This window comes from Pseudomonas sp. Irchel 3E20, from assembly GCF_900187645.1.
Lineage (GTDB): Bacteria > Pseudomonadota > Gammaproteobacteria > Pseudomonadales > Pseudomonadaceae > Aquipseudomonas.
On the sequence record NZ_FYEE01000011.1, the window covers coordinates 1 to 200,885 of the forward strand.

The 200,885-nt window shown below is 61.0% G+C and carries 181 protein-coding genes and 2 pseudogenes; 75 read left to right on the forward strand and 108 right to left on the reverse strand.

The features are described 5' to 3' along the window. Window positions 1-2 precede the first annotated feature (2 nt). Both CKW13_RS18575 and CKW13_RS18580 read left to right on the forward strand, forming a co-directional pair. Complete coding sequence (locus CKW13_RS18575; RefSeq protein ID WP_371856244.1) at window positions 3-8,051, forward strand: immunoglobulin-like domain-containing protein; 8,049 nt, start codon at window positions 3-5, stop codon at window positions 8,049-8,051. A gap of 149 nt (window positions 8,052-8,200) precedes the next feature. Beyond that, window positions 8,201-8,539 carry a tryptophan synthase subunit beta gene (locus tag CKW13_RS18580; RefSeq protein ID WP_095110086.1) on the forward strand — a complete coding sequence of 113 codons (339 nt, stop codon included), beginning with the start codon at window positions 8,201-8,203 and terminating at the stop codon, window positions 8,537-8,539. A 129-nt stretch (window positions 8,540-8,668) separates the two neighbouring features. On the opposite strand, the gene pdxY is transcribed toward CKW13_RS18580, so the two are convergent. Then, window positions 8,669-9,541: a pyridoxal kinase PdxY gene (gene pdxY, locus CKW13_RS18585; protein ID WP_095110088.1), complete on the reverse strand. Its 873-nt coding sequence runs from the start codon at window positions 9,539-9,541 to the stop codon at window positions 8,669-8,671. 114 nt (window positions 9,542-9,655) lie between these two features. Here pdxY and CKW13_RS18590 point away from each other — a divergent pair, with 114 nt between their 5' ends. Beyond that, complete coding sequence (locus CKW13_RS18590; protein WP_095110090.1) at window positions 9,656-10,051, forward strand: DUF3301 domain-containing protein; 396 nt, start codon at window positions 9,656-9,658, stop codon at window positions 10,049-10,051. A gap of 1 nt (window position 10,052) precedes the next feature. Here CKW13_RS18590 and blaOXA read toward each other — a convergent pair whose 3' ends face one another. The 3 genes from blaOXA to zigA are packed head-to-tail and all read right to left on the reverse strand — an operon-like array spanning window position 10,053 to window position 13,139. Next, the gene (gene blaOXA, locus CKW13_RS18595) at window positions 10,053-10,859 is read right to left on the reverse strand and encodes a class D beta-lactamase (protein ID WP_095110092.1); all 807 of its coding nucleotides are present in this window, start codon (window positions 10,857-10,859) and stop codon (window positions 10,053-10,055) included. A 54-nt stretch (window positions 10,860-10,913) separates the two neighbouring features. After that, window positions 10,914-11,885 (reverse strand): CobW-like GTP-binding protein, encoded by a 972-nt coding sequence (locus CKW13_RS18600; protein ID WP_095110358.1) that lies wholly within the window; start codon window positions 11,883-11,885, stop codon window positions 10,914-10,916. Between the two features lie 54 nt (window positions 11,886-11,939). Continuing rightward, a complete protein-coding gene (gene zigA / locus CKW13_RS18605) occupies window positions 11,940-13,139 on the reverse strand; it encodes a zinc metallochaperone GTPase ZigA (RefSeq protein ID WP_095110094.1) in 1,200 nt (399 codons plus the stop codon). A gap of 158 nt (window positions 13,140-13,297) precedes the next feature. Here zigA and folE2 point away from each other — a divergent pair, with 158 nt between their 5' ends. From folE2 to CKW13_RS18625, 4 genes are read left to right on the forward strand one after another with little or no spacing between them, the layout of a single operon-like run. Beyond that, window positions 13,298-14,194 (forward strand): GTP cyclohydrolase FolE2, encoded by an 897-nt coding sequence (folE2, locus tag CKW13_RS18610; protein WP_095110096.1) that lies wholly within the window; start codon window positions 13,298-13,300, stop codon window positions 14,192-14,194. Then, window positions 14,191-14,751, forward strand: a complete 561-nt coding sequence (locus tag CKW13_RS18615; RefSeq protein ID WP_095110098.1) for a carbonate dehydratase — start codon at window positions 14,191-14,193, stop codon at window positions 14,749-14,751. The genes folE2 and CKW13_RS18615 overlap by 4 nt, the downstream gene beginning before the upstream one ends. 2 nt (window positions 14,752-14,753) lie before the next feature. After that, window positions 14,754-16,091 (forward strand): dihydroorotase, encoded by a 1,338-nt coding sequence (locus CKW13_RS18620; protein WP_095110100.1) that lies wholly within the window; start codon window positions 14,754-14,756, stop codon window positions 16,089-16,091. A 39-nt stretch (window positions 16,092-16,130) separates the two neighbouring features. Beyond that, window positions 16,131-17,156 carry a His/Gly/Thr/Pro-type tRNA ligase C-terminal domain-containing protein gene (locus CKW13_RS18625; protein WP_095110101.1) on the forward strand — a complete coding sequence of 342 codons (1,026 nt, stop codon included), beginning with the start codon at window positions 16,131-16,133 and terminating at the stop codon, window positions 17,154-17,156. Window positions 17,157-17,195: 39 nt separating this feature from the next. On the opposite strand, the gene CKW13_RS18630 is transcribed toward CKW13_RS18625, so the two are convergent. Then, the gene (locus CKW13_RS18630) at window positions 17,196-17,717 is read right to left on the reverse strand and encodes a DUF3617 domain-containing protein (protein WP_095110103.1); all 522 of its coding nucleotides are present in this window, start codon (window positions 17,715-17,717) and stop codon (window positions 17,196-17,198) included. Between the two features lie 131 nt (window positions 17,718-17,848). Between CKW13_RS18630 and cls the strand changes: the two genes are divergently transcribed. Next, window positions 17,849-19,288 (forward strand): cardiolipin synthase, encoded by a 1,440-nt coding sequence (cls, locus tag CKW13_RS18635; RefSeq protein ID WP_095110104.1) that lies wholly within the window; start codon window positions 17,849-17,851, stop codon window positions 19,286-19,288. Here the strand turns inward: cls and cfaB are convergent. The 4 genes from cfaB to CKW13_RS18655 all read right to left on the reverse strand — a co-directional run bounded on the left by cfaB (window position 19,285) and on the right by CKW13_RS18655 (window position 22,502). Continuing rightward, complete coding sequence (cfaB, locus tag CKW13_RS18640) at window positions 19,285-20,469, reverse strand: C17 cyclopropane fatty acid synthase CfaB (RefSeq protein ID WP_095110106.1); 1,185 nt, start codon at window positions 20,467-20,469, stop codon at window positions 19,285-19,287. The genes cls and cfaB overlap by 4 nt on opposite strands. Window positions 20,470-20,557: 88 nt before the next feature. After that, on the reverse strand, window positions 20,558-21,343 hold the full coding sequence (locus tag CKW13_RS18645) for a DUF2063 domain-containing protein (protein WP_095110108.1): 786 nt from the start codon (window positions 21,341-21,343) through the stop codon (window positions 20,558-20,560). Continuing rightward, the gene (locus CKW13_RS18650) at window positions 21,340-22,179 is read right to left on the reverse strand and encodes a DUF692 domain-containing protein (protein ID WP_095110110.1); all 840 of its coding nucleotides are present in this window, start codon (window positions 22,177-22,179) and stop codon (window positions 21,340-21,342) included. Before CKW13_RS18650 ends, CKW13_RS18645 begins: the two co-directional genes overlap by 4 nt. A gap of 68 nt (window positions 22,180-22,247) precedes the next feature. Next, entirely contained in the window at window positions 22,248-22,502 is a 255-nt protein-coding gene (locus tag CKW13_RS18655) for a hypothetical protein (protein WP_095110111.1), read from the reverse strand. A gap of 290 nt (window positions 22,503-22,792) precedes the next feature. Between CKW13_RS18655 and CKW13_RS18660 the strand changes: the two genes are divergently transcribed. From CKW13_RS18660 to CKW13_RS18685, 6 genes are read left to right on the forward strand one after another with little or no spacing between them, the layout of a single operon-like run. Beyond that, window positions 22,793-23,416, forward strand: coding sequence for a CDP-alcohol phosphatidyltransferase family protein (locus CKW13_RS18660; RefSeq protein WP_095110112.1), 624 nt, complete (start codon window positions 22,793-22,795; stop codon window positions 23,414-23,416). A gap of 10 nt (window positions 23,417-23,426) precedes the next feature. Next, window positions 23,427-25,184, forward strand: a complete 1,758-nt coding sequence (locus CKW13_RS18665; protein ID WP_095110114.1) for a bifunctional alpha/beta hydrolase/class I SAM-dependent methyltransferase — start codon at window positions 23,427-23,429, stop codon at window positions 25,182-25,184. Further along, complete coding sequence (locus CKW13_RS18670; protein ID WP_095110116.1) at window positions 25,181-26,518, forward strand: phosphatase PAP2/dual specificity phosphatase family protein; 1,338 nt, start codon at window positions 25,181-25,183, stop codon at window positions 26,516-26,518. Before CKW13_RS18665 ends, CKW13_RS18670 begins: the two co-directional genes overlap by 4 nt. Beyond that, entirely contained in the window at window positions 26,508-26,948 is a 441-nt protein-coding gene (locus CKW13_RS18675) for a hypothetical protein (protein ID WP_095110118.1), read from the forward strand. The genes CKW13_RS18670 and CKW13_RS18675 overlap by 11 nt, the downstream gene beginning before the upstream one ends. 9 nt (window positions 26,949-26,957) lie before the next feature. After that, a complete protein-coding gene (locus tag CKW13_RS18680) occupies window positions 26,958-27,578 on the forward strand; it encodes a 1-acyl-sn-glycerol-3-phosphate acyltransferase (protein ID WP_095110119.1) in 621 nt (206 codons plus the stop codon). Continuing rightward, complete coding sequence (locus tag CKW13_RS18685; RefSeq protein ID WP_095110121.1) at window positions 27,579-28,511, forward strand: phosphatidate cytidylyltransferase; 933 nt, start codon at window positions 27,579-27,581, stop codon at window positions 28,509-28,511. A gap of 76 nt (window positions 28,512-28,587) precedes the next feature. On the opposite strand, the gene CKW13_RS18690 is transcribed toward CKW13_RS18685, so the two are convergent. From CKW13_RS18690 to CKW13_RS18715, 6 genes and pseudogenes are all read right to left on the reverse strand, one after another. Further along, window positions 28,588-30,723 (reverse strand): hypothetical protein, encoded by a 2,136-nt coding sequence (locus CKW13_RS18690; RefSeq protein WP_095110123.1) that lies wholly within the window; start codon window positions 30,721-30,723, stop codon window positions 28,588-28,590. Continuing rightward, window positions 30,710-31,912: a DUF3142 domain-containing protein gene (locus tag CKW13_RS18695; protein ID WP_095110359.1), complete on the reverse strand. Its 1,203-nt coding sequence runs from the start codon at window positions 31,910-31,912 to the stop codon at window positions 30,710-30,712. The genes CKW13_RS18690 and CKW13_RS18695 overlap by 14 nt, the downstream gene beginning before the upstream one ends. A gap of 139 nt (window positions 31,913-32,051) precedes the next feature. After that, the gene (locus tag CKW13_RS18700; RefSeq protein ID WP_095110124.1) at window positions 32,052-33,218 is read right to left on the reverse strand and encodes an acyltransferase; all 1,167 of its coding nucleotides are present in this window, start codon (window positions 33,216-33,218) and stop codon (window positions 32,052-32,054) included. Then, window positions 33,215-34,018 (reverse strand): class I SAM-dependent methyltransferase, encoded by an 804-nt coding sequence (locus tag CKW13_RS18705; protein WP_095110361.1) that lies wholly within the window; start codon window positions 34,016-34,018, stop codon window positions 33,215-33,217. Before CKW13_RS18705 ends, CKW13_RS18700 begins: the two co-directional genes overlap by 4 nt. A gap of 78 nt (window positions 34,019-34,096) precedes the next feature. Next, a pseudogene (locus CKW13_RS18710) lies at window positions 34,097-35,362 on the reverse strand (glycosyltransferase); the annotation flags it as partial. After that, window positions 35,362-36,939, reverse strand: coding sequence for a glycosyltransferase (locus CKW13_RS18715; RefSeq protein ID WP_095110125.1), 1,578 nt, complete (start codon window positions 36,937-36,939; stop codon window positions 35,362-35,364). The gene CKW13_RS18715 and the pseudogene CKW13_RS18710, both read right to left, overlap by 1 nt. A gap of 429 nt (window positions 36,940-37,368) precedes the next feature. On the opposite strand from CKW13_RS18715, the gene CKW13_RS18720 reads away from it, so the two are divergent. Genes CKW13_RS18720 through CKW13_RS18755 form a run of 8 tightly spaced genes read left to right on the forward strand, consistent with a single transcriptional unit; the run spans window position 37,369 to window position 46,379 of the window. Then, window positions 37,369-38,283, forward strand: a complete 915-nt coding sequence (locus tag CKW13_RS18720) for a GDP-mannose 4,6-dehydratase (RefSeq protein ID WP_095110127.1) — start codon at window positions 37,369-37,371, stop codon at window positions 38,281-38,283. Further along, window positions 38,280-39,251, forward strand: coding sequence for a GDP-mannose 4,6-dehydratase (gene gmd, locus CKW13_RS18725; protein ID WP_095110128.1), 972 nt, complete (start codon window positions 38,280-38,282; stop codon window positions 39,249-39,251). Before CKW13_RS18720 ends, gmd begins: the two co-directional genes overlap by 4 nt. A 3-nt stretch (window positions 39,252-39,254) precedes the next feature. Then, entirely contained in the window at window positions 39,255-40,697 is a 1,443-nt protein-coding gene (locus tag CKW13_RS18730; protein WP_095110130.1) for a mannose-1-phosphate guanylyltransferase/mannose-6-phosphate isomerase, read from the forward strand. Beyond that, the gene (locus tag CKW13_RS18735) at window positions 40,698-41,495 is read left to right on the forward strand and encodes an ABC transporter permease (RefSeq protein ID WP_095110131.1); all 798 of its coding nucleotides are present in this window, start codon (window positions 40,698-40,700) and stop codon (window positions 41,493-41,495) included. Next, window positions 41,495-42,766, forward strand: a complete 1,272-nt coding sequence (locus CKW13_RS18740) for an ABC transporter ATP-binding protein (RefSeq protein ID WP_095110133.1) — start codon at window positions 41,495-41,497, stop codon at window positions 42,764-42,766. Before CKW13_RS18735 ends, CKW13_RS18740 begins: the two co-directional genes overlap by 1 nt. Beyond that, on the forward strand, window positions 42,763-44,136 hold the full coding sequence (locus CKW13_RS18745) for a glycosyltransferase family 1 protein (RefSeq protein ID WP_095110135.1): 1,374 nt from the start codon (window positions 42,763-42,765) through the stop codon (window positions 44,134-44,136). Before CKW13_RS18740 ends, CKW13_RS18745 begins: the two co-directional genes overlap by 4 nt. Beyond that, the gene (locus tag CKW13_RS18750) at window positions 44,120-45,247 is read left to right on the forward strand and encodes a glycosyltransferase family 1 protein (RefSeq protein ID WP_095110137.1); all 1,128 of its coding nucleotides are present in this window, start codon (window positions 44,120-44,122) and stop codon (window positions 45,245-45,247) included. The genes CKW13_RS18745 and CKW13_RS18750 overlap by 17 nt, the downstream gene beginning before the upstream one ends. Before the next feature lies 1 nt (window position 45,248). Continuing rightward, window positions 45,249-46,379, forward strand: coding sequence for a glycosyltransferase family 4 protein (locus CKW13_RS18755; RefSeq protein ID WP_095110138.1), 1,131 nt, complete (start codon window positions 45,249-45,251; stop codon window positions 46,377-46,379). Between the two features lie 52 nt (window positions 46,380-46,431). Here CKW13_RS18755 and glmS read toward each other — a convergent pair whose 3' ends face one another. From glmS to rpmH, 21 genes are all read right to left on the reverse strand, one after another. Continuing rightward, window positions 46,432-48,264, reverse strand: coding sequence for a glutamine--fructose-6-phosphate transaminase (isomerizing) (gene glmS, locus CKW13_RS18760; protein ID WP_095110140.1), 1,833 nt, complete (start codon window positions 48,262-48,264; stop codon window positions 46,432-46,434). Between the two features lies 1 nt (window position 48,265). After that, window positions 48,266-49,042: a DeoR/GlpR family DNA-binding transcription regulator gene (locus CKW13_RS18765; protein WP_095110142.1), complete on the reverse strand. Its 777-nt coding sequence runs from the start codon at window positions 49,040-49,042 to the stop codon at window positions 48,266-48,268. Window positions 49,043-49,205: 163 nt separating this feature from the next. Next, complete coding sequence (glmU, locus tag CKW13_RS18770; RefSeq protein ID WP_095110145.1) at window positions 49,206-50,573, reverse strand: bifunctional UDP-N-acetylglucosamine diphosphorylase/glucosamine-1-phosphate N-acetyltransferase GlmU; 1,368 nt, start codon at window positions 50,571-50,573, stop codon at window positions 49,206-49,208. A 115-nt stretch (window positions 50,574-50,688) separates the two neighbouring features. Continuing rightward, window positions 50,689-51,114 (reverse strand): F0F1 ATP synthase subunit epsilon, encoded by a 426-nt coding sequence (locus CKW13_RS18775; RefSeq protein WP_048381559.1) that lies wholly within the window; start codon window positions 51,112-51,114, stop codon window positions 50,689-50,691. Window positions 51,115-51,158: 44 nt separating this feature from the next. Next, the gene (atpD, locus tag CKW13_RS18780; RefSeq protein WP_095110147.1) at window positions 51,159-52,535 is read right to left on the reverse strand and encodes a F0F1 ATP synthase subunit beta; all 1,377 of its coding nucleotides are present in this window, start codon (window positions 52,533-52,535) and stop codon (window positions 51,159-51,161) included. Between the two features lie 27 nt (window positions 52,536-52,562). Beyond that, window positions 52,563-53,423, reverse strand: a complete 861-nt coding sequence (gene atpG / locus CKW13_RS18785) for a F0F1 ATP synthase subunit gamma (protein WP_095110149.1) — start codon at window positions 53,421-53,423, stop codon at window positions 52,563-52,565. Window positions 53,424-53,473: 50 nt separating this feature from the next. Continuing rightward, window positions 53,474-55,018, reverse strand: a complete 1,545-nt coding sequence (gene atpA / locus CKW13_RS18790) for a F0F1 ATP synthase subunit alpha (RefSeq protein ID WP_095110151.1) — start codon at window positions 55,016-55,018, stop codon at window positions 53,474-53,476. Window positions 55,019-55,039: 21 nt separating this feature from the next. Continuing rightward, a complete protein-coding gene (locus CKW13_RS18795) occupies window positions 55,040-55,576 on the reverse strand; it encodes a F0F1 ATP synthase subunit delta (protein ID WP_095110152.1) in 537 nt (178 codons plus the stop codon). 12 nt (window positions 55,577-55,588) lie between these two features. Beyond that, the gene (locus tag CKW13_RS18800; protein WP_095110154.1) at window positions 55,589-56,059 is read right to left on the reverse strand and encodes a F0F1 ATP synthase subunit B; all 471 of its coding nucleotides are present in this window, start codon (window positions 56,057-56,059) and stop codon (window positions 55,589-55,591) included. A 57-nt stretch (window positions 56,060-56,116) separates the two neighbouring features. After that, window positions 56,117-56,374: a F0F1 ATP synthase subunit C gene (atpE, locus tag CKW13_RS18805; RefSeq protein WP_002555987.1), complete on the reverse strand. Its 258-nt coding sequence runs from the start codon at window positions 56,372-56,374 to the stop codon at window positions 56,117-56,119. Between the two features lie 133 nt (window positions 56,375-56,507). After that, a complete protein-coding gene (gene atpB, locus CKW13_RS18810; protein ID WP_095110156.1) occupies window positions 56,508-57,377 on the reverse strand; it encodes a F0F1 ATP synthase subunit A in 870 nt (289 codons plus the stop codon). A 16-nt stretch (window positions 57,378-57,393) separates the two neighbouring features. Next, a complete protein-coding gene (locus CKW13_RS18815; RefSeq protein WP_095110158.1) occupies window positions 57,394-57,801 on the reverse strand; it encodes a F0F1 ATP synthase subunit I in 408 nt (135 codons plus the stop codon). Between the two features lie 148 nt (window positions 57,802-57,949). After that, the gene (locus tag CKW13_RS18820; protein ID WP_095110160.1) at window positions 57,950-58,822 is read right to left on the reverse strand and encodes a ParB/RepB/Spo0J family partition protein; all 873 of its coding nucleotides are present in this window, start codon (window positions 58,820-58,822) and stop codon (window positions 57,950-57,952) included. A gap of 9 nt (window positions 58,823-58,831) precedes the next feature. Beyond that, the gene (locus CKW13_RS18825; RefSeq protein ID WP_095110161.1) at window positions 58,832-59,629 is read right to left on the reverse strand and encodes a ParA family protein; all 798 of its coding nucleotides are present in this window, start codon (window positions 59,627-59,629) and stop codon (window positions 58,832-58,834) included. Window positions 59,630-59,647: 18 nt separating this feature from the next. After that, window positions 59,648-60,292 (reverse strand): 16S rRNA (guanine(527)-N(7))-methyltransferase RsmG, encoded by a 645-nt coding sequence (rsmG, locus tag CKW13_RS18830; protein WP_095110163.1) that lies wholly within the window; start codon window positions 60,290-60,292, stop codon window positions 59,648-59,650. Then, window positions 60,289-62,187 (reverse strand): tRNA uridine-5-carboxymethylaminomethyl(34) synthesis enzyme MnmG, encoded by a 1,899-nt coding sequence (gene mnmG, locus CKW13_RS18835; RefSeq protein WP_095110363.1) that lies wholly within the window; start codon window positions 62,185-62,187, stop codon window positions 60,289-60,291. Before mnmG ends, rsmG begins: the two co-directional genes overlap by 4 nt. Before the next feature lie 573 nt (window positions 62,188-62,760). Then, the gene (gene mnmE, locus CKW13_RS18845) at window positions 62,761-64,131 is read right to left on the reverse strand and encodes a tRNA uridine-5-carboxymethylaminomethyl(34) synthesis GTPase MnmE (RefSeq protein WP_095110164.1); all 1,371 of its coding nucleotides are present in this window, start codon (window positions 64,129-64,131) and stop codon (window positions 62,761-62,763) included. A gap of 79 nt (window positions 64,132-64,210) precedes the next feature. Continuing rightward, a complete protein-coding gene (gene yidC, locus CKW13_RS18850) occupies window positions 64,211-65,893 on the reverse strand; it encodes a membrane protein insertase YidC (RefSeq protein ID WP_095110166.1) in 1,683 nt (560 codons plus the stop codon). Between the two features lie 2 nt (window positions 65,894-65,895). Beyond that, window positions 65,896-66,141, reverse strand: a complete 246-nt coding sequence (yidD, locus tag CKW13_RS18855; RefSeq protein WP_095110167.1) for a membrane protein insertion efficiency factor YidD — start codon at window positions 66,139-66,141, stop codon at window positions 65,896-65,898. Then, a complete protein-coding gene (rnpA, locus tag CKW13_RS18860) occupies window positions 66,134-66,535 on the reverse strand; it encodes a ribonuclease P protein component (RefSeq protein WP_218192064.1) in 402 nt (133 codons plus the stop codon). Before rnpA ends, yidD begins: the two co-directional genes overlap by 8 nt. A gap of 16 nt (window positions 66,536-66,551) precedes the next feature. Next, a complete protein-coding gene (rpmH, locus tag CKW13_RS18865) occupies window positions 66,552-66,686 on the reverse strand; it encodes a 50S ribosomal protein L34 (protein ID WP_003213577.1) in 135 nt (44 codons plus the stop codon). A 564-nt stretch (window positions 66,687-67,250) separates the two neighbouring features. Between rpmH and dnaA the strand changes: the two genes are divergently transcribed. The 5 genes and pseudogenes from dnaA to CKW13_RS25030 form a co-directional block, all read left to right on the forward strand. Next, on the forward strand, window positions 67,251-68,768 hold the full coding sequence (dnaA, locus tag CKW13_RS18870) for a chromosomal replication initiator protein DnaA (protein WP_095110170.1): 1,518 nt from the start codon (window positions 67,251-67,253) through the stop codon (window positions 68,766-68,768). Between the two features lie 38 nt (window positions 68,769-68,806). Continuing rightward, the gene (dnaN, locus tag CKW13_RS18875; RefSeq protein WP_095110172.1) at window positions 68,807-69,910 is read left to right on the forward strand and encodes a DNA polymerase III subunit beta; all 1,104 of its coding nucleotides are present in this window, start codon (window positions 68,807-68,809) and stop codon (window positions 69,908-69,910) included. Between the two features lie 20 nt (window positions 69,911-69,930). Next, window positions 69,931-71,034 (forward strand): DNA replication/repair protein RecF, encoded by a 1,104-nt coding sequence (recF, locus tag CKW13_RS18880; protein ID WP_095110173.1) that lies wholly within the window; start codon window positions 69,931-69,933, stop codon window positions 71,032-71,034. Between the two features lie 4 nt (window positions 71,035-71,038). Next, window positions 71,039-73,456, forward strand: a complete 2,418-nt coding sequence (gene gyrB, locus CKW13_RS18885) for a DNA topoisomerase (ATP-hydrolyzing) subunit B (RefSeq protein WP_095110174.1) — start codon at window positions 71,039-71,041, stop codon at window positions 73,454-73,456. A 214-nt stretch (window positions 73,457-73,670) separates the two neighbouring features. Further along, a pseudogene (locus tag CKW13_RS25030) lies at window positions 73,671-73,739 on the forward strand (hypothetical protein); the annotation flags it as partial. A 336-nt stretch (window positions 73,740-74,075) separates the two neighbouring features. Here CKW13_RS25030 and CKW13_RS18890 read toward each other — a convergent pair. The 14 genes from CKW13_RS18890 to glyQ form a co-directional block, all read right to left on the reverse strand. After that, window positions 74,076-75,530, reverse strand: coding sequence for a flippase (locus CKW13_RS18890; protein WP_095110175.1), 1,455 nt, complete (start codon window positions 75,528-75,530; stop codon window positions 74,076-74,078). Further along, window positions 75,527-77,107, reverse strand: coding sequence for a glycosyltransferase family 39 protein (locus CKW13_RS24260; protein ID WP_141233996.1), 1,581 nt, complete (start codon window positions 77,105-77,107; stop codon window positions 75,527-75,529). The genes CKW13_RS18890 and CKW13_RS24260 overlap by 4 nt, the downstream gene beginning before the upstream one ends. Before the next feature lie 64 nt (window positions 77,108-77,171). Then, complete coding sequence (locus CKW13_RS24265; protein WP_141233997.1) at window positions 77,172-80,060, reverse strand: hypothetical protein; 2,889 nt, start codon at window positions 80,058-80,060, stop codon at window positions 77,172-77,174. Window positions 80,061-80,135: 75 nt separating this feature from the next. Continuing rightward, entirely contained in the window at window positions 80,136-80,945 is an 810-nt protein-coding gene (locus CKW13_RS18895) for a glycosyltransferase family 2 protein (RefSeq protein ID WP_095110176.1), read from the reverse strand. 11 nt (window positions 80,946-80,956) lie between these two features. Next, on the reverse strand, window positions 80,957-81,313 hold the full coding sequence (locus CKW13_RS18900; RefSeq protein WP_095110178.1) for an EamA family transporter: 357 nt from the start codon (window positions 81,311-81,313) through the stop codon (window positions 80,957-80,959). Beyond that, window positions 81,310-82,146, reverse strand: a complete 837-nt coding sequence (locus CKW13_RS18905; RefSeq protein ID WP_095110179.1) for a sugar phosphate isomerase/epimerase — start codon at window positions 82,144-82,146, stop codon at window positions 81,310-81,312. Before CKW13_RS18905 ends, CKW13_RS18900 begins: the two co-directional genes overlap by 4 nt. Further along, complete coding sequence (locus CKW13_RS18910; RefSeq protein WP_095110181.1) at window positions 82,143-82,937, reverse strand: NAD(P)-dependent oxidoreductase; 795 nt, start codon at window positions 82,935-82,937, stop codon at window positions 82,143-82,145. The genes CKW13_RS18905 and CKW13_RS18910 overlap by 4 nt, the downstream gene beginning before the upstream one ends. Before the next feature lie 3 nt (window positions 82,938-82,940). Further along, on the reverse strand, window positions 82,941-84,095 hold the full coding sequence (locus tag CKW13_RS18915; protein WP_371856245.1) for an FAD-dependent oxidoreductase: 1,155 nt from the start codon (window positions 84,093-84,095) through the stop codon (window positions 82,941-82,943). Next, window positions 84,095-85,108, reverse strand: a complete 1,014-nt coding sequence (locus CKW13_RS18920) for a glycosyltransferase (RefSeq protein WP_371856246.1) — start codon at window positions 85,106-85,108, stop codon at window positions 84,095-84,097. Before CKW13_RS18920 ends, CKW13_RS18915 begins: the two co-directional genes overlap by 1 nt. Window positions 85,109-85,190: 82 nt before the next feature. Next, entirely contained in the window at window positions 85,191-86,243 is a 1,053-nt protein-coding gene (locus CKW13_RS18925; protein ID WP_256576628.1) for a glycosyltransferase family 2 protein, read from the reverse strand. A gap of 555 nt (window positions 86,244-86,798) precedes the next feature. After that, window positions 86,799-87,569: a 1-acyl-sn-glycerol-3-phosphate acyltransferase gene (locus CKW13_RS18930; protein ID WP_095110187.1), complete on the reverse strand. Its 771-nt coding sequence runs from the start codon at window positions 87,567-87,569 to the stop codon at window positions 86,799-86,801. Between the two features lie 81 nt (window positions 87,570-87,650). Further along, window positions 87,651-88,172 (reverse strand): D-glycero-beta-D-manno-heptose 1,7-bisphosphate 7-phosphatase, encoded by a 522-nt coding sequence (gene gmhB / locus CKW13_RS18935; RefSeq protein ID WP_176465144.1) that lies wholly within the window; start codon window positions 88,170-88,172, stop codon window positions 87,651-87,653. Window positions 88,173-88,194: 22 nt separating this feature from the next. Beyond that, on the reverse strand, window positions 88,195-90,249 hold the full coding sequence (gene glyS, locus CKW13_RS18940) for a glycine--tRNA ligase subunit beta (protein ID WP_095110191.1): 2,055 nt from the start codon (window positions 90,247-90,249) through the stop codon (window positions 88,195-88,197). After that, a complete protein-coding gene (glyQ, locus tag CKW13_RS18945) occupies window positions 90,246-91,199 on the reverse strand; it encodes a glycine--tRNA ligase subunit alpha (protein ID WP_003213601.1) in 954 nt (317 codons plus the stop codon). Before glyQ ends, glyS begins: the two co-directional genes overlap by 4 nt. A gap of 80 nt (window positions 91,200-91,279) precedes the next feature. On the opposite strand from glyQ, the gene CKW13_RS18950 reads away from it, so the two are divergent. The 3 genes from CKW13_RS18950 to CKW13_RS18960 all read left to right on the forward strand — a co-directional run bounded on the left by CKW13_RS18950 (window position 91,280) and on the right by CKW13_RS18960 (window position 93,082). After that, window positions 91,280-91,837: a DNA-3-methyladenine glycosylase I gene (locus tag CKW13_RS18950; RefSeq protein ID WP_095110193.1), complete on the forward strand. Its 558-nt coding sequence runs from the start codon at window positions 91,280-91,282 to the stop codon at window positions 91,835-91,837. Between the two features lie 42 nt (window positions 91,838-91,879). Then, window positions 91,880-92,767, forward strand: coding sequence for a lysophospholipid acyltransferase (locus CKW13_RS18955; RefSeq protein ID WP_095110195.1), 888 nt, complete (start codon window positions 91,880-91,882; stop codon window positions 92,765-92,767). A gap of 75 nt (window positions 92,768-92,842) precedes the next feature. Next, entirely contained in the window at window positions 92,843-93,082 is a 240-nt protein-coding gene (locus tag CKW13_RS18960; protein ID WP_095110197.1) for a pilus assembly protein PilZ, read from the forward strand. A 9-nt stretch (window positions 93,083-93,091) separates the two neighbouring features. Here CKW13_RS18960 and CKW13_RS18965 read toward each other — a convergent pair whose 3' ends face one another. The 5 genes from CKW13_RS18965 to def all read right to left on the reverse strand — a co-directional run bounded on the left by CKW13_RS18965 (window position 93,092) and on the right by def (window position 97,692). Beyond that, window positions 93,092-93,406: a tetratricopeptide repeat protein gene (locus CKW13_RS18965; RefSeq protein ID WP_095110199.1), complete on the reverse strand. Its 315-nt coding sequence runs from the start codon at window positions 93,404-93,406 to the stop codon at window positions 93,092-93,094. Between the two features lie 33 nt (window positions 93,407-93,439). Then, complete coding sequence (trkA, locus tag CKW13_RS18970; RefSeq protein ID WP_095110201.1) at window positions 93,440-94,813, reverse strand: Trk system potassium transporter TrkA; 1,374 nt, start codon at window positions 94,811-94,813, stop codon at window positions 93,440-93,442. 21 nt (window positions 94,814-94,834) lie between these two features. Then, a complete protein-coding gene (gene rsmB, locus CKW13_RS18975; RefSeq protein ID WP_095110203.1) occupies window positions 94,835-96,160 on the reverse strand; it encodes a 16S rRNA (cytosine(967)-C(5))-methyltransferase RsmB in 1,326 nt (441 codons plus the stop codon). Further along, a complete protein-coding gene (gene fmt / locus CKW13_RS18980) occupies window positions 96,157-97,116 on the reverse strand; it encodes a methionyl-tRNA formyltransferase (RefSeq protein WP_095110204.1) in 960 nt (319 codons plus the stop codon). Before fmt ends, rsmB begins: the two co-directional genes overlap by 4 nt. Window positions 97,117-97,185: 69 nt before the next feature. Next, the gene (gene def / locus CKW13_RS18985; RefSeq protein ID WP_095110206.1) at window positions 97,186-97,692 is read right to left on the reverse strand and encodes a peptide deformylase; all 507 of its coding nucleotides are present in this window, start codon (window positions 97,690-97,692) and stop codon (window positions 97,186-97,188) included. 283 nt (window positions 97,693-97,975) lie between these two features. On the opposite strand from def, the gene dprA reads away from it, so the two are divergent. After that, window positions 97,976-99,076: a DNA-processing protein DprA gene (dprA, locus tag CKW13_RS18990; RefSeq protein WP_095110208.1), complete on the forward strand. Its 1,101-nt coding sequence runs from the start codon at window positions 97,976-97,978 to the stop codon at window positions 99,074-99,076. Between the two features lie 55 nt (window positions 99,077-99,131). Further along, entirely contained in the window at window positions 99,132-99,689 is a 558-nt protein-coding gene (locus CKW13_RS18995) for an L-threonylcarbamoyladenylate synthase (protein WP_095110211.1), read from the forward strand. A 25-nt stretch (window positions 99,690-99,714) separates the two neighbouring features. Here the strand turns inward: CKW13_RS18995 and CKW13_RS19000 are convergent, their stop codons facing one another. Further along, the gene (locus tag CKW13_RS19000) at window positions 99,715-100,692 is read right to left on the reverse strand and encodes an NADPH:quinone reductase (protein ID WP_095110213.1); all 978 of its coding nucleotides are present in this window, start codon (window positions 100,690-100,692) and stop codon (window positions 99,715-99,717) included. 166 nt (window positions 100,693-100,858) lie between these two features. Between CKW13_RS19000 and hemF the strand changes: the two genes are divergently transcribed. Both hemF and aroE read left to right on the forward strand, forming a co-directional pair. Then, window positions 100,859-101,767 (forward strand): oxygen-dependent coproporphyrinogen oxidase, encoded by a 909-nt coding sequence (hemF, locus tag CKW13_RS19005; RefSeq protein WP_095110215.1) that lies wholly within the window; start codon window positions 100,859-100,861, stop codon window positions 101,765-101,767. A 15-nt stretch (window positions 101,768-101,782) separates the two neighbouring features. Beyond that, entirely contained in the window at window positions 101,783-102,604 is an 822-nt protein-coding gene (gene aroE / locus CKW13_RS19010; protein WP_095110217.1) for a shikimate dehydrogenase, read from the forward strand. A 132-nt stretch (window positions 102,605-102,736) separates the two neighbouring features. On the opposite strand, the gene CKW13_RS19015 is transcribed toward aroE, so the two are convergent. The 3 genes from CKW13_RS19015 to betC all read right to left on the reverse strand — a co-directional run bounded on the left by CKW13_RS19015 (window position 102,737) and on the right by betC (window position 106,995). Next, the gene (locus CKW13_RS19015; RefSeq protein WP_095110220.1) at window positions 102,737-104,305 is read right to left on the reverse strand and encodes a SulP family inorganic anion transporter; all 1,569 of its coding nucleotides are present in this window, start codon (window positions 104,303-104,305) and stop codon (window positions 102,737-102,739) included. Window positions 104,306-104,544: 239 nt separating this feature from the next. Continuing rightward, on the reverse strand, window positions 104,545-105,465 hold the full coding sequence (gene choX, locus CKW13_RS19020) for a choline ABC transporter substrate-binding protein (protein ID WP_095110223.1): 921 nt from the start codon (window positions 105,463-105,465) through the stop codon (window positions 104,545-104,547). Between the two features lie 15 nt (window positions 105,466-105,480). Then, window positions 105,481-106,995: a choline-sulfatase gene (betC, locus tag CKW13_RS19025; protein ID WP_095110226.1), complete on the reverse strand. Its 1,515-nt coding sequence runs from the start codon at window positions 106,993-106,995 to the stop codon at window positions 105,481-105,483. Window positions 106,996-107,109: 114 nt separating this feature from the next. Here betC and CKW13_RS19030 point away from each other — a divergent pair, with 114 nt between their 5' ends. The 3 genes from CKW13_RS19030 to CKW13_RS19040 all read left to right on the forward strand — a co-directional run bounded on the left by CKW13_RS19030 (window position 107,110) and on the right by CKW13_RS19040 (window position 109,389). Beyond that, a complete protein-coding gene (locus tag CKW13_RS19030) occupies window positions 107,110-108,054 on the forward strand; it encodes a LysR family transcriptional regulator (protein WP_095110227.1) in 945 nt (314 codons plus the stop codon). Window positions 108,055-108,094: 40 nt separating this feature from the next. Further along, on the forward strand, window positions 108,095-108,421 hold the full coding sequence (locus CKW13_RS19035) for a DOPA 4,5-dioxygenase family protein (protein WP_095110229.1): 327 nt from the start codon (window positions 108,095-108,097) through the stop codon (window positions 108,419-108,421). A gap of 614 nt (window positions 108,422-109,035) precedes the next feature. Continuing rightward, window positions 109,036-109,389 carry a DUF6124 family protein gene (locus tag CKW13_RS19040; RefSeq protein WP_095110231.1) on the forward strand — a complete coding sequence of 118 codons (354 nt, stop codon included), beginning with the start codon at window positions 109,036-109,038 and terminating at the stop codon, window positions 109,387-109,389. A 177-nt stretch (window positions 109,390-109,566) separates the two neighbouring features. Here the strand turns inward: CKW13_RS19040 and trpA are convergent, their stop codons facing one another. Both trpA and trpB read right to left on the reverse strand, forming a co-directional pair. Beyond that, the gene (gene trpA, locus CKW13_RS19045) at window positions 109,567-110,379 is read right to left on the reverse strand and encodes a tryptophan synthase subunit alpha (RefSeq protein ID WP_095110232.1); all 813 of its coding nucleotides are present in this window, start codon (window positions 110,377-110,379) and stop codon (window positions 109,567-109,569) included. Beyond that, entirely contained in the window at window positions 110,379-111,611 is a 1,233-nt protein-coding gene (gene trpB, locus CKW13_RS19050) for a tryptophan synthase subunit beta (protein WP_095110233.1), read from the reverse strand. Before trpB ends, trpA begins: the two co-directional genes overlap by 1 nt. Window positions 111,612-111,723: 112 nt before the next feature. Here trpB and CKW13_RS19055 point away from each other — a divergent pair, with 112 nt between their 5' ends. After that, window positions 111,724-112,617: a LysR family transcriptional regulator gene (locus CKW13_RS19055; RefSeq protein WP_095110234.1), complete on the forward strand. Its 894-nt coding sequence runs from the start codon at window positions 111,724-111,726 to the stop codon at window positions 112,615-112,617. Here the strand turns inward: CKW13_RS19055 and CKW13_RS19060 are convergent. After that, complete coding sequence (locus CKW13_RS19060) at window positions 112,614-112,940, reverse strand: YqjD family protein (protein WP_095110235.1); 327 nt, start codon at window positions 112,938-112,940, stop codon at window positions 112,614-112,616. The two genes, CKW13_RS19055 and CKW13_RS19060, sit on opposite strands and share 4 nt — an antisense overlap. A gap of 154 nt (window positions 112,941-113,094) precedes the next feature. On the opposite strand from CKW13_RS19060, the gene CKW13_RS19065 reads away from it, so the two are divergent. Together CKW13_RS19065 and CKW13_RS19070 are read left to right on the forward strand one after the other, a co-directional pair. Beyond that, the gene (locus CKW13_RS19065; RefSeq protein ID WP_095110237.1) at window positions 113,095-113,310 is read left to right on the forward strand and encodes a dodecin; all 216 of its coding nucleotides are present in this window, start codon (window positions 113,095-113,097) and stop codon (window positions 113,308-113,310) included. Between the two features lie 111 nt (window positions 113,311-113,421). Continuing rightward, the gene (locus CKW13_RS19070) at window positions 113,422-113,646 is read left to right on the forward strand and encodes a DUF1161 domain-containing protein (RefSeq protein WP_095110238.1); all 225 of its coding nucleotides are present in this window, start codon (window positions 113,422-113,424) and stop codon (window positions 113,644-113,646) included. A gap of 197 nt (window positions 113,647-113,843) precedes the next feature. Here CKW13_RS19070 and CKW13_RS19075 read toward each other — a convergent pair whose 3' ends face one another. Further along, window positions 113,844-114,845 carry an LLM class flavin-dependent oxidoreductase gene (locus CKW13_RS19075; RefSeq protein ID WP_095110240.1) on the reverse strand — a complete coding sequence of 334 codons (1,002 nt, stop codon included), beginning with the start codon at window positions 114,843-114,845 and terminating at the stop codon, window positions 113,844-113,846. 244 nt (window positions 114,846-115,089) lie between these two features. Between CKW13_RS19075 and CKW13_RS19080 the strand changes: the two genes are divergently transcribed. Next, window positions 115,090-115,521: an OsmC family protein gene (locus tag CKW13_RS19080; RefSeq protein WP_095110242.1), complete on the forward strand. Its 432-nt coding sequence runs from the start codon at window positions 115,090-115,092 to the stop codon at window positions 115,519-115,521. A 90-nt stretch (window positions 115,522-115,611) separates the two neighbouring features. After that, window positions 115,612-115,845 (forward strand): DUF1161 domain-containing protein, encoded by a 234-nt coding sequence (locus CKW13_RS19085; RefSeq protein ID WP_095110243.1) that lies wholly within the window; start codon window positions 115,612-115,614, stop codon window positions 115,843-115,845. 6 nt (window positions 115,846-115,851) lie between these two features. On the opposite strand, the gene CKW13_RS19090 is transcribed toward CKW13_RS19085, so the two are convergent. After that, a complete protein-coding gene (locus CKW13_RS19090) occupies window positions 115,852-116,274 on the reverse strand; it encodes a hypothetical protein (RefSeq protein WP_095110244.1) in 423 nt (140 codons plus the stop codon). 168 nt (window positions 116,275-116,442) lie between these two features. On the opposite strand from CKW13_RS19090, the gene CKW13_RS19095 reads away from it, so the two are divergent. After that, window positions 116,443-117,465, forward strand: a complete 1,023-nt coding sequence (locus tag CKW13_RS19095; RefSeq protein WP_095110365.1) for an aminopeptidase — start codon at window positions 116,443-116,445, stop codon at window positions 117,463-117,465. A gap of 52 nt (window positions 117,466-117,517) precedes the next feature. Here CKW13_RS19095 and CKW13_RS19100 read toward each other — a convergent pair whose 3' ends face one another. Together CKW13_RS19100 and CKW13_RS19105 are read right to left on the reverse strand one after the other, a co-directional pair. Next, window positions 117,518-118,168 (reverse strand): HAD family hydrolase, encoded by a 651-nt coding sequence (locus CKW13_RS19100; protein WP_095110246.1) that lies wholly within the window; start codon window positions 118,166-118,168, stop codon window positions 117,518-117,520. A 29-nt stretch (window positions 118,169-118,197) separates the two neighbouring features. Beyond that, window positions 118,198-118,743 (reverse strand): gamma carbonic anhydrase family protein, encoded by a 546-nt coding sequence (locus CKW13_RS19105; RefSeq protein WP_095110248.1) that lies wholly within the window; start codon window positions 118,741-118,743, stop codon window positions 118,198-118,200. Between the two features lie 75 nt (window positions 118,744-118,818). On the opposite strand from CKW13_RS19105, the gene prlC reads away from it, so the two are divergent. Continuing rightward, a complete protein-coding gene (gene prlC / locus CKW13_RS19110; protein ID WP_176465141.1) occupies window positions 118,819-120,897 on the forward strand; it encodes an oligopeptidase A in 2,079 nt (692 codons plus the stop codon). Further along, window positions 120,894-121,169: a YheV family putative zinc ribbon protein gene (locus CKW13_RS19115; protein ID WP_095110249.1), complete on the forward strand. Its 276-nt coding sequence runs from the start codon at window positions 120,894-120,896 to the stop codon at window positions 121,167-121,169. Before prlC ends, CKW13_RS19115 begins: the two co-directional genes overlap by 4 nt. Window positions 121,170-121,219: 50 nt before the next feature. On the opposite strand, the gene CKW13_RS24270 is transcribed toward CKW13_RS19115, so the two are convergent. Both CKW13_RS24270 and CKW13_RS19120 read right to left on the reverse strand, forming a co-directional pair. Beyond that, the gene (locus CKW13_RS24270) at window positions 121,220-121,774 is read right to left on the reverse strand and encodes a hypothetical protein (protein ID WP_141233998.1); all 555 of its coding nucleotides are present in this window, start codon (window positions 121,772-121,774) and stop codon (window positions 121,220-121,222) included. A 95-nt stretch (window positions 121,775-121,869) separates the two neighbouring features. After that, entirely contained in the window at window positions 121,870-122,172 is a 303-nt protein-coding gene (locus CKW13_RS19120; protein ID WP_095110369.1) for a hypothetical protein, read from the reverse strand. Between the two features lie 183 nt (window positions 122,173-122,355). Here CKW13_RS19120 and CKW13_RS19125 point away from each other — a divergent pair, with 183 nt between their 5' ends. The 3 genes from CKW13_RS19125 to CKW13_RS19135 all read left to right on the forward strand — a co-directional run bounded on the left by CKW13_RS19125 (window position 122,356) and on the right by CKW13_RS19135 (window position 126,005). Then, window positions 122,356-123,414: a PA0069 family radical SAM protein gene (locus CKW13_RS19125; RefSeq protein ID WP_095110370.1), complete on the forward strand. Its 1,059-nt coding sequence runs from the start codon at window positions 122,356-122,358 to the stop codon at window positions 123,412-123,414. Between the two features lie 237 nt (window positions 123,415-123,651). Then, complete coding sequence (locus tag CKW13_RS19130) at window positions 123,652-124,383, forward strand: carbonic anhydrase (protein ID WP_095110251.1); 732 nt, start codon at window positions 123,652-123,654, stop codon at window positions 124,381-124,383. Window positions 124,384-124,472: 89 nt separating this feature from the next. Beyond that, window positions 124,473-126,005 carry a SulP family inorganic anion transporter gene (locus CKW13_RS19135; protein WP_095110252.1) on the forward strand — a complete coding sequence of 511 codons (1,533 nt, stop codon included), beginning with the start codon at window positions 124,473-124,475 and terminating at the stop codon, window positions 126,003-126,005. A 43-nt stretch (window positions 126,006-126,048) separates the two neighbouring features. Here CKW13_RS19135 and CKW13_RS19140 read toward each other — a convergent pair whose 3' ends face one another. Beyond that, window positions 126,049-126,696 carry a hypothetical protein gene (locus CKW13_RS19140; RefSeq protein ID WP_095110253.1) on the reverse strand — a complete coding sequence of 216 codons (648 nt, stop codon included), beginning with the start codon at window positions 126,694-126,696 and terminating at the stop codon, window positions 126,049-126,051. A gap of 371 nt (window positions 126,697-127,067) precedes the next feature. Between CKW13_RS19140 and coxB the strand changes: the two genes are divergently transcribed. From coxB to CKW13_RS19160, 4 genes are all read left to right on the forward strand, one after another. Then, window positions 127,068-128,195 (forward strand): cytochrome c oxidase subunit II, encoded by a 1,128-nt coding sequence (gene coxB / locus CKW13_RS19145; RefSeq protein WP_095110255.1) that lies wholly within the window; start codon window positions 127,068-127,070, stop codon window positions 128,193-128,195. Window positions 128,196-128,277: 82 nt separating this feature from the next. Then, window positions 128,278-129,867 (forward strand): cytochrome c oxidase subunit I, encoded by a 1,590-nt coding sequence (ctaD, locus tag CKW13_RS19150; RefSeq protein ID WP_095110256.1) that lies wholly within the window; start codon window positions 128,278-128,280, stop codon window positions 129,865-129,867. 138 nt (window positions 129,868-130,005) lie between these two features. After that, the gene (locus CKW13_RS19155; RefSeq protein ID WP_095110258.1) at window positions 130,006-130,548 is read left to right on the forward strand and encodes a cytochrome c oxidase assembly protein; all 543 of its coding nucleotides are present in this window, start codon (window positions 130,006-130,008) and stop codon (window positions 130,546-130,548) included. A 41-nt stretch (window positions 130,549-130,589) separates the two neighbouring features. Next, window positions 130,590-131,477, forward strand: coding sequence for a cytochrome c oxidase subunit 3 (locus CKW13_RS19160; RefSeq protein ID WP_095110259.1), 888 nt, complete (start codon window positions 130,590-130,592; stop codon window positions 131,475-131,477). An 8-nt stretch (window positions 131,478-131,485) separates the two neighbouring features. On the opposite strand, the gene CKW13_RS19165 is transcribed toward CKW13_RS19160, so the two are convergent. Continuing rightward, the gene (locus CKW13_RS19165) at window positions 131,486-131,689 is read right to left on the reverse strand and encodes a twin transmembrane helix small protein (protein ID WP_095110261.1); all 204 of its coding nucleotides are present in this window, start codon (window positions 131,687-131,689) and stop codon (window positions 131,486-131,488) included. A gap of 70 nt (window positions 131,690-131,759) precedes the next feature. On the opposite strand from CKW13_RS19165, the gene CKW13_RS19170 reads away from it, so the two are divergent. Genes CKW13_RS19170 through CKW13_RS19190 form a run of 5 tightly spaced genes read left to right on the forward strand, consistent with a single transcriptional unit; the run spans window position 131,760 to window position 135,665 of the window. Next, on the forward strand, window positions 131,760-132,497 hold the full coding sequence (locus CKW13_RS19170; protein WP_095110372.1) for an SURF1 family protein: 738 nt from the start codon (window positions 131,760-131,762) through the stop codon (window positions 132,495-132,497). Further along, on the forward strand, window positions 132,463-133,056 hold the full coding sequence (locus CKW13_RS19175; protein ID WP_095110373.1) for a hypothetical protein: 594 nt from the start codon (window positions 132,463-132,465) through the stop codon (window positions 133,054-133,056). The genes CKW13_RS19170 and CKW13_RS19175 overlap by 35 nt, the downstream gene beginning before the upstream one ends. Window positions 133,057-133,066: 10 nt before the next feature. Beyond that, window positions 133,067-134,146 carry a heme A synthase gene (locus CKW13_RS19180; RefSeq protein WP_095110263.1) on the forward strand — a complete coding sequence of 360 codons (1,080 nt, stop codon included), beginning with the start codon at window positions 133,067-133,069 and terminating at the stop codon, window positions 134,144-134,146. Then, window positions 134,134-135,033 carry a heme o synthase gene (gene cyoE, locus CKW13_RS19185; protein WP_095110264.1) on the forward strand — a complete coding sequence of 300 codons (900 nt, stop codon included), beginning with the start codon at window positions 134,134-134,136 and terminating at the stop codon, window positions 135,031-135,033. Before CKW13_RS19180 ends, cyoE begins: the two co-directional genes overlap by 13 nt. Beyond that, the gene (locus tag CKW13_RS19190) at window positions 135,030-135,665 is read left to right on the forward strand and encodes an SCO family protein (protein WP_095110266.1); all 636 of its coding nucleotides are present in this window, start codon (window positions 135,030-135,032) and stop codon (window positions 135,663-135,665) included. Before cyoE ends, CKW13_RS19190 begins: the two co-directional genes overlap by 4 nt. 67 nt (window positions 135,666-135,732) lie before the next feature. Here CKW13_RS19190 and CKW13_RS19195 read toward each other — a convergent pair whose 3' ends face one another. From CKW13_RS19195 to CKW13_RS19205, 3 genes are read right to left on the reverse strand one after another with little or no spacing between them, the layout of a single operon-like run. Beyond that, window positions 135,733-136,506: a MetQ/NlpA family ABC transporter substrate-binding protein gene (locus tag CKW13_RS19195; protein ID WP_095110267.1), complete on the reverse strand. Its 774-nt coding sequence runs from the start codon at window positions 136,504-136,506 to the stop codon at window positions 135,733-135,735. A gap of 48 nt (window positions 136,507-136,554) precedes the next feature. Beyond that, the gene (locus tag CKW13_RS19200; protein WP_095110269.1) at window positions 136,555-137,229 is read right to left on the reverse strand and encodes a methionine ABC transporter permease; all 675 of its coding nucleotides are present in this window, start codon (window positions 137,227-137,229) and stop codon (window positions 136,555-136,557) included. Next, on the reverse strand, window positions 137,229-138,236 hold the full coding sequence (locus CKW13_RS19205) for a methionine ABC transporter ATP-binding protein (protein ID WP_095110270.1): 1,008 nt from the start codon (window positions 138,234-138,236) through the stop codon (window positions 137,229-137,231). Before CKW13_RS19205 ends, CKW13_RS19200 begins: the two co-directional genes overlap by 1 nt. 263 nt (window positions 138,237-138,499) lie before the next feature. Between CKW13_RS19205 and katE the strand changes: the two genes are divergently transcribed. Further along, a complete protein-coding gene (gene katE, locus CKW13_RS19210; protein WP_095110272.1) occupies window positions 138,500-140,641 on the forward strand; it encodes a catalase HPII in 2,142 nt (713 codons plus the stop codon). Window positions 140,642-140,706: 65 nt separating this feature from the next. On the opposite strand, the gene CKW13_RS19215 is transcribed toward katE, so the two are convergent. From CKW13_RS19215 to CKW13_RS19235, 5 genes are all read right to left on the reverse strand, one after another. Then, window positions 140,707-142,575, reverse strand: coding sequence for a ricin-type beta-trefoil lectin domain protein (locus tag CKW13_RS19215; protein ID WP_095110273.1), 1,869 nt, complete (start codon window positions 142,573-142,575; stop codon window positions 140,707-140,709). 380 nt (window positions 142,576-142,955) lie between these two features. Further along, on the reverse strand, window positions 142,956-143,675 hold the full coding sequence (locus tag CKW13_RS19220; RefSeq protein WP_095110275.1) for a PA5502 family lipoprotein: 720 nt from the start codon (window positions 143,673-143,675) through the stop codon (window positions 142,956-142,958). A 37-nt stretch (window positions 143,676-143,712) separates the two neighbouring features. Then, a complete protein-coding gene (gene znuB / locus CKW13_RS19225; RefSeq protein ID WP_095110276.1) occupies window positions 143,713-144,501 on the reverse strand; it encodes a zinc ABC transporter permease subunit ZnuB in 789 nt (262 codons plus the stop codon). After that, window positions 144,494-145,267, reverse strand: coding sequence for a zinc ABC transporter ATP-binding protein ZnuC (gene znuC / locus CKW13_RS19230; protein WP_095110278.1), 774 nt, complete (start codon window positions 145,265-145,267; stop codon window positions 144,494-144,496). The genes znuB and znuC overlap by 8 nt, the downstream gene beginning before the upstream one ends. Beyond that, the gene (locus tag CKW13_RS19235; protein WP_095110279.1) at window positions 145,267-145,749 is read right to left on the reverse strand and encodes a Fur family transcriptional regulator; all 483 of its coding nucleotides are present in this window, start codon (window positions 145,747-145,749) and stop codon (window positions 145,267-145,269) included. Before CKW13_RS19235 ends, znuC begins: the two co-directional genes overlap by 1 nt. Before the next feature lie 57 nt (window positions 145,750-145,806). Between CKW13_RS19235 and CKW13_RS19240 the strand changes: the two genes are divergently transcribed. Further along, on the forward strand, window positions 145,807-146,736 hold the full coding sequence (locus CKW13_RS19240) for a zinc ABC transporter substrate-binding protein ZnuA (protein ID WP_095110281.1): 930 nt from the start codon (window positions 145,807-145,809) through the stop codon (window positions 146,734-146,736). A gap of 97 nt (window positions 146,737-146,833) precedes the next feature. Here CKW13_RS19240 and CKW13_RS19245 read toward each other — a convergent pair whose 3' ends face one another. Both CKW13_RS19245 and CKW13_RS19250 read right to left on the reverse strand, forming a co-directional pair. After that, a complete protein-coding gene (locus tag CKW13_RS19245; protein ID WP_095110282.1) occupies window positions 146,834-147,784 on the reverse strand; it encodes a homoserine kinase in 951 nt (316 codons plus the stop codon). 60 nt (window positions 147,785-147,844) lie between these two features. Continuing rightward, the gene (locus CKW13_RS19250; RefSeq protein ID WP_095110284.1) at window positions 147,845-148,135 is read right to left on the reverse strand and encodes a DUF2782 domain-containing protein; all 291 of its coding nucleotides are present in this window, start codon (window positions 148,133-148,135) and stop codon (window positions 147,845-147,847) included. 74 nt (window positions 148,136-148,209) lie between these two features. Between CKW13_RS19250 and polA the strand changes: the two genes are divergently transcribed. Continuing rightward, window positions 148,210-151,014 (forward strand): DNA polymerase I, encoded by a 2,805-nt coding sequence (gene polA / locus CKW13_RS19255; RefSeq protein ID WP_095110286.1) that lies wholly within the window; start codon window positions 148,210-148,212, stop codon window positions 151,012-151,014. A 415-nt stretch (window positions 151,015-151,429) separates the two neighbouring features. Here the strand turns inward: polA and yihA are convergent, their stop codons facing one another. Next, entirely contained in the window at window positions 151,430-152,071 is a 642-nt protein-coding gene (yihA, locus tag CKW13_RS19260) for a ribosome biogenesis GTP-binding protein YihA/YsxC (protein ID WP_095110288.1), read from the reverse strand. 190 nt (window positions 152,072-152,261) lie between these two features. Here yihA and CKW13_RS19265 point away from each other — a divergent pair, with 190 nt between their 5' ends. The 7 genes from CKW13_RS19265 to CKW13_RS19295 all read left to right on the forward strand — a co-directional run bounded on the left by CKW13_RS19265 (window position 152,262) and on the right by CKW13_RS19295 (window position 159,558). Beyond that, on the forward strand, window positions 152,262-152,552 hold the full coding sequence (locus CKW13_RS19265) for a cytochrome c5 family protein (RefSeq protein ID WP_095110289.1): 291 nt from the start codon (window positions 152,262-152,264) through the stop codon (window positions 152,550-152,552). A 47-nt stretch (window positions 152,553-152,599) separates the two neighbouring features. Continuing rightward, window positions 152,600-153,226 carry a cytochrome c gene (locus CKW13_RS19270; RefSeq protein WP_095110291.1) on the forward strand — a complete coding sequence of 209 codons (627 nt, stop codon included), beginning with the start codon at window positions 152,600-152,602 and terminating at the stop codon, window positions 153,224-153,226. Between the two features lie 192 nt (window positions 153,227-153,418). Beyond that, window positions 153,419-154,054 (forward strand): thiol:disulfide interchange protein DsbA, encoded by a 636-nt coding sequence (gene dsbA, locus CKW13_RS19275; RefSeq protein WP_095110292.1) that lies wholly within the window; start codon window positions 153,419-153,421, stop codon window positions 154,052-154,054. 12 nt (window positions 154,055-154,066) lie between these two features. Continuing rightward, on the forward strand, window positions 154,067-154,945 hold the full coding sequence (locus CKW13_RS19280; protein WP_095110294.1) for an endonuclease/exonuclease/phosphatase family protein: 879 nt from the start codon (window positions 154,067-154,069) through the stop codon (window positions 154,943-154,945). Then, the gene (locus tag CKW13_RS19285) at window positions 154,942-156,981 is read left to right on the forward strand and encodes a GGDEF domain-containing protein (RefSeq protein WP_095110295.1); all 2,040 of its coding nucleotides are present in this window, start codon (window positions 154,942-154,944) and stop codon (window positions 156,979-156,981) included. Before CKW13_RS19280 ends, CKW13_RS19285 begins: the two co-directional genes overlap by 4 nt. 102 nt (window positions 156,982-157,083) lie before the next feature. Further along, entirely contained in the window at window positions 157,084-157,866 is a 783-nt protein-coding gene (locus CKW13_RS19290) for an N-acetylmuramoyl-L-alanine amidase (RefSeq protein ID WP_095110297.1), read from the forward strand. A gap of 72 nt (window positions 157,867-157,938) precedes the next feature. Then, a complete protein-coding gene (locus CKW13_RS19295) occupies window positions 157,939-159,558 on the forward strand; it encodes an EAL domain-containing protein (RefSeq protein ID WP_095110298.1) in 1,620 nt (539 codons plus the stop codon). A gap of 3 nt (window positions 159,559-159,561) precedes the next feature. Here the strand turns inward: CKW13_RS19295 and CKW13_RS19300 are convergent, their stop codons facing one another. Both CKW13_RS19300 and algB read right to left on the reverse strand, forming a co-directional pair. Continuing rightward, window positions 159,562-161,352: a KinB sensor domain-containing domain gene (locus CKW13_RS19300; RefSeq protein ID WP_095110300.1), complete on the reverse strand. Its 1,791-nt coding sequence runs from the start codon at window positions 161,350-161,352 to the stop codon at window positions 159,562-159,564. A gap of 10 nt (window positions 161,353-161,362) precedes the next feature. After that, on the reverse strand, window positions 161,363-162,709 hold the full coding sequence (gene algB, locus CKW13_RS19305) for a sigma-54-dependent response regulator transcription factor AlgB (RefSeq protein WP_095110301.1): 1,347 nt from the start codon (window positions 162,707-162,709) through the stop codon (window positions 161,363-161,365). 440 nt (window positions 162,710-163,149) lie between these two features. On the opposite strand from algB, the gene CKW13_RS19310 reads away from it, so the two are divergent. The 5 genes from CKW13_RS19310 to CKW13_RS19330 all read left to right on the forward strand — a co-directional run bounded on the left by CKW13_RS19310 (window position 163,150) and on the right by CKW13_RS19330 (window position 167,470). Next, window positions 163,150-163,437 (forward strand): hypothetical protein, encoded by a 288-nt coding sequence (locus CKW13_RS19310; RefSeq protein ID WP_095110303.1) that lies wholly within the window; start codon window positions 163,150-163,152, stop codon window positions 163,435-163,437. A 72-nt stretch (window positions 163,438-163,509) separates the two neighbouring features. Beyond that, window positions 163,510-163,674, forward strand: a complete 165-nt coding sequence (locus CKW13_RS19315) for a DUF1328 domain-containing protein (protein ID WP_003170804.1) — start codon at window positions 163,510-163,512, stop codon at window positions 163,672-163,674. A gap of 2 nt (window positions 163,675-163,676) precedes the next feature. Next, a complete protein-coding gene (locus CKW13_RS19320) occupies window positions 163,677-164,141 on the forward strand; it encodes an inhibitor of vertebrate lysozyme family protein (protein WP_095110304.1) in 465 nt (154 codons plus the stop codon). 660 nt (window positions 164,142-164,801) lie between these two features. Further along, window positions 164,802-166,133, forward strand: a complete 1,332-nt coding sequence (gltP, locus tag CKW13_RS19325; protein ID WP_095110306.1) for a glutamate/aspartate:proton symporter GltP — start codon at window positions 164,802-164,804, stop codon at window positions 166,131-166,133. Window positions 166,134-166,240: 107 nt separating this feature from the next. After that, window positions 166,241-167,470, forward strand: coding sequence for a nucleoside recognition domain-containing protein (locus tag CKW13_RS19330; protein WP_095110308.1), 1,230 nt, complete (start codon window positions 166,241-166,243; stop codon window positions 167,468-167,470). A gap of 99 nt (window positions 167,471-167,569) precedes the next feature. Here the strand turns inward: CKW13_RS19330 and CKW13_RS19335 are convergent, their stop codons facing one another. The 9 genes from CKW13_RS19335 to CKW13_RS19375 form a co-directional block, all read right to left on the reverse strand. Further along, window positions 167,570-168,208, reverse strand: a complete 639-nt coding sequence (locus tag CKW13_RS19335) for an ABC-type transport auxiliary lipoprotein family protein (RefSeq protein WP_095110309.1) — start codon at window positions 168,206-168,208, stop codon at window positions 167,570-167,572. Beyond that, window positions 168,205-169,143 (reverse strand): MlaD family protein, encoded by a 939-nt coding sequence (locus tag CKW13_RS19340; RefSeq protein ID WP_095110311.1) that lies wholly within the window; start codon window positions 169,141-169,143, stop codon window positions 168,205-168,207. The genes CKW13_RS19335 and CKW13_RS19340 overlap by 4 nt, the downstream gene beginning before the upstream one ends. 1 nt (window position 169,144) lies before the next feature. Continuing rightward, window positions 169,145-169,945 (reverse strand): ABC transporter ATP-binding protein, encoded by an 801-nt coding sequence (locus tag CKW13_RS19345; RefSeq protein WP_095110375.1) that lies wholly within the window; start codon window positions 169,943-169,945, stop codon window positions 169,145-169,147. Further along, entirely contained in the window at window positions 169,939-171,084 is a 1,146-nt protein-coding gene (locus CKW13_RS19350) for an ABC transporter permease (RefSeq protein WP_095110313.1), read from the reverse strand. Before CKW13_RS19350 ends, CKW13_RS19345 begins: the two co-directional genes overlap by 7 nt. Window positions 171,085-171,140: 56 nt before the next feature. Beyond that, window positions 171,141-172,184 (reverse strand): DUF5924 family protein, encoded by a 1,044-nt coding sequence (locus tag CKW13_RS19355; protein WP_095110315.1) that lies wholly within the window; start codon window positions 172,182-172,184, stop codon window positions 171,141-171,143. A 307-nt stretch (window positions 172,185-172,491) separates the two neighbouring features. Continuing rightward, window positions 172,492-173,874, reverse strand: a complete 1,383-nt coding sequence (locus tag CKW13_RS19360) for a pitrilysin family protein (protein ID WP_095110316.1) — start codon at window positions 173,872-173,874, stop codon at window positions 172,492-172,494. Window positions 173,875-173,918: 44 nt separating this feature from the next. Beyond that, window positions 173,919-175,577, reverse strand: coding sequence for a Na/Pi cotransporter family protein (locus CKW13_RS19365; protein WP_095110318.1), 1,659 nt, complete (start codon window positions 175,575-175,577; stop codon window positions 173,919-173,921). Between the two features lie 240 nt (window positions 175,578-175,817). Continuing rightward, complete coding sequence (locus CKW13_RS19370) at window positions 175,818-176,585, reverse strand: TerC family protein (protein WP_095110319.1); 768 nt, start codon at window positions 176,583-176,585, stop codon at window positions 175,818-175,820. Between the two features lie 86 nt (window positions 176,586-176,671). Beyond that, entirely contained in the window at window positions 176,672-177,979 is a 1,308-nt protein-coding gene (locus CKW13_RS19375; RefSeq protein WP_095110321.1) for a CitMHS family transporter, read from the reverse strand. Window positions 177,980-178,301: 322 nt separating this feature from the next. Between CKW13_RS19375 and CKW13_RS19380 the strand changes: the two genes are divergently transcribed. Beyond that, window positions 178,302-178,703 (forward strand): GFA family protein, encoded by a 402-nt coding sequence (locus tag CKW13_RS19380; protein ID WP_095110376.1) that lies wholly within the window; start codon window positions 178,302-178,304, stop codon window positions 178,701-178,703. Between the two features lie 255 nt (window positions 178,704-178,958). On the opposite strand, the gene CKW13_RS19385 is transcribed toward CKW13_RS19380, so the two are convergent. The 16 genes from CKW13_RS19385 to CKW13_RS19460 all read right to left on the reverse strand — a co-directional run bounded on the left by CKW13_RS19385 (window position 178,959) and on the right by CKW13_RS19460 (window position 197,962). Continuing rightward, window positions 178,959-179,663, reverse strand: coding sequence for a hypothetical protein (locus CKW13_RS19385; RefSeq protein WP_095110325.1), 705 nt, complete (start codon window positions 179,661-179,663; stop codon window positions 178,959-178,961). Between the two features lie 48 nt (window positions 179,664-179,711). Continuing rightward, window positions 179,712-180,713, reverse strand: a complete 1,002-nt coding sequence (locus CKW13_RS19390) for a hypothetical protein (protein WP_095110328.1) — start codon at window positions 180,711-180,713, stop codon at window positions 179,712-179,714. Between the two features lie 17 nt (window positions 180,714-180,730). Next, window positions 180,731-184,417 (reverse strand): tubulin-like doman-containing protein, encoded by a 3,687-nt coding sequence (locus tag CKW13_RS19395; RefSeq protein WP_176465143.1) that lies wholly within the window; start codon window positions 184,415-184,417, stop codon window positions 180,731-180,733. Window positions 184,418-184,510: 93 nt separating this feature from the next. Next, window positions 184,511-184,924, reverse strand: a complete 414-nt coding sequence (locus CKW13_RS19400) for a hypothetical protein (RefSeq protein ID WP_095110333.1) — start codon at window positions 184,922-184,924, stop codon at window positions 184,511-184,513. 30 nt (window positions 184,925-184,954) lie between these two features. Next, complete coding sequence (locus CKW13_RS19405; RefSeq protein ID WP_095110336.1) at window positions 184,955-186,430, reverse strand: hypothetical protein; 1,476 nt, start codon at window positions 186,428-186,430, stop codon at window positions 184,955-184,957. Next, window positions 186,418-187,881: a hypothetical protein gene (locus CKW13_RS19410; protein WP_095110338.1), complete on the reverse strand. Its 1,464-nt coding sequence runs from the start codon at window positions 187,879-187,881 to the stop codon at window positions 186,418-186,420. The genes CKW13_RS19405 and CKW13_RS19410 overlap by 13 nt, the downstream gene beginning before the upstream one ends. A 230-nt stretch (window positions 187,882-188,111) precedes the next feature. Further along, the gene (locus CKW13_RS19415) at window positions 188,112-190,073 is read right to left on the reverse strand and encodes a DUF4105 domain-containing protein (protein WP_095110339.1); all 1,962 of its coding nucleotides are present in this window, start codon (window positions 190,071-190,073) and stop codon (window positions 188,112-188,114) included. Next, window positions 190,070-190,390 carry a DUF2388 domain-containing protein gene (locus CKW13_RS19420; RefSeq protein ID WP_095110341.1) on the reverse strand — a complete coding sequence of 107 codons (321 nt, stop codon included), beginning with the start codon at window positions 190,388-190,390 and terminating at the stop codon, window positions 190,070-190,072. Before CKW13_RS19420 ends, CKW13_RS19415 begins: the two co-directional genes overlap by 4 nt. Window positions 190,391-190,417: 27 nt before the next feature. After that, window positions 190,418-190,726: a DUF2388 domain-containing protein gene (locus tag CKW13_RS19425; RefSeq protein ID WP_095110343.1), complete on the reverse strand. Its 309-nt coding sequence runs from the start codon at window positions 190,724-190,726 to the stop codon at window positions 190,418-190,420. Between the two features lie 93 nt (window positions 190,727-190,819). Beyond that, complete coding sequence (locus CKW13_RS19430) at window positions 190,820-191,137, reverse strand: DUF2388 domain-containing protein (RefSeq protein ID WP_095110344.1); 318 nt, start codon at window positions 191,135-191,137, stop codon at window positions 190,820-190,822. A 369-nt stretch (window positions 191,138-191,506) separates the two neighbouring features. Then, window positions 191,507-191,722: a DUF1127 domain-containing protein gene (locus tag CKW13_RS19435; RefSeq protein ID WP_095110346.1), complete on the reverse strand. Its 216-nt coding sequence runs from the start codon at window positions 191,720-191,722 to the stop codon at window positions 191,507-191,509. A gap of 319 nt (window positions 191,723-192,041) precedes the next feature. Beyond that, window positions 192,042-193,535, reverse strand: a complete 1,494-nt coding sequence (locus CKW13_RS19440) for an acetyl-CoA hydrolase/transferase family protein (RefSeq protein ID WP_095110347.1) — start codon at window positions 193,533-193,535, stop codon at window positions 192,042-192,044. Between the two features lie 181 nt (window positions 193,536-193,716). Further along, on the reverse strand, window positions 193,717-195,153 hold the full coding sequence (locus CKW13_RS19445; RefSeq protein ID WP_095110349.1) for an NAD(P)(+) transhydrogenase (Re/Si-specific) subunit beta: 1,437 nt from the start codon (window positions 195,151-195,153) through the stop codon (window positions 193,717-193,719). Beyond that, window positions 195,153-195,476 (reverse strand): NAD(P) transhydrogenase subunit alpha, encoded by a 324-nt coding sequence (locus tag CKW13_RS19450; RefSeq protein ID WP_003187010.1) that lies wholly within the window; start codon window positions 195,474-195,476, stop codon window positions 195,153-195,155. The genes CKW13_RS19445 and CKW13_RS19450 overlap by 1 nt, the downstream gene beginning before the upstream one ends. Before the next feature lie 15 nt (window positions 195,477-195,491). Further along, window positions 195,492-196,613, reverse strand: coding sequence for a Re/Si-specific NAD(P)(+) transhydrogenase subunit alpha (locus CKW13_RS19455; RefSeq protein ID WP_095110353.1), 1,122 nt, complete (start codon window positions 196,611-196,613; stop codon window positions 195,492-195,494). A 428-nt stretch (window positions 196,614-197,041) separates the two neighbouring features. Further along, the gene (locus tag CKW13_RS19460) at window positions 197,042-197,962 is read right to left on the reverse strand and encodes a LysR family transcriptional regulator (RefSeq protein WP_095110355.1); all 921 of its coding nucleotides are present in this window, start codon (window positions 197,960-197,962) and stop codon (window positions 197,042-197,044) included. Between the two features lie 157 nt (window positions 197,963-198,119). Between CKW13_RS19460 and CKW13_RS19465 the strand changes: the two genes are divergently transcribed. Together CKW13_RS19465 and CKW13_RS19470 are read left to right on the forward strand one after the other, a co-directional pair. Next, window positions 198,120-199,301: an acyl-CoA dehydrogenase gene (locus CKW13_RS19465; protein ID WP_045059067.1), complete on the forward strand. Its 1,182-nt coding sequence runs from the start codon at window positions 198,120-198,122 to the stop codon at window positions 199,299-199,301. A gap of 13 nt (window positions 199,302-199,314) precedes the next feature. Continuing rightward, on the forward strand, window positions 199,315-200,535 hold the full coding sequence (locus CKW13_RS19470; protein WP_095110356.1) for a CaiB/BaiF CoA-transferase family protein: 1,221 nt from the start codon (window positions 199,315-199,317) through the stop codon (window positions 200,533-200,535). Window positions 200,536-200,885: the final 350 nt, after the last annotated feature.

The window sequence follows — 200,885 nt, forward strand, 5'->3', positions numbered from 1 at the left end:
ACGTGACCTACACCGTCACGCTGACCAACAAAGCCGGCCTGCCGATGGAGAGCCATGGCCCGCTGACGTTCACCCTGAGCGACGGCACCAAAATCTCCGTCAAAGCAGGCGAAACCACCGGTACTGCGGTCGTCCAAACCACCAATGACGTGTTCACTGGCGGCCAACCGTCCCTGGTGAACAAACTGGTTGGGGTTGATGGCGCCGATGACTTCGAGAAACTGACTCTCGATCCGAAAGAGCACACCACCACCGTTACCGATCAGCCAACCGGCGAAGGCGACAAGGTGACTGTTTCGATCACTGGCGATGGTCCGGTCTTCGAAAACCAGGCTCAGAAGTTCACCGTCAGCGTCAGCCAGAAGTTGGATCACGATTTGACCGTGACCCTCAAGAACGGCGCAGTCGTGGTTATCAAGGCTGGCGAGTTGAGCGTTCCGTACGAGCGTGCCGCTCAAGGCGACGACGTCTATAAAGACGGCGAAACCGTGCCCATGGGCATCGACACCGCCACTGTTGACGGCAAATCCTTCGAGAACCTGGTGATCGGCGGTGATGCTTCGGTAGTCGTGAACGACACCGAAACCGAAGTGGTCGCCACCCTGACCGTGGATAAAACCACCGTCACCGAAGGCGGCGACGTGACTTACACCGTCACGCTGACCAACAAAGCTGGCCTGCCGATGGAAAGCCACGGCCCGCTGACGTTCACCCTGAGCGACGGCACCAAAATCTCCGTCAAAGCAGGCGAAACCACCGGTACTGCCGTGGTTCAAACCACCAACGACGTGTTCACTGGTGGCCAACCGTCCCTGGTGAACAAACTCGTCGGTGTTGATGGCGCCGATGACTTCGAGAAACTGACTCTCGATCCAAAAGAACACACCACCACCGTCACCGATCAGCCAACCGGCGAAGGCGACAAGGTGACTGTTTCGATCACTGGCGACGGCCCAGTCTTCGAGAACCAAGCGCAGAAATTCACCGTCAGCGTCAGCCAGAAGTTGGATCACGATTTGACCGTGACCCTCAAGAACGGCGCAGTCGTGATTATCAAGGCTGGCGAGTTGAGCGTTCCTTACGAGCGCGCTGCTCAAGGCGATGACGTCTACAAAGACGGCGAAACCGTGCCGATGGGCATCGATACCGCCACTGTTGACGGCAAATCCTTCGAAAACCTGGTGATCGGCGGTGATGCTTCGGTAGTCGTGAACGACACCGAAACCGAAGTGGTTGCCACCCTGACTGTGGATAAAACCACCGTCACCGAAGGCGGCGACGTGACTTACACCGTCACGCTGACCAACAAAGCCGGCCTGCCGATGGAGAGCCACGGCCCGCTGACCTTCACCCTCAGCGACGGCACCAAAATCTCCGTCAAAGCCGGCGAAACCACCGGTACTGCGGTCGTCCCAACCACCAATGACGTGTTCACTGGCGGCCAACCGTCGCTGGTGAACAAACTGGTTGGGGTTGATGGCGCCGATGACTTCGAGAAACTGACCCTCGATCCGAAAGAACACACCACCACCGTTACCGATCAGCCAACCGGCGAAGGTGACAAGGTGACCGTTTCGATCACTGGCGACGGCCCAGTCTTCGAGAACCAAGCACAGAAATTCACCGTTTCGGTCAGCCAAAAACTCGACCATGACCTCACCGTGACCCTGAAAAACGGCGCAGTCGTGGTTATCAAGGCTGGCGAGTTGAGCGTTCCGTACGAACGTGCTGCTCAAGGCGATGACGTCTACAAAGACGGCGAAACCGTGCCAATGGGCATCGACACCGCCACCGTGGACGGCAAGTCCTTCGAAAACCTGGTGATCGGCGGCGATGCTTCGGTTGTTGTGAACGACACCGAAACCGAAGTGGTCGCCACCCTGACTGTGGATAAAACCACCGTCACCGAAGGCGGCGACGTGACTTACACCGTCACGCTGACCAACAAAGCCGGCCTGCCGATGGAGAGCCACGGCCCGCTGACGTTCACCCTGAGCGACGGCACCAAAATCTCTGTTAAGGCCGGCGAAACCACCGGTACTGCGGTCGTCCAAACCACCAACGACGTGTTCACCGGCGGCCAACCTTCGCTGGTCAACAAACTCGTCGGTGTTGATGGCGCCGATGACTTCGAGAAACTGACCCTCGATCCGAAAGAACACACCACCACCGTTACCGATCAGCCGACCGGCGAAGGTGACAAGGTGACTGTTTCGATCACTGGCGATGGTCCGGTCTTCGAGAACCAAGCACAGAAATTCACCGTTTCGGTCAGCCAAAAACTCGACCATGACCTCACCGTGACCCTGAAAAACGGCGCTGTTGTCGTTATCAAGGCTGGCGAGTTGAGCGTTCCTTACGAGCGCGCTGCTCAAGGCGATGACGTCTACAAAGATGGCGAAACCGTGCCCATGGGCATCGACACCGCCACCGTTGACGGCAAATCTTTCGAAAACCTGGTGATCGGCGGTGATGCTTCGGTAGTCGTGAACGACACCGAAACCGAAGTGGTTGCCACCCTGACTGTGGATAAAACCACCGTCACCGAAGGCGGCGACGTGACCTACACCGTCACGCTGACCAACAAAGCCGGTCTGCCGATGGAGAGCCATGGTCCACTGACCTTCACCCTCAGCGACGGCACCAAAATTAACGTTAAGGCCGGCGAAACCACCGGTACTGCGGTCGTTCAAACCACCAACGACGTGTTCACTGGCGGCCAACCGTCCCTGGTGAACAAACTGGTTGGGGTTGATGGCGCCGATGACTTCGAGAAACTGACTCTCGATCCGAAAGAGCACACCACTACCGTTACCGATCAGCCGACCGGTGAAGGCGACAAGGTGACTGTTTCGATCACTGGCGACGGTCCAGTCTTCGAAAACCAGGCTCAGAAGTTCACCGTCAGCGTCAGCCAGAAGTTGGATCACGATTTGACCGTGACCCTCAAGAACGGCGCAGTCGTGGTTATCAAGGCTGGCGAGTTGAGCGTTCCGTACGAACGTGCTGCTCAAGGCGATGACGTCTACAAAGACGGCGAAACAGTGCCCATGGGCATCGACACCGCCACTGTTGACGGCAAATCCTTCGAAAACCTGGTGATCGGCGGTGATGCCTCGGTTGTTGTGAATGACACCGAAACCGAAGTGGTCGCCACCCTGACCGTGGACAAAACCACCGTCACCGAAGGCGGCGATGTCACCTACACCGTTACCTTGACCAACAAAGCCGGCCTGCCGATGGAGAGCCACGGCCCGCTGACCTTCACCCTGAGCGACGGCACCAAAATCTCCGTCAAAGCAGGCGAAACCACCGGCACTGCGGTCGTCCAAACCACCAATGACGTGTTCACTGGCGGCCAACCGTCCCTGGTGAACAAACTGGTTGGGGTTGATGGCGCCGATGACTTCGAGAAACTGACTCTCGATCCGAAAGAGCACACCACTACCGTTACCGATCAGCCGACCGGTGAAGGCGACAAAGTCACCGTGAGCATCGCGGGCGACGGTCCAGTCTTCGAGAACCAAGCGCAGAAGTTCACCGTCAGCGTCAGCCAGAAGTTGGATCACGATTTGACCGTGACCCTCAAGAACGGCGCAGTTGTGGTCATCAAGGCTGGCGAGTTGAGCGTTCCTTACGAGCGCGCGGCGCAAGGCGACGACGTCTACAAAGACGGCGAAACCGTACCGATGGGCATCCAGACCGCCACCGTTGCCGGCAAGTCCTTCGAAAACCTGGTGATCGGCAACGACACCTCGGTGAAGGTCAACGACACCGAAACCGAAGTCACTGCCAAGCTCACCGTGGACAAGTCCTCGGTAGCCGAAGGTGGCGCAGTCACCTACACCGTGACCCTGACCAACGCCGCCGGCATGCCGATGGCTAACCACGGCCCGCTGGAGTTCAAGCTCACCGACGGCACCATCGTGCGCATCCCGGCCAACGGCACCAGCGGCAGCGCTACTGTCTATGCCAAGGATGACGTGTTCACCGGCGGCCAACAGCCGATGGTCAACAAGCTGGAAACCGTCACTGGTGAGGGCGCGGATCGCTTCGAGAAACTGACCCTCGATCAAGCCACCAAAACCACCACGGTCACTGATGAACCGACCGGCCAGGGTGACAAGGTCACCGTCAGCATCACGGGCGATGGCCCTGTGTTTGAAAACCAGGCACAGAAATTCACCGTCAGCGTCAGCCAGAAACTGGATTACGACCTCACCGTGACCCTGAAAAACGGCGCAGTCGTGGTTATCAAGGCTGGCGAACTGAGCGTTCCTTACGAGCGTGCCGCGCAAGGCGACGACGTCTACAAAGACGGCGAAACCGTGCCGATGGGCATCCAGACCGCCACCGTTGCCGGCAAGTCCTTCGAGAACCTGGTGATCGGCAACGACACCTCGGTGAAGGTTAACGACACCGAAACCGAAGTCACTGCCAAGCTCACCGTGGACAAGTCCTCGGTGGCCGAAGGTGGTGCAGTGACTTACACCGTGACCCTGACCAACGCCGCCGGCATGCCGATGGCTAACCACGGCCCGCTGGAGTTCAAGCTCACCGACGGCACCATCGTGCGTATCCCGGCCAACGGCACCAGCGGCAGCGCTACTGTCTATGCCAAGGATGACGTGTTCACCGGCGGCCAACAGCCGATGGTCAACAAGCTGGAAACCGTCACTGGTGAGGGCGCGGATCGCTTCGAGAAACTGACCCTCGACCAAGCCACCAAAACCACCACGGTCACCGATGAACCGGCCGGCCAGGGTGACCTGGTGACTGTCGGCATCTCCGGCGACACGTCGGTGGTTGAAGGCGGCACCGCCCATTACACCTTGACCCTGAGCGACAAGCCGCTGGCCGATGTCACGGTGACCCTGCGCTACAGCGGCACCGCGATCGATGGCACCGACTTCACCGGTGTGGTGACCGTCAAGATCCCGGCCAACAGCACCAGCGTCGGGTTCAACGTGGCGACCATCGATGACAAGCTCGTCGAGGGTTCCGAGAACTTCAAGGTCACCATCGACTCGGTCAGTGGCGGCAAGTTCGAGAACATCGGCATCGACGCGGGCAAGTCTTTTGTCGATACCGTCATCATCGACAACGACCACGCGCCTGTGGCCGTCGGTGGCCAGGTGACTGGCGTGGAAGACACCACGCTGACGCTCAAGTGGGGTGATTTCCAGGTCAGCGATGTCGATGGCGACAGCCCGCTGAGCATCACCATCACCGACCTGAACAACGCCGCCGGCAAGCTCACGCTCAACGGCGTGGCGGTCAGCGCAGGCCAGACCATCACCCAGGCGGATATCGCCGCGGGCAAGCTCAAGTTCACTCCGTCCGCGAACCAATCGGGTGCCGATGGCTACGGCGGCACCGGCGTGGGCAACAAGCAGGCCGACTACGCGCAGATCAAGTACAAGCCAAACGATGGCTTCAACCTGGGCAACGAAGTGACCCTCAAGGTCGACATCACGCCGCAGGCTGACGCCCCGACGCTGAACATCACCGGCAACAACGTGGCCTCCATCGGCCTGACCAAGGAAGTCTGGACCGGCCTCGCCGGCCTGGGCACCAACGGCAACGGCGCGCCTTCGGACACCCTCAAGTCGGTGATCGACGCCGCGGGTAAACCCAACAGCAGCACCCTGGTGACCAACGTGCAGTCCAGCGCCGATGTGGCGGCGGGCACCGCGTCGAAAACCTCGGGCTTGATCTTCCTGGAAGCGGGCAAGACCTACACCTTCTCCGGCACCGGCGACGACAGCCTGTTGGTGACCATTGGCGGGCAGAAAGTCGCCAGCGCCCTGTGGGGCAACGGCGGCGCGCTGACCGGCGAGTTCAAGCCAACCACCAGCGGCTACTACACCCTGGACGTCTACCACCATAACCAGAGCGGCGCGGGCAGCTATGACGTGAACCTGTCGATCAACGGCAGCACGCCGGTCGACTTGGGCAAGGCCAACCTGCCGATGTACCCGACGGTCACTGACCTGGTGAACGCCGGCGTGTCGGTTTCTGACCTGCACGGTGCCAATGGCGAGGGTTACTACGAGGGCTACAAACTCAACGAAGGCGCGGAAAACGGCCAGGTGAAGATCTCCCCGATCACCACCGCGCTGACCGACACCGACGGCTCCGAAAGCCTGAGTGTGAAAATCAGCGGCTTCCCCAAAGGCATGGTGCTCAGCGATGACGCCGGTCATACCTTCACCGTGGGCGACTCCGGCGAAGCCAACGTCACCGGTTGGAACCTGGGCGGCCTGACCCTGACGCCACCGCCGTACTACAACGGCAAGTTCGACCTGACCGTGACCTCGACCTCCACCGAGTCCCTCGGCGGTTCGGCCGTGAGCACCGGGACGATTCCGGTCACCGTGCACCCGGCGGTGTACAACCCGGTCATCGGCACCACCAACGACGACACCATCCCCGGCACCGATGGCAACGACATCATCGTCGCCGACATCGGTGGCCTGAACGTGGTGCAAGGCAAGAACTACAACATCGCGTTCATCATGGACACCTCGGGCAGCATGGACGACTCCATCGCCGCCGCCAAAACGTCCATGACCAACATGTTCAAGACGTTGCAGGACAGCCTGGGCAGCAGCACCTCGGGGACGGTGAACATCTTCCTGACCACCTTCTCCGACCAGGTCAATTCCAGCATCGCGATCAACCTGAAGGACCCACTGGCCCTGAGCAAACTGGGCGACATCATCAAGGGCATGTACGCCAACGGCGGCACGAACTATGAAGATGCGTTCAAGACCACGGCCAACTTCTTCCAAAGCACCATGGCCAAGGGCAACGCGGGTGCGGAAAACCTGACCTACTTCATCACCGACGGTAAGCCGACGTTCTACCAAACCGGCGAATCGCCCAACCCTATCGTGGCCGACTCCTACAGCGGCACCGATATGCGTCTGGACGACTACCTGAACGTGAACAACTACAAGTTGGGTGACACCGCCTACATCAACCTGGGCGGCACCAACTACGTGCTGGTCACCAGCAGCGGCAAGGTCAACAGCTACTCCCAGGACTGGAGAGGCAACTGGTACAAGGACAGCGGCAACCTGGGCACCATCCGCGCCCAGGGCGATGGCACCTATGAAATCTCGCGCCAGGCAGGCGCGGGCAGCAGCACCGACTACTGGACCGGTCAAGATTCGGCCAGCAGCTTCCTGTTGCTCAAAGGCTTGTCCACCGTCGAGGCGATTGGCCTGAACAACAGCATCAAGCCCGGTGACCTGAGCCCGTTCGACAGCGATAACAAACCGCAAACCAACATCAACCCGAACGACCTGGCCAACGCCATCCTCGGCCACACCGAGGCCACCCTGCCGGGTGCCGACAAGGTCAGTGGCGGCGATGGCAATGACATCATCTTCGGCGACCTGGTGAGCTTCGGCGGCATCTCCGGCGAGGGTTACCAGGCGATGCAGGCGTATGTCGCGCAGAAGTCCGGGGTGGACGTCAGCAAAGTCAGCGCCAGCAATGTGCACCAGTACGTCACCGAGCATTACAACGAGTTCGACGTCTCTGGCGCCCATGACGGCGCAGACAACCTGCTGGGTGGTGCCGGCAACGACATCCTGTTCGGCCAGGGCGGCAACGACTACCTGGACGGTGGCAAAGGCAACGACATCCTGCTCGGCGGCACGGGCAACGACACACTGATCGGCGGCCAGGGCAATGACATCCTGATCGGCGGTTCGGGTGCCGATACCTTCGTCTGGCGCGCGGGTGACACCGGCAACGATGTCATCAAGGACTTCAAGGCCGGTGAAGGTGACCGTATCGACCTGCGCGACCTGTTGCAGGGCGAAAGCGGCAGCACCATCGACAACTTCCTCAAGATCACCACCGTGGAAGGCGTCTCCACCCTGCAGGTCAGTTCCGAAGGCAAGCTCAATGATGCCGGCGGCATGGCCAACGCGGATGTGACGATCAAACTGGAAGGCAACAACTGGTCTAACGTGAACCTCAACTCACTGATTTCCGGTAACGACCCGACCATCAAGATCGACCACAACAACAACTGATCGAGCCCCTGCGGCCGCCCACCCGGGCGGTCGCCGGCTTCGCTCGCCGCGTCACGTCCGTGACGATCGGCGCTTTGCACCGCATACTCGCGTCCAGTTGGCCTATGCTGCTGACAGCACGACGCTGGTCCATACATGAGGGATGCTCAATGTTCTACGTGCAACGCGATGCTCAAGGGCAGTTGATCCGCGTGGAAGCCACCGCCTATGCCGAGGCGACGGAAACCCTGCCGGCCGACAACCACGAAATCCAGGACTGGTACGCCAACGAAGCCGTGGAAGTCAGCCTCAAGCAACTCAAACAGAGCGACCTGGACATGATCCGGGTACTCGACGACTTGATTCAGGTGCTGACCAGCAAGGGGGTGATTCGCGTCACCGACCTGCCGCCGGCGGCGCAGGCCAAATTGATGGACCGCACCCAGGCGCGGGAAGCCTTGGGTGGCCTGGGTGGCCTGATTAATGACGATGAAGCCGGGCTGATCTGACGGCCGCTACTGCATTGCAACACAACCCCTGTGGGAGCGAGCCTGCTCGCGATGCCTGTATCACCGCCAAACGTGGCGGGCCGATACACCGCTATCGCGAGCAGGCTCGCTCCCACTGTTTTTTGCGCGTTACAAACTGATCGCCGTCGCCTCGAACCGCACACGCGGATGGGCGATGCGGTCCTGGGCGCGTACCAGCTCCAGCTCATAGCTGGCGCAGGCCTGGGTTTCCAGCAGCACTTCATGCACCGCCGCCGCGGTGAACTCGAACGCCGCCAGCAAGCTGTCGCCCAGCAGCACCCGGGCGAGGAACAGCCCGGAGGTCAAATCCCCCACCCCCACCGGTTGGCGCGGAAACGCCAGCAGCGGCCGGCGCAGGTGCCAGTTGCCGTCGGCCGTCACCAGCAGCATTTCAAAACCGTCCGCGACCTTGCCCGGATAATCCAGATGCTTGACCAGCACCGCTTTAGGCCCGCGCGCCAACAGCGAGCGCGCCATCGCCAGGCAATCGAACAACGACTGCGGCTTGCGCCCGCAAAAGCTGTCCAGCTCCAGTTGGTTGGGGCACAGAAAATCGGCCATGGCCACCGCCTCTTCCAAGAGGAAATCGCTGACCTCGGCGGGCACGATGCAGCCCTTTTCCGGGTGGCCCATCACCGGGTCGCACAGGTACAACGCCTTGGGGTTGATCGCCTTGATCCGCGCCACGCCCGTGAGGATCGCCCGCCCCTGGGCCGCACTGCCCAGGTAGCCCGACAGCACTGCGTCGCAATGGCCCAATTCGCCAATGGCGGCGATGCCCTCCACCAGCGCGGGGATCTGCTGCGGCGCCAAAACTTCGCCCGCCCACTGGCCGTATTGGGTGTGGTTGGAGAACTGCACGGTGTTGAGCGGCCAGACATTCACCCCAACCCGCTGCATCGGGAACACCGCGGCACTGTTGCCGGCGTGGCCGAAGACTACGTGGGACTGGATAGCGAGCAAATGGGGCGTACGTTTCATGGGTAACTTCCGTAAACCGGTGACATTCAAGCCGCGCAGTATGCGACTAAACACAGCCTGTACGACAGAGCGCGCAGGCAGTTAAGCTGGCGGCAACTTGTTGGAGCGAACCACATGCTGACCCTGGGAAATATCTTCGTGCTGATGCTGCTGGCCACCGGCGGCGCCTGGCTGTGGCACAACCACGGCTTGCGCGAGCGCGCACTGGAGCGGGTCAAGCAGCATTGCGCCAAGCTCGACATCGAGCTGCTGGACGGCAACGTCGCCCTCAAGCGCATCGGCATCGTCAAGGACGCCAATGGCCGGCGGCGCCTGGCGCGCATCTACACCTTCGAGTTCACCGTCACCGGTGAAGCCCGCCACAACGGCACCATCACCCAATTTGGCGCCCACAGCGCGCACATCGAACTGGCGCCCTACCCGATCGTGGTCAAGGAACCGCCGCCGCCCAGCGCCGACGTCATCGAACTGAGCCAGTGGCGCCAGGAACACACCAAGTGGCGCCAGTGACTCAAGGCGCCAGCAGCCCCAGGGCCTTGAGGCTGGCCTTGCCCACCGCCACACGCTTGGGCGCGTCGGCCATGCCGTTGGGCATGTCGATGTTCAGCGCAAAGCTGTAGACCTTGCCGCCCTGCTCCACCCAGCCCACCCACCAGCCCAGGCCTGGCGTGTAGCGGGTGTTCCACCCGGTCTTGCCGTACAGCGTCCAACCCGGGCCTTTTTCCAACTCAGTGATTTCACGCACGCTGGCCTGCGCCTCGGCCGGGAACGGCAATTGCCCCTGGGCCAACGCCGCCAAAAAGCGCGCCTGCTCCACGGCGCTGATCTGCAGCGGCCCATCGAGCCAAAAGGTGTCGACGCGGGTGCCAACCTCACCATTGCCATACCCCAATGCCCGCACACCCGCCTGCATGCGCGCCAGGCCTATGCGCCGGGCCAGTTCCTTGTACACCGCCAGGTTGGAGATTTTGATGGCCTCGCGCAGGCCCATGTCCTGCTCCCAACTCTTGATGAATTGCGGCTGGCCGCCGTAGGGCAGCACCTCGTCAACACTGCTCACCGCGCCGCTGGCCAGGCCGATCAGGCTGTTGGGGATCTTGAAGGTCGAGGCCGGGTAATACCGCGTGGCGGCGCGCTCGGCATCGACGCCGGTGAAGGTGGCGGCGCTGACGTCGTACAGCACGAACGTGCCCTTGACCTTGGCCGCCGCGAAAATCCCCGCCACTGCCGGGCTGGATTTGAACTCCAGCGCCTGCACGGACGTGGTGAACAACGCGGCAAGGATCAACAGCCCGCTTGCTACAAAAGACTTCGCCATGGGCAATCCTCAAAAATACGCAGAGGCGCACCTTACTCCAACCCTGACGGGCGCTTAAAGCGGACCTAGCCGAATGGCCACCAGGGCACGAGTCAGCGCGACCGTATCTTGCTCCCGATCGAAAATCAGCTCGATGCGCGAGTCCTGGCGCCATTCGCTGGGCTGCCATGCCAGGTTTTCGCGGTCTAGTGCATTGGCCGACCTCCACCCCTGCGGGCTGTGGACAATCAACTTGGCCCGCCGCCACGCAAGCCCCGCCAACCAGGCGTCCAGCCCAGCGCAGTCAAATACCTGGCTCGGGTGCCAGCGCCAGCCAATGCTCCAGCCACCCTCCTGTTGCTGGCTGAGGCAGATCGGCACGTCCACCGCGCGCCAGATCGCCGGGAGCTGCGCCAGCCCTTGGGGCACCGCGAAATGTGCCAGGGGCGCGCCCGCTGTCGCCTGCCCACCGGGAAGCTCACTCAAGGCCAACGCCGCTTGGCGCGTCCAGCGCAGCGGTACAGAGGGCAATTGGCTGGCAATGCGCTGGCGATCAGCCTCCAGCAAGCCTTCGTCCTTGTTCAACACCAGCAACCCAGCGCTGCCCAGCGCTTGTTGCTGGGCGTCGGGCAGGGGTTTGCCGCGGGCCAACGCCTGGGCATCGAGCACCAGCACGCACGGCTGCACCGCCAACACGCCCTGCCACGGCGCCTCACGCAACTGGCGCAACAACTGCGCTGGGTGGCCCAGGCCCGAAGGCTCGATAAACAAGCGGTCCGGCCGTGCCTTACGCAGCAAGCGGCCCAGCCCCACCTGGAACGGCGCCCCGTTCACACAGCACAAACAGCCCCCGGCGACTTCCCCCAGGGCCACGCCATCCTCATCCCGGGTCAGCAGGGCCGCGTCCAGGCCGATCTGGCCAAACTCGTTGATGAGCACCGCCCAGCGTTCATGGGCCGGGCGCTGGGCCATCAAGTGCCGGATCAGGCTGGTTTTGCCGGCACCCAAAGGCCCGGCAATCACGTGGGTGGGAATGTTCTGCAGCATGGCGTGCAACTGTCTGCGCAAGGGGAAGGGAGCCGATGCTACGCCCATCACGCCTCAGGCGTCGAACCAGGGGCCAAAGGGGTCGGCCAGTGACCGCCACCCCTCAACGCCCAGGGCCATTTCAGCGTCATTGAGCAGGCAGTCATCCAACTCGGCATTGAGCCGGGCAAAATCGATGTGCTGGCCGATAAACACCAACTCCTGGCGGCAATCGCCGGTTTCGGGCAACCAATTGGTCATGATCGCCGCCGTGCTTTCGGCGTCCTCGGGCCACTGCTCGCGCGGTACAAAACGCCACCAGCTACCGGCAAAGCCATGGCGCATCAAACCGCCAGCCTGGGACCAACTCGCCGCATCCTCGGGCTTGCTGGCCAGCCAGAAGAACCCCTTGGAGCGCAGCAATTTGCCATTGAGCCAGGGGCCCTCGATCAAGTCGTAGAAGCGCTGCGGATGGAACGGCCGCCGCGCCCGATAAACGCTGGAGGCAATGCCGTACTCCTCGGTTTCCGGCACGTGCTCGCCGCGCAGCTCCTTGAGCCACCCCGGCGCCAGGGCCGCGCGCTCAAAATCGAAACGCCCGGTGTCGAGGATTTTCCCCAACGCTACCGCGCCCATGACCATGGGCAGAATCTCGGCGTGGGTGTTGAGCCGGCGCAAAATCGCCAGCAGTTCCTCACGCTCATTCTGGCCAATCAGGTCGATCTTGCTGATGAGGATCACATCGGCGAACTCGACCTGCTCGATCAGCAGGTCGGTGATGGAGCGTTCGTCATCTTCCCCCAGGGTTTCACCTCGGGAGGCGAGGCTGTCGGCGGCCTGGTAGTCCAGCAGGAAATTCAGGCCATCGACCACCGTAACCATGGTGTCCAGGCGCGCCAGATCCGCCAGGCTCTGGCCCTGTTCGTCGCGGAACGTGAAGGTTTCCGCCACCGGCAGCGGCTCGGCGATGCCGGTGGATTCGATCAATAAATAATCAAACCGCCCCTCGCGGGCCAGTTTGCTGACCTCTTCGAGCAGGTCTTCACGCAGGGTGCAGCAAATGCAGCCGTTGCTCATCTCTACGAGTTTTTCTTCGGCGCGGTTCAGGCTGACATCGCGCTGGACTTCGCTGCCATCGATGTTGATCTCGCTCATATCGTTGACGATCACCGCCACCCGCAGGTTGTCGCGGTTGCGCAGCACATGGTTGAGCAGCGTGCTCTTGCCGGCGCCGAGAAAGCCGGACAGCACGGTAACGGGGAGGCGGTGGGGCATGGGGTGTTCCTCATCGGGGCGGCCGGTCGGCGTACAGGGATGACACGTGCGCGGCGCAGGGAAGGCTAAACGTTACTTCATAACAGTAAGAAATTTTCCACCGAATGGAAAGTTATAATGTAACATTCAAAAATTCCCGCCACGACGGACCTCCCCCCATGAACGCGCTGACTCTGCCGGATATCGCCGCGCAGGCCTCACGCCAAGCCTTGCCACTGGACTGGGTAGGCATGTGCGGCATTGCCCTTCCCGTGGTGTTCGATGGCCAGCGCATCAGCGCCAGGGCCGACGCGGGCGTGAGCCTGGACGACGGCCAAGCGCGAGGCATTCACATGTCGCGCCTGTACCTGGCCCTGGAAATGCTCGAACAGCAAACCCTTTCCCCCGCGCTGTTGCGTGAAGTTTTGCAGCGGTTTCTCGATAGCCACACCGGTTTATCCAACGCCGCGTCTTTGCGCATTCACCTCGATTTACTGCTTAAACGGCCCGCACTGGTCAGCCCCTTGGCCGGTTGGAAAACCTACCCGGTGGTCATCGAAGCGCGGCTAGAAAACGCAATGTTCCACGTGGAACTAAAAATCGACGTGGTCTACTCCTCCACTTGCCCCTGTTCGGCGGCGTTGTCGCGGCAGTTGATCCAGCAGCAGTTCGTCGACGACTTCGCGCAAAAGCCCCTGCACCACGCCGATGTTCTCGCGTGGCTCGGCTCCACCCAGGGCATTCTCGCCACGCCCCACAGCCAGCGCAGCACCGCCCGTTTGCACCTGCGCCTGGGCGATTACCTCGACGGCCTGCCGCTGATCGCCCTTATCAACGACGCCGAAGCCGCCCTCGGCACCGCGGTGCAAACCGCAGTGAAACGCGCCGACGAGCAAGCCTTCGCCCTGGCCAACGGGCAAAACCTGATGTTCTGCGAAGACGCCGCGCGGCGCCTGCACCTGGCGCTGAAGCGCTCGCCCGGGGTCAACGGTTTTCGCCTGCGGGTAACCCACGCCGAAAGCCTGCACGCCCACGACGCCGTGGCCGAAAGCCGCTGGAATTGGGGGGCGGCATGATCCGCAAAAACCCGTCCGGCGATTTGCCGGTGATTGCCGAATCCGCCTACGTGGACAAGACCGCGATCATCTGCGGCAAAGTGGTGATCGGCGAAAACGTCTTCGTCGGCCCCTACGCCGTGATCCGCGCCGACGAAGTGGACGCCCAAGGCGCCATGGACCCGATCACCATCGGCGCCAACTCCAACATCCAGGACGGCGTGGTGATCCACTCTAAATCCGGCGCGGCGGTGACCATCGGCCAGTTCACCTCTATCGCCCACCGCTCCATCGTTCACGGCCCGTGCTCGGTGGGCGACCGGGTGTTCATCGGTTTCAACAGCGTGCTGTTCAACTGCGCCGTGGCCGACGGCTGCGTGGTGCGGCACAACTCGGTGGTCGATGGCCGCGACCTGCCACCGGACTTCTACGTGCCCTCCACCACCCGCATCGGGCCCAATACCGACCTCTCGCAGTTCGCACCGGTCAGCGTCAGCGCCTCGGAGTTCTCCGAAGACGTGGCGCGCACCAACGTCGATCTGGTGCGCGGCTACAAAGCCCTGCAGAACGAGTTTTGACCATGGCCAGCGTGCTGATCCGCAACGCCAGGTTGGTCAACGAGGGCTGCGAATTCGACGCCGACTTGTGGGTGGATCACGGCCGCATCGTGAAAATCGCCCGCAGCATCAGCGGCGCAAACGCCCAGGTAGAAATCGACGCCCAGGGCCAATGGCTGCTACCGGGGATGATCGACGACCAGGTGCACTTTCGCGAACCGGGCGCGCCCGACAAAGGCAGCTTCTACAGCGAGTCGCGGGCCGCCGTGGCCGGGGGCATCACCAGCTACATGGACATGCCCAACACCGCGCCCGCCACCCTGAGCCTGGCCGCCCTGGACGACAAAAAGCGCCGCGCCGCCCTGCACTCGGTGGCCAACTACGGTTTCCACTTTGGTGTCAGCCACGACAACCTCGACACCGTGGCCGCCCTCGACCCGTGCACGGTGGCCGGGGTGAAGGTGTTCATGGGCGCCTCCACCGGGCAGATGCTGGTGGACGACCCACAAGTGCTGGAGCGCCTATTCGCCAACGTGCCCACTGTGCTGCTGGCCCACTGCGAGCACACGCCGAGCATCCAGGCCAACGAGGCGAACCTGCGGGCGCTGTTCGGCGAGCGCATCCCCGCCGCCGCGCACCCGTTGGTCCGCAACGCTGAGGCGTGCTTTCGCTCCTCGTCCCTGGCGGTGGACCTGGCCAAGCGCCACGGCACCCGGTTGCACGTGCTGCACCTGACCACCGCCCGCGAGCTGGCGCTGTTCGAGGACAAACCCCTGGCCCACAAACGCATCACCGCGGAGGTGTGCCTGCACCATTTGCTGTTCGACGACCGCGACTACCCGCGCCTGGGCAACCTCATCAAATGCAACCCAGCGATCAAAAGCCTCGCCGACCGCGATGCCCTGCGCCAGGCACTGCTCAGTGATCGCCTCGATGTGATCGGCAGCGACCACGCGCCCCACACTTGGGCGCAGAAGCAACTACCCTATTTTGATGCGCCGGCCGGGCTACCCTTGGTACAACACGCCCTGCCCGCGCTGCTGGAATTGGTGGCCGATGGCCTGTTGCCGCTGACCACACTCGTCGCCAAAACCAGCCACCGCGTGGCGGATCTGTTCCGGATTCCCGATCGCGGTTACCTGCGTGAAGGCTACTGGGCCGACCTGGTACTGATCCGGGCCGAGCCCACACCCGTGGCGGTGGCCGACCAGCCGATCCTTGCCCAGTGCGGCTGGACGCCTTTCGCCGGGCGAACGTTTCGCCATCGCGTGGCCACCACGCTGGTAAGCGGGCAAATTGCCTGGCATGACAACCGAATCCATGACGGCTGTCAGGGTTTGCCTTTGCGGTTCATGGGTTAAATCCGTTCTACCGACCACCGTTACCGAGCGCCTTAGACCATGATCCGCATCACCCTGCCAGACGGCTCCTTGTGTGAATACGATCAGCCCCTTTCCGTGTTTGAGGTGGCGGCCAGCATCAGCCTGCCCCTGGCCCGCGCAGCGGTGGCCGGGCGGGTGGACGGCGTGCAAGTGCACAGTGCATTCATGATCGAGGGCGACGCCCGCGTCAGCATCATCACCCCACGCGAGCCCGAGGGGCTGGAGATCCTGCGCCACTCCTGCGCGCTGCTGCTGGCCATGGCCGTCAAGCAGCTGTACCCGCACGCACGCTTGCGTGCCGGGGCGGTGCTGGGGGATGGGTTTTCCTATGAATTCGCCTGCGACCAGGCCCTGGACGACGCCGCGCTGACCGCCCTGCAAGCGCGCATGCAGGCCCTGGCGGCCACCAACCACGCCTTTCGCCGCGAACCGACAAGCCGCGAGCAGGCCTTGGCGTTGTTCCGCCAGCGCCGTGAGCCGTACTTCGTGGAGCAACTGCACGCCCTGGCGGATGACGCACAGGTGACGCTGTATCGGCTCGTCGATTTCATCGCCCCCCACCCCGGCCCGCTGATTCCATCGAGTACGATCCTGCAAGCCTTCAGCCTCACCCACCTGCGCAGCCTGCATTCGGCCAGCGGCGTACTGCACCGCATCTACGGCACTTGCTGGCCGTCGCCGGCGGAACTGCACACCTGGAGCCGCCCGCCGCTAGCCGTGGTGCTGAGCATCAACGAGGACCAAGCCGAGTACGCCCAAGGGATAGTCGAGGCCCTGCGCCGCGCCGGCATCCAGGCCAAGGGCGACCTGCGCGACGAGAACATCAGCCACAAACTGCGCGAACACCGTGCCCTGCACGTGCCCTACCTGCTGGTGGTGGGCGAAAAGGAGCAGAGCGCCGGGTTCGTCAGCGTGCGCAGCCACGAGGGCGAAGATTTGGGGCGCATGAGTGTGGAGGGCTTTGTGCAGCGGCTCGCAGGCGGGGGCGGCCGCGCGCGAGTGTGCGGCGCGCCTGAACCGCTGTGTCGCGCGGAGGATTTTTAGGGCTGCTGCGCAACCCCGGCAGCCCCACGGCGGCGAACATCAGGCGCGGGGTTTGACCGCCCCGCATTCCTGCCCCAACCACACGGCGCGGGTGTCGAGGCTGCCTTTTTGCTGTTGGCCGACGGCGTTGAAGGTGCCGCTGACTTTAGTGGTGAACTCCCGGTCGCTGAGGAAATGCGCCACGCCCGTGCCCTGGGCCTTGGGGCAACTGAAGCGGAACTTCCACTGCTGGCCGTTACGCTCGGTCACTTGCTGCTGGCAGCCCGATTGCGGGTCTTGCAGCGGAATGCTGTCGGTTTTTACCTGTTCAGGGGTCAGGCACACGCGGATGCCTTTGCCGCCCATGGTGATGCCCTGCTTCTCCAGCATCGCCTGCTGCTCGGGGGTCATCTGGTTCTTTAATTGGCCAAGGATCAACTGCAAATCCGGCAGGTTCTGGTCGTCGACCTTCATGTTGCTGGAGGTCAACTCCCACAAACCTGGTTGCAGCATCTGCGCCTGGGCGGCGACAGGAAGCGACAAGCCAACAGCCATGGCCAAACCCAGCAGACGAACGTTCATCGCATGACTCCTAGAAGATAGTGGCCGTTAGACGCCGGCCACGGGCTTAGGTTGCACGGCCAATTAAATAGCGACATCGGCCGTGGAACATGGTCTGTTAGGCATTGAATCTTCAGGAGCAAGGTTGCCCCATGGATTACTTCGGCCCGCATGTGTTCGGCTATCTGATCGCGATCATTCACCTTCTGGGGATGATCGCCGCGATCCACGCCGTGTTGACCGTCAGGACCGCCCAAGGCGCTATTGCCTGGGCCATGTCGCTGTTCTTCATTCCCTATTTCACCCTGGTGCCCTACCTGATTTTTGGCCGCAGCACCTTCGACGCCTACATCAAGGCGCGGCGCCAGGCCAACACCGAAATGCACAAAGCCATCATCGCCCTGAACTGGCGCCCCTGGATCGAAGAAGCCCTCGCCGCCCGTGCCTCGAACGCCTACGCCTCGCTGCGGGCGATGCCCAAGCTTGGGCGTATGCCGTGCCTGGCGAACAACCAGGTGCGCCTGCTCATCAATGGCGAGGCGACCTTCGCGGCGATTTTCGAGGCCATCGGCCAGGCCCGCGAAGCGGTGTTGATCCAGTTTTTCATCATCCACGACGACCGCCTCGGCCGGCGCCTGCAAGCCCTGCTCCGGAAAAAAGCCGCCGAGGGCGTCGCGGTGTACCTGCTCTACGACCGCATCGGCAGCCATTCCCTGCCCCACGCCTATGTGCAGCCGCTGCGCGATGCCGGGGTGCAGGTCAAAGCCTTCGCCACCCGCAGCGGTTGGCTCAACCGCTTCCAGGTCAACTTTCGCAACCACCGCAAAATTGTGGTGGTCGACGGCGTGCTGGGTTTTGTCGGCGGCCACAACGTGGGGGATGAGTACCTGGGGCAAAAACCGCCCCTGGCACCCTGGCGCGACACCCACGTGCAGGTCAGCGGCCCGGTGGTGGCGTGCCTGCAAGAGTCGTTCGCCGAAGACTGGTTCTGGGCCGCGCGGCAACTGCCGCCGCTGATCCTGCCCCAGGCCTATCCGGATGACGGCGTGCTCTGCCAGGTGCTGGCCAGCGGCCCAGCGGATGACTTTGAAACCTGCTCGCTGTTTTTCGTGGAAGCCATCCACGCCGCCACCACGCGGGTGTGGATCACCAGCCCCTACTTCATCCCCGATGAAGCGGTGTTCGCGGCGCTGCGCCTGGCCGTGCTGCGCGGCGTCGACGTGCGCCTGCTACTGCCGTCGCGCCCGGATCACCGGGTGGTGTACGCGGCCTCCAGCCTGTTCGCCTTTGAAGCGGTGCGCGCCGGGGTGCGGGTGTTCCGCTACCTGCCGGGGTTCTTGCACCAGAAAGTGGTGCTGGTGGACGACGAAATCAGCGCCATCGGCAGCGCCAACCTGGACAACCGTTCGTTTCGCCTGAACTTTGAAGTGATGCTGCTAACCGTCGACCCGGCGTTCGCCAGCGAGGTGGAACACATGCTCAACGAGGACTTCGCCCAGGCCCGGGAAATCGCCAAGGAAGAAAGCCGGGAAACCCACCGCCTACAACAACTGGGCATGCGGGTCGCCCGGCTGATTTCGCCGATTCTCTAGCGGTAGATGTCGTCGCGGGTCCACGGCAATTCATGGCTGCCGTCGGCGTGGGGTTTGACGGCGAGGATCTGGTGCAGGTTGATCCAGCCCTTGGCGAAGGCATAGGCGCACCCGGCCAGGTACAGGCGCCAAATGCGCAGTGCCTGTTCCGGCACTTGCCGGGTGGCGGCTTCCAGGTTGTCTTCCAGGCGTTCGCTCCAGTGGTCCAGGGTGCGTGCGTAGTGCAGGCGCAGGCTTTCAACGTCAACGATTTCCAACCCCGCCTCGCTGATTTCGGCGCTTATCATCGCCAGGTGTGGCAGCTCGCCATTGGGGAACACGTAGCGCTCGATGAACTCACCCGCGCCCCGCCCTACTGGCCGGCCGTCAGTGTGTTTGGCGGTGATGCCGTGGTTCATCACCAACCCGCCCTCGCGCACCGCGCCGAACAAAGTGCGGCAGTACTGCGCAAGGTTAGCGTGGCCGACGTGCTCGAACATGCCAACACTGACCACTTTGTCGAAGCGACCGTCCTGGGGCAGGTCGCGGTAATCGAGCAGCTTGAGTTCGACCTGGCCTTGCAGGCCTTCGGCCGCCACCCGTTCTTGGGCCATGCTCAGTTGCTCTTTGCTCAGAGTGATGCCGAACACCTGGGCGCCGAATTCCCGCGCGGCGAACCGCGCCAACCCGCCCCAACCGCAGCCTACGTCCAGCAGGTAATCGCCCGGTTGCAGGCGCAGCTTGCGGCACAGGTGGCGGAACTTGGCCTGTTGGGCTTGCTCCAGGCTTTCGCTGCCGGTTTCAAAGTAGGCGCAGGAGTAGGCCATGTCGCTGTCCAGCCACAGCTGATAGAAGGCGTTGGACAGGTCGTAGTGATAGGAAATGGCCGCCGCGTCGGTGGCCTTGTCGTGGTGGCTGCGCACGGGTTGGCCATGTTCGTCTTCGGCCACCAGGGCCTGGCTCCACTCGTCGCAAACGCGGATCACCTCATTGATCGAGCCTTCGAGTTCCAGCTTGCCTTCGACGAACGCGGCCCCGAGCAGGTCCAGGCTGGGGTGGTTGAATTGGGTCACCAACTGCGGGTCCTTGACCACGATAGTGACGCTGGGCTCCGGGCCCAGGTTGAATTCGTGGCCATCCCAGAGCCTAAGGCGCAGCGGTAACTGCAGATTCTGCAAGGCCGGCGGTAGTTGCGCGAGCATGGCAAACCTCCCTTGTGTCAGACACCTGAAAAATGAGGGTAGACCATCCGGGAAAAACAGCGGCTCACGAACTGGCCGCAAAACCGGGTCAGACCCTGCGTTGCAGCAGGCCATCGTGCACCCACTGCTTGAGCCACGTTGCCGCTTGCAGCGGGGCCTCCTCGCTATAGGTGACTGCCAATTCGCAGCACAGTTCGGAAAAACTCCAGCGCCCCTCGACCATCGCACAAAAGGCCCGCGCCTCAGGCCCGGCAAGGCTGCGGTACTGGCAGTGGCGGTCGGCGCGCCACACCAGGCAGGTTTCGGCGACGGGCAAACGATGGCTGCCGGGAAACTCGGTTTGCGCCTTCACCGCTTGCCACAAGGCGAGGCTGTTGTAGTGGCATTCAAGCAGTTGCACGCTGGGGTGGCGCTGTACCCGCAGGCCCGGCCATTCGACAGGCGGCAAGCGAGCCATCTGTTCCAGGGTCAAGGGCATGCCGTTGTGGGCATCAAAGGCCAGGGTGAAAGCCCATTCCAGTTGCGCCAACTCTGCCAACGGCGCGCTCTGCTCGGGCACCAGATGCCGCTTGATGAATTGCGCAAAGCCCCGGCCCAGCCAACGCAGGCTGAAGTGCGCCGACGGCGACTGACGCACGTAGGCCAGGGCCAGTCGATCGAACTCTTCGTCCCCCAGCCAATGGTGAACGGTCGGATAGTCGCCGCGCAGCACCTCCAGCAACCGCGCCTGGTAGGCGTTGTGGTAAATCGCCAGCCCCCCGCTCACGTCCAGGCTCGGGCCGCCGATCAGGCTGCCAATCAGCGCCGGGGCGGCCGTTGCCGATTGGCCCAGCAGGTACTGTTCAAAAGCCTGTTGCCATTCGTTCAAGCTCATTGCGATCTCCCCGCCAATGCCGCTTGCCCCAGTTCACGGGCGGTTTGCAGTTCTGCCAGCAATTCTTCGAAGGGCGGGAAATGGTCGTCGCGCTCCAGCAACGTGGCCACCGGCCCCAGGTGCGCAAGGGTGCGTTGGTAGAGCGCCCACACCGGGTCGCTGACCGGCGCGTCGTGGGTGTCGATCACGTAGTCGCCATAGTCGCTGTGGCCCGCCAGGTGCAGTTGGCGGATGCGGTGGGCCGGCAGGGCCTGGATAAACGCCCAAGGGTCAAACCCATGGTTGCGGGAGCTGACGTAGACGTTGTTGACGTCCAGCAGCAGCTCACAGCCACTGAGGTCACTGAGGGCGGCGAGAAACGCCCACTCGCTGAACTCGTCGGCGCCTGCACGCACATAGCTGGAAACGTTCTCCAGCACCAAGGGCCGCTGCAACACGTCCTGCACCTGGCGCACCCGCGCGGCGACGTAGTGCAGGCTTTCTTCGGTGTAGGGCAGCGGCAGCAGGTCATGCAATTGGTGCGCGTCGCCACGGCTCCAGCACAGGTGATCGGACACCCAGGCCGGCCGCACGCGCTCGGCCAGGTGCTGGAGGCGATCGAGGTAATCGCGGTCCAGGGCATGGGGCCCGCCGATGGACAAGGACACGCCGTGCATCACCACGGGGTAGCGCTCGACGATGGCGTCCAGGTAGTACAAGGCCTTGCCACCCTGGACCATGTAGTTTTCGGAGACGATCTCGAACCAGTCCACCGGCGGCGATTGCTCCAGTATCTGCGCGTAGTAGGCACTGCGCAGGCCCAGACCGTAGCCCGGACCTGGAAGGGAAACAGACATGGGGGGAATTCCTTGAATAAAAAAGGCGCAGGGGCGGATTCGCCGCTGCGCCACCACCGAGGTGTGGGTTACTCGCCGACTTTGCCACCGGCTGCGTCGCACTCTGCCTTGGTCATGCTCTTGAAGCCCTGGCCTTTGCAAGCTGCCTGGCCTTTACAGGAGATGTCGCCGGTCTTGCAGTCGTTCATGCCTTTGCAGGAGGTCACACCGTAGCAATGCACCTTGGCGTCGTCAGCAGCCTGAGCTTGGGTGGCGACACCGGCAAATAGCGTGGCAGCAGCGAAGGCGAGAGCGGCGCCAGTAGCGGTGGTTTTGATGGTCATGGGGTGAATCCTCTATTAAGACGTTGGTAAATCGACCGAACCCAATGTTCGGTTGCGACAGAGCTCTAGAGAGAAGCCCTATCCGCCCGTTACAGGCCCCTGAAAAAATGTGTTCCACGTGGAACGCTCCGAATGCTCTGTGGCTTGAATGCCGTGTGGATCTGCCTTTTCCCCGCCAGCGAGCGTCGTACTGACAGCCCGCCACCGTTGGTAGTTTTTAAACACCGCGTGCCTGGCATTTGTGGCAATAATCCACGCTCGTTTGCGCAAGACAAGGAAAGGTCAAACCCATGCTCTCCATCTACCAACTCAAGCCCCGCTTCCAGAACCTGCTGCGCCCCTTGGTACAACGCCTGTACGACAACGGCACCACCGCCAACCAAGTCACGGTGCTGGCCGCAGTGGTGTCGGTGCTGATCGGCGTGCTGATTGCCTGCTTTGCCGATCACCTTTGGCTGTTCGCCCTGGTGCCGCTGTGGATGATTGTGCGCATGGCGCTCAACGCCGTGGATGGCATGCTCGCCCGCGAATTCGGCCAGCAATCGCCCTTGGGCGCGTACCTCAATGAACTGTGTGACGTGGTGGCCGATGCCGCGCTGATCTTGCCGTTCGCCTGGGTGCCTGGGGTCAGCCCGATGCTGGTGGTGGCCGTCGCGCTGTTGGCGGCGTTCGTCGAATACGCCGGTGTGCTTGGCCCGATGGTGGGTGCCAGCCGCCGCTATGACGGGCCCACGGGCAAAAGCGACCGCGCTTTTCTCTTCGGCTTCATGGCCACCGCCATCGCCCTCGGCTGGTACTCCACCGGTTGGCTCAATGGCCTGTTGCTGGCAATTGCCGGCCTGTCGGTCGTGACGCTGGTCAAACGGGTCCGCGAGGGCCTCAAAGAAGCTTCCCAAGCCAAGCCTTGCGCATAAGGACATCGCCATGCGTGACACCCAACAGTTGACCTTCACCACCCACGACGGCGTAGAGCTGTTCTACCGCCATTGGCCCGCGATCACCCAGGAACCCGGGCAACCGCGCCAAGCGGTGATGTTGTTCCACCGTGGCCACGAACACTCGGGGCGCATCGCCCACCTGGTGCAGGAACTCGACCTGCCCGGGTTCGACTTTTTCGCCTGGGACGCCCGCGGCCATGGCCAGTCCCCTGGCGCCCGTGGCGACAGCCCAAGCTTCGCCACCAGCGTGCGCGACGTGCAGACCTTCTGCGATCACCTGGGCGCCAGCCACGGTATTGGCGAAGAAAACATCGCCGTGATCGCGCAAAGCGTCGGCGCGGTGATCGCTGCCACTTGGGTGCACGACTACGCGCCGCGTATCCGCGCCCAAGTGCTGGCCTCGCCGGCCTTCAAGGTCAAGTTGTATGTGCCCTTCGCTCGCCCGGGCCTGGCGTTGATGCGCAAATTGCGCGGCAACTTCTTCGTCAACAGTTACGTCAAGGCACGCTTCCTCAGCCACGACCCGGAGCGCGTCGCAAGCTACGACAGCGACCCGCTCATCACCAAGGCGATCTCGGTGAATGTGCTGCTGGGCCTGTACGAGGCCGCCGACCGAGTGGTCGCCGACGCCCAGGCGATTCAGGTGCCCACCCAGTTGCTGATTTCCGGCAGCGATTTCGTCGTGCACCGCAAACCCCAGGAGCAATTCTTCCAGCGCCTGGGCAGCCTGCAAAAAGAGCAGCACATCCTCCCCGGTTTTTTCCACGACACCCTCGGCGAGCGCGACCGCGCCTCGGCGGTGGCCAGTGCGCGGCGCTTTATCCTGCACAACTTCGCCCGCCCGCTGAGCCGCCCCAGCCTGCTGGACGCCGACCGCGTTGGCGTGTTGTGCGCCGAGTCCGAAGCCCTGGCCGCGCCCCTGCCCCACAACTCACTGCGCGACCTGTACTGGCGCATGACCCGCGCCAGCATGGGCCTGGGCAGCAAGCTGTCGGCCGGGGTGAAGCTGGGTTTTGACACCGGTTTCGACTCCGGCAGCACCCTGGATTACGTCTACCGCAACCGCCCCACCGGGCACACCGCCCTGGGCCGGATGATCGACCAGAACTACCTCAACTCCATCGGCTGGCGCGGCATCCGCCAACGCAAGTTGCACGTCGAAGAACTGCTACGCCTGGCCATGCAACGCCTGCGCGACGCCGGGCAAGCCGTGCGCATCGTCGATATCGCCGCCGGCCACGGCCGCTACATCCTTGAAGCCTTGCAGGGTGTAAGCCCGTTGCCCGAATCGATCCTGTTGCGCGACTACAGCGACATCAACGTGCGCGACGGCAGCGCGCTGATCGAAGAAAAAGGCCTGGGCACCATCGCCCGCTTCATCAAGGCCGACGCCTTCGACCGCGCCGACCTCGCGGCCCTGGAGCCCAAGCCAAGCCTGGCGGTGGTTTCCGGTTTGTATGAGTTGTTCGCCGATAACGCCATGGTCGGCCAGTCACTGGCCGGGCTCGGCGACGCGGTACCGGTGGGCGGTTACCTGGTGTACACCGGCCAGCCGTGGCACCCGCAACTGGAGCTGATCGCCCGTGCCCTGACCAGCCACCGCCAGGGCCAGGCCTGGGTAATGCGCCGCCGCAGCCAGGCGGAAATGGACCAATTGGTCGAAGCCGCGGGCTTTCGCAAACTCACCATGCGCGTCGATGAATGGGGGATCTTCAGCGTGTCCCTGGCACAGCGGGTGCAATGATGGGCGCCACTGCCCGCGAACCCGGGCTGTTCAAACCGGCGCTGCTGTGGCTGCTGCTGTTGGCGCCGCTGTTCTTCACCACCTACGGTTTCGCCACGTGGGTCACCGCCCAGCGCAGCGATGTGCCGAGCCTGGTGTTCGCCTGGGAAAGCCATATGCCGTTCTGGGCCTGGACCATCGTGCCCTACTGGTCCATCGACCTGCTTTACGGCTTTTCCCTGCTGCTGCCCAACAGCCGCGCCGAACTCAAGCGCCACGCCTTGCGCCTGCTCAGCGCGCAAGCCATCGCGGTGAGTTGCTTTTTGCTCTGGCCGTTGCGCTTCACCTTCCAGCGCCCGGAACTGGACGGCGTGTTCGGCTGGTTGTTCGACGTGCTCACGGGGTTCGACAAGCCGTTCAACCAGGCACCGTCCCTGCACATCGCCCTGCTGGTGGTGCTGTGGGTGTGCTTTGCGCGCCACACCCAAGGGCTGTGGCGGTGGCTGGTGCATGGCTGGTTCGCATTGATCGGCGTATCGGTGCTGACCACTTACCAACACCACTTCGTCGACGTGCCCACCGGCGCCCTCGCCGGTTGGCTGTGCGTGTGGCTGTGGCCGCTGGACCGGCCCAGCCCACTGGCGCGCCTGCGCCTGAGCGCAGCCCCGCAGCGGCGCCGGTTGGCCGTGCGCTATGCCCTGGGCGCGGCGCTGTTCGGCGCGCTGGCGGGGTTGCTCGGCGGCTGGGGCCTGTGGCTGATCTGGCCCGCCGTGGCCTTGCTGCTGGTGGCGCTGAACTACGCCGCGCTCGGCGCCGAAGGCTTTCAGAAAGGCGCCGATGGCAACTTGAGCGCCGCCGTGCGCTGGCTGCTGGCGCCGTACCTGGCCGCGGTGTGGATCAATTCGCGGCTATGGACCCGCGCCCATCCGCAACCCGATGAAGTGGTCGATGGCGTGTGGCTGGGGCGCATTCCCACCCCGGCAGAGCTGCAAGCCAGCCCCTTCAGCGCGGTGCTGGACCTGTGCGCCGAGGCCTCGCTGCCGGCCCGTGGCGTAGCTTATTGCAGCGTGCCGGTGCTGGACCTGACGCCGCCCAGCGTCGAGCAGTGCCTGAGCGCCGCGCAAGCCATCGACCGCTTGCGCCAACAGGGCCCGCTGTTGGTGTGCTGCGCCCTGGGCTACTCGCGCAGTGCCACCGCGGTGGCGGCGTGGTTGCTGTTCAGTGGCCGTGCCGTCAGCGTCGAAGCGGCGCTGATCCAGTTGCAACGCGCCCGCCCGCAGGTGGTGCTGCACGCCGCCCATCGCCAGGTGCTTGCGCAGTTTGCCGCGCAGTTGGAGAAACCCCATGGCCACTGACATGACCCTGTTCAGCGTTGCCGCCCTGCTGCGCCAAGGCAGAGGCTTGGATCACCTGGCCACGGCGCTGACGGTACTGGCCGTGGCCGGCGCGTTGGCCCAGGCCTGGCTCGCGCCGCCCAACCCTTGGCTGCTGGCCTGGAGCGCGGCGCTGCTGGTGCTGGGCTTGCTGGAGAAGTACTGGGCCCTGCGCGTAGCCTTCGACGCCGAGTTGTTCCAGCGCCTGGCGGACGACCCGCAAGCGCTGGCGGAAAAAACCCGCGACCTCGATCAAGCCTTGGTCAGCCTCGGCCTGCTCGCCCCCACCCGCACCGCGCGGCCGTGGCCCGAACGCACGCGGGGCGCTCTGGCGCTGCTGCGGCGCCAGGCCCTGGCGGTCGGTGCGCAAGCCCTGCTCACACTGGGTTTGCTTGTGTCTTTTGCCGGATAAGGAATGCCCATGCTCGAACCTCTGGTCGCTACCCTCATCACCTCCGCTGCACGCACCGTCACGGGGGCGCGCAGCCTGTGGCTCGGTTGCGCGCCGACGCCGGTGCAACGCATCTACTTCGCCAACCACAGCAGCCACGGCGATTTCGTCCTGCTCTGGGCCTCGCTGCCGCCGGCGCTGCGCCGCGCCACGCGGCCAGTGGCAGGCAGCGATTACTGGCTCAAGAGCCCGTTGCGCCGCTACATCATCAACCGGGTGTTCCACGGTGTGCTGGTGGACCGCGACCGCAAGGACGCCACCAGCAGCCCGCTACAACCCATGCTCGATGCCCTGGAAAACGGCGATTCGCTGATTATCTTCCCCGAGGGCACCCGCAACCTGGAGGACGGCTTGCTGCCGTTCAAGAGTGGCCTCTACCACCTCACCCAGGCCTATCCCCAGGCCGAACTGGTGCCGGTGTGGATCGCCAACCTCAACCGCGTCATGCCCAAGGGCCGCGTGCTGCCCCTGCCACTGCTGTGCACCCTGAGTTTTGGCGCGCCGCTGGCCCTGGGCGAAGACGAAAGCAAAGAGCAGTTTCTGGCCCGCAGCCGCGATGCGCTGCTAGCCCTGGCCCCGGAGCAGGCGTAAATGGATAAGCAAACCCAACTGTTGTTCGCCGGCATCGGCGTGATTCTGCTGCTGGCCTCGTTGATCGGCGGCCTGCTGAAACTGCGCAACCGTGGCACGCCCAACCCGGTGATCGACAACCTCAACGCCCGCATCAACGCCTGGTGGGTGATGGTGCTGGTGATCGGCATCGCCTTCTGGCTGGGCACCAGTGCGGTGATCCTGTTGTTCTACGCGGTGTCGTTCTACGCCCTGCGCGAATTCATGACCCTCACCCCCACCCGGCGCAGCGATTACCCGGCGCTGGTGGCCGCGTTCTACCTGGCCCTGCCGCTGCAATACCTGCTGATCTACTTCGACTGGTACGGCTTGTTTTCGATCTTCATTCCGGTCTACGTGTTCCTGCTGCTGCCGATCCTCGCGTCCCTGGGCGGTGACAGCACGCACTTTCTGGAACGCGCGTCGAAGGTGCAGTGGGGGCTGATGATCGCCGTGTTCTGCGTGTCATTCGTGCCCGCGCTGTTGACCCTGGACATTGCCGGGTACGAGGGCCGCAACCTGCTGCTGATCGCCTACCTGGTGATCGTGGTGCAGCTCTCGGATGTGCTCCAGTACGTGTGCGGCAAGCTGTTTGGCAAACGCAAGATCGCCCCGCGGTTGTCGCCGTCGAAAACCGTCGAAGGCTTTGTCGGCGGCGTGCTGCTGGCGTCGCTGATCGGCGCGGCGTTGTGGTGGATCACCCCGTTCAACCCGTGGCAATCGTTCCTCATCGCCCTGCTTATCAACCTGCTGGGGTTCGCCGGGGGCATTGTGATGTCCGCGATCAAACGCGACCGCGGGGTGAAGGACTGGGGCCACATGATCGAGGGCCACGGCGGTATGCTCGACCGCCTCGACTCGGTGTGCTTCGCCGCACCGATCTTCTTTCATCTGGTGCGCTATTGGTGGACTTGAGGGCGCTATCGCGAGCGGGCTCGCTCCCACAGCGGCCATACAACCCTGTGGGAGCGAGCCCGCTCGCGAAGGGGCCTCAAGCCTTACGCCGCCGGCTGATTAGCCACAGCCCCGCCGCGACGAACACCCCTACACCACCGTAGGTCACCCAGGTTTTGTACGGCCGCAGTTGCGCGCGCACCTCGCCGACGGCCTGGGTCACGTAGCGCTGGTTGATCCCGCTGAAATCCGGGGCCTGGCATTGGGAGCCGAAGTTCTCCGCCCACCACACGTAAGGCCCTTGGGCCACGTAGCGGCGGTAGTAGGTTTTCTCCTGTTCGCTGCCGCGGGTCCAGGTGGCTGCGTGGCATAGCACGGCGGCAAAGGCCTGGCTGGTGTGGGGCAGGAAGTCGGCGGCGCGGTTGGCCAGGTCGGCGGCGACCCAGCGGTAGTGGTAGCGCTCGTCCGGTTGGGCGGCGCTGGCCTGATGGCGCTGTACTTCGCCGGCACTGACAAAATCCCCGGCCACGAGCGCGTCGCCGCCCAGGCTGAAGCCGCCATCGAGCGAGGCGAAGTCCGGGGCCATTTCATAGCCCAAAAACTCCATCCCGTGGTCCCGCGCCAAAGTGCCCGCCCAGTAGTACGCCGGGGCGCGGCTGCCAGGCAGCCAACTGGACTCGGCCTCGCGCCGCAACTCGCCATAACCTTGGGCCGCACCGCGCACCTCAAGGTCGGCGAAGTAGGCCAGTGCCTCGTCGAAGCGCCCTTCGCGCATCATCCGCCGCCCCAATAAGTTACGCAGGCGCGCCGCCACCGGCAGCGGCACATAGTTGGCGCGGTCCTCGTCACTCAATTGCGGCGGCGCCGGCACCTGGGCATCGACGTACTGCTTGAGTTCATCGAGGGTCAGCACCCGCTCGGCCACGGTGGCGGCGTCGAACCAATAGACATCCTGGCTGCGATAGAGCTGCTCGAAGGCTTGCAGGTAATCGCCGCGCTCCAGGGCCAGGATCGCGCTCTCGCCTTCCACCCGGCAGCGCGGTTGCAGCGATTCCAGGTCGCCATCCGGCCCGCGTTGCAGGCCCCACGACTCTTCCTGGGGGAAGGCCTTGGCCGCTTGCGCATAGGCGCTGGCGGCGGCGCTTTTATCGCCGGCGCGCAACGCCAGTTTGGCCCGCAGCCACCAGGCCAGGCCGCTGTCGCCAGCGTGTTCGAGGAAGGCCTGGGTTTGGGCGTAGTCGCCCTGCTGGTAGTTCAACGCCGCGAGGCGATCGGCGTTTTCCAGGCTGCCCTGGGTGCTGTTTTGCAGCAGCTTGATGAGGTTTTTTTCGCCGCTGGGTTGGTCGCCGAACGACCAGCCCAAGCGGCTGATAAGGGATGCCGTGAGCAGGGTCTGCACCGGTTTGCCCTGGAGTTGCTGGGCCAATTGCTCGGAGGGCAAGGCACGCAGTTCGCTTGCCACTTGCTTGAGGGAGCTGTAGCCCACCGCTGAGCCGTGCAGGTTTTGCGCGGCGTACAGGCCGATGGCGCCGTTCCAGTCGCCACTGGCCTTGGCCACGCGGGCCTGTTCACCGAGGCTGGCCACGCCCAGTTCCAGCGGGTCGCTCAGGCCTTCGATGCTCATCTGCCGGGCCTGTTCGAACGCCTGGATGGCTTGGCTGCGCAACTGGGCGCGGTGCAGGGGTTCGCTGTCATCGAGGCTCAAGGCATACAGCGCGCGGCCCAGGGAATAAGCGGCCCAGGTGCTGCGCAGCGGGCGCAACTCGCTGGGCAGCGCCAGCACTTTGCGCAGGTAGGCGGCGGCCAGTTCATGGTCGCCGGCGGCGAACGCCACGGCGCCGGCGGTGTAGAAGCTCAATTCATAGGGCAGGCCCGCGCCTTGCGCCTCGACTTCGCGGGCATCGCTCAATTGCCGCAAGCGGCCCACCAATGCCTGCTGCGGCGGGGTCAGGCCCAATTGCTCGGCCTTGTCCCGCGCAGCCTGGTCGGTGGGCGCGGCGTAGTAGCTTTCGTCGGGGTTGTAGGTCAGGGCACTGGCGTCCTTCAACCCGGGGATGCGTTGGCCCAAACGGGTGATTTCATTGCCGAACTCGGTTTCGGGCAATTGCCCCAGCGTCGCGCCGCGGTTGTCCAGCAGGCGCATGGGGAAGTCCGGCCCGCAGGCCAGCGCCGTGCCCAGCGGTAGGCTGAGGCTCAGGCACAGCAGGTGACGCGGCCATTTAGAGACGAACATGTGAAGCTCCTTGATCGATTTTTGTACAGCGGGCCCAGCCGATAGCGCGCGAGGCGCCTGCTGGCAAACGGCCTTGTTGCAGACGGGTAAAGACAAGTTGTCCGGGGTTTCGTTGCACGGCGTAGCCGGCCAGGGCATCCACCGCCTCGCATTCGCCGACCGCCAGTTCCAGGCGTTCGGGCAAGGGGCTGTCGAGGTTGCCGTCGTTGCCCAGGCGAATGTCATAGAGCCCGGCGCGCTCGCTCAGGTGCAGTTGCAGCGGGCTGTGCAAGGCATCGCCCCGCGCCACGGCGCGCAGGGTCGCCAAGCTCCAGGCGCGGCGATCCCCGGCCAGCGGCAGGCGGAACCAAATCAACCCCGCCAGATGGGCCGGCGGTGCCTGGCGCAGTTGCGCGGCGAGGGCGGCCAGTTGCACGGGGTCGGCCATTAATTCGCGGCGCTGGCCAGGGCGCTCCAGAGGCACTTCGCTTTCCACCAGCGGGGCGCCGCTGCCGCTGGTCAGCAGGCCCACACCGTAGGCGGGCAAGGCCAGGTAGAAGGGTTTGTCGGTCACGCGGCTCCAGCCTGCGGCCCAGGTTTTCGCCTGGGCCGGGTCGAACAGCCCCAGCTCTGGGCGGCTCACGGCGTGCACTTGCAGCACGCTGCTGTCCACGCTGTGCAGCAACGCCGGCAGGTCGGGGCTGGCCAGCCACGCGGGCAGCGCGGTGATGCTCAGCTTCAACCTGGGCGGCAGGCTGGCGCGCAGGCCCTGGAGAAACGCCCCGTAGCCCGCCAGCCGCGCATTGCCGGCGTCGTGGTCGATTTCCACGCCCGTCACGTTCAGGCCCAAGGCTTGCCAGTCGGCCAGCAGTTGCTGGATGTGCGCGGTGATGTCCTGAGAATCAAGCGCCGGCAACTGGCCGTCGAGGCGGATCACCGCAATCAGCGGGCGGCCATCGCGCTTGAGCAGCGCACCCTCAACCCGCGCCCGCCGCCAGCCGTCCCCGGGGAAGGCTTGCAGCGCCAGCACGCGCAGGGTGGAAAAGTCATCACGGGTGTGGGCCAGCGCCTCGTCGTGGGCAGCGGTCCATTGCCGTTGCCAGACGTAGAGCTGTTGGTCCAGGGGCGGTGCGTCTACAGGGCTGCACGCCCCGAGCAAGGCAAACAGCGCCGCCAGGGCGGGGCCGCGAAGGAAAAGGGAGGTGAACATAGGGGCCTTGAGCGAAAAGAAAAACACCCTCAGGGAGCGAGCCTGCTCGCGACAGCGATGCTCCAGTCACATCAGCATCAATGCACCGGGGCCATCGCGAGCAGGCTCGCTCCCACAACTGCTGGCGAGGCCCGCCAGCCTACTCAGGCATAGGCTGGCGAGCAATGGCGGCGGCGTTTTCTTCGCCCTGGCGGCGGCTTTCGAGGCGTTTGACCAACCGCGAGCCACGGTTGCGCATGGGCAGTTCGACGAGGCGGTAGCTCAGTTCGCTGAGCACCACGATCAACCCCAGCGCCAGGCCCAGCAGCAGCCACGGGTAGGCGTAAGGGTTGGGCCCGCCCGCCTCTTGCAGGCGAAAGCATACTTCGCGCAGGAAGAAGTACACCGGCACGTGGATCAGGTAGATGCCATAGGAGCGGCTGCCGACCCAGGTCAGCAGGTCTTTGAGTTTGCCCCGTGGGAACAGGTAGTCGCGGTTGTAGGACGCCACCCACACCAGCACCCCACAGATCACTGCAATCGCGCCAATCCGGTATTCCGGCAGCAAGCGCTTGGCCGCCAACAGGCCCAGCACGCCGCTGGCCAGCACCAGCAGCGCCAGCCCCAGCCAACCGCGGCGCAGGAAGGTAGGCTCCAGGCGTTGGTAACTCGGCTTGGCGCTCCAGATCGCCAGCAGCACGCCCAACGCCAAGGCATCGGTGCGCACGGCCATCAGCAGTGAGCCCCGTTCGATGAACAATTGCGCTAGCACCAAAACCGCCAAGGCCCAGGCCAGGCGCTGGCGAAACAGCAGGATCAGCAGCGGGAACAGCAGGTAGAACTGTTCCTCCAGCGCCAGGCTCCAGTAGACGAAACTGGCGCCGTACTCGTAATTGAACAGCGCATCGGCAAAACGGAAGTTCGCGTAGTGCAGCAGCCCCGCCAGGGTCGCCTGCACGTTGGCATGCAGCGAGCCGAATGCGCCGGAGCGGTTGAACAGCAGCGCCGCCAGCAAGATAACCGCCAGCCACAGCCACGCCGCCGGCAGCAGGCGGAACACCCGGCGAATCCAGAAGCTGCGCGCCTGCTGCCAGAACGCCTGGCGCGTGGTGCAGCCCTGCAAGGTGGGGATCAGGCTGCGGGCGATGACGAACCCGGAGATGGCGAAAAACAGGTCCACGCCCCACCAGAATTGCGCGCGCGGATCGAGGGCTTCGAGCCAGGACGCGGTACCGAGGAACAGGTTGTCGCGCATGTGGTGCAGCACCACGCCCAGCACCGCGATGCCTCGCAGCACCTCGATGTCCATGATCCGCTTGAGGCTCATGACGCGGCCTCGGGCTTGCGGGCAATGATGACCTGGCTCTTGGGCATGAAGTCATCGAGCAACTGCTTGACCGCCAAGCCGTTGGGCTGGTCGAGCAAACCCTGCCAGGCCTGCGCCCAGCCTTCCATCAGCGGCGGGTAGGGCGCGTGGATGCGGTCGCGCACCGCGCCGCTCAAGTCCTTGCCGGCGGCCCGTTCGCTGGCCCAGAAGAAGATCATCCCCATGACCCAGAAGAACCCGCAGGATTGGCGATGTTCGATCACCAACCCGGCATCTTCGATCAACGCCGCAAAGCGCTCGCGGGAGAAGATCTGGATATGGTTCGGCGACTGGTAATAGCCCGGCGGCGCGATGCCTTTTTGCAGGTGCTCGCCCACCGGGTCCGGGACGCTGATTAAAAACTGCGCACCCGGGCGGCCCATGCGCACCAGTTCGGCCATAAAGGCTTCTGGCTCGTCGACATGCTCCAGCACCTCGGTGCACACCACTTTGCTCGCGCAGCCGTCGCTCAGGGGCAACGGCAAGCTGTTGCTGACCAGGCCCAGGCACGGCGCCCGGGCTTCGCTGGCCACCCGTTGCGCCAGCTCATGGACCTTGTCGAATTCGCTGTCGGTGAAAATCACCGACGCGCCCTGGCGCACCGCGAACAGCACCGAGCCGCCCTCCCCACAACCGACGTCGAGCAGGGTGTCGTCCGGGGTGATGGCAAAGCCCTTGAGCAACTCGCCTGTGTCGTTCTGATACCAGCCGTCGAGCACCGCGTCTTGCAGGCCCACGTCACGCGGCGAAGGGTCGTCCATGACGATCGGCCCGCCGCTGGCAAGGCGCAGGCGCTCGGCGGCGACCAGGTCAGGCGGGTGGCCGTGGGTCTTGTGGCGATCCAGCAACTGGGCGAAGAACGGCTCCAGCCGTTCGGCGGCGGTGGCCTGGCTACAAAAATGTTCGAGGCTACGCACCGCGTGCTCGGACATCTGCCCATAGCGTTCGCCGTCGCCCGTGGCCACTTGGTAGCTGGCACGAAACGCCCGGCAGATCGACTCCCAATTGGCGGTGTAGCGCAAGGTGCGATAGGCCGAGCGGGGGTCGTGGGGCCACGCGGTGAGTTCTTCGGTGGAGTCGATGATGAAAGCGTTGTCGGGGTCGATGTAGTCGATCATCGCCGTGTTACGCGGCGCCACGGCCGGTTTACCGCACGACATGAACTCCATCAGCGGCAGGCACTGGCCTTCGCCGTAGGAGGTGTTCACCACGTAGCTGGTGGCTTGTACCAGGCGCTCGTAGTCCGCGTCGGCGAGGTAGCCGTAGATCAGCACGATGCGGCAGCGGTACGGCTGGTTCCGGTAGAGGTGATGGAGGATGCCGGTCAGCGCCTGCTCGGCGTCGTGGTGGGTGAGCTTGAGCACCAGGGTGGCGTCTTCCACGTCTCGAAAACTGGTGCAGAAGGCGCTGAGCATGTCTTCCCAGTTTTTGCGCCCGTCGCAGGGGTTGAACACCGAGGTGTAGACCACGCCATCCAGCACCAACTCGCGCGTTTGCGCAGGTGCCGTGAAGTCGATGCCGGGGCCGCTGCGAATCGCGGCCGGGGCGAAGGCTTGCAGGTCGAGCTGGCGGCTGTCCACCAGCAGGCCCTTGAGGGTCAGGCGCACCTGGCGGGCCTGGGGCTGGCAGACGAGTTGCCGGCCACGGGCGGCGAAACGGTCCCAGACCGGCGCCGGGATCGCGCAGATCGGGTAGTCGGCGCCCATGGCGTCGCGCACAGCCTTGACCGTGTAGGTGGAGTGGGTGATCGCCGCGCCGGTGGAGCGCAGCACGATGCGCCAGTCATTGCGCGGGGCGGCGTACCAGCTCTCGTTGGGAATGGTGCTGAATTCCCAGGCGAACACCGGCAGGGTCGGGCACGCGTAGTGGGTCATGGTGCGGTGCGGCGGCGAAAACGACAGGAACACGCAGTCCTCGCCCCGGGCCTGGCACTCGGCGTAGAGGCGGTCGACTTCTTCGTCCGGGTCGGTGACTTCCACCACTGTGCCCAAGCGTTCGAGCACCGGGCGGTACTCCTTGAGCACGAAGTAGTAGCTGTATTCCGAACGCCCCAGGTTCTGGGCGATGGTGCGTTGGTTGGTTTCCGAATAAATGAGGATCAGCATCAGGCTTGCTCCGCCGCGTGGCGGGCCGCAGCCGTCGCCGGTTCGTCCGCCAGGGGCAGGTTGAAGAAGATCGCCGCGCGCTGCTGCAACACCGTCACCGCGCAGTACGCCTGCATCCGCGCCTGGGCGGCGGCGGCCATTTGCGCGTAGGCATCAGGCTGGGTACGGGCCAGGCGATAGCTGGCCTGGAAGGCGTTTTTCAGTGCGCCCCAATCCGGGCGGTGGCGGCGTGTGCGGTTGAGCTGGCGGGTGTCGTGGGGCCACAACGCCGGCTCTTCGCTCGAGGGCACCACAAAGGCCACGCTGTCGTCGATGTAATCGCCCAAAGCGCTGTGGGCCGGCGCAATGGCCGGCACGCCGCCAGCCATAAACGCCATCAACGGTAGGCACACCGCCTCGGCGCGTGAGGCGTTCACGTAGAAACTGGCGGCGTTTTGAAGCTGGGCCTGTTGCGCCGCGTCCAGCTCGCCGTACATGACCACGACCCGGCAGGAAAACGGCGACAGCTGCGTCAGCACGGTGAGCAGCGGCGTGTAGCACGCCGCCAGCGGGCAGCCTTCGATACGCAGGATCAGCGTTGCATCCGCCGTATCGCGAAAAGCCCAGCAAAACGCACTGATAAGTTGCGGCCAGTTGTTCTGGCCTTCCTGCGGGTTGAACGTGCTGACGTAGACCACGCCGCTGACGTCGGTTTGCACCCAGTGCTGGGTGTCGGGCAAATCCAGCACCGGCACTTGCGGCTCAGGCACCGGCAGCGGTGCGGCGACGCTGGGCAGGTGTTTTGCCAAGGCCTGGTGCAGGGTATCGGGCAGCAGGTCGCGCACGCCTTCCCAGTACCAGTGGCCCAGGTAACGGCGGTCGTCGCTGGGGCTCGGCGCCACCTCGCGGCCCAAGCGGTGCAACAGCCATAGGCGCAGGTAATGGCGGGCAATGACCACGCGCCGGCGCGGGGTCAGCGGCGGCGGCAGCAAGGCATCCAGGCGCGCCTGCTCTTGGGCGGTAATCTCCACCGGCAACTCGGGCAACAGGGAATCGACCGACAGCCCCAGCGTACGGGTGTCCAACAGGCAACCTTTGACCTGGATCGGCGAATCGGTTTTGACCGGTGCGGGCAACGGTTGATCGGCCAGTTGTGGCCACTGCATGGCGGGCAGCACCAGGATCGGGAAGTCCTCGCCCATGGCCTTGCGCACGGTGCCGGCGGTGTGTTCCGACAGAGTGATGGCACGGCCATGACGGCCCAGGAGCTGCCGCCAGTCGTGGGCGGGGTCGTCGTCCCATGGCTCGTCAGGGATCGAATCGAACTCCCAGGCGACGACGCACAGCGTCGGGCAACGCAGGTCGGCGGCGGTTTCGTGCACGGGGGCGAAGGACAGGAACAGGCCATCCTGGCCTTGCTCCTGCAACTGCCGGTACAGCGGATCGACCTCGGCCGTCGACTGCACCACATGCACCCGCCCCAGGCGTTCGAGCACAGGTTGGCAAGCCTTGAGGACGAGGTCGTAAGGGTATTGCGTGTGGCCGGCAACCGATGGGATGGCGCCGATCTGTGTGTGCGAGAAAAGAATGAAATTCATGGCATCCCACGATGAAACCGCGATCCGGCGGTTTCACTCAATGAGGGTAGAACCCACGAGCCGGCCCTGATGCTTCAATGCCCGGTCCGAAGTTTTTCTACCCGTCTACGTTCTTGTTTTATTGGTCAGCTTTCCGTTGCCGGAGGGCAGCCACGCCGATCACTGGATAATGGCGATGAGGCGCATTCTAAACACATCCGTTCGGGGTACGCGAACCGCCACGGGGCATTTAGCGAACGACTCTGGGGAGAACCCGACGGTCACAAAGGGACTTGTTGAAATTGCTGGCCAATTGGCACAGATTGACGGGAAAACAAATACAACAATAACCTCACCTGCCGTATTTTCTGGGCAAAACCTCAGAATTTCGCGGTTTTTCCCAGCAAAGACTGGGTAAGGTCGAAGTTTGCTAATGGAGGGGGTTGCCGTTTGAAAAAGCGTCTGTTCGTTACGGGTCTTAGCGGATTCGTAGGACGTCACATCCAATCTCGTCTGATTCGTCCTGATTCAGTGTGGGATCTTTTACCCGCCCCTTCTGACTATGATATTTCCGACGAAAGGACCCTGGAAAACCTGTGGCCGCACATGCCGGACGCCGTCATTCACCTGGCCGGCCAGACCTTCGTGCCCGAGGCCTTTCGTGACCCGGCCGCGACCCTCAAGGTCAACCTGCTCGGCACCCTGAACCTGCTACAAGCCCTCAAGGCCCGAGGCTTTACCGGCACCTTCCTGTACGTCAGTTCGGGCGATGTCTACGGCCAGGTCAGCGAAACCGCCCTGCCCATCGACGAACAGCAGCCGCCCTGCCCGCGCAACCCCTACGCGGTGAGCAAAGTGGCCGCCGAGTTCCTCTGCCTGCAATGGGGCATCAGCGAAGGCTGGCCAATGCTGGTGGCGCGCCCGTTCAACCATATCGGCAGCGGCCAGAGCGACAGTTTCGTGGTCGCCAGTGCGGCCCGCCAGATCGCGCGAATCCAGCAGGGCTTGCAGGCCCCACGCCTGGAAGTGGGCGATATCGATGTCACCCGCGACTTTCTCGATGTCAGCGACGTGGTATCGGCCTACCTGGCGATGCTGCAAAGCGCCGCCCCGGGGCATATCTACAATGTCTGCTCCGGCCGCGAGCAGAGCATCAGGGGCTTGATCGAACAACTCGCCGCCCTCGCCGACGTCGAGATCGAACTGGTCCAAGACCCTGCGCGCCTGCGCCGCGCAGAACAACGTCGCGTCTGTGGCAACCCTGCCAGGCTGCAACAGGCCACGGACTGGACGCCGCTCACTACTACACAACAATCCCTGCGGGCGATCCTGTCCGACTGGGAGTCACGGGTACGACAAGAATGACAAAAAGTGCACTGATAACAGGGATTACCGGGCAAGACGGGGCCTATCTGGCCAAGCTTCTGCTCGACAAGGGATATAAGGTCCACGGTTTTGTCGCCCGTCGCAGCAGCGACTCACGCTGGCGCCTGCGGGAAATGGGCGTCGAGGAGCAGATCATCTACCTGGACGGCGACATGGCCGACGCCTGCTCCGTGCAGCGTGCCGTCATCAAGGCCGCGCCCGATGAGGTCTACAACCTGGCGGCGCAGAGTTTCGTCGCCGCGTCCTGGGACCAACCCGTGACCACCGGCATCGTCGATGGCCTGGGCGTGACCCACTTGCTGGAAGCGATCCGCCAGTTCAGCCCCCACAGCCGTTTCTACCAGGCTTCCACCAGCGAGATGTTTGGCCTGATCCAGGCCGAGCATCAGGACGAAAGCACACCGTTCTACCCGCGCAGCCCTTACGGCGTGGCCAAGCTGTATGGCCACTGGATCACCGTGAACTACCGCGAGAGCTTCAAGCTGCACGCCAGCAGCGGGATTCTGTTCAACCACGAATCGCCCCTGCGCGGCATCGAGTTCGTCACCCGCAAAGTCACCGACGCCGCCGCGCGGATCAAGCAAGGCAAGCAGCAGGCGTTGCGCCTGGGCAACATCGATGCGCGCCGCGACTGGGGCTTTGCCGGCGACTACGTCGAGGCCATGTGGCTGATGCTGCAACAGGAGCAACCCGACGACTTCGTCGTGGCCACGGGCGTCACCACCACGGTGCGCGACATGTGCCAACTGGCGTTCGATCACGTGGGCCTCAATTACCGCGATTACGTCAAGGTCGACCCGGCGCTGTTTCGCCCAGCCGAGGTGGATGTGCTGCTGGGTAACCCGGCCAAGGCCCAGCGGATACTGGGCTGGAAGCCCAAGACCGATCTTCAGACCCTGATCTGCATGATGATGGATGCAGACATGAAACGCGTCGCCAAGGAGTAAGGCATGCTGATTCCCGTGATTCTTTCCGGCGGCGCCGGAACCCGTTTGTGGCCGGTTTCCCGCGAGGGCCACCCCAAGCCGTTCATGGTGCTGCCCGACGGCCAGACCCTGCTGGGCAAAACCTACCGCCGCGCCGCCAAGCTGCTGACCGGCAGTGGCCATATCGTCACCGTGACCAACCGCGACTACTACTTCCAGAGCAAGGACCACTACCAAGCGGCCAAGCTGGAGCGCCATCGCGGCCACTTCCTGCTGGAACCGGCCGGGCGCAATACCGCGCCGGCCATCGCAGCGGCGGCGCTGGCGATCCAGGCGCTGCATGGCGACGACGCAATCATGGTGGTCATGCCCGCCGACCATTTGATCCAGAACGAGCACGCCTTCGCCCAAGCCGTGGAACACGCCACCCAATTGGCCCGGGCCGGGCACCTGGTGACCTTCGGCGTGGTGCCCACGGCCCCGGAAACCGGTTTTGGCTACATCCAGGCCGGCACCAGCCTGGACGCCCAGGGCGCCACGAAAGTGCAGCGTTTCGTAGAAAAACCCGACCTGGCCACCGCCCGCGATTACCTGGAAAGCGGCGACTTTTTGTGGAACTCCGGGATGTTCTGCTTCAGCGTCGCGACCCTGCTCGACGAACTGCACACCCACGCCCCCACGCTGCTGGAGCAGGGCCGCGTCTGCCTGGCAGCAAGCGCCCCGGTGGACGCGGGTGGCTGCCTGCAGCAAGAGTTATCCACAGACGAATTCGCCCAGATGCCGGACATTTCCATCGACTACGCCTTGATGGAGCTGTCGGACAAAGTCGCCGTGGTGCCCGCCGCATTCGACTGGAGCGATATCGGCTCCTGGAACGCGGTCAGCGCCCTGGTGCCGGCCGATGCACAGAACAACCGCAGCACCAGCGAGGCGCTGTTCATCGACAGCCATGGCAACTTCGTGCAAAGCGAAGGCCGGGTGGTGGCCGCGGTGGGTGTGGATAACTTGATCGTCGTCGATACGCCCGACGCCATACTCGTCGCCCACGCCGACCGCGCGCAGGATGTGCGCCGCGTGGCCAAGCAGCTCAAGGCGCAGAACCACGAAACCTATCGCCTGCACCGCACCGTTAGCCGCCCGTGGGGCAGCTACACCGTGCTGGAGGAAGGCCCGGGCTTCAAGATCAAGCGCATCGTGGTCAAGCCCGGCGCGTCGCTGTCCCTGCAAATGCACCATCACCGCAACGAACACTGGGTGGTGGTCAAGGGCACGGCCAAGGTCACCAACAACGGCGACGGCGCCCACCTGGTCAACAGCAACGAGTCCACCTTCATCGCCGCCGGCCACAAGCACCGCCTCGCCAACCCGGGGGTGATCGACCTGGTCATCATCGAGGTGCAAAGCGGTGAGTACCTGGGCGAAGACGACATTGTGCGTTTTGAAGATCAATACGGCAGGACGGACTGAATGCTGCTTAACCTTTACCGCTCGCTGTGGAGCTACCGCGATTTCATCCTCGGCAGCGTCAAGCGCGAGTTCCAGTCGCGCTATCGCAACTCGCTGTTCGGCGCGCTGTGGACGGTGCTCAACCCGCTGTCGATGATCGTCGTCTACACGGTGATCTTCTCTCAGGTCATGCGCGCGCGCCTGCCCGGCGTGGACGACACCATGGCCTACAGCATCTACCTGTGCGCGGGGTTGCTGACCTGGGGCCTGTTCGGCGAAATCACCCAGCGCAGCCAGAACATGTTCCTGGAAAACGCCAACCTGCTGAAGAAGATCAGCTTCCCGCGCATCTGCCTGCCGGTAATCGTGCTGTGCAACGCGGCGGTCAACTTCGCCATCATCCTGGGCCTGTTCCTGGGTTTCCTGCTGATAACCGGGCGCTGGCCCGGCCTGCCGTTGCTGGCGCTGATCCCGCTGCTGGCGCTGCAAGTGATGTTCGCCGCGGGGCTGGGGATGATCCTGGGGGTGCTGAACGTGTTCTTTCGCGATGTCGGGCAACTGTTCGGCATTTGCCTGCAATTCTGGTTCTGGTTCACCCCCATCGTGTACCCGCTGGCGATCCTGCCGGAGTCTATCCAGCGCCTGCTGGCCCTCAACCCCCTGACCGCGCTGATGAACAGCTACCAGAACCTGTTCGTCTACGGCCAGTGGCCGGTGTGGAATTCGCTGCTGCCGACCCTGGTGATCGGTGTGTTGTTCTGCGTGATAGGCATGCGCCTGTTCCGCCAACGGGTGGGCGAAATGGTGGATGAACTCTGATGGCAGACGTCGCGATTCGCGTAACCGGCCTGGGCAAGGCCTATAAGCAATACCCCAACCGCTGGAGCCGTTTGCTGGAGTGGATCGTGCCCTTCAGCGCCCAGCGTCATCGCCAGCACTGGATCATGCAGGGCGTCGATTTCGAGATCGCCCGGGGCCAAGCCGTGGGCATCGTCGGCGCCAACGGCGCCGGCAAAAGCACCCTGCTCAAGATGATTACCGGCACCACCCAACCCACCTGCGGCAAGATCGAGGTCAAGGGCCGGGTCGCGGCCCTGCTGGAGCTGGGCATGGGTTTCCACCCCGATTTCACCGGCCGGCAGAATGCCTTTATGGCGGGCCAGTTACTGGGCATGCAGGTCGAAGAAATCGAAACCCTGATGCCCGGCATCGAAAGCTTTGCCGAGATCGGCGAGGCCATCGACCAACCGGTGCGCACCTACTCCAGCGGCATGCAGATGCGCCTGGCCTTCAGCGTGGCCACGGCCCGGCGCCCGGACATCCTGATCGTCGACGAAGCCCTGTCGGTGGGCGATGCCTACTTCCAGCACAAGAGCTTCGAGCGCATCCGCCAGTACCGCCAGGCCGGCTCCACGCTGCTGATCGTGTCCCACGACCGTGCGGCGATCCAGTCGATCTGCGACAGCGCGATCCTGCTCAAGGACGGGCACATGGTGCTGCACAGCCACCCGTTGGAAGTGCTGGACTACTACCACGCCATGATGGCCGAGCGCGAAGGCCAGATCGTCAAGCAGGAAGCCCTGGACACCGGCGAGGTGCGCACCATCTCCGGCACCGGCGAAGCGGGCATCCTCAATGTGCGCCTGCTCAATGCGGATGGTCGCGCGGTGGAAGTCACCGAAGTCGGCCAGCCTGTGGTGCTGCAAGTGGAGGTCGAAGTACGCCAAGACATCGAGCGCATGGTCCTGGGCTTCATGATTAAGGACCGCCTCGGCCAGGCCATGTATGGCATCAACACCCATCGCCTCGACCAGCCGCTGACCGACCTGGCGGCGGGCGAAAAAATCACCTACCGCTTCGCCTTCGATATGCGCCTGGGCACCGGCAACTACTCCGTGAGCCTGAGCCTGTCGCGCCTGGACTCGCACCTGGACCGCAACTTCGAGTGGCGCGACTACGGCTTGGTGTTCCACGTTATCAACAACCGTCGCGAAGACTTCGTCGGCTGCTCCTGGCTCGATGCCCAGGCCAGCATCCAGCGAGGCGACGGCCAGCCCAACGCATCGATTACCTCGCAGGCCACGCCATGACGCGCCTGTTGATCGAATGTACCTACGTGTTCGAGCACCCCAAGGTCAACTCGGGCATCCAACGCGTGGTGCGCAACGTCATCCGGCAACTGCCGGCCAGCACCGACGCGGCGGAGTACATCCCCGTGGCGATGTTCAACGGCAAGTTGTACCGCGTGCTCAGCTTGACGCCACTCAACGCCCGCTACCTCGATGGCCTGACCGGGTTGGGCGTGCGCCTGGAGCATGGCGCGCAGCGCTTCCAGCAGCTGTATCGAGCCGCCGAGCGGCGCCTGGCCGGGCAATCGCGTTGGGTCAAGCGCGCCGCCTATGTGGCGTATCGGCTCAGCTCGATGGCCTGCTTCGGCGCGCCGCTGCGCCTGATCCGCAGGATCCACGCCCACGAACTGCCCAAGCGCTGCGTGCCCTTGCCGCACCGGCCGGGGGATCAACTGGTGTTGCTCGATTCCTCCTGGCACGCGGACTTCTTCCCCCTGGCCGAACAGCTCAAGCGCGACGGCGTGGGGATCGTCTCGGTGATCTACGACCTGATCCCCGTCACCCACCCGCAGTTCTACGACGCAGGGCTGGTGAACATGTTCAACCACTGGTTCGACTGGATCACCCGCACCGCCGACGGCTACATCGCCATCTCCAAAACCGTGCGTGACCAATTGCGCGCAGAACTGGCCACGCGCCTGGGCCCGGAACAGGCCGCGCAGCGTTGGTTCGACTACTTCCACCTAGGCTCTGAACTGGACCTCAGTGGCGACGGCAGCACCGTCGAGCCGCGCTTGCTGGCGCTGTTCACCGACCCGGCGCCGGTGTTCCTGATGGTCAGCACCATCGAGCCACGCAAAAACCACGATTACCTGCTCGACGCCTTCGACCGCGCCTGGGCCCAGGGCTCCAATGCACGCCTGTGCATCGCCGGGCGCGTCGGCTGGAAATGCGACGCGCTGCTGGAACGGGTGCGCCGTCACCCTCAACTCAACCGTCGTTTGTTCATGTTCAACGACCTCTCGGACACCAGCCTGGAACACGCCTACTCCCATGCCACGGCGCTGGTGTTCCCCTCCCACGTCGAAGGCTTCGGCCTGCCGTTGGTGGAAGCCATGCAACGCGGCCTACCGGCCATGGGCAGCGACATCCCGGTGTTCCGCGAGATTGGTGGCGATTTCATGGCCTATTTCGACCTCGCCCAACCGCAAAGCCTGGCCGACCTCGTCACGCAAATGGAAACCAGCGGCCAATTCCCCGCCCCCCGCGCCGTGGGCGACTGGCAGTGGCTGGGCTGGCGCGAGGCCAGTGCGCAGTTCGTCGAGCACATTCAGCGCAATCTGGAAAAGGCCCCGGCGCCGCCGCAGAGGCAACATGCAGATTGCCCTTAACGCCCGCATTCTTCAGGCCCCGCGCACGGGTATCGGCCACTACGTGGCCGAACTGACCAGCGCCCTGCGTGCCGACCCGCAGTTTTCGCTTTCGCTGTTCGATGGCTGGGGCTGGAGCCCAAACCTGCCTGCTGCTGCGCTGCCCGGTTACTCGCGCCTCAGCCCGCTGCTGCGTCGGTTGCCAGGGGCGTACCAGGCGCGGCGCTGGTTGGAGCAACAGCGCTTCGACCGCCAGCCGCAACCCATCGACCTCTACCATGAACCCAGCCTGTGGCCTTTTGAATTCAAGGGCCCGACCATCATCACCCTGCACGACCTGACCCACCTGCACTACCCCGCGACCCAACCGGCGGCGCGCCTGCGGGAAATCGAGCGGCGCCTGGGCCGGGGCGTGGAGCAAGCACGGCTGGTGCTCACTGACTCGCAGTTTGTCGCGCACGAAGCGCAACGCCACTTTGGCTTGCCCGCGCAGCGCTTCATCGTGGCGCCGCTGGGGGTGGCGGCGCGCTTTCACCCCCGCAGCGCTCAGGCGCTCGAACCGCTGCTGCAAGGCTTGGGCGTCGAGCCCGGTGGCTACTTTTTGTGCGTCGGCACCTTGGAGCCGCGCAAAAATCTGGTTCAGGCGCTGCGGGCCCACACCCTGTTGCCTGAAGCCCTGCGCCAGCGGTTTCCGTTGTTGATCGTCGGCATGGCCGGCTGGAAGAACCGCGACCTCACCCATGAGCTGCAAAAGGCCCTGGCCAGCGGCCATGTGCGCCTGATGGGCTACTTACCCGACGAACAGGTCGCGCACCTGGTGGCCGGCGCCCGCGCCCTGGTTTTCCCCTCGCTGTACGAGGGCTTCGGCCTGCCGGTGGTGGAAGCCATGGCCAGCGGCACACCGGTAATCCTGACCCGACGTTCGGCCATGCCGGAAGTCGCCGGCAACGCCGGCACCTATATCGAACCCGATGATGTGCAGAGCCTGCGCGATGCGCTGCGGCTCTTGATCGACGACTGCGCCTACTGGCAACACTGCCGGGAAGCGGGGTTGCAGCAGGCGAAGCTTTTTTCCTGGGAACGTTGTGCGCAGATCACCGCGCGCGCGTATCGCCAGGCTTTAGGAGGTTGAAATGCGCGTACTCCATTTTTTCAAAACCTATTTGCCCGACTCTGTGGGCGGCATCGAACAGGTCATTTATCAACTCTGTGAAAGCGGCGCACGCGAGGGTATTCAAGGCCAGGTGCTGACCTTGAGCACCGACCCGCACCCGGCGGTGATAAAGATCGGCCACCACGAAGTCCATCGCGCACGCCTGGATTGGCAACTGGCCTCTACCGGGTTCTCCACCAGCGTGTTCAAGCAGTTCCGCGAGATGGCTGCCGAAGCGGACGTGGTCAATTACCACTTCCCGTGGCCGTTCATGGACCTGGTGCATTTTGCCAGCGGCCTGAAGAAACCCACCGTGGTGACCTATCACTCAGACATCGTGCGCCAGCGTCATCTGCTGCGCCTGTATCGGCCACTGATGAACCGCTTCCTGGCCAGCGCCGACCGCATCGTCACCGCTTCGCCCAACTACCTGCACACCAGCGAGGTGCTGCAAAACTTCCGGGACAAAACCCGGGTCATTCCCTATGGCTTGGATAAGTCAGGTTATCCACAGCCCGAGCCCGAACGCCTGGCGCGGTGGCGGCAGTTGCTGGGGGAGCGGTTTTTCCTCTTTGTCGGAGTGATGCGTTACTACAAAGGCCTGCACATCCTGCTCGATGCCCTCAAGGACGTGGACTACCCGGTGGTGATCGTCGGCGCCGGGCCACTGGAAGCCGAGCTGCACGCCCAGGCCAAAACCCTGGGGTTGCGCAACCTGCACTTCCTCGGGCGGCTGGGGGATGAAGACAAAGTAGCGCTGCTGCAACTGAGCTACGCCATCGTGTTCCCTTCGCACCTGCGCTCCGAAGCCTTCGGCATTTCGTTGCTGGAAGGGGCGATGTACGGCAAGCCAATGATTTCCAGCGAAATCGGTACCGGCACCAGCTACATCAACATCGACGGCGAAACCGGCCTGGTGGTCCCGCCCAGTCATCCACAGGCCTTTCGCGAAGCGATGCGCACCCTGTGGACAAACCCGCAATTGGCCGCCGAAATGGGCCAACGCGCCGAAGCCCGCTATCGCCAGCTATTTACCGCTGACGACATGGGCCGCAAGTGGACGGCGTTATACGAAGAATTACTGGCAGAAAAGGCGTTGTCTTACGCCTGACGGCACCACAGGTCGGTGATCGGCGTTGCACCGCCACCGCCCTGTGGATAAGTCACTCCACAGTGACCGATTTCGCCAGGTTGCGCGGTTGGTCAACGTCTGTGCCCTTGAGCACCGCCACGTAGTACGAGAGCAATTGCAGCGGGATGGTGAACAGGATCGGCGACAGCACGTCGTGGATGTGCGGCATGTTCACCACATGGGTGCCTTCGCCGTTGCTCATGCCGGCGTGTTCATCGGCGAACACGATCAGTTGGCCGCCGCGGGCGCGTACTTCCTGCAAGTTGGACTTGAGCTTCTCCAGCAGCTCGTTGTTCGGCGCCACGGTAACCACCGGCATGTCGTTATCCACAAGGGCCAAGGGGCCGTGCTTGAGCTCACCGGCCGGGTAGGCTTCGGCGTGGATATAGGAGATTTCCTTGAGTTTGAGCGCCCCCTCCATGGCCACCGGGAATTGCGCGCCACGGCCCAGGAACAGGGTGTGATTCTTCTCGGCGAACAGCTCGGCAATTTTTTCCACGGTGGCGTCCATGGCCAGGGCTTCGCCTAGGCGTGCCGGTAAGCGACGCAATTCTTCCACCAATTCGGCTTCCACTCCCGCCGCCAAGGTACCGCGCACCTGGCCCAAGGACAGGGTCAGCAGCAACAGGCCCACCAGTTGAGTGGTGAAGGCTTTGGTCGAGGCCACGCCTATTTCGCGGCCGGCCTGAGTCAGCAGCGTCAGGTCGGATTCGCGCACCAATGAGCTGATGCCCACGTTGCAGATCGCCAGGCTGGCGAGAAAACCCAGCTCCTTGGCGTTACGCAGCGCCGCCAAGGTGTCGGCGGTTTCGCCCGACTGGGAAATGGTCACGAACAAGGTGTCGGGCTGCACCACCACTTTGCGGTAGCGGAACTCGCTGGCGACTTCGACTTGGCACGGGATACCCGCCAGTTCTTCGAGCCAATAACGGGCGACCATCCCCGCGTGATAGCTAGTGCCGCACGCGACGATCTGCACATTGCGGACCTTGGCGAACAACTCGGCCGCTTGCGGGCCAAAGGCCTGGACCAGCACCTGGTTCTGGCTCAGGCGACCTTCCAGGGTGCGCTGCACCACAGCCGGTTGCTCGTGGATTTCCTTGAGCATGAAGTGGCGGAACTCGCCCTTGTCGGCCGCTTCGGCACCGTCGCGGTACTGCACCGTCTCGCGCTCGACCGCTACACCGTTAACGTCCCAGATCTGCACGCTTTCGCGGCGAATGTCGGCGATGTCGCCCTCTTCCAGGTACATGAAGCGGTCAGTGACCTGGCGCAGGGCCAGTTGGTCGGAGGCGAGGAAGTTCTCGCCCATGCCCAGGCCAATCACCAGAGGGCTGCCGCTGCGGGCCGCCACGACGCGATCGGGTTGCTGTGCACTGATAACCGCCAGGCCATACGCGCCATGGAGTTCCTTGACCGTGGCTTTAAGTGCGACGGTCAGGTCGCCGAGGTCCTTGAGCTTGTGGTTGAGCAGGTGGGCGATGACTTCGGTGTCGGTGTCCGAAGTAAACACGTAGCCCTGGGCCTTGAGTTGCTCGCGCAGGGCTTCGTGGTTTTCGATGATGCCGTTGTGCACCACCGCCAGGTCGCCGGAAAAATGCGGGTGGGCATTGCGTTCGCACGGTGCGCCGTGGGTTGCCCAACGGGTGTGGGCGATGCCGAGGCGGCCAACCAACGGCGCTTCGGCCAGGGCTTGCTCCAGTTCGCTGACCTTGCCCGGGCGGCGGGCGCGTTCGAGGCTGCCGTCCTGGGTGATGACTGCCACGCCGGCGCTGTCATAGCCGCGGTATTCCAGGCGCTTGAGGCCTTCGACAAGAATGGCGGTGACGTTTCGTTCAGCGACCGCGCCGACAATTCCACACATGTTATTTCTCCTGGCTGGTAGCCGCGCAGATCACGTTGATGCCGCGGGCCTGAATCTGATCGCGAACCTGGGGGGCCAGGCGATCATCAGTAATAAGGGTATGGACGCTGCTCCAGGGCAGTTCCAGGTTAGGAATCTTGCGCCCGATCTTGTCGGACTCGACCATCACGATCACTTCCCGGGCCACCTCGGCCATTACCCGGCTAAGGCCGAGCAATTCATTGAAGGTGGTAGTGCCGCGCACCAGGTCGATGCCGTCGGCGCCGATGAACAACTGATCGAAGTCATAGGAGCGCAAAACCTGCTCCGCCACCTGGCCCTGGAACGACTCGGAATGAGGGTCCCAAGTACCGCCGGTCATCAACAGCACGGGCTCGTGCTCGAGCTCGCTCAAGGCATTGGCCACATGCAGGGAGTTGGTCATCACCACCAGGCCAGGTTGCTGGCCCAGCTCGGGGATCATGGCCGCCGTGGTGCTGCCGCTGTCGATGATGATCCGCGCATGCTCGCGGATCCGCGTCACGGCGGCCCGGGCGATGGCTTGCTTGATCGGAGAAACGGGTTGGGCCAGGTCACTGACCAGTTCCGAAGGCAGGGTGATGGCACCGCCATAGCGGCGCAGCAACAGACCATTGCTCTCAAGGGCGGCGAGATCCTTACGGATCGTCACTTCGGACGTTTCGAAACGCTTGGCTAATTCGTCCACACTGACTTCGCCTTGCTCATTGAGCAAGGCGAGGATGTTGTGACGACGCTGGGGTGTATTTCGTTTCGACATGGCGCTGATATGTTTCGTTTCGAAAGATAACGAAGGCAATCAAAACCTATCGAGTCGGAATCGTCAAGCGGGCGATGGAAGTTTTCTGAGGGGCGGAAACTAACGTAGGAGCAGCTCCTCTGCTCCCACATTAGTGGTATTGCGTACTAGGGCTGTGGATAACTCAGTCTTTCTTGATCTTGACCGGGCGTTTCCAGCCATCGATATTGCGCTGGCGGGAACGGGCAACCGCCAGTTGAGACTTATCCACATTCTGGTTGATGGTGGAACCGGCCGCCGTGCTGGCGCCATCGCCGAGGGTGACGGGTGCTACCAACGAGTTGTTGGAACCGATGAAGACGTCTTCACCGATAACGGTTTTCCACTTGTTTACGCCGTCGTAGTTGCAAGTGATGGTGCCTGCGCCGACGTTGGTACGCGCGCCGATCTGGGCGTCGCCCAGGTAGGTCAGGTGACCGGCCTTGGCGCCCTCGCCCAAATAGGCATTCTTCAACTCGACAAAGTTACCCACATGGGCCCGCGCTTCGAGCACGGTGCCGGGGCGCAAACGGGCGAACGGGCCGGCGTCGCTACCCTCGCCCATCACCGCACCATCAAGGTGGCTGTTGGCCTTGATGACGACACCTTTGCGCAGGGTGCTGTCTTTGATAACGCAGTTAGGGCCGATGACCACGTCATCTTCGATCACCACACGGCCTTCGAGGATGACGTTGATATCAATCAGCACATCGCGCCCGACACTTACCTCGCCGCGCACATCAAAGCGAGCCGGGTCGCGCAGGGTTACGCCTTGTGCCATCAGGCGAAGGGCTTGGCGCAATTGATAGTGGCGCTCAAGCTCTGCCAATTGCTTGCGATCATTGGCGCCTTGGACTTCCATCGCGTCGTGGGGTTGTTCGGTGGCCACCTGCAAGCCGTCGTTGACCGCCATTTCGATCACGTCGGTAAGGTAGTACTCGCCCTGGACGTTGTTGTTCGACAAGCGGCTCATCCAGTCGCTCAGGTGAGCGGCTGGCACAGCGAGAATACCGGTGTTTCCCTCGGTAATAGCACGCTGGGCCTGCGTGGCATCTTTGTGCTCGACAATCGCGGTGACCTTGCCCTCGCCGTCACGCACGATGCGCCCGTAACCGGTAGGGTCGCTCAACTCGACGGTCAGCAGGCCGATTTGCCCCGGTACGACGTGTTTTAGCAGGCGTTGCAAGGTCTCGGCCTCGATCAACGGAACGTCGCCATAGAGGATCAGCACGGTGTCGGAGGTGATGAACGGCACAGCCTGGGCAGTCGCGTGGCCGGTGCCCAATTGTTTGTCCTGGAGAACGAAATTCAGGTCATCGGCAGCCAAACGCTCGCGAACCTGCTCGGCGCCGTGGCCGATCACCACATGAATGCGCTGTGGATCGAGTTGCCGTGCGCTGTGGATAACATGCCCCAGCATGGAGTTTCCCGCGATCGGGTGCAGCACCTTGGGCAATGCCGAACGCATGCGTGTGCCCTGGCCGGCGGCGAGAATAACGATTTCAAGAGACATGACTGGCTACCAATCCTGGGTGGTCAGCGGCTGCGACCAAATAGTGAAAGTCAGAAAAGAAAAAAGGGTAGCCGAGGCTACCCTTTTTAATCAATCACACAACAAGCCTGACGATTTAGCCGCCGAACTTCTTGCGGATCTGCTGGACGGTACGCAGCTGAGCTGCGGCCTCGGCCAGACGTGCAGCAGCAGAACCGTAGTCGAAATCTGCGCCTTTTTCGTTCAGGGCCTTCTCGGCAGCCTTGACGGCTTCCTGAGCGGAGGCTTCATCCAGGTCGGCAGCACGTTGCACGGTGTCGGCAAGAACCTTGACCATGTTCGGCTGAACCTCGAGGTAACCGCCGGAGATGTAAAACACCTCGGCTTCCCCACCCTGTTTAATCAGGCGGATCGGACCTGGTTTGAGTTCAGTGATTAGCGGAGCGTGGCCCAGGGCGATACCAAGATCACCCAGGCTGCCGTGCGCAATCACCATCTCGACCAGACCGGAAAAGATTTCTCCTTCCGCGCTGACGATATCGCAATGGACTGTCATAGCCATCTGCTTGCCTCAACCTGATTAGCGCCCGTTGCCGGGCGCCGGGATTACAGTTTCTTGGCTTTCTCGATCGCTTCTTCGATGCCGCCGACCATGTAGAACGCTTGTTCTGGCAGGTGGTCGTAGTCACCGTTGAGGATGCCTTTGAAGCCAGCAATGGTGTCCTTCAGGGAAACATATTTACCCGAAGCACCGGTGAAGACTTCAGCCACGAAGAACGGCTGCGACAAGAAGCGCTGGATCTTACGAGCGCGGGATACCAACTGCTTGTCGGTTTCCGACAGTTCGTCCATACCCAGGATCGCAATGATGTCCTTCAGTTCTTTGTAGCGCTGCAGAACGTACTGGACGCCGCGAGCGGTGTCGTAGTGGTCCTGGCCGATCACGTTCGGGTCCAACTGGCGCGAAGTCGAGTCCAGTGGATCGACCGCTGGGTAGATACCCAGGGAAGCGATGTCACGGGACAGTACGACGGTGGCGTCCAAGTGGGCGAAGGTGGTCGCAGGCGACGGGTCGGTCAAGTCATCCGCAGGTACGTATACCGCTTGGATCGAAGTGATCGAGCCTTCCTTGGTCGAAGTGATACGTTCTTGCAGAACGCCCATCTCTTCAGCCAGGGTCGGCTGGTAGCCTACTGCCGAAGGCATACGGCCCAGCAGTGCGGATACTTCAGTACCGGCCAGGGTGTAACGGTAGATGTTGTCGACGAACAGCAGAACGTCGTTACCTTCGTCACGGAACTTCTCGGCCATGGTCAGGCCGGTCAGTGCTACGCGCAGACGGTTACCCGGCGGCTCGTTCATCTGACCGTAAACCAGTGCCACTTTGTCCAGTACGTTGGAGTCCTTCATCTCGTGGTAGAAGTCGTTACCCTCACGAGTACGCTCACCCACACCGGCGAACACGGAATAACCGCTGTGCTCGATGGCGATGTTACGGATCAGTTCCATCATGTTCACGGTCTTGCCTACACCGGCACCACCGAACAGACCGACTTTACCGCCCTTGGCGAACGGGCAAACCAGGTCGATAACCTTGATGCCGGTTTCCAGCAGGTCGTTGCCGCCCGCTTGTTCAGCGAAGGATGGCGCAGGACGGTGAATGCCCCAGCGCTCTTCGGTGGCAATCGGACCGGCTTCGTCGATCGGGTTGCCCAGAACGTCCATGATCCGGCCCAGGGTCGCTTTACCGACCGGTACGGAGATGGCAGCGCCAGTGTCGACAACGTCCAGACCGCGCTTCAAGCCTTCGGTGGAACCCATCGCAATGGTACGAACCACGCCGTCGCCCAGCTGCTGCTGAACTTCCAGAGTGGTTTCCGCGCCTTGAACTTTCAGCGCGTTGTAGATGCTCGGTACGCTGTCGCGTGGAAATTCCACGTCGATAACGGCGCCGATGATTTGAACGATACGTCCGCTACTCATAGCTGGATCCTCTGAATATTTGAACCGTTAAACCGCGGCAGCGCCGCCGACGATTTCCGAGATCTCTTGGGTGATCGCAGCCTGACGCGCCTTGTTGTAGATCAGCTGCAAATCGCTGATCAAATCACCGGCGTTGTCGGTAGCGTTCTTCATTGCGATCATCCGCGCCGCTTGTTCAGCTGCGTTGTTCTCGACCACCGCCTGGTACACCTGCGACTCCACGTAACGCACCATCAAGCCGTCAAGCAGCTCTTTGGCGTCTGGTTCGTAGAGGTAGTCCCAGTGGTGCTTGAGTTCTTTTTCCGGGGTCGCCACCAATGGAATCAACTGCTCCACGGTAGGCTGTTGCGTCATGGTGTTGATGAACTTGTTGGATACCACGGACAGGCGGTCAATCCGGCCTTCCAGGTATGCATCCAGCATCACCTTGACGCTACCGATCAAGTCATTGATCGACGGTTCTTCACCCAGATGGCTGATAGCTGCTACGACGTTACCGCCGAAGTTACGGAAAAAGGCCGCACCCTTGCTACCGACCACGCACAGATCGATCTCGACGCCGTTTTCGCGGTTTACCGCCATGTCCTTGACCAGGGCCTTGAACAGGTTGGTATTCAGACCACCACACAAACCACGGTCACTGCTCACGACGACATAACCGACACGCTTAACTTCGCGATCAATCATGAACGGGTGGCGATATTCCGGGTTGGCGTTGGCCAGATGCCCAATTACCTGGCGGATACGCTCCGCATAAGGACGGCTAGCAGCCATGCGCATTTGTGCCTTGCGCATTTTGCTGACCGCCACTTTTTCCATGGCGCTGGTAATTTTTTGCGTGCTTTTGATGCTCGCAATCTTACTGCGAATCTCTTTTGCGCCTGCCATGTAACACCTATCAGGTTAGCAAGCGGGAGCCTTGCGGCTCCCGCTGCGGCTTACCAGGTTTGGGTGGCCTTGAACTTCTCGATACCAGCCTTGAGGCCAGCGTCGATTTCGTCATTGAAGTCACCCTTCACGTTGATCTTGGCCATCAAATCGGCGTGATCGCGGTTGAAGTAAGCAATCAGCGCTTGTTCAAAGCTGCCGACCTTGGTGATTTCGACGTCAGTCAGGAACCCACGCTCAGCGGCATACAGCGACAGCGACATGTCGGCAATCGACATTGGCGCATATTGCTTCTGCTTCATCAGCTCGGTAACGCGCTGACCATGCTCAAGTTGCTTACGGGTCGCTTCGTCCAGGTCAGAAGCGAACTGGGCGAATGCCGCCAGTTCACGGTACTGAGCCAGAGCGGTACGGATACCACCGGACAGCTTCTTGATGATCTTGGTCTGAGCGGCACCACCCACACGGGATACCGAAACACCGGCGTTCACAGCCGGACGGATGCCGGAGTTGAACATGGCCGATTCCAGGAAGATCTGACCGTCGGTGATGGAAATCACGTTGGTCGGAACGAACGCGGAAACGTCGCCAGCCTGGGTTTCGATGATCGGCAGTGCGGTCAGGGAACCGGTTTTGCCGGTCACTGCGCCGTTGGTGAACTTCTCTACGTACTCTTCCGAAACGCGGGATGCGCGCTCCAGCAGGCGGGAGTGGAGATAGAACACGTCGCCTGGGTAAGCTTCACGGCCTGGTGGACGGCGCAGCAGCAGGGAAATCTGGCGATAAGCCACTGCTTGCTTGGACAGATCGTCATAAACGATCAGCGCGTCTTCACCGCGGTCGCGGAAGAATTCACCCATGGTGCAACCGGAGTACGGTGCCAGGAATTGCAGTGCAGGAGATTCCGAAGCACTGGCAGCCACGATAATCGTGTTGGCCAGGGCGCCGTTTTCTTCCAGCTTGCGCACCACGTTGGCGATGGTCGATTGTTTCTGACCAATGGCAACGTAGACGCAGAAGATACCGCTGTTCTTCTGGTTGATGATCGCGTCGATCGCCAGAGCGGTTTTACCGATCTGACGGTCACCGATAATCAGCTCACGCTGACCACGGCCGACTGGGATCATGGCATCGACAGCCTTGTAGCCAGTCTGTACAGGCTGGTCTACCGACTTACGCCAGATCACGCCTGGAGCAACTTTCTCGACCGCGTCGGTCTCGGTGTTGTTCAGCGGACCTTTGCCGTCAACTGGGTTACCCAGTGCGTCGACTACGCGACCCAGCAGTTCCTTACCCACCGGAACTTCGAGGATGCGGCCGGTGCACTTGGCGCTCATGCCTTCAGCCAGACTGGTGTATGCGCCCAATACAACGGCACCTACGGAGTCTTGCTCCAGGTTGAGGGCCATACCGTAGACGCCGCCCGGAAACTCGATCATCTCGCCGTACATTACGTCGGCCAGACCGTGAATCCGCACGATGCCGTCAGATACGCTGACGACAGTGCCTTCGTTACGGGCTTGGGAGGTCACATCGAGTTTGTCGATGCGGCCCTTGATGATTTCACTTATTTCGGAAGGATTGAGTTGCTGCATTGCTCTGCTGCCCCTTCAAACTCAAGATTTCAATGCTTCGGCAAGTTTCGCGATTTTGCCGCGAATCGAGCCATCGATAACCAGGTCGCCGGCGCGGATCACGACACCACCAATCAAGGCAGCGTCCTCCGCAACTTGCAGGCGCACTTCCCGGTCGAGTCGTGCACTGAGAACCTTGGCGAGTTTGTCTTGCTGTTCTTGGCTCAATGCAAAAGCACTGGTCACTTCAACGTCTACCGACTTCTCACGCTCGGCCTTGTACAGGTCGAACAGAGCGGCAATCTCCGGCAAAAGCGGGAGACGGTCGTTTTCGGCAACGACGTGGATGAAGTTCTGCACTTTTACATCAAACTTGTCGCCGCACACGTCAATGAACGTGGCGGCCTTATCTGCGCTCGTCAGTCGCGGGGCCTTGAGCACGCGCCGCATCGTGTCGTCTTGCGACACTGCTGCAGCCAGGCCGAGCATGGCTGACCAAGAGGCCAGCTGCTGGTGGGCCTGGGCGTGCTCGAAGGCTGCCTTAGCGTAAGGTCGGGCCAACGTGGTCAATTCTGCCATGATCGCCCTCGCTTAAATTTCAGCAGCCAGTTTATTAACCAGCTCCGCGTGCGCGTTTTGATCGATTGTGGCACCCAGGATCTTCTCTGCGCCGTTGACTGCCAGGCTACCCAATTGGGCGCGCAGGGCGTCTTTGACACCGTTCAGTTCCTGTTCGATCTCGGCCTGAGCCTGTGCCTTCACACGTTCAGCTTCGACGCGAGCCTGATCTCGGGCTTCGTCGACGATCTGAGTACCGCGTTTCTTGGCTTGCTCAATGATTTCAGCTGCCTGAGCTTTCGCTTCGCGCAGTTGCTGACCCGCTTTATCTTGGGCCAACTCCAGGTCACGAGCTGCTCGGCTGGCAGCGTCCAGTCCATCCGCGATCTTCTTCTGACGTTCGTGCAAAGCCGCAATGACCGGAGGCCAAACGAACTTCATGCAAAAAAGTACAAAGATTAAGAACGCAACGGACTGGCCAATCAGGGTTGCATTAATGTTCACGCCAACACCTCGCTCGTTCGTTGCACATCACTCTAATCAACTCGAAGATTCGAGTGATTAGCCAGCGAGTTGACCAACGAAGGGGTTCGCGAAGGTGAAGAACAGAGCGATACCAACACCGATCATGGTCACGGCGTCGAGCAAGCCAGCCACGATGAACATTTTAACTTGCAGCATTGGAACCATTTCTGGCTGACGCGCTGCGCCTTCCAGGAACTTGCCGCCCAACAGGCCGAAACCAATTGCGGTACCCAGTGCGCCCAGGCCGATCAACAGTGCAACAGCGATAGCGGTTAGACCAACTACAGTTTCCATCTTTCCTCCCGACTTTTACGTCGTATGGTTTAGGTTTTTTAGATTAAAGCGGTAAAACAAATCGTTTCATCGAGCCCGTGACGGGCCCCCTCCCGTTTGACCGGGAGGGACATCAGACTAGCCTAGGCTGGCCTTAATGGTTCTCTTCGTGCGCCATCGACAGGTAGACGATGGTCAGCATCATGAAGATAAACGCCTGCAGGGTGATAATCAGGATGTGGAACACTGCCCACGCCCACTGCAGAACTACACCCAGGCCGCTAAGCCAGAGCAGACCGCTGCCGAACATCACAGCAATCAGAATGAAGACCAACTCGCCGGCGTACATGTTGCCGAACAGACGCAGTGCCAGGGAGATCGGCTTGGCGATCAGGGTGACGAATTCCAGCAGGAAGTTCACCGGGATCAGCAGGGCTTGAACGAAGACGTTCTTGCTGCCGAAGGGGTGCAGGGTCAGTTCGCCGATGAAGCCGCCGATGCCCTTTACCTTGATGCTGTAGAAAATAATCAGCGCGAACACCGACAGAGCCATGCCCAGGGTAGCGTTCGGGTCAGTGGTCGATACGGCGCGGAATGGAATGTGCGGATCACCGGAGATCCACATAGCCACCTGAGGAATCCAATCTACCGGGATCAGGTCAACGGCGTTCATCAGGAACACCCAGACGAAGATGGTCAGTGCCAATGGTGCAATCACCGGGCTACGGCCATGGAAGCTGTCTTTCACGCTGCCATCGACGAATTCGACCAATACTTCAACGAAGTTCTGCAAAGCACCAGGTTGACCGGAAGTCGCTTTCTTTGCCGCCATGCGGAAAAGAAGAACGAAGACCAGGCCCAATGCGACCGACCAGCCGAGGGTATCGACATGGAAAGCCCAGAAGCCCATTTCCTTGGCTTCTGCTGCGGTGTGAGCAAAGCCCCAGCCGCCATTGGGTAGCTGCCCGAAGGTCAGGTTCTGCAAGTGGTGCTGGATATAGCCCGAAGCGGTTGTCTCTGCCATGGTTGCCTCAAACGCCCTAAGGTCTCGAAAGTCTTGTTCTCATCAGCAGGGGAGCGAACCAGCTGACCAGTTGGGTCAGCACGAAGACGCCGAATACAGCTAGCGGCGCCAATGGCTTCACACCTGCGAACGTCAATGCAAAGAGCACTGCCGTCAAAATCAGTTTGCCCGCTTCACCGGCATAAAAAGACCGGACGATAGCTTGGGCTGCTCGGGCGCCGGAAAACCGAAATGCCCTGTGAGCGAAATACACATTAGGTAACAAGGCTATCAGGCCTCCGCAGAGTCCTGAGTATCCGGCAACGACTCCGCGCCATTGCCAGAGCGCCAGTGCAGCGATCAGCAAAACGACAAATTGGGCCATTAACACCGGAAAAACCGCCAGACGATGGAAGGGCAAGCGGTTTGGCGTGCGGGTTTCCATCACTCTTGCTCCCCAGAGGTCGGCTGCCGGAAATCAATAACTTGGCATAATTTGTGCCGACAAAATGCGCGCAGAGTATAGGGGCGGTTCTGCCCCTATTCAACTGTCAGGTAGTGATTTCCGACTGCGCGCTACATACGCAATTGTTTCAGCGGATGTGAGCGAGGACGCCCTGCAACTCGTCGAGGGAGTTGTAGCCTATGACCAGTTGCCCTTTTCCCTTCTTACCGTGGCGGATCTGCACCGCAGAGCCCAGCCGCTCGGCCAGGCGCTGTTCCAGGCGCGCGATATCCGGGTCGGGTTTGACCGGTTCGGCAGCCTCCTGTTTGCCACTCAACCACTGGCGAACGAGGGCTTCGGTCTGGCGCACGGTCAGACCTCGTGCGACAACGTGTCGCGCCCCTTCAACCTGTTGATTTTCCGGCAATCCGAGCAATGCGCGGGCATGACCCATTTCCAGGTCGCCGTGGGACAGCATGGTTTTAATCACTTCCGGCAACGCAATCAGGCGCAACAAGTTGGCCACCGTCACCCGAGACTTGCCCACCGCCTCGGCGACCTGTTGCTGGGTCAGCTGAAATTCCTGCTGTAAGCGCTGCAGGGCAATCGCTTCTTCGATCGGATTGAGGTCTTCACGCTGGATGTTCTCGATCAGCGCCATGGCGATGGCGGTCTCATCCGGAACATCGCGCACCATCGCCGGGATAGTTTCCTGACCGGCCTGCTGGCTCGCCCGCCAGCGGCGTTCGCCGGCGATGATTTCAAACCGACCGGCACCGATAGGGCGCACCACGATCGGCTGCATGACGCCTTGGGCCTTGATCGAATTGGCCAGTTCTTCCAGCGCCTGCGGGTCCATATCGCGACGTGGCTGGTACTTGCCACGCTGGATCAGGTCCAACGGCAGGTGTTGTAGCTCACGTTGATCGGCCTGTACCGCTTGCTCCTCCAGGGAGCTCACGGTCGGACCGCTGAGCAGTGCATCCAGTCCTCGTCCGAGACCTCGTTTCTTGACGGCCATGGGGATTCCTTAAGTTGCCTGAGCAGCGGCAGTACGTGAATTTTTACGTTGGCGACGAACCATCTCGCCCGCCAGGGCCAGATAGGCCAGTGCGCCGCGGGAGGATTTGTCGTACGCCAGGGCCGGCATGCCGTAGCTAGGGGCTTCGGCGAGGCGGATGTTGCGCGGAATGACGGTGTCGTACAGCTGATCGCCGAAATGTTCCTTGAGCTGCGCTGAAACGTCGTTCATCAAACTCAAACGTGGGTCGTACATGGTGCGCAGCAACCCCTCGATCTTGAGGTTTGGGTTAAGCAATTCAGCGATGCGCTTGATGTTATCCACAAGGTCGCTAAGCCCTTCGAGGGCAAAGTATTCACACTGCATGGGGATAATCACCCCATCAGCGGCAACCAAGGCGTTGAGCGTCAGCATCGACAACGACGGCGGGCAGTCGATCAGGATGTAGTCGTAGTTCTCTCGAATCGGCGCCAAGGCGCTGCGCAGACGGCTTTCTTTCATCTGCATTTCCAGCAGAACGACTTCGGCTGCGGTCAGGTCGCGGTTGGCAGGTAGCAACTGGTAACCGCCGTGTTCGGAAAAGTGCATGGCCTGGGCCAGGTCACATTCGCCGATCAACAGGTCGTAAACCGAGTTCTCCAGGCCATGTTTATCCACACCGCTACCCATGGTGGCGTTGCCCTGTGGATCAAGGTCGATCAACAGCACCCGGCGCTTGGTTGCGACCAGGGATGCTGCGAGGTTGATGCAGGTGGTGGTCTTGCCCACACCACCCTTTTGGTTCGCTATCGCGAATACCTTAGCCATTCTTGCTTGTGTTCCCAATCATGCCGTGCGGCGCAGTATCAGCAGATGGCGTTGGCCTTGGCAACCAGGTACGGCCAAGGCGTGTTCGCTATCGAGGTGGAAGTCTGCCGGCAATGCTACCAGCTCATCGGCGGGATGAACGCCCTTCATTGCCAGCCAACGGGTGTCGCGGTTGCCCAGGTGGCGAGTCCAGTTGCTGAAATTCTCCATGCTGCTGAACGCCCGGGAGACGATCCCGTTGAATGGCAGCTCAGGCTGGTAGCTTTCGACGCGGCTGTGGATAACTTGCAGGTTATCCAGTTTCAGCTCGAGTTTGACCTGGGTGAGGAAGCGGGTTTTCTTGCCGTTGCTGTCCAGGCAAGTCACTTGCGAGTCGGGAAACAGGATCGCCAACGGGATTCCCGGCATGCCGCCGCCACTGCCCACGTCCAGCCAACGGCCGTTTTCGATGAAGGGCATCACGCTCAAACTGTCGAGCAGATGCCGTGAGACCATTTCGTCGGGATCGCGCACGGCCGTGAGGTTGTAGGCCTTGTTCCACTTAATCAACAGCGCCAGATAACCGAGCAGCAATTCGTGCTGATTCGGCGTCAGATCAACGCCAAGGGTACGAGCGCCTGTGGATAACTCTTCGGCATGTTGCGAGGTGACCAATGAACTCAAGCGCTTTGCTCCAACTGACGGCCCGCGCCGCGTTTTTTCAAATGAATCATCAACAGTGAGATGGCCGCCGGGGTAACGCCGGGAATACGCGAGGCCTGGCCCAGGGTTTCTGGCCGCGTGGCGCCGAGCTTGCTCTGGATCTCTTTGGATAGACCGGAAATGCCGGTGTAGTCGATATCCACAGGCAACTTGGTGTTCTCACTGGCGCGCAGGCGAGCGATTTCATCCTGTTGACGATCGATGTAGCCGGCGTACTTGGTCTTGATTTCGACCTGCTCGGCGACCTGGGGGTCTTCTGCACCTTGGCCGGTCACCTCGACCAAACCCGCGTAGTCGATTTCCGGCCGGCTTAGGAGATTGAGCAGGTTGTATTCATGGGTCAGCGGCGTGCCGAATTTTTCGGCAATGGCATCGCCCTGCTCGGTGCCCGGGCGCACCCAGGTGCTTTTCAGGCGCTGCTCTTCGAGTTCGATGCTTTCGCGCTTTTTGCAGAAAGCCGCCCAACGCACATCGTCCACCAAGCCCAGTTCGCGACCTTTTTCGGTCAGGCGTAAGTCGGCATTGTCCTCACGCAGGATCAAACGGTACTCGGCCCGGGACGTGAACATCCGATACGGTTCCTGGGTACCCAGGGTAATCAGGTCGTCGACCAATACGCCGATGTAGGCTTCGTCACGGCGCGGGCACCAACTGTCCTTGCCCTGGGCACGCAGTGCCGCGTTCGCCCCGGCGAGCAAACCTTGGGCGCCGGCCTCTTCGTAGCCAGTGGTGCCGTTGATTTGCCCAGCGAAGAACAAACCGCCAATAACTTTGGTTTCCAGGCTGTACTTCAGGTCCCGCGGGTCGAAGTAGTCGTACTCGATGGCGTAGCCAGGACGGACGATATGGGCGTTTTCCATGCCGCGGATCGATTGCACGATCTGCAATTGCACATCGAACGGCAGGGATGTGGATATCCCGTTCGGGTACAACTCATGAGTGGTCAGGCCTTCGGGTTCGATAAAGACCTGATGGCTTTCCTTGTCGGCAAAGCGGTGGATCTTGTCTTCGATCGACGGGCAGTAACGCGGGCCGATGCCTTCGATCTCGCCTGCGGCGGAATACATCGGTGAACGATCGAGGTTCGCGGCGATGATTTCGTGGGTGCGTGCGTTGGTGTGGGTGATCCAGCAACTGACCTGTTTGGGATGCTGTTCCTTGGAACCCATGAACGACATCACCGGGATTGGCGTATCACCCGGTTGTTCGGTCATCACCGAGAAATCCACGGAGCGCCCGTCTATTCGCGGCGGCGTCCCGGTTTTCAGGCGCCCAACCCGCAGCGGCAGTTCACGCAGGCGACGAGCCAGGGCAATGGAGGGCGGATCACCTGCACGGCCGCCCGAGTAATTCTGCAAACCGATGTGGATAAGTCCACCCAGGAAGGTGCCAGTGGTCAGTACCACGGCGTCGGCAAAGAAGCGCAGGCCCATTTGAGTCACAACGCCGCGCACCTGGTCCTGCTCGACGATCAAGTCATCGGCGGCTTGTTGAAATATCCACAGGTTGGGTTGGTTTTCCAGGGTTTCACGCACCGCAGCCTTGTAGAGCACACGGTCAGCCTGGGCGCGGGTAGCCCGCACGGCTGGGCCTTTGCGGCTGTTCAACACGCGGAACTGGATACCACCTTTATCGGTGGCCATGGCCATCGCGCCGCCGAGGGCGTCGATCTCCTTGACCAGGTGGCTTTTGCCAATGCCACCAATGGCAGGGTTGCAACTCATCGCACCGAGGGTTTCCACGTTGTGCGTCAGCAACAGGGTTTTTGCCCCCATGCGTGCTGATGCCAGTGCTGCCTCGGTACCGGCATGACCGCCGCCGATGACGATCACTTCAAAACGGGAAGGGAAATCCACCACGCACCTCGTGCCTGCTTCAGTTAGGTAATCAGGAATAGTTTAGAGCTTGGTATCTGGACCAAGGCGGCAAGTATAGGGACTTCCCCCCTCCTAAAGAACCCTTTGCACAAAATTTAACCAGCTGTGGAAAACTCGAGGTTATAGAAATTAAAAAGAAAGAAATTTATTAAATCTTTGTTTTTATGTTTATTTATACTGAGGCGTGTTTCTGTGGATAAATCGCTGTAAGCCTTTATATTCGTAATGTACAGAGATTCAAAACCCTGTGGTCATGTGACCAAGAGCCCCTTGGATAACCGGTGTAAGCCTGTGGATTAAAGAGGTGATTATCCACAGGGCAGGTTATCTCCACATTTTAGGCCCTGTTATCAACTGGCCTTAACGGCAGTTATTCACAGGGCTTAATCCGCAGAAAAGCTGCAAACGGGTACAAATCGCAGGCACGCAAACGCTGCCTCAGGCGCGGCAGGCTGTAAAAAATGGAGGAGGGGGTGGCACGGTGCCCTGCAATTGCAGCAATACCGCGGCTCAGTTACGCCACATTGCTGGAATTTGCAGGGTAGATGAGGGCTATTTACCGATACAGAAGCTGGAAAAGATCCTTCCCAGCAAGTCGTCCGAGCTAAAAGCGCCGGTGATTTCCGCCAGGGACTGCTGAGCCTGACGCAGATCCTCTGCCAGCAACTCCCCTGCTCCCGCCAGGGTCAGTTGCGCCCGGCCGTGCTCAAGGGATGCGCTGGCGTGGCGCAGGGCCTCCAGGTGGCGCCGGCGGGCGCTAAAGCTACTTTCCGAGGTCTGCTCGTAGCCCATGCAGGCTTTGAGGTGCTCGCGTAGCAGCTCCAGGCCCATACCTGCGGACTTGGCACTCAGGCTAAGGGTGACATGGCCATCGTGGCTAACTTCCATGGCGATGGCCTCGCCGGTCAGGTCGGCTTTGTTGCGAATCAAGGTGACTTTCGCAGGGTCGGGGCGGGTTTCCAGGAATTCCGGCCACAGCGCAAACGGATCTGCGGCTTCAGGTGCGGTGGCATCGACCACCAACAACACCCGATCGGCCTCGCCAATGGCCTTCAAGGCCCGTTCCACGCCAATTTTTTCGACCTGGTCATCGGTGTCACGCAGCCCGGCGGTATCAACCACATGCAGGGGCATGCCATCGATGTGGATATGTTCGCGCAGGATGTCGCGGGTGGTGCCGGCAATCTCAGTCACGATGGCGGCTTCGCGCCCGGCCAGGGCATTGAGCAGGCTGGATTTGCCGGCGTTGGGCCGGCCAGCGATGACCACTGTCATGCCATCACGCAGCAACGCGCCCTGCCCGGCTTCGCGCAGGACGGTGGATAACTCGTCGCGCACGGCGTCCAGCATGCTTAGCACGTGGCCATCGGCGAGGAAGTCGATCTCTTCTTCCGGGAAATCGATGGCGGCTTCGACGTAGATCCGTAGCGCAATCAACTGCTCGGTCAGGCTATGGACCCGTTGGGAAAACGCGCCTTGTAGAGAACGAAGGGCATTGCGTGCAGCCTGGGCGGAGCTGGCTTCAATCAAGTCCGCGATGGCTTCGGCCTGGGCCAGGTCCAGTTTGTCGTTGAGAAAGGCTCGCTCACTGAACTCCCCGGGCCGGGCCAGGCGACAGCCCAGTTCCAGGCAACGGCGCAGCAGCATGTCCAGAACCACGGGGCCGCCATGACCTTGCAGTTCCAGCACATCTTCGCCGGTAAATGAGTTCGGCCCCGGGAAGTACAGCGCGATGCCCTCGTCCAACACATCGCCCTCGGCATTGAGGAAAGGGCCGTAGTGGGCAAAGCGCGGCTTCAGTTCGCGCCCGCTGATGGCTTGGGCCGCTAGGCCTGCCAGTGGCCCAGAAATACGCACGATACCGACTCCGCCACGGCCCTGGGCGGTGGCGACGGCGGCGATGGTTTCACGAGGAGCGCTCATAAACCGATGTCCCGATAGAAATGGCAGATAGCAAAACGCCCCACTAGGGGGCGTTTTGAGTGGTTATCCACAGCGTAAGTTATGCGTCGGCTTTTTTGGTAGCCGCCTCGACTTTACGGGTGATGTACCACTGTTGGGCGATGGACAGGCAGTTGTTCACAACCCAGTACAGCACCAGACCTGCCGGGAACCACAGGAAGAAGAAGGTGAAGATGATTGGCATCATTTTCATCACCTTGGCCTGCATCGGATCCGGCGGTGTCGGGTTCAACTGCTGCTGGATGAACATGGTGGCGCCCATGATGATCGGCAGGATGAAGAACGGATCCTTGATCGACAGGTCGGTAATCCACAGCATGAACGGCGCTTGGCGCATTTCCACGCTTTCCAGGAGAACCCAGTACAGCGAGAGGAAAACCGGCATTTGCACAAGAATCGGCAAGCATCCACCCAGCGGGTTGATCTTCTCTTTCTTGTACAACTCCATCATGGCTTGGGACATTTTCTGCCGGTCATCGCCATGTTGTTCTTTCAGGGCGGCCAGTTTTGGCGCCACTGCACGCATACGCGCCATGGATTTGTAGCTGGCGGCCGACAGCGGGAAGAAGATCCCTTTAATCAGCATGGTCAGGAAAATGATCGACCAACCCCAGTTACCCACCAGGCTGTGGATATGTTGCAGCAGCCAGAAAATCGGTTGGGCGATGAACCACAGGATGCCGTAGTCGACGGTCAGTTCCAGGCCAGGGGACAACTCTTTGAGAATCGCCTGGCTTTTCGGACCGGCATACAGCGTCGCGCTGGTTTCAGCCTTGGCACCCGGCGCCACGCTCAAAGCAGGGCCGGTGAAACCGATGATGTAGTTACCTTGGCTGTCTTTGCGAGTCTGCACCACGTTGTTGTCGTTCTTGGCCGGAATCCAGGCCGTCACGAAGTAGTGCTGCAACCAGGCAACCCAACCACCCTGGACCGATTCTTTGAGGGTGGCCTTGTCGATATCTTTCATCGACACTTTTTTGTACGGCTCGGCACTTGTCCACAGGGCGGCGCCCAGGTAGGTCGCGGTGCCGGTAGCTGTGGTCGAAGAAGGATCGGAGCTGGCGTCACGCTTGAGTTGGGCAAACAGGTTGCCGGTCCAGGCCTTTTCGCTGCTGTTGTCGATCAGATAGGTCACTTTCAGGTCGTACAGACCGCGAGTGAAGGTGAAACGTTTGATGTAGTTGACCCCAGCATCGCTGAACTTCAGGTCAACATTCAGCTGGTTCTGGCCATCAGCCAGTTGATAAGTCTTTTGTTCGGTCGAATAAACCGGACGGCCGGTCGGACGAGCGTCCGGGCCATCGACACCGGTCAGGCCGCTTTGGGCCAGGTAAGTGCGTTCGCCACCGTTATCGAACAATTGAAACGGGATCTCCGGGTGATCCTGGCGACGTGGGTACAGCGGCAGCATCAGCTGGGCGATATCACCACCTTGAGGGTCGATTGCAAGTTCCAGGACGTCCGTTTTAACGCGGATAAGGTCTTTGCTGGTGGCCACCGGCATTTCTGCGGGGGCGCTGGTATCGGCATTCGCGCTGGGTACATCGGCACTGGCCGCTGCATTGTTGCCCACAGGTGCGTCTGGCAGACCTGAAGTCTGGGTGTTGGCAGCAACATTCTGAGTCGGCAGGGCAGCCTGGCCATAGTCCTGGTTCCAGTTAAGGACCATAACGTAGGACACGATTGCCAGGGCGACGATCAGGATCGTGCGTTTAATATCCATGATTACTCGGCCATCGAAGAAGAACGGGAGGTAGGGATAGATGGAACCGGGTCGTAACCACCGGGATTCCACGGATGACAGCGGCCTAAACGACGAACGGCCAGCCAGCCACCACGCAGAAGGCCATGATTTTCTATGGCTTCTTGCGCGTAGCAGGAACAACTGGGGTAGAAACGACAGTGGTTGGCCATCAGAGGACTAATGGCATAGCGATAGAACTGGATCGGAACGAGTGCCAGTTTACGCATCGGGACCGCCTACCCCTACAGTTTCGGTGTTGACCGCTGGTACTGGCTTGTTACGAGCCAGACGTTTCCAGAGCTTGCCGAAATGCTGAATCAATTCGGGGTTTTCTACGTCACCCAAACCTTTGCGCGCGACGATAACGATGTCCCAACCCACCAGAGAATCCTGGTGAAGGCGAAACGATTCGCGCATCAGACGTTTGAGGCGATTGCGCTCAACGGAGAGCTTGACGCTCTTCTTGCCAATCACCAGGCCGAGGCGTGGGTGGTCAAGATCGTTGTTGCGTGCAAGGAGCAGGAGATTTTTCCCCGGAACCTTGCCGGTGGGGGAGTCAAAGACTGCCTTGAAATGCCGGGGGGTAAGCAGACGCTTTTCCCGACTGAAGTCCTGACTCACCACCAGTACCGGATTATCAAACTGCCAGACGCGCACGACCTTTGGCGCGACGGCGCGACAGAACAGCACGGCCGTTCTTGGTAGCCATGCGAGCACGGAAACCGTGGGTACGAGCGCGTTTGATGGTGCTTGGTTGGAAAGTACGTTTCATGTCGTGTTACCTGGTTCGTCCACAACGGGCCGGAATGGCCCCCGTTTTAAGAGACCGGCGATTCTAGAGAAAGCACGCCCCTAGGTCAATTTCCAACCAACGTTTCCTTTAATTAGATATCTACAGCCTCGTGAGGGAGAGTTGGCGGTGTGTAGATATAGAAATAAGAAAGGAATTATTTAAAGCTTTTCTGTAAAGCTTATTAAAGCTAGGGATGCTATCTCCTGTGGATAACAGCATTTAAGCCTTCTAATTCGGGCTGTACAGAGGATGACAACTAGGCGTGAAAGCGGTGCCCTACCTGTGCCGTACTGTCGGATAACCTGTGGGCGAAAGCGATGGTTATCCACAGGCCGGTTATCCACTGGCTTTACCCCCTACTTTTGCAACGGGCTTAGCCATGGTTATCCACAGAGCTTATGCACATACCGTTGGTCATCTTTTTTATGGGTAAAGCATTGATTCTTCGTGCGGTGCGGCCAACCTACATGTGGATAAGTGTGCGTCTGGCCGCTACAATGGCCGCTGTTTTTGCCTCACCGGCTTTCGACTTAGGGGATATCCGTGTCAGTGGAACTTTGGCAGCAGTGCGTAGAACTTCTGCGTGATGAGCTGCCTGCCCAGCAATTCAACACTTGGATCCGTCCACTACAGGTCGAAGCCGATGGCGACGAGCTGCGTGTCTACGCACCGAACCGCTTTGTTCTCGATTGGGTCAACGAAAAGTACTTGAGCCGTGTGCTCGAGCTGCTGGACGAGCACGGCAACGGTATGGCCCCGGCGCTTTCCTTATTAATAGGCAGCAAACGCAGCTCAGCACCTCGTGCGGCGCCCAACGCCCCGCTGGCCGCTGCGGCATCCCAAGCTCAAGCCTCGGTCGCCCCACCACCTGTCAATGCACCTACCCCCGCTGCGCCAGCCAAACGCGCCACCCATAAGGTAGCCGAGGCCAGCGAAGAGCCCTCGCGCGACAGCTTCGACCCGATGGCCGGTGCCAGTTCGCAACAGGCTCCGGTTCGTGCCGAGCAGCGCACCGTGCAGGTCGAAGGTGCCCTCAAGCACACCAGTTACTTGAATCGCACGTTCACCTTCGAGAACTTCGTCGAAGGTAAGTCGAACCAATTGGCCCGTGCGGCTGCCTGGCAAGTGGCGGATAACCCCAAGCACGGTTACAACCCGCTGTTCCTGTATGGCGGCGTGGGCCTGGGTAAGACTCACTTGATGCACGCTGTGGGTAACCATCTATTAAAGAAGAACCCGAATGCCAAGGTCGTGTACCTGCACTCGGAGCGCTTCGTCGCGGACATGGTCAAGGCGTTGCAGCTCAACGCAATCAACGAGTTCAAGCGTTTCTACCGCTCCGTCGATGCCCTGTTGATCGATGACATTCAATTCTTCGCTCGCAAGGAACGGTCCCAGGAAGAGTTTTTCCACACGTTCAACGCACTGCTTGAAGGTGGCCAGCAGGTCATCCTGACCAGCGATCGTTACCCGAAGGAAATCGAAGGGCTTGAAGAACGCCTCAAATCGCGCTTCGGTTGGGGCCTGACAGTTGCCGTCGAACCTCCAGAGCTGGAAACCCGTGTCGCGATCCTGATGAAGAAGGCCGACCAGGCCAAGGTCGACCTCCCCCACGACGCGGCGTTCTTCATTGCCCAACGCATTCGCTCCAACGTGCGTGAGCTTGAGGGCGCGCTCAAGCGCGTCATCGCTCACTCCCACTTCATGGGCCGCGACATCACGATCGAGCTGATCCGCGAATCCCTGAAGGACCTGCTGGCACTCCAAGACAAACTGGTGTCTGTGGATAACATTCAGCGCACCGTCGCCGAGTACTACAAGATCAAGATTTCCGACCTGCTGTCCAAGCGTCGTTCCCGTTCTGTCGCCCGCCCGCGTCAAGTGGCCATGGCGCTGTCCAAGGAACTGACCAACCACAGCCTGCCGGAAATCGGCGATGTGTTCGGCGGCCGCGATCACACCACGGTCTTGCACGCGTGCCGCAAGATCAACGAACTCAAGGAATCCGACGCGGACATCCGCGAGGACTACAAGAACCTGCTGCGTACACTGACTACTTAATGGCACCAGCGCAGCTTATTAAGGCAAGGGACTAGACCATGCATTTCACCATTCAACGCGAAGCCCTGTTGAAACCCCTGCAACTGGTCGCAGGCGTCGTTGAGCGCCGCCAGACCTTGCCGGTGCTCTCTAACGTGCTGTTGGTCGTCGAAGGCCAGCAGCTGTCGCTGACCGGTACCGACCTGGAAGTCGAACTGGTTGGCCGTGTGCAGTTGGAAGAGCCGGCAGAACCCGGCGAAATCACCGTCCCGGCGCGTAAGCTGATGGACATCTGCAAAAGCCTGCCAAACGATGCGCTGATCGACATCAAGGTCGATGAGCAGAAACTGGTGGTCAAGGCTGGCCGGAGCCGCTTCACCCTGTCCACCCTGCCGGCTAACGATTTCCCCACTGTTGAAGAAGGCCCGGGCTCGCTGACGTGCAGCCTGGAGCAAAGCAGGCTGCGTCGCTTGATCGAACGCACCAGCTTCGCCATGGCCCAGCAGGATGTACGTTATTACCTCAACGGCATGCTGCTGGAGGTTTCCGAAGGGATCATCCGCGCTGTGGCCACCGACGGCCATCGGTTGGCCATGTGCTCGATGAAAGCCGATATTGGCCAACCGGATCGCCACCAGGTGATCGTGCCGCGCAAAGGTATTCTGGAGTTGGCGCGCCTGCTCACTGAGCCGGACGGTCAGGTCAGCATCGTGCTTGGTCAGCACCATATTCGTGCGACCACGGGCGAATTCACCTTCACCTCCAAACTGGTGGACGGCAAGTTCCCGGACTACGAGCGCGTTCTGCCTAAAGGTGGCGACAAGTTGGTACTGGGCGACCGCCAGGCATTGCGCGAAGCGTTCAGCCGTACCGCGATCCTGTCCAACGAAAAATATCGCGGCATCCGCCTGCAACTGGCCAACGGTCAGTTGAAAATCCAGGCCAATAACCCGGAACAGGAAGAAGCGGAAGAAGAAGTGGGCGTCGACTACAACGGTGGCTCGCTGGAGATCGGCTTCAACGTCAGCTATTTGCTGGACGTGCTGGGCGTCATGACCACTGAGCAGGTTCGCCTGATCCTGTCCGACTCCAACAGCAGTGCGCTGGTGCAGGAATCCGACAACGATGATTCGGCATACGTCGTCATGCCGATGCGCCTGTAAACATGTTCAGCAGAAGCTAGATGTCCCTCAGTCGCGTCACGGTCACCGCGGTGCGCAATCTGCACCCGGTGACCTTCTCCCCTTCCCCACGCATCAACATCCTCTCTGGCTCTAATGGCAGTGGCAAAACCAGTGTTCTGGAAGCCATTCATTTGCTTGGGCTTGCCCGCTCGTTCCGCAGCACTCGGTTGCTGCCGGTCATCCAGTACGAGCAGCCGGCCTGCACGGTGTTTGGTCAGGTTGAACTGGCAGAAGGTGGGCACAGCGCATTGGGTATTTCTCGGGATCGACAAGGCGAGTTCCAGATCCGCATCGATGGGCAGAACGCCCGCAGCGCCGCTCAGTTGGCCGAGATCCTGCCGCTGCAACTCATCAACCCTGACAGTTTTCGCTTGCTGGAGGGCGCACCGAAAATTCGTCGGCAGTTTCTCGACTGGGGTGTGTTCCACGTGGAACCACGTTTCATGTCCACCTGGCAGCGGCTGCAGAAGGCCCTGCGCCAGAGAAACTCTTGGCTGCGGCATGGTACACTTGACGCCGTTTCGCAAGCGGTTTGGGACAGAGAACTGTGCCAGGCCAGCGCTGAGATTGATGAATACCGCCGCGCTTACATCAAAGCCTTGAAACCAGTCTTTGAGCAAACCTTGAGCGAACTCGTTGAGCTTGAGGGTTTGACGTTGAGCTATTACCGGGGGTGGGACAAAGAGCGAGAGCTAAGTGCAGTGCTCACCGCTTCCGTTCACCGGGACCAGCAAATGGGGCATACCCAGGCCGGGCCACAACGCGCTGATTTGCGTCTTCGATTGGGCGCACATAACGCTGCGGATATCTTGTCCCGCGGCCAGCAGAAGTTAGTGGTCTGTGCCCTACGCATCGCCCAGGGGCACTTGGTCAGCCAGGCCCGGCGCGGCCAATGTATTTATCTGGTGGATGATTTACCGTCAGAACTGGACGAGCAGCACCGCCGCGCGCTTTGCCGTTTGCTGGAAGACTTACGCTGCCAGGTGTTCATTACTTGTGTAGACCACGAATTATTGAGGGACGGCTGGCAGACGGAAACGCCAGTCGCTCTGTTCCACGTGGAACAGGGCCGTATCACCCAGACCCACGACCATCGGGAGTGAAGGCATGAGCGAAGAAAACACGTACGACTCGACGAGCATTAAAGTGCTCAAAGGCCTGGATGCCGTACGCAAACGTCCCGGTATGTACATTGGGGACACCGATGATGGTAGCGGTCTGCACCACATGGTGTTCGAGGTGGTCGATAACTCGATCGACGAAGCTCTGGCTGGCCATTGCGACGACATCAGTATCATCATCCACCCGGATGAATCGATCACCGTACGCGACAACGGTCGCGGCATTCCGGTAGACGTGCATAAAGAAGAAGGCGTTTCCGCAGCCGAAGTCATCATGACGGTGCTGCACGCCGGCGGTAAGTTCGACGATAACTCCTACAAAGTATCCGGCGGGTTGCACGGTGTGGGTGTTTCGGTGGTAAACGCCCTGTCCGAAGAGCTGATCCTCACCGTCCGCCGCAGCGGCAAGATCTGGGAACAGACCTATATCCACGGTGTGCCAAAAGAGCCGATGCGCATCGTCGGTGAAAGCGAAACCACCGGGACCCAGATTCACTTCAAGCCCTCACCTGAAACCTTCAAGAACATCCACTTCAGCTGGGACATCCTGGCCAAGCGGATTCGTGAACTGTCCTTCCTCAACTCCGGTGTCGGCATCGTCCTCAAGGATGAGCGCAGCGGCAAGGAAGAACTGTTCAAGTACGAAGGTGGCCTGCGCGCATTCGTTGAATACCTGAATACGAACCGCACCCCGGTCAACCAGGTGTTCCACTTCAATATCCAGCGCGAAGACGGCATCGGCGTTGAAATCGCTCTGCAGTGGAACGACAGCTTCAACGAAAACCTGCTGTGCTTCACCAACAACATTCCGCAGCGCGATGGCGGTACTCACCTGGTGGGCTTCCGTTCGGCGCTGACGCGTAACCTGAACACCTACATCGAAGCCGAAGGCCTGGCGAAGAAGCACAAAGTCGCCACCACCGGTGACGACGCCCGCGAAGGCCTGACCGCCATTATCTCGGTCAAGGTGCCGGACCCTAAGTTCAGTTCCCAGACCAAGGACAAACTGGTGTCCTCCGAAGTGAAGACCGCGGTCGAACAAGAGATGGGCAAGTATTTCTCCGACTTCCTGCTGGAAAACCCCAACGAAGCGAAATTGGTTGTCGGCAAGATGATCGATGCGGCACGGGCCCGTGAAGCGGCGCGTAAAGCCCGTGAGATGACCCGTCGCAAAGGTGCGCTGGATATCGCCGGCCTGCCGGGCAAACTGGCGGACTGCCAGGAAAAAGACCCTGCCCTCTCCGAACTGTACCTGGTGGAAGGTGACTCTGCTGGCGGCTCCGCCAAGCAGGGACGCAACCGCAAGACCCAGGCGATCCTGCCCCTCAAAGGCAAGATCCTCAACGTCGAGAAGGCCCGTTTCGACAAGATGATCTCTTCCCAGGAAGTCGGCACGCTGATTACTGCCCTGGGCTGTGGCATCGGCCGCGAAGAGTACAACATCGAGAAACTGCGCTATCACAACATCATCATCATGACCGATGCTGACGTCGACGGTTCGCACATCCGTACCCTGCTGCTCACTTTCTTCTTCCGCCAATTGCCGGAACTGATCGAGCGTGGCTATATCTACATCGCCCAGCCGCCGCTGTACAAAGTGAAGAAAGGCAAGCAAGAGCAATACATCAAAGACGACGACGCCATGGAAGAATACATGACGCAGTCGGCCCTGGAAGATGCGAGCCTGCACCTGAACGACGAAGCGCCCGGTATTTCCGGCGAGGCGCTGGAGCGCCTGGTCAACGACTTCCGCATGGTGATGAAGACCCTCAAGCGTCTGTCGCGCCTGTACCCGCAGGAGTTGACCGAACACTTCATCTACCTGCCGGCCGTCAGCCTGGAGCAACTGTCCGATCACGCGGCCATGCAGGATTGGCTGGCCCAGTACGAAGTGCGCCTGCGCACGGTAGAGAAATCCGGCCTGGTCTACAAAGCCAGCCTGCGTGAGGACCGTGAACGTAACGTCTGGCTGCCTGAGGTCGAACTGATCTCCCACGGCCTGTCGAACTACATCACGTTCAACCGCGACTTCTTCGGCAGCAACGACTACAAAACCGTCGTGACCCTGGGCGCCCAACTCAGCACCTTGCTCGACGAAGGCGCGTACATCCAGCGCGGCGAACGCAAGAAAGCCGTGACCGAGTTCAAGGAAGCCCTCGACTGGCTGATGGCCGAAAGCACCAAGCGCCACACCATCCAGCGATACAAAGGTCTGGGTGAAATGAACCCGGATCAGCTGTGGGAAACCACCATGGACCCAAGCGTGCGCCGCATGCTCAAAGTCACCATCGAAGACGCCATTGGCGCGGACCAGATCTTCAACACCCTCATGGGTGATGCGGTCGAACCCCGCCGTGACTTCATCGAGGCCAATGCCTTGGCGGTGTCTAACCTGGATTTCTGATCGGGTTGTCGCCATAACAAAAAAGGCCAACGCATGCGTTGGCCTTTTTTGTGGGGGAGGTTTCACGGTGGAGTTGACGCAGCAAATCCCCGCCGTGTTCACAGCTGTGTAACGACCATGCTTGCTCCCCGGTGCCCGGGATTTGTCGCGGTGTCCTACCTGGCCAGATGCCGCCACAGTTAATGCGTGACCGTCTGATCCTGGTGGTCGCGCGCTGGGGTTGTTGTTGGGTTACCTGATCTGGAACTGGCGACGTTTAAGCGTCGTACTGGCCTACTTCGGCTGAGAGTTGGCGCGTCTGGATGCCGAACTCGCTGCTTCATCACCGATGCCGACTAATCACTGCTTACCCGCCCTCTTCAACCTGCGGGAAAACTCCATCAAATATAGCCCCCAAGTTCCCGTGTCAGCGTTCAGGTTCGATGCCACCACGGCTGGCTAAACTGCGAAATCACCGACTAGGACCAAGGCATCAACTCAGAAAAACTGTCCCGGCTCTTCAGCCAGTGCCAATGCTTCGCCTCAGCCCATGGCAGCGACGGTTTGGGCTTGGGGTATGGTGGATCATCTTTGGGGGTGGATTTTTTGTGAGAGTTGGGTGGGGGAGCCAAAGCTGCTGTTAATTGAGCTTTGAGATTGAAATGTTCGAGGAATGATCTGTGCGCGCAACTGACATCAACTGACGAATAAACCACAAACCTGCCACTGTGCAAACAGCAACCAGACATATAAGTATCAGTAGTTTTCCATAAGTCCCAATTGCAGAGCTTACATAGACCGCCATCGCTGCAGTAATACTCAATAGCAGTGATACCCAATGATTACCTGCTGGAACTTTTAGGACACTTAACATGAATGCCATCGCAACGGAGTCTACGATAATACGGGCAGTCCAAGCCCAGGCGGCCCCTTCAATCCCGGCATAACGTATGGATAGGTAAAGCATAGGCAAGAAAAACAGAAGTTCTATTATGTGCAGACGAGCTATCAGAGAGGCCTTTCCTCTGCCCAAAAGATAGGTCTGATAGATTTGTGCTAAACAATTCACCAGTACTCCAATAGATAAAATCTTCAAGGCTCCTGCCGCATTACTTCCGAATTCTGTGGAGATCCACCAACCTAACATTTGCGGAGCGAAAAGTATGAGGACAGTTATGATAGGTAACACAAGCGCAAGCACCATGCTTGCACTTAAGGCTAAGAGTTTGTGATTGTTATCAGTCAATTTTGTTCCTCTGGCCATGAGTGGAAAAAGTACACCGCTAAGAGCAGATGGCAATATGAATAGCTTCGTCACAAACTCATAAGGCGTTGTGTAATACGCCACTGAGGGCGCAGAGATACTAGAAGCAAGAAAAAATCTATCCATATAAAGCATCAATGCACTGGCCAGATTAGAAACCGTAATCCATCCACCAAAGGTAAGCAGATTCTTCAACTCCACGAGCCTCCGATGCCGGCTTAAACTGCTTTTTGACAGGTAACTCCTGCAACTCCAAGCCATCGTAAGGCCGCCCACGATACGAGCAACCAACATGATCGCAATGATGACATCAACTCTAGGGTAGGAGGCTATCGCAAATATCGGTGCAGTGAAGGTAACCAGCCCGAACCCGAGGCGTACTAGAGATACAATACCAAACCTACTAAAACCTTCTAAAACTCCCCTGAACCCACCACTGACAATAACGAATGGAATATTTAAAGCTAACAGCAATGCGCTATTGTTAAATTCATCATGGTTGAGACCAAAATTTTGATAATCGAAGTAGCGTGTCACGATCCAAGTCAGTGCCCCCATGAGCAAACCTAAAGCACTCAAGACGTAGATACCTGAACGCACTAATGAACAAAGTCGGTCGGGCCAGGCCTGTAGTTCAGCAACACGCTTCGTTAGCGCACGAGAGATACCTAAGTCAAAAAGACTGGCATAACCAATCACGGCCCAAATGAGTGTTAAAACCCCAAAGCGTTGCAGCCCTAAACTATTAATTATGCTTGGTACCGTAAGCAATCCAACAAATAGTGGGATTGCCAATGAAGCAAAGCTTAGAGTGCTATTACGTAAAATCATCGGATACCCGCTTGAAGGTCTATTCCTCGATTACGTGAGTACGCAGTGTATATCAATACCACAGCTAGACCTATTGTCGTCCAGCCCAATGTGGGAAATGTCAGAGCTTCCAGACGGTGATGCAAAAATGGAACGTCTAGTATGCAGGCAAGGTCGTTGAGAGAGTAAATACGGCTCTCTGATGTTTTAAAAGAACAACCTGCAAAAAGTGTGAGCTGTAGCCAAGTAACACTAATACAGAAGAGCGCCATATATCCAAGCCAAAATCTCCAGAGCAACGACGCGAAAGCTATTTTCGTTCTAATTAGGTTCCAGCCAGCAGCAAGCATTAAGCTAAGGGGAGCTATTAGTGTGTGGAAATACCATCCAGGAGCTCCTGCCCCAACACCCGTTACTGCAATGCGAATGAGTAAGTAGTAAATTAGACCGCTACCGACCGCTCCAATGATTAGTAAAGCTAAAACAGCTGACTCATTATTTTTGTGCTTGAGTAAGTGTAGCGAAGCACCCAAAATTCCGAACAGTAAAAAAACTAATGGAAGTACAAATATCACTGGGGGGTATGCACTGGATGCCGTACTTCCCCAGATAAATGTCATACCGATGCCTAGCACCCCCTTTATTATCTCGATAGGGTAATGAAACGCACCTACCCAAAATAGGCCAGTCGGCACATCAGTTGAAGAAAGCTCGACAAGGCCTGTCACTGAGCCATGCTCCGTGAGATTAGAGAAATAGCGTTTAGCCGAGAAACAAAAGAATAATCCTAAAACCAGTAAAGATCGAGCTGAGGCATAAAAACGATCAACCAAGTTACCTCGCGCTTCCAGCCAAGTTAGCCATATCACAACTGCTATTGTTATTGGAAGGAACGTGATTTTTGTGAGTCCTCCTAGACCAAGAATAACTCCTAGCGCAACGTACCAGTACCAACGTTGAGAGGACTCGATGCGTTTAATTAATAAAAACCAAACCAGCGACAAGATCAGAACGACCAACGAGTCATTACCCAGTCGCGCAAATTCGGGTATTAGGCCAGGAAAAATCAACGGCCAGCTCATTGACAGCTTTGAATAATCTTTGCTCATCTCGGGGAACTTTAGTTTCACCATTCTGGCTGTTGCCGATATGGAAATCATCAACCCCAGAAATGCTAGCGTCCAAGATACCCATCTCAGGAGGAATAGCTGTGAAGACCAAGACAGATCGGATGTAAGCCAAGTAATTGGAGCCAGCAGCCTGTAATAAAACTCCGGATGTTGCCCTTGCCAGTTACTTGTTTCTCCAGGGGAGTATTGACGAGGATGAGATGGTTTGCTGTGTGGTAGATTTTTTACCAAATCATCGTTGGCAAACCACTCCCTATAGGTCACCCCACCATTTTTATCGAATGGCGCAGTAGTGCTATATGGGGTTGGCGCTACCCGCCTATAGGCTTCCACCTCAGCCGAAAGCTTGCCCTGCTCTACGGAAGGAGGCTGTCCGGTGTCTGCCATTTGCTGGAGATAAGAATAGTGAGCTACCTCATCGTACCCTTCCCATGGGGGAAGGAAACAGATGAAAGCGATGCCAAACAAGTATATCGATATCCATATAATCGTGGTTGTATAACCACGACGATTAAATTTAAATATGTGGTCTCTACTGGTCAAGTATGGCAGCCTTATAAGCATCAACGTTTTTTGTGATTTTTCTGTACCTGATAGAGCTGATTGAGAATTCCGCATTGCCAAATATCGAACTGGTTTCAAGTTTTAATGCTGGAATTTCACCGGGTTTAATTATTAACGGAAAGATAATTTTTGTTTCATATGGCGGCAATGAAACTGGTAGCGGAGTAGATGTACCAATAGGACTTATGAAGTAACGCGCCACTTTGCCAAAAACAGGAATTTTGGATAGTTTGTTATCTATTACATAGTCTACCTCTAGTACGTAGACTTGACTTTTATCATATTTGTTAACTGTCAAAGAGTCTAGATTTATAAGTTTAGAGTTTTTGGCTATCTTCATCTCTCCATCCCAGGAACTACTTGGATATACCCAATTATGAAATTTTGGTTGGCAGAGGCTGTCTGGATTATCAACCCAATTACCTAAGGCAGATAAGTTGCTTTTTCGGCGCCAAATTAAACTGTAGTCTGTTTTTCTGACGAGATCATAATTTGCTAAAATGGCCTCATAAAATGGCCATGAGGCGGTTTGAATCCAGCGTTCATAAGCGGTATAAGTTGGTCTTATAGTATGCACAAAAGCTGGTTTTGAAGTTTCGAAAATTTCGATGTAATTGGCTCTTCTTTTTTTACCAAGAGCGTGAATTATATAGTCGATCCCACTTTGGTTTACAGTGCCGGACTCTAGTTCGAAGAAGCCTGTATATGTAGACCAAATAGTCGGACGCTTATCATACTCACAGGATGCAGGTGTCCAAGTTTCAAAGTATATTCCTGATCCTGAGGCAGGACTTTCAGTTTTTTTTGTTCGAGCTGAGGTTGTGCTGCTGACCTTTGTACCAAAAGCCTGTTCGTTGGTCTGTCGATATTCTTGATTTTTGTTATTCTGCTCCGCATGATATAGCCACTCTGCATTGATCGGAAACTTGGTGCTTAAGTTGGAGTTTGTGGTTAGTTGAAAGTCTTTCGACGTAAATTCGATAGCAGACTTAATAACGAGTTGTTGGGGGAAACCATGGACATAGGGTTCTAGCGGGGGGCCATCAACACAAATAATAGAGTTATAAGTAGATATAATATGTCGCTCGAAAGACTCATTAAGGAATTGTGCAATTCGATATCTAGTTATATTGGATAGCAGTTTTGGATCACCTATCATTAGGCAGCTTTGGCCTTTCGTCGACACGCTTGAAATTCCATTGATCCAGATGCCAGTTTTCTTTGAATAAAACGGGGTAGAGGACATGCGTTGTGAGTCTAGTTTTGGATTGTCATACCGAAACGTAAAGGTTTTATCTCGGCCAGAATAGGTTAATAGTAAATGCGAGCTTGTAACTTGTTCAACCTGTTCAGTGTGGTTGTTAATAGTAATATCTGTTCCTTTGCTGATTAGGGTTACTAAGTCAACAGGGGGGTTGTGAAATATAAGAAAATTTGATGGTTCTTGAACATCAAGGTTAACGTCATTGGCTTGGGCAGCAAGTAACGACTTTGGTGGTATAACAGTCGAGGCAATATAGGATAAATTTTTATACTCCTCCCCAGTGGGGATCACTCCGGAGTACCGTTTCTCTAGTATTGAGGCGCTATAGTCTCTGTTGAAAGCCACTGCGGAGGGAATGAGTCCACGTAAACCCGCAGGGGAAAGTAAAACAAAAATAGCCATGCCTAAAAGTGATAAAATTCTAAATCGAACGATACTACGTTCTGTAAGCCGGTTTTCTATGCGAGTCCAAGAAAAAGAGATTATAACTGCACATGCTATCCGGGTTGCCGCTTCTGAATAATGACTCGAAATCATTCCTAGATTTGAAATAAGTGCTGCACACCCATAGGCCAAGCCAAGCATCCAAATTCTATACTCATTTTTTTCTATTTCATTTTTTGATTTGAAAAGTGAAAGCACTGCTGTAAATATTGCAATAGTTATGATTATGTAATTGACGAAGGGTCTTCTAGTTCCAGGAACAAAAAACAGTGATGAAAAATCTTTGGGGAATATATTAGGATATGCTCCAAAATACCAAAATTGATCTGCGGGGAGATCAGATAAATAGAAGCTAATAGCTTGGCTCGGCTTTCCACCGGTAATGACGTATATTGCAGCCAGATACAGAAGAGGTGTTAGTAAGCAGAACAGAACTGCATCACGGATTCGGATGTACCACTTAGGCTGTCCAGGATGTATTAGAATCAAGGCACTAGCAGTTGCCAAAAAAAGCGCTATTCCCTGCTCCGTAGCGATAATCATCGCTGAGGAACAAAATATAGTTAACGGAATAACTATCTGAGAAAAAGTAGAGTTCTTACGTATCTTTTGTTTTCTATTTATATAAAAAAGATAGCCAAGGCAAAGTGCCGGAACTAATGTTCTAACTGCTAATGAAGAGTAGGCATCCCCAAAAGGGTCGGTCAGCCAAAATAGACTGAGAAGTTCTGTGGATATAATAAAAAAGGCAGAAAGTCCGAGAGCTATGACTGGACGTCGTAGGCCTCCAAAAATAGCTAAGATGGCAAAAAATGCACATAAACCGTTGATAAAATATCGCGACACTTCAGAGGCAAATAAAGTTTTCCCAAATAAAAAATAAATAGGATAATGAAGGTATGAGATAACTAGGCCGTGGAAAACTTGAAAGTCTCTTCCTGGTATTTCTCCAGCAGCAATACGGCGTAATGGATTTATATGTTGAAAGGCCCCATCAATTGGAATGCTTGTAAAAAAAATAGATTTTTTTAGTGTGTAGATAATCAAGGTAAATAATAATGATATAAAAATAAAAAAGCACAGTGCTTTTTCTACGTTTTTAAAATTGTCGGTTTTTAGTCTGCTGAATAATGATTTTATGAGTTGCACAAATAGATATCTCGATAATTATTGTACAATTTACGGTTGAGCCCTAATTCATGACCCATATTTCGCCATGATTTTTTAAGGGTTATAGGCGCCGGCACATGCTTTCACAAGTGTTTTCAGTACCTCAAAATTCCCTCGAAAAGCACTGATTTTTGTCGGAACCTCACCTTTGGGGTAGCGTCGTACTGTAGGCAGTTCAATGCATTTGTATCCCAAGCGTGGGGCACGATATGAGAGGTAGGCCAACAACTCATACTTGGAGAAAACATCTCTGAATATTGATATTTTTGGGTCTACCAGCATTTTTCGGCTGTAGGCGCGAAAACCTTGAGTAGTATCTGTCCAGTGAAACCCAGAAGCGACACTTAACATGGGGGCATGGATAAAGCGGATAGCAAAATCCCTTGATTTGGGGGTGTTTTCTGCGGTTCCCCCTTCTACGAACCGGGAAGCCTGAACGAAATCCGCACCTTGTTTAAGTGCGTTAATGAAATCGAGAATTGCATCTGGGTCGTCTTTGTCGTTTCCATCAATCGTTACGACCCCCTCGTATCCTTGATCGAGAACAAATGCGTAAGCACATCGAAGTTGTGCACTCAATTTCCCGGGTGCGGTTTTGAGTACGAGGCCACGAACTCCAATCTGTTGCAGTGACTCCAACTCCAGCGATCCGTCAGTACTACCACCATCAACAATAATGATATCCGCAATACTGGACACATTAACTGCGGCCATACGAGTTAACAGGCTCTTAATCCGCTCACCTTCGTTAATGACAGGAATCACCACACACCAAGCGTGCTCCCGCCCTAGCCATAGTGGGATCTCGAATGACGGAACTTGCCAGGTTTCGCGAATAGCTGGAGTAATTTCTATAGATGTCATTGGGTGTACCTTTAAGCGACGCGAGCTGTAATCAAGGCTACGCCGGCAATTACCAGTAAGATCCCTGCACCTGTTGTCCAGTGAAAGGGTTCACGAAAAATCAATATAGAAGACATTGCGACGGCAGCAACTGCACCAGCTGTGAGGACAGGATGTGCCACATTTAATGGTAGCCTTGCCAAGGCTGCAGCATAGAGAAGAAATGCTGCACCATAGAGACCAAGGCCTAGCCAAAATGGCCAGTTATTTAGAGCAGCCATTGGGTCACTGAGGGATGGAAATTTACGCGGCTCCATCATCGCCATCTTTATCAGTACGCTTGCGGAGGCATTGGAAAGAATGCCAATTATCAAAATGAACCACTTCATTTGTCTACTCCAGCACCTAGGGATCTATAGTGCTTCTCGGCAAATTGGAGTGCTCGCTCAATTGAGAGCACATGTGATTCACCCTGAGTACCTAGCATTTCAATAGAGACAATAGGGTTCGTCAGGTGTTGCCTGATGGCTTCTGCCATTCTTTGGTGATCTGTACCACCATCGCCCAAGGTCACTAGATTCGGTTCACTGGCGTGGATATGCCCGATGAACGGAGCCGTATTCTGAAGAACTTGATAAGGATCTTCACCATTGATCGCTAGTGCGCCCGTGTCTAGTTGCATCTTGATCGACGGATGCGCAATTAACTTTACGATGTATGCAGTTTCAGCGCTGGTGGTCATGAAGTTAGCACCATAACACGTGGGGTTTGGCTCTAAGCACACAGTAACATTGTTCGTCTGGGCGATATCGCCTAATTCTCTAAAAAACGAAATAGCAACTTCCTGGGTTTCAGCTTCACTCAACCCAGTACGGTCCCTGTTTTTCGGAGAACCGAATACCAGGCGGGTCGCGCCGAGGCCTGCCCCAATTCGGCATATTGCTTTCAAGTGACTTAACATAGCTTTTTGGGAGGTTGGAGCGCCGAAAACATTAAGGCCCGATGTACCAAAAAGTAGTGCCTGCATGCCGGTAATTTCTATACCTCTTGTATTCCACCATACTTTAACGTGTGCAATTTCTGAGTCTGAAGCGTTGGCCGGCTGAGCGAAGTATTTTCCTGGCGCAATATCTATTGCATCAACACTGTAGCGTTGGAGAAGCTGAACAACTGCCTCATCCTCTGTTACGTCCCATGCAATATTAGAAACCGCTAGCCTCATGCCGTTTTCTCCGAGACGGGTTTGGGTGTAGGGCTTTCTGATTGCGCATAACTCCTGACAGCCAGAATGGTCTCTCTGGAAGTGTACTGGTAGCGACCAGAGGCTCCGAATATGTGAGCGTATTTTGTTTGCATATCGTAGGTAGCAGCAGTACTGGCTAAAGAGTGATTGAACACATTACCGAAACCTTTCTCTGAGATCTCGCCGACACTGATTGGCTCAGAGGTCAGATGAATAAGTTTAAGGCCATTGTCGATCGCGGTTTGAATATCTGCCCACAGGTTGACCATAGGGTAAAATTGAAATACCCCACGGCTATCGATGGCTTCAAGATTGTTATTGTTCAGAAAATCATAAATCACATTCTTGCGCAGGCCCGGCCCGACTAAGCCGGGGAGACGTACGATCAAGTGATTGGGAAAATTACGTTCTATAAATTTTTCCAAACGACGGCGATTCAGACCGTAGGCGTGAAGTTCTTCTTCTTCGACTGGAGTGTCTTCATCCACTCCGAGAACAGTTTTGAATACATCAACCGTGCTGATTAGTACGAATGTTCGGCACTTAATTGTGGAAAGGTGAGCAATTAGCTCGTCAATTTTTTGCTGATCGCCTTCCGGGTCTCGATTGGCGATCCATTTCTGTGCCGGGGCCCCTGCGCAGACGACCGTCTGGAATGTTTGGCCATCAATCTTGTCAATGTTGGTTGAACGAAAGAGCGCGTCGAACGGCGCTTGCTTCAGAAGAGTAGAACCAACAAATCCGGAGAAACCGATAAGTGCATTGCTCATATTTTACTCCTGCATATCCCTGGTTGGCTTAACAGATAAGTCTTCCGTGTCTAGCGTTTCAAGGACATCATAAATATTGTCGATTTTTCCGCCTAGAATTGAATAGCATCCTGGCAAGCTTTGATGTTTTTCAAAAAAAATTGGACGTCCATCGTCGCCTTCATTTTTTACGAGCACCGTTTTTACTTCGAATAGAGAATCGGTATATGTGGCGCTCTGCAACGACGGAATATACCTGGCCACATCTCTAACCATACGGTCAACACGTGTGGCGCGATCGTACTGCTTGAGTTTCTCGTAAGGATCAAGGCCTTCTACGTCGTTCCAATTCAAATGCGGTGTATAGCGAACATGAGATAGGGTATGCAGTCCCCTAGCCGGAAACGGCATTAACGAAAAAAAAGGTCCATCCATCACGGTTATCCCCAGGCCATTCAGAGCTGATGGCATTTGCATAAGCGCCATTTCAGTTATCTCTTGTTTCAGCTCAGCTTTTACTCCGGAAAATTCTCCCTTGAACTGGTTTAGACCACTGTAGGTACAATTGAAAACAAAACTGCAGGAAATGGAATCCCTTACTCCAAATTTGGATTCTGTGACGATTTCAAGGGGCGCTTCTGCGCCTCTTGATATCTCTACTACGCGGGACTCATAGCGAATTTCAACACCACTTTCCCTCAATTCCCTTTCAGCCCAACTGGAAAGTTTTGTCGTATCGAAGGCATACTCTTCCACCAAGAACACGTCTTCAATTAGGCGCGGTTCAAAAAGCGCTCGTAAGGCAGGGTCCGCTGGGAGAATGCTTGCACCAATATCACGGCAAAATCGTTGAAACTGTTTCGCTGTTACTTTTGAGTTTCTCCGTGCGATTGCATATAACTTAACAAAGTCTTGCTTAACTACTTGTGGCCAGTCACGAACGAACCTAGGCAAATTTATACGGCTTCGGTACGCGGTTGTAAAACTACGTGGATAATGATATCCGTTATGAACTCGCGCTTGGTTATTATAAGAGGCACGCATCATTAGCGCTGGTTCACGCTCGATAAGTACAATGTGTTTCAGTCCGCGTTGCTTAGCAAGATAGATAGCAATCGCTGCGCCGTAAAATCCACCGCCGATGATGATTGCTTCTTGTTGTGGACTGGACTTTCTCATCATGACGCCTGATCTGTAGGTGAGATTGGAGGCATTATTTTAGTTGGAGCGACCTCTTCAATATTCAGTTTTTCACGGCGTGTCATGCGGGCACTCGTAAACTCTTGGCCAACATGATAGAGCGGGCCTTCATTTGATAGACTGGCCATATTGAGAATGTATTCGCCCAACACAAGCAGTACAAGTGAAATCAAGAAAAACATACCAGATTGTTGGAGTGAAAAACTGATCCAGCCAGGGGCAACGTCGGCTTTCAAAAGGCCGATTGCAACAACGTAAACGCTATAGATCAAATTGGCTACTGCCCCGAAGAGAGAAAGAGATGTGACCAGTCGCATAGGTGCGCGGGTGGTTGAAACGAGTAGCCGCATGCCACGATCAATGCTCTCGCCTAAGCGTTTTTGCTGCGAGGCCTTAGGTTTAGAGCTGTAGTTCAAGTATGAGCGAGCAAAACCCCCAGTCGCGGGAAGGTGGCGATATGTCATGGATGGTTGAGGGTGCTGAAGAATAAAATTAATGACCCTTTTGCTGAGAATGCGATACTGAGGTGCTTCTTTAGCAAGATGGACGCCGTTGAACCAACTATATAAACCGTTGAAAAGAGCGAAGGCTGCGCGATAGGCGAGGCTGCGTGCTGGTTTTTGTTCATTATTTGCAAAAACCACGTCAGAGCCACGCACTGCTTGATCCAATAACTCTGGCAGAAAGATGATGTCGTCTATGAGAGGATCGATGACGGCCACAAAGTCGCCTAGCGCATTCTCTAGCCCCACCCAAGAGGCGGTATCAGTATCTACTTCCTTAGTCAGAGCATAAACCTGTAGATTAGCAAAGCCACTCTCGCCTGTCAGACGTTTCATTACTGAAATACTATTGTCTTCTGAAGCATTATCAACAATGATTAACTCATAATCGCTGACCAGGTTCGAGATAACAGTGGTGGCATCGGACAGTATACTTTCAATTGTGTCCGACTGATTTCGAACGATGAAAACTACAGACAAAAATGGCACTTTAATTATCCTGATCGTTGAGTTGTCATGTTAAGTTAGTCGATGATAGTTTGGCAGCAAGTATTTCTAGTCGGGGTTCATGTCAACGTCTACCTTCCTTGGCCAAGCAGGCCAATATGAGGCTTAAGTTTCCAAGCCATGTTTGCCTATACACACCTGCTTTCCTAAGGCTCCACACTACTTTCCATGATTTTTGGTTGCATGCATGTTTAAAGTTATCCAGTATTAATTGGTTTTCTAGGGTAAGCAAGTGACGGACACTATCCAGCGCTTCGATGTTTTTCCTGCTCCAAGCTTTGAAATCACCTCGAAGCGTGCCGCGTAGGCGCTGAAATCTTGCTAGCCAGCCAGAATTGCTACCTATCAGATTGCTACTGTGCTGTCGATACAGCAGGTGCGGAGACTCGTCATAATGTATCACTCCGCCAGCACCTGTAATTAATTGATATGCCCACCAGTCGTGAGTTGGAATATCTAATTTGTCTCCGGCTTCTTGGAGTAACAGCTTTGCAGTATGATTAAACACCATGGTGTTTCCACCACCAATATTTTGCACTAGGGCATTGGCAAAGCTAGGTGGGCGACTAAATTTTGGTGAAAATCCAATCAAGTTGTTTGACTCATCAATCAGCTGTGTTCTGCTGCAATAAAGGGCCGGCAGTTGCTTGGGAATCGTGCTCAACCAATTTGAGGCTACTTGAAGCTTATCTTCATTCCAGATGTCGTCTTGATCTGCCCAGGCATAGAAATCTGCTTCTATATCAACGCGGCAGCAAAGAGATAAAAAATTCCTGACAAAGTTTTGTTGGGGCCCAGGAACGATTTTAAGCCTGTCTTTATCAAGCTTTTGTTGATGGCACTTGAGGATATTTAGCGTATTGTCTCGAGAGCCATCATCAGAAACAATCAAGTTCCATGAAGTGTGTGTTTGATAATTGAAAGACTCTAATTGCTCAGCCAAAAAATGTTCACCATTATAGGTGCACATTAATATGGTTATTTGAGGTAAGCCACTTTCTGGTTCCCGAGGGGGGGCCAAAGGCTTTTTATTTGATTTAAGTATAAAATTATCAAATGTACTATTTGCCACAGAAGATACTCTCTGAGCGCCATCCCAATGGATGGCTGTACTCAAAATAGGTGCACTAGGCTCGCCCGGCCCAGTGTTTAGCATCTATGCGATGCCGCAACTTTATGAAAATACCACAAAAAACCAGTGTGTTCATTGAAAAAGTGTGCTTTTCGAAGCGCTATGTCTTGGGGGGGATCGCTCTCTGACTGGTATCAGAATAGTGGCTGAATGATAGTAAATTTTCCAGGTAAGTATGCCGGGAAGTTGGTCGGGATACTCAGTCCGACAACTGCTTCGTGAATTGCATTTGGATCGTAATCTTAATGTGCTGCTACCTCAGGCAACTGAACAGTGCTACTGGTTTGCTGCGCCTCAACACCCGCTCCTTTTAAGTAAAAGATATGTTGTAGTAAAAAGCTCTACGGGGTGATCTGCTGCGTGGGGACCCGGCTTAGTGCTAAACACAGGTGTTCACTGGTCATAGTGCCATTGAGCTGTTTAAAAACTTATGCACCTCTCCATGCGGTTTATGCTCTTAAGAAATATACATAAAAATCAATGTAATACGTAAGGCTGGCTCTCTCGCCCAGAAAATAGCCCACAGTTTATCCACAGATTTTAAACAGCCACTTTTTCCACTTCAGCCATGCTCGGCGGCAGGGAGCCCATGTCGCGTTGGGTTTGTTCGTTCCAAGCGGCGGCGCGGTCGTTGAGTTCGGCGATGGCGCGGGGGCCGGTGCCGTTGGCGTACATGGGTTCGCCGATGACGACGGTGATGACGCCGGCTTTTTTCGCCCAACCGGTTTTTGGCCAGAATTTACCAGCGTTGTGGGCAATGGGCAGGACGGGCAGGTTGGCGTTGACGGCCAGGGCGGTGCCGCCTCGGGAGAATTTGCCGACCTGGCCGAAGGGGACGCGGGTGCCTTCGGGGAAGATCAGGACCCAGACGCCGTCCTTGAGCAGTTCATCGCCTTTTTTGGCGACGTGCTTGAGGGCGGCCTTGGGGTTGTCGCGGTCGATGGCGATCGGGCGCAGCATGGCCATGGCCCAGCCGAAGAAGGGCACGAACAGCAGTTCGCGCTTGAGGACTTGGCTCAAGGGCTGGAAATAGGCGGAGAGAAAGAACGTCTCCCAGGTGCTTTGGTGGTTCGACAGGATGACGCAGGGTTGTGCAGGGACGTTCTCGGCGCCTTTGACTTCAAAGCGGATGTCGAGAAAGACCTTGCTCAGCCACAGCGCACAACGGCACCAATAGACATTGATGAAGCGATAGCGGGCCTTGAAAGGCAGAAAAGGCGCGATGAAAAAGCTCAGGCTGCACCAGAGCAAGGAGCTGGTGCCCAGCAGCAGGTAAAAGAAGAAGGTCCTGATTGCCTGCAAGATCGACATAGCGACATTTACCGTTGCGGGCATTGCCCGCCTGTTCAAGCGCACTCCCGAACATTCCCTGGTCAGGACGTCAGAAGAACCCTAGTTGTGGATAAGTTCAGCGGCAATCGCCGCCAGATCGTCAAAAATCAAGGTGCCCACCGGTAGGGTTTTGCCCAGAGTCTTTTCGCCTTTACCGGTTTTTACCAAAACTGGCTGACAGTCGACGGCTTTGGCTGCCTCCAGGTCACTGATGCTGTCGCCCACGAACCAGACACGGGCCAATTCCACCTGGTAATGAGCCGCGATGGTTTTCAGCAGGCCGGGTTTGGGTTTGCGGCAATCGCAGTCTTCATCGGGGCCATGGGGGCAGTAGACGATCAGGCCCAGCTCACCCCCCTGCTCCGCCACCAGGGCGCGCAGGCGCTGGTGCATGGCGTCCAGCGTGGCGATGTCGTAGTAGCCGCGAGCAATGCCGGACTGGTTGGTGGCGACGGCCACCGTCCATCCGGCCTTGCTCAACTGCGCGATGGCTTCGACCGAGCCGGGCAGTGGAGTCCACTCCTCGACCGACTTGATGTAAGCGTCGCTGTCATAGTTGATGACCCCGTCCCGATCGAGCATCAGCAGTTTCAACGGCGACTCCTTAGCCCAGCAGCGAAATGTCGGCAACGCCCAGGAACAGGCCGCGCAGACGTGCCAACAGCGCGTAGCGGTTGGCCCGCACGTTGGCATCTTCGGCGTTGACCATTACCGCTTCGAAGAAAGCGTCAACGGGTTCACGCAGGGCTGCCAGGCGTGCGAGGGACTCGCGGTACTGACGCGCCGCCGCCATCGGTTGCACAGCCTGGTCGGCTTGCTGGATGGCCGAGTACAGGGAGAACTCGTTGGCGTTGTCGAAGTATTTGGCTTCAACGGTGGTTGGGATATTGCCTTCGACCTTGCTCAGCAAGTTCGATACCCGCTTGTTCACCGCCGCCAGCGCTGCCGCTTCCGGCAGTTGGCGGAAGGCCTGCACCGCTTGCACACGCTGGTCGAAGTCCAGGGCCGAGCCGGGTTTCAGGGCGCGCACCGAGAGGTAGGTGGCAACGTCCACGCCTTCATCTTCATAGCGAGCGCGCAAGCGGTCGAAGATGAATTCCAGCACCAGATCGGCCAGGCCCGCGGCCTTGACCTTGGCGCCGAACGCATTGACCGCGAAGGCCACGGCGTCGGTCAGGTCGAGGTCGAGTTTCTTGTCGATCAGGATGCGCAGCACGCCGAGGGCGGCACGGCGCAGGGCGTAGGGGTCTTTGCTGCCGGTGGGCAGCATGCCGATGCCGAAGATCCCTACCAGGGTGTCGAGCTTGTCGGCAATCGCCACGGCCGCGCCGGTGAGGGTGCTCGGCAGTTCGGCGCCGGCGCCACGGGGCATGTACTGCTCGTTCAGGGCCAGGGCGACATCTTGCGGCTCACCATCGTTGAGGGCGTAGTAGTAGCCGGCCACGCCTTGCATTTCTGGGAACTCGCCGACCATTTCGGTGGCCAGGTCGCACTTGGACAGTAGGCCGGCACGGGCCGCGCGGGTGGCGTCGCCGCCGATGCGGGTGGCGATGTGCGCCGCCAGCTTGGAAACACGCTCGGCCTTGTCGTAGACGCTGCCCAGTTTTTCCTGGAACACCACGTTTTGCAGGCGCAGGTTGAAGGCTTCGAGTTTTTGCTTCTTGTCTTGCTTGAAGAAGAACTCGGCGTCGGTGAGGCGTGGGCGAACCACTTTCTCGTTACCGTCGATGATCTGCTGTGGGTCTTTGCTTTCGATGTTGGCTACGGTGATAAAGCGCGGCAGCAACTTGCCATCAGCGTCCAGCAGGCAGAAGTACTTCTGGTTGTCCTGCATGGTGGTAATCAGGGCTTCCTGGGGCACGTCGAGGAAGCGTTCCTCGAACGAGCACACCAGCGGCACGGGCCATTCCACCAGGGCGGTCACTTCGTCGAGCAGCGCTGGTGGCACGATCGCGGTGCCTTCCTGGCGGGTGGCCAGTTCTGCGGTGCGCTGGCTGATGATGGCGCGGCGCTCGTTGGCGTCGGCCAGTACATAGGCGGCGCGCAAGTCGTTCAGGTAGTTGGCTGGCGAGGTGATGCGCACGCTGTCCGGGTGGTGGAAGCGGTGCCCACGGGAATCGCGGCCGGCCTTTTGCGCCAGGATGGTGCAGTCGATGACCTGGTCACCGAGCAGCATCACCAGCCATTGGGTTGGGCGTACGAATTCTTCTTTGCGCGCGCCCCAGCGCATACGCTTGGGAATCGGCAGGTCGTTGAGGGAGTCTTCGACGATGGTCGGCAGCAGGCTGGCGGTTGGCTTGCCCTTGATGACCTGGCTGAAGCGCAGTTTCGCACCGCTCTGGTCGATTTCGCTCAGCTCCACGCCACACTTCTTGGCAAAGCCAAGGGCGGCTTGGGTCGGGTTGCCTTCGGCATCGAACGCGGCCTGGCGGGGCGGGCCGTCGAGGTTGATGCTGCGGTCCGGCTGCTGGGTGGCGAGCGCGGTAATCAGCACGGCCAAGCGGCGCGGCGCGGCGTAGACCTGCTTGGCTTCATAGCCCAGGCCTGCGGCCTGCAGGCCTTTGTCGATACCCGCGAGGAACGCTTCGGCCAGGGTATTCAGGGCTTTGGGTGGCAGTTCTTCGGTGCCCAGTTCAACCAGAAAATCTTGAGCACTCATTGTGCAGCCTCCAGCTTAGCCAACACTTCATCACGCAGGTCCGGGGTTGCCATCGGGAAGCCCAGCTTGGCGCGGGCCAGCAGGTAGGCTTGGGCGACGGAACGCGCCAGGGTGCGCACTCGCAGGATGTATTGCTGGCGCGCGGTCACCGAGATCGCCCGGCGCGCGTCCAGCAGGTTGAAGGTGTGGGACGCCTTCAACACCATTTCATAGCTGGGCAACGGCAGCGGCTGGTCGAGTTCGATCAGGCGCTTGGCTTCGCTTTCATAGAAGTCGAACAGCTCGAACAGTTTCTCGACGTTGGCGTGCTCGAAGTTGTAGGTCGATTGCTCCACTTCGTTCTGGTGGAACACGTCGCCGTAGGTCACCTTGCCGAACGGGCCATCGGCCCAGACCAGGTCGTAGACCGAGTCCACGCCTTGCAGGTACATGGCCAGGCGTTCGAGGCCGTAGGTGATTTCGCCGGTCACCGGGTAGCACTCGATGCCGCCCGCTTGCTGGAAGTAGGTGAACTGGGTGACTTCCATGCCGTTGAGCCAGACTTCCCAGCCCAGGCCCCAGGCGCCCAGGGTCGGCGATTCCCAGTTGTCTTCGACGAAGCGGATGTCGTGCACCAGCGGGTCCAGGCCCACGTGCTTGAGCGAGCCCAGGTACAGCTCCTGGAAGTTGTCCGGGTTCGGCTTCAGGACAACCTGGAACTGATAGTAGTGCTGCAGACGGTTCGGGTTTTCGCCGTAGCGGCCGTCAGTCGGGCGACGACTGGGCTGCACATAAGCGGCGTTCCAGGTTTCCGGGCCGATGGCGCGCAGGAACGTGGCGGTATGAAAAGTGCCGGCGCCTACTTCCATATCGTAGGGCTGAAGTACCACACAACCTTGCTCGGCCCAGTATTGCTGGAGCGCGAGGATCAAGTCTTGGAAGGTACGCACGGCTGGCGTAGGCTGGCTCACAAATTCACCTGTTTCTTGGGCTGCGATTTAAAGAGCGGGAGTATACCCGATTCATTTGCGCGCACGCCCCCTGGAGCCTTATGCCACGCTGCTTTTGGTGCTCACAAGATCCGCTTTACATGGCTTATCACGATCAGGAGTGGGGCGTGCCGCTACGCGATGCGCAGCGTCTGTTCGAGTTGTTATTGCTCGAAGGGTTCCAGGCCGGGTTGTCCTGGATCACGGTTTTGCGCAAACGCGAACATTATCGTCAGGTCCTGTTCGGCTTTGATGTGCAGCGCGTGGCGCAGATGAGCGACGCCGAAATCGAGCAATTGATGCTCGACCCCGGGATCATCCGCAATCGCCTGAAGCTCAACGCCGCCCGGCGCAACGCCCAGGCGTGGCTGGCCCAGGACGACCCGGTGGCGCTGCTGTGGTCGTTCGTCGGTGGGCAGCCGAAAATCAACCACTTCAAGGACCGCAGCGAAGTCCCCGCGGTCACCCCCGAGGCCGAAGCCATGAGCCGGGGCCTGAAAAAGGCCGGTTTCACCTTCGTTGGCCCGACCATCTGTTATGCGCTGATGCAGGCCTCGGGCATGGTCATGGACCACACCGTTGACTGTGATCGCTACGCGCCCTTGGCCGCACGCGGTTAGAATGCGCGGTTCGCACACAGCACATGAGATCAGGAGTGACCTGTGGATAAGTTGAAAGGCGCCTTGCTGGTAGGCGCTCTGCGGTTGTTTGCCCTGCTGCCGTGGCGGGCCGTGCAAGCGGTGGGCGCGGCCATTGGCTGGGTGATGTGGAAAACCCCGAACCGTTCGCGCGACGTGGTGCGCATCAACCTGAGCAAGTGCTTCCCCGACATGGACCCCGCCGAGCGCGAGCGATTGGTCGGGCGCAGCCTGAGGGACATCGGCAAGTCGCTGACCGAAAGCGCCTGCGCGTGGATCTGGCCGGCGCAGCGCTCCATCGATCTGGTGCGCGAAGTCGAAGGCCTGGAGGTGCTCAAGGAGGCCCTGGCCTCGGGCAAAGGCGTGGTCGGCATCACCAGCCACCTGGGCAACTGGGAAGTGCTCAACCACTTCTATTGCAGCCAATGCAAACCGATTATTTTCTACCGCCCGCCCAAGCTCAAAGCTGTGGACGACCTGCTGCGCAAGCAACGCGTGCAACTGGGCAACCGCGTCGCGGCATCGACCAAAGAAGGCATCCTCAGTGTCATAAAGGAAGTGCGCAAAGGTGGTGCAGTGGGCATCCCGGCTGACCCGGAACCGGCCGAATCCGCCGGTATCTTCGTGCCGTTTTTCGCCACCCAGGCCCTGACCAGCAAGTTCGTGCCCAACATGCTCGCCGGCGGCAAAGCCGTGGGCGTGTTCCTGCATGCCCTGCGCCTGCCGGACGGTTCGGGCTACAAAGTGATCCTCGAAGCTGCGCCAGAGGCCATGTACAGCACCGATACCCAAACGTCTTGCGCGGCCATGAGCCAGGTGGTGGAGAAGTATGTGGCGGCTTACCCAAGCCAATACATGTGGAGCATGAAGCGCTTCAAGAAGCGCCCACCGGGCGAGGCTCGCTGGTACTGAGTGCATTGGCACGATCTGTGGATAACCTTCTTGCAGGGTTATCCACAACGCAAAGGTTCAATAAGGGCGCAACAGATGTCCGATCTACGCAAATCCTTTCGCATCAAGATCCAGCATGAAAGCTTCGGCGAATGCCTGGGCCAGACCCGCCACCTTTCCGCCAGCGGGGTGTACGTCAAACACCCGGCCCTGGCGGGGCTGAGCAAGGGCGCGGTGGTCTACGGCCAGGTGCAAGGCCTGCCCGTGGTGGCGCCGCGGGTGCGCATGGAAGTGGTGCAAGTCGATGCCGAAGGGATCGCGTTGCGCTACCTGTAGCCGCCGCGGTCATTGCGCCTGGCGGTCGAGCTTCTTCAAAAACACGCTCATTTCCTTTTCTGCCTGCTTGTCGCCATGGCTGCGGGCCGCTTCCAGCCCCTGCTCCCAGGCGTGCCGTGCGCCGGCGCGGTCGGCCAGGCCCAGGTGCGCCTTACCCAACAGCTTCCAGGCTGCCGAATACTTAGGGTCAAAAGCTACGCAACGGGTGAAGTGCTCGGCTGCGCGGGCGTTGTCGCCCAGGTCCAGGTAGCCCTTACCCAGGCCGAAGCGCAGCAGGGCGTTATCCACACCCTTGGCGAGCATTTTTTCCAGGGAATCGAGCATGGATGGATTCCTTCTTGAGGTAGGCCAAAGGGGTTAGAAGAAGCTCAACCCCACGTGGAACAGTTTTTCCACATCGCGGATGTGCTTTTTATCCACAAGAAACAGGATCACGTGGTCGCCCGCTTCGATCACCGTGTCGTCGTGGGCGATGATGACTTCCTCGTCGCGGATGATCGCGCCGATGGTGGTGCCCGGCGGCAGACCGATGTTCTCGATGGCCTTGCCGACTACCTTGCTCGACTTGGAGTCGCCGTGGGCAATCGCCTCGATGGCCTCCGCGGCGCCGCGGCGCAGCGAGTGCACGCTGACGATATCGCCGCGGCGCACGTGGGTGAGCAAGGTGCCGATGGTGGCCAATTGCGGGCTGATGGCGATATCGATATCGCCGCCCTGGATCAGGTCGACATAGGCCGGGTTGTTGATGATGGTCATCACCTTGCGCGCGCCCAGGCGTTTGGCCAGCAGCGAAGACATGATGTTGGCTTCGTCATCGTTGGTCAGCGCCAGGAAAATATCGGCTTCGGCGATGTTTTCTTCCAACAGCAGGTCGCGGTCCGAAGCGCTGCCTTGCAGTACCACGGTGCTGTCCAGGGTATCGGACAGGTAGCGGCAGCGCGCCGGGTTCATCTCGATGATCTTCACTTGGTAGCGGCTTTCGATGGCTTCGGCCAAGCGTTCGCCGATCTGCCCACCGCCGGCGATCACGATGCGCTTGTAGCTCTCATCGAGGCGGCGCATTTCGCTCATCACCGCGCGAATGTGCGCTTTGGCGGCGATGAAGAATACTTCGTCGTCCGCTTCGATCACCGTATCGCCCTGGGGCAGGATAGGCCGGTCGCGTCGGAAAATAGCTGCGACTCGCGTCTCCACATTCGGCATGTGCTCGCGTAACTGGCGCAGTTGCTGGCCCACCAGCGGCCCGCCGTAGTAGGCCTTGACCGCTACCAGTTGGGCCTTGCCCTCGGCGAAGTTGATGACTTGCAGGGCGCCGGGGTGCTCGATCAGGCGCTTGATGTAGTTGGTGACCACTTGCTCGGGGCTGATGAGCACGTCCACCGGGATCGCGTCGTTGTCGAACAGGTCGGCACGGGTCAGGTAGGACGCTTCGCGCACGCGGGCAATTTTGGTCGGGGTGTGGAACAGCGTGTGGGCGACCTGGCAGGCGACCATGTTGGTTTCATCGCTGTTGGTCACGGCCACCAGCATGTCGGCGTCGTCGGCGCCGGCCTGGCGCAGCACGGTCGGCAGCGAGCCGCGGCCCTGCACCGTGCGGATGTCCAGGCGATCACCGAGGTCGCGCAGGCGTTCGCCGTCGGTATCGACCACCGTGATGTCATTGGCTTCGCTGGCCAAGTGTTCTGCCAGCGAACCGCCCACCTGCCCTGCGCCGAGGATGATGATTTTCATCCGCTCACTCCCTTAAAACCGTTAACCGCGCGCGGCGGCGATCTTGATTAGCTTGGCGTAGTAGAAACCGTCATGCCCGCCCTCTTGCGCCAGCAACTGGCGCCCGTGGGGCTGTTTGATGCCGGCGGCAGGCTGCCCCAGTTGGCCGGCGATGTCCAACTCCCGTGCGCCCGGGGTGCGCTGCAAGAACGCCTGGATAACCTCGGTGTTTTCCGTCGGCAAGGTGGAGCACGTGGCGTAGAGCAGCACCCCGCCCACCTCCAGGGTCGGCCACAGGGCGTCGAGCAACTCGCCTTGCAGCACCGCGAGGGCGGCGATGTCGTCGGGTTGGCGGGTCAGTTTGATGTCCGGGTGGCGGCGGATCACCCCGGTGGCCGAGCACGGCGCGTCCAGCAGGATGCGCTGGAACGGCTTGCCGTCCCACCACGCGGCGGTGTCGCGGCCATCGGCGGCGATCAACTCGGCGCTCAGGCCCAGGCGCGCGAGGTTTTCCCGCACGCGCACCAGGCGCTTGGCTTCCAGGTCCACGGCCACCACGCCGGCCAGGGCCGGTTCGACTTCCAGGATGTGGCACGTCTTGCCGCCCGGCGCGCAGCAGGCGTCGAGCACGCGCTGGCCGGGGGCCAGGTCGAGCAGGTCGGCGGCCAGTTGCGCGGCTTCGTCCTGCACGCTGATCCAGCCTTCGGCAAAACCGGGCAACTGGCGCACGTCACTTGGCTCGTCGAGGATGATGCCGTCCTGGCTGAACACGCACGCCTTGGCGGCCACGCCTGCGGCGCTGAGCAAACCGAGGTACGCGTCGCGGCCATGATGGCGGCGGTTGACCCGCAGAATCATCGGCGGGTGGGCGTTGTTCGCCGCGCAGATGGCTTCCCATTGCTGAGGCCAGAAGGCCTTGAGGGATTTTTGCAGCCAGCGCGGGTGGGCGGTGCGCACCACCGGGTCGTGCTCCAGCTCGGCCAACAGCGCCTCGCTTTCGCGCTGGGCGCGGCGCAACACGGCGTTGAGTAGGGCCTTGGCCCAGGGCTTTTTCAGCTTGTCGGCGCAACCCACGGTTTCACCGATGGCGGCGTGGGCCGGCACGCGGCTGTAGAGCAACTGGTACAGGCCCACCAGCAACAACGCCTCGACGTCGGCATCGGCAGCCTTGAAGGGTTTTTGCAGCAACGTGGCCGCCAGCGCCGACAACCGCGGCTGCCAGCGGGCGGTGCCGAAGGCCAGGTCCTGGGTGAAACCGCGGTCGCGGTCTTGCACCTTATCCAACTGGGTCGGCAGCGAACTGTTGAGCGAGGCCTTGCCGCTGAGCACGGCGGCCAGGGCCTTGGCGGCGGCCAGACGCGGGTTCATTGGGCATCCGCCGCGTGGCCGAGGACGGTGCCCAGGGCGAATTTCTCACGGCGGCTGTTGAACAAATCGCTGAAGTTCAGCGCCTTGCCGCCGGGCAATTGCAGACGGGTCAGGCACAGCGCCTGCTCGCCACAGGCCACCACCAGGCCATCCTTGCTGGCGGCGAGAATCTCGCCCGGTGCGCCGTGGCCGTCGGCCAGGCTGGCGGCGAGCACTTTTAGCGCTTCGCCGTTGAGCGTGCTGTGGCAGATCGGCCACGGGTAGAAGGCCCGCACCAAGCGCTCCAACTCCAGCGCTGGGCGGCTCCAGTCGATACGCGCTTCGTCTTTGTTCAACTTGTGGGCGTAGGTGGCGAGGGCGTCGTCCTGCACTTCGCCTTGCAGGGTGCCAGCAGCGAGCCCGGCGATGGCTTGCAGCACGGCGGGCGGGCCGATTTGCGCGAGGCGGTCATGCAGGCTACCGCCGGTGTCGGTGGCGCTGATGGGCGTGGCGACCTTAAGCAGCATCGGCCCGGTGTCCAGGCCCAGTTCCATGCGCATCACGGTCACGCCGCTTTCGGCATCGCCGGCTTGCACGGCGCGCTGGATCGGCGCCGCCCCGCGCCAGCGTGGCAGCAGCGAGGCGTGGCTGTTGATGCAGCCCAGGCGCGGAATATCCAGCACCGCTTGCGGCAAGATCAGGCCGTAGGCCACCACCACCAGCAGGTCGGGCTTGAGGGCCGCCAGTTCGGCTTGGGCCTCGGCGTTGCGCAGGGTTGGCGGTTGTAGCACGGCGATGCCGTGTTCCAGGGCCAGTTGCTTGACCGGGCTGGGCGCCAGTTTTTGCCCGCGGCCGGCCGGGCGGTCGGGCTGGGTGTACACGGCCACGATCTGGTAAGGGCTGTCGAGCAGGGCCTTGAGGTGTTCGGCGGCAAATTCGGGGGTGCCGGCAAAGACAATGCGCAGTGGCTCAGTCATGAAAGTTCTCGGTTGAAAACACGCGAAAAAGAAAAAGGCTTGCTGCAGCAAGCCTTTGAAAGAAGGGGATCAAGCTTGCTGGCGATGTTTCTTTTCCAGCTTCTTCTTGATCCGGTCGCGTTTGAGCGTGGACAGGTAATCGACGAACAACTTGCCGTTGAGGTGATCGCACTCATGCTGGATACACACCGCCAGCAGACCTTCGGCAATCTGCTCGAACGGCTTGCCGTCGCGGTCCAGGGCTTTGATCTTGACGCGCAACGGGCGCTCGACGTTCTCGTAGAACTCCGGCACCGACAGGCAGCCTTCCTGATACTCGCCCATTTCTTCGGTCAGCGGCTCGAACTCAGGGTTGATGAACACCTGGGGCGCGCTGCGATCTTCGGACAGGTCCATGACCACCACGCGCTTATGCACGTTGACCTGGGTGGCGGCCAGGCCGATGCCGGGGGCCTCATACATTGTTTCAAACATGTCATCGACCAACTGGCGCACCTCGGCGTCCACTACGGCCACCGGTTTGGCGACAGTGCGCAGGCGCGAGTCGGGAAATTCGAGGATGTTCAAAATGGCCATAAGCGTAATTGCTGCACGTGTGAAGTAAGGGCGAAATCGGCGGCCTGACGGGCGACCGGTGCCCAACGCGCTCCTGGGGGAGCGAGCCACGCGGGCTCAGGCGTTGGGCGCGAACGCACATAATAAAGGGATTCCCCCGATGTTGAAACGAGCAGTCGCCGTATGGGCGCTGCGAAGGGCCTGAAAAGGCCGGTGAAATCACAGATTCTCAACAAGTTACCAACAGACTTATCCACAGCTTGTTCCTTTTCCGAAGGGACTTATATCGATCAAGGATGATCCGATGCCCACACCTGCTCCCACCGTTCTATCCCCTGCCGAACTCGAAGCGCGCCTGCGCCTGCATCGCCTGCCGGAGCTCGGCCCGCGGCGTTTTTACACGCTGCTGCAAGCCTTCGGTTCGGCCTCCAAAGCCCTCAGCGCACCGGCCAGTGCCTGGCGCGTCTTGGGGTTGCCGGCGGCCTGTAGCGATGCCCGGCGCAACCCCCAAGTGCGCGACGGCGCCAGCCACGCATTGGCCTGGCTAGAGCGCCCGGGCCAGCATTTGCTGATGTGGGACCAGCCCGGCTACCCCGCGCTGCTGGCGGAAATTGACGATGCGCCGCCGCTGTTGTTCGTCGCAGGCGCGCCGCAGATTCTGGAAAAACCGCAGTTGGCGATGGTCGGCAGCCGCCGCGCGTCGCGCCCGGGCATGGACACCGCCGCTACGTTTTCCCGCAGCCTGGCCGGCGCCGGTTTTGTCATTACCAGCGGCCTGGCCCTGGGCATCGACGGCGCGGCGCACCAGGGCGCGCTGGACGTGGGCGGGCAGACCATCGGCGTGCTGGGCACGGGCCTGGAAAATTTTTATCCACAGCGCAATCGCACCCTCGCGCAAGCCATGATCGACGGCGGTAGCGCAGTGGTGTCCGAGTTCCCCTTGGAGACCGCGCCCAACGCCGCCAACTTCCCGCGGCGCAACCGCATCATCAGCGGGTTGTCCCTCGGCGTGCTGGTGGTGGAAGCCAGCGTGGCCAGCGGTTCGCTGATTACCGCGCGGCTGGCGGCGGAACAGGGCCGCGAGGTCTATGCCATTCCCGGCTCCATCCACCACCCCGGGGCGCGGGGTTGCCATCAGTTGATCCGCGATGGCGCGGTGCTGGTGGAAACCATCGAGCACGTGCTCGAAGCCCTGCGCGGCTGGCAGCAACTACCGCCCTCCTGCGAGGCGGCGCCGGCGCCCAGCGATCACCCGTTGCTGGCGCTGCTGCACGCCGCGCCCCACACCAGCGAAGCCCTGGCCGCCGCCAGTGGCTGGGCCTTGCCCAAGGTGCTGGCGGCCCTGACAGAGCTGGAGATGGACGGCCGCGCCGTTTGCGAAGGCGCGCGCTGGCTGGCGCGCTAGGCTTTACCGGGAAGATCGGTAAACTGCGCGCAGCTTTCATTTTGGAGACTCTGCGATGGTCAATAGTTGGCGTGTGCAAGAGGCCGCACGAGAAATTCGCGCCGGGGCGGTGATTGCCTATCCAACCGAAGCCGTGTGGGGCCTGGGTTGCGACCCGTGGAACCTCGACGCGGTCGAGCGCTTGCTGATGCTCAAGGGCCGTTCGGTGGAAAAAGGCCTGATCCTGGTGGCGGACAACATCCGCCAGTTCGACTTTTTGTTTGAAGACTTCCCGGACCTGTGGATCGACCGCATGGCCAGCACCTGGCCGGGGCCCAACACCTGGCTGGTGCCCCACCGGGGGATGCTGCCGCAGTGGATCACCGGCGTACACGAAACCGTGGCCCTGCGCGTCAGCGACCACCCGCAAGTGCGCGATTTGTGCTCGCTGGTCGGGCCGTTGGTGTCCACTTCGGCCAACCCTCAGGGCCGCCCGGCGGCGCGTACCCGGTTGCGGGTGGAGCAGTATTTTCGCGGGCAACTGGACCTGGTGCTGGGCGGGCGCCTTGGCGGGCGCAAGAACCCCAGCGTGATCCGCGACCTGGCCACCGGCCAAGTGGTGCGGGCGGGTTAGGGACTGCCCGCTCGCGATAGCGCCCTCAAGGCAACAGAATCGTCGACCCCGTGGTGCGCCGCGCCGACAGTTCGGTCTGCGCCTTGGCCGCTTCGGCCAGTGGGTAACGCTGGCTGATGTCCACCTTCAGCTTGCCGCTGGTGACCATGGCGAACAGCTCATCGGCCATGGTTTGCAGTGTTTCGGCGGTGTTGGCGTAAGTCGCCAGGGTCGGCCGGGTCACGTACAGCGAGCCCTTGGCCGCGAGGATCCCCAGGTTCACCCCTTCCACCGCGCCCGACGCATTGCCGAAACTCACCACCAGGCCCCGTGGCACCACGCTGTCCAGGGACGTCAGCCAGGTGTCCTTGCCGACGCCGTCGTACACCACGTCGCACTTTTTCCCGTCCGTCAGTTCCAGTACACGCTGTGCGACGTCTTCGCGGCTGTAGTCGATGGTCGCCCAGGCGCCGAGGGATTTGGCCAGCGCCGCTTTTTCGGGCGAGCTGACGGTGCCGATCAGCTTCACGCCCAGGGCCTTGGCCCACTGGCACGCCAGCGAACCCACGCCACCGGCCGCAGCGTGGAACAGGATGGTTTCGCCGCCCTTGAGGGCATAGGTCTGGCGCAACAGGTACTGCACCGTCAGGCCTTTGAGCATCACCGCCGCCGCTTGCTCGAAGCTGATGGCCTCGGGCAGATGCACCAGGTTGCTCGCCGGCAGCACATGCAGGTCGCTGTAGGCGCCCAACGGGCCGCTGCCGTACGCCACGCGGTCGCCCACCTTGAACCGGGTCACTTCGCTGCCCACCGCCTCCACCACCCCGGCGCCCTCGGCGCCCAGGCCCGAGGGCAGGGCCGGCGGCGCGTACAAGCCACTGCGAAAATAGGTGTCGATGAAGTTCAGGCCAATGGCCTTGTTGCGCACTTGCACTTGCTGGGGGCCGGGCGCGGCCGCTGAGTAGTCCACGTACTCCAATACGTCGGGGCCGCCATGGGCACGGAACTCAATACGCTTGGCCATCTGCACTGTCCTCGGGTCGGTTGGCAAAGGCTCCTATCGGACTCCTAAGCTTGATCTTCGTCAACTGCGGCGCACGCGAGCGCAGTGGTATGCTACGCGCCCATTTGCGCCGGCCTCAGGCTCCATACGAAGCGCCGTGTAGCTTTGCCCGATTCAAGGTGATGCCATGACTACCCGCACCGAGGCCGTAAAAGCCTACCTGCTCGACCTGCAAGACCGCATTTGTGCCGCCCTGGAAACTGAGGACGGTGGCACCCGTTTCGTCGAAGACGCCTGGACCCGGCCCGCCGGCGGCGGTGGTCGCACGCGAGTGATCGAAAACGGCGCGGTGATCGAGAAGGGCGGCGTCAACTTTTCCCACGTATTCGGCAGCGGCCTGCCGCCGTCCGCCAGCGCCCATCGGCCCGAGCTGGCCGGCCGTGGCTTCGAGGCGCTGGGGGTGTCCCTGGTGATCCACCCGCACAACCCCTATGTGCCAACGTCCCATGCCAACGTGCGCTTTTTCATCGCAGAAAAAGAAGGCGAAGAACCGGTGTGGTGGTTCGGCGGCGGCTTCGACCTGACCCCCTACTACGGCAACGACGAAGACTGCGTGCACTGGCACCGCGTGGCCGAACAGGCCTGCGCGCCGTTCGGCGCCGATGTCTACCCGCGCTACAAGGCCTGGTGCGACAGCTACTTCCACCTCAAGCACCGCAACGAACCGCGGGGCATCGGCGGCCTGTTTTTCGATGACCTGAACGAGTGGGATTTCGACACCTGCTTCGCCTTCATGCGCGCCATCGGCGACGCCTACATCGACGCCTACCTGCCCATCGTCCAGCGCCGCAAGGCCCAGGCCTACAGCGAGCAGCAGCGCCAATTCCAGGAGTTGCGCCGCGGTCGTTACGTGGAGTTCAACCTGGTCTACGACCGTGGCACCCTGTTTGGCCTGCAATCGGGCGGGCGTACCGAGTCGATCCTCATGTCGTTGCCGCCGCAAGTGCGCTGGAGCTACGACTGGAAACCCGAGCCTGGCAGCGAAGAAGCGCGCCTGACCGACTACTTCCTGCAAGACCGCGACTGGCTGGCCTGACCGAGGAGATGCCCGATGGATCACTACGTCGTTTTCGGTAACCCGATTGCCCATAGCAAATCGCCGCTGATCCATCGCCTGTTTGCCCAGCAAACCGGCCAGCAACTGGCCTACGACACGCTGCTGGCGCCGCTCGACGATTTCGCCCACTGCGCCCGGGAATTTTTCCGCGAGGGGCGCGGCGCCAACGTCACAGTGCCCTTCAAGGAACAGGCCTATCGCCTGGCCACCCGCCTCACCGAGCGCGCCCTGCGGGCCGGTGCGGTCAACACCTTAAGCAAACTCGACGACGGCACACTGCTGGGCGACAACACCGACGGCGCGGGCCTGGTGCGCGACCTCACGGTCAATGCCGGGGTCAGCCTCAAGGGCAAGCGCGTGCTGCTGCTGGGCGCGGGCGGCGCGGTGCGTGGGGCGTTGGAGCCGTTGCTGGGCGAGCAGCCCTCGTCGCTGATAATCGCCAACCGCACCGTAGAAAAAGCCGAACTGCTGGCCGAACTTTTCGCCGACCTGGGGCCGGTGTCGGCCAGCGGTTTCGATTGGCTGCACGAATCGGTGGACGTGATTATCAACGCCACCTCCGCCAGCCTCGCGGGCGACCTGCCGCCGATTGCCAGCAGCCTGATCGAACCGGGCCACACGGTGTGCTACGACATGATGTACAGCCAGGCCCCGACCCCGTTCTGCCGCTGGGCCAGCGAACACGGTGCGGCGCTGTCGCTCGATGGCCTGGGCATGCTCGTCGAACAGGCCGGCGAAGCCTTCTACCTGTGGCGCGGCGTGCGCCCGGACACGGCGCCGGTGTTGGCGCAGTTGCGGCAAGGGTTGGCGCTGTAGGGCTTCACCTCTCCTGGTGGGAGCGAGCCCGCTCGCGATGGCGCAGTGTCAGCCGACATCACCTTTTCTGACCCACCGCCATCGCGGGCAGGCTCGCTCCCACAGAGGCTGGCTCCCATAGCAAGAAACCCCTCAGTCCTCGAACCGAATCGGGCATTTTTGCGGCCCTTCCAGCTTCATCAGCTCCTCCACCACCTGCGGCCTTGCGCGGCGCAGGGTCAGGCTGCGGCCCTGCTGCAATAGGCGCCGCGCTTCCTGGTGGAGCATCTCCACCCCTGAGTAGTCGATAAAGTTGATCTGCTGCGCGTCGATCACCACCCGCGCGCCGTGCAAGCGTTGCAGGCGCACTTGCAGGTAATGGCTGGCGCCGAAAAAAATCGACCCGCCGACCCGCAGCACATCGTCCTCGCCCTCGCGCAACTGCTGCACCCGTGGCTGCGACGTGCGCTTGAGGTAGAAAAACAGCGACGCCAGCACCCCGGCGTAAATCGCCGTTTGCAGCTCCAGCAACAGGGTCGCCAGGCAGGTCAGCAGCATCACCACGAACTCCGCGCGGCTGACCCGCAGCAGTGCGCGAATGCCGCGCACATCCACCAGCCCCCAACTGATAAGCACAATGCTCGCCGCCATGCTCGGCAGCGGTATGTGGGCGATCAACCCTGCCCCGGCCACGGCGAACAGCGCCACCCACAGCGCCGAAAACACCCCGGCCAGCGGCGAGCAGGCACCCGCCTCGTAGCTCAACCCGGAGCGGGTGAAGGAGCCAGCCGACAACGAGCCGGAGAAAAACCCACCGACGATATTGGACAAGCCCTGGGCACGAACTTCCTGGTTAGCGTCGAGAAGTTGCTGGGAACGTGCGGCGATCGAACGGGCAATCGACAGGCTGGTGACCAGCCCCAGCATGCCCACCGCCACCGCGCTGGGCAGCAGGCGCAGGATCAAGTCCAGGTCCAACGGCAAAGCGCTGAACGGCGGCAAGCGCCCGACAAACCCGCTGACCCGTTGCACATGGCCAAACAGCCCCGGCCACAGCCACACCAGCAGGCTGCTGGCCACCAGGCTCAGCAGCAGCGTCGGCCAGCGCGGCAGCAAACGCTTGAGGCCGATGCCCAGGGCCAGGGTCAGCAGGCCCAGGGCCAGCGACGGGCGGTCGATGTGCCCAGCCTCGCGCAGCAGCGCCAGCAGGCTGTTGATCGCGGTCGCCTGGTTCGGCACCTCCAGCCCCAACAGGTTGGGCAACTGCCCCAGGGCAATCACCACCGCCGCGCCGAGGGTGAAGCCCAGCACCACGGCATGGGAGACGAAATTCACCAGCGCGCCGAAGCGCAACATCCCCAGCAGCCACTGGAAAATGCCCGCCAGCAGGGTCAGCAACAGGATCAGGGTCACGTAGTCCTGCGTCCCCGGTACCGCCAAGGGGCTGATACTGGCGTACAGCACGATGGAAATCGCCGCTGTCGGCCCGCAGATCAAATGCCACGACGAGCCCCACAAACAGGCGATCAACACCGGCACGATCGCCGCGTACAAACCGTATTCCGGCGGCAGGCCGGCGATCAGCGCGTAGGCAATCGACTGCGGCAATGCCAGGATCGCCCCGCTCAACCCGACGATAGCGTCGCGGCCCACGCTGGCGCGGGTCTGGCGCGGCAGCCAGGCGAGGAAGGGAAACAACTGATGGCGAGTGGGCACAGCCATGGGGCCTCGAAGGTGGGGGGAGGTGGCCAAAGAGTATCAGGTGGCGGGTTGACGGGGGGCGGACCCTAAGGAGCCCAACCCTGTGGGAAAGCGCTATGGGAGAGCGCTGTGGGAGCGAGCCTGCTCGCGATAGCGGTATACCTGCCGTCATGGTTGCTGGCTGTACTGCCGCCATCGCGAGCAGGCTCGCTCCCACAGAACCTGCCCCACAGAAAAAACCGCCAAGCAAAAACCAGGCATTAAAGCCTGGCCTTAACCGCCGCCAACGCCTCCTGCCCATCCAGGGTTTTCACCCCCTCCAGCCATGCGTCCAGCACCGCCGGGTTGGCCTGGAGCCAGGCCTTGGCCGCGGCGCCGTTGCTGGTTTTGTCGTTGGCCACGGCGGCCATGATGCTGTTTTCCATGGCCTGGGTGAATGTCAGGTTGTTCAGCAACCTGGCCACGTTCGGGCAGGCCTGGGCATAACCCTTGCGGGTCAGGGTGTGGACGCTGCCGGTGGCGCCAAAGTACTTTTCGCCGCCCTTGAGGTAGCGCATGTTCAGTTGCACGTTCATCGGGTGCGGCGTCCAGCCCAGAAAGGCCACGAAGCGCTGGCGCTTCACTGCCCGCCCTACCTCGGCCAGCATCGCCTGCTCGCTGGATTCCACCAGTTTCCAGCGGCCCAGGTCGTAATCGTTTTTCTTGATGATCTCTTGCAGCGACAAGTTGGCCGGGGCGCCGGCGCCGATGCCATAGAGCTTGCTGCCAAAGCGCTCGGCAAACCGATTGAGGTCGGCAAAATCCTGCACGCCGGCCTCCCACACATAGTCGGGTACGGCCAGGGTGAACTCGGTGCCGTCCAGGTTTTTCGCCAGTTGGGTGACCTCGCCCGAGGCCACGAACTTGTCGTAGAAGCCCTGCTGCGCCGGCATCCAGTTGCCCAGGAACACATCCACCTGGCCGTCCTTGAGGCCGCCGAAAATGATCGGCACCGCCAGGGTATCGACCCTGGGCTTGTAGCCCATGCCTTCGAGCACAAACCCAGTGAGGGCATTGGTGGCGGCGATGTCGCTCCAGCCCGGGTCGGCCATTTTCACCGTCTCGCAGCCCGGTTCGGCCTGGGCCGCCGCGCAGCCCAAGGCCAGCAACCCGGCCAGCAGCCCTGTGGATAACCTTTGCATGTGCATCCCCTTACGTTATTGGAGTGGGCAGGGTTGTGGATAACGTGCCTTGCGCTCCAGGTCATCGAGGTCGATGTGGTTGCGCATGTACTGCTGGCTGGCGTCTACCAGCGGCTGGTGGTCCCAGCTCTTGAGTTGGCCCACGGCCAATGCCTGGGCCACGAAGCGGCGGCGGCGCTGGCTGGCCAGCACCTGGGCGGTGATGGCGGGGATGTTCCACTTGGCCCGCGCCTCGGCGAGAAAAGCGTCGAAAAGCGGGCGATGTGGCGGCGATTGGCTGAGTTCTTCCTGTTCCTGGGGGTCGTTGTGCACGTCGAACAGCAAGCACGGGTCGTCCTCGCTGTAGATGAACTTGTAGGCGCCCCGGCGGATCATCATCAGCGGGCTCACGGTGCCTTCGGCCATGTACTCGCCGAACACCTCGTCGTGCCCGCTGCCGCCCTGCAAATGCGGCACCAGCGAGCGGCCATCCAACGCCAGCCCCGGCGCCACCTCGCCCCCGGCCAACTCCACCAGGGTGGGCAGCAGGTCGGCAGTCGATACCGCCGCCCGCACCCGCCCCGCCGCGAATTGCCCCGGCGCCCACACCAGCAGCGGCACGCGGGCGGCCATCTCGAACCAGTGCATTTTGTACCAAAGCCCGCGCTCGCCGAGCATGTCGCCATGGTCGCCCGAGAAGACAATCAGGGTGTCGTCCAACAGCCCGGTTTCGTCGAGGGTTTGCAGGAGTTTGCCGACGTTGTCGTCGATATAGCTGCACGCACCAAAATAGGCACGGCGCGCGTCGCGGATCTTATCCACAGGCAGCGGCTTGTCCCACAGGTCGTAAACCTTGAGCAAGCGTTGGGAATGAGGGTCTTGCGCTGCTTGAGGGGGCGTGTGCGGCAGTGGGATTTCATCGTCGCGGTACAAATCCCAATACGCCTTGGGGATGGTGTACGGGTCGTGGGGGTGGGTCATCGACACCGTCAGGCAAAACGGCTGGTCGCCGGCCTCGCGCACATGGTCGTACAAATACTGGCGCGCCTTGAACAGCACCTCTTCGTCGAAATCCAGTTGGTTGGTGCGCACGCACGGGCCGGCCTGCAGCACCGAGGCCATGTTGTGGTACCAGGTGGGGCGCACATCCGGCTCGTCCCAGTTCACCGCCCAGCCGTAGTCGGCCGGGTAAATGTCGCTGGTCAGGCGCTGTTCGTAGCCGTGCAACTGGTCGGGGCCGCAAAAGTGCATCTTGCCCGACAGCGCCGTGCGGTAGCCCAGGCGCCGCAGGTAGTGGGCATAGGTCGGTACATCGGCGGGGAAATCCGCCGCGTTGTCGTAGGCGCCGATCTTGCTCGGCAACTGGCCGCTGACCAGGGTAAAGCGCGACGGCGCGCACAGGGGGCTGTTGCAGTACGCGGCGTCGAACACCACACCCTGGGCGGCGAGGCGGCTCAAATTCGGCAGCTTGATGGGCGATGGCCCGTAGAAGGGCAGCATGGGCGCGGCCATTTGATCGGCCATGATGAAAAGAATGTTCTTGCGCTTCATGGGTTCGCGGCATTCCATAGTCAGCAGTTATGCGAAAGTGCTGGGGCCGAGAATGTAGCCCGCGCACTGAGCGGTAAAGCCCACGCAAGGCAATGACTAGGATAAGCACAGCTTATGTATGAAGCCCTTGGCGATTTGTCCCTGGACCTGCTGCGCGCCTTTGAGGCCGCAGCGCGCCAGCGCAGCTTTACCGCGGCGGCGGTGGAGCTGGGCACCACCCAACCGGCCATCAGCCAGCAGATCAAACGGCTCGAAGAACAGTTGGCCACGCGCCTGTTCGACCGCATCTACCGCGGCATCGAACTGACCGAGGCCGGCGCGCTGCTGCTGGAGCACGTGCAGGCCGGGTTGCAGCACATCGACACTGGTTTGCTGGCTATCGGCAATCAGGGCCAGCATGAAGTGCTGCAAGTGGCCACCGACTTTGCCTTTGCCGCCTATTGGCTGATGCCGCGCCTGCACCGCTTTCACGCCGCCTACCCCCAGGTGGACGTGAGCCTGGTGACCAGCGAGCGCAACCACACCATGCTGCGCCCCGACATCGACGTGGCCGTGTGGTTTGGCGACGGCCGCTTCAAGCAGGGCGACAGCCATTGGCTGTTCAACGAAGAAGTGTTTCCGGTGTGCAGCCCGCTGCTGCTCAAGGGCCGCGCCCCGCCCTTGCCGGCCGCTAGCCTCACCGACCTGCCGCTGCTGCACTTGCGCGGTGAAGCCAGCAGCCATTGGTTCGACTGGGCCGGGGTGTTTCGCGCCTTGGGCCTGCACGCCGCGCCGGCGCCTGGGCAATTGCGTTTCGACAACTACACGCTGCTGATCCAGGCTGCGATTGGTGGCCAGGGCGTGGCCATTGGCTGGCGTCACCTGGTGGATAACTTGCTGGCCCAAGGCCTGCTGTGCCGGCCGATTGCCGAAAGTGCCGCCTCGGGGTTTGGCTACCACGTGGTGCTGCCGGCCCGTAAACGGCGCGGGGCGCTGATCCAGAGCTTTGTCGATTGGCTGATGGCCGAGCACCGCGCCGACACCCTGGCGGGGATGGCCCTGCCGGCTATCGCGGTGTAGCGTGGCGGCTGGGTAAAAAATCTGACATCCAGAGAGCGCTATGCAACGGATCAAGGGCTACCACGCCCACATCTACTACGACGCCAACACCCTCGAACAAGCCCGCCAGTTGTGCGAAACCGCCACGGGGCTGTTCGACGTGCACATGGGCCGCCTCCACGAACGCCCCGTGGGCCCGCACCCGGACTGGAGCTGCCAACTGGCCTTCGGCCCCGAAATCATCGGCGTGATGCTGCCGTGGCTGGCGCTGAACCGTAATGGCCTGGTGGTGTTTTTGCACCCCAACACCGGCGACGACCTGGCCGACCACACCGACTACGCCGTGTGGATGGGCGCAATGCGGCCGTTGGATTTGAGCGTTTTTTGAGCGGCTAAGCCCCGCCCCGCTATCGAACAACCCCCTGTGGGAGCGGGCCCTGCCCGCGATGGCGGAGTGTCATTCGGCGAGGTTGTTGGCTGTGCCGCTGCCATCGCGAGCAGGCTCGCTCCCACAGTGAATGATGGGCGCGATACGGCCGTTGGATTTGAGCGTTTTTTGAGCGGCTAATCCCCGCCCCGCTATCGAACAACCCCCTGTGGGAGCGGGCCCTGCCTGCGATGGCGGTGTGTCATTCGGCGAGGTTGTTGGCTGTGCCGCTGCCATCGTGAGCAGGCTCGCTCCCACAGGTTTTGTGGTGTTTGGGGAGTTTTCCTTCAGGTTGTGGCGCGGGTGGTGAACGTGTGGGCGGCAAAACCGGGGGCTAGTCTGCGCCGGTCATCGCTCAATCGGTGACACGGACGTGCAAGTCCGACTCGGCCCACAATCGCTTATGGCTATTCATCGAGCATTTTTCTATGCTCGCGAACCGTTATGGCGGCTGTGTGTGGGAGGCCTTCGGGCCTGCCGGGTTCCGAGTCCGGTCTTGCACACCTGCGCACAGCCGCCACCTCTTTCGAAGCAAGCGAAACGGTGTTGGCTCCTTAATTACTCGGAGCTAAAACATGTTCAAACCCACCCCCAACCCGCCCGAAGACCTCAGCGTTTCCCCCTACGCATCCGCCGATTCCCCGCGTTTCCACGAGGCCGCCGAGCGTGCCCTGGATTTTCACTTGCGCCCCGACACCCCGCGCCCGTGTCCGCCTGAAACTCTGTTCAGCGTGGTGCCCGATACCCACGCCGAAACGCTGCTGGCCAACGCCTACCAAACCCTGACCTCGGCCAATGCCATGGCCTGCGACCTGGCGTTCGACCTCGACGGCTCGCGCCGCCATGTGGCGCTGGCGATCCAGCAGATGATCGAGTTGGGCCAGTTGCTGGTGAACCGGGTGTTGGATGTGGAGCATGGCCACGGCTAAAACCGCTGCCCCTGTGGGAGCGGGCCCTGCCCGCGATGGGGGTGTGTCATTCGGCGAGGTTGTTGGCTGTGCCGCTGCCATCGCGGGCAGGCTCGCTCCCACATGAGGGGCCTGCTCAATAAAAAAAGGGGTTCAGGCAGCGTGCCTGAACCCCTTTTTAGCTAGCGCCTAATACCTTTAGGCGCCACGCGCCCCGCGTACGCCTTGGGCCAGTGCGGCGCACAGGCTCAGTACGCCGTCCACGGCTTGTTCGTCGCTGGTGGCGTTGGCGATGTGGTCGATCAGGGCCGAGCCCACCACCACGCCGTCGGCCAACCGGGCGATGGCGGCGGCTTGCTCGGGGGTGCGGATGCCGAAGCCGATGCTGATGGGCAGGTCGGTGTGGCGGCGCAGGCGTGCCACGGCTTCTTCGACGTGTTCCAGGGTGGCGGCGCCGGCGCCGGTCACGCCCGCCACCGAGACGTAGTACACAAACCCGGAGCTGCCGTTGAGCACGGTAGGCAGGCGTTCATCGTCGGTGGTCGGGGTGGTGAGGCGGATAAAGTCCAGGCCCGCCGCTTGCGCGGGGTCGCACAGCTCGCCGTTATGCTCGGGCGGCAGGTCCACCACGATCAAACCGTCCACGCCCGCCTCTTTGGCCTCGCTGATGAAGCGCGGCACGCCGTAGTGGTGGATGGGGTTGAAGTAGCCCATCAGCACCAGGGGCGTATCGCTGTTGCCCTGGCGGAACTCGCGCACCATTTGCAGGGTTTTGGCCAGGTTCTGCTTGGCGCCCAGGGCGCGGATGTTGGCCAGTTGGATGGCCGGGCCGTCAGCCATGGGGTCGGTGAAGGGCATGCCCAACTCGATCACGTCGGCGCCGGCGGCGGGCAGGCCCTTGAGGATGGCCAGCGAGGTGTCGTAGTTGGGGTCGCCGGCGGTGACGAAGGTCACCAGGGCGGCGCGGTTTTGTTGCTTGAGCTGGGCGAAGCGGGTGTGCAGGCGGCTCATCAGTGTTTCTCCTGCTGGGTGTGTTCCATGTGGTGCATGACGGTTTGCATGTCTTTGTCGCCGCGCCCGGAGAGGTTGACCACCATCAGGTGATCCTTGGGCAGGGTCGGGGCGCGCTTGAACACTTCGGCCAGGGCGTGGGCGCTTTCCAGTGCGGGAATAATCCCTTCCAGGCGACAGCATTTGTGAAAGGCGTCGAGGGCTTCGTCGTCGGTGACCGAGGTGTATTCGGCACGGCCGATATCGTGCAACCAGGCGTGTTCCGGGCCGATGCCGGGGTAGTCCAGGCCGGCGGAGATGGAGTGGGCGTCGATGATCTGGCCGTCGTCGTCTTGCAGCAAAAAGGTGCGGTTGCCGTGCAGCACGCCGGGTACGCCGCCGTTGAGGCTGGCCGCGTGCTTGCCGGTGTCGATGCCGTAGCCGGCCGCTTCGACGCCGATGATTTGCACGCTCTGGTCATCCAAAAACGGGTGGAACAGGCCCATGGCGTTGGAGCCGCCGCCGATGCACGCCACCAGGCTGTCGGGCAGGCGCCCTTCCTGAGCTTGCAACTGGTCGCGGGTTTCCTTGCCGATCACGGCTTGGAAGTCGCGCACCATGGCCGGGTACGGGTGCGGGCCGGCCACGGTGCCAATCAGGTAGAAGGTGCTGTCGACGTTGGTCACCCAGTCGCGCAGCGCTTCGTTCATGGCGTCTTTGAGGGTGCCGGTGCCGGCCACCACCGGGATCACGGTGGCGCCCAGCAGCTTCATGCGGAACACGTTGGCCTGCTGGCGCTCGATGTCGGTGGTGCCCATGTAGATCACGCAGTCGAGGCCGAACCGCGCGGCCACGGTGGCGGTGGCCACGCCGTGCATGCCGGCGCCGGTCTCGGCGATGATGCGTTTTTTGCCCATGCGCCGCGCCAGCAGGATCTGGCCGATGCAGTTGTTGATCTTGTGGGCGCCGGTGTGGTTGAGCTCTTCGCGCTTGAGGTAGATCTTGGCGCCGCCGCAGAACTCGGTCAGGCGTTCGGCGAAGTACAGTGGGCTGGGGCGCCCGACGTAGTCGCGCTGGAAGTAGGCTAATTCTTCAATGAAGGCCGGGTCGATCTTGGCCGCTTCGTATTCGCGGGCCAGTTCGAGGATCAACGGCATCAGGGTTTCTGCCACGTAGCGGCCGCCGAAGTCGCCGAACAGGCCGTTGGCGTCGGGGCCGTTACGCAGGTTTTGCGGGTGATGGGGCTGGGTCATGACGCGCTCCAGGGGCATTCGTTAAGTGACAATGGCGTTCACTCTACCCCTGCCGCCGGGGGCTGAAAACCGATAAGATCGCCGCAACCTGTCAGGAAAACTCACATTTACCATGCGCCAAGACCTGCCCCCGCTCAACGCCCTGCGCGCCTTCGAGGCCACCGCCCGCCTCAATAGCGTGAGTAAGGCCGCCGAACACCTGCACGTAACCCACGGTGCCGTCAGCCGGCAGTTGAAGGCGTTGGAGGAGCACCTGGGGGTGGGCCTTTTCGTCAAGGAAGGGCGCGGCCTTAAACTCACAGATGCCGGCGTGCGCCTGCGCGATGCCAGTACCGAGGCCTTCGAGCGCTTGCGCACGGTGTGCGCCGAGCTGAGCCAGAGCACGGCGGATGCGCCCTTTGTGTTGGGCTGCTCGGGTAGCTTGCTGGCGCGCTGGTTTATCCCGCGGTTGGGGCGCTTGAACGCCGATTTGCCGGATTTACGCCTGCACCTGTCGGCCGGTGAAGGCGACCTGGACCCGCGCCGCCCGGGGCTGGACGCGCTCTTGGTGTTCGCCGAGCCGCCGTGGCCGGCGGATATGCAGGTGTACGAGTTGGCCAGTGAGCGCATCGGCCCGGTGATGAGCCCGCGTTGCGCGGCCTACGAGGCGTTGCGCGAGGCCCCCGCTAGCGCCTTGCTGGGAGAGGCGTTGCTGCACACCACCTCGCGGCCCCAGGCCTGGCCCAGTTGGGCACGGCAAAGCGACCTCGACGCCGGGGCGCTGAAGTTCGGGCAGGGGTTTGAGCATTTGTACTACTTGCTGGAAGCGGCGGTGGCCGGTTTGGGCGTGGCGATCGCCCCTGAGCCGTTGGTGGCCGAGGACCTGCGCGCCGGGCGCCTGGTTGCGCCGTGGGGTTTTTGCCAAACCCCGGCGCAACTGGCGTTGTGGCTACCCAAGCGCGCCGCGGACGGGCGCGCTCGGCAGTTGGCGCAGTGGCTCAAAAATGAGCTGCGCCAGCAGGCTTAGTCGCCGCGTTTGCACATCAAGTAAGCGGCCAGCAGGCCCAGGGCTCCGACCGCGACACCGGCAGTGGTCCAGGGGTGTTGCTGGGCATAGTCGCGGGTGGCGATCCCGGTTTCGCGGGTTTTGACTTTGACTTCTTCATAAGCGTCGCTGAGCAGGTGGCGCGAATGCTTCAGCGCGTTCTCGGCGTTGCTTTTGAGGGCCTTGAGGGTTTTACGCGACTCGTCGGAGGCATCGTCTTTGAGGCTTTCCAGGGATTTGAGCAGACTCTCGATTTCCGCTTCCATGCTTTGCAATGAGGCTTTGCGTAAAGAAGTGTTGGCCATGGTGGCTCTCCTGCATTGGTTGAGTGGCGTGTGAAGGTTCGGACTCCAGGGGTTTGGGAAAGTGCAGAAATTCTGACCTTTCGTGAAGAAACGCCTGTCACAAGTATTCGCCCTATTCGCTGCTAGGCTTTGACCTACGCCAAAGGAGATCGCTATGACAGACCATCACACCTACAAGAAAGTGGAACTGGTAGGGTCGTCCCCCACCAGCATCGAAGACGCCATCAACAATGCCCTGGCCGAGGCCAGCAAGAGCATCAAGCACTTGGAATGGTTCGAGGTGACCGAAACCCGCGGCCATATCAAGGACGGCAGAGCGGCGCATTTTCAGGTCACCCTCAAGGTGGGGTTTCGCATCGCCAATAGCTGAGGCGCTGAACTTGTACGCTGGCCGATTGCCATAGGAATGGCAAAGCGCTATCCGGCCGCGGGCATTGGGCCCGCCGCCGAGGTTTTTTAATCCGACCAGGGAATGTGACCGATGAAGAAGTTTGTACTGGCTGTAGGTTTGTTGAGCCTGGCGGGCACCGCCCTGGCTGCGGGCAAGCCGTGCGAAGAGTTGAAAAGCGAAATCGCCGCGAAGATCGATGCCAATGGTGCGTCGGGTTATTCGCTGGAGATCGTGGAAAAAGGCGCGGACGCTGACGGCAAAGTCGTCGGCACCTGCGAGGCGGGCACTAAAGAGATCGTCTACAAGCGCGGCTAGTGCTTGTGCTGAACCCCCGTGGGAGGCCTGCGTGCCGCCATCGCGAGCAGGCTCGCTCCCACAAAGGAAGAATGAACATCCCCCCCACACCACTGTTCAACTGTGGGAGCGGGCCTGCTCGCGATGACGCCATTGCAGCCGCCACAAGCCCATTGCCCGGCCCGCTCCCCCATCATCTGCGGTTCACCTAACCGCCATCACCCCTTCATCACCTGCGCCAGCAATTCATAGGAATGCAGGCGATCAGCGTGTTCGTACAAGTCGCAGGTAAAGATCAGTTCATCGGCCCCGGTCTGTTCGATCAGCACCTGCAGTTTGGCGCGGATTTTTTCCGGGCTGCCGACCATCGCCAGGCCCAGGAAACTGGCCACGGCTTCTTTTTCATGGGGCAACCACAAGCCGTCCATGGTGCTGACCGGTGGGCGCTGCACCAGGCTTTGGCCGCGCATCAGGGCCAGGATGCGTTGGTACACCGAGGTGGCCAGGTAATCGGCCTGCTCGTCGGTGTCGGCGGCCACCAGCGGAATGCCGAGCATCACGTAGGGCTTATCCAACACGGCCGAAGGCTTGAAGTGGTTGCGGTAAACGCGAATGGCTTCGTGCATGTAGCGCGGTGCGAAATGTGAGGCGAAGGCGTAAGGCAACCCCCGTTCGCCCGCCAGTTGGGCGCTGAACAGGCTCGAACCCAGCAGCCACACCGGCACGTGGGTGCCCGTACCCGGCACGGCGATGACTTTTTGCTCCGGGGTGCGCGGGCCGAGGTAGGCCATCAGTTCGGCCACGTCGTCCGGGAAATCGTCGGCGCTGCCCGACCGTTCGCGGCGCAAGGCGCGGGCGGTCATTTGGTCGGAACCGGGCGCGCGGCCCAGGCCCAGGTCGATTCGCCCGGGGTAGAGGCTTTCCAGGGTGCCGAACTGTTCGGCGATGACCAACGGCGCATGGTTGGGCAACATCACCCCGCCGGAGCCGACGCGGATGGTCGAGGTGCCACCGGCCAGGTAGCCGAGCAGCACGGAGGTGGCGGAGCTGGCGATGCCGTCCATGTTGTGGTGTTCGGCCACCCAAAAGCGGTGATAGCCGAACTTCTCGACGTGTTGCGCCAGATCCAAGGAGTTGCGCAACGATTGCGCCGGGCTGCCATCGGCGCGCACGGGCACCAGGTCGAGGGTCGAGAACTTGATATCGGACAGTTGCTTCATAAACCTGCGTCTCCAGTGAGGGGTTTGCAGGTTTTTTGTCACGCGCCAAAACCTGCCGATTTCGATAAGCCTGCTTCATGCAATGTGGGCATATACCCGAGATTCAATAGCGGACGCGAATTTACCTACCAGACGGGTAGCGATTTCTGATGAGGTGAACTTTGGCGGCTCTTCTATCCTCAGAACCCTAGTAACGCAAAACCCCACAGGCGCGATCTTTCGCGCCGAACCTGAGGAGACAGCGATGAGCATCACGAAGAAAGCATCGGCCCACTGGGCAGGCGACTTGAAAACCGGCATCGGTTCCATTTCCACCGAAACCGGTGTGTTGCGCGAGGCGCCTTACGGTTTCAAGGCACGTTTCGAGGGCGGCAAGGGCACCAACCCGGAAGAGCTGATCGGCGCCGCGCATGCGGGCTGCTTTTCCATGGCGTTTTCCATGATCCTGGGCGACGCGGGCCTGAAGGCAGACAGCATCGACACTCAGGCCGAAGTCACGCTGGACAAGCTCGACGATGGCTTTGCCATCACCGCCGTGAATTTGATTCTCAAGGCCAAAATCCCCGGCGCCACCCAGGCGCAATTTGAAGAACTGAGCAAAAAAGCCAAAGAGGGCTGCCCGGTTTCCAAGGTGCTGAACGCCAAGATCACCCTGGACGCGACCCTGGTGGGCTGATCCGCGTAACCGTGGGTTCACATGTGTGGTGCAATGGGCCTTCGCGGCTTTGGCGCAGGGCCCTGCGCACCGCATTCAGGGAGTTGGCACATGAAAGGTTTTGCTTTGGCGGTAATCGGCTTGGCGCTGAGCACTTCGGCGTTGGCTGCACCTAAACCTTGTGAAGAACTCAAGGCCGAGATCGAGGCCAAGATCCAGGCGCAAGGCGTTGCTTCATACACCCTGGAAGTCGTCCCCAACGCTGATGTACACGACCAGAACATGGTGGTCGGCAGTTGCGAGAACGGCACCCGGAAAATCATCTATCAAAAGAACGACCGCTGAGCCCACTCAGGGCACGCAGTGGATCGCCCGCTCGGTGGCGACGATCTCGCCCCGGGCGTTGAGCAGCCGGGCGCTGGGGGTGAAGGCCAGTGAACGGGCCTCCAACCGATAGCGCTGGCCGGCCTCGAAATGCTCGTACGGCACGGTCATGTAGCACAGGCGCTCGCGCGGTTCGGTGGTCATGAGCATGCCGCCGCCCATGACTTCAAAGTCAAAACGCACTGTCAGCTCATGGCGCCCCGGCGTCACCTGGAAGTAGCGCCCGTCCGGCAGCCGTTGGTTGTCCAGGCGATCGGCCATCAGCACTTTGCCGCCGGGCGATGGGGTGGCGAAGTCGACCCAGGCCATCTGTGGGTTTACGGCGGGCAGTGGCGTGGCGACGCACGCTGTGAGGGTGGTGCAGGCGAGGAACAACAAGGCTAGGCGCATGGCAGGCATCCGGACGGTCAGGGGCTGAGCATAGCGCCGATCCGCCTCGGGTATGAAGGTGCACTTGGCGCAGCGGCAAACAGGCGCGATAGTCGTGCGCTGCGCCACTCACGGGAAGATTGGAATTTGATAAGGCAAAACAGACGCCTTGGGCTATTTGCGCTCTTGTTGCCCGCCGTGCTGCTCAACGGCTGCGCCAGCCTGAGCTATTACGGCCAATTGGCCCAAGGCCAGCTACGCCTGCTCAACGCCCGCGTGCCGGTGGCCGAGGTGGTCGCCGACCCGGCCCGCGACCCGACCTTGCGCGCGCACTTGGCGCAATCACAAAAGGCTCGGGCCTTTGCCAGCGAACAGCTGCATTTGCCGGATAACCAGAGCTACCGGCTTTACGCCGATATCGGCCGCCCGTTTGTGGTGTGGAATGTGTTCGCCACGCCGGAGTTTTCCCTGAGCCCGCAAAACCACTGCTTCCCGATTGCCGGTTGCGTGGCCTATCGCGGCTATTACAGCCAGAGCGGCGCCCGGGGCGAGGCGGCGCTGCTTGCCCAACAAGGGCTGGACGTGTCGATTGGCGGGGTCGAGGCCTATTCCACCCTGGGCTGGTTCAATGACCCGATCCTTAGTTCGATGCTGGGTTGGGGCGACGAACGCCTGGCCACGCTGATCTTCCATGAGTTGGCGCATCAGCGTGTCTACGTGAAAGACGACACGTCGTTCAATGAGTCCTTCGCCTCCTTCGTTGAGCAGGAAGGCACCCGGCAATGGCGCTCGGCCCGGGGCCTGGCGCCGGCCGGCGATGCGCAGGGCCGCCAGCGCGAGCAGTTCATTGCGTTGGTGCTCGACAGCCGCGCGCGCCTGGAGCGCTTGTACGCCTCGCCCCTGTCCGCCGAAGCCATGCGCCAGGGCAAGGCCGCCGAATTCGAGCGCTTGCGCCGCGAGTACCGGCACCTGCGCGAGCACCAATGGGCTGGGTCCAAGCGCTACGACGCCTGGGTCAATGCGCCACTGAACAACGCCCGTTTGCTGCCCTTTGGCCTCTACGACCAATGGGTGCCGGCGTTTGCGGCGCTGTTCCAGCAGGCCCAGGGCGATTGGCCGGCGTTTTACCGTGCAGTGCAAACCCTGGGCGCCCTGCCCGCGCACGCGCGCCAGCAACGGCTTGAGGGCTTGTTGGCGGCAGCGCGCCAATAGCGGGTGCGCAGCCATTCACCACCCTTGTCATTCGCCAGCCCCCGCAAGAGCACTAACGCGGCAAAAACGCCTCATGCAATTGGGCCAGGGTTTGGAAGTGATAAGTCGGTTGTTCGGCGCTCAACTCTTCGTGGCTGCCAAAACCGTAGCCCACGGCGGCGGCGTCCAGGCCATTGGTTTTGGCGCCGATCAGGTCGTGTTTGCGGTCGCCGATCATCAAGGTGTGGGCGGGGTCGAGGCCTTCTTCGCGCATGAGGTGGGCGATCAATTCGACCTTGTTGGTGCGGGTGCCGTCCAGTTCGCTGCCGTAGACCACCTTGAAGTGTTTGGCGAAGTCGAAGTGGCGGGCGATTTCCCGGGCGAACACCCAGGGTTTTGAGGTGGCGATATATAGCTGGCGCCCTTGCCCGCTGAGGGTTTCCAGCAATGGGGTGACGCCGTCGAACACACGGTTTTCGTACAGGCCGGTGACCTTGAAACGCTCACGGTAGAAGTTCACCGCCTCCCAAGCCTTGGCCTCGTCGAAGTCGTAAAACTGCATAAAGGCTTGTAGCAGGGGCGGGCCGATAAAGTGTTCGAGCTTGCTCAGGTCCGGCTCGTCGATGCCTAGGTTGGCCAGGGCGAACTGGATCGAGCGGGTGATGCCTTCGCGCGGGTCGGTGAGGGTGCCGTCGAGGTCGAACAAAACGGTTTGGTAGTGCATGGAAAATCCTGATTGAGGGCGAGGCAAGGTCAGGCCTGGTCGAAACCTTCGGCCAGGTGCAAGTCCTTGAGCTTCACGTAGTTCGCCGCGCTGTAGGTGAAAAAGGCACGTTCCTTGTCAGTCAGTGGGCGGGCCTGCTTGACCGGGCTGCCCACATACAGAAAGCCGCTGGCCAGGCGTTTGCCCGGCGGCACCAGGCTGCCGGCGCCGATGATGACGTCGTCCTCCACCACCGCGCCGTCCATCACGATGCTGCCCATGCCGATCAGCACCCGGCTGCCGACGGTGCAGCCGTGGAGCATGACTTTGTGGGCGATGGTCACGTCGTCACCGATCAGCAGCGGGAAGCCATCGGGGTTGAATGGGCCGGCGTGAGTAATGTGCAACACACAGCCGTCCTGCACGCTGGTGCGCGCGCCGATGCGGATGCGGTGCATGTCGCCGCGGATCACCGTTAAAGGCCAAACCGAGCTGTCTGTGCCGATTTCAACGTCGCCGATGACCACCGCCGAGTGATCGACAAAGGCGCGTTCAGCCAGGGCCGGGCGGCGGTTCTGGTAGGTACGAATGGCCAAGTGAATTTCCCTCAGTGACATTTATTAATGGGGCTTATAGCTGCGGCGGGCGTCGATTGTAATTAAGATGGCCCGATGTTTCTTCCAGCCAAGGTGCCCACCGTGAGCGTGAACAACCCTCTTTTGCAGCCCTACGACCTGCCGCCGTTTTCGGCGATCCGTGCCGAGCATGTGCAACCGGCCATCAAACAGATCCTGGCTGACAACCGCGCTGCCATCGCGCAAATCCTCGAAGCACAAGGCCAGCAGCCTACCTGGGCTGGCCTGGTATTGGCCATGGACGAGCTCAATGACCGCCTCGGCGCCGCTTGGAGCCCGGTCAGCCACCTCAACGCGGTGTGCAACAACGCCGAGCTGCGCGAAGCCTACGAGGCTTGTTTGCCGGCACTGAGCGCCTACTCCACCGAAATGGGCCAGAACCGTGCGCTGTTCCAGGCCTTTGAAGCCCTGGCCAACAGCCCGCAGGCGGCCGGTTTCGACGTGGCGCAGAAAACCATCCTCGAACATTCCCTGCGTGACTTCCGCTTGTCGGGTATCGACCTGCCGCCCGCCGAGCAACAGCGCTATGCCGAGGTGCAAAGTAAGTTGTCGGAGCTGGGCAGCCGCTTCTCCAACCAACTGCTGGACGCGACCCAGGCTTGGAGCAAAAACATCACCGACGAAGGGCTGCTGGCAGGCCTGACCGATTCGTCCAAGGCGCAAATGGCCGCGGCGGCCCAGGCCAAAGGGCTCGACGGTTGGCTCATCAACCTGGAGTTCCCGTGCTACTACGCGGTGATGACCTACGCCCAGGACCGTGCGTTGCGCGAGGAAGTCTACGCCGCCTACTGCACCCGTGCGTCGGACCAAGGCCCGAATGCCGGTCAGAACGATAACGGCCCGGTGATGGAAGAAATCCTCGACCTGCGTCAGGAATTGGCCAAGCTCCTGGGTTTCGCCAGTTTTTCCGAACTGAGCCTGGCCACCAAAATGGCTGACTCCAGCGATCAGGTGTTGAGTTTCCTGCGTGACCTGGCCAAGCGCAGCAAGCCATTTGCCGCCCAAGACCTGGAACAGCTCAAGGCTTACGCCGCCGAACAGGGTTGCCCCGACCTGCAAAGCTGGGACAGCGGTTTCTACGGCGAAAAACTGCGCGAACAGCGCTACAGCGTGGCCCAGGAAACCCTGCGCGCCTACTTCCCGATCGACAAGGTGTTGGGCGGCCTGTTCACCATCGTGCAACGCCTGTACGGCATCGAAATCACCGAACTGAGCGGTTTCGACACCTGGCACCCGGATGTACGCCTGTTTGAGATCAAGGAAAACGGCCAGCACGTGGGGCGCTTTTTCTTCGACCTTTACGCCCGGGCCAACAAGCGCGGTGGCGCCTGGATGGACGGCGCCCGCGACCGCCGCCGCACCCTGGAGGGCGTGTTGCAAAGCCCGGTGGCGAACCTGGTATGTAACTTCACCCCCGCTGACAGCGGCAAGCCTGCGCTGCTGACCCACAATGAAGTGACCACCCTATTCCATGAGTTTGGCCATGGCTTGCACCACCTGCTGACCCGCGTCGAACACGCCGGTGTCTCGGGCATCAACGGCGTGGCCTGGGATGCGGTCGAGCTGCCGAGCCAGTTCATGGAGAACTGGTGCTGGGAGCCTGAAGGCCTGGCGCTGATTTCCAGTCACTTCGAGACCGGCGAACCGCTGCCCCAAGACCTGCTGGAAAAGATGCTGGCGGCGAAAAACTTCCAGTCCGGCCTGATGATGGTGCGCCAACTGGAGTTCTCGCTGTTCGACTTCGAACTGCACGCCACCCACGGCGATGGCCGCAGCGTGGCGCAGGTGCTCGAAGGCGTACGCGACGAGGTTTCGGTGATGCGTCCACCGGCCTACAACCGCTTCCCCAACAGCTTTGCCCACATTTTTGCCGGCGGTTACGCGGCGGGTTACTACAGCTACAAGTGGGCGGAAGTGCTGTCGGCCGATGCGTTTTCCAAGTTCGAGGAAGATGGCGTGCTTAACCCGCAGACTGGCCGTGCGTTCCGCGAGGCGATCCTGGCGCGCGGTGGCTCCCAGGCCCCGATGGTGCTGTTCGTCGATTTCCGCGGCCGCGAGCCGTCGATTGACGCACTCTTGCGCCATAGCGGCCTGACCGAGGACGCAGCAGCATGAGTGAAGGGCCAGTGATAACGAAAAAACGCTTTATCGCCGGAGCGGTCTGCCCGGCGTGTAGCGAGTCGGACAAGTTGATGATGTGGAGCGAGGACGATGTCCCGCACCGCGAATGCGTCGCCTGCGGTTACTCGGATGTGCTCAACGAACAGGGCCTGTCGGTGCCCAAGGAGTTGGGCACGCGGGTCAACACCACCGCATTGAAGGTGCCGGATGCGAAGGTGCAGGCTGTGCAGTTTTTCCCCAATCCGAAATTGAAAAAAAACAACTGATAGATTCAAACCTGCCAGGTTTAATTACAACCTGGCAGGTTTGCCTAAGTTCAAAGTTTAAAGGAAGTGAACGCCGATACCAGCCGTTCTATGCTGGTTTTATCGTCATGGTTAGCTTGATTGTCTCCATCTACGTCGATAGAAAAGTCCGGTATGGTAAAGCTTGATCCGCCATCAGTGCTGATTGCAGTAAATGATGTGGAGTCTGTGAGCAGGTTTCCGGCTTTTTTCGAAATCTGCACCAGTACTTGAAGTGTTGTATGGTTACTATTGATAAGGTATAGAAATATACCGTGTGGCGCCTTTAGTGTTATTTGGTGATAGTAGGACAGTGCAAGTTCCGTCATGGCTTGCTCGTCTCGATCATCAATCATGTTATCTGAGTTTACATCTACATCGTCCCAGGGGCCGTATGTAAGATTATGTGTGTCTCCATCATTTTTTACCGACAACGTGAAATACGTGGACTCAGTCAAGGTATCTGCTGGTTGCTGTGTTGATTCGTCTATGGTTGAAACCGTACCCGCAAGCTGGCCGAGGATCTTGGTCTCATTTCCTTCATCAACACGCTGAAGAAATACCCCTCGATTTTTTGGACCTTCCATTTGATGTACCTCTGGATTACTAAATATAACTATGGTGGTTGCGTTACATTGGAACTCGAGATGCGATATTTTGCGCAGAGCTCATCGAGTGCATATCAAGGATTAAGAATTCGGGCATAGGCACTGGCCAGTGCTAGGAGTTTTTCCTTGTCGGCTTCGTCAATATCACCGTCACCGTCAATATCCCTGACCGTGCGTAGGGTGAATGTTTTACCGCCATCATTGGAGAACGCTGCTAGTTCGGTTATGTCGACAAGTGTGTGGGTTTGCTCTTCGGTTTCTTCGTTGTAACCGAGAACTTCTAGTCCCAGCTTCATCGAAACCACTGCCTCGTTCGGGCTAACAATCGATGGTGCAAGAAGCTGTAGGAAGATACCGCGCGAATTAACGAAAGACATATTGATTCCCTTCAAGGTGAGTTGTATTGGCTGTTGCTTGGCTAACATTAGATGAGTTTTTTTTGTCGGGAACCGCCATGTATTTCATTATTTTTCCTCGCCGCTCGGCCAAATGCCCGGCGGTACTGGCAGGGAGGCAAAAGCTCGGTTACTGTACGTTTATACAGTCAAGAGATTTGCATGATGCTTACCCCCTTGCCCCCACGTGGTCGTGGCACTGCCACCAACCCGCACAACCGGTTCGCGCCCAGGCACTCGGTGGCCGAGGATGACGGCTGGTATCAGGAAGCCCCGCTGACCCAGGGCACCGAGGTACGCATCGAAACGGCGAAAACCATCATCACTCGCAACAGCTCCCCGGACTTGCCCTTCGATCGCTCGATCAACCCCTATCGAGGCTGTGAGCACGGCTGCATTTACTGTTACGCCAGGCCCAGCCATGCCTATTGGGACATGTCGCCAGGGCTGGATTTTGAAACCCGGTTGATCGCCAAGACCAACGCGGCGCAGGTGCTGGAGCAGCAGCTAAGTAAGCCCGGGTATCAATGTGCGCCAATCAATTTGGGCTCCAATACGGACCCTTACCAACCCATCGAACGCGAACATCGAATCACGCGCCAGACATTGGAAGTGCTGTTGCGCTACCGCCACCCGGTCACCATCGTCACCAAGGGTTCGCTAATCCTGCGCGACCTGGACCTCTTGGCCGAAATGGCCCAGCAACGGTTGGCGGCGGTGATGATTAGCCTGACCACCCTCGATGACGAGCTAAAACGCATTCTTGAACCGCGCGCAGCGGCACCCAAGGCCCGGCTGCGGGCAATCCGGGTGTTGCGCGAAGCGGGGGTGCCGGTGGGGGTGTTGTGCTCGCCGATGATTCCGATGATTAACGACAGCGAGCTGGAGCACCTGCTGGAAGAGGCCCACGGCGCGGGCGCGCAGAGCGCGGCCTACATGATGTTGCGCCTGCCGCTGGAGGTAGCGCCGCTGTTCGAGGCGTGGCTGGCCGCCCACTACCCGCAGCGGGCGGCCCATGTGTTGAGCCTGGTGCGCCAAAGCCGTGGCGGTGAACTGTATGACAGCCGTTTTGGCGCGCGGATGCGGGGTGAAGGGCCGTTCGCCGATTTGCTGGCCCAGCGTTTCGCCAAGGCGCTCAAGCGGTTGGGGCTGGATCGACGCGAGGGTTTCAACTTGGACTGCAATGCCTTTTGCCCACCGGGCAGTCAGATGTCGCTGCTCTAGACTACGGAGGTCTCCTGCAAGTGCTTGGGCATCTTAACCGTAGTCACGTTTTGGCTAACCTGTAAGCATTAGGCTAGAGCGGTTGGTTCAGGTTTAGTTAAGTTTCGACGGGTACGCTGTTCGTCGACTGACCGGTCAGTCGCATTTCGCGAGTTGATTATTTTCTAGTCAATAGCTGGCTTCGCACCGGTGAACACGGGAAGATTCCAAAAATCCGTCAATAAAAGAGGATGAATCATGAGTGACAAGGATAAACAGCCGTTGGCTGCGTCGGCTTCTGTCCTTCCGGACGCCGAAAGCGCCGATGCAGCGTTGCAGCATATCGTCGATGGTTTTCTGCACTTTCATCATGAGGTCTTTCCTGAACAGGAAGAGCTCTTCAAGAAGCTCGCCACGGCCCAGCGGCCCAGGGCGATGTTCATTGCCTGCGCTGACTCGCGCATCGTGCCTGAGCTGATTACCCAAAGTGCCCCGGGGGATCTGTTCGTGACCCGTAACGTGGGCAATGTCGTGCCGCCCTACGGGCAGATGAACGGCGGCGTTTCGACTGCCATCGAATACGCGGTGCTGGCGTTGGGCGTGCAGCACATCATCATTTGCGGCCACTCCGATTGCGGCGCGATGCGGGCGGTGCTCAACCCACAAAGCCTGGAGAAAATGCCTACGGTCAAAGCCTGGCTGCGCCACGCTGAAGTCGCCAAGACCATGGTTCAGGAAAACTGCAATTGCGCCGATGAAAACGAAAGCATGCATGTGTTGACCGAGGAGAACGTCATCGCCCAACTCCAGCACTTGCGCACTCACCCTTCGGTGGCCTCGCGCATGGCCAACGGTCATCTGTTTATCCATGGTTGGGTCTACAGCATCGAGACCAGCGAAATCAAAGCCTACGATGCCGACAAAGGCTGCTTCCTGCCGCTCGATGGCAGCCATCCGATACCTGTAGCGACGCCCAAAGCGCGCTTCTAGATCTTCCTTAGTTCCTGCCTGGCTTAGCCTGGACTGCTGTTTTAGCGGTCGGCTTCGCCACGCCTGAAGAAATGTTCGGGAGCCTTTTTATGGGTGCGTTCAAAGCGGTTTTGCCACGGGAGCTGTTGGCTTCGGTGGTGGTGTTTCTGGTGGCCCTGCCCTTGTGCATGGGCATTGCCATCGCGTCTGGTATGCCACCGGCCAAGGGCCTGATTACCGGGATCGTCGGCGGCTTGGTGGTGGGTTGGCTGGCCGGGTCGCCGTTGCAGGTCAGTGGCCCGGCCGCGGGGCTGGCGGTGTTGGTGTTCGAGCTGGTGCGCCAGCATGGCGTGGCGATGCTGGGGCCGATCCTGCTGCTGGCGGGGTTGCTGCAATTGCTGGCCGGGCGCTTTCGCCTGGGCTGCTGGTTCCGGGTGACGGCGCCAGCGGTGGTGTACGGGATGTTGGCCGGGATTGGCGTGCTGATCGTGCTGTCCCAGGTGCATGTGATGCTCGATGGTGTGCCCAAGCCTTCCGGGCTGGATAACTTGGCGGGGTTCCCGGGCGCCCTGGCTGAGGCGTGGCCGACCCTTGGAGGTGGCTTGGGCTGGCAAGCCGGGTTGTTAGGGTTGTCGACGATTGCGGTGATGTGGCTGTGGGATAAATGGCGGCCCCAGGCGCTGCGCTTTGTGCCGGGTGCTCTGCTGGGTGTGGGCGTGACCACGGCGGCGAGCCTGCTGCTGGCGTTGCAGGTGCGGCGGGTGGAGGTGCCGGCCAATCTGGCCGAGGCTATCGATTGGCTGCGCCCGGCGGACTTGCTCAACCTGGCCACCCCGGACCTGTTGGTCGCCGCGTTTGCCGTAGCGTTTATCGCCAGTGCCGAAACGCTGTTGTCGGCTGCGGCGGTCGATCGTATGCACAGTGGCCCGCGCTCGGATTTCGATCGTGAGCTCTGCGCCCAAGGCGTGGGCAATATGCTGTGCGGCGTGCTCGGCGCGTTGCCGATGACCGGGGTGATCGTGCGCAGTTCGGCGAATGTGCAGGCCGGTGCCAGCACGCGGTTATCGACGATCTTTCATGGTGCCTGGTTGCTGGCCTTCGTGTTGTTGCTGTCCAGCGTGCTGCAAAGCATCCCGGTAGCCAGCCTGGCCGGGGTGTTGGTGTACACCGGGTGCAAATTGGTGGACCTGAAAGTGTTCCGCGGCTTGGGCCGCTATGGCCGCATGCCGATGCTGACCTACGGCGCCACGGCGCTGGCGATCATCTTTACCGACCTATTGACCGGGGTGCTGATCGGCTTCGGCCTGACGCTGGCGAAATTGGCCTGGAAGGCTTCGCGCTTGAAAATCAGCCTGGTGGACCTGCCAATGGCCGGTGAGATGGAGTTGCGCCTATCCGGCGCAGCGACCTTTCTCAAGGTTCCGGCCCTGACCCGGGTGTTGGCGCAGATCCCGCCCGGGGCGAGGGTGCATGTGCCGTTGGGCCATTTGAGCTACATCGATCATGCGTGCCTGGAGTTGCTGGAGGAATGGGCACGGGCCAACGCGGCCAAAGGCTCGACACTGCTGATTGAGGCGCGGGGCTTGAAGCGGCGGCTAGAGGGGCGTTTGCGCACAACCACCGGTGTGGGCGTGCGGGCATAGCGGGTTGGCGCGACCCGAGGCCGCGCCAATGGCTACGGTGGCATCAGGCGGGCGGGTCCAGCTCCAGGACCACGCCCAGTTGGCGCGACAGGCATGGCCAGCGCTTCCACGCGGCACCGGTGTCGGGGCTGGCGAGCTTGTCGCGGTAGGCCTCGACCGACTCCAGGGCGAAGCTCTCTTCGTTGAGCATTTCGTCCACGGCGTGGTGTACCGCCTCGTCCAACTGGTTGGCAAAGGCTTCGCCGATCAATTGATGGGCGATCAGGTTGGCAACCGTCATGTCCAGGGGGATCAGCGGTTGGCCGAAGTGCTTGATGTACAGGTCGTTGACTTCTTCTACCAGGCGATGGGCCAGGTAGGCTTCATCCAGCAGGCCAGCGAGGCCGACGTGGCCGTCCATGATTTTCAGGGGCTGGAGGAAGAACTGCTCGGCGATCTTCAGTACCGGCTTGATCTGCGACTCGATGCCAGCCTCGCGCGCCACGCCATTGGCGGCGTCCAGCAGGTCGGGCACTTGGTCGATATAGGCGGTGACAAAACCGGTCATCGCGCCTTTGGCGTTGGCCTGCGGCAGTTGGATGGCCGAGTGCAGGTGCGGTAATTGGGTTTCCAACTGGCGCGCAAGTTGACCGGTTTGGGTCTCATGTTGGTGGGCACGTTGGATCTGCTCGCGCAATGCGGCGGTGTTCATGAAAACTCCAGGAAGCGAAGGCAGTTGATGAGGGAAGACATAAGTTAGCTTGCTTACAAAACTTACTAAGACGGCTTTGTCATAATTATTTCACGGTTATGCTCTGCCGTTATATCGAAATGCCACCATTCGTCCGTTATCTCCCTTCATTCATTGGGCCTACCGGGTCCATTGCATTTGTATCAGCTGTTTTACGCCATCGCGTTGCGAGGTCCCGGTCGCTGTCTATACTCGCTTCTGTACGCGATTAGCTGATGACGCCCGACTGCTGTGCAGGCAAGGCTTGGCGGTGATTTGCAGTATCTGAGCCGCTCCCTTGGCCGCAGGTGTAACGCCTGACGGGATAACAAGAACGATAAGGGGAACCCGCAATGACGCGACATCCACATGTTTGGATGGGCCTTGTGTTGTGGTCAGTATTCAGCCAGGCGCAAGCCGCCTGGACGGTGAATATGACGCCAGGGGCCACTGAGGTGAGTAACGCGGTCTTCGACCTGCACATGACCATTTTCTGGATCTGTGTGGTGATTGGCATCATCGTCTTCGGTGCCATGTTCTGGTCGATGATGGTCCACCGCCGCTCCACCGGCCAGGTACCGGCCAAGTTTCACGAGAGCACCACGGTCGAGATTCTGTGGACCGTCGTACCTTTCCTGATCCTGGTGGCCATGGCCATTCCCGCCACCAAAACGTTAATCAATATCTACGACAGCTCGGAATCGGATGTGGACATCCAGGTCACCGGCTATCAGTGGAAGTGGCATTACAAATACCTGGGCCAGGACGTCGAGTTCTTCAGCAACCTGGCCACGCCCGCCGAGCAAATCCACAACAAGGCCACCAAGGGCGAGCACTACCTGCTGGAAGTCGACCAGCCGCTGGTGTTGCCGGTGGGGGCCAAGGTGCGCTTTCTGGTGACGGCGGCGGATGTGATCCACTCTTGGTGGGTGCCGGCCTTTGCGGTCAAGCGCGATGCCATTCCCGGCTTCGTCAACGAGGCCTGGACCCGCGTCGAAAAACCCGGCCTGTACCGTGGCCAATGCGCGGAGTTGTGTGGCAAGGACCACGGCTTCATGCCCATCGTGGTCGAGGTCAAGTCCAAGGCTGACTACGACACCTGGCTCGGCGAGCGCAAGGCCGAGGCGGCCAAGCTCAAGGAACTGACCTCCAAAGAGTGGACGCTCGAAGAGCTGGTGGCCCGTGGCGACAAGGTCTACCACACCACCTGCGTGGCCTGTCACCAGGCCGAGGGCCAGGGCCTGCCGCCGATGTTCCCGGCGCTCAAGGGTTCGAAAATCGCCACCGGCCCTGCGGCCGAGCACCTGAGCATCGTCTACCACGGCAAACCGGGCACCGCGATGGCCGCGTTCGGCAAGCAACTGTCGGAAGTCGATATCGCTGCGGTCGTTACCTACGAGCGTAATGCGTGGGGCAACAACAAGGGCGACATGGTTACGCCTAAGGATGTGCTGGCCCTCAAAGAGGCTGAAAACAAATGAGCGCGCCCAATGCAGGCCCCCGCCCACGGTCGCGGCGATGCGCCCATGACCGCCTCGCCCACTTCTTTGCAGGAGAAAGGACATGAGCGCAGTGATCGATGACCACGGCCATGCCGGTGACCACGCCCACGGCCCCGCCAAAGGCCTGATGCGTTGGGTGCTGACCACCAACCACAAAGACATCGGGACCATGTACCTGTGGTTCAGCTTCGCGATGTTCCTGCTCGGCGGCTCGTTCGCCATGGTGATCCGTGCCGAGCTGTTCCAGCCGGGCCTGCAGATCGTGCAGCCGGAATTCTTCAACCAGATGACCACCATGCACGGGCTGATTATGGTCTTTGGCGCGGTGATGCCGGCGTTCGTCGGCCTAGCCAACTGGATGATCCCGCTGATGATCGGCGCGCCGGACATGGCCCTGCCGCGGATGAACAACTTCAGCTTCTGGCTGCTGCCGGCGGCGTTCCTGTTGTTGGTCTCGACGCTGTTTTCCCCTGGCGGCGGGCCGAATTTTGGCTGGACCTTCTATGCCCCGCTCTCGACCACTTACGCGCCGGAAAGCGTGACCTTTTTCATCTTCGCCATTCACCTGATGGGCATCAGCTCGATCATGGGCGCGATCAACGTGATCGCCACCATCCTCAACCTGCGCGCCCCCGGTATGACGCTGATGAAAATGCCGTTGTTCGTCTGGACCTGGCTGATTACCGCGTTCCTGCTGATCGCGGTGATGCCGGTGCTGGCCGGTTGCGTGACGATGATGCTGATGGACATCCACTTCGGCACCAGTTTCTTCAGCGCGGCGGGCGGCGGCGACCCGGTGCTGTTCCAGCACGTGTTCTGGTTCTTCGGCCACCCCGAGGTGTACATCATGATCCTGCCGGCGTTCGGCGCCGTCAGCTCGATCATCCCGACCTTTTCGCGCAAGCCGCTGTTTGGCTACACCTCAATGGTCTACGCCACGGCGAGCATTGCGTTCCTGTCGTTCATTGTCTGGGCGCACCACATGTTCGTGGTGGGCATTCCGCTGGTGGGCGAGTTGTTCTTCATGTACGCGACCCTGCTGATCGCGGTGCCCACCGGGGTCAAGGTGTTCAACTGGGCCAGCACCATGTGGCAAGGCTCGCTGACCTTCGAGACGCCCATGCTGTTCGCCGTGGCGTTCGTGATCCTGTTCACCATCGGCGGGTTCTCCGGGCTGATGCTGGCCATCGCCCCGGCAGACTTCCAGTACCACGACACCTACTTCGTGGTGGCGCATTTCCACTACGTGCTGGTGCCGGGGGCGATCTTCGGGATCTTCGCCTCGGCCTACTACTGGCTGCCGAAATGGACCGGCCACATGTACGACGAAACCCTGGGCAAGCTGCATTTCTGGTTGTCCTTCGTGGGCATGAACATGGCGTTCTTCCCGATGCACTTCGTGGGGTTGGCGGGCATGCCGCGCCGCATCCCGGACTACAACCTGCAATTTGCCGACTTCAACATGGTGTCCTCCATTGGCGCCTTCACCTTCGGCGCTACCCAGTTCCTGTTCCTGTTCATCGTTATCAAGTGCATCCGTGGCGGCGCACCCGCCCCGGCCAAGCCGTGGGACGGTGCCGAGGGGCTGGAGTGGAGCATTCCGTCGCCCGCGCCCTACCACACCTTCACCACGCCGCCGGAGGTGAAATGAATATTCGGGGTTTGGAGTTCCCATGTGGGAGCGAGCCTGCTCGCGATGACAGACTGCGCGACAGCGATATCCACGGTGATGCGCTTATCGCGAGCAGGCTCGCTCCCACAGTTGTTTTAGGTATACACGGTGGGCGCCATGGCTGAACCCGCCACCAACAAACGCCTGGTTACCCGCCTGCTGATCCTAGTGGTGGCCATGTTTGCCTTCGGCTTTGCCCTGGTGCCGATCTACGACGTGATGTGCGCCGCGTTCGGCATCAATGGCAAAACCGCCGGGCAGTACGAGGGCGAGCAGGTGAGCGACCTGTCGCGCCAGGTGCGGGTGCAGTTCCTGTCCACCAATGCCGTGGACATGGTCTGGGAGTTTCACTCCAAGGCCGATGAACTGTTGGTCAACCCCGGGGCGGTGAACGAGATGGTGTTCGTGGCGCACAACCCGACCAACCGCCCGATGACGGCCCAGGCCATCCCCAGCATTTCCCCGGCCGAGGCGGCAATGTATTTCCACAAGACCGAGTGCTTCTGCTTCACCCAGCAGATTCTGCAACCGGGGGAGCGCATCGAGATGCCGGTGCGTTTCATCGTTGACCGCGACATGCCCAAGCAAGTCAAACACCTGACGCTGGCTTACACGCTGTTCGATATCACCGCTCGCCACCCGCCGGTCGCGACCAACTGACCCCGGCGAGTCCAAGCGTGCCCGATAAGGAGAACAATAAGATGGCAACTCACGAGACGTACTACGTTCCGGCCCAGAGTAAATGGCCGATCATCGCCACGGTCGGCATGCTGGTCACGGTGGTGGGCCTGGGCATCTGGTTCAACGACCTCAAGGCCGCCCGCGCCGATTCCCACGGCCCTTGGGTATTTTTCGCCGGCAGCCTGGTGCTGGCGTACATGTTGTTCGGCTGGTTCGGCGCGGTCATCAAAGAAAGCCACGCCGGGCTCTACAGCCCGCAGATGGACCGTTCGTTTCGCTGGGGCATGACCTGGTTCATCTTTTCCGAAGTGATGTTCTTCATCGCCTTCTTCGGCGCGCTGTTTTATGTACGGCACCTGTCCGGCCCATGGCTGGGCGGCGATGGCGCCAAGGGCCTGGCCAACATGCTGTGGCCCGGTTTCGAGTTCACCTGGCCACTGCTCAACACCCCGGACCCGAAACTCTACCCCGCGCCCAAGGGCATCATCAGCCCTTGGGGCTTGCCGCTGCTCAATACGGTGTTGCTGGTCAGCTCCAGCGTGACCATCACCATCGCCCACCACGCCTTGAAAAAAGGCCATCGCGGCGCACTGAAAATCTGGCTGGCCCTCACCGTGCTGTTGGGCTGTGCCTTCCTCGGTTTTCAGGCCGAAGAGTACATCCACGCCTACAAGGAGCTGGGGCTGACCCTGGGTTCGGGCGTGTACGGCGCGACGTTCTTCATGCTCACCGGGTTCCACGGGGCCCACGTGACCATCGGCACCGTCATCCTGTTCGTGATGCTGATGCGGGTGATGCGCGGGCACTTCAATAACGAGCACCAGTTCGGTTTTGAAGCCGCCAGTTGGTACTGGCACTTTGTCGATGTGGTGTGGATCGGTTTGTTTGTTTTCGTCTACGTGCTCTGACGCGCCGCTTACCAGGGCGCGTGGCTCACCAGTTGGCCGCTGTAGAAACCCCAGGCGATCAGGCCGACGGTGACGGTGGCCAGGCCGACACGAACCATCAAGGCCGTCAGCAGGCGTTTGGAACTGCTGTCGTCCCTGACCAAGAAGAACAAGCCGCTGAACAGGCTGACAACCGTGGCAATCAGCATCAGGACGATGGCTGCTTTGAGCATGGTGGGGACTCCAGGGGGACGGGATGCAATGGAGTAAAGCTAGTCCGCTTTCTACGTGTGCGGCAACGCCATGAAGACTTTTCGCCCAGGCGTGGTGCCGACCTTGGTGGTGCTGGCGCTGTTACCGCTGTTGGTGTTTCTCGGCTTCTGGCAATTGGGCCGGGGCGAGCAAAAACGCCTGCTGCTCGACAGCTACGCCGAGCGCCGCGCCGCCACGCCTGTGGCGCTGAGCCAGGTGCAGCCCGCCGACCCGGCCTTTCGCCGCGTGCGCCTGCACGGCCAGTTCGACACCCGCCACAGCCTGCTGTTGGACAACAGCACCCGCGACGGCAAGGTCGGCGTCGAACTGCTGCAACCCTTCCTCGACCAGGCCAGTGGCCAATGGGTGTTGCTCAACCGTGGCTGGTTGCCCTGGCCGGATCGGCGTACGCCACCCCAATTCAGCACCCCGGCCCAGGCCCTGGCTATCAATGCCTGGGTCTATGTCGCGCCGGGCGCCACCTTCCAATTGCACGCCGACCCGGCCAACGCCACGTGGCCTCGCCTGATAACCGCAGTGGCCCCGCCCGCGCTCTGGGCCGAGTTGGGCCGCGAGGGCGTTGCCTGGCAACTGCGCGCCGAAAGCGGCCCGGGCACCTACCGCACGGACTGGCCGGTGGTGGCCATGGGGCCGGAAAAACACCTGGGCTATGCCGTGCAGTGGTTCGCCATGGCGCTGGCGCTGCTGGCACTTTACCTCTACCTCGGATGGCACAACGCAAGGGAGAAACACCATGGGAGCGGCCATGAATCCACCCAACACGTCTGACACGCAAGCCCCGCGCAGCCGCGCGCGCGGGCGCCTGCAACTGATCCTGATCCTGGCGCTGGTGATCGGCCCGATGGTGCTGGCCACCGGCATGTACAAATTGCAGTTCTGGGTGCCGCAAAGCCGCAGCTACCACGGCGAGCTGATCGGCAACGGCCAGACCCGCGCCGACATCGGCGTGCCCGCCCAGGAGCAGCGCTGGCAAATACTGGTGACCGCGCCCGATGCCTGCGCCGCCGATTGCCAGCAACTGGTGTACCTGGCGCGGCAGATCCAGATCGGCCTGGGCCGCGATGCCTCGCGCGCCAGCCATGCCCTGGCCAGCGCCGCCCCGGTGGCCGCGGCCTATGACGCCCAGTTGCAGCGCGAATACCCGCAATTACAGCGCTACCCGCTGGACCGCGCGGCTTACCTCAAGGGCGCGGGTGCCGAGCAGGGGCCGCGCCTGTGGATCGTCGACCCCCACGGCAACCTGGTGCTGCGCTACGACGCCACGATCAAGGGCAAGGTGCTGCTCAACGACCTGCGCCACCTGCTGAAACTGTCGAACATCGGATAAGGGCATCGTCATGGCCAAACCTGGATTTCGCCTCGCGTTGTTTGCCACCTTGCTGGCGCTGGTGGTCGTGCTGCTGGGCGCCTACACCCGCCTGACCCACGCCGGCCTCGGCTGCCCGGACTGGCCCGGCTGCTACGGCTTTATCAGTGTGCCCAAGAGCGAAGCCCAGTTGGCCCATGCCGAGCTGCACTTTCCCGACACCCCGGTGGAGGCCCACAAGGGCTGGAACGAAATGGTCCACCGCTATTTCGCCGGCTCCCTGGGGCTGGTGATTCTGCTTTTAGCGGCGCGGGCCTATCGCCATCGGCACCGGCCGGAGCAACCGCTGAAACTGCCGCTGTTCGTGTTGGCGGTGGTGATTGCCCAAGCCGCGTTCGGCATGTGGACGGTGACCCTCAAACTCTGGCCGCAAGTGGTCACCGGCCATTTGCTCGGCGGCTTCGCCACCTTGAGCCTGCTGTTTTTGCTGACCTTGCGCCTCTCCGGCGTGCTGCCGGCCCTGACCGTGCCTCGGCGCCTGCAGCATTGGGCGACGGCAGGGCTGTTGTTGGTGATCGGGCAAATCGCCCTGGGCGGTTGGGTCAGTTCCAACTACGCGGCGGTGGCGTGCATCGACTTCCCCACCTGCCACGGGCAATGGTTGCCCCCGGCGGATTTTGCCAACGGCTTTCACCTCACCCAGCACATCGGCCCCAATTACCTGGGCGGCCAACTCGACAGCGAGGCGCGCACCGCCATCCACGTCACCCACCGCATTGGCGCGTTGCTGGTGACCCTGGTGTTGCTAGGCCTGGCGTGGCAGTTGCGCGCGGTGGGCATGACGCGCCTGGCCGCCCTGGTGCTGGTGGCGTTGGCGGCGCAGGTCGGCCTGGGCATCAGCAATGTGCTGTTTCACCTGCCGCTGCCGGTGGCAGTGGCCCACAACGCCGGGGGGGCGGCGCTGCTGCTGACCCTGGTGCTGGTCAATTACCACGCACGCACCAGCCTGGTGCGGGTGCGGCGCCCGGCATTCGCGGGTTGGCGGCTCAGCCCACGCAAACAGGCCAACGGCCTCATCACAATCAAAGGAGAGATGCCATGGCGACCTTGATCGGCGAACGTCACAGCCAGGCGATCTGGCGCGACTACCTGGAGCTGACCAAACCCAAAGTGGTGGTGCTGATGCTCATCACCTCGTTGGTCGGCATGTTCCTGGCCACCCGCGCCGGGGTGCCGTGGACGGTGCTGGTGTTCGGTAACCTGGGCATCGCCCTGTGTGCCGGCGGCGCGGCGGCGGTCAACCACGTGGTGGACCGGCGCATCGATGCCGTGATGGCGCGCACCCACAAGCGGCCCCTGGCCGAGGGCCGGGTGTCGCCCGCCGCCGCGCTGACCTTTGCCATGGCCCTGGCGGTGCTGGGGCTGGCCTTGCTGCTGGCGTTCACCAACCCGTTGGCAGCCTGGCTGACCCTGGCCTCGCTGCTCGGCTACGCGGTGGTCTACACCGGGTTTCTCAAGCGTGCCACGCCGCAGAACATCGTCATCGGGGGCCTGGCCGGGGCCGCGCCGCCGCTGCTGGGCTGGGTGGCAGTGACCGGGCACATCAGCGCCGAACCGCTGTTGCTGGTGCTGATTATCTTCGCCTGGACGCCGCCGCACTTCTGGGCCCTGGCCATCCACCGCAAGGAGGAATACGCCAAGGCTGACATCCCGATGCTGCCGGTGACCCACGGCGAGCACTACACCAAGGTGCATATCCTGCTGTACACCTGCGTGCTGCTGGCCGTGAGCCTGATGCCCTACGTGATCCGCATGAGCGGCATGCTCTATCTGCTGTGTGCCCTGGGCCTGGGCGCGAAGTTTCTGCATTGGGCCTGGGTGTTGTACCGTGGCGGTCGGCCGCACGCGGCGATCAACACCTTCAAGTACTCTATCTACTACTTGTTCCTGCTGTTTATCGCCCTGCTCGTAGACCACTACCTAGTGTTGAACCTATGACTCGAACTCAGAAAACCGTTTTCATCCTCGTCGCCCTGGTGGCCCTGGTCATGGGCCTGACCGTCAATAAAGTGCTCACGGGCAAGGGCCAGGGCGACCCCACCGCGCTGATCGACGCCGGCATCATCCTGCTGCCGCAAAGCCGCAACCTGCCGGATGTGCAGATGACCAACCAGGAAGGCCAGAGCGTCACGGTCAATGAACTCAAGGGTAAATGGAGCCTGTTGTTCTTCGGCTACACCTTTTGCCCGGACATCTGCCCCACCACCTTGGCCCAACTGCGCCAGATCAAGAGCGAGCTGCCCAAGGAGGCGGTGGACAACCTGCAAATCGTGCTGGTCAGCGTCGACCCCAACCGCGACAACCCCACGCAGCTCAAGCAATACCTGGGCTACTTCGACCCGCAGTTCGTGGGGCTGACCGGCGCTAACGTGGAGGATGTGCAGAAGGTCGCTAACGCGGTAAGCATCCCGTTCATCCCGGCCGACATCAACAAGCCCAACTACACGGTGGACCATAGCGGCAACCTCGCCGTGATCGGCCCGGACGGCACCCAGCGCGGCTTCATTCGCGCGCCGTTGAACAACCAGAAACTGGTGGCCCAGTTGCCGGAACTGCTCAAACGCCCTTAAGCCTGGGCCGTTGCGCAAAAAAAGGGGGCGCAATCGATGCGCCCCCTTTTTCGTGTTAACGCAGCAATCAGAACGCCGGCACGACCGCGCCTTTGTATTTTTCCAAGATGAAGGCTTTTACTTCCGGGCTATGCAGCGCGGTGACCAGCTTCTTCATGGCCTCGCTGTCCTTGTTGTCCGGGCGGGCCACCAAGATGTTCACGTAAGGCGAGTCTTTGCCTTCGATCACCAGGGCGTCCTTGGCCGGGTCGAGCTTGGCTTCCAGCGCGTAGTTGGTGTTGATGAGCGCCAGGTCAACCTGGGTCAGCACGCGTGGGATGGTGGCGGCTTCCAGTTCGCGGAACTTGAGGCCTTTTTCGTTCACGGTGATGTCTTTGATGGTCGCCAGGATGTTCGTGGCGTCCTTCAACTTAATCACGCCAGCCTTATCCAGCAGCAGCAAGGCGCGGCCGCCGTTGGTGGCGTCGTTGGGGATCACCACGGTGGCGCCGCTTGGCAGTTCGGCCAGTTTTTTGAATTTGCTGGAGTAGGCGCCCAGGGGCTCCAGGTGCACACCAGCCACGCTCACCAAGTGAGTGCCCTTGGCCTTGTTGAACTCATCCAGGTACGGCTGGTGCTGGAAGAAGTTGGCGTCCAGGCGTTTTTCGGCCACTTGCACGTTGGGCTGCACGTAGTCGGTGAACTCCTTGACCTTGAGGGTCACGCCTTCTTTTTCCAGGGCCGGTTTGAGGAAGTTGAGAATCTCGGCGTGGGGCACCGGTGTGGCGGCCACGGTCAGGGTCTCGGCGGCCTGAGCGGAAAAGGCTGCAACGGCAGCGAATGCGACGAGTAGTTTTTTCATCCAGCAGACTCCTTGTTCAGACAGGTCCGGCCAAACCGGCGGTTGTCTTTATTTTCGGGAAAAGTGCACCACCAGCTTATCGCCGACGGTTTGCAGAACTTGGACCAGCACCAGCAACAGCACCACGGTGACCACCATCACATCGGTTTGGAAGCGCTGGTAGCCGAAGCGGATCGCCAGGTCACCCAGGCCACCGGCGCCGACCACACCGGCCATTGCCGTGTAGGAAACCAGCGTGATCGCTGTAACCGTAATCGCCGCGAAGATGCCGGGGCGAGCCTCGGGCAGCAGCGCGTTGGTGATGATCTGCCGTGTGGTGGCGCCCATGGACTGAGTCGCTTCAATGATGCCGCGATCCACTTCCCGCAGGGCGGTTTCCACCAGCCGCGCGAAGAACGGCGTGGCGCCGACCACCAGGGGGGGAATCGCGCCCGCCACACCCAGCGACGTGCCGGTGATGAGCACCGTGAACGGAATCATCACGATCAACAGGATGATGAACGGCAGCGAGCGCAGGATGTTCACGATCAGCGACAGCAGGGCATAGAGGCTTTTTTGCTCCAGCAGTTGGCGCGGGCTGCACAAAAACAGCAGCACGCCCAGGGGCAGGCCCAGCAGGACGGTGAACAGCAGCGAGCCGCCGAGCATCATCAGGGTGTCGCCGGTGGCGAGCCAGATTTCGTACCAGTCGATATTGGCGAAGAAACTCACAAACGCTTCCATCAGCGCAGCACCTCCATGTGGACATCGGCCGCGGTGAAGCGGGCAAAGGCCGCTTCCATGTCACCGCCGGTGATGGCCAGGGTCAGTTGGCCGTAAGGCGTGTCTTTGATGCGGTCGATACGGCCGGCGAGGATGCTGTAGTCCACCCCCGTTTCGCGGGCGACGGTGCCCAGCAATGGTGCGTAGGTCGCGTCGCCCTGGAAGGTCAGACGTACGATGCGGCCTGGCACGTGGGCGAAGTCGTCGCGTTGCTCGCTTTCGTCGATCTGCTCAGCTTCCTGGACAAAACGCTTGGTGGTCGGGTGCTTGGGGTGCAGGAACACGTCGGCCACCGAACCCTGCTCGACGATCACGCCAGCATCCATCACCGCGACTTGGTCGCAAACCCGGCGGATCACGTCCATTTCATGGGTAATCAGCACGATGGTCAGGTTCAGTTCGCGGTTGATCTCGGCCAGCAATTGCAGGACAGACGCCGTGGTTTGCGGGTCAAGGGCGCTAGTGGCTTCGTCGCACAGCAGGATTTTCGGCTTGGTGGCCAGGGCGCGGGCGATGCCGACCCTTTGCTTCTGGCCGCCGGACAACTGCGCCGGGTACTTCTTGGCGTGGTCCTGCAGGCCTACCCGGGCCAGCAACTCGGCGACGCGGCGCTCGATCTCGCTGCGCGACAGTTCGCCGGCCAGGGTCAGCGGCAGCGCGACGTTGTCGGCCACGGTCTTGGAGGCCAACAGGTTGAAGTGTTGGAAAATCATCCCGACCTGCTGGCGGAAGCGGCGTAGGCCTTTGGCGTCGAGGGCGGTGACTTCTTCACCGTCCACCGTGATGATGCCGCCGCTTGGCTCTTCCAGACGGTTTATCAGACGCAGCAGGGTGCTTTTTCCTGCACCGGAATGGCCGATCAGGCCGAAGACCTGACCGTTCTCCACCCGCAAATTCGTCGGGTGCAGGGCGGGAATATCCTTGCCGGAAACCCGGTAGGTTTTGTGGATGTTTTGAAACTCGATCACGTAGCGAACCTTGTGGGGCGCGTTAGAAAAGGGGCAGCGGTAAGCCGGGCGCGCATTTTAGCCTGTCCGTATAGAGGTTCTTAGCATTTATTTCGCAATGAACCAACGATTTGGCAATAACGCGAGCAAAGGTCATAAAAAAGGAACGGCGCCTACAACCACCAGTCATTACTTAAGCAACTCGAAACTCCCGGGTGCCGTGCCCGGGTTTTTGCCCCCAGCGCCGCCATGGTTGCGGCCCGCAAACGAGGAGTTTTTGTCTGATGAGCACGAAAAAACCAGCCCCGCCGCCCAAGAGCGAGCTAGCGGGCACCGACACCGCTGACCGCGCCAACACCAACGCCAAGTTGCAGAGCCTGGAGCGCTTCCGTTCCGACGCCACCGGCCAGGCCCTGCGCACCAACCAGGGCGTGAAAATCGCCGACAACCAGAACACTCTGAAGGTCGGCGCACGTGGGCCTTCGCTGCTGGAAGACTTCATCATGCGTGAGAAAATCACGCACTTTGACCATGAGCGGATTCCCGAACGCATCGTCCACGCCCGCGGAACTGGCGCCCATGGTTACTTCCAGAGCTATGCCGACCACTCGGCCCTGACCAAGGCCGGGTTCCTAACCGACCCGCAGAAGAAAACCCCGGTGTTCGTGCGCTTTTCCACGGTGCAGGGGCCCCGTGGTTCCGGGGACACCGTGCGGGATGTGCGGGGTTTCGCGGTGAAGTTTTTTACCGACGAAGGTAATTTCGATTTGGTCGGCAACAACATGCCGGTGTTTTTCATACAGGACGCGATTAAGTTTCCCGACTTCGTCCACGCGGTAAAACCCGAGCCCCACAACGAAATACCTACCGGCGGCTCGGCTCACGACACGTTTTGGGACTTTGTCTCCCTGCAACCGGAGTCGGCACACATGGTGATCTGGGCCATGTCCGACCGAGCCATTCCTAAAAGCCTACGCACCATGCAGGGTTTTGGGGTGCACAGCTTTCGCCTGATTAACGCTGAGGGCCGGTCCAGCTTCGTCAAGTTCCACTGGCGGCCGGCCGCCGGCACCTGTTCGCTGGTGTGGGACGAAGCGCAGAAGCTGGCGGGCAAGGATACCGACTACCATCGCCGGGACCTGTGGGAAGCCATCGAGTGCGGGGATTACCCGGAGTGGGAATTCGGCGTGCAGATCATCGCCGAAGAAGACGAGCACACGTTCGACTTCGACATTCTCGACCCCACCAAGTTGATCCCCGAAGAGCTGGTACCCATCACGCCCCTGGGCAAAATGGTGCTCAACCGCAACCCGGACAACTTCTTCGCCGAAACCGAGCAAGTGGCGTTCTGCCCTGGGCATATCGTGCCGGGCATCGACTTTTCCAATGACCCGTTGCTACAAGGCCGGCTGTTTTCCTACACAGATACCCAGATCAGCCGGCTGGGCGGGCCGAATTTTCATGAGCTACCCATCAACCGCCCTGTCGCGCCATTCCACAATGGCCAGCGCGACGCCATGCACCGCACCACCATCGACAAAGGTCGGGCCTCGTATGAGCCCAACTCCATCGATGGCGGCTGGCCAAAGGAAACCCCTGCGGCCGCACGGGATGGCGGCTTCGAGAGCTACCCAGAGCGTATCGACGCGCACAAGATTCGCCAGCGTAGCGAGTCGTTCAGCGACCACTTCTCCCAGGCGCGGCTGTTTTTTCGCAGCATGAGCAAGCACGAGCAAGAGCACATCATCGCGGCGTACAGCTTTGAGCTGGGCAAGGTCGAGCGCGAGTTCATTCGTGCGCGCCAGGTCAACGAGATCCTGGCCAATATCGACCTGGAACTGGCTCGCCGCGTGGCGCACAACCTGGGCCTGCCGGCGCCGACCCAGGGCACGCAGGTCGAACGCAAGACCAAGCCTGAGCGTTCGCCGGCGCTGAGCCAGGTAAACCTGCTGTCGGGAGACATCAAGACGCGCAAGGTGGCGATACTGGCCGCCAACGGTGTGGACGGGGCGGCAATCAGTGCGCTGAAAAAAGCCCTTGAGGCCGCTGGTGCCCACGCCAAGTTGCTGGGGCCGACCTCGGCGCCGGTCACCACTGCTGATGGCAAGGTACTCGCGGTGGATGGCTCCATGGAGGGGCTGCCCTCGGTGGCGTTCGACGCGGTGTTTGTGCCCGGTGGTGCCAAATCGGTACAGGCTTTGAGCACCGATGGGGTGGCGCTGCACTACCTGTTGGAGGCCTACAAGCATTTGAAGGCGATTGCCTTGGCCGGTGAGGCCAAGCAGTTGTTGCAAGTGCTGCACCTGGAGGCTGATGCGGGGTTGATCGTGGGCGCGGACGCCAAGGCGTTAAAGGCGTTCTTTGCCGCAATCGCCCAGCATCGGGTCTGGGCGCGCGAGGCGAAGGCCAAGGGCATACCGGCCTGACTCGCGGCCTCTGATCGCCGCGTCAAGCCCGTTCCCACCGTGATGTGGGAACGGGCCGGCAGGTCTTACAGTCCGTCGCGCAGGACTTCTACTTTCCAGCGCTGGCGGATGTTCACCGCCTCATAGGTATTGACCCAATCCTCGCTGATGGGTGGCGCGACACTGTTGTCACTGCGCGGAATTACATCATTGAGTGCGGGGGCCTTCGGATAACTGGTCCATGGAATATTCAGGGGGTTGAAGGGGTTGGACGGGATGTCCTGGAACACCATGGAATCGTCGGGGATTACTTTAAGTTGGTCTTGATCGACATATAAACGCCAGCTCTTATTGAAGTTAGAATGCAGGCGGTCCGCACTCCAGTACCACTGCTGTCGGTTGTCAATTTTGCATTGCTCAGTGATTAAGGTGCCGCGATCCTCATCAACGTTCAGGCACGATTCGCTTGCCCGATTCACATAACGTTTTTGATCGTCATATCCCCACTGCTGGTGAGGGTTGGTTCCGGAGCAAGATTCCATTGTGGTGTCTTTGCCGGGGTTCGCGGTCAAGCATTTGCCCTCGCCGTACTGGGATCGAATCAGCACAGTGATTTCTCGGGTCAAGTAAGGACTGTTCAGGTCCAGTTCGTAGTTTTGTATATCTTGGAAGTTTTCTAAGTCTTCCTTTGACTCAATGCTTGAGCGGTTATACCACCATTCATTTTTGGCCAAGGTATAGCCACCGCCAATAATGACGGTTGCCGGGCCGGTGTAAGTACCAGGCAGCTCCCATAATGTATAAGAGTCCAGCGAGGCAGAGCGCATCATCGGCGTCATTCGGTGTTCATTCAGAACAGGGAGGGTCGCAGTATTGCGTTCAAAAAGCACTGACTTTAACTTCGTATCGATCAAAGCCTGCCATTCGACACCTTGTTTAGTGTCCGTGGCGATCAAAGAATAATCCTTGAACTTGTAGGCCAGGGTCTTACTGATTTCATGGGTTATGTTGGCGTTGATACTGAAGGGGGTTTTTGCCGCGAACTCAAGTTGCTCCTTGGGCGTGGCGCTGATTTCGCCGCCCAGTGAGCCGCCAATGGCGAACCCCTGCCTTTTCGTTTCGGAAAAATCAAACTCGGTTCGAGAGTCGCTCACCGGGGAAAAATCCACCAGCGCTGGCGTCACGCCTTTGGCGCTCAGGCCATGGGAGAAAGTATAGGCGTGTGGCAAGTACGCCCCCCACAGGTTATTGCCTTCGCCTCCGATGACCACACCATTTTGGGATGACTTGACGGTGGTTGGGCTCGCATTGATGAGGACGAATTTCTTGTCCTGGCTCAGGGTCACGCTGCGAATGACATCAATATTGACCACGGATGAAACCTGGCCATCGGGGTTGCTCAGTTGAATGTTGTAGGTGAGTTTGGGCAAACCGGCGAGGTTTGGTTCCGCCCCTGTATGACGCAGCGGGAGTGGTCGGCGTACGAGTGTTTTGGCTTGTGCGATCAAGTCGCTTTCTGCCGGCCCATCAAGGCGATAAACATCAATGGCGCCATTTTTACCGCGTTTGAACAGCGCGTAGTCAAAGGGGCCGGACAGGCCAAAGATGCTGGAGACTTTTTTGCGAAGTTCCGCGGAACGGCTGTCCGATTTCAACAGCACGGCCATGTTGGAAGCGAATACTTTCTTTACTTTTTCGAGGGCCTGGTCATCGTCGGCAATGGCGGCAATATCGAGGAAGGCAAAGGAGTTCGTTTTATGCTTGGAAATGAATTGCTCCAACTCCCGGTTACCAATGTCTGCGCCTTGAACGTTTGATTTGACGACGGAGGAAGGTGTGCCAAACATCAAGATGGGTTCGTTGCCCGATACTCCCTCCTGTGCCAGGCTACCTCGCACAACAGCCATCGTTAGAAGCCCGAACATAAATACTTTACTGCAGGTTCTTATTTTCACTATTACATCCTTGTCGTTCAATATTTTCTGTAATAAATAAAATTCGTTGGCCGCCTATTGAATGATAGGGCTCACTAGGCAGAGGTTTTCCGAGCACACTCAAAATAAAAAAGGCGGCGACAAACTCAAGCTAGCAAGATAAAGCGCTAGCGCAATGATAAAACATGAAAGGAAATAATATCCCGAGTAACTATTGCTTGTGGCCAGCACGCTCTTGGGACTATTCGAACTGCTAGTGGGTAATTTGGATTAATGCAGGTTAATTGTATTCACATGAGTGGCGGAGGTTTTTCATTCAAACGAAAACACCCTTTTCCTTCGAGCCCCAACCCGATGCGGGAGGGTGAAGAAAAAGGGCGTTGCGTCGTTGTGCAGGAGGGTTACGGTGCCTTGCGTGGGCTCAAGACCAGTTGCGCGGGGACGTGGCGCAAGATCTGGCGCTGAATCTTAAGGTCGAAACCAGCATCGAGTTTTTTCACCCGTTTGGTCAGCAGAGTGGCCAGCCAAGGATAGTCCTGGGTGCGGGGTGCTTGAATGGCGACGTCGCACTGGTAATTCACCACATCGGCGGCGATGGCGTCGAGTTGCCGGCGCAATTTCCGGCTATCGCCGATGTTCAGCGCGATAGTGGTGCTCGGCGCGGTCGGGTCGATTAGCTTGGCGGCCGGTTTGGCTTCGGCAGCTTTGAGGGCGGCTTCGACTTTATCCAGCTCGGCCTTGCGGGCGTGGGCGATGGCGCTGTTGACGCCGCCGGTCAGCGCCGGGGCCTTGGGCATCAGCGCGCGGGCTCGGCTCAGGGCGGTGGCGGCGGCGTTGACGTCGCCTTTTTGCAGCACGATCTGGCTGCGTTGCAGGTACGCCTCGGCCAATTGGCGCTGGTATTGCTCCAGGGCCGGGTCGTTCGGCGCCTGGGCCTGCAAGGTGTTGAGTTGGTCTTCGGCAGTGGCCAGCTCGCTGCTGGCAATGCTTTGCTCCAGTTGTGCAATGGCCGTAGCCCGGGCGTCCGGGGCTTCGGTGGCGGCTGGCGGGGTGCTTTGGCAGGCGCCCAGCAACAGGGTGAATGCAACAAGGAGCAGATAACGGGAGGCGAACGGCTTCATTCCTGCGACTCTCTGATTGCGCAAAAAACGAGCAAGTCTACACCCCTCGGCGGGGCAGGACAAAACTCAGCAAAAACAGGGCGGCGGCCGTCACCACGATGGATGGACCGGCCGGCGTGTCCTTGAACCATGACAGCGCCAGGCCACCAACGACTGCGAGCATACCCAACAGGCTCGCGCCCAGGGCCATTTGTTCCGGCGAGCGGGCGTGGCGTTGTGCCGCAGCTGCCGGGATGATGAGCAGCGAGGTAATCAGCAGCACGCCGACAATCTTCATCGCCACCGCGATCACCACGGCGATCAACAGCATCAGCACCAAGCGCAGCGCCGCCACCGGCAGGCCTTCGACCCGTGCCAGCTCTTCGTGCACGGTGACCGCCAGCAAGGGGCGCCACAAGGCCACCAGCAACGCCAGGACCGCCGCGCTGCCGCCCAGGATCCAGGCCAGGTCGGCGGGGCTGATGGCTAGCAGATCGCCGAACAGGTACGCCATCAGGTCGATCCGAACGTCGTGCATGAAGCTTAGTACGACCAGGCCGAGTGAGAGGGTGCTAGGGGCAAGAATACCCAGCAGCGTGTCGGATGCCAGGGATTGGCGCTGTTGCAGGGTCACCAGCAACACCGCCAGCAGCAGGCACCCGGCAGTGACGGCGACGGCAGGGCTGACATCCAGTAAAAAGCCCAGGGCCACGCCCAGCAGCGCCGCGTGGGACAGGGTGTCGCCAAAGTAGGCCATGCGCCGCCAGACCACGAACGAGCCCAGGGGGCCCGCAACGACCGCCAGGGCCAGGCCTGCCAGCAGGGCGTAGAGCAGAAAATCAGCCATGCTTGCAGCCATCTCCGTGAACGTGTGGGGTATCGCTGACCACCGCGCCATGCAGGTCATGGGCGTGGTCGTGATGGTGGTGGTAGATCGCCAGGCTCTGGGCGTTCTTGCCGAACAGCTCGACGAACGCCGGGTCGCCGCTGACCTGCTCGGGGTGGCCGGAGCAGCATACGTGACGGTTGAGGCACACCACTTGGTCGGTGGTGCTCATCACCAGGTGCAGGTCGTGGGAAACCATCAGCACGCCGCAGCCGTGGCGGTCGCGCAGGCGTGTAATCAGGCTATACAGCTCGGCCTGCCCGGCGACATCAACGCCTTGTACCGGTTCGTCGAGCACCAGCAGTTCCGGTTCGCGCAGTAAGGCGCGGGCTAGCAACACGCGCTGCATCTCGCCGCCGGAAACGCTCTGTACCGGGCTGTCGATGACCTTTTCGGCGCCCACTTCCTTGAGGGCCGCCAGCGCGCGCGGGCGATCCACCCCCGGCACCAGTCGCAGAAAACGTAGCACCGAAAGGGGCAACGTCGGGTCCACATGGAGTTTTTGCGGCATGTAGCCGACCCGCAGCTTCGGCTTGCGCCACACCGTGCCGCTGTCGGGCTTGAGCAGGCCGAGCACGGCGCGCACCAGGGTGGTCTTGCCAGCGCCGTTGGGGCCGATCAGGGTGACGATTTGCCTGGGCTCGACGCTCAGTTGGATGTTGTCGAGCACGGTTTGCCCGGCGAAGGTCACCGCAACCTGATCGAGACGGATCAACGCAGTGCTCATCAAGCCTCCTGGCAGCCCGAACACAGGCCGACAATTTCGACGGTTTGGCCTTCCACCACAAAGCCCACCTCGCGGGCGCTGCTGACAATCGCGTCGCTGATGGATTTTTGCTCCAGCTCAATGGCGGCGTGGCATTGGCGGCAAATCAGGAACTGGCCCTGGTGGGCGTGCTCGGGGTGATTGCAGCCGATAAAGGCGTTGAGGGACGAGATGCGATGGACCAGGCCGTTTTCCAGGAGAAAGTCCAAGGCTCGGTACACGGTGGGTGGCGCGGCGCGGCGACCGTCCTGCTCGCTGAGTACGGCGAGGATGTCGTAGGCGCCCAGCGGTTTGTGGCTTTGCCAGACCAGTTCCAGCACTCGGCGGCGCAGTGCGGTCAGGCGCAGGCCTTTACGGGCGCAAAGCGCATCGGCTTGCGACAACGCGCTGTGGACGCAATGGGAGTGGTCATGGGGACGGCTGGCCAGCGGTGTAATAGGCATGAGCGGCGACGATGTTTGTGAGAGACGTTATTATGTTACCCGTTCTCGCCTCTGTGAGTGGTCATCGTGTCCCGACTTTTTGCCATCCTTGTCACATTTACTGCCAGTTTGTTCGCCTTGGGCAGCGCCCAGGCCGAGGTCAGCGTCCTGACCAGCATCAAGCCTCTACAACTGATTGCCGCTGCCGTGCAGGACGGTGTGGCGGTGCCCGAGGTGTTGCTACCGCCCGGTGCGTCGCCCCATAACTTTGCGCTGCGCCCGTCTGATGTAAGGCGCGTGCAGTCGGCGGACCTGCTGTATTGGATCGGCCCGGACATGGAAGGCTTTCTGCCGCGTGTCCTGAAAAACCGCACCCTGCCGGCCGTGGCGGTGCAAGAGCTGCCGGGGTTGCAACTGCGCCATTTTGGCGAAGATAGCCACTCCCACGACGAAGATTCCGACGAGCATGACCACGATCACCGCCCTGGCAGTTTGGATGCGCATCTGTGGTTGTCGTCGGTCAACGCCCGGGTGATCGCAGAAAAAATGGCGGCGGATCTGAGCGCTGCCGACCCTGCCAACAGCGCCCGCTATCAAAGTAACCTCAAGGCTTTTGAGGCGCGCCTCGACGCGTTGGACGGGCGCTTGAAGGCGCGTTTGGCCGCAGTGGCGGGCAAGCCGTACTTCGTGTTCCACGAGGCGTTCGACTACTTCGAGGCCAGCTATGGCCTCAAGCACGCCGGGGTTTTCAGCGTAGCAGCCGAGGTGCAACCCGGTGCCCAGCATGTGGCGGCGATGCGCAAGCGTTTGCAGGAAGTGGGCAAGACCTGCGTCTTCAGCGAGCCACCCCTGCGCCCGCGGCTGGCCGAGACGCTGGTGGCCGGGCTGCCGGTGAAACTGGCGGAACTGGATGCGCTGGGCGGCTATACCCCGGCCGCTGCCCAGGGTTATGAGCAGATGCTGGAGAAACTGGGCACTGACCTGGCGGGATGCCTGGAGTCGCTGTAGGAAGCGGGCTTGCCCGCGCTGGGCTGCGCGGCAGTCCTAAAACGCGGTAAACGCAAATGAGGGCCGCTGTGCGCCCCAGCGCGGGCGAGCCCGCTTGTTACAAGGCAAAGGGTAAGGGTGTCTGGATCTGCTGGCGCTGGGCCAGGCGTTGTTGAAATTCCATCGGGTCGTGGATCAACACGTCCTGGCCGGCGAAGGACTCGGCGGCAATCAGGCGCGACAGCCAGAACCGCACACAGGCAATGCGCAGCATCGTTGGCCATAGCTCGGCTTCGGCGGCAGTGAACGGCCGCAGCGCGGCATAGGCGCCGAGCAAGGCCCGCGCGCGCGGCCCATCGATGGCGCCGGTGTCATCCGAGCACCAATCGTTCAGGGCAATGGCCACGTCATAGAGCATTGGTCCGGAACAGGCGTTATAGAAGTCAATCAACCCGGTCAGGTGAGTGCCCTCGAACATCGCGTTGTCGCGGAACAGGTCGGCGTGGATGTTGGCTTGCGGCAGCGCGAGGATTTTCGCCTTGCCCTGTGTGATTTCTTCCAGGCTGCCTTGCAACAGGGCTTGCTGCACGGCGTCGAGGTGGGGCATCAACTGCATGCCTTCGGCCTGCATCCAATCCAGGCCCCGGTCGGTCTTGCGCTCGATCACGTTATCGCGTGTGGCCAGGTGCAGGTGGCCGAGCAACTCGCCCACTTGGGCGCAGTGCTGGGCGTTGGCCTGCTTGATGTGCTTGCCCGCCAGGCGTGGTTGCAGCAGCGCAGGCTTGCCCGCCAGCTCGCGCAGCGCCTGGCCGTCGGTGGTGCGTAGCGCGTAGGGCACCGGCAGGTCGGCATCGTGGAGCACATCGAGCAGTTGGATGAAAAACGGCATCTCCTGAACAGGGCCGCGCTCAACCAGGGTCAGGACGAATTCGCCACGCTCCAGGCTGATAAAGAAATTGGTGTTTTCGCTACCGGCGGCAATTCCCTGGAAGTCGAGCAGGCGGCCAAGCCCATAGGGGGCGAGAAAGGTTTCCAGCTCAGGCCGAGCCAGGGGGGTGAACACAGACATGGTTTAAAACTGCCAGTACGGGCGCCGCGGTCGAGCCGACGCCGATTTAAAGTTAAGAAGTTACTTCCACTCGAAGATTTTCCACGACGGAATCAACATGTCGGGCTGGTCCGAGCGGATGAAGTTCGCGTCAGTGCCATCGGCGCGCACCAAAAAGTAAGGCTTTCCACCTTTGGGCGTGACTTTAATGGCGTACAGGAAACCGTTTTGGCGGTATTCCTGGATGGTCTTGTTACCTTCGGTGCGGATGGTAACTTCCGGGTCCGCTGATGGCGCATCCTCTGCCGCAATCACGGTCAATGGCACGATTGCAATCAGGCCGGCGAGCAGCAAGCGATTTAGTGAACGCATGATAACCTTGTCCTTTTGTTGTCAACGGTCCCGCCATTCTAGCGCCGGACCCGCCGAAAAGGTTGATCGTGCTCATGAGCCAAGCTCCCCTCGTCCTGGTGGACGGTTCTTCTTACCTCTATCGCGCCTTCCACGCGATGCCGCCGCTGACCACCTCCAAAGGCATGCCGACCGGCGCGGTCAAGGGTGTGTTGAACATGCTCAAAAGCCTGCGCAAGCAATACCCGGACAGCCCGTTCGCGGTGGTATTCGACGCCAAGGGCGGTACGTTTCGCGATGAGATGTTCGCTGACTACAAGGCCAACCGCCCCAGCATGCCGGACGACATGCGGGTGCAGATCGAACCGCTGCACGCCAGCGTGCGTGCCCTGGGTTTCCCGCTGCTGTGCGTTGAAGGTGTCGAGGCCGATGACGTAATCGGCACCCTGGCCCGCAGTAGTGCGGCCGCCGACCGCCCGGTGGTGATCTCCACCGGCGACAAGGACATGGCGCAACTGGTCGATGGCCACATTACGCTGGTCAACACCATGTCGGAAACGTCGATGGACGTGGCTGGCGTGAAGGCGAAGTTTGGTGTCGCTCCTGAGCAGATCATCGATTTGCTGGCCTTGATGGGCGACTCCTCCGACAACATCCCGGGCGTCAAAGGCGTTGGCGAGAAGACCGCGGTCGGCCTGCTGGTGGGCGTCAATGGCGGCTTGAAAGAGCTTTACGACAACCTCGACCTAGTGCCGACGCTGCCGATCCGTGGGGCCAAAACCCTGCCGGCGAAGTTGCTGGAACACAAGGACATGGCGTTCCTGTCCTACCGCTTGGCGACCATCAAAGTCGATGTGCCGCTGGACATTGGCCTGGACGACCTGCACCTGGCCGAGCCGGACCGCGATAAGCTCGCTGAACTCTACTCTTTGATGGAGTTCAAGACTTGGATCGATGAGCTGCAACGCGACGTAAAGCGCGCCGAGCAGCAGGCCCAGGCCAAGGTGGCCGAAGCTGAGCCTGTCGAAGCGACGGAGGCAGAGGCCGATGAGCCCGCAACCGACATCCCGGCGTACGAAACCATCCTCGACCAGGCACGTTTTGACGTGTGGCTGCGTAAGCTCAACGACGCCAAGCTGTTTGCCTTCGACACGGAGACCACCGGCGTCGATGCCCAGCAGGCGCAATTGGTGGGGCTTTCTTTTGCCGTGCAGGCTAACGAAGCCGCTTATATTCCGCTGACGCACTCTTACATCGGCGTGCCGGATCAGTTGGACCGCGACACCGTGTTGCGTGCGCTCAAGCCGTTGCTGGAAGACCCGAGCAAGCTCAAGGTCGGCCAGCACGCCAAGTTCGACATGAACATCCTCGCCAACTGCGCCATTGGCGGCGACCCAGCCTGCGGCATCATGGTGCGCGGAATTGCCTTCGACACCATGCTCGAGTCCTACGTGCTCAACGCCACCGCGACCCGTCATGACATGGACAGCCTGGCGCAAAAATACCTGGGCTACACCACCACCAGTTTCCAGGACATCGCCGGCAAAGGGGTCAAGCAGCTCACCTTCGACCAGATCGCCCTCGAACAGGCTGGGCCCTATGCGGCCGAGGACGCGGACGTGACCCTGCGCCTGCACCTGGCGCTGCATGAGCAGCTCGCGGCCATTCCGAGCCTGGCCAAAGTATTGACCGATATTGAAATGCCATTGGTGCCCGTGCTGGCGCGGATTGAACGCCAGGGCGCATTGGTCGATGCCGCGCTGCTGGGCGTGCAAAGCATCGAGCTGGGGGACAAGATGGTCGCCCTGGAGCGCCAGGCCTTCGAGATCGCCGGTGAGGAGTTCAACCTCGGTTCACCCAAGCAACTGGGGGTCATCCTCTACGAGAAGCTTGGCCTGCCGGTATTGAAGAAAACCGCCAAGGGCCAGCCGTCCACTGCCGAGGAAGTGTTGGCGAAACTGGCCGAAGACGACTACCCGCTGCCCAAGGTGCTGATGCAGTACCGCTCCATGAGCAAGCTCAAGAGCACCTACACCGACCGCTTGCCCGAGCAGATCAACCCGCGTACCGGGCGCATCCACACGTCCTATCACCAGGCCGTGGCGGCCACGGGGCGCCTGTCTTCCAGCGACCCAAACCTGCAAAACATCCCCGTGCGCACCGCCGAAGGGCGGCGCATTCGCCAGGCCTTCGTTGCGCCCAAGGGCTACAAGCTCCTGGCGGCGGACTACTCGCAGATCGAGCTCCGCATCATGGCGCACCTGGCCAAGGATGCGGGTTTGCTCAGTGCCTTTCGCAATAACCTGGACGTGCACACCGCGACGGCGGCGGAAGTATTCAAGGTAGACCTAGCGGCCGTCACCTCCGACCAGCGGCGCAGCGCCAAGGCGATCAACTTCGGGCTGATCTATGGCATGGGCGCGCAGAAACTGGGCAAGAGCATTGGCGTCGATACCAAGCAGGCCAAGGCCTACATCGACACCTACTTTGCCCGCTACCCCGGTGTTCGCGACTACATGGAGCGCACCCGCGCCCAGGCCTCGGAGCAGGGCTACGTGGAGACGCTCTTCGGGCGGCGCCTATACCTGCCCGAGATTCACTCCAATAAACCGCAAGAGCGGGCGGGTGCTGAACGCACGGCGATCAATGCGCCGATGCAGGGTACTGCGGCCGATATCATCAAGATCGCCATGGTGGCGGTGGATAACTGGCTGGCCGAATCCGGCCTGGACGCCAAAGTCATCCTGCAAGTGCACGACGAATTGGTGCTGGAAGTGCGCGAGGACTTGGTGGAGCAAGTCAGCGAGCAGATTCGCGGGCACATGAGCGCAGCAGCGAGCCTGGATGTGCCGCTTTTGGTGGAAGTCGGGGTGGGAAACAACTGGGATGAGGCCCATTAAGGCCATCTGAAGCGTTTTTTTGCTGCGGCATAGTGCCGCGGCAAAAGTAGGCAAATGGCTATTAGTTCAGAAAAGTCTTTCGGCTATCGCCAACTGTTTTTGAAGGGCGTCGGAACTAAAACCGTGAACCACCACTCAGAGTATCTTGAATGGGTGGTGAAGCCCTTCAATGCTCCTATGTTGTGTTAAGTGTTGGCAGATATCCGGATTGCGCCCTAGCGGTCTGGAACTTGGACCCCGAACTTCCCCTCCCCATACGAAGTCCGGGGTTTTTTTTTGCGTGAAAACTTCCTATGAAATGAGCACGCCGCGCTAAAAGCGCGGGCCGAAATGCTCATTTACAGCCAGTAAGCTCCGCTTTCGACCCGCGCTTTTGCCTTGCCTGCTCATCCCACAGAAAGTTTTTGTCCTGCGCTCACGCCGGGGTTTCTGTGCCTTTGTCGGCCAGTTCCATCCAGCCCGCCAGTACGGTGTAGGCGTCTTCCAGGCCCATGCGTTTGGGGGCGGAGAAGAGTTGGATGGTGATTGCGTCGCCCCAGCCCCTGCGGATGTCGGCCTGTACTTTGAGCAAGGTGTTCTTGGCGGCGCCGTAGGTCAGTTTGTCGGCCTTGGTCAGCAGGATGTGCATGGGCATGCCGCTGGCCACGGCCCAGTCGAGCATCAGCAGGTCGAAGTCGGTCATGGGATGACGGATGTCCATCATCAGAATCAACCCTTTCAGGCTTTCACGCCCACCCAGGTAGGCTTCCAGGTGGCGCTGCCAGTGCAGCTTCAGCGGGATTGGCACCTTGGCGTAGCCGTAGCCGGGTAGGTCCACCAGGCGTCGCTCGTCGTCCAGCTTGAAAAAGTTCAGCAGTTGCGTACGCCCGGGGGTTTTCGAGGTGCGGGCCAGGCTGGCGTGGGTCAGGGTATTCAGGGCACTGGATTTGCCGGCGTTGGAACGCCCGGCGAAGGCCACTTCAAAGCCTTCGTCGTCGGGGCATTGGTCGACTTTGGCGGCGCTAAGCATGAAGGTGGACTGTTGGCACAGGCCGAGAATGGGGTTCTTGAGTTGCATGGGATTTCCGATGTGGGCGGTGCCGGGAGTGGGTGCGGCAAGCAGTGTCGTTTCCGTTTCAGTAGCGCCAGTATATAATGTCGCAGATTTTGTGTGTGCTTTGTCCCGGCGTAGGATGAAGTCACGGGAGCGTTGACCTTGATTGCGCACTTAGAACGCAGCACGCTCTCAACCCTGAATAGGTCGTTTTATGACGAAATGGCTGCTAGCTGCCGGTGTCTTGATGCCGCTTTACAGCGCTCAGGCTACACAGGATCCGGAAGCTGTGTACAACCGTGTTTGTGGAGCCTGTCATTCCGGCCAACTCCCCATGGCGCCCCGCAAGGGCGATCGGGAAGCTTGGGCGCCACGATTGGCGCAAGGTATGGAGACGCTGGTGCAACACGTGACCCAGGGTTTCAAGGCGATGCCGCCGCGTGGTTTGTGCATGGACTGCAGTGCCGAGGATTACCAAGCAATCATCCACTGGATGAGCGAGTAAGCCCGGCCCATAACTCTTTTAACCCTTAGCCGTAGTTGGATTAGCTGATGAACAAACTGATCGTGAGTCTGCTGTTGACCTTGGGCATCACAGGTATCGCCAATGCTGCAGGCGAGAACGTGAAAGGCGATGCCGCCGCCGGCCAGGCGAAAGCTGCCGTTTGTGGTGCTTGCCATGGCCCTGATGGCAACAGCATGGCGCCAAACTTTCCAAAGCTGGCCGGCCAGGGCGAGAAGTACCTGACCAAGCAACTGCATGACATCAAGTCGGGCAAACGCACTGTGCTGGAAATGACGGGCCTGCTGACCAACCTGAGCGATCAGGACATGGCCGATATCTCCGCTTACTTCGCCAGCCAGAAAGGCAGCGTCGGCGCGGCGGATCCCAAACTCGTGGCGCGTGGTGAAGCCTTGTTCCGTGGCGGCAATCTGGAAAAAGGCCTGCCAGCCTGCACCGGTTGCCACTCGCCAAATGGCGCCGGCAATGCTGCCGCAGGTTTCCCACACATGGGTGGCCAGCACGCGGCTTACATCGCCAAGCAGCTGACTGACTTCCGCAAAGAAGAAGGCGGGCGCACCAACGATGGCGACCTCAAAACCATGCAGACCATCGCCAAGAAGCTCAGCGATGAAGACATCGCCGCAGTGTCGAGCTACATCCAGGGCCTGCACTAAGGCCGGATCGGTTCGCGCGGCGCGGGCTTGAGGCCTTTGCCGCGTTAACGCTCGATTAATCCATCGAGCATAAAAAGGGCGGCCCTGGCCGCCCTTTTTTGTGGCCGCTGCCGTTACACTAGCGAACTCATGCCCGCCGGGACCTGTCTGAGTACAGGCCTGCGAGGCGACCCAATTTTCCAGGAGTAAAGCATGCGTAATCTGATTCTCAGCGCCGCGCTCGTCGGTGCCAGCCTGCTGGGCATGAACGTCCAAGCGGCCCAAGAGCCGCTTGAAGCCGGTAAGCAATACATGGAGCTGAGCAATGCGGTTCCTGTCTCTGTTCCGGGCAAGATCGAAGTGGTCGAGTTGTTCTGGTATGGCTGCCCGCACTGCTATTCGTTCGAGCCGGTCATCAATCCGTGGGTTGAGAAGCTGCCTAAGGATGTGAACTTCAAGCGCATCCCGGCGATGTTCGGCGGTCCTTGGGACGCGCACGGCCAGATGTTCCTGACCCTGGAAGCCATGGGTGTGGAGCACAAGGTGCACGCTGCCGTGTTCGAAGCCATTCAGAAACAACGCAAGCCACTGACCAAGCCTGACGACATGGCTGACTTCCTGGCCACCCAAGGCGTCGATAAAGACAAGTTCCTGGCGACCTTCAACTCCTTCGCGATCAAAGGTCAGGTCAACCAAGCCAAGGAACTGGCCAAGAAGTATGAAATCACCGGTGTACCGAGCCTGGTCGTCAACGGCAAGTATCGCTTTGACCTGGGCACCGCTGGTGGTCCGGAGGGTGTGCTGAACGTGGCCGACCAGTTGATCGTCAAGGAGCGCGCCGCTAAGTAAGCGGCGCCTACCATGCGCCGCTGGAGTACTGATCGGGTCGTTGGCCATCACGACCCGAAGGTCAACGAACATCACTTGGAAGAAACGGGCATGCCCGCGGGCAGCCGTCTGCGTTTGCTCAGTTTCAATATTCAGGTGGGCATCAGTACCGAGCGGTATCGGCACTACCTGACCCGGGGCTGGCAGCACCTGCTGCCGCACACCGGGCGTGCCGATAACCTGCAGAAGATCGGCAACCTGCTGGGGGATTTCGACCTGGTGGCCCTGCAGGAGGCCGATGGTGGCAGCCTGCGCTCGGGCTACGTCAATCAGGTCGAGCACCTGGCCCAGCTCGGTGCCTTCCCCTATTGGTATCAGCAACTCAATCGCAACCTCGGTCGCCTCGGCCAGCACAGCAATGGTGTGCTCAGCCGTATGCGGCCGTGGGTCATCGAAGACCACCCATTGCCCGGCCCCAAAGGTCGCGGCGCGATCTTGGTGCGCTTTGGCGAAGGTGCCGACGCGTTGGTGGTGGTGATGATGCACCTGGCCTTGGGGGCTCGCGCGCGTACCCTGCAACTGGCGTACATTCGCGACCTGATCGGCGACTATAAGCACCAAGTCCTGATGGGCGACATGAACACCCACGCCAGTGACCTGCTGCAAAGCTCGCCGCTGCGGGACCTGGGCTTGCTCGCACCGCAAGTCGAGGCGACCTTCCCCAGTTGGCGCCCGCAACGCTGTCTTGACCACATTCTGCTCAGCCCCAGCCTGACCCTCGAAAAAGTCGAAGTGCTGGCGCAACCTATTTCCGATCACCTGCCGGTCGCGGTAGAGATTCGTTTGCCGGGTTCGCTCACGGCCGATGCATTGCCCGCGTTGCGCCCTGCCCCTCGCGGACCCCTTGCATGAGCGACGACGCCCAGCGCTGGAAAGAGAAATACCTCAAAAGCATCGAACAACAGGAAAAGCTAGAGCGGCGTTGGAACGCTCGTCTCGACCTGCTGCGCCGTGGCCTGGTGCGCAGCACCCTGGCGGCCGAAGGCACCGACCGCGTGGTCGACCAATGCATGAAGGAAATGCGCGAAGTGGTGCGCACCGACGACATGGATGCCCGTTTGGCGGCGTTGCTGCCGCGTCTTGAAAAAGCCGTACTCGACTCCGAGCAACGCCGCGAAACCCGTGTGGAGCAAATCAGCACTGCGCTGACCTCGCTGGTGGCGCAGCTGCAAACCCTGCCCCTGCCCCGCGACATCAGCCGCCCGCTCAAGGCTTTCGCCAAGCAACTCGATGGTCGCGTCAGCCAGGCGCGGGAGATTCCGCTATTGCTGGGTGAGCTCAGCGGTTTGCAGAGCAAGGCCCTTAGTGCCCTGGAAACCCCAGCCGAGCCGAGCCGTCCCGGGCTGTTGCAACGCTTGTTTGGCGGCAAGGACGACGATTCGGAATTGGCGCAAGCTGAAGAGGCCGCCACGGCGGGCCAGCGCCCGATGCCTGCCTCCGTGGTGGTGGCGCCCGTTGTGCACTCCCCCCCGGCGCCTGCCGCTGTGGCGGTCCCCGCCGCGCCGCCTGCCGAGGTCGTCATTGAGCCCGCCAGCCTGAAAATCGAAGCGCTGCCGCCCGTTCCTGTAGCAGAACCCGCGCCGCAGTCTGAGCCTGAGCCTGAGGTCGTGGCCTTCGTTCCGCCGGTCGTGTTGGCAGAGCCGGCGCAACCTCGTATTGAACCCGTGGTTGAAGCGCCGCAGGAGGCTTTGCAACAGCCCCCGGCCGACCTGCCTCTGGCTGAGGCCGAGCCGGTTGTTGCCGAGCCACCGCCCGCCGACCCCGACGCGCAACCCGCCAGCGACGCGCCTCTGCCGGACCAGGAAGACCCGCAGTACACCCTGCCGGACAGCCCCGAGCCGTCGTATAGCTCGGTAGCCAAGCACATCGAAGACACCTTGCTCGGCCTGTTGGACGACCTGTCCCTGCCCGAGCGCCATCGCCCGCAAGCCGAAGCCATGCGCGAACGGCTGCAACATGGGCTGAACTGGTACGAATTGCTGCCGATCCTCGACGATCTTGCGGTCTTGATGTTGGCAATCACCGACAGCGGCCAGCATGAGTTCGAGGTTTACCTCAAGCAACTCAACGAGCGCTTGGAGTCGTTCCAGAGCAACCTGCAAGCCGCCAGCGCCGGCCACGACGACAGCCGCTCGGCGGCGCGTGAGCTGGATACGCAGATTCGCGAGCAGGTCGATGGTTTGCAGAGCAGTGTGCAGGACGCCGCGGACTTGGAAGGCCTCAAGCACGTGCTGGAGAACCACCTCGAAGGCCTGCTCGGCACCATGGATGAGCATCAGAAGCAGCGTGACCAGCGCGAGCAGGAAGTTGCCGAACGCCTGCAAGGCTTGGCCGAGCGCGTGGCGCACATGGAGCAGGAAGCCCAGGGCTACCGCGAACACCTTGAAGAACAGCGCCAGAAAGCCTTGATCGACCCCCTCACCGGGCTGCCCAACCGTGCCGCGTGGAGCGAACGCCTAGAACATGAAATCGGCCAGTGGCAGCAGCACGGCAATACCCTGTTGTTGGCGATGCTCGACCTCGACCACTTCAAGCGCATCAACGACAACTACGGCCACCTGGCCGGCGATAAAGTGTTGAAAATCATCGCCACCGTCCTGCGCAAACGCCTGCGCGGCGCGGATTTCATCGCCCGTTTTGGCGGCGAAGAGTTTGTGCTGCTGTTGCCCGACACCTCACCCGCCGTGGGCATGAGCCTGATGGAAAGCCTGCGCGCGGCCATCGAGGCTTGCCCGTTCCACTTCAAGGGCGAGCGCGTGACGATTACGGTGTCCATCGGCCTCAGTGCGTTCAAAACCGGCGAACGCAGCGAAATTGTGCTCAAAAGAGCCGATCAGGCGCTCTACAGAGCCAAAGATGCAGGGCGCAATCGGGTTGAAATGGGCTGACCAGCATTTGTTCCATTTTGTTTAAAACGGCGCTTTTTGCCGGATCTGACTGGGCGCTACGTTACACTGTTGCGTTCTTTTCCCATGCGTACCCCTGCCGCCATGAAGTCTTTCCTGCTCGTTCTGTCGTTCGTTGTGTTGGCCGGTTGCGCCAGCGGCCCGCGCATCGATAAAAGCCATCCTTCGGTCAATTTCGACAGCCGTATCCAGTTTGTGGTGGTGCACTACACCTCTGCGTCGCTGGAGCGTTCCCTGGCCCTGCTGACCCACGGTGAAGTCAGCAGCCACTACTTGATTGGCGATGACCGCAACGCCACGGTTTACCAATTGGTGGATGAGAACCTGCGGGCCTGGCACGCCGGGGAAAGCGAGTGGCAGGGCCGTACCTGGCTGAACTCCAGCTCCATCGGGATTGAAATCGTCAACCCGGGGTTCCGCGATACACCCACCGGGCGGGTCTGGTACCCATACAGCGAGGCTCAGGTGCAGGCGCTGATCGCGTTGCTCAAGGACATCAGCGCGCGGTACAGGATCGCCCCGCAGCACATCATCGGCCACAGCGACATCGCGCCGCTGCGCAAACTCGACCCGGGGCCGCTGTTCCCGTGGAAGCGCCTCGCCGATGCGGGCCTGGCGATCTGGCCGGATGCCGGGGCCGTAGCCCGTGAGCAAGCGCGGTTCGCGGCCCAGATGCCCAGCGCCACTTGGTTCCAGCAAGGCCTGGCACGCCTGGGCTACAGCACGCCGCAGACGGGTGAGATGGATGTGGCGACCCGCCATGTGCTGGCGGCGTTCCAGATGCGTTTCCGCCCGGCGCGTTTCGACGGTTCGCCGGATGCCGAGAGCGCGGCGATCCTCCAGGTGCTCAGCCAGACAAAAAACTGACGCTGCCCGGCGGTTGGCGCATTTTTTCAAACTGTTGCTATAACTCATTGGTAATTCTTTGGATGTCCCAAGATGCCGGCCGCTCGCGAGACCCTGCGCAGTTGGTTTCATCGCCCCTGGTTTTTGGCGACGCTGGCGGCTGTCCTGAGTGCGGGATTGCTGCTGTTGGGCAGCCTGGGCGTGGCGATGCATCAGGTGCAGTTGCGCGAAAGCCAGCAGATGAACGCCCAGGGTGAGCGCTTCCTTGAGCGTCTGGAGCAGTTGTTCGGCCAGTTGCGCCAGGGCCTGGACGAGTTGCAGGCCCAGCCCCTGCGCGGTTGTAGCGAGCAAATGGTGGCAACCCTGCAAAAGGTCGGTTTCAGTTATCGCTTCATCTATGAGGCCGCCTACATCGAGGCGGACCGCATCTGCTCCAGCGGCCCGCCACGTAATGGCCTGCCCGCCACCCGCCCCGCCGACTTTCGCGGCCCGACCTACAGCTACTGGCTCAACACCTCCGCCGAACCCAATGAAAACCTGGCCGCGCTGATGCTGGGCCGGGGTAATTTCCGCGTGGCGACCTCGCGCGGGCATTTGACCGATGTGGTGGATTTGCCCGAGGGCAGCAGCCTGATGGTGGTGCTCGATCGCGGCATGCGCGCGATACCGGTGTTGGGGGCGGCCCAATCCTGGCCACCCTTCGAGCCCTGGCCGCCGCAAGCCAGCGAGCCGTTGCTGGTGACGCCGAACCAGTTGATCTACCGCATGCCCACCGACAATCAGGAATACCAACTGGTGCTGATCGCCCCGCGTGCGCGCCTGACGTTGCAGGTGGCCGAGTCCTGGCGCTGGTTGCTGCCGGTAAGCCTGACTTTGGCGCTGTTCATCGGCGTACTGGTGTTGCAGTTGGCGCGCCAGCGCCAATCAATGGGCGGCGAGTTACAGGGCGCGCTGCGCCGGGGGGAGTTGCAGGTGTTGTATCAGCCGATCTTCGACCTGCGCAGCCGCCACTGTGTGGGCGCCGAGGCGTTGCTGCGCTGGCGGCACCCGGACGGCACCCTGACCAGCCCGGACCTGTTCATCCCCATGGCCGAGGACAGTGGGCAAATCCGCCAGATCACCGATTTCGTCCTTCAGCGCCTTTTGGAGCAACTGGGCCATGTGTTGCGGGCCAATCCGCACTTCTATATTTCGGTCAACCTGGCGGCGTGCGATGTGATGGTGCCGCGGGTGGGCGAGGTGATGGCCAAGTTGCTGGACCAGCATCGGGTGCAGGCCCGGCAGATCGCCTTCGAGGTGACCGAGCGGGGGCTGATTGATGTGGTGGTCGCGCGCAGCAACCTGCAAGCGCTGCGGGATTTGGGCCATCAGGTGCTGATCGATGACTTCGGCACCGGCTATTGCAGCCTGGCGTACTTGCAAACCCTGCCGGTCGACTGCCTGAAAATCGACAAGGCATTCATCGACGCCCTGGGCCATGACGCGGCCAGCAGTGGCGTGGCGCCCCATATCATCCGCATGGCCCACGCGTTGCAGCTCAAGGTGATCGCCGAAGGCATCGAGCACGAGTCCCAGGCCCAGTTGCTGCACAGCGAGGGGGTGAAGTTTGGCCAGGGCTGGCTGTTTTCCCATGCCCTGAGTGCGATGCAGTTGGTGGAGTTGATGACCCGGGGCCGGCGCGTGGGCGCCCGGCGTGTGGCGGATGAGATCTGAACCCTACAGCGGCAACGCCATGTAGAACTGCGTGCCCTGCCCCGGCCGCGAGTAAACGCCCATGCGCCCGCCGTGCAGTTGCACGATTTCCTTGCACAGGGCCAGGCCCAGCCCGGCGCCGCCCTTCTTGCGCCCGACCTGCACGAACGGCTCGAAAATCCGCCCCTGCTGGCCGTAGGCGATGCCTTCGCCATTGTCCTCGACGCTGACAATGACCCGCTCGCCATGGCGCCGTGCCTGGAGGCGGATCTGGCCGTTGCTGGCGGTGTGGCGCAGGGCGTTGTCGATCAGGTTGTCGAGCACCCGCTCCAGTTGCGCCTGGTCGGCTTGCAGGCGCGGCAAGGGTGCCTGCACTTCGATCAACAGCTCCACGCCTTTTTCCTGGGCCGGTGCGGTGAAGCGGGTCTTGGCCTGCTCCAGCAGCACTTCGAGGTCGCACGGTGCCAGGGTGAGTTTTTGCAGGCCATTTTGATAGCGCGAGAAATTCAGCAAGTCGTTTATCAACTGCATCAGGCGCTGCATTTCTTCATTGACGGTATTGAGCAGGTCGGCTTCGCGCGAGTCATCGGCGAAATGCACGCGCTCTTGCAACAGGCCGAAGGCCATGTGCATGCCCGTGACCGGTGTGCGCAGTTCATGGGAGGCGCGCAGGACGAATTCGCTGCGTACCCGCTCGAACGCCCGCTGCTCGGTGACGTCGTGCAGCACCATCACCGCACCGAGGATGTGGCCCTGGGTATGGCTGACCGGCGTGAGGCTGTAGGTCAGTAGGCGCGACTCGCCGTCGACCTCCACGCTCAAGTCTTCCGGGGCCCGCTCCAGGCTGCCGCCGCGCAGCACCAGTTGCAGCTCTTCGTCCAAGTCGGGGCGCTCCAGTGCCGCGCCCAGGCCTTGGCCCAGGCGTTCCTCGTCCCAGCCCAGTTGCCGTTGTGCTACGGGGTTGAGGTGCTCCAGGCGTCCTTGGCGGTCGATCATCAGCAAGCCGTCGTCGATGCTGTCGAGCACCGCTTGCAGGCGTTGTTGGCCGGCGAGCAGTTCGTCGACGTTGGTCGCCTGATGCTGGCGCAAGGCCTCGGCCATGATGCCGAAACGCCGGGTCAGCAGGTTCATTTCCGCAGCCGAGGAAATCGGCAGGGTCACCTCGAAGTTGCCTTGGCCGATCTTGTCCGCCGCTTTGGCCAGGGCCTCGATGGGTGCGCCGAAGCGCTGGGCGATGCCATGGGCGGTGATAAAGCCGATTATCAGCACCGCCAGGCCCACCAAGCCCAGCAGGGTGGCGATCAGCAAGGCCCGCGCGCGGGATTGGTTCTGGGTGTCGCTGATGTTCTTCAGGGCCTGCTTGTGCTCGACGATCAAGCCGTTGCGCAGCACGTTGAATTTGTCGCTGACTTCCTGGCTGGCGGTGAGTTTGTTCGGTGCGCCGTGGGACTGGTCGAAGGCCTGGAGGAAGCTGAGGTAGTCGCGCCGGGCCTGCTCGAACCCGAGGCTGGGCTTTTCGCCGGTCTGTTCGTGGGCGATGCCCTCATCCAGCAGCTCGAAGTAATGTTTCTTGGAGGCTTCGAGCGCCGGCAGGTCGGGAGTATCGCGCAGCATCATGACCAGTTGATCGCCCAGGGTCTGGCGCAGCTTGAGGCCCAGGTCGAGGGTGACGAAGTTGTGCCGGATCAGGGCTTCCTGGTTGTTGGCCATCTGCATCACGCTGACCAGCCCCAGCAGCAGGCCCAGCAAGGCGACGGTAATCAGCGCAGAGATGCTCAGGAACAAGCGGGTGCGCAATTTCATCGCGAGTTTCATCGGGCGCGGCTCACAGGTTGTATTGCTTGCGTTTGCGGTAAAGCGTCGAGGCGTCGATGCCCAGGGTTTTGGCCGCTTGGTCGAGGGTCTCGGCAGTCGCCAGCACGGCACCGATGTGGGCTTTTTCCAGTTCGTCCAGGCTTAGGGCGGCGCCGATGCGCGGGACGTTGGAGGTGCTGGCCGGGGCCATGCCCAGGTGGCTGATTTCCACCCATTCCTGGGGGCAGATGATGCTCGCCCGTTCCACCACGTTGCGCAGCTCGCGGATGTTGCCCGGCCAGCGATAGTTGAGCAGCGCTTCGCGGGCCTCGTCGCTGAAGCCCCGGGCGGGGCGCGCGTAATCCTTGACGAAGCGCGCCAGGAAGCGGTCGGCCAGGGTCAGGATGTCTTCGCGGCGCTCGCGCAGGGGCGGCAGGTGCAGGGTGATGACGTTCAGGCGATAGAGCAGGTCTTCGCGAAAGCGCCCGTCGCGCACCATGTCTTCGAGGTTGAGGTTGGTGGCGGCGAGGATGCGCACGTCGGCGCGGCGGGTCACCGGGTCGCCCACGCGTTCGTATTCCTTGTCCTGGATAAAACGCAGCAGCTTGGGTTGCAGGGTCAGCGGGAAGTCGCCGATTTCGTCGAGAAACAGTGTGCCGCCGTCGGCCTGGTTGACCCGCCCCAGGGTGCTTTCGCTGGCGCCGGTAAAGGCCCCTCGGCTGTGGCCAAACAGTTCGCTTTCCATCAGTTCGGCGGTCAGGGATGGGCAGTTGATGGTCACGCAGGATTTTTTCGCCCGTTTGCTCCAGCCGTGGATCGCCTGGGACAGCTCACCCTTACCGGTGCCCGACTCGCCGAGGATCAGGATGTTGGCGTCGGTGCCGGCCACCTGGCGGGCGGTTTCGAGCACCACTTTCATCGCCGGGCTGTGGGAGTCGAGGCCGTCGCGGGGTTTGCGCACTTCGCCTTCAAGGGCCTCCAGGCGCGCCGAGAGCTGGCGCACTTCCAGTTGCTTGGCCGTGGCCAGGCGCAACTGGTCGGGGCTGCACGGCTTGACCAGGTAATCGGCCGCGCCGGCCTGGATCGCATCGACCGCGGTATCGACCGCCGAGTGCGCGGTGACGATGACCACGCGCATCCATGGCGCCTGGATACGCATTTGCGCCAGCACATCCAAGCCGTTGTCTTCGCCCAGGCGCAGGTCCAGGAAGCACAGGTCGAACACCTGGCGTTGCAGCAGCGTATCGGCCTGGGCCGCGCTGTTGGCGGTGGCGACGCTGTAGCCCTCGTCTTCGAGGCAGTAGCGGAAGGTGCGCAGGATGGCGGACTCGTCGTCCACCAGCAGAATACGGCCCTGATTCTCCGTGGCTGATTCCATTGTCCCGTGCTCCTTATTAATGAATGAATGGCGTTAGTCCCGCGCAAATCGGGCAAGTTGCATGGTCGATTCTGCGCGTTTACGCGGGGCGCAGGTTAGTTCTCTGCCGAACTAATAGCTAACTTTATGAATTTAATGAGTTTTTTGAAATTGTCAGGCCATTGGCCAGCGTTCGCTCACAGTTTCTGACAGTGCGCCGGCGTCTGCGATCCAAAAACTTTACATTTTTCTTCGCTTGTATCGTGCATTGCGCACGATGCCGGAAGGCCCATCGTGCAAGATGCGTCTGCCAGTGATTTCTATTTGTTTGTAACTTATTGATTTTATTGAATTAAATTCCTGATAAAAACTGGCATGCAGGCTGCAATAGTCTGTTTGTCAGCAGCGCAGTTACCGGCGCCGCTCCTTGAGTCAACAACCTGTGTGAGAGGAGTTTCAGGATGAATCGCCAACGTCTCGCCCAAGTGCATATTTCGCCACTGCATGTACAGCAAGGGCTGTTTGCCCTCCTGGCATTGCTGGTGACGCTGGTGGCCGGTCAATTGCTGCAACGCATGGACCAGAGCCCCCAAGTGTCGGCGCCGCTGCTGCCGGTGCAGCACACCACCCAGACCCATTTCAGTGCCGTCAGCAGCCGTTTGGCTGACAGCGCGCCCCCGCAGATGCTCGAAGTTGAACAGATCCAGTCGCTAGACGGGGTTGCCGGGCAGGAACGCTGGGTGTTCTAGGCATAAGGCTTGGTGCGGATCGACCGCGCCAGGAAACGCAAAAAACGCCGCCGTGCGTTAAGGAGAATCACCATGTTGAGCTGGGCTATCACATTCCTGATTATCGCCATCGTCGCTGCTGTCCTGGGTTTCGGTGGTATCGCGGGCACCGCCACGGGTATCGCCAAGATTCTCTTCGTCGTGTTCCTGGTGATGTTCATCGCTTCCTTCTTCTTTGGCCGTCGCGGTCGAGGCTGAACATGCGTACCTCTATAAACACGCTGGCCGCCGCCCTGTTGCTGGGCGGCAGTGCCGTGGCCATGGCGGCCAATGACGGCCAGTCGCGGGCCAACGAACTGTTGAGCGCCGACCCGCAATACCGCCAGACCTGGCAAGGCGTCGTGCAAAAAGAAGAGCGGTTGCCGGAATGGGTGATGAACCTCTCCGGTTACGCCGAACAAATGAATGCTGTGACCGAGGACGGTGACCCGTATCTGGTCGGCCCGCTGTGCGAAAACCAGCAGAGCTGCCTGAACAATCGCCTGATCGTGGCGTTCAGCCTGGATAAGAAAAACGCCTATGCCATGTGGGTGCAGGTGCCGACCGGGTTGCCGTCCGACAAGTCGCCGACCCGCCATGCTGACAAGCGCTTCCTCGGTGAGCCGGATGCAGGAATGCAGGCGTTGCTTAACGAGCAACTGAAGAAAGACCCGAATTGGTATTAAAAGCTTGAGGGTTAATAGCCACTTATGTGGGAGCGAGCCTGCTCGCGATAGCCATCTGCCAGGCGCTGTGCGATTTGGCTGATGCACCGCTATCGCGGGCGAGCGGCTCACTCCCACATAAAACTTGCTTACAAATGACGGGCGGCCAGTGGCTGCCCGATGATTTGTTGAAAGCCTCGTCCTAGAGCGGTTCTCGCCGCTGCCATCGAAAAATCCCCACGCTGCGTCGGACTTAACCGTTTCGCGGTGTTTCTTTGCGACCGTATATCGAGAAACTTGTCTTCGATCAGGGTTTTGTTTTTGCCTCTGGATGTAGGCTGTCGCCCGGTTTTTATGAAGGCACTCCCAAACCCGAAACCCCCCGCATTCACCGCAGATGGCCGGTTCACGGTACTTTCGACTGCCGAAATGTCGTATCCGAACCTGCTGGGACTATGGTTTTGTTTGGGAAATCTCATGCCGATTCGGCATAGGGTAGGCGTTTACGGCATTAGACGGCGCTCCCTTGCATCGGAATAGTTGCGCCTTTTTTCGCCTGCCAGAGAGCCGTAAATACGCGCTCCGGGGCACCTTATACGGGGGCAGATGCCGAGACTTTTACGCTATCGAGCGTTCCAGTTCGTGCATCCGCCCGAGTCAAACTGAAGTAAGGGTAACGATATGAAGAAGGCAAAGCTTAGCCTCGCCTGGCAGATCCTCATCGGTCTGGTCCTGGGGATTGCAATTGGTGCGTTGCTCAACCATTTCAGTGCCGAGAAAGCCTGGTGGATCACCAACGTCTTGCAACCTGCGGGCGATATCTTTATCCGCCTGATTAAGATGATCGTGATTCCCATCGTGATCTCGTCGCTGATCGTCGGCATTGCCGGGGTCGGGGACGCCAAGAAGCTGGGGCGCATCGGCCTCAAGACCATCATCTACTTCGAGATCGTCACCACCATCGCCATTTTGGTGGGCCTGGTGTTGGCCAACGTGTTCCACCCAGGCACCGGCATCGACATGAGCACCCTGGGTACGGTGGATATCTCCAAGTACCAGGCCACCGCGGCCGAGGTGCAGCATGAACACGCGTTCATCCAAACCATCCTCAACCTGATCCCATCGAACATCTTTGCCGCTATGGCCCGTGGCGAAATGCTGCCGATCATCTTCTTCTCGGTACTGTTCGGCCTCGGTCTGTCGAGCCTGCAAGCCGACCTGCGCGACCCGCTGGTGAAGATGTTCCAGGGCGTCTCGGAAAGCATGTTCAAAGTCACCCACATGATTATGAATTACGCCCCGATCGGCGTTTTTGCCCTGATCGCGGTGACGGTCGCCAACTTCGGTTTCGCCTCGCTGCTGCCATTGGCCAAGCTGGTGGTTCTGGTCTACGCGGCCATTCTGTTCTTCGCCTTCGTGGTGCTGGGCCTGATCGCACGCCTGTTCGGCTTCTCGGTCGTCAAGCTGATGCGCATCTTCAAGGATGAGCTGGTGCTGGCCTACTCCACCGCCAGTTCCGAAACCGTGCTGCCGCGTGTGATCGAGAAGATGGAAGCCTACGGCGCGCCGAAAGCCATTTGCAGCTTCGTGGTGCCGACCGGTTATTCCTTCAACCTCGACGGTTCGACCCTGTACCAGAGCATCGCGGCGATCTTCATTGCCCAGCTCTACGGCATCGACCTGTCCATCAGCCAGCAACTGTTGCTGGTGCTGACCCTGATGGTCACCTCCAAAGGCATCGCCGGCGTGCCGGGTGTGTCCTTCGTGGTACTGCTGGCGACCCTGGGCAGCGTGGGCATCCCGCTCGAAGGCCTGGCGTTCATCGCGGGTGTCGACCGCATCATGGACATGGCCCGTACCGCATTGAACGTAATCGGCAATGCCTTGGCCGTGCTGGTCATCGCACGTTGGGAAGGCATGTACGACGACGCCAAGGGCGAGCGCTACTGGAACTCCCTGCCGCACTGGCGCAGCAAAGAGCCGCTGCCGGCGGGCGAACCCTCCAGCCACTGAGCCGCCCGCTTGCTACAACAGTTGAACCTCAAACCCCGGTGATTCCGGGGTTTGTCGTTTCTGCCCGCCCCGCTATCATTCGCGGCATCTTTCGGGGGACTTAACTGATGCTCAACGGCCTATGGCTTGGCTTTTTCATCGTTGCAGCCGTTTCGGCCATGGCGCAGTGGCTGATCGGCGGCAACGCCGGGATCTTCGCGGCGATGGTGGAAAGCATTTTCGCCATGGCCAAGCTCTCGGTGGAGGTGATGGTGCTGCTGTTCGGCACCCTGACCCTGTGGCTGGGCTTTCTGCGCATCGCGGAGAAGGCCGGCATCGTCGATTGGCTGGCCAAGGCCCTGGGGCCGTTGTTCCTGCGCCTGATGCCGGACGTGCCGCCCGGCCACCCGGCCATCGGCCTGATTACCCTGAACTTCGCCGCCAATGGCCTGGGCCTGGACAACGCGGCCACGCCCATCGGCCTCAAGGCCATGCGCGCCCTGCAAGAACTCAACCCCAGCCCCACCACCGCGAGCAACGCGCAGATCCTGTTCCTGGTGCTCAACGCCTCGTCCCTGACCCTGCTGCCGGTGACGATCTTCATGTACCGCGCCCAGCAAGGCGCGCCGGACCCGACCCTGGTGTTCCTGCCGATCCTTCTGGCCACCAGCGCCTCCACCCTGGTGGGCCTGCTCTCGGTGGCGGTGATGCAGCGCCTGCGCCTGTGGGACCCGGTGGTGCTGGCCTACCTGATTCCCGGCGCCTTGCTGCTGGGCGGCTTCATGGCGCTGCTGGCGACTATGTCGGCCACGGCCCTGGCGGCGTTGAGCTCGATCCTCGGCAACCTGACGTTGTTCGGCCTCATCATGCTGTTCTTGCTGGTGGGCGCGCTGCGCAAGGTCAAGGTCTACGAGGCGTTCGTCGAGGGTGCGAAGGAAGGCTTCGACGTGGCCAAGAGCCTGCTGCCGTACCTGGTGGCGATGCTCTGCGCGGTGGGCGTGCTGCGGGCGTCCGGGGCGCTGGATTTTGGCTTGGACGGCATTCGCCACCTAGTGGAATGGGCCGGTTGGGACACCCGCTTCGTCGATGCCCTGCCGACTGCGCTGGTCAAGCCGTTCTCCGGCAGTGCGGCGCGGGCGATGTTGATTGAAACCATGCAAACCCAAGGCGTGGACAGCTTCCCGGCATTGGTGGCAGCGGTGATTCAGGGCAGCACCGAGACGACGTTCTATGTGCTGGCGGTGTACTTCGGCGCCGTCGGCATCCAACGCGCCCGCCACGCCGTGGGCTGCGCCCTACTGGCGGAGTTCGCCGGTGTGGTGGCGGCGATTGGGGTTTGTTATTGGTTTTTTGGTTGAGTCAGGCGCAGAACCACCCTCCCGCTCCCACAGTGGATCGCTGGTGTAGTTGAGATGAGCGTTAGGCACCGCTTCCTCAGGGAGGTGGCTGCACAGGCGTTAGTTATTCCCAGGCTTGGGCTGCTTCTGCCCCTGCGCCACCGCCCACGCCACCACTTGCGCGGTCAGTTTGTCGCTGGCCTGGCCGAACCCGGCCACCACCGCGGGCACTTGCACGTCGCTCAACGGCTGGCGCACTTCAAAGCGGCGGCTGGCGAGGATGCGTTGGTCTTTGCCGCCCACCAGCAGCGCATCGAGGCGGATCACCACGCTCGCGGCCGTGCCCTGGTACTCGGTCTGGAACGCCTGCAACACCCCACCCAACTCGAAATCGGCTTGCAGGTTGCTGTCGTCGATGCTCAGCAGCGGCACGCGGCCGTCGCGAGTGAAGGCGTCCAGTAGGCGGTTGCGCAGCAGCACCGGCGCCGGGTCGCTCCAGCGCGAGGCCTTGTAGCTGCTCAGCACGTCCCCTTGGGGGATGACCGCGATTTTCGTGCTGTTGAGCGCGTCGCTGGCCTGGGGCTTGGCCAGGCGCAGCGACCAGGGCTGCGCCTGAGCCTGGGCCGCCGCGCCAGCCTGGGCCGAGGGCAAGCGGTAGACGTCGGCGGGCGGCGCCTTGGGCAGGATCGAGCAAGCGCCGGTCAAGGCGAAACTGGCGAGCAGGGCCCAATGGCCGGCGATGCGGTAGGCGAGTCTCATGGGGTGAATTCCTTGTTCGTGTCGCTGCCCAGCAGGTAACCGCTGGGGTTGGCTTCCAGGCGACGGGAGATGGCGCGCAGTGAACTCAAGGTGTCGCGCAGTTCGCGCACCGCTGGCGCCAGGCCATTGAGGCCCTGCATGCCGTTGTTCAGGGAGTCCTGGTTGTCGGTCAGCAGCTTGTTGATGGTCGCGGTGCTTTGCTCCAGCGAAGCCATGGCGTGCTCGGCGCTGCCGAACATCTGCTTGCCCTGGTCATTGAGCAGGCCGTTGGCGTTGCGCATCAGCGCGGTGGTCTGCTCCAGCGCGGCGGTGGCTTGCTTGCCGATGGCGGCCAGTTGCTGCATGGCCTGGCGGATATCGTCCTTTTGCTCGGCGATGGTCCCGGTAGTCTGCTCCAGATGCGCCAGGGTGCTGCTGACGCGATCGACGTTCTCGGCCGAGAACATGCGGTTGGCGTTGTGCAGCAGCAGGTTGACGCTGCTCATCAAGTCATTGCTGTTGTTGAGCAGGCGCGCGATGGGCGACGGCGAGGCGACGATCACGGGCAACTTGCCGCCCTTGCCGCGCAGCGTCGGGCTTTGCGGGGTGCCGCCGCTGAGCTGGATGATCGAGGTGCCGGTGATGCCGGTCAGGGCCAGTTTGGCCTGGGTGTCTTCCTTGATCGGCGTCTCGCCGCTCAGGCGGATGCGGGCCAGCACCCGGCGCGGGTCCTTGGGGTCCAGGCGCAGGGTGACCACATCGCCGACCTTGATCCCGCTGTACTGCACCGCGCTGCCCTTGGACAGGCCGCTGACCGCCTCGTTGAAGACGATTTCGTAGTCCTTGAATTCGCTGTCCACGCTGGATTTGGTCAGCCACAGGCCGAACAGCAAGGCGCCGACCACCACCAGAACGGTGAACAGGCCAATCAAGACGTGATGGGCTCGGGTTTCCATGTCAGACCTCGTTGAGCAATGTAGCGGCTTGGTACGCCGCGCGGCCGCGAGGGCCATGGAAGTATTCGTGAATCCAGGCGTCGTCGGTGTCGGCGACCTTGTCGATGGCATCGGCCACCAGCACTTTTTTCTGCGCCAGCACCGCCACGCGGTCGGTGATGGTGTAGAGCGTGTCCAGGTCGTGGGTAATCAGCAGCACGCTCAGGCCCAGGGCATCGCGCAGGGTCAGAATCAGTTGGTCGAACGCGGCCGCGCCGATGGGGTCCAGGCCGGCGGTGGGTTCGTCGAGAAACAGGATGTCCGGGTCCAGGGCCAGCGCCCGGGCCAGGGCGGCGCGCTTAATCATGCCGCCGGACAGCGACGCGGGGTATTTGTCGGCGGCCGACAGCGGCAACCCAGCCAGGGCCAGTTTCACCGCCGCCAGGTGCTCGGCGTCGGCGCGGCTCAGGCCGGCGTGCTCGATCAGCGGCAGGGCGACGTTCTCGGTGACCGTCAGCGAGGAAAACAGCGCGCCCTTCTGGAACAGCACACCGAAGCGCCGTTCGAGCAACGAACGCTCGTGCTCCCCCAGGCTGGGCAGGTTTTGCCCGAACACCCGCACCGCGCCGTCGCTGGGCTGGCGCAGGCCGATGATGCTGCGCAGCAACACCGACTTGCCGCTGCCCGAGCCGCCGACCACGGCGAGGATCTCGCCCTGGTACAGGTCCAGGTCGAGGTTTTCATGCACGCTCTGCGGGCCGAAGCGGTTGCACAGGCCGCGCACTTCAATCACCGCCTCGGCGGGCTCAGGGGTACTCACCAGCCCATCTCCATAAAGAACAACGCCGCCACGGCGTCGAGCACGATCACCACGAAAATCGACTGCACCACGCTGGAGGTGGTGTGGGCGCCCACCGACTCGGCGCTGCCGCTGACCTTGAAGCCTTCCAGGCAGCCGACGGCGGCGATGAGGAAGGCGAAGATGGGCGCTTTGACCATGCCCACCAGAAAGTGCTGCACGCCAATGTCCGCTTGCAGCAGCGAGAGGAACATGGCCGGCGAGATATCCAGCGACAGCGCGCAAACCACGGCGCCGCCGATGATCCCCGAGAGCATCGCCAAAAACGTCAGCATCGGCAGGGCCACCAGCAGGGCCAGCACCCGCGGCAGCACCAACAGCTCCATCGGGTCCAGGCCCAGGGTGCGGATCGCGTCGATCTCTTCGTTGGCCTTCATCGAGCCGATTTGCGCGGTAAAGGCACTGGCGGTGCGCCCGGCCATGAGGATGGCGGTGAGCAGCACGCCGAATTCGCGCAGAAAGGAGAACGCCACCAAATCGACGGTAAAGATGCTGGCACCGAAGCTCTTGAGCACCGTGGCGCCGAGGAAAGCCACCACCGCACCCACCAAAAAGGTCAGCAAGGCGACGATGGGCGCTGCGTCCAGGCCGGTCTGCTCGATGTGCGCCACCACCGGGGTCAGGCGCCAGCGTTTGGGGCGCAAGGCGCCGCGCACCAGGGTTTCGAGGATCAGGCCGATAAAGCCGAGCAGTTGCAGGGTGTCTTGCCAGACCGCATCCACCGCCCGGCCAATGCGGCTGAGCAACTGGATGCCGACGTTGGCCTGCGGTGCCTTGACCGGCACGCAGAAGTCGGTGAGCGCGCCATACACGGTCTTGAGCAGCGCCCGGTCGGCGGCGGGCAAGGTGCAGTCGGGGTGTTCGGTGGACTGGCCGAGGCGCTCGCTACCGAGCAATTCCACCAGGAGCGAGGCCCCGGCGGTGTCGAGGGCGCCGAGGCCGTTGAGATCGACCCGGGTGCTGGCGTCGTACTGGCCGTGCAGCGCGTCGCTCAACTGTTTGAGCGCCGTGTAGTGGGCCAGCGTCCAGTCTCCCGCCACGCGCAGTTGCGCCGGGGTGACCGTGGTATCCAGTTGGGCGCTGCCGGGCGTCGTGGGGGTCATAAGCTCCGTGCTTGTATTTGGCTATTACGCGAGCCTACGTAATAGCACGTTACCCATTACTTTGCCTGGCTCGCGGCCACGCTGCCTTGACCTGGGTCGGTCACGTTAAAGCGCAGCACGCCGATTACCTGGCCGTCTTCGGTGAGCACGCGCACCTGCCAGCGGCCCACTGGGTTGGGCGGGAAGTTCTGCTTGTGGGTCCAGGCGCGGTAACCCTCCTTGCGCCCGCCGCGGATATCCAGCGCGATGCGGTCGACCTCTTTGCCGTTGAGCTTCCACACGTGGTAGATGCGCTCGTTCAGGCCCCGGGGCGCGTTGATGGCGGTGAAGGCGTACAGGCCCGTGCCGCGCAACTGGCTGGCGCTGACCTCATCGAGGCTGTCGCCGGGGGTGCGGTCTTGCAGTTCGGTGCTGATGGCCACTTCGGTCATCCACAGCGTCGCCGGTGGCACCCAGGAGCGCAGCAACCACCCGGCGGCGCCGATGGCCAGGGTCATGCCCAGCAGCATCACCGCGCCACGCCAATGGCGGATCGGAAAACTCGACGCCAGGCTGGGAAACGACAGCAGCATGGCGATGCCCAGGGCCAGTTTGAAACTTTGCGCGGTGGTCAGGTGCAGGATGATCGGCAGCGCCGTGAGCAGCACCGCGAACAGGGTCAGGGTGTGCAGCGCCAGAAACAGCCAGCGGCGCGGCGCCAGCCACTTGTAGTAGAGCGGGTCGATGATGGAAATCAGCGCCGCCGCGCCCAGCAGCCCGGTGAAAATCAACTGGCCGCTGTTCCAGGTGGTGGTGATGAAGAAAAACGGCAGGACGAAGAACAGGCTTTCCTGGTGGATCATCTGCGTCGCGTAACGCAACAGCGGCTGGGGGATTTCCTTGTTGAACACCTTGGTGAACAACTGGGTCAGGGTGTTTTCCAGCATCAGCCAGACCCAACTGACCAGCATGATGACGGCAATCCAGGTGGCCAGGCCTTGCTGGCGGTCCACCAGAATGAAACTGCCCACACCGGAGACAAAACCGCCAAGCGCAATCACCCCTGGATAGCGCTTCATCAATTCCAGAAGGCGCTGTACGTATAGGTTCCAGTTAGGCATTGGGCTGTTCACAGTTTGATGTAGGAAAAATCTCTAACAGAGTACCGCCGGTGGTGTGGGGTGGCGAGGTCGAAAACACCTCGCCCATGGCCCCTACCCTTCGTCGTCACTGCCACTCAGTGCCGCCATCGCGAGCAGGCTCGCTCCCACAAAGGAAAAATGAAACCTCACCCGCACCCCCGTTCAACTGTGGGAGCGGGCCTTGCCCGCGATGGCGGACTGCCTGTTACTGCAGGGTTGTCTGAGCCACCGCTATCGCGGGCAGGCCCACTCCCACAGGGGGGCCTTTGCCACCGGGGGTGTTTGGTTAGCGGGTACGGCGCTTACGGCGCAGCCCCGCCCCCATCAAGCCGATCAGCAGCAGCCCCGAGCCCCCGCCCGCCCACATCAGGGTGTCGTCACTCATCAGCGGTTGCTCGATGCGCACATACCCCGGTTGGCTAAGCAATTGGCGCAAGACTTGGTTGGCCTGGTCCAGGCTGACCGTTTGCAGGCGCTTGGCGGGGTTGGAGAAGTGGCCGTCTTCGTAGTCGCCCAGAGCGCTCCAGTAGTAGTCGGCCAACGCACTATTGCCCTGCACCGCCCAGGCCTGGCGGGCGACGGCGGCTTGTTGCAGGCGGGCGAAGGTGGCCGGGTCGAGGCCGTTTTGCAACAAGTCGGCTTGCAGCGCCTTGAGCACTTGCCGGGCCTTGGGCACGTCATCGCGCGCGAGGTCGGCGCCCAGGCTGAGGAACACCGTGTCGCCAAACACTTCCCGCTCGCTCCACGGCCCATAGGACAAGCCGTGGGCCAGGCGCAATTGGCGGTACAGCGCCCAGCCCAGGTAGTCCTTGAGCAGGTCGAGGGTTTCGTAGGGTTGGTCGTCCAGGGCCGGCTCGGGGAACAGCCAGTGCAGCTTGGCGCCATTGCCGACCCAGCCTCGCAACAAGGTGCGCTGGGCGGCGGCGCTATGCTCGATCTGTGCCAGAGGCGGGTGCTCGCTGGGGTCTACCGGGTCCAGTTCGGCGAAGGTGCGCTCCAAGTAGGCCGGCAGCAGGCGATCGAGGTCACCGACCACGATCAGGGTCATGTTGTTGGGCGCATACCAGTGCTGGCGCACCTGCTCCAGTTGTTCGCGGCTCAGGTCGTGGACCTCGGCGCGCTCGGCGCACTTGAGGCCCAGTTCCACCGCCAGTTGATTGCTGGCCTTGTGGCCGATGTCCTGGCGGTCGAGCCAGCGCTGCAAGTGCGAGTAATGGCCGCCGTCCTCGCGCTCGACCACTTGCTTGGCGGCTGCCACCGCCGGGTCGTCGAGGCGGGTTTCGGTGAGCAGCGCCAGCAGCAGGTCGAGGACCTTGCGCTGGTTTTTCGCCGGGGCTTCGATCACGAAAGTGGTATCGGCGTTGCTGGTGTAGGCGTTCCACTCGCCGCCCAGGGCTTGCATGCGTTCTTCCAGGCCGCCTTCGCCGCTGGCGTCGATGCCGCTGAACAACAAGTGCTCCAGCAGGTGCGGCAGCTCTTTGTCGGCGCAACTGAAGTCGTCCATGCCCACGCCCACCACCAGGCGAATCGCCACGTGGCCCTTTTGCGTGCCCGGTTTAAGCAGCACTTGCAGGCCGTTGGGCAGCATGTAGCCCTCGACCTGGAAGCGGTCAAGGGCAAGGCTTGGGGTGGTGGCGAGCAACAGGCAAGCGAACAGCAGACAGCGCATGAAAGGGTTCCTGGCGGCTACATAAGCGGCTACAGCCTAGACGATCAAGGTGAATGAGTGACGTCACTCACCTCGTCCACCGCCAGTGCTCCGGTGTCGGCGGTTTCCAGCACCACGTAGGCGCTGCTGCAGAAGAGTGAGTTGAGACGTTTCATGTCGGCGATCAGTTCCAAATGAAGCGAGCTGGTCTCCAGGCTTTGCACGATTTTACGTTGCAAGCGGCTGACATGGGCGTGGGCAAGGCGCCGTTCCTGGGCGCGAAAGCGGCGTTTTTCGCGCAGCAATTGGCGGGCGCTTTCCTTGTCGGCGCTGAGGAACACCGACAGGCCCAGGCGCAGGTTGGCCATCAATTGGCTGTGCAGGTCGGCCAACTCCTCCAGGCCCACGTCGGAAAACGAGCGGCGTTGGGAGGTTTTCTGCTGCTGGAGCTTACGCAGCATGCGTTCGATCAAGTCCCCCGCCAGCTTGAGATTGATCGCCAGTTCGATCGTCTCGGCCCAGCGCCGGCTGTCGTTTTCGCTGAGGTCTTCGCGGGGCATTTGCGCCAGGTACAGCTTGATCGCGCTGTACAGCGCCTCGACGTCCTCGCCCAGGCGCCGTACTTCTTGGGTCACAGCGGTGTGTTTGCCGCGCAGCACGTCGAGCATGGCTTCGAGCATGTTGTCGATCAAATCGCCCATGCGCAGGGTTTCCCGCGCGGCATTGGCCAGGGCCAGGCTGGGGGTGGCCAGCGCAGTCGGGTCGAGGTGGCGCGGGCGGGCCAGGCCATTGGCCTCCGGGCGCTCGGGCAGCAGCCAGGCGCATAGCCGCGCCATCGGCCCGACGGTGGGCAATAGCAGCAGGCAGCGGGTGGTGTTGTAGAGCAGGTGAAACCCGATCACCAGGCCTTGGGTGCTCAGGTCCAGGCTGTCCATCCAGTTCACCAGGGGGTCGAGCACCGGGATGATGAGCAGCAGGCCGATCAGTTTGTACAACAGGCTGCCCAGGGCCACTTGGCGCCCGGCCGCGTTCTGCATGCTGGTGCTCAGGAACGCCAGGATGCCGCTGCCGATGTTGGCGCCGATCACCAGGCCAATGGCCACGGGCAGGCTGATGACGGCGGCGCCGGCCAGGGTGGCGGTGAGCAGCACGGCGGCCAGGCTGGAATACGAGACCATCGCGAACAGCGCGCCCACCAGGGCATCGAGCAGCAGGTCGCCGGTCAGCGAGGCGAACACCACCTTCACACCTTGGGCCTGGGTGATGGGCGCGGCGGCTTCGACGATCAGTTGCAGGGCCAGGATTATCAGGCCCAAGCCAATGCCTACGCGGCCCATCTGGCCGATGCGGGTCTGCTTGCGCGAGAGGAAGAAAATCACCCCGAGGAAAATCAGCAGCGGCGACAGCCACGACAGGTCCAGGGTCAGTACCCGCGCCATCAACGCGGTGCCGACGTCGGCGCCGAGCATGGTGGCCAGGGCGGGCGTCAACGCCATCAGGCCTTGGCCGACGAACGAAGTCACCAGCATCGCCGTGGCGTTGCTGCTTTGCACAATGGCGGTGACGAGGATGCCGGCGACAAAGGCCAACGGGCGGCTGGCCATGTTCTGGCCGATCACGTGGCGCAGGTTGGAGCCGTAGACCCGCAGGATGCCGGTGCGCACGATGTGCGTGCCCCAGATCAGCAAAGTCACGGCGGAAAGCAGATTGAGCAGGGTCAGCATGTTCAGGCCCCCTGTGGCGGAATGCCCCAACGGGGCTAAGTGAACGGTGCAGCGCAAGATCTACATTGTGTATTTAAGCTGTAGTCGGCTTACCGGCGAGGCGCCAGCATTGCATAGCTAAAGAAGGGTTTGAAACAAAAGTGTCATGTGGGGGCGGGTGAAAAAGCTGTTAAGCAAGCCCCCTGTGGGAGCGGGCCGGGCGGCGCTCCCACAGGTTTTCAAGGCTTTGCCCGCCAGCCCTTACTGGCCCGGAATGTCCTTGCGCAGTTTCACCGGGTCGGTCTGCTTTTTCTTCTTGGCGATGGCGGTGCGCATTTTGATGTTCACCGCTTCAACGGCCAGGGAGAACGCCATGGCGAAGTAGACGTAGCCTTTTGGCACATGCACTGCAAAGGCTTCGGCGATCAGCACCGTACCCACCACCAGCAGGAACGACAGCGCCAGCATCTTCAGCGACGGGTGCTTGTCGATGAAGTTACTGATGGTGCCCGCGGCCAACATCATCACCAGCACGGCGACGACGATCGCGGCGACCATGACCGGCACATGGGACACCATGCCCACGGCGGTGATGACCGAGTCCAGGGAGAACACGATGTCGATGATGGCGATCTGGATGATGGTGTAGATGAAGTTGCCACCCTTGCCGGTCGGCTCGTCGTGGGTTTCGTCTTCACCTTCCAGGGCGTGGTACATCTCCTGGGAGCTTTTCCACAGCAGGAACAGGCCACCGAAGAACAGGATCAGGTCGCGCCCGGAGATACCGTGGCCGGCGACGTGGAACAGGTCGGCGGTCAGGCGCATGACCCAGGTGATCGACAACAGCAGCAGGATGCGCGTGACCATCGCCAGCGCCAGGCCGAAGATCCGCGTGCGGGCCTGCATATGCTTGGGCATACGGCTGACCAGGATCGAGATCATGATGATGTTGTCGATGCCCAGGACGATTTCCAGGGCGGTCAGTGTGAAGAAGGCAACCCAGATCTCCGGGTTGGTCAGCCATTCCATGTGTATTCCTTTGAGCGAGTGTTAAACCGCGACGGGCCTGAACCTTGAGAACCCAAAGTCTAGACCCGGCGTAGTGAATGTAGGGCTTATAGAGTGCTGAACAGCGGAAAAATCCCCATCAGCAAAGCGGCAAACATTATGCACAGGCAAACCAGCACTGCCCACTTCAAGGTGAAGCGTTGATGGTCGCCAAACTCGATTCCGGCCAGCGCCACCAGCAAATACGTGGACGGTACCAAGGGGCTGAGCAGGTGCACGGGTTGGCCGACGATGGACGCGCGGGCCATTTCCACGGCGCTGATGCCGTAATGGCTGGCGGCTTCGGCCAAAACCGGTAATACGCCGTAATAAAAAGCGTCGTTAGACATGAAGAACGTGAACGGCATGCTCACCAGCGCCGTGATGACCGCCAGGTACGGGCCGAGGAACTCCGGGATCACCGCCAACAGGCTCTTGGACATGGCATCGACCATGCCGGTGCCCGACAGAATGCCGGTGAAAATGCCCGCAGCGAAAATCAGCCCGACCACCGCCAGCACGCTGCCGGCATGGGCCGCGACGCGGTCCTTCTGCTGTTGCAGGCAGGGGTAGTTGACGATCATCGCGATACTGAAGGCCACCATGAACAGCACCGGCAGCGGCAGCAGGCCGGCGATCAGGGTGCCCATCAGGCCCAGGGTCAGGGCGCCGTTGAACCAGATCAACTTCGGCCGGCGGGCGTCCGGGAACTGGGAAACGCTGATTTCGCTGTGGTCCACTTCGTCGCCCACCAGGTGCAATTCGCCCAGGCGCGCGCGCTCGCGCTTACCGTAGAAGTAGGCAATCGCCAGGATTGCCACCACACCGGCCAGCATCGCCGGGATCATCGGCACGAAAATATCCGACGGGTCGACATGCAGCGCACTGGCCGCCCGCGCCGTGGGGCCGCCCCAGGGCGTCATGTTCATCACCCCGCCGGCGAGAATAATCAGCCCGGCCATGATCCGCGGGCTCATGCCGATGCGGCTGTACAGCGGCAGCATGGCGGCCACGCAGATCATGTAAGTGGTGGCGCCGTCACCGTCCAGCGACACCACCAGGGCCAGCACCGCGGTGCCCACCGAAACCTTGAGCGGGTCGCCCTTGACCAGTTTGAGGATCTTGCGCACGGCCGGGTCGAACAGGCCCGAGTCGATCATCAGGGCGAAATAGAGGATGGCGAACATCAGCATCACCCCGGTCGGGGCGAGCTTGGTGATGCCTTCGAGCATCATCGGGCCGATCTTGGGCGCAAAACCGCCGAACAAGGCGAAAACGATCGGGATGATAATCAGGGCGATCAGCGCGGAGAGGCGCTTGGTCATGATGAGGAACATGAACGTGATGACCATGGCAAAGCCAAGGAAAGTCAGCATAGGAATACTCCAGGCGTAGCGCGGCTAGGGGAAAGGCGAACCGGGGGGCGGTCAGCGCAGAACGGCGAGCACGGGGCTTACGGGGGGAGTAGGGGTCAGGCGCATAGGAGTGAACATCAGAATCACCATTGTTGTTGTTAATTGGGCCGCGTGCGCTGCAATGGCGCGTTTGGCCAACCGGTCTGGTGCCGGTAGTGGAGGCGATCCTAATAGGGCAAGCTTTCAGCCAGCTTTCGCGGAGCAAAGGAGTGGATGGCTGTCTGTCGGATAGCATCCATTATTTGAGTAGGAAAATTTTCTATTGGAGATCGGAGATATGGAGATTGCTGAGCTTCACACCGGTGGCTGCCAGTGCGGCGGGTTGCGGTATCGGTTTATGGGGCCGCTCAAGGACATTGCCCATTGCCACTGTTCGATTTGCCGGCGGGTCAGTGGTGGCATCGTGACCACTTGGATCACCCTGCCCGGCCGCGCCTTTGAATGGCTGACGGGCACGCCGGCGCGGTACGAATCTTCGCCGGGGTGTGTGCGGTACTTCTGCGCACGCTGTGGCGCCCATGTGGCGTTGGTGACCCAACTGAGCCCGGACAGCATCGACGTGACCGTCGCCACCCTCGACCACCCCCAACTGGCCCCCGCCGACCGCCATATCTGGACGCAAAGCCGTTTGCCTTGGCTGCACCTGGATGAACATTTGCCCAGGGAAGCGCAGGAAGTGTTGTAGCAAACGGTAGGGCTCAGCCCGCTGCTTTTGTGGGGGCAACGGTCTTACCTCTACCACTCGTCACCGCCATTCCGTGCCGCCATCGCGAGCAGGCCCGCTCCCACAGCGGAAAAATGAAAGCCTCACCCGCACCACCGTTCAACGGTGGGAGCGGGCCCGCCCGCGATGGCGCCGGTACACCCCACACACCGCTACTGCCTCGCCCACCGCCATCGCGGGCAAGGCCCGCTCCCACAGAGGTGCTGGTGCCGATTATCAGTCCAGGTACGCGAACTGGTAGGTATCCGCGTCGATCATTACCAATTGCAGGTCATTGCTGCGGGTGTTGACGGCTTTGCCGTTGAGCAGCACCGAGGTTTCGACGCGGTAGACGCCTTGGGGCACCTGGTCGTCGAGGTTGACGGTGAAGGTGTTCTCGTAGCCGCCGCTGCCGGTGGTCTGGTTGGCGACTTTGGTGCCTTCCTTGAACGGCGTGGTGGCGCCCGGCTCGTAGAGGCGCACTTGTTCCTTGATCTCGTTGACCGCCTGCTGGCTGCCGTTGATGGCAACGATGTTGGAGACGATCTGGATCGGCTGGCCGCGCTTGACGGTGGCGCCGGGTTTGATGCTGGTCTGGTAGCTGACCAGTTGCGGGTCGCTGGTCACACGCTTGCCGGCGGCCTTGTATTGGTCTTCGACTTGCTGGCTGCTCTGGGTCTGCACGGTTTTGGCGTTGATGACAAAGCACACCGCCAGCCCTGCCGCGCCGCCCAGGGCTGCGCCTGTGCCGCGATCCTTCTTGCCGCTCACGGCGGCACCCGCAGCGGCGGCGCCGGCGATGGCCAAGCCACATTTGACCCAGTCACCGCCGCTCCACTTGGTTGGGTCCATATCGACGTTGGCACAGCTTTGCAGGCCGAACAGGGAAACCAGTCCGAGGACGAGAAGACGCTTGTTTGAAGGGCGGCGGGTAGCGGTCATCGAGTCACTTCCTTAAGGGGCGAAAAGGGGCAGGCACGGTCCGGCTCATCATTCGATGGTGGTCCGGTTCAGGGCCTGGGTACGCTGTTGTTCGGCCTGGCGGATGATGTTGAGCGCCTGGCGGTTGCCTGGGTCCATGGTCAGCACCACGTTGGCCACGGCAATAGCCGATTGGTAATCCTTGCGCCCCAGAGCCCGTTTGGCCTGCTCCAGGGATTGGCCGAGCACACCGGGGTTGGCGCCGCTGTTGTTCTGGCGCGGGGCGACGGGCCGGGTGGTCGGCAGGGAGTTTTGCTGCTGTTGTTCGCGCAGTTTGTCGGCGAGCATTTTTTGCTGTTCTTGCAGGCGCTTGTCCAACTCGCGCTGTTGTTGTTCGCGCTCGCGGTCGGCGTCCTTGGCCAGTTTGTCGCGCTTGGCCTGCTCTTGTGCGGCCAGCCGCGCGGCTTCGGCGGCTTTTTGCGCCTGTTGCGCTTGCTGCTCGCGCTCAAGCCCGGCCTGGGCCCGTTGCAGCAGGCTCACGGCGCGGGGGTCTTTGCTGTCCTTTTGCAGGGCCTGTTCGGCGTTTTCCAGGGCGCAGCTGTACTGGTTGCTGCGCAGGCAATCATTGGCGGCCTGCACGTGCTGCTCGAACTGCTGCTGGGTTTGGCGGGCGCCGGTTTGGTAAAGCCAATAGCTGCTCACAGCACCGAGCACCATCACGCCCAGTAGCACTTTCTTCATGCCGCGCCCGGAGGGCGGCAAGGGTTGCACGTTGGCGGTGGGCGGCCGCTCGGGTGCAGGGGCTTTCGCCGCTGGCACTGGCTTGGCGGCGGGCGGTTTTTCCACCTGCTTGATATCGAATTCCAACGCCGGTGCCGGCGTTTCGGCCTTGGCCACCGGCGCGGCAGGCTTGACCACTGGCGCCACTGCGGGCGGTGCCTTGGGCGTGGGCGCCACGACAGCGGCCACACCGCAGAACGGGCAGTGTTTCACCGGGCCGCAGAGCGCCTTGCCACAGGCGCTGTTGGCGCAGGTGGCGGGGAACCCGGCGGTTTTTGCAGACACGGACATAGGGCTCAGGTCTCGGTTCAGATAGCGGGCGGCGGTGCGGCACCGAAGGCGACGGGCGGGCCGCCGACGGCCGGGGCGAACAGGTGCGCCAGCTCAGGCATCTGCCCGGCGCTCGCCCATGCCGCCATGCCTTCGCGCCACAACTGGCTGTCGCGGGTGATTTGCCCGGTCTGCACGTATTGCTGCAACTGCGCGACGGTGTACGGCCCGTAGTTGGTGCCGCTGACGCTCAGGTGGTAGTTGAACTGCGGCACGTTGAGCGGTGGCGGGGCCATGCCCAGGCCGCCCGGCGGTGGCGGTACGGCCGCGCCCGGTGCGGCAGGCATGCCCGGAGCCTGGGCAGGCGCCGCCGCTACCGGGTTGAGCAGGCTTTCGAGCCAACCGGCAGTGAAGAACTCTTTGCGCAGGGCGATTTTCTCGCCGTGCTCTTTGTGCACTTCGTCGACATAGACATCGCCCAGGGAGCCGTCGATCGGCTCGGCGAACTGCGCCAGTAGGCCCTTGGCCTGTTGGATCAGTTGCTCAGCGGTGTCCGGCGCCAGGCGCTTGAGGCGCTGTTCGTATTCTTTTTTCAGCAGTTCGGCGATTTTGTTCGGGAAGGTGCGCGCCAGGGTGGAGCGGCCCTTGATGTCCAGGCGCATGTTGGCGCGGTAGGCGTTGCGGGCGTAATCGTCGAACAGCACATGCAGCGCAGCCATTTGCAGCGGCGTGCTCAGGGCCGCTACGCGTTTGCGCAGTTGCTCTTCGATGTCGCGGTGCTGGTTAGAGCTGATGCCGCTCTGGCGGATGGCGAATTCGTCGCCCACCGAGAAGTAGTCCTGGTCGAGCACGAACTCGTAGCGCCCGTTCTTGGCGCGGCTCAGCACGCCCAGGCCGACGCAGTGCAGGTAGAGTTTGAAGTCCTCGGCGAACTTGCGGTAATCCTCCTGGCTGAACTGGATCGGCTGCACGAATTGGCTGATGCGCTTGTGCACATGCAGCGGGATGCGTTCGCTTTCCTTGCTGTAGCAGGCCTCGTAGGTGGACATCGGCGTCAGCGCCGGCACCGGGAAGCCGCTCAGTTCGGTGTAGCAGATCAACTTGCCGGGGGTGCCCGACTCCACGAAGTCGATCTGCCCGGCGGTCATGCCGGTGCCGGTGGGCAGGCACTGGCCAATCATGGCGCCGTACATGCGCTTGAACTCGCCGGCGTCATTCACCCCGATCAGGCAGGTGAAGCTGTCTTTGTCGGTCTCAAAGCCGCCATTGCCGCTCAGTGGCACCCACGGCATGGCGCGTTGCAGCAGCAGGCGGAACTTCTCGCGTTGCTCGTCCGGGGTCAGGGCGCTGAGGGCCACCAGCAGCGGGTCGGTGCCGACTTTTTGCGGCGGCATCTGCTGCACGGCTTTGTTGCGCAGCTTGCCCAGCAGTTCTTCCTGGCCTTTGTCGGTTTGCAGTTTGTCGAACAGGGTCTTGGAGCCGCCGAAATCCTTGAAGGCGTCTTTGGCCCATTCGCGTACCTGCGGGCCGTCCACCGGCTCTTCCTCGCCGCCCTGCACCAGTTTGAGCTGGATCAGGGTGGCGTGTTCTTCCTTGATGCTGGCGTCGATCTTCGCGATGTCGGTGTCGATGCGCCGCAGCAGGCTGTCCACCGCGTTGCGCCCGTCTTGCAGGCGGCCGACGAAGCCGTTCCAGATGGCGCGGCCGTTGTGGTCCACCGAGGCTTTGTTGCCCAGCCACTCGGAGATCTCACGCAGCAGTTGCGCCGCTTCGCGGGCCGCGACGTGGCGCACGTAGAACAGCAGGCTTTCGCGCAGGGTGTCCTTGACCTGGGTGAGCACCGTCTCGGCTTGTTTTTCCTTGCCGCTCAGGCGTGCCAGCAGGCCTTTGCCGGTGGTTTCCTTGAGGCGTTCGAATTCGCGGGCCAGTTCCGAGGATTCCAGCTTCTCGGACAGCTCCTTGAAGCGCGCGGCGTTCTTTTCCAGGGCCGGGATGATGCCGTTGCTGCCGTTTTCCAGGCGATCCTTGAGCATCTCCACCAGCGCCAGGGTGTAATCCAGGCCACCGCGTTCGTCGTCGTCGAGGCGGCGGAAGAGTTTTTCCGGCAAGGCGTCTTCTTGCACCAGGGCGGCCAGGCGTTTCTGGCGGTTTTCCTTGATGCGCACTTCGTGGTTGCGCTCGGCGCTGTCGATGCTGCTGCCCTTGGTGTCGCGTTCCAGTTGCTGCTGGATTTCCCGCACGTGGGTCAGCCACTGGTCCTTGTCGGCGCCACCGTTTTGCAGGCGCTCGAACAGGGTTTCGACCTTGTGCTCGATCTGCGCGGTGACGCTGTTATCGCCCTCGACTTGCAGCAGATCGTCGGCGATCTGGTAGTGGGTGAACTCGCCTGTGGCCAGGGTCAGTTCGACCTTGGAGAGGAAGTCCGGCAGCTCGGTGAAGGTGCGCGGGGTGACGTTGAGCTGTTCCTTGAGGAACTCGTCGCGCTCTTTGTCGGTGGGGCGGTTGCCGTTGGCGCTGGCGTTGGCCACGCCGAAGAACGCCTTGAGCATCTGCTGCACCTGGCGATTGAGGCGCACGTTCTTGCGCGCGTCGATCTGGGTGTCCAGCACAGCCTGGCCCACGGAGGAGTAGGCGCAGGGGAAAGTCAGTTGGATGTCGTCGCCGTAGTCCTGGGGCAAGCCGACGATGTAGTTGCGGATCTTGAACTGGTTCTGGTTGACGGCGATGGAGCGCTTCTTGTTGGCGAAATCCTGGGAGGTGAAGTCGGTGAACAGCACGTCCGAGAGCATCTCGTAGATGTCTTCCTGGTTCTCGGTCTTGGACAGGCACAGGTTGGTGTTGTCGATGAAGTACACGTCATCGAAGGGCCGCGAGTCGATGAACAGGTTGTCCTTGGCGTCCCAGTGCTTGAGCAGCGGCGCGCCGCGCATGCAGGTTTCCAGCTCCATCAGCGCCGCGTAGCCGTTGGCCTGGACGCGGTCGCTGTTGTGCCTGAGGAAGCCGCCCGGCATCACGCTGAACAGGTCAACCTTACCGGTGATGTTGTTTTCCTTGAGGATCGCCTTGGCCAGGTAACCCATGTCCAGGAACGCACCGGAGCCGGTGCCGCCGGCGATGGAGCCGGCGATGACGATACGGATCTTGCCGGGGTCGATCTCCAGGCCCAGTTTTTTCAGCTTGTCGGCGCCGCTGCCGATGTTGCTCAGCAGGCGGCTGACCTTGTCGCGCAGCTTGTTACGGATCAGCGGGTACTTGTCATAGAAGTACAGGCGCGACAGGGCGCGGATCTGCCCGGCGCCCTTGGAGGGGTCGATGCCCAGTTCGCGGATTTTCTCCGGCGTCAGCGGGAACCACTCGGCCACTTCGCGGTGCTTGTTCAGCTCGTCCAGGGAGTGGGTGTATTTGCTCAGGTTGAGCTGCTCGATGATTTTTTCTTCGGCGGTGAAGGCCACTTGCTCGGCCAGCACATCGGTCTTGATCGACTTGCCGTCCTGGGTCACTTCGCCGGAATCGAGGTCCAGGTTGATGAACTGCACCAAGGGGAAATCGGAGATGTTCTGGATCTGGGTATTACCGCCCCAGATGGCGTTGAGGATGCGCCGGCGCAGACGGATGTTGATCTTCATGCCGGTGCCGCCGAGGGCGATGAACAACGTGGGATGGATTTTCTCGCTGACCTGTTTGGCGGCGGTTGCCTGGCCGTTGACCTGTTCGTTCTCGTTCATCTGAAACTCCATGAGCCCACGTTGGGCTGGCCTTGTTCTCGGCGTTTATCTGTTTCTGGCAGGCGCCCGGCAAGCCAGGCGCCCACAGGGGGCTTAGCGCTTGGCCGAAAAGGTCATTAACCAGGCAATCAGCGACAGCAGCGCCACGCCGCCCAGCGGGGCCAGGTACAGCGGCACCAGGAACTGCCCGGAATTGATGACCGCCAGCACCGCCATGGCCGAAACCATCAGCAGGCCCAGGAACAGGAACCAGCCCGAGGCGTTGGCGCGGCTTGGCGCGACGCGCTCGCGCACGCGCCAGTTGGCGTAGGCGTTTTTGATGACGAAGAAGACGATTGCCAGCACCACCAGCACGGCCACACCGATCAGCGCATCGCGGCTATCGACTTTTTTCGGGCCCAGGTCCAGCCCGCCCGGCGTCGGCACGCTCAGGGTGGTGGTCGTGGTGACGGCGGCCGCGGGGGCTTCGCTTTCAATCGGGGCTGGCAATGCGCTGGTTTGGGCCATCGGTGAATTTTCCTTGGGTGCTGATAGGGGTTACTTGAGGCGTACGGCAATGTCGGGCGATTTGTTCTCGAGCTTGGCGCCGAACAGGCCGCGCTTGAGGGTCGCCACTTTGTTCTGCTGCGCGTCGTAGACGCTGGCGCTGCTGAACGGTTTGAGCGGGTAATTCTGGGCCAGGCCTTCGACGATCACGGTGAAGGACTTCTTGCCGGCGATCAGGGCCTTGGCCAGCAACAGGCCGGCGAGCAATAGTACGAACAGGCCGAACAGCAGCAACACCGGCCCCAGCGGGTAGCTGATGCGCAGTTCGATGGGCAGGCGGGTGGCCGAGGCGCCGGCTTCGTTGGACGGCACGAACACGTCGGGCAAGGCGTCGCCGGGGAAGAGTTCGTTCATGCGCGCGACGAATTGCTGGGAAATGCGCAGTTGCTGCTCGCTCAGGCGCACTTCAATCGCCCCGGCGCGTGAATAGCCGCTGGAGAACAGCACTTCGCTGGACCACTGGGACGGCAGCGGCGGCAATTGCAGGCTGATGGCCAGCTCCGGTGAACGGGCGCCGGGCTCAAGGTCGGTCAGGCGATCCAGGGAAATGCTCGACTGCAAGGCTTCGCCGGGCATGTCCAGGCGCATGTCGATCTTGGCGTCGTGGATCTGGTAGGGGTTGAACTGGTTCTCGAACTTACCCAGCAGCACGGCGGTTTTCGCCGAGCCATCGACCTTGACGTTGAGGATCACGGTTTGTTGGTCGCCGGCCAGTTCGGCGCTGACGTCGGGGGTGTCTTTCACGCCCGTGGGGATGAAGCGCACGGCGGCTTCGGTCAACGGCTTGAGGCGCACGCGGTCGTCGTTGAGCAACGTGGCCAGGGCCGGTTGGGCCAGCACTTGCTCCAAGGCCACGCCGGCCTTCGCGCCGTAGGCCAGGGCGTAGATCATCAGGCCGTTGGCTTCGTAGTTAGTGCCCTTGACCGGCATTTTCTGCGGGAACGCGGCGATGCGGCTAATCACCGCTTCTTTGTGCAGCAGGTCGTAGAACTCGCGGTTCTTGGCCTGGGTTTCGCCGCTGTTGTTGGGGCTGTTCTTGTTGTTGGTGATGATCCAGACGATCCCTTCGCGCCCTTCCAGGCCGGTGGTGATCGCCGCCATCAGCGCTTCCTTGAAGTCGGTGTCGGCGTAGGCGCCGCTGGCTTTGCGCGCCAGGGCCAGGTTGTTGACGCTCTCGGCCAACTTGGCGTGGGTGCCCGGGCCGCGGAATTTCCAGTCCGGCGAAGGGTGCTGGGCGTCGGCCTGGTTGAAGCCGCCGATCACCACTTCGCTGCTGCCGGCGGCGGCAGCGGCCAGTTGGATCACCAGGGGTTTGAAGGGCGACGCCGGGTCCAGGTAGAAGGGCTCCATCCAGCCGGAGTTCTGCACCAAAAACACCTGGCGCACAGGCTCGGCGGCAGCCAGGCCACTGGCCAGGCTCAGGACGATCAACAGGCCACGGCGTAGCAACAGGCTTATGCCTTCCATCGAAAAAGTGCTCCGGATGAGTCGATGTACAGCCACAAGGCCTGATCGAAAAAGAACCACTGGGCGTTCCAGGGTTTGCTGACTTTGAGTGGCAGGCGCAGGGCCACTTCGCCGATGCGTTCCAGGCAGAACTCGCTATCGACGGCGGCATCGCTGTCAAACAGGCTCTGCACGCTGCCGCTGTCACGGTTGACCCGCAACGACAGCAGCAGCCTGTCGCGGCTGAACTCGATGAACGGGTAGCGCACTTCCCGTGTCATCGGGTTGTTGTGTTCGTCGTGCTCGTCCCAGGGCTGGTCCAGGCGCACGTTGAACATGTAGTTCAAATGGCCGGTGCCAAGGCGTGTGCCTTTGATCGTGCGGCGTTCCTGCGAGCCCAGTCGTAGGTAGCTCTGGCCGTCGGCGTCGAACAGCAGTTGCCACCAGCCGTAGCCGTCGAGGAACGGCGGGCCGAGTTCGGGTTTGGCCGTGGCGCCGATGGGCCACGGCAGCCATTGGGCCTGCACGCTTTCGCCCAGTTGCGCCACCAGGTAGCCCTGCTCGCCGATCCATAGCAGGCGCCGCGAGGCCGGGTCGCGCAGCGGCGCCGAGAGGCGGTTCATCTGCGCTGCCGTGGCGTTGGCTACCGGGTGCTGGGTCCAGCCGCCCTCGGCGCCGGGGCTGGCCAGGCACACGCTGCCGTCGGCCAGGGCCAGCGGCACGAAGGTGTGCTCGGCCAAATCCCCTGGCGCGCCGAGGGCACGGCCGGCGCAGCGGTCCACTTGGTAGCTGAGGGCCAGCGGATCGACGCTGACCCGCGTCGCGCCTTCGTCACCGGCCACAATCAGTTTTTGCTCGCGCCCTTCGCCTTGCAGCGCCACACCCCAGGCCCAGTTTTCCAGGCTGGTGCGGCCGATGGGCGTGGTGCGCGGCAATACCGCCAGCCATTTGTGCGAGCCGCGCTGCCAGAGGAACAGGCCCCCTTCCCGGCTCAGGCTGAACAAGGCGTCGCGGTGCCCGCCCAATTGGCCGACAAAGAAATTCAGGCCGTTCTTGCGTGGCGCAGCGAGGGCTTGTTTGCTGCTGTCCAGGTCGCGGCCGGGGTTGGCGAGCAAGTGCTGGTAGAGGCTGGCCAGGGTGCGCTCGGCGCTGTCCAGGTCGCATTCGTCATCGACCACCCGGCGGCCGCTGCCATTGCCATAGGGCGGCAGCCAGCGGCGGTCTTTCTGATAGGCCACGGGGGCGAGCTTCTGGCCAGTAAGGGGGCAGAAGGCAAAATCGGCAGGCAAGTAGGCATCTGTACTGCTCGACGGGGCGCGTTTGGCCCCGACGGCGTAGTCCAGATCGACCAGATCGGCGTCAGGCGTCACCCCAGCGACATTCACCAGGGTGAAGGTGCTGTCGCCTGTTTGCGCCCAGAGCTGTTCGTCGAGTTGCCACGCGTACGCACGGTCGTCACCGGCTACATCCATATATACCTACCGAAACCCATAAAACATGCGTGCTGGCCATTGCCTGGAGGGGTCAGGCAACCACTTCAAAAAGAGGGTGAGTGCTTGGCGGCGCTGCCGGGGCGAAACCCGCTGACAGGCGCCAAACTGCTGGCGTAAAGCCCGCTAAATAACGGCGGAATAGTGGCACACTGATAAATGTTGTCAACCTTTGCCGCTCAAGGCTGTAGGAGGTTTCTTGCTCTGTAGGATCAGGGCAGTTCCAGGCCACCGGCAGCCTTGTGCAGTGCGCGCAAATGCTCGCCCACGTACTTGACGTTGGCCTCGTTGGCGGCGATTTCGGCGGCGCGGCTGGGTTCGAGCAAGGCGCGCACTTCCTTGTCCAGATCGCCGGTCAGGGCTTGTAGTTGCTTCTGGCGCAGGCTGCTCTGGGATTCCAGGCGTTGCCACTCGCTTGGTTGCGGCAAACCGTAGCCGCTGCTGTCGAGCAGTTCCGCTGGGCGGCTGAGAAAGCCGCTGTTGGCGAGGATCTGCTGCAAGGTCTGGTTGGCCTTCTCCATGCCGCCGTTTTTCAGGTCGCGGGCGCCCAGGTAGCGCTGCTTGACCTCGTCCTGGGCCAGCAGCAATTGGCGGCGGAAACTCGCCTGTTCCAGTAGCAACAGCGCGGCGCTGGTGCGCAGGTCGGCGCGGTCGAACCAGGGGCGGCGTTCGGCGGCGCTGAGGGAGAGCCAGTCTTCGACCGTGTCCTGGGGGATGGGCAGGTGTTTTTTCAGCACCTCGAACATCGCCTGGTAGCGGTCGCGGAAAGAGTCGAAGCGATAACCCAGGCGCAAGGCTTCGCGTGGGTCGTCGAGCACGCTGGTGTCGGCTAGGCCGCGGCCCTTGAGCACTTCCAGCAAGCCGTTGGGCAGGATGCTGTCCAGGCCGGTGAGCTCAGGGTTGTTGCTGCCGGTGCGCAGCAGCTTGAGGTTCTCTACGGCGCAGTTGTTGGACAGGAAGTAGTAGTTGCCGTCGTAGCTCCAGTGCATCTCGGCGGCGCGCTCGACCGTTTCTTCGACCTCGCGGCGCGACAGGTTCAGGGGCACGGAGGCGAGGCTGCGCAGTTCGGTCTTGGTGTATTCGTCGATCACCTGCGCCAGCGGCAGGACGAACAGGCGCGAGGGGTAGGCGCCGGTGAGGCCGTCCCAGCTCGATAACTGCACGTCGCCGACGAAGGCGCGGTACGACAGCACCAGGTGTTGGTCGAGGTCGAGGCGGCAGTCCGGCCCGCGCGGGCGGCCGGGGGCGCAGATCACCAGGCGCAGCATGCTGTGGCCCCAGCGGCTGACCCAGTTCTGGTTGGCCTCGGCCAACAGGTAATCGACGGCGTAGACGCGCTCCGGGTCCACCTGGCCTAGTGGCTGCTTGGCGAAGTCGTTGCCGGCATTGAGGAAGGCGAACGCCTTGGCGCATTCGGCCTTGGCGGGCGGTGCCCAGCCGAAGTGTTCCTTGAAATAGCGGTACAGCGCCGGGCGCCGACAGGCGTAGCTGGGGTCGAGGAGGAAGTATTCCAGGTTGACCGCGACGAATTCCTTGGGGCTGCTGGTTTCGTAGAGGTCGGGGCTGCGGGCGATCTGGCGGTTGTGCTGCTCGCGCTCGCCGCGCCGGCCGACGTACTGCTGCCACCCGGCCAGGTCCAGCAGGCGCGGGTCGTCGCTCAGGGTGAAGCGCCGGGCGTTCTGGCCCCGGCATTGGTCCGGCAGGCCGACCAGCCCGGCGCTGTCGCTCTGGCGGGTGCAGCGTTGGATCAGGTGCCGCTCGGCGTCGGGCCACAGGCGCGAGCGGTCATAAATGTGGGTCAGCTCATGCACCACGGTGGCGAGCATTTCGCGGCGCACGGTGGCGTGGGGGCGTTGGGTCTTGCGGGTGGCGGCGCTGCCATCGGTGAGGGTGGCCAGGAGGTTGCGGTTCAGGTCCAGCTCTGACACCAGCGACGCCTGGCCGTAGGCGTTAGCGGGCATCTTGTCGGTCCAGCCAACAGCAATGGTGCGATCGAGTTGAGCGATGAAGCGCGGCGGCAGGGCCTGCATCGCTTCATCGATCAGCGCCTGGCTGGCGTGCTGCTCGGCAGGGCTTAGGCCTTCGGCCTTGAGCTGTAATTGCAGGGCAGCGTGGGCGCTGTTGCCCAGGAGCAACAGCGCCGCGGCCAGCAGCCAGGTGCCAACCCGCCTCACAGGGCGAGGATGGCTTGCGCGAGGTCCTGGTCGCTGGCACCACGGGCTTCGGGCACGCGGGTGCGCAGGGTATCGAAGGCCGCTTCCAGGTGCGCGCCGCGAATGTCGCCGTTGGTGGCGACGAAACTGGCGGCGTCATCGTGGGCTTCGCGCACCACTTTCGAATCGCGGATCGAGGTGGTGGTGTCGGAGGTGAAATCGATTGCGCGGCCAAAGGCGCGAACAATGATGTTACTGGTGGCTACCAGTGTTTGTGCCTGGGCCACGTCGGCCAACAAGAGTAGGCCAAGGGTGGCAGCGATCAGCGGGTTACGCATGGAACAACTCCGGAAAAACGTAGGTGGTCATTGGACGAGGATTGCCTGTGCCAGTTCAAGGTCGCTGGCACGAAGTTTTGCGTGGGTGTGCCGCAGGTGGGCCAGGGCAGACTCCAGTTGCGCTCCTCGCAGTTGGCCATCGCTGGCAATGAAGGCCGCAGCGTCATCTTGGGCGGCGAGCAGCAGTTTATGGTCGAAGGGCGCTGACGTCACTTTGCTTGAAGCGTAAGCGGTGACCACGAGGTTCTGCGTGGTCAGGTCCAGGGCGGGGGCCGAGGTTGCCCAGCAGGCGGCAATCAATACGGGAGCGATCAGCGAAGGTGAGAAAAAGCGCATGGGACTCGACAGTTAAAAGCGAGCGCCAAGGCTAGCGCAATGCCCGGGCCAGAGCCAGGCCGCATCGCGCTAGCCGCGATCCGAACGGGGCGCTCAGATCACCAGGATGGCCTGGGCCAATTGCGCGTCGCTGGCACCCAGTTGCGGCGCTTGCTGGCGGATGTAGGCGAAGGCGCTTTCCAGCTTCGCACCCCGAATGGCGCCTTCGCTGGCGACGAAACTGGCGGCGTCGTCGCGGGCCGCTTGCACGATCTTGTTATCGCGAAACGAGGACGACACATCGGAAGTGGCATCGGACGTGGCCTTGAGCGCGCCGACGATCGAGTCAGTGGTGACGATAAAGCTGCTGGCACTGGCGTTGGCGGCCACAGCCAGCAAGGCTGCGGCGCTGAGCAGGCGAAGACGGGACATGGGGGTGACTCCTGTGGATAAGCCGAAAAGACGTTCACTGCCGTTAGCGCGGTGAGTAGAGCCTCTGACGCACACCAGGCCGCGTTCGCCACGTACTTGTCGGATATTAGGCCGGGTCTGGGCGGCCCGATAGGGCTGGCCGCAGATTTATAGCGAGCGCCTCTTGCTCTGCGCGCGGCACGGCGTAAGGCGTACGAGAACGTTCGATTAAATTGTACTGGTCAATTTTAAGATATTTAAAACTGTATTCGTCAGGTGGTTTTGCGAGCCCGGAAACGACAAAGCCCGCCGCAGTGATCTGCGACGGGCTTTGTGTATTCAATTCAGTGCTGGCGGTGGACCCGGTGGGTCAGGGCCAGCAGCGCTAAGTTAGCGCCAGAACGGCTTGCTCAGCTCTTCGTAGCGTTGTGCTTCGCTAATCCCGGCGTCAGCCAGCAGACGCGAATCCAGACGAGCCAGTTGATGGCGGCTGGAGATGCGGCGCTGCCACAGCATCAGGTTGGCGAGAACGCGCAAAGGCATGGAAGCCTGGGTTTTTACAGCGTTGTCTTCAAAAAACAGTTCGGAACTGAGTGTACGTTCCATGATTGACATCCTTCCGCTTGTGGCGGGATTAGGTAGTGGTTTAACTGATGCCAATGATCCTCTCGTTGCACAAGTCTCTCTAGATACAGTTCACCTGTATTGTGAGGGGCCAGTTAACTGTTTATAGGGGCTGTACTGCTCGTAAATGAGGCAACTGTACCTGTCGGCACCTATTTGGTGCGTTTTTGCACGGATGGGTAGTTTTGGTAGGACGTTTCGGTAGGAAAATACCAGTACAGCAGTACAGTTTTCGTCAATCAAAGGGGTTGATGCCGGCGGCTGATGAAAGTGTTTTTGCATCAGCCGCCAACTGTGTGAACTACACCGCGAGCATCCGCCCCGTTTCGTCCAGGTTGATGTGCCACTGCAGAGCTTGGCGCAGGATATGCGGGGTGTGCCCGCCCAGGGCGCACGCGGCTTCGAAGTAGTCGTTCAGCGCCTGGCGATAGTCTGGGTGCACACAGTTGTCGATGATGACCCGCGCCCGCTCCCGTGGCGCCAGGCCACGCAGGTCGGCCAGGCCGATCTCGGTGACGAGGATGTCGACGTCGTGTTCGGTGTGGTCCACGTGGCTGACCATCGGCACCACGCTGGAAATCGCGCCGCCCTTGGCAATCGACTTGGTGACGAAGATCGCCAGGTGCGCGTTGCGCGCGAAGTCACCCGAGCCGCCAATGCCGTTCATCATCCGCGTGCCGCAGACGTGGGTGGAGTTGACGTTGCCATAGATGTCGAACTCCAGGGCGGTGTTGATGCCGATAATGCCCAGGCGCCGCACCACTTCGGGGTGGTTGGAGATTTCCTGCGGGCGCAGTACGAGTTTGTCCTTGTAGCGCTCCAGGTTGCCGAACACGTCCGCGTTACGGCGGTTCGACAGGGTGATCGAGCTGCCGGAAGCGAAGACCAGCTTGCCGGCGTCGATCAGGTCGAAGGTGGAGTCCTGGAGGACTTCGGAGTACATGGTCAGGTCTTCAAACGGCGAGTCGATCAGGCCGCACATCACCGAGTTGGCGATGTTGCCGATGCCGGCCTGCAGTGGGCCCAGCTTGTTGGTCATGCGCTCGGCAGCCACTTCTTGCTTGAAGAACTCGATCAGGTGGTTGGCGATGGCTTGGGTCTCGCTGTCCGGCGTCGACACCGTGGACGAAGAGTCGGCCTGGTTGGTGATGACGATGGCGACGATTTTTTCCGGCGGGATCGGGATCGCGGTGCTACCGATACGGTCGTCGACCTTGACCAGCGGAATCGGTGTGCGGGTGGGCCGGTAAGTGGGGATATAGATGTCGTGCAACCCTTCCAGATTGGGGTTGTGCGCCATGTTGATCTCGATGATGACTTGCTTGGCGAAGATCGCGAAGCTGGCCGAGTTGCCCACGGAGGTGGTGGGCACGATGTGGCCTTGCTCGGTGATGGCCACGGCTTCGATGACCGCGATGTCCGGCAGCTTGAGCTGGTTGTTGCGCAGCTGTTCCACGGTTTCGGACAGGTGCTGGTCGATGAACATTACCTGGCCGGCGTTGATGGCCTTGCGCAGGGTGCTATCTACCTGGAATGGCATGCGCCGCGACAGTACGCCGGCTTCGGTGAGTTCTTTGTCCAGGTCGTTGCCCAGGCTGGCACCGGTCATCAGGGTGATTTTCAGGGGTGATTTCTTGGCGCGCTCGGCCAGCGCATGGGGCACGGCCTTGGCTTCGCCGGCGCGGGTGAAACCGCTCATGCCGACGGTCATGCCGTCTTCGATCAGGGCGGCGGCATCAGCCGCGCTCATGACCTTACTGAACAAGGAAGGCAAGCGAATACGATCACGGTACATGGATTATTATCTCGGGCATCGAAAGCAAGATGCGCAGTCTAGTGATTTGTGCCCGGTTCGTCCCGCTACCATGGTCGAATGCAGGGCCGCCATTTAGAGCCTTTTGTCGGGTTTTCAACACGCATAAAAAACCCCAGCCTAACCAAGGCCGGGGTTTTTTGTGTTGCGCTGGAGCAGGGTTTTACTCGACAGCCTTGACCATGTCTTCGATGACTTTCTTGGCGTCGCCGAAGACCATCATGGTTTTGTCCAGGTAGAACAGTTCGTTATCCAGGCCGGCATAGCCGCTGGCCATCGAGCGCTTGTTGACGATGATGGTTTTGGCCTTGAACGCTTCGAGGATCGGCATGCCGGCAATCGGCGATTTCGGATCGTTCTTGGCGGCCGGGTTGACCACGTCGTTGGCGCCCAGCACCAGCACCACGTCGGCCTGGCCGAACTCGGAGTTGATGTCTTCCATCTCGAACACCTGGTCGTAAGGCACTTCGGCCTCGGCCAGTAGCACGTTCATGTGCCCGGGCATGCGGCCCGCCACCGGGTGGATCGCGTACTTCACGGTCACGCCACGGTGGGTCAGCTTCTCGGTCAGTTCCTTGAGCGCGTGCTGCGCCCGGGCGACCGCCAAGCCATAGCCGGGGACGATGATGACGGTGTCAGCGTTGGTCAGCAGGAACGTGGCGTCGTCCGCCGAGCCGGATTTCACCGGCCGCGCTTCTTGCGAGCCCGCCGGGCCTGCCGCCTCGGCGGTGTTGCCGAAGCCGCCCAGCAGCACGTTGAAGAACGAGCGGTTCATGGCCTTACACATGATGTACGACAGGATCGCGCCGCTGGAGCCCACCAGGGAGCCGGCAATGATGAGCATCGAGTTGTTCAGCGAGAAGCCGATACCCGCCGCCGCCCAGCCCGAGTAGCTGTTGAGCATCGACACCACGACCGGCATGTCTGCGCCGCCGATCGGGATGATAATCAGCACGCCCAGCACGAAGGCCAGGGCCAGCATCACGGCGAACGCGGTGAGGTTGCCGGTGAACATGAACACCAGGCCCAGGCCCAGGGTGGTCAGGCCCAACAGCAGATTGAGCTTGTGCTGGCCGCCAAACTGTACCGGTGCGCCTTGGAACAGGCGGAACTTGTACTTGCCCGACAGCTTGCCGAAGGCGATCACGGAGCCTGAGAAGGTAATGGCACCAATCGCCGCGCCGAGGAACAGCTCCAAGCGGTTGCCCGCCGGGATCGCGTCGCCCAACTGTTTGACGATGCCCAGGGACTGCGGCTCGACCACCGCCGCGATGGCGATGAACACTGCCGCCAGGCCGATCATGCTGTGCATGAACGCCACCAGCTCCGGCATCTTGGTCATTTCCACGCGCTTGGCCATGATCGAGCCAGCAGTCCCGCCGACCAGCAGGCCGACGATCACATAGCCGATGCCGGCCGTCGCCAGTTCAGCGCCCAGCTTATAAATGAGGCCCACGGTGGTGAACACCGCCAGCGCCATGCCCAGCATGCCGAACAGGTTGCCGCGCCGCGACGTGGTGGGGTGCGACAGGCCCTTGAGGGCTTGGATGAAGCAGATCGACGCGATCAGGTAGAGCGTCGTGACAAGGTTCATGCTCATTACTTGGGCGCCTCTTCTTTTACGGCTTTCGGGGCTTTTTTCTTGAACATCTCAAGCATGCGGCGCGTCACCAGGAAGCCGCCGAACACGTTCACGGCGGCCAGGGCCACGGCCAGGGTGCCCATGGTCTTGCCCAGCGGGGTGACGGTCAGGGCGGCGGCCAGCATGGCGCCGACGATGACAATCGCGGAAATGGCGTTGGTCACCGCCATCAGCGGCGTGTGCAGCGCCGGGGTGACGTTCCAGACCACGTGGTAACCGACATAAATAGCCAGCACGAAGATAATCAGGTTGTAGATACCGGGGGAGATAAGCTCTTCCATCGTCTGAATCCCTGCTTAGGCGTTTTTACGGATGACTTGGCCGTCGCGGCACATCAGGCACGCGGCGACGATATCGTCTTCTAGGTTGATCTCGAACTGCCCTTCCTTGGTGAAGACCAGCTTCAGGAAGTCCAGCAGGTTGCGTGCGTAGAGCGCCGAAGCGTCCGCTGCGACGGCGCCGGCCAGGTTGGTCGGGCCAACGATGGTCACACCGTTGGCGACGACGACCTGGTCGGCCACGGTCAGCGGGCAGTTGCCGCCCTGGGCCGCGGCGAGGTCGATGACCACCGAGCCTGGCTTCATCTGCGCGACGGTGTCGGCGCTCAGCAGCACCGGCGCCTTGCGGCCCGGAATCAGCGCGGTGGTGATGACGATGTCCGCTTGCTTGGCGCGCTCATGCACGGCCAGGGCTTGGCGCTGCATCCAACTGGCCGGCATCGGCCGCGCGTAGCCGCCCACACCTACTGCGCATTCGCGCTCTTCGTCGGTCTCGTAGGGCACGTCGACAAACTTGGCACCCAGGGATTCGATCTGTTCCTTCACCGCAGGGCGCACGTCCGACGCCTCGATCACCGCGCCTAGGCGCTTGGCGGTCGCGATGGCCTGCAGCCCGGCTACACCGGCGCCGAGAATCAGCACCCGGGCGGCTTTCACCGTACCGGCGGCAGTCATCAGCATGGGCATGAAGCGCGGGTAGTGATGGGCAGCCAGCAACACGGCCTTATAGCCAGCGATATTGGCCTGAGAGGACAGCACGTCCAGGCTCTGCGCGCGGGAGGTACGCGGCGCGGCCTCCAGAGCGAAGGCTGTAATGCCGCGCTCGGCCAGTTTGGCGATGGTTTCATTGCTGAACGGGTTGAGCATGCCGACCAGGACGGTGCCGCTTTTAATCAGCGCCAGCTCGTTGTCGTCAGGGGCCACGACCTTGAGAATCAGTTCGGCGCCGAATGCCTCGTTGGCGCTGCCAATGGTCGCACCTGCCGCTTCATACGCACTGTCGAGCACACTGGCGTTAATGCCGGCGCCGCTCTGTACCGTGACTTTATGACCCTGGCCGATCAGCTTCTTGATGGTTTCAGGGGTTGCAGCAACCCGCGTTTCACCCGTCTGGGTTTCGAGAGGAACACCAATGTGCACGTCAAATCTCCTGCTGGATCTTATTGCTTTGTGATTCTTTAAGAGGCCAGTGCACGACGACACGTGCGCTGGGGCGGCCGATCAGCACGGTCCCGCTGTATTCAGGGCGGGGCGCGGCATTTTGCAGGCGAACTTTGTGCCCTTCAAGGGATTATGACGGGTGACGGAAAATTAACTACAAGTCATGCCGTGACCGAATGTCGCAACAATGCGGCGATAACCCTTGTAGGGCACGGCTTTCAAGGTGCAGGACGGAATTCAAGAAAAATTCCCATCCGTGTGCTGAATAAGCTGACATGACCTCGGGATAAGGGCGCAAAGGCAATGAGTACGGTGCTTGTAGGACGATTGTTCTGGTTATCGGTACAGTTTGTTTAAAGGCGACATTTAGTTATATCTGTAGTGATTATATTTAGCTGACTACGGAGTCAGCTAATGTTTGAAAGCCCCTGCCCTTCGGGGTTGTAGCTGTTAGCTTGGTGGATCAACCAGTCGCGGAAAGCTCGCAATGAGGCGGATTCGACTTTTCGGTCAGGAATCATCAGGTAATACGCCTTGATACTCGGTAGTGAATGTTCATTGGCGATGACCAAGCGCTTCTCTGCCAATTCGCGTTGAATCAGGAACGGCGGGATCAGGGCGATACCCATCTCGTGCATGGCTGCCTGGGCCAGCATCGAGAATAGCTCGTAGCGCGGCCCTGTCATGTCCCGGGGAATATTCAACTGCCGGGCGTTGAACCATTGGCGCCAGGCGTAGGGGCGTGTGGTCTGTTGCAGCAGTGGCAGGTCGGCAATTTCTTTGGCGCTCAACTGACCTTTCGCGCCCAGCAGGCTCGGGCTGCACACCGGCATCGGGTTTTCGCCCATCAGCCTATGGGATTCGGTGCCGGACCAGTCGGCATCACCAAAGTAGATAGCGGCGTCGAAGTCGGTGTCGGCAAACAGGAAGGGCCGGGTGCGGTTGGTCAAGTTGACGGTGACTTCCGGGTGCTGCTGCTGGAAGTCCTTGAGCCGGGGCAGTAGCCATTGCGTGCCAAAGGTCGGCACCACGGCCAGTTCAATCACGTTGGCGCCCTGCTGGCCCATCACCGACAGCGTGTCGCGCTCGACCGCATCCAGTTGCGTGGCGACCCGGCGGCTGTAGGAAAGCCCGGCCTCGGTCAGCTTTACGCCGCGTCGGGAGCGGCGAAACAGCTCAACGCTGAGGAACTCCTCCAAGCTGGCGATCTGCCGGCAAATTGCCCCTTGGGTCAGCGACAGTTCTTGGGCAGCCTTGGTGAAGCTTTCATGGCGCGCGGCGGCCTCAAAACTGACCAGGGCGGTGGTGCTGGGTATTTTCCTGCGCATGTACAGCTATCTCACTAATTCATTGCTGGTAGGTGCTTTCAGGCTATTACGAAGTGAGTAAAAAGCACAACAGTATGCAAAATCCTCGTTTGCCGGATCGGCGGGGGCGGCCTAGGATCAACCCACGAAATTTGACCTGATGACGAGGACTCAACCCATGGCCGGTAAAGCAAGCTTCAACTGGATCGACCCGCTGCTGCTGGATCAACAGCTCACAGAAGAAGAGCGCATGATCCGCGACACCGCCGAGCAATTCGCCCAGCAGAAGCTCGCGCCGCGGGTGCTTGAGGCGTTCCGCCATGAAAAAACCGACCCGGCGATCTTTCGCGAAATGGGTGAAGTCGGCCTGCTGGGTGCCACCATTCCCGAGCAGTACGGCGGCAGCGGCTTGAACTACGTCAGCTACGGCCTGATTGCCCGTGAGGTCGAGCGCGTCGATTCCGGCTATCGCTCGATGATGAGTGTGCAGTCCTCGCTGGTGATGGTGCCGATCAATGAATTCGGCACCGAAGCGCAAAAACAGAAATACCTGCCGAAACTGGCCTCGGGCGAATGGATCGGTTGCTTTGGTCTGACCGAGCCCAACCACGGTTCCGACCCGGGCGCGATGATTACGCGTGCACGTAAGGTCGAAGGTGGCTACAGCCTGACCGGCAGCAAGATGTGGATCACCAACAGCCCGATTGCCGATGTCTTCGTCGTTTGGGGCAAGGATGACGCGGGCGACATTCGCGGCTTCGTCTTGGAAAAAGGCTGGAAGGGCCTGAGCGCCCCGGCGATCCACGGCAAGGTAGGCCTGCGCGCCTCGATCACCGGCGAAATCGTCATGGATAACGTCTTCGTCCCTGAAGAGAACATCTTCCCGGACGTGCGTGGCTTGAAAGGCCCTTTCACCTGCCTGAACTCGGCCCGCTACGGTATTTCCTGGGGTGCCTTGGGTGCCGCCGAATTCTGCTGGCACACCGCCCGCCAATACACCCTGGATCGCCAGCAGTTTGGCCGCCCCTTGGCCGCTACGCAGTTGATCCAGAAGAAACTGGCCGACATGCAGACTGAAATCACCCTCGCCCTGCAAGGCTGCCTGCGCCTGGGCCGTATGAAAGACGAAGGCACGGCGGCGGTGGAGATCACCTCGATGATGAAGCGCAACTCGTGCGGTAAGTCCCTGGACATCGCGCGCATGGCGCGGGACATGCTGGGCGGCAATGGCATTTCCGACGAATTCGGCGTGGCGCGGCACCTGGTCAACCTGGAAGTGGTGAACACCTACGAGGGTACGCACGACGTTCATGCGCTGATCCTGGGGCGTGCACAGACGGGTCTTCAGGCGTTCTATTAATAGGAGCACGACCATGGGCGCGCTTTCGCACCTTCGGGTATTGGACTTGTCGCGGGTGTTGGCTGGCCCCTGGGCTGGGCAGATCCTCGCGGATCTCGGGGCCGAGGTCATCAAGGTCGAGCGGCCGGGCAATGGCGATGACACGCGCGCCTGGGGCCCGCCCTTCCTCAAGGACGCCTATGGTGAGAACACCACCGAGGCGGCCTACTACCTGTCGGCCAACCGTAACAAGCAATCCGTCACCATCGACTTCACGCGGCCCGAGGGGCAGCGCCTGGTACGGGAGCTGGCGGCCAAATCTGACATCTTGATCGAGAACTTCAAGGTCGGTGGCCTCGCGGCTTATGGTTTGGATTATGAGTCGCTCAGGGCGCTGAACCCGGAGCTGATCTACTGCTCGATCACAGGCTTCGGGCAAACCGGCCCCTACGCCAAACGCGCCGGCTATGACTTCATGATTCAGGGGTTGGGCGGGTTGATGAGCCTGACGGGCCGCCCCGAGGGCGATCAAGGCGCTGGGCCGGTAAAGGTCGGCGTGGCGTTGACGGACATCCTCACCGGGCTCTACTCGACGGTGGCGATCCTCGCAGCGTTGGCCCATCGCGATCACGACGGCGGCGGGCAGCATATCGATATGGCGCTGTTGGATGTGCAGGTTGCGTGCCTGGCTAACCAAGCGATGAACTACCTGACCACAGGGGTTGCGCCGAAGCGCTTGGGCAATGCCCATCCTAATATCGTGCCCTACCAGGATTTCCCGACGGCGGACGGCGATTTCATTCTTACGGTCGGCAATGATAGCCAGTTCCGCAAGTTTGCCGAGGTGGCTGGGCAGCCGCAGTGGGCGGATGACGCGCGGTTTGCCACAAATACGCAGCGTGTGGCCAATCGGGCGGTATTGATTCCGTTGATTCGTCAGGCAACAGTATTCAAGACCACGGCGCAATGGGTGTTGCAACTGGAGCAGGCGGGCGTGCCGTGCGGTCCGATCAATGATCTGGAGCAGGTGTTCGCGGACCCTCAAGTTCGCGCGCGTGGGTTGGCGTTGGAGATGCCTCATGAACTGGCGGGCATTGTTCCTCAGGTCGCCAGCCCTATCCGTCTTTCCGAAACGCCTGTGGAGTACCGCAATGCTCCACCTTTGTTGGGCGAACACACGTTGCAGGTGCTCCAGCAGGTGTTGGGGATGGATGCTTCGGTGGTGGCTGCCTTGAAGGAGTCAGGGGTGCTTTAGGTCGTTATCTATATAGAAGGGAGTTGGGCGCGCCCCTTCTATAGAGAAGGGGCCTCTTGCTGGGCTTTTTGCTTGGCTCGATAGAAAACCCGAATTAACGGTTGACGGCGATTTATATCTGTCTATAATTCGCCCCACTTCCGGCGCAGTCAAAACGGAAAACTCCTTGGTAAACAAAGAGTTATGCAGGTTTCGGCAGCGCGGAGCTTCAGGTCATCGAAGCCCGAAAGGAGTTGAAAAAGAGGTGTTGACAGCAGCGAGTAACGCTGTAGAATTCGCCTCCCGCTAACGAGTGATCGTCAGCGCAAGTGGTTGAAGTTGTTAAAGATTTCCCAGCGAAACTTTGAAAG

Coding starts and splice junctions, on each gene's coding strand:
- CKW13_RS18580 (WP_095110086.1), top strand. CDS start 8,201: ATGTTCTACGTGCAACGCGATGCTCAAGGGCAGTTGATCCGCGTGGAA.
- pdxY (WP_095110088.1), bottom strand. CDS start 9,541: ATGAAACGTACGCCCCATTTGCTCGCTATCCAGTCCCACGTAGTCTTC.
- CKW13_RS18590 (WP_095110090.1), top strand. CDS start 9,656: ATGCTGACCCTGGGAAATATCTTCGTGCTGATGCTGCTGGCCACCGGC.
- blaOXA (WP_095110092.1), bottom strand. CDS start 10,859: ATGGCGAAGTCTTTTGTAGCAAGCGGGCTGTTGATCCTTGCCGCGTTG.
- CKW13_RS18600 (WP_095110358.1), bottom strand. CDS start 11,885: ATGCTGCAGAACATTCCCACCCACGTGATTGCCGGGCCTTTGGGTGCC.
- zigA (WP_095110094.1), bottom strand. CDS start 13,139: ATGCCCCACCGCCTCCCCGTTACCGTGCTGTCCGGCTTTCTCGGCGCC.
- folE2 (WP_095110096.1), top strand. CDS start 13,298: ATGAACGCGCTGACTCTGCCGGATATCGCCGCGCAGGCCTCACGCCAA.
- CKW13_RS18615 (WP_095110098.1), top strand. CDS start 14,191: ATGATCCGCAAAAACCCGTCCGGCGATTTGCCGGTGATTGCCGAATCC.
- CKW13_RS18620 (WP_095110100.1), top strand. CDS start 14,754: ATGGCCAGCGTGCTGATCCGCAACGCCAGGTTGGTCAACGAGGGCTGC.
- CKW13_RS18625 (WP_095110101.1), top strand. CDS start 16,131: ATGATCCGCATCACCCTGCCAGACGGCTCCTTGTGTGAATACGATCAG.
- CKW13_RS18630 (WP_095110103.1), bottom strand. CDS start 17,717: ATGAACGTTCGTCTGCTGGGTTTGGCCATGGCTGTTGGCTTGTCGCTT.
- cls (WP_095110104.1), top strand. CDS start 17,849: ATGGATTACTTCGGCCCGCATGTGTTCGGCTATCTGATCGCGATCATT.
- cfaB (WP_095110106.1), bottom strand. CDS start 20,469: ATGCTCGCGCAACTACCGCCGGCCTTGCAGAATCTGCAGTTACCGCTG.
- CKW13_RS18645 (WP_095110108.1), bottom strand. CDS start 21,343: ATGAGCTTGAACGAATGGCAACAGGCTTTTGAACAGTACCTGCTGGGC.
- CKW13_RS18650 (WP_095110110.1), bottom strand. CDS start 22,179: ATGTCTGTTTCCCTTCCAGGTCCGGGCTACGGTCTGGGCCTGCGCAGT.
- CKW13_RS18655 (WP_095110111.1), bottom strand. CDS start 22,502: ATGACCATCAAAACCACCGCTACTGGCGCCGCTCTCGCCTTCGCTGCT.
- CKW13_RS18660 (WP_095110112.1), top strand. CDS start 22,793: ATGCTCTCCATCTACCAACTCAAGCCCCGCTTCCAGAACCTGCTGCGC.
- CKW13_RS18665 (WP_095110114.1), top strand. CDS start 23,427: ATGCGTGACACCCAACAGTTGACCTTCACCACCCACGACGGCGTAGAG.
- CKW13_RS18670 (WP_095110116.1), top strand. CDS start 25,181: ATGATGGGCGCCACTGCCCGCGAACCCGGGCTGTTCAAACCGGCGCTG.
- CKW13_RS18675 (WP_095110118.1), top strand. CDS start 26,508: ATGGCCACTGACATGACCCTGTTCAGCGTTGCCGCCCTGCTGCGCCAA.
- CKW13_RS18680 (WP_095110119.1), top strand. CDS start 26,958: ATGCTCGAACCTCTGGTCGCTACCCTCATCACCTCCGCTGCACGCACC.
- CKW13_RS18685 (WP_095110121.1), top strand. CDS start 27,579: ATGGATAAGCAAACCCAACTGTTGTTCGCCGGCATCGGCGTGATTCTG.
- CKW13_RS18690 (WP_095110123.1), bottom strand. CDS start 30,723: ATGTTCGTCTCTAAATGGCCGCGTCACCTGCTGTGCCTGAGCCTCAGC.
- CKW13_RS18695 (WP_095110359.1), bottom strand. CDS start 31,912: ATGTTCACCTCCCTTTTCCTTCGCGGCCCCGCCCTGGCGGCGCTGTTT.
- CKW13_RS18700 (WP_095110124.1), bottom strand. CDS start 33,218: ATGAGCCTCAAGCGGATCATGGACATCGAGGTGCTGCGAGGCATCGCG.
- CKW13_RS18705 (WP_095110361.1), bottom strand. CDS start 34,018: ATGGACGACCCTTCGCCGCGTGACGTGGGCCTGCAAGACGCGGTGCTC.
- CKW13_RS18715 (WP_095110125.1), bottom strand. CDS start 36,939: ATGAATTTCATTCTTTTCTCGCACACACAGATCGGCGCCATCCCATCG.
- gmd (WP_095110128.1), top strand. CDS start 38,280: ATGACAAAAAGTGCACTGATAACAGGGATTACCGGGCAAGACGGGGCC.
- CKW13_RS18730 (WP_095110130.1), top strand. CDS start 39,255: ATGCTGATTCCCGTGATTCTTTCCGGCGGCGCCGGAACCCGTTTGTGG.
- CKW13_RS18735 (WP_095110131.1), top strand. CDS start 40,698: ATGCTGCTTAACCTTTACCGCTCGCTGTGGAGCTACCGCGATTTCATC.
- CKW13_RS18740 (WP_095110133.1), top strand. CDS start 41,495: ATGGCAGACGTCGCGATTCGCGTAACCGGCCTGGGCAAGGCCTATAAG.
- CKW13_RS18745 (WP_095110135.1), top strand. CDS start 42,763: ATGACGCGCCTGTTGATCGAATGTACCTACGTGTTCGAGCACCCCAAG.
- CKW13_RS18750 (WP_095110137.1), top strand. CDS start 44,120: ATGCAGATTGCCCTTAACGCCCGCATTCTTCAGGCCCCGCGCACGGGT.
- CKW13_RS18755 (WP_095110138.1), top strand. CDS start 45,249: ATGCGCGTACTCCATTTTTTCAAAACCTATTTGCCCGACTCTGTGGGC.
- glmS (WP_095110140.1), bottom strand. CDS start 48,264: ATGTGTGGAATTGTCGGCGCGGTCGCTGAACGAAACGTCACCGCCATT.
- CKW13_RS18765 (WP_095110142.1), bottom strand. CDS start 49,042: ATGTCGAAACGAAATACACCCCAGCGTCGTCACAACATCCTCGCCTTG.
- glmU (WP_095110145.1), bottom strand. CDS start 50,573: ATGTCTCTTGAAATCGTTATTCTCGCCGCCGGCCAGGGCACACGCATG.
- CKW13_RS18775 (WP_048381559.1), bottom strand. CDS start 51,114: ATGGCTATGACAGTCCATTGCGATATCGTCAGCGCGGAAGGAGAAATC.
- atpD (WP_095110147.1), bottom strand. CDS start 52,535: ATGAGTAGCGGACGTATCGTTCAAATCATCGGCGCCGTTATCGACGTG.
- atpG (WP_095110149.1), bottom strand. CDS start 53,423: ATGGCAGGCGCAAAAGAGATTCGCAGTAAGATTGCGAGCATCAAAAGC.
- atpA (WP_095110151.1), bottom strand. CDS start 55,018: ATGCAGCAACTCAATCCTTCCGAAATAAGTGAAATCATCAAGGGCCGC.
- CKW13_RS18795 (WP_095110152.1), bottom strand. CDS start 55,576: ATGGCAGAATTGACCACGTTGGCCCGACCTTACGCTAAGGCAGCCTTC.
- atpE (WP_002555987.1), bottom strand. CDS start 56,374: ATGGAAACTGTAGTTGGTCTAACCGCTATCGCTGTTGCACTGTTGATC.
- atpB (WP_095110156.1), bottom strand. CDS start 57,377: ATGGCAGAGACAACCGCTTCGGGCTATATCCAGCACCACTTGCAGAAC.
- CKW13_RS18815 (WP_095110158.1), bottom strand. CDS start 57,801: ATGGAAACCCGCACGCCAAACCGCTTGCCCTTCCATCGTCTGGCGGTT.
- CKW13_RS18820 (WP_095110160.1), bottom strand. CDS start 58,822: ATGGCCGTCAAGAAACGAGGTCTCGGACGAGGACTGGATGCACTGCTC.
- CKW13_RS18825 (WP_095110161.1), bottom strand. CDS start 59,629: ATGGCTAAGGTATTCGCGATAGCGAACCAAAAGGGTGGTGTGGGCAAG.
- mnmE (WP_095110164.1), bottom strand. CDS start 64,131: ATGAGCGCTCCTCGTGAAACCATCGCCGCCGTCGCCACCGCCCAGGGC.
- yidC (WP_095110166.1), bottom strand. CDS start 65,893: ATGGATATTAAACGCACGATCCTGATCGTCGCCCTGGCAATCGTGTCC.
- yidD (WP_095110167.1), bottom strand. CDS start 66,141: ATGCGTAAACTGGCACTCGTTCCGATCCAGTTCTATCGCTATGCCATT.
- rpmH (WP_003213577.1), bottom strand. CDS start 66,686: ATGAAACGTACTTTCCAACCAAGCACCATCAAACGCGCTCGTACCCAC.
- dnaN (WP_095110172.1), top strand. CDS start 68,807: ATGCATTTCACCATTCAACGCGAAGCCCTGTTGAAACCCCTGCAACTG.
- recF (WP_095110173.1), top strand. CDS start 69,931: ATGTCCCTCAGTCGCGTCACGGTCACCGCGGTGCGCAATCTGCACCCG.
- gyrB (WP_095110174.1), top strand. CDS start 71,039: ATGAGCGAAGAAAACACGTACGACTCGACGAGCATTAAAGTGCTCAAA.
- CKW13_RS18890 (WP_095110175.1), bottom strand. CDS start 75,530: ATGATTTTACGTAATAGCACTCTAAGCTTTGCTTCATTGGCAATCCCA.
- CKW13_RS18895 (WP_095110176.1), bottom strand. CDS start 80,945: ATGACATCTATAGAAATTACTCCAGCTATTCGCGAAACCTGGCAAGTT.
- CKW13_RS18900 (WP_095110178.1), bottom strand. CDS start 81,313: ATGAAGTGGTTCATTTTGATAATTGGCATTCTTTCCAATGCCTCCGCA.
- CKW13_RS18905 (WP_095110179.1), bottom strand. CDS start 82,146: ATGAGGCTAGCGGTTTCTAATATTGCATGGGACGTAACAGAGGATGAG.
- CKW13_RS18910 (WP_095110181.1), bottom strand. CDS start 82,937: ATGAGCAATGCACTTATCGGTTTCTCCGGATTTGTTGGTTCTACTCTT.
- CKW13_RS18915 (WP_371856245.1), bottom strand. CDS start 84,095: ATGAGAAAGTCCAGTCCACAACAAGAAGCAATCATCATCGGCGGTGGA.
- CKW13_RS18930 (WP_095110187.1), bottom strand. CDS start 87,569: ATGTCGATCTTGCAGGCAATCAGGACCTTCTTCTTTTACCTGCTGCTG.
- gmhB (WP_176465144.1), bottom strand. CDS start 88,172: ATGCTCGATCGGGACGGGGTCATCAACTATGACAGCGACGCTTACATC.
- glyS (WP_095110191.1), bottom strand. CDS start 90,249: ATGAGTGCTCAAGATTTTCTGGTTGAACTGGGCACCGAAGAACTGCCA.
- CKW13_RS18950 (WP_095110193.1), top strand. CDS start 91,280: ATGCCACGCTGCTTTTGGTGCTCACAAGATCCGCTTTACATGGCTTAT.
- CKW13_RS18960 (WP_095110197.1), top strand. CDS start 92,843: ATGTCCGATCTACGCAAATCCTTTCGCATCAAGATCCAGCATGAAAGC.
- CKW13_RS18965 (WP_095110199.1), bottom strand. CDS start 93,406: ATGCTCGATTCCCTGGAAAAAATGCTCGCCAAGGGTGTGGATAACGCC.
- trkA (WP_095110201.1), bottom strand. CDS start 94,813: ATGAAAATCATCATCCTCGGCGCAGGGCAGGTGGGCGGTTCGCTGGCA.
- rsmB (WP_095110203.1), bottom strand. CDS start 96,160: ATGAACCCGCGTCTGGCCGCCGCCAAGGCCCTGGCCGCCGTGCTCAGC.
- fmt (WP_095110204.1), bottom strand. CDS start 97,116: ATGACTGAGCCACTGCGCATTGTCTTTGCCGGCACCCCCGAATTTGCC.
- def (WP_095110206.1), bottom strand. CDS start 97,692: ATGGCCATTTTGAACATCCTCGAATTTCCCGACTCGCGCCTGCGCACT.
- dprA (WP_095110208.1), top strand. CDS start 97,976: ATGCCCACACCTGCTCCCACCGTTCTATCCCCTGCCGAACTCGAAGCG.
- CKW13_RS18995 (WP_095110211.1), top strand. CDS start 99,132: ATGGTCAATAGTTGGCGTGTGCAAGAGGCCGCACGAGAAATTCGCGCC.
- CKW13_RS19000 (WP_095110213.1), bottom strand. CDS start 100,692: ATGGCCAAGCGTATTGAGTTCCGTGCCCATGGCGGCCCCGACGTATTG.
- hemF (WP_095110215.1), top strand. CDS start 100,859: ATGACTACCCGCACCGAGGCCGTAAAAGCCTACCTGCTCGACCTGCAA.
- aroE (WP_095110217.1), top strand. CDS start 101,783: ATGGATCACTACGTCGTTTTCGGTAACCCGATTGCCCATAGCAAATCG.
- CKW13_RS19015 (WP_095110220.1), bottom strand. CDS start 104,305: ATGGCTGTGCCCACTCGCCATCAGTTGTTTCCCTTCCTCGCCTGGCTG.
- choX (WP_095110223.1), bottom strand. CDS start 105,465: ATGCAAAGGTTATCCACAGGGCTGCTGGCCGGGTTGCTGGCCTTGGGC.
- betC (WP_095110226.1), bottom strand. CDS start 106,995: ATGAAGCGCAAGAACATTCTTTTCATCATGGCCGATCAAATGGCCGCG.
- CKW13_RS19030 (WP_095110227.1), top strand. CDS start 107,110: ATGTATGAAGCCCTTGGCGATTTGTCCCTGGACCTGCTGCGCGCCTTT.
- CKW13_RS19035 (WP_095110229.1), top strand. CDS start 108,095: ATGCAACGGATCAAGGGCTACCACGCCCACATCTACTACGACGCCAAC.
- CKW13_RS19040 (WP_095110231.1), top strand. CDS start 109,036: ATGTTCAAACCCACCCCCAACCCGCCCGAAGACCTCAGCGTTTCCCCC.
- trpA (WP_095110232.1), bottom strand. CDS start 110,379: ATGAGCCGCCTGCACACCCGCTTCGCCCAGCTCAAGCAACAAAACCGC.
- trpB (WP_095110233.1), bottom strand. CDS start 111,611: ATGACCCAGCCCCATCACCCGCAAAACCTGCGTAACGGCCCCGACGCC.
- CKW13_RS19055 (WP_095110234.1), top strand. CDS start 111,724: ATGCGCCAAGACCTGCCCCCGCTCAACGCCCTGCGCGCCTTCGAGGCC.
- CKW13_RS19060 (WP_095110235.1), bottom strand. CDS start 112,940: ATGGCCAACACTTCTTTACGCAAAGCCTCATTGCAAAGCATGGAAGCG.
- CKW13_RS19065 (WP_095110237.1), top strand. CDS start 113,095: ATGACAGACCATCACACCTACAAGAAAGTGGAACTGGTAGGGTCGTCC.
- CKW13_RS19070 (WP_095110238.1), top strand. CDS start 113,422: ATGAAGAAGTTTGTACTGGCTGTAGGTTTGTTGAGCCTGGCGGGCACC.
- CKW13_RS19075 (WP_095110240.1), bottom strand. CDS start 114,845: ATGAAGCAACTGTCCGATATCAAGTTCTCGACCCTCGACCTGGTGCCC.
- CKW13_RS19080 (WP_095110242.1), top strand. CDS start 115,090: ATGAGCATCACGAAGAAAGCATCGGCCCACTGGGCAGGCGACTTGAAA.
- CKW13_RS19085 (WP_095110243.1), top strand. CDS start 115,612: ATGAAAGGTTTTGCTTTGGCGGTAATCGGCTTGGCGCTGAGCACTTCG.
- CKW13_RS19090 (WP_095110244.1), bottom strand. CDS start 116,274: ATGCGCCTAGCCTTGTTGTTCCTCGCCTGCACCACCCTCACAGCGTGC.
- CKW13_RS19100 (WP_095110246.1), bottom strand. CDS start 118,168: ATGCACTACCAAACCGTTTTGTTCGACCTCGACGGCACCCTCACCGAC.
- prlC (WP_176465141.1), top strand. CDS start 118,819: ATGTTTCTTCCAGCCAAGGTGCCCACCGTGAGCGTGAACAACCCTCTT.
- CKW13_RS19115 (WP_095110249.1), top strand. CDS start 120,894: ATGAGTGAAGGGCCAGTGATAACGAAAAAACGCTTTATCGCCGGAGCG.
- CKW13_RS24270 (WP_141233998.1), bottom strand. CDS start 121,774: ATGGAAGGTCCAAAAAATCGAGGGGTATTTCTTCAGCGTGTTGATGAA.
- CKW13_RS19120 (WP_095110369.1), bottom strand. CDS start 122,172: ATGTCTTTCGTTAATTCGCGCGGTATCTTCCTACAGCTTCTTGCACCA.
- CKW13_RS19125 (WP_095110370.1), top strand. CDS start 122,356: ATGCTTACCCCCTTGCCCCCACGTGGTCGTGGCACTGCCACCAACCCG.
- CKW13_RS19130 (WP_095110251.1), top strand. CDS start 123,652: ATGAGTGACAAGGATAAACAGCCGTTGGCTGCGTCGGCTTCTGTCCTT.
- CKW13_RS19135 (WP_095110252.1), top strand. CDS start 124,473: ATGGGTGCGTTCAAAGCGGTTTTGCCACGGGAGCTGTTGGCTTCGGTG.
- CKW13_RS19140 (WP_095110253.1), bottom strand. CDS start 126,696: ATGAACACCGCCGCATTGCGCGAGCAGATCCAACGTGCCCACCAACAT.
- coxB (WP_095110255.1), top strand. CDS start 127,068: ATGACGCGACATCCACATGTTTGGATGGGCCTTGTGTTGTGGTCAGTA.
- ctaD (WP_095110256.1), top strand. CDS start 128,278: ATGAGCGCAGTGATCGATGACCACGGCCATGCCGGTGACCACGCCCAC.
- CKW13_RS19155 (WP_095110258.1), top strand. CDS start 130,006: ATGGCTGAACCCGCCACCAACAAACGCCTGGTTACCCGCCTGCTGATC.
- CKW13_RS19160 (WP_095110259.1), top strand. CDS start 130,590: ATGGCAACTCACGAGACGTACTACGTTCCGGCCCAGAGTAAATGGCCG.
- CKW13_RS19165 (WP_095110261.1), bottom strand. CDS start 131,689: ATGCTCAAAGCAGCCATCGTCCTGATGCTGATTGCCACGGTTGTCAGC.
- CKW13_RS19170 (WP_095110372.1), top strand. CDS start 131,760: ATGAAGACTTTTCGCCCAGGCGTGGTGCCGACCTTGGTGGTGCTGGCG.
- CKW13_RS19175 (WP_095110373.1), top strand. CDS start 132,463: ATGGGAGCGGCCATGAATCCACCCAACACGTCTGACACGCAAGCCCCG.
- CKW13_RS19180 (WP_095110263.1), top strand. CDS start 133,067: ATGGCCAAACCTGGATTTCGCCTCGCGTTGTTTGCCACCTTGCTGGCG.
- cyoE (WP_095110264.1), top strand. CDS start 134,134: ATGGCGACCTTGATCGGCGAACGTCACAGCCAGGCGATCTGGCGCGAC.
- CKW13_RS19190 (WP_095110266.1), top strand. CDS start 135,030: ATGACTCGAACTCAGAAAACCGTTTTCATCCTCGTCGCCCTGGTGGCC.
- CKW13_RS19195 (WP_095110267.1), bottom strand. CDS start 136,506: ATGAAAAAACTACTCGTCGCATTCGCTGCCGTTGCAGCCTTTTCCGCT.
- CKW13_RS19200 (WP_095110269.1), bottom strand. CDS start 137,229: ATGGAAGCGTTTGTGAGTTTCTTCGCCAATATCGACTGGTACGAAATC.
- katE (WP_095110272.1), top strand. CDS start 138,500: ATGAGCACGAAAAAACCAGCCCCGCCGCCCAAGAGCGAGCTAGCGGGC.
- CKW13_RS19220 (WP_095110275.1), bottom strand. CDS start 143,675: ATGAAGCCGTTCGCCTCCCGTTATCTGCTCCTTGTTGCATTCACCCTG.
- znuB (WP_095110276.1), bottom strand. CDS start 144,501: ATGGCTGATTTTCTGCTCTACGCCCTGCTGGCAGGCCTGGCCCTGGCG.
- znuC (WP_095110278.1), bottom strand. CDS start 145,267: ATGAGCACTGCGTTGATCCGTCTCGATCAGGTTGCGGTGACCTTCGCC.
- CKW13_RS19235 (WP_095110279.1), bottom strand. CDS start 145,749: ATGCCTATTACACCGCTGGCCAGCCGTCCCCATGACCACTCCCATTGC.
- CKW13_RS19245 (WP_095110282.1), bottom strand. CDS start 147,784: ATGTCTGTGTTCACCCCCCTGGCTCGGCCTGAGCTGGAAACCTTTCTC.
- CKW13_RS19250 (WP_095110284.1), bottom strand. CDS start 148,135: ATGCGTTCACTAAATCGCTTGCTGCTCGCCGGCCTGATTGCAATCGTG.
- polA (WP_095110286.1), top strand. CDS start 148,210: ATGAGCCAAGCTCCCCTCGTCCTGGTGGACGGTTCTTCTTACCTCTAT.
- yihA (WP_095110288.1), bottom strand. CDS start 152,071: ATGCAACTCAAGAACCCCATTCTCGGCCTGTGCCAACAGTCCACCTTC.
- CKW13_RS19265 (WP_095110289.1), top strand. CDS start 152,262: ATGACGAAATGGCTGCTAGCTGCCGGTGTCTTGATGCCGCTTTACAGC.
- CKW13_RS19270 (WP_095110291.1), top strand. CDS start 152,600: ATGAACAAACTGATCGTGAGTCTGCTGTTGACCTTGGGCATCACAGGT.
- dsbA (WP_095110292.1), top strand. CDS start 153,419: ATGCGTAATCTGATTCTCAGCGCCGCGCTCGTCGGTGCCAGCCTGCTG.
- CKW13_RS19280 (WP_095110294.1), top strand. CDS start 154,067: ATGCGCCGCTGGAGTACTGATCGGGTCGTTGGCCATCACGACCCGAAG.
- CKW13_RS19285 (WP_095110295.1), top strand. CDS start 154,942: ATGAGCGACGACGCCCAGCGCTGGAAAGAGAAATACCTCAAAAGCATC.
- CKW13_RS19290 (WP_095110297.1), top strand. CDS start 157,084: ATGAAGTCTTTCCTGCTCGTTCTGTCGTTCGTTGTGTTGGCCGGTTGC.
- CKW13_RS19295 (WP_095110298.1), top strand. CDS start 157,939: ATGCCGGCCGCTCGCGAGACCCTGCGCAGTTGGTTTCATCGCCCCTGG.
- CKW13_RS19300 (WP_095110300.1), bottom strand. CDS start 161,352: ATGAAACTCGCGATGAAATTGCGCACCCGCTTGTTCCTGAGCATCTCT.
- algB (WP_095110301.1), bottom strand. CDS start 162,709: ATGGAATCAGCCACGGAGAATCAGGGCCGTATTCTGCTGGTGGACGAC.
- CKW13_RS19310 (WP_095110303.1), top strand. CDS start 163,150: ATGAATCGCCAACGTCTCGCCCAAGTGCATATTTCGCCACTGCATGTA.
- CKW13_RS19315 (WP_003170804.1), top strand. CDS start 163,510: ATGTTGAGCTGGGCTATCACATTCCTGATTATCGCCATCGTCGCTGCT.
- CKW13_RS19320 (WP_095110304.1), top strand. CDS start 163,677: ATGCGTACCTCTATAAACACGCTGGCCGCCGCCCTGTTGCTGGGCGGC.
- gltP (WP_095110306.1), top strand. CDS start 164,802: ATGAAGAAGGCAAAGCTTAGCCTCGCCTGGCAGATCCTCATCGGTCTG.
- CKW13_RS19330 (WP_095110308.1), top strand. CDS start 166,241: ATGCTCAACGGCCTATGGCTTGGCTTTTTCATCGTTGCAGCCGTTTCG.
- CKW13_RS19335 (WP_095110309.1), bottom strand. CDS start 168,208: ATGAGACTCGCCTACCGCATCGCCGGCCATTGGGCCCTGCTCGCCAGT.
- CKW13_RS19340 (WP_095110311.1), bottom strand. CDS start 169,143: ATGGAAACCCGAGCCCATCACGTCTTGATTGGCCTGTTCACCGTTCTG.
- CKW13_RS19350 (WP_095110313.1), bottom strand. CDS start 171,084: ATGACCCCCACGACGCCCGGCAGCGCCCAACTGGATACCACGGTCACC.
- CKW13_RS19355 (WP_095110315.1), bottom strand. CDS start 172,184: ATGCCTAACTGGAACCTATACGTACAGCGCCTTCTGGAATTGATGAAG.
- CKW13_RS19360 (WP_095110316.1), bottom strand. CDS start 173,874: ATGCGCTGTCTGCTGTTCGCTTGCCTGTTGCTCGCCACCACCCCAAGC.
- CKW13_RS19365 (WP_095110318.1), bottom strand. CDS start 175,577: ATGCTGACCCTGCTCAATCTGCTTTCCGCCGTGACTTTGCTGATCTGG.
- CKW13_RS19370 (WP_095110319.1), bottom strand. CDS start 176,585: ATGGAATGGCTGACCAACCCGGAGATCTGGGTTGCCTTCTTCACACTG.
- CKW13_RS19375 (WP_095110321.1), bottom strand. CDS start 177,979: ATGCTGACTTTCCTTGGCTTTGCCATGGTCATCACGTTCATGTTCCTC.
- CKW13_RS19385 (WP_095110325.1), bottom strand. CDS start 179,663: ATGACCGCTACCCGCCGCCCTTCAAACAAGCGTCTTCTCGTCCTCGGA.
- CKW13_RS19390 (WP_095110328.1), bottom strand. CDS start 180,713: ATGTCCGTGTCTGCAAAAACCGCCGGGTTCCCCGCCACCTGCGCCAAC.
- CKW13_RS19395 (WP_176465143.1), bottom strand. CDS start 184,417: ATGAACGAGAACGAACAGGTCAACGGCCAGGCAACCGCCGCCAAACAG.
- CKW13_RS19400 (WP_095110333.1), bottom strand. CDS start 184,924: ATGGCCCAAACCAGCGCATTGCCAGCCCCGATTGAAAGCGAAGCCCCC.
- CKW13_RS19405 (WP_095110336.1), bottom strand. CDS start 186,430: ATGGAAGGCATAAGCCTGTTGCTACGCCGTGGCCTGTTGATCGTCCTG.
- CKW13_RS19410 (WP_095110338.1), bottom strand. CDS start 187,881: ATGGATGTAGCCGGTGACGACCGTGCGTACGCGTGGCAACTCGACGAA.
- CKW13_RS19420 (WP_095110341.1), bottom strand. CDS start 190,390: ATGCGTAACCCGCTGATCGCTGCCACCCTTGGCCTACTCTTGTTGGCC.
- CKW13_RS19425 (WP_095110343.1), bottom strand. CDS start 190,726: ATGCGCTTTTTCTCACCTTCGCTGATCGCTCCCGTATTGATTGCCGCC.
- CKW13_RS19430 (WP_095110344.1), bottom strand. CDS start 191,137: ATGTCCCGTCTTCGCCTGCTCAGCGCCGCAGCCTTGCTGGCTGTGGCC.
- CKW13_RS19435 (WP_095110346.1), bottom strand. CDS start 191,722: ATGGAACGTACACTCAGTTCCGAACTGTTTTTTGAAGACAACGCTGTA.
- CKW13_RS19440 (WP_095110347.1), bottom strand. CDS start 193,535: ATGTACCGTGATCGTATTCGCTTGCCTTCCTTGTTCAGTAAGGTCATG.
- CKW13_RS19445 (WP_095110349.1), bottom strand. CDS start 195,153: ATGAGCATGAACCTTGTCACGACGCTCTACCTGATCGCGTCGATCTGC.
- CKW13_RS19450 (WP_003187010.1), bottom strand. CDS start 195,476: ATGGAAGAGCTTATCTCCCCCGGTATCTACAACCTGATTATCTTCGTG.
- CKW13_RS19460 (WP_095110355.1), bottom strand. CDS start 197,962: ATGCGCAGGAAAATACCCAGCACCACCGCCCTGGTCAGTTTTGAGGCC.
- CKW13_RS19465 (WP_045059067.1), top strand. CDS start 198,120: ATGGCCGGTAAAGCAAGCTTCAACTGGATCGACCCGCTGCTGCTGGAT.
- CKW13_RS19470 (WP_095110356.1), top strand. CDS start 199,315: ATGGGCGCGCTTTCGCACCTTCGGGTATTGGACTTGTCGCGGGTGTTG.